216 protein-coding genes, 2 tRNA genes and 1 pseudogene (1 of these 219 running past the window's edge) are annotated in these 229313 nt (G+C 71.3%); 96 read left to right on the top strand and 123 right to left on the bottom strand.

The window, feature by feature from the left end; translation table 11 throughout:
• Positions 1–747 carry the 5' portion of a helix-turn-helix domain-containing protein gene (locus NDW01_RS01090; RefSeq protein WP_252815687.1) on the bottom strand. Its footprint begins 159 nt before the window's first position, so the window shows 747 of its 906 coding nt (coding positions 1–747); it begins with the start codon at positions 745–747; its stop codon lies beyond the left edge, outside the window.
• Between the two features lie 525 nt (positions 748–1272).
• Between NDW01_RS01090 and NDW01_RS01085 the strand changes: the two genes are divergently transcribed.
• A complete protein-coding gene (locus NDW01_RS01085) occupies positions 1273–1923 on the top strand; it encodes a choice-of-anchor C family protein (RefSeq protein ID WP_252815685.1) in 651 nt (216 codons plus the stop codon).
• Positions 1924–2031: 108 nt separating this feature from the next.
• On the opposite strand, the gene NDW01_RS01080 is transcribed toward NDW01_RS01085, so the two are convergent.
• Positions 2032–2619 (bottom strand): TetR/AcrR family transcriptional regulator, encoded by a 588-nt coding sequence (locus tag NDW01_RS01080; RefSeq protein WP_252815683.1) that lies wholly within the window; start codon positions 2617–2619, stop codon positions 2032–2034.
• Between the two features lie 154 nt (positions 2620–2773).
• Between NDW01_RS01080 and NDW01_RS01075 the strand changes: the two genes are divergently transcribed.
• Positions 2774–3703: an alpha/beta hydrolase family protein gene (locus tag NDW01_RS01075; protein ID WP_252815681.1), complete on the top strand. Its 930-nt coding sequence runs from the start codon at positions 2774–2776 to the stop codon at positions 3701–3703.
• 69 nt (positions 3704–3772) lie between these two features.
• Positions 3773–4633: an LLM class flavin-dependent oxidoreductase gene (locus NDW01_RS01070; RefSeq protein WP_252815679.1), complete on the top strand. Its 861-nt coding sequence runs from the start codon at positions 3773–3775 to the stop codon at positions 4631–4633.
• Between the two features lie 199 nt (positions 4634–4832).
• Here NDW01_RS01070 and NDW01_RS01065 read toward each other — a convergent pair.
• Positions 4833–4906 (bottom strand) — tRNA-Ile (locus tag NDW01_RS01065).
• 100 nt (positions 4907–5006) lie between these two features.
• The gene (locus NDW01_RS01060) at positions 5007–6398 is read right to left on the bottom strand and encodes a cation:dicarboxylate symporter family transporter (RefSeq protein WP_252815677.1); all 1392 of its coding nucleotides are present in this window, start codon (positions 6396–6398) and stop codon (positions 5007–5009) included.
• Between the two features lie 133 nt (positions 6399–6531).
• Between NDW01_RS01060 and NDW01_RS01055 the strand changes: the two genes are divergently transcribed.
• Both NDW01_RS01055 and NDW01_RS01050 read left to right on the top strand, forming a co-directional pair.
• A complete protein-coding gene (locus NDW01_RS01055) occupies positions 6532–8157 on the top strand; it encodes a sensor histidine kinase (RefSeq protein WP_252815675.1) in 1626 nt (541 codons plus the stop codon).
• Complete coding sequence (locus NDW01_RS01050) at positions 8154–8831, top strand: response regulator (protein WP_252815673.1); 678 nt, start codon at positions 8154–8156, stop codon at positions 8829–8831. The genes NDW01_RS01055 and NDW01_RS01050 overlap by 4 nt, the downstream gene beginning before the upstream one ends.
• Here the strand turns inward: NDW01_RS01050 and NDW01_RS01045 are convergent.
• Together NDW01_RS01045 and NDW01_RS01040 are read right to left on the bottom strand one after the other, a co-directional pair.
• Positions 8810–9220 (bottom strand): hypothetical protein, encoded by a 411-nt coding sequence (locus tag NDW01_RS01045; protein WP_252815671.1) that lies wholly within the window; start codon positions 9218–9220, stop codon positions 8810–8812. The two genes, NDW01_RS01050 and NDW01_RS01045, sit on opposite strands and share 22 nt — an antisense overlap.
• 4 nt (positions 9221–9224) lie before the next feature.
• Positions 9225–10127, bottom strand: coding sequence for a TNT domain-containing protein (locus NDW01_RS01040; protein WP_252815669.1), 903 nt, complete (start codon positions 10125–10127; stop codon positions 9225–9227).
• Between the two features lie 608 nt (positions 10128–10735).
• Between NDW01_RS01040 and NDW01_RS01035 the strand changes: the two genes are divergently transcribed.
• The 4 genes from NDW01_RS01035 (at position 10736) to NDW01_RS01020 (ending at position 18451) form a co-directional block, all read left to right on the top strand.
• Positions 10736–11275: an ATP-binding protein gene (locus tag NDW01_RS01035; protein WP_252815667.1), complete on the top strand. Its 540-nt coding sequence runs from the start codon at positions 10736–10738 to the stop codon at positions 11273–11275.
• Positions 11276–11458: 183 nt separating this feature from the next.
• A complete protein-coding gene (locus NDW01_RS01030; protein ID WP_252815664.1) occupies positions 11459–14362 on the top strand; it encodes a helix-turn-helix transcriptional regulator in 2904 nt (967 codons plus the stop codon).
• A gap of 91 nt (positions 14363–14453) precedes the next feature.
• Positions 14454–15749, top strand: coding sequence for an alpha/beta fold hydrolase (locus tag NDW01_RS01025; RefSeq protein WP_252815662.1), 1296 nt, complete (start codon positions 14454–14456; stop codon positions 15747–15749).
• Positions 15746–18451 (top strand): FAD-dependent oxidoreductase, encoded by a 2706-nt coding sequence (locus tag NDW01_RS01020; RefSeq protein WP_252815661.1) that lies wholly within the window; start codon positions 15746–15748, stop codon positions 18449–18451. Before NDW01_RS01025 ends, NDW01_RS01020 begins: the two co-directional genes overlap by 4 nt.
• A gap of 1018 nt (positions 18452–19469) precedes the next feature.
• Here NDW01_RS01020 and NDW01_RS01015 read toward each other — a convergent pair.
• Positions 19470–20855: an FAD-binding oxidoreductase gene (locus NDW01_RS01015; protein ID WP_252815660.1), complete on the bottom strand. Its 1386-nt coding sequence runs from the start codon at positions 20853–20855 to the stop codon at positions 19470–19472.
• An 82-nt stretch (positions 20856–20937) separates the two neighbouring features.
• On the opposite strand from NDW01_RS01015, the gene NDW01_RS01010 reads away from it, so the two are divergent.
• Positions 20938–22101: a MalY/PatB family protein gene (locus NDW01_RS01010; RefSeq protein WP_252815659.1), complete on the top strand. Its 1164-nt coding sequence runs from the start codon at positions 20938–20940 to the stop codon at positions 22099–22101.
• Between the two features lie 438 nt (positions 22102–22539).
• Complete coding sequence (locus NDW01_RS01005) at positions 22540–23706, top strand: sulfite oxidase (RefSeq protein WP_252815658.1); 1167 nt, start codon at positions 22540–22542, stop codon at positions 23704–23706.
• A gap of 21 nt (positions 23707–23727) precedes the next feature.
• On the opposite strand, the gene sigE is transcribed toward NDW01_RS01005, so the two are convergent.
• The 4 genes from sigE to NDW01_RS00985 all read right to left on the bottom strand — a co-directional run bounded on the left by sigE (position 23728) and on the right by NDW01_RS00985 (position 25959).
• Complete coding sequence (sigE, locus tag NDW01_RS01000; RefSeq protein WP_252782702.1) at positions 23728–24345, bottom strand: RNA polymerase sigma factor SigE; 618 nt, start codon at positions 24343–24345, stop codon at positions 23728–23730.
• A gap of 283 nt (positions 24346–24628) precedes the next feature.
• A complete protein-coding gene (locus NDW01_RS00995; RefSeq protein ID WP_252815657.1) occupies positions 24629–24862 on the bottom strand; it encodes a hypothetical protein in 234 nt (77 codons plus the stop codon).
• Between the two features lie 377 nt (positions 24863–25239).
• On the bottom strand, positions 25240–25566 hold the full coding sequence (locus NDW01_RS00990) for a hypothetical protein (protein WP_252815656.1): 327 nt from the start codon (positions 25564–25566) through the stop codon (positions 25240–25242).
• Between the two features lie 317 nt (positions 25567–25883).
• A tRNA-Asn gene (locus NDW01_RS00985) sits at positions 25884–25959 on the bottom strand.
• Positions 25960–26094: 135 nt separating this feature from the next.
• On the opposite strand from NDW01_RS00985, the gene NDW01_RS00980 reads away from it, so the two are divergent.
• On the top strand, positions 26095–26415 hold the full coding sequence (locus NDW01_RS00980) for a YtxH domain-containing protein (protein ID WP_252815654.1): 321 nt from the start codon (positions 26095–26097) through the stop codon (positions 26413–26415).
• Positions 26416–26487: 72 nt separating this feature from the next.
• On the opposite strand, the gene NDW01_RS00975 is transcribed toward NDW01_RS00980, so the two are convergent.
• The 7 genes from NDW01_RS00975 to dnaG all read right to left on the bottom strand — a co-directional run bounded on the left by NDW01_RS00975 (position 26488) and on the right by dnaG (position 34642).
• Positions 26488–26946, bottom strand: coding sequence for a hypothetical protein (locus NDW01_RS00975; RefSeq protein WP_252815652.1), 459 nt, complete (start codon positions 26944–26946; stop codon positions 26488–26490).
• Between the two features lie 58 nt (positions 26947–27004).
• The gene (locus NDW01_RS00970) at positions 27005–27469 is read right to left on the bottom strand and encodes a hypothetical protein (RefSeq protein ID WP_252815651.1); all 465 of its coding nucleotides are present in this window, start codon (positions 27467–27469) and stop codon (positions 27005–27007) included.
• Positions 27470–27480: 11 nt separating this feature from the next.
• The gene (locus tag NDW01_RS00965) at positions 27481–28767 is read right to left on the bottom strand and encodes an MGH1-like glycoside hydrolase domain-containing protein (RefSeq protein WP_252815650.1); all 1287 of its coding nucleotides are present in this window, start codon (positions 28765–28767) and stop codon (positions 27481–27483) included.
• A 159-nt stretch (positions 28768–28926) separates the two neighbouring features.
• On the bottom strand, positions 28927–30156 hold the full coding sequence (gene efeB / locus NDW01_RS00960; RefSeq protein ID WP_252815649.1) for an iron uptake transporter deferrochelatase/peroxidase subunit: 1230 nt from the start codon (positions 30154–30156) through the stop codon (positions 28927–28929).
• Positions 30153–31280 carry an iron uptake system protein EfeO gene (efeO, locus tag NDW01_RS00955; protein ID WP_252815648.1) on the bottom strand — a complete coding sequence of 376 codons (1128 nt, stop codon included), beginning with the start codon at positions 31278–31280 and terminating at the stop codon, positions 30153–30155. The genes efeB and efeO overlap by 4 nt, the downstream gene beginning before the upstream one ends.
• Before the next feature lie 246 nt (positions 31281–31526).
• Entirely contained in the window at positions 31527–32669 is a 1143-nt protein-coding gene (gene rpoD / locus NDW01_RS00950) for an RNA polymerase sigma factor RpoD (protein ID WP_252817314.1), read from the bottom strand.
• 71 nt (positions 32670–32740) lie between these two features.
• On the bottom strand, positions 32741–34642 hold the full coding sequence (gene dnaG, locus NDW01_RS00945) for a DNA primase (RefSeq protein WP_252815647.1): 1902 nt from the start codon (positions 34640–34642) through the stop codon (positions 32741–32743).
• A 348-nt stretch (positions 34643–34990) separates the two neighbouring features.
• Between dnaG and NDW01_RS00940 the strand changes: the two genes are divergently transcribed.
• Positions 34991–36259 (top strand): ABC transporter ATP-binding protein, encoded by a 1269-nt coding sequence (locus NDW01_RS00940; RefSeq protein WP_252815646.1) that lies wholly within the window; start codon positions 34991–34993, stop codon positions 36257–36259.
• Positions 36260–36313: 54 nt separating this feature from the next.
• On the opposite strand, the gene NDW01_RS00935 is transcribed toward NDW01_RS00940, so the two are convergent.
• The 4 genes from NDW01_RS00935 to NDW01_RS00920 all read right to left on the bottom strand — a co-directional run bounded on the left by NDW01_RS00935 (position 36314) and on the right by NDW01_RS00920 (position 40573).
• Positions 36314–36754 carry a carboxymuconolactone decarboxylase family protein gene (locus tag NDW01_RS00935; RefSeq protein WP_252815645.1) on the bottom strand — a complete coding sequence of 147 codons (441 nt, stop codon included), beginning with the start codon at positions 36752–36754 and terminating at the stop codon, positions 36314–36316.
• 87 nt (positions 36755–36841) lie between these two features.
• Positions 36842–37702, bottom strand: coding sequence for an RNA polymerase sigma factor SigJ (gene sigJ / locus NDW01_RS00930; protein ID WP_252815644.1), 861 nt, complete (start codon positions 37700–37702; stop codon positions 36842–36844).
• A gap of 22 nt (positions 37703–37724) precedes the next feature.
• On the bottom strand, positions 37725–38960 hold the full coding sequence (locus NDW01_RS00925; RefSeq protein ID WP_252815643.1) for an NAD(P)/FAD-dependent oxidoreductase: 1236 nt from the start codon (positions 38958–38960) through the stop codon (positions 37725–37727).
• Positions 38961–39154: 194 nt separating this feature from the next.
• Positions 39155–40573 (bottom strand): deoxyguanosinetriphosphate triphosphohydrolase family protein, encoded by a 1419-nt coding sequence (locus NDW01_RS00920; protein WP_252815642.1) that lies wholly within the window; start codon positions 40571–40573, stop codon positions 39155–39157.
• Positions 40574–40648: 75 nt separating this feature from the next.
• On the opposite strand from NDW01_RS00920, the gene NDW01_RS00915 reads away from it, so the two are divergent.
• A complete protein-coding gene (locus tag NDW01_RS00915) occupies positions 40649–41152 on the top strand; it encodes an NUDIX hydrolase (protein WP_252815641.1) in 504 nt (167 codons plus the stop codon).
• 71 nt (positions 41153–41223) lie between these two features.
• On the top strand, positions 41224–42810 hold the full coding sequence (locus NDW01_RS00910) for a M48 family metallopeptidase (RefSeq protein WP_252815640.1): 1587 nt from the start codon (positions 41224–41226) through the stop codon (positions 42808–42810).
• Between the two features lie 67 nt (positions 42811–42877).
• On the opposite strand, the gene NDW01_RS00905 is transcribed toward NDW01_RS00910, so the two are convergent.
• Positions 42878–43249 (bottom strand): DUF4267 domain-containing protein, encoded by a 372-nt coding sequence (locus NDW01_RS00905; protein ID WP_252815626.1) that lies wholly within the window; start codon positions 43247–43249, stop codon positions 42878–42880.
• A gap of 87 nt (positions 43250–43336) precedes the next feature.
• Here NDW01_RS00905 and NDW01_RS00900 point away from each other — a divergent pair, with 87 nt between their 5' ends.
• Entirely contained in the window at positions 43337–43909 is a 573-nt protein-coding gene (locus NDW01_RS00900) for a TetR/AcrR family transcriptional regulator (protein ID WP_252815624.1), read from the top strand.
• A gap of 131 nt (positions 43910–44040) precedes the next feature.
• Here the strand turns inward: NDW01_RS00900 and NDW01_RS00895 are convergent, their stop codons facing one another.
• From NDW01_RS00895 to ppdK, 5 genes are all read right to left on the bottom strand, one after another.
• Positions 44041–45627, bottom strand: coding sequence for a cellulose binding domain-containing protein (locus tag NDW01_RS00895; protein ID WP_252815622.1), 1587 nt, complete (start codon positions 45625–45627; stop codon positions 44041–44043).
• An 85-nt stretch (positions 45628–45712) separates the two neighbouring features.
• Positions 45713–47350: a cellulose binding domain-containing protein gene (locus NDW01_RS00890; protein ID WP_252815620.1), complete on the bottom strand. Its 1638-nt coding sequence runs from the start codon at positions 47348–47350 to the stop codon at positions 45713–45715.
• Positions 47351–47634: 284 nt separating this feature from the next.
• Positions 47635–48054 (bottom strand): PPOX class F420-dependent oxidoreductase, encoded by a 420-nt coding sequence (locus NDW01_RS00885; protein ID WP_252815617.1) that lies wholly within the window; start codon positions 48052–48054, stop codon positions 47635–47637.
• 49 nt (positions 48055–48103) lie between these two features.
• Positions 48104–49099 carry a YdcF family protein gene (locus NDW01_RS43640; RefSeq protein ID WP_252815615.1) on the bottom strand — a complete coding sequence of 332 codons (996 nt, stop codon included), beginning with the start codon at positions 49097–49099 and terminating at the stop codon, positions 48104–48106.
• Positions 49100–49132: 33 nt separating this feature from the next.
• Positions 49133–51793, bottom strand: a complete 2661-nt coding sequence (gene ppdK / locus NDW01_RS00875) for a pyruvate, phosphate dikinase (RefSeq protein ID WP_252815613.1) — start codon at positions 51791–51793, stop codon at positions 49133–49135.
• Between the two features lie 217 nt (positions 51794–52010).
• Between ppdK and NDW01_RS00870 the strand changes: the two genes are divergently transcribed.
• Positions 52011–53894, top strand: a complete 1884-nt coding sequence (locus NDW01_RS00870; RefSeq protein WP_252815611.1) for a glycoside hydrolase family 15 protein — start codon at positions 52011–52013, stop codon at positions 53892–53894.
• A 184-nt stretch (positions 53895–54078) separates the two neighbouring features.
• Here NDW01_RS00870 and secD read toward each other — a convergent pair whose 3' ends face one another.
• From secD to NDW01_RS00845, 5 genes are all read right to left on the bottom strand, one after another.
• On the bottom strand, positions 54079–56226 hold the full coding sequence (gene secD / locus NDW01_RS00865) for a protein translocase subunit SecD (protein WP_252815609.1): 2148 nt from the start codon (positions 56224–56226) through the stop codon (positions 54079–54081).
• Between the two features lie 112 nt (positions 56227–56338).
• On the bottom strand, positions 56339–56803 hold the full coding sequence (locus NDW01_RS00860; protein ID WP_252815607.1) for a hypothetical protein: 465 nt from the start codon (positions 56801–56803) through the stop codon (positions 56339–56341).
• Between the two features lie 558 nt (positions 56804–57361).
• Positions 57362–57766 (bottom strand): DUF234 domain-containing protein, encoded by a 405-nt coding sequence (locus tag NDW01_RS00855; RefSeq protein ID WP_252815605.1) that lies wholly within the window; start codon positions 57764–57766, stop codon positions 57362–57364.
• Between the two features lie 20 nt (positions 57767–57786).
• Positions 57787–58263, bottom strand: a complete 477-nt coding sequence (locus NDW01_RS00850; RefSeq protein WP_252815604.1) for an ATP-binding protein — start codon at positions 58261–58263, stop codon at positions 57787–57789.
• A 68-nt stretch (positions 58264–58331) separates the two neighbouring features.
• Complete coding sequence (locus tag NDW01_RS00845; RefSeq protein ID WP_252815602.1) at positions 58332–58787, bottom strand: ATP-binding protein; 456 nt, start codon at positions 58785–58787, stop codon at positions 58332–58334.
• Positions 58788–58976: 189 nt separating this feature from the next.
• On the opposite strand from NDW01_RS00845, the gene NDW01_RS00840 reads away from it, so the two are divergent.
• The 3 genes and pseudogenes from NDW01_RS00840 to NDW01_RS44210 form a co-directional block, all read left to right on the top strand.
• A complete protein-coding gene (locus NDW01_RS00840; RefSeq protein WP_252815600.1) occupies positions 58977–59798 on the top strand; it encodes a helix-turn-helix domain-containing protein in 822 nt (273 codons plus the stop codon).
• Positions 59795–59914, top strand: coding sequence for a DUF397 domain-containing protein (locus NDW01_RS00835; protein ID WP_252815598.1), 120 nt, complete (start codon positions 59795–59797; stop codon positions 59912–59914). The genes NDW01_RS00840 and NDW01_RS00835 overlap by 4 nt, the downstream gene beginning before the upstream one ends.
• 4 nt (positions 59915–59918) lie before the next feature.
• Positions 59919–60014 (top strand): annotated as a pseudogene (locus NDW01_RS44210) (DUF397 domain-containing protein); the annotation flags it as partial.
• A gap of 62 nt (positions 60015–60076) precedes the next feature.
• On the opposite strand, the gene NDW01_RS00830 reads toward NDW01_RS44210, so the two are convergent.
• Positions 60077–60970 carry a LysR family transcriptional regulator gene (locus NDW01_RS00830; protein WP_252815596.1) on the bottom strand — a complete coding sequence of 298 codons (894 nt, stop codon included), beginning with the start codon at positions 60968–60970 and terminating at the stop codon, positions 60077–60079.
• Positions 60971–61087: 117 nt separating this feature from the next.
• On the opposite strand from NDW01_RS00830, the gene NDW01_RS00825 reads away from it, so the two are divergent.
• The 3 genes from NDW01_RS00825 to NDW01_RS00815 are packed head-to-tail and all read left to right on the top strand — an operon-like array spanning position 61088 to position 64816.
• Complete coding sequence (locus NDW01_RS00825) at positions 61088–61867, top strand: enoyl-CoA hydratase/isomerase family protein (protein WP_252815594.1); 780 nt, start codon at positions 61088–61090, stop codon at positions 61865–61867.
• A gap of 28 nt (positions 61868–61895) precedes the next feature.
• On the top strand, positions 61896–63461 hold the full coding sequence (locus NDW01_RS00820; protein WP_252815592.1) for an acyl-CoA synthetase: 1566 nt from the start codon (positions 61896–61898) through the stop codon (positions 63459–63461).
• 11 nt (positions 63462–63472) lie between these two features.
• Positions 63473–64816, top strand: coding sequence for an MFS transporter (locus NDW01_RS00815; protein ID WP_252815591.1), 1344 nt, complete (start codon positions 63473–63475; stop codon positions 64814–64816).
• 85 nt (positions 64817–64901) lie between these two features.
• Here NDW01_RS00815 and NDW01_RS00810 read toward each other — a convergent pair whose 3' ends face one another.
• From NDW01_RS00810 to NDW01_RS00765, 10 genes are all read right to left on the bottom strand, one after another.
• A complete protein-coding gene (locus tag NDW01_RS00810) occupies positions 64902–66290 on the bottom strand; it encodes a glycine--tRNA ligase (RefSeq protein WP_252777353.1) in 1389 nt (462 codons plus the stop codon).
• A gap of 930 nt (positions 66291–67220) precedes the next feature.
• A complete protein-coding gene (locus NDW01_RS00805; protein ID WP_252815590.1) occupies positions 67221–67871 on the bottom strand; it encodes a hypothetical protein in 651 nt (216 codons plus the stop codon).
• Between the two features lie 28 nt (positions 67872–67899).
• Positions 67900–68247 (bottom strand): hypothetical protein, encoded by a 348-nt coding sequence (locus tag NDW01_RS00800; RefSeq protein ID WP_252815589.1) that lies wholly within the window; start codon positions 68245–68247, stop codon positions 67900–67902.
• Positions 68248–68284: 37 nt separating this feature from the next.
• Entirely contained in the window at positions 68285–68644 is a 360-nt protein-coding gene (locus NDW01_RS00795) for a YbaB/EbfC family nucleoid-associated protein (protein ID WP_252815588.1), read from the bottom strand.
• Between the two features lie 7 nt (positions 68645–68651).
• Positions 68652–68921 carry a YbaB/EbfC family nucleoid-associated protein gene (locus NDW01_RS00790; protein ID WP_252815587.1) on the bottom strand — a complete coding sequence of 90 codons (270 nt, stop codon included), beginning with the start codon at positions 68919–68921 and terminating at the stop codon, positions 68652–68654.
• 44 nt (positions 68922–68965) lie between these two features.
• Entirely contained in the window at positions 68966–70150 is a 1185-nt protein-coding gene (locus tag NDW01_RS00785) for a S8 family serine peptidase (RefSeq protein WP_252817312.1), read from the bottom strand.
• Positions 70098–71471: a WXG100 family type VII secretion target gene (locus tag NDW01_RS00780; RefSeq protein WP_252815586.1), complete on the bottom strand. Its 1374-nt coding sequence runs from the start codon at positions 71469–71471 to the stop codon at positions 70098–70100. Before NDW01_RS00780 ends, NDW01_RS00785 begins: the two co-directional genes overlap by 53 nt.
• A gap of 15 nt (positions 71472–71486) precedes the next feature.
• Entirely contained in the window at positions 71487–71936 is a 450-nt protein-coding gene (locus NDW01_RS00775; protein ID WP_252815585.1) for a hypothetical protein, read from the bottom strand.
• A 207-nt stretch (positions 71937–72143) separates the two neighbouring features.
• Positions 72144–73337, bottom strand: coding sequence for a DUF1906 domain-containing protein (locus NDW01_RS00770; RefSeq protein WP_252815584.1), 1194 nt, complete (start codon positions 73335–73337; stop codon positions 72144–72146).
• A 113-nt stretch (positions 73338–73450) separates the two neighbouring features.
• Positions 73451–73735: an antibiotic biosynthesis monooxygenase family protein gene (locus NDW01_RS00765; RefSeq protein ID WP_252777348.1), complete on the bottom strand. Its 285-nt coding sequence runs from the start codon at positions 73733–73735 to the stop codon at positions 73451–73453.
• Positions 73736–73744: 9 nt separating this feature from the next.
• Between NDW01_RS00765 and NDW01_RS00760 the strand changes: the two genes are divergently transcribed.
• Genes NDW01_RS00760 through NDW01_RS00740 form a run of 5 tightly spaced genes read left to right on the top strand, consistent with a single transcriptional unit; the run spans position 73745 to position 76957 of the window.
• Positions 73745–74071 (top strand): DUF6703 family protein, encoded by a 327-nt coding sequence (locus tag NDW01_RS00760; RefSeq protein WP_308211610.1) that lies wholly within the window; start codon positions 73745–73747, stop codon positions 74069–74071.
• A gap of 60 nt (positions 74072–74131) precedes the next feature.
• Complete coding sequence (locus NDW01_RS00755; protein ID WP_252815580.1) at positions 74132–75022, top strand: metal ABC transporter substrate-binding protein; 891 nt, start codon at positions 74132–74134, stop codon at positions 75020–75022.
• Positions 75019–75774: a metal ABC transporter ATP-binding protein gene (locus tag NDW01_RS00750; protein WP_252815578.1), complete on the top strand. Its 756-nt coding sequence runs from the start codon at positions 75019–75021 to the stop codon at positions 75772–75774. The genes NDW01_RS00755 and NDW01_RS00750 overlap by 4 nt, the downstream gene beginning before the upstream one ends.
• Positions 75771–76592, top strand: coding sequence for a metal ABC transporter permease (locus NDW01_RS00745; protein WP_252815577.1), 822 nt, complete (start codon positions 75771–75773; stop codon positions 76590–76592). The genes NDW01_RS00750 and NDW01_RS00745 overlap by 4 nt, the downstream gene beginning before the upstream one ends.
• Complete coding sequence (locus NDW01_RS00740) at positions 76589–76957, top strand: Fur family transcriptional regulator (RefSeq protein WP_252815575.1); 369 nt, start codon at positions 76589–76591, stop codon at positions 76955–76957. The genes NDW01_RS00745 and NDW01_RS00740 overlap by 4 nt, the downstream gene beginning before the upstream one ends.
• A gap of 44 nt (positions 76958–77001) precedes the next feature.
• On the opposite strand, the gene NDW01_RS00735 is transcribed toward NDW01_RS00740, so the two are convergent.
• Positions 77002–77919 (bottom strand): LysR family transcriptional regulator, encoded by a 918-nt coding sequence (locus NDW01_RS00735; protein WP_252815573.1) that lies wholly within the window; start codon positions 77917–77919, stop codon positions 77002–77004.
• 106 nt (positions 77920–78025) lie between these two features.
• Here NDW01_RS00735 and NDW01_RS00730 point away from each other — a divergent pair, with 106 nt between their 5' ends.
• Complete coding sequence (locus NDW01_RS00730) at positions 78026–79501, top strand: MFS transporter (RefSeq protein WP_252815571.1); 1476 nt, start codon at positions 78026–78028, stop codon at positions 79499–79501.
• Between the two features lie 442 nt (positions 79502–79943).
• Here the strand turns inward: NDW01_RS00730 and NDW01_RS00725 are convergent, their stop codons facing one another.
• Together NDW01_RS00725 and recO are read right to left on the bottom strand one after the other, a co-directional pair.
• Complete coding sequence (locus NDW01_RS00725) at positions 79944–80768, bottom strand: isoprenyl transferase (protein ID WP_252815569.1); 825 nt, start codon at positions 80766–80768, stop codon at positions 79944–79946.
• 15 nt (positions 80769–80783) lie between these two features.
• Positions 80784–81626: a DNA repair protein RecO gene (recO, locus tag NDW01_RS00720; protein ID WP_252815567.1), complete on the bottom strand. Its 843-nt coding sequence runs from the start codon at positions 81624–81626 to the stop codon at positions 80784–80786.
• Between the two features lie 118 nt (positions 81627–81744).
• Here recO and NDW01_RS00715 point away from each other — a divergent pair, with 118 nt between their 5' ends.
• The 3 genes from NDW01_RS00715 to NDW01_RS00705 all read left to right on the top strand — a co-directional run bounded on the left by NDW01_RS00715 (position 81745) and on the right by NDW01_RS00705 (position 83581).
• Positions 81745–82185 (top strand): hypothetical protein, encoded by a 441-nt coding sequence (locus tag NDW01_RS00715; RefSeq protein WP_252815565.1) that lies wholly within the window; start codon positions 81745–81747, stop codon positions 82183–82185.
• 107 nt (positions 82186–82292) lie between these two features.
• Positions 82293–83330 carry a M4 family metallopeptidase gene (locus NDW01_RS00710; protein ID WP_252815563.1) on the top strand — a complete coding sequence of 346 codons (1038 nt, stop codon included), beginning with the start codon at positions 82293–82295 and terminating at the stop codon, positions 83328–83330.
• Positions 83327–83581 (top strand): protealysin inhibitor emfourin, encoded by a 255-nt coding sequence (locus NDW01_RS00705; protein ID WP_252815561.1) that lies wholly within the window; start codon positions 83327–83329, stop codon positions 83579–83581. The genes NDW01_RS00710 and NDW01_RS00705 overlap by 4 nt, the downstream gene beginning before the upstream one ends.
• An 88-nt stretch (positions 83582–83669) precedes the next feature.
• Here the strand turns inward: NDW01_RS00705 and leuA are convergent, their stop codons facing one another.
• From leuA to NDW01_RS00690, 3 genes are all read right to left on the bottom strand, one after another.
• Positions 83670–85379, bottom strand: coding sequence for a 2-isopropylmalate synthase (gene leuA, locus NDW01_RS00700; protein ID WP_252815559.1), 1710 nt, complete (start codon positions 85377–85379; stop codon positions 83670–83672).
• Positions 85380–85643: 264 nt separating this feature from the next.
• Positions 85644–86411, bottom strand: coding sequence for a dimethylargininase (gene ddaH, locus NDW01_RS00695; RefSeq protein WP_252815557.1), 768 nt, complete (start codon positions 86409–86411; stop codon positions 85644–85646).
• Between the two features lie 138 nt (positions 86412–86549).
• A complete protein-coding gene (locus NDW01_RS00690; RefSeq protein ID WP_252815555.1) occupies positions 86550–87164 on the bottom strand; it encodes a zinc-ribbon domain-containing protein in 615 nt (204 codons plus the stop codon).
• A gap of 154 nt (positions 87165–87318) precedes the next feature.
• Between NDW01_RS00690 and NDW01_RS00685 the strand changes: the two genes are divergently transcribed.
• Positions 87319–87954 carry a hypothetical protein gene (locus tag NDW01_RS00685; protein WP_252815553.1) on the top strand — a complete coding sequence of 212 codons (636 nt, stop codon included), beginning with the start codon at positions 87319–87321 and terminating at the stop codon, positions 87952–87954.
• 63 nt (positions 87955–88017) lie between these two features.
• Here NDW01_RS00685 and era read toward each other — a convergent pair whose 3' ends face one another.
• The 6 genes from era to NDW01_RS00655 all read right to left on the bottom strand — a co-directional run bounded on the left by era (position 88018) and on the right by NDW01_RS00655 (position 92762).
• Positions 88018–88941: a GTPase Era gene (gene era / locus NDW01_RS00680; RefSeq protein ID WP_252815551.1), complete on the bottom strand. Its 924-nt coding sequence runs from the start codon at positions 88939–88941 to the stop codon at positions 88018–88020.
• Between the two features lie 51 nt (positions 88942–88992).
• The gene (locus tag NDW01_RS00675; RefSeq protein WP_252815549.1) at positions 88993–89322 is read right to left on the bottom strand and encodes a cytidine/deoxycytidylate deaminase family protein; all 330 of its coding nucleotides are present in this window, start codon (positions 89320–89322) and stop codon (positions 88993–88995) included.
• A 37-nt stretch (positions 89323–89359) separates the two neighbouring features.
• Complete coding sequence (locus tag NDW01_RS00670) at positions 89360–90670, bottom strand: hemolysin family protein (protein WP_252815547.1); 1311 nt, start codon at positions 90668–90670, stop codon at positions 89360–89362.
• Positions 90667–91149, bottom strand: coding sequence for an rRNA maturation RNase YbeY (ybeY, locus tag NDW01_RS00665; protein WP_252777295.1), 483 nt, complete (start codon positions 91147–91149; stop codon positions 90667–90669). Before ybeY ends, NDW01_RS00670 begins: the two co-directional genes overlap by 4 nt.
• 96 nt (positions 91150–91245) lie before the next feature.
• The gene (locus tag NDW01_RS00660) at positions 91246–92295 is read right to left on the bottom strand and encodes a PhoH family protein (protein WP_252815545.1); all 1050 of its coding nucleotides are present in this window, start codon (positions 92293–92295) and stop codon (positions 91246–91248) included.
• A gap of 116 nt (positions 92296–92411) precedes the next feature.
• A complete protein-coding gene (locus tag NDW01_RS00655; RefSeq protein WP_252815543.1) occupies positions 92412–92762 on the bottom strand; it encodes a histidine triad nucleotide-binding protein in 351 nt (116 codons plus the stop codon).
• A 312-nt stretch (positions 92763–93074) separates the two neighbouring features.
• On the opposite strand from NDW01_RS00655, the gene NDW01_RS00650 reads away from it, so the two are divergent.
• Positions 93075–93614 (top strand): SigE family RNA polymerase sigma factor, encoded by a 540-nt coding sequence (locus NDW01_RS00650; RefSeq protein ID WP_252777264.1) that lies wholly within the window; start codon positions 93075–93077, stop codon positions 93612–93614.
• Positions 93614–94261, top strand: coding sequence for a hypothetical protein (locus NDW01_RS00645; RefSeq protein WP_252815541.1), 648 nt, complete (start codon positions 93614–93616; stop codon positions 94259–94261). Before NDW01_RS00650 ends, NDW01_RS00645 begins: the two co-directional genes overlap by 1 nt.
• Positions 94262–94471: 210 nt before the next feature.
• On the opposite strand, the gene NDW01_RS00640 is transcribed toward NDW01_RS00645, so the two are convergent.
• From NDW01_RS00640 to hrcA, 3 genes are all read right to left on the bottom strand, one after another.
• Entirely contained in the window at positions 94472–95203 is a 732-nt protein-coding gene (locus NDW01_RS00640) for a 16S rRNA (uracil(1498)-N(3))-methyltransferase (protein ID WP_252815539.1), read from the bottom strand.
• Positions 95204–95367: 164 nt separating this feature from the next.
• Positions 95368–96504 (bottom strand): molecular chaperone DnaJ, encoded by a 1137-nt coding sequence (gene dnaJ / locus NDW01_RS00635; protein WP_252815536.1) that lies wholly within the window; start codon positions 96502–96504, stop codon positions 95368–95370.
• On the bottom strand, positions 96505–97518 hold the full coding sequence (hrcA, locus tag NDW01_RS00630; RefSeq protein WP_252777240.1) for a heat-inducible transcriptional repressor HrcA: 1014 nt from the start codon (positions 97516–97518) through the stop codon (positions 96505–96507).
• Positions 97519–97653: 135 nt separating this feature from the next.
• Between hrcA and NDW01_RS00625 the strand changes: the two genes are divergently transcribed.
• The 4 genes from NDW01_RS00625 (at position 97654) to NDW01_RS00610 (ending at position 101132) form a co-directional block, all read left to right on the top strand.
• Positions 97654–98472, top strand: coding sequence for an MBL fold metallo-hydrolase (locus NDW01_RS00625; protein ID WP_252815534.1), 819 nt, complete (start codon positions 97654–97656; stop codon positions 98470–98472).
• Between the two features lie 33 nt (positions 98473–98505).
• The gene (locus NDW01_RS00620) at positions 98506–99327 is read left to right on the top strand and encodes a DUF3097 domain-containing protein (RefSeq protein ID WP_252815533.1); all 822 of its coding nucleotides are present in this window, start codon (positions 98506–98508) and stop codon (positions 99325–99327) included.
• Between the two features lie 94 nt (positions 99328–99421).
• Positions 99422–100060: a DUF4870 domain-containing protein gene (locus NDW01_RS00615; RefSeq protein WP_252815531.1), complete on the top strand. Its 639-nt coding sequence runs from the start codon at positions 99422–99424 to the stop codon at positions 100058–100060.
• Between the two features lie 286 nt (positions 100061–100346).
• Positions 100347–101132, top strand: a complete 786-nt coding sequence (locus NDW01_RS00610) for a DUF4870 domain-containing protein (protein ID WP_252815529.1) — start codon at positions 100347–100349, stop codon at positions 101130–101132.
• A 9-nt stretch (positions 101133–101141) separates the two neighbouring features.
• Here the strand turns inward: NDW01_RS00610 and hemW are convergent, their stop codons facing one another.
• The 4 genes from hemW to lepA form a co-directional block, all read right to left on the bottom strand.
• Positions 101142–102350, bottom strand: coding sequence for a radical SAM family heme chaperone HemW (hemW, locus tag NDW01_RS00605; protein ID WP_252815527.1), 1209 nt, complete (start codon positions 102348–102350; stop codon positions 101142–101144).
• A gap of 131 nt (positions 102351–102481) precedes the next feature.
• A complete protein-coding gene (locus tag NDW01_RS00600; protein WP_252815526.1) occupies positions 102482–102943 on the bottom strand; it encodes an ATP-binding protein in 462 nt (153 codons plus the stop codon).
• Positions 102944–103336: 393 nt separating this feature from the next.
• Positions 103337–104191 carry an LLM class F420-dependent oxidoreductase gene (locus tag NDW01_RS00595; RefSeq protein ID WP_252815525.1) on the bottom strand — a complete coding sequence of 285 codons (855 nt, stop codon included), beginning with the start codon at positions 104189–104191 and terminating at the stop codon, positions 103337–103339.
• Between the two features lie 67 nt (positions 104192–104258).
• Positions 104259–106082 carry a translation elongation factor 4 gene (gene lepA / locus NDW01_RS00590; protein ID WP_252815523.1) on the bottom strand — a complete coding sequence of 608 codons (1824 nt, stop codon included), beginning with the start codon at positions 106080–106082 and terminating at the stop codon, positions 104259–104261.
• A 339-nt stretch (positions 106083–106421) separates the two neighbouring features.
• On the opposite strand from lepA, the gene rpsT reads away from it, so the two are divergent.
• Entirely contained in the window at positions 106422–106691 is a 270-nt protein-coding gene (rpsT, locus tag NDW01_RS00585) for a 30S ribosomal protein S20 (protein ID WP_252815521.1), read from the top strand.
• Between the two features lie 183 nt (positions 106692–106874).
• On the top strand, positions 106875–107534 hold the full coding sequence (locus NDW01_RS00580) for a DUF4241 domain-containing protein (protein ID WP_252815519.1): 660 nt from the start codon (positions 106875–106877) through the stop codon (positions 107532–107534).
• Positions 107535–107544: 10 nt separating this feature from the next.
• On the opposite strand, the gene NDW01_RS00575 is transcribed toward NDW01_RS00580, so the two are convergent.
• From NDW01_RS00575 to NDW01_RS00565, 3 genes are all read right to left on the bottom strand, one after another.
• Entirely contained in the window at positions 107545–108048 is a 504-nt protein-coding gene (locus NDW01_RS00575; RefSeq protein WP_252815512.1) for a hypothetical protein, read from the bottom strand.
• A 75-nt stretch (positions 108049–108123) separates the two neighbouring features.
• Entirely contained in the window at positions 108124–109116 is a 993-nt protein-coding gene (gene holA / locus NDW01_RS00570; protein WP_252817311.1) for a DNA polymerase III subunit delta, read from the bottom strand.
• Positions 109117–109459: 343 nt separating this feature from the next.
• Positions 109460–109930, bottom strand: coding sequence for a nitroreductase family deazaflavin-dependent oxidoreductase (locus NDW01_RS00565; RefSeq protein ID WP_252815510.1), 471 nt, complete (start codon positions 109928–109930; stop codon positions 109460–109462).
• 127 nt (positions 109931–110057) lie between these two features.
• Between NDW01_RS00565 and NDW01_RS00560 the strand changes: the two genes are divergently transcribed.
• On the top strand, positions 110058–111056 hold the full coding sequence (locus NDW01_RS00560) for an LLM class flavin-dependent oxidoreductase (RefSeq protein WP_252815508.1): 999 nt from the start codon (positions 110058–110060) through the stop codon (positions 111054–111056).
• A 56-nt stretch (positions 111057–111112) separates the two neighbouring features.
• Here NDW01_RS00560 and NDW01_RS00555 read toward each other — a convergent pair whose 3' ends face one another.
• The 6 genes from NDW01_RS00555 to hflX form a co-directional block, all read right to left on the bottom strand.
• Positions 111113–113410 carry a ComEC/Rec2 family competence protein gene (locus tag NDW01_RS00555; RefSeq protein ID WP_252815506.1) on the bottom strand — a complete coding sequence of 766 codons (2298 nt, stop codon included), beginning with the start codon at positions 113408–113410 and terminating at the stop codon, positions 111113–111115.
• Between the two features lie 436 nt (positions 113411–113846).
• Positions 113847–114641: a ComEA family DNA-binding protein gene (locus NDW01_RS00550; RefSeq protein ID WP_252815504.1), complete on the bottom strand. Its 795-nt coding sequence runs from the start codon at positions 114639–114641 to the stop codon at positions 113847–113849.
• Between the two features lie 60 nt (positions 114642–114701).
• Complete coding sequence (locus tag NDW01_RS00545; RefSeq protein ID WP_252815503.1) at positions 114702–115553, bottom strand: DegV family protein; 852 nt, start codon at positions 115551–115553, stop codon at positions 114702–114704.
• A 163-nt stretch (positions 115554–115716) separates the two neighbouring features.
• Positions 115717–116466: a TMEM175 family protein gene (locus NDW01_RS00540; RefSeq protein WP_252815500.1), complete on the bottom strand. Its 750-nt coding sequence runs from the start codon at positions 116464–116466 to the stop codon at positions 115717–115719.
• Positions 116467–116645: 179 nt separating this feature from the next.
• Positions 116646–117857: an imidazolonepropionase gene (hutI, locus tag NDW01_RS00535; protein ID WP_252815498.1), complete on the bottom strand. Its 1212-nt coding sequence runs from the start codon at positions 117855–117857 to the stop codon at positions 116646–116648.
• A gap of 398 nt (positions 117858–118255) precedes the next feature.
• Entirely contained in the window at positions 118256–119665 is a 1410-nt protein-coding gene (hflX, locus tag NDW01_RS00530; RefSeq protein WP_252815496.1) for a GTPase HflX, read from the bottom strand.
• Positions 119666–119889: 224 nt separating this feature from the next.
• Between hflX and aceB the strand changes: the two genes are divergently transcribed.
• The 12 genes from aceB (at position 119890) to NDW01_RS00465 (ending at position 134759) form a co-directional block, all read left to right on the top strand.
• Positions 119890–121491 carry a malate synthase A gene (gene aceB / locus NDW01_RS00525; RefSeq protein ID WP_252815494.1) on the top strand — a complete coding sequence of 534 codons (1602 nt, stop codon included), beginning with the start codon at positions 119890–119892 and terminating at the stop codon, positions 121489–121491.
• A gap of 39 nt (positions 121492–121530) precedes the next feature.
• A complete protein-coding gene (locus tag NDW01_RS00520) occupies positions 121531–122973 on the top strand; it encodes an FAD-linked oxidase C-terminal domain-containing protein (protein WP_252815491.1) in 1443 nt (480 codons plus the stop codon).
• 71 nt (positions 122974–123044) lie between these two features.
• Positions 123045–124208 carry an FAD-binding oxidoreductase gene (locus NDW01_RS00515; protein WP_252815489.1) on the top strand — a complete coding sequence of 388 codons (1164 nt, stop codon included), beginning with the start codon at positions 123045–123047 and terminating at the stop codon, positions 124206–124208.
• Positions 124208–125470: a glycolate oxidase subunit GlcF gene (gene glcF / locus NDW01_RS00510; protein ID WP_252815487.1), complete on the top strand. Its 1263-nt coding sequence runs from the start codon at positions 124208–124210 to the stop codon at positions 125468–125470. The genes NDW01_RS00515 and glcF overlap by 1 nt, the downstream gene beginning before the upstream one ends.
• Positions 125467–127104 (top strand): L-lactate permease, encoded by a 1638-nt coding sequence (locus tag NDW01_RS00505; protein WP_252815485.1) that lies wholly within the window; start codon positions 125467–125469, stop codon positions 127102–127104. The genes glcF and NDW01_RS00505 overlap by 4 nt, the downstream gene beginning before the upstream one ends.
• A 120-nt stretch (positions 127105–127224) precedes the next feature.
• The gene (locus NDW01_RS00500) at positions 127225–127953 is read left to right on the top strand and encodes a hypothetical protein (protein ID WP_252815484.1); all 729 of its coding nucleotides are present in this window, start codon (positions 127225–127227) and stop codon (positions 127951–127953) included.
• A gap of 100 nt (positions 127954–128053) precedes the next feature.
• A complete protein-coding gene (locus NDW01_RS00495; protein ID WP_252817309.1) occupies positions 128054–128728 on the top strand; it encodes a response regulator in 675 nt (224 codons plus the stop codon).
• Between the two features lie 8 nt (positions 128729–128736).
• On the top strand, positions 128737–130236 hold the full coding sequence (locus NDW01_RS00490) for a HAMP domain-containing sensor histidine kinase (protein ID WP_252815481.1): 1500 nt from the start codon (positions 128737–128739) through the stop codon (positions 130234–130236).
• A gap of 396 nt (positions 130237–130632) precedes the next feature.
• Entirely contained in the window at positions 130633–131946 is a 1314-nt protein-coding gene (locus tag NDW01_RS00485) for a bifunctional glycosyltransferase family 2/GtrA family protein (RefSeq protein WP_252815479.1), read from the top strand.
• Entirely contained in the window at positions 131943–134099 is a 2157-nt protein-coding gene (locus NDW01_RS43470; RefSeq protein ID WP_305883742.1) for a glycosyltransferase family 39 protein, read from the top strand. The genes NDW01_RS00485 and NDW01_RS43470 overlap by 4 nt, the downstream gene beginning before the upstream one ends.
• A gap of 93 nt (positions 134100–134192) precedes the next feature.
• Positions 134193–134474, top strand: coding sequence for a type II toxin-antitoxin system Phd/YefM family antitoxin (locus NDW01_RS00470; RefSeq protein ID WP_252815477.1), 282 nt, complete (start codon positions 134193–134195; stop codon positions 134472–134474).
• 6 nt (positions 134475–134480) lie between these two features.
• Positions 134481–134759 carry a type II toxin-antitoxin system RelE family toxin gene (locus NDW01_RS00465; protein WP_252815475.1) on the top strand — a complete coding sequence of 93 codons (279 nt, stop codon included), beginning with the start codon at positions 134481–134483 and terminating at the stop codon, positions 134757–134759.
• Positions 134760–134794: 35 nt separating this feature from the next.
• Here NDW01_RS00465 and NDW01_RS00460 read toward each other — a convergent pair whose 3' ends face one another.
• The 5 genes from NDW01_RS00460 to NDW01_RS00440 form a co-directional block, all read right to left on the bottom strand.
• Complete coding sequence (locus tag NDW01_RS00460; RefSeq protein ID WP_252815473.1) at positions 134795–136453, bottom strand: ABC transporter family substrate-binding protein; 1659 nt, start codon at positions 136451–136453, stop codon at positions 134795–134797.
• Positions 136450–137253, bottom strand: coding sequence for an ABC transporter permease (locus NDW01_RS00455; protein ID WP_252815471.1), 804 nt, complete (start codon positions 137251–137253; stop codon positions 136450–136452). The genes NDW01_RS00460 and NDW01_RS00455 overlap by 4 nt, the downstream gene beginning before the upstream one ends.
• Positions 137250–138230 carry an ABC transporter permease gene (locus tag NDW01_RS00450; protein WP_252815469.1) on the bottom strand — a complete coding sequence of 327 codons (981 nt, stop codon included), beginning with the start codon at positions 138228–138230 and terminating at the stop codon, positions 137250–137252. The genes NDW01_RS00455 and NDW01_RS00450 overlap by 4 nt, the downstream gene beginning before the upstream one ends.
• Positions 138231–138382: 152 nt before the next feature.
• Positions 138383–138544, bottom strand: coding sequence for a DUF397 domain-containing protein (locus NDW01_RS00445; RefSeq protein WP_252815465.1), 162 nt, complete (start codon positions 138542–138544; stop codon positions 138383–138385).
• A complete protein-coding gene (locus tag NDW01_RS00440; protein ID WP_308211608.1) occupies positions 138535–139347 on the bottom strand; it encodes a helix-turn-helix domain-containing protein in 813 nt (270 codons plus the stop codon). Before NDW01_RS00440 ends, NDW01_RS00445 begins: the two co-directional genes overlap by 10 nt.
• 126 nt (positions 139348–139473) lie before the next feature.
• Between NDW01_RS00440 and NDW01_RS00435 the strand changes: the two genes are divergently transcribed.
• Positions 139474–139905, top strand: a complete 432-nt coding sequence (locus NDW01_RS00435) for an ATP-binding protein (protein ID WP_252815461.1) — start codon at positions 139474–139476, stop codon at positions 139903–139905.
• A gap of 144 nt (positions 139906–140049) precedes the next feature.
• On the opposite strand, the gene NDW01_RS00430 is transcribed toward NDW01_RS00435, so the two are convergent.
• The 3 genes from NDW01_RS00430 to NDW01_RS00420 are packed head-to-tail and all read right to left on the bottom strand — an operon-like array spanning position 140050 to position 142858.
• A complete protein-coding gene (locus tag NDW01_RS00430) occupies positions 140050–141084 on the bottom strand; it encodes an acyl-CoA dehydrogenase family protein (RefSeq protein ID WP_252815458.1) in 1035 nt (344 codons plus the stop codon).
• Between the two features lie 2 nt (positions 141085–141086).
• Positions 141087–142256, bottom strand: a complete 1170-nt coding sequence (locus NDW01_RS00425) for an acyl-CoA dehydrogenase family protein (RefSeq protein ID WP_252815456.1) — start codon at positions 142254–142256, stop codon at positions 141087–141089.
• An 8-nt stretch (positions 142257–142264) separates the two neighbouring features.
• Entirely contained in the window at positions 142265–142858 is a 594-nt protein-coding gene (locus tag NDW01_RS00420; protein WP_252815454.1) for a TetR/AcrR family transcriptional regulator, read from the bottom strand.
• A gap of 120 nt (positions 142859–142978) precedes the next feature.
• Between NDW01_RS00420 and NDW01_RS00415 the strand changes: the two genes are divergently transcribed.
• From NDW01_RS00415 to NDW01_RS00405, 3 genes are all read left to right on the top strand, one after another.
• Entirely contained in the window at positions 142979–143473 is a 495-nt protein-coding gene (locus tag NDW01_RS00415; RefSeq protein ID WP_252815452.1) for a TetR family transcriptional regulator C-terminal domain-containing protein, read from the top strand.
• Positions 143474–143493: 20 nt separating this feature from the next.
• Entirely contained in the window at positions 143494–144507 is a 1014-nt protein-coding gene (locus tag NDW01_RS00410; RefSeq protein WP_252815450.1) for an ADP-ribosylglycohydrolase family protein, read from the top strand.
• A 420-nt stretch (positions 144508–144927) separates the two neighbouring features.
• On the top strand, positions 144928–145671 hold the full coding sequence (locus NDW01_RS00405; protein WP_252815448.1) for a hypothetical protein: 744 nt from the start codon (positions 144928–144930) through the stop codon (positions 145669–145671).
• A gap of 98 nt (positions 145672–145769) precedes the next feature.
• Here NDW01_RS00405 and dapF read toward each other — a convergent pair whose 3' ends face one another.
• Positions 145770–146585, bottom strand: a complete 816-nt coding sequence (dapF, locus tag NDW01_RS00400) for a diaminopimelate epimerase (protein WP_252815446.1) — start codon at positions 146583–146585, stop codon at positions 145770–145772.
• Positions 146573–147481, bottom strand: a complete 909-nt coding sequence (gene miaA / locus NDW01_RS00395) for a tRNA (adenosine(37)-N6)-dimethylallyltransferase MiaA (RefSeq protein ID WP_252815444.1) — start codon at positions 147479–147481, stop codon at positions 146573–146575. Before miaA ends, dapF begins: the two co-directional genes overlap by 13 nt.
• Positions 147482–147698: 217 nt before the next feature.
• Between miaA and NDW01_RS00390 the strand changes: the two genes are divergently transcribed.
• Positions 147699–147929, top strand: a complete 231-nt coding sequence (locus NDW01_RS00390; RefSeq protein WP_252815442.1) for an antitoxin — start codon at positions 147699–147701, stop codon at positions 147927–147929.
• Here the strand turns inward: NDW01_RS00390 and NDW01_RS00385 are convergent.
• Positions 147924–148601: a class III extradiol ring-cleavage dioxygenase family protein gene (locus tag NDW01_RS00385; RefSeq protein WP_252815440.1), complete on the bottom strand. Its 678-nt coding sequence runs from the start codon at positions 148599–148601 to the stop codon at positions 147924–147926. The two genes, NDW01_RS00390 and NDW01_RS00385, sit on opposite strands and share 6 nt — an antisense overlap.
• Positions 148602–148623: 22 nt before the next feature.
• Positions 148624–150120, bottom strand: a complete 1497-nt coding sequence (gene miaB / locus NDW01_RS00380; RefSeq protein WP_256510824.1) for a tRNA (N6-isopentenyl adenosine(37)-C2)-methylthiotransferase MiaB — start codon at positions 150118–150120, stop codon at positions 148624–148626.
• A 205-nt stretch (positions 150121–150325) separates the two neighbouring features.
• Here miaB and NDW01_RS00375 point away from each other — a divergent pair, with 205 nt between their 5' ends.
• From NDW01_RS00375 to NDW01_RS00355, 5 genes are all read left to right on the top strand, one after another.
• Positions 150326–151108, top strand: a complete 783-nt coding sequence (locus tag NDW01_RS00375) for an amino acid ABC transporter ATP-binding protein (protein ID WP_252815439.1) — start codon at positions 150326–150328, stop codon at positions 151106–151108.
• Positions 151109–151191: 83 nt separating this feature from the next.
• On the top strand, positions 151192–152046 hold the full coding sequence (locus tag NDW01_RS00370; RefSeq protein WP_252815437.1) for a glutamate ABC transporter substrate-binding protein: 855 nt from the start codon (positions 151192–151194) through the stop codon (positions 152044–152046).
• A 72-nt stretch (positions 152047–152118) separates the two neighbouring features.
• Positions 152119–152808 (top strand): amino acid ABC transporter permease, encoded by a 690-nt coding sequence (locus tag NDW01_RS00365; protein WP_252776936.1) that lies wholly within the window; start codon positions 152119–152121, stop codon positions 152806–152808.
• An 8-nt stretch (positions 152809–152816) separates the two neighbouring features.
• Positions 152817–153761 carry an amino acid ABC transporter permease gene (locus tag NDW01_RS00360; protein WP_252815435.1) on the top strand — a complete coding sequence of 315 codons (945 nt, stop codon included), beginning with the start codon at positions 152817–152819 and terminating at the stop codon, positions 153759–153761.
• Positions 153762–154075: 314 nt separating this feature from the next.
• Positions 154076–156082: a S9 family peptidase gene (locus NDW01_RS00355; protein WP_252815433.1), complete on the top strand. Its 2007-nt coding sequence runs from the start codon at positions 154076–154078 to the stop codon at positions 156080–156082.
• A gap of 49 nt (positions 156083–156131) precedes the next feature.
• Here the strand turns inward: NDW01_RS00355 and rny are convergent, their stop codons facing one another.
• From rny to NDW01_RS00340, 3 genes are all read right to left on the bottom strand, one after another.
• Entirely contained in the window at positions 156132–157703 is a 1572-nt protein-coding gene (gene rny, locus NDW01_RS00350) for a ribonuclease Y (protein WP_406567683.1), read from the bottom strand.
• A gap of 767 nt (positions 157704–158470) precedes the next feature.
• Positions 158471–159391 carry a helix-turn-helix domain-containing protein gene (locus tag NDW01_RS00345; protein WP_252815431.1) on the bottom strand — a complete coding sequence of 307 codons (921 nt, stop codon included), beginning with the start codon at positions 159389–159391 and terminating at the stop codon, positions 158471–158473.
• Positions 159392–159636: 245 nt separating this feature from the next.
• Positions 159637–160545, bottom strand: a complete 909-nt coding sequence (locus NDW01_RS00340; protein ID WP_252815430.1) for a helix-turn-helix transcriptional regulator — start codon at positions 160543–160545, stop codon at positions 159637–159639.
• A 192-nt stretch (positions 160546–160737) separates the two neighbouring features.
• Here NDW01_RS00340 and NDW01_RS00335 point away from each other — a divergent pair, with 192 nt between their 5' ends.
• The 4 genes from NDW01_RS00335 to NDW01_RS00320 all read left to right on the top strand — a co-directional run bounded on the left by NDW01_RS00335 (position 160738) and on the right by NDW01_RS00320 (position 163685).
• Positions 160738–161580 carry an SDR family NAD(P)-dependent oxidoreductase gene (locus NDW01_RS00335; RefSeq protein WP_252815427.1) on the top strand — a complete coding sequence of 281 codons (843 nt, stop codon included), beginning with the start codon at positions 160738–160740 and terminating at the stop codon, positions 161578–161580.
• 101 nt (positions 161581–161681) lie between these two features.
• Entirely contained in the window at positions 161682–162461 is a 780-nt protein-coding gene (locus tag NDW01_RS00330) for an SDR family oxidoreductase (protein WP_252815424.1), read from the top strand.
• Positions 162462–162750: 289 nt separating this feature from the next.
• A complete protein-coding gene (locus tag NDW01_RS00325; protein WP_252815422.1) occupies positions 162751–163197 on the top strand; it encodes a VOC family protein in 447 nt (148 codons plus the stop codon).
• A 233-nt stretch (positions 163198–163430) separates the two neighbouring features.
• Complete coding sequence (locus NDW01_RS00320) at positions 163431–163685, top strand: hypothetical protein (RefSeq protein WP_252815419.1); 255 nt, start codon at positions 163431–163433, stop codon at positions 163683–163685.
• A 150-nt stretch (positions 163686–163835) separates the two neighbouring features.
• On the opposite strand, the gene recX is transcribed toward NDW01_RS00320, so the two are convergent.
• Complete coding sequence (gene recX, locus NDW01_RS00315) at positions 163836–164531, bottom strand: recombination regulator RecX (protein ID WP_252815417.1); 696 nt, start codon at positions 164529–164531, stop codon at positions 163836–163838.
• A 42-nt stretch (positions 164532–164573) separates the two neighbouring features.
• A complete protein-coding gene (recA, locus tag NDW01_RS00310) occupies positions 164574–165695 on the bottom strand; it encodes a recombinase RecA (RefSeq protein WP_252815415.1) in 1122 nt (373 codons plus the stop codon).
• Positions 165696–165901: 206 nt separating this feature from the next.
• Between recA and NDW01_RS00305 the strand changes: the two genes are divergently transcribed.
• From NDW01_RS00305 to NDW01_RS00290, 4 genes are all read left to right on the top strand, one after another.
• A complete protein-coding gene (locus NDW01_RS00305) occupies positions 165902–166762 on the top strand; it encodes an ATP-grasp domain-containing protein (RefSeq protein ID WP_252815413.1) in 861 nt (286 codons plus the stop codon).
• Between the two features lie 92 nt (positions 166763–166854).
• Positions 166855–167226 (top strand): hypothetical protein, encoded by a 372-nt coding sequence (locus NDW01_RS00300; RefSeq protein WP_252815411.1) that lies wholly within the window; start codon positions 166855–166857, stop codon positions 167224–167226.
• Positions 167227–167229: 3 nt separating this feature from the next.
• Entirely contained in the window at positions 167230–168435 is a 1206-nt protein-coding gene (locus NDW01_RS00295; protein WP_252815410.1) for a glutathionylspermidine synthase family protein, read from the top strand.
• 39 nt (positions 168436–168474) lie between these two features.
• The gene (locus NDW01_RS00290) at positions 168475–168924 is read left to right on the top strand and encodes a DUF350 domain-containing protein (RefSeq protein ID WP_252776870.1); all 450 of its coding nucleotides are present in this window, start codon (positions 168475–168477) and stop codon (positions 168922–168924) included.
• Positions 168925–168950: 26 nt separating this feature from the next.
• On the opposite strand, the gene NDW01_RS00285 is transcribed toward NDW01_RS00290, so the two are convergent.
• Both NDW01_RS00285 and NDW01_RS00280 read right to left on the bottom strand, forming a co-directional pair.
• Positions 168951–169370: a rhodanese-like domain-containing protein gene (locus NDW01_RS00285; RefSeq protein WP_252815408.1), complete on the bottom strand. Its 420-nt coding sequence runs from the start codon at positions 169368–169370 to the stop codon at positions 168951–168953.
• Complete coding sequence (locus tag NDW01_RS00280) at positions 169367–169561, bottom strand: DUF3046 domain-containing protein (RefSeq protein ID WP_252776861.1); 195 nt, start codon at positions 169559–169561, stop codon at positions 169367–169369. Before NDW01_RS00280 ends, NDW01_RS00285 begins: the two co-directional genes overlap by 4 nt.
• Positions 169562–169629: 68 nt before the next feature.
• Here NDW01_RS00280 and NDW01_RS00275 point away from each other — a divergent pair, with 68 nt between their 5' ends.
• Entirely contained in the window at positions 169630–174114 is a 4485-nt protein-coding gene (locus NDW01_RS00275) for an ATP-dependent helicase (RefSeq protein WP_252815407.1), read from the top strand.
• A gap of 194 nt (positions 174115–174308) precedes the next feature.
• Here NDW01_RS00275 and NDW01_RS00270 read toward each other — a convergent pair whose 3' ends face one another.
• The 4 genes from NDW01_RS00270 to NDW01_RS00255 form a co-directional block, all read right to left on the bottom strand.
• Complete coding sequence (locus tag NDW01_RS00270) at positions 174309–175919, bottom strand: serine/threonine-protein kinase (protein WP_252815405.1); 1611 nt, start codon at positions 175917–175919, stop codon at positions 174309–174311.
• Positions 175920–176076: 157 nt separating this feature from the next.
• Positions 176077–176457: a VOC family protein gene (locus NDW01_RS00265; protein ID WP_252815403.1), complete on the bottom strand. Its 381-nt coding sequence runs from the start codon at positions 176455–176457 to the stop codon at positions 176077–176079.
• A 499-nt stretch (positions 176458–176956) separates the two neighbouring features.
• A complete protein-coding gene (locus tag NDW01_RS00260; RefSeq protein WP_252815401.1) occupies positions 176957–178690 on the bottom strand; it encodes a serine/threonine protein kinase in 1734 nt (577 codons plus the stop codon).
• A gap of 128 nt (positions 178691–178818) precedes the next feature.
• Complete coding sequence (locus NDW01_RS00255; protein ID WP_252776812.1) at positions 178819–180009, bottom strand: ROK family transcriptional regulator; 1191 nt, start codon at positions 180007–180009, stop codon at positions 178819–178821.
• A gap of 210 nt (positions 180010–180219) precedes the next feature.
• Here NDW01_RS00255 and NDW01_RS00250 point away from each other — a divergent pair, with 210 nt between their 5' ends.
• The 6 genes from NDW01_RS00250 (at position 180220) to NDW01_RS00225 (ending at position 186165) form a co-directional block, all read left to right on the top strand.
• Positions 180220–181506: an extracellular solute-binding protein gene (locus tag NDW01_RS00250; protein WP_252815399.1), complete on the top strand. Its 1287-nt coding sequence runs from the start codon at positions 180220–180222 to the stop codon at positions 181504–181506.
• A gap of 12 nt (positions 181507–181518) precedes the next feature.
• A complete protein-coding gene (locus tag NDW01_RS00245; RefSeq protein ID WP_252815398.1) occupies positions 181519–182490 on the top strand; it encodes a carbohydrate ABC transporter permease in 972 nt (323 codons plus the stop codon).
• Positions 182487–183329 carry a carbohydrate ABC transporter permease gene (locus NDW01_RS00240; protein ID WP_252815396.1) on the top strand — a complete coding sequence of 281 codons (843 nt, stop codon included), beginning with the start codon at positions 182487–182489 and terminating at the stop codon, positions 183327–183329. Before NDW01_RS00245 ends, NDW01_RS00240 begins: the two co-directional genes overlap by 4 nt.
• Positions 183329–184789, top strand: a complete 1461-nt coding sequence (locus NDW01_RS00235; protein ID WP_252815394.1) for a glycoside hydrolase family 3 protein — start codon at positions 183329–183331, stop codon at positions 184787–184789. The genes NDW01_RS00240 and NDW01_RS00235 overlap by 1 nt, the downstream gene beginning before the upstream one ends.
• 106 nt (positions 184790–184895) lie before the next feature.
• Positions 184896–185363 (top strand): RrF2 family transcriptional regulator, encoded by a 468-nt coding sequence (locus NDW01_RS00230; RefSeq protein ID WP_252776796.1) that lies wholly within the window; start codon positions 184896–184898, stop codon positions 185361–185363.
• Between the two features lie 7 nt (positions 185364–185370).
• Positions 185371–186165: a DNA-formamidopyrimidine glycosylase family protein gene (locus tag NDW01_RS00225; protein WP_252815392.1), complete on the top strand. Its 795-nt coding sequence runs from the start codon at positions 185371–185373 to the stop codon at positions 186163–186165.
• Between the two features lie 78 nt (positions 186166–186243).
• Here NDW01_RS00225 and NDW01_RS00220 read toward each other — a convergent pair whose 3' ends face one another.
• The 13 genes from NDW01_RS00220 to NDW01_RS00160 all read right to left on the bottom strand — a co-directional run bounded on the left by NDW01_RS00220 (position 186244) and on the right by NDW01_RS00160 (position 200771).
• Complete coding sequence (locus tag NDW01_RS00220; protein WP_252815390.1) at positions 186244–186711, bottom strand: Dps family protein; 468 nt, start codon at positions 186709–186711, stop codon at positions 186244–186246.
• 227 nt (positions 186712–186938) lie between these two features.
• Positions 186939–187310 carry a helix-turn-helix domain-containing protein gene (locus tag NDW01_RS00215; protein ID WP_252776786.1) on the bottom strand — a complete coding sequence of 124 codons (372 nt, stop codon included), beginning with the start codon at positions 187308–187310 and terminating at the stop codon, positions 186939–186941.
• Positions 187311–187421: 111 nt separating this feature from the next.
• Positions 187422–188696: a CinA family nicotinamide mononucleotide deamidase-related protein gene (locus NDW01_RS00210; protein WP_252815388.1), complete on the bottom strand. Its 1275-nt coding sequence runs from the start codon at positions 188694–188696 to the stop codon at positions 187422–187424.
• Positions 188668–189276, bottom strand: coding sequence for a CDP-diacylglycerol--glycerol-3-phosphate 3-phosphatidyltransferase (pgsA, locus tag NDW01_RS00205; RefSeq protein ID WP_252815386.1), 609 nt, complete (start codon positions 189274–189276; stop codon positions 188668–188670). Before pgsA ends, NDW01_RS00210 begins: the two co-directional genes overlap by 29 nt.
• Positions 189273–190715 carry a 30S ribosomal protein S12 methylthiotransferase RimO gene (gene rimO / locus NDW01_RS00200; protein ID WP_252815384.1) on the bottom strand — a complete coding sequence of 481 codons (1443 nt, stop codon included), beginning with the start codon at positions 190713–190715 and terminating at the stop codon, positions 189273–189275. The genes pgsA and rimO overlap by 4 nt, the downstream gene beginning before the upstream one ends.
• Before the next feature lie 106 nt (positions 190716–190821).
• On the bottom strand, positions 190822–191559 hold the full coding sequence (locus NDW01_RS43635; RefSeq protein WP_252815382.1) for a helix-turn-helix domain-containing protein: 738 nt from the start codon (positions 191557–191559) through the stop codon (positions 190822–190824).
• Positions 191560–191701: 142 nt separating this feature from the next.
• Positions 191702–194281, bottom strand: coding sequence for an FtsK/SpoIIIE family DNA translocase (locus tag NDW01_RS00190; protein ID WP_252815380.1), 2580 nt, complete (start codon positions 194279–194281; stop codon positions 191702–191704).
• Between the two features lie 218 nt (positions 194282–194499).
• Positions 194500–196179, bottom strand: a complete 1680-nt coding sequence (locus NDW01_RS00185) for a ribonuclease J (RefSeq protein ID WP_252815378.1) — start codon at positions 196177–196179, stop codon at positions 194500–194502.
• A 114-nt stretch (positions 196180–196293) separates the two neighbouring features.
• Positions 196294–197232, bottom strand: coding sequence for a 4-hydroxy-tetrahydrodipicolinate synthase (dapA, locus tag NDW01_RS00180; protein ID WP_252815376.1), 939 nt, complete (start codon positions 197230–197232; stop codon positions 196294–196296).
• Between the two features lie 453 nt (positions 197233–197685).
• The gene (locus tag NDW01_RS00175; RefSeq protein WP_252776761.1) at positions 197686–197877 is read right to left on the bottom strand and encodes a hypothetical protein; all 192 of its coding nucleotides are present in this window, start codon (positions 197875–197877) and stop codon (positions 197686–197688) included.
• Positions 197878–198168: 291 nt separating this feature from the next.
• On the bottom strand, positions 198169–199176 hold the full coding sequence (locus NDW01_RS00170) for a glycoside hydrolase family 18 protein (protein ID WP_252815374.1): 1008 nt from the start codon (positions 199174–199176) through the stop codon (positions 198169–198171).
• Positions 199177–199238: 62 nt separating this feature from the next.
• On the bottom strand, positions 199239–199658 hold the full coding sequence (gene tsaA / locus NDW01_RS00165) for a tRNA (N6-threonylcarbamoyladenosine(37)-N6)-methyltransferase TrmO (protein ID WP_252815372.1): 420 nt from the start codon (positions 199656–199658) through the stop codon (positions 199239–199241).
• Positions 199659–199802: 144 nt separating this feature from the next.
• Positions 199803–200771, bottom strand: coding sequence for a DMT family transporter (locus tag NDW01_RS00160; protein ID WP_252815370.1), 969 nt, complete (start codon positions 200769–200771; stop codon positions 199803–199805).
• On the opposite strand from NDW01_RS00160, the gene NDW01_RS00155 reads away from it, so the two are divergent.
• From NDW01_RS00155 to NDW01_RS00145, 3 genes are all read left to right on the top strand, one after another.
• Positions 200770–202197, top strand: coding sequence for an aminotransferase-like domain-containing protein (locus tag NDW01_RS00155; RefSeq protein ID WP_252815368.1), 1428 nt, complete (start codon positions 200770–200772; stop codon positions 202195–202197). The two genes, NDW01_RS00160 and NDW01_RS00155, sit on opposite strands and share 2 nt — an antisense overlap.
• Positions 202198–202336: 139 nt before the next feature.
• The gene (locus NDW01_RS00150) at positions 202337–202876 is read left to right on the top strand and encodes a CGNR zinc finger domain-containing protein (protein ID WP_252815366.1); all 540 of its coding nucleotides are present in this window, start codon (positions 202337–202339) and stop codon (positions 202874–202876) included.
• A gap of 80 nt (positions 202877–202956) precedes the next feature.
• Entirely contained in the window at positions 202957–203493 is a 537-nt protein-coding gene (locus NDW01_RS00145; RefSeq protein WP_252815364.1) for a GNAT family N-acetyltransferase, read from the top strand.
• Positions 203494–203574: 81 nt separating this feature from the next.
• On the opposite strand, the gene ung is transcribed toward NDW01_RS00145, so the two are convergent.
• Both ung and NDW01_RS00135 read right to left on the bottom strand, forming a co-directional pair.
• Positions 203575–204264, bottom strand: coding sequence for a uracil-DNA glycosylase (gene ung, locus NDW01_RS00140; protein WP_252815362.1), 690 nt, complete (start codon positions 204262–204264; stop codon positions 203575–203577).
• A 101-nt stretch (positions 204265–204365) separates the two neighbouring features.
• Positions 204366–204854 (bottom strand): MarR family winged helix-turn-helix transcriptional regulator, encoded by a 489-nt coding sequence (locus NDW01_RS00135; RefSeq protein WP_252815360.1) that lies wholly within the window; start codon positions 204852–204854, stop codon positions 204366–204368.
• A gap of 152 nt (positions 204855–205006) precedes the next feature.
• Between NDW01_RS00135 and NDW01_RS00130 the strand changes: the two genes are divergently transcribed.
• From NDW01_RS00130 to modA (NDW01_RS00095), 8 genes are all read left to right on the top strand, one after another.
• Positions 205007–206632, top strand: a complete 1626-nt coding sequence (locus tag NDW01_RS00130; protein WP_252815358.1) for an MFS transporter — start codon at positions 205007–205009, stop codon at positions 206630–206632.
• A gap of 25 nt (positions 206633–206657) precedes the next feature.
• A complete protein-coding gene (locus NDW01_RS00125; protein ID WP_252815356.1) occupies positions 206658–207524 on the top strand; it encodes a 1,4-dihydroxy-2-naphthoate polyprenyltransferase in 867 nt (288 codons plus the stop codon).
• Positions 207525–207641: 117 nt separating this feature from the next.
• A complete protein-coding gene (locus tag NDW01_RS00120; protein WP_252815354.1) occupies positions 207642–208241 on the top strand; it encodes a malonic semialdehyde reductase in 600 nt (199 codons plus the stop codon).
• Positions 208242–208335: 94 nt separating this feature from the next.
• Positions 208336–208722 (top strand): TOBE domain-containing protein, encoded by a 387-nt coding sequence (locus NDW01_RS00115; RefSeq protein ID WP_252776710.1) that lies wholly within the window; start codon positions 208336–208338, stop codon positions 208720–208722.
• Positions 208719–209504: a molybdate ABC transporter substrate-binding protein gene (modA, locus tag NDW01_RS00110; protein ID WP_252815352.1), complete on the top strand. Its 786-nt coding sequence runs from the start codon at positions 208719–208721 to the stop codon at positions 209502–209504. The genes NDW01_RS00115 and modA (NDW01_RS00110) overlap by 4 nt, the downstream gene beginning before the upstream one ends.
• 17 nt (positions 209505–209521) lie before the next feature.
• Positions 209522–210277, top strand: coding sequence for a molybdate ABC transporter permease subunit (gene modB / locus NDW01_RS00105; protein WP_252817302.1), 756 nt, complete (start codon positions 209522–209524; stop codon positions 210275–210277).
• Entirely contained in the window at positions 210274–211308 is a 1035-nt protein-coding gene (locus NDW01_RS00100) for an ABC transporter ATP-binding protein (protein ID WP_252815349.1), read from the top strand. Before modB ends, NDW01_RS00100 begins: the two co-directional genes overlap by 4 nt.
• A gap of 77 nt (positions 211309–211385) precedes the next feature.
• A complete protein-coding gene (modA, locus tag NDW01_RS00095) occupies positions 211386–212132 on the top strand; it encodes a molybdate ABC transporter substrate-binding protein (protein ID WP_252815347.1) in 747 nt (248 codons plus the stop codon).
• A gap of 9 nt (positions 212133–212141) precedes the next feature.
• On the opposite strand, the gene NDW01_RS00090 is transcribed toward modA (NDW01_RS00095), so the two are convergent.
• The gene (locus NDW01_RS00090) at positions 212142–213332 is read right to left on the bottom strand and encodes a PP2C family protein-serine/threonine phosphatase (RefSeq protein ID WP_252815344.1); all 1191 of its coding nucleotides are present in this window, start codon (positions 213330–213332) and stop codon (positions 212142–212144) included.
• Between the two features lie 195 nt (positions 213333–213527).
• Here NDW01_RS00090 and NDW01_RS00085 point away from each other — a divergent pair, with 195 nt between their 5' ends.
• Complete coding sequence (locus NDW01_RS00085) at positions 213528–214262, top strand: hypothetical protein (RefSeq protein WP_252815343.1); 735 nt, start codon at positions 213528–213530, stop codon at positions 214260–214262.
• Positions 214263–215040: 778 nt separating this feature from the next.
• On the opposite strand, the gene dapB is transcribed toward NDW01_RS00085, so the two are convergent.
• Positions 215041–215778: a 4-hydroxy-tetrahydrodipicolinate reductase gene (dapB, locus tag NDW01_RS00080; protein WP_252815341.1), complete on the bottom strand. Its 738-nt coding sequence runs from the start codon at positions 215776–215778 to the stop codon at positions 215041–215043.
• 115 nt (positions 215779–215893) lie between these two features.
• Here dapB and NDW01_RS43630 point away from each other — a divergent pair, with 115 nt between their 5' ends.
• From NDW01_RS43630 to NDW01_RS00070, 3 genes are read left to right on the top strand one after another with little or no spacing between them, the layout of a single operon-like run.
• Positions 215894–216154, top strand: a complete 261-nt coding sequence (locus NDW01_RS43630; protein WP_308211640.1) for a type II toxin-antitoxin system RelE/ParE family toxin — start codon at positions 215894–215896, stop codon at positions 216152–216154.
• Positions 216106–216270 (top strand): type II toxin-antitoxin system RelE/ParE family toxin, encoded by a 165-nt coding sequence (locus tag NDW01_RS43625; protein WP_308211639.1) that lies wholly within the window; start codon positions 216106–216108, stop codon positions 216268–216270. Before NDW01_RS43630 ends, NDW01_RS43625 begins: the two co-directional genes overlap by 49 nt.
• Positions 216267–216602 carry a helix-turn-helix domain-containing protein gene (locus NDW01_RS00070; protein ID WP_252815332.1) on the top strand — a complete coding sequence of 112 codons (336 nt, stop codon included), beginning with the start codon at positions 216267–216269 and terminating at the stop codon, positions 216600–216602. The genes NDW01_RS43625 and NDW01_RS00070 overlap by 4 nt, the downstream gene beginning before the upstream one ends.
• A gap of 229 nt (positions 216603–216831) precedes the next feature.
• Here the strand turns inward: NDW01_RS00070 and NDW01_RS00065 are convergent, their stop codons facing one another.
• The 6 genes from NDW01_RS00065 to NDW01_RS00040 form a co-directional block, all read right to left on the bottom strand.
• Positions 216832–217017 (bottom strand): hypothetical protein, encoded by a 186-nt coding sequence (locus tag NDW01_RS00065; RefSeq protein ID WP_252815330.1) that lies wholly within the window; start codon positions 217015–217017, stop codon positions 216832–216834.
• Between the two features lie 57 nt (positions 217018–217074).
• Positions 217075–218415: a WD40 repeat domain-containing protein gene (locus tag NDW01_RS00060; protein WP_252815329.1), complete on the bottom strand. Its 1341-nt coding sequence runs from the start codon at positions 218413–218415 to the stop codon at positions 217075–217077.
• Between the two features lie 351 nt (positions 218416–218766).
• Positions 218767–220095, bottom strand: coding sequence for a M16 family metallopeptidase (locus tag NDW01_RS00055; RefSeq protein ID WP_252815327.1), 1329 nt, complete (start codon positions 220093–220095; stop codon positions 218767–218769).
• On the bottom strand, positions 220092–222440 hold the full coding sequence (locus tag NDW01_RS00050; protein WP_252815325.1) for a polyribonucleotide nucleotidyltransferase: 2349 nt from the start codon (positions 222438–222440) through the stop codon (positions 220092–220094). The genes NDW01_RS00055 and NDW01_RS00050 overlap by 4 nt, the downstream gene beginning before the upstream one ends.
• A gap of 213 nt (positions 222441–222653) precedes the next feature.
• The gene (rpsO, locus tag NDW01_RS00045) at positions 222654–222923 is read right to left on the bottom strand and encodes a 30S ribosomal protein S15 (RefSeq protein ID WP_252815323.1); all 270 of its coding nucleotides are present in this window, start codon (positions 222921–222923) and stop codon (positions 222654–222656) included.
• A gap of 245 nt (positions 222924–223168) precedes the next feature.
• Positions 223169–224137: a bifunctional riboflavin kinase/FAD synthetase gene (locus tag NDW01_RS00040; RefSeq protein WP_252815321.1), complete on the bottom strand. Its 969-nt coding sequence runs from the start codon at positions 224135–224137 to the stop codon at positions 223169–223171.
• A gap of 76 nt (positions 224138–224213) precedes the next feature.
• Between NDW01_RS00040 and NDW01_RS00035 the strand changes: the two genes are divergently transcribed.
• Entirely contained in the window at positions 224214–225611 is a 1398-nt protein-coding gene (locus NDW01_RS00035; RefSeq protein WP_252815319.1) for an ArnT family glycosyltransferase, read from the top strand.
• On the opposite strand, the gene NDW01_RS00030 is transcribed toward NDW01_RS00035, so the two are convergent.
• Positions 225608–225763: a hypothetical protein gene (locus NDW01_RS00030; RefSeq protein ID WP_252815317.1), complete on the bottom strand. Its 156-nt coding sequence runs from the start codon at positions 225761–225763 to the stop codon at positions 225608–225610. The genes NDW01_RS00035 and NDW01_RS00030 overlap by 4 nt on opposite strands.
• Positions 225764–225848: 85 nt before the next feature.
• Here NDW01_RS00030 and NDW01_RS00025 point away from each other — a divergent pair, with 85 nt between their 5' ends.
• On the top strand, positions 225849–226388 hold the full coding sequence (locus NDW01_RS00025; protein ID WP_252815315.1) for a CGNR zinc finger domain-containing protein: 540 nt from the start codon (positions 225849–225851) through the stop codon (positions 226386–226388).
• An 85-nt stretch (positions 226389–226473) separates the two neighbouring features.
• On the opposite strand, the gene truB is transcribed toward NDW01_RS00025, so the two are convergent.
• From truB to NDW01_RS00005, 4 genes are all read right to left on the bottom strand, one after another.
• Positions 226474–227340, bottom strand: a complete 867-nt coding sequence (truB, locus tag NDW01_RS00020) for a tRNA pseudouridine(55) synthase TruB (protein WP_252815313.1) — start codon at positions 227338–227340, stop codon at positions 226474–226476.
• Positions 227337–228365, bottom strand: coding sequence for a DHH family phosphoesterase (locus tag NDW01_RS00015; protein WP_252815311.1), 1029 nt, complete (start codon positions 228363–228365; stop codon positions 227337–227339). The genes truB and NDW01_RS00015 overlap by 4 nt, the downstream gene beginning before the upstream one ends.
• Positions 228362–228844, bottom strand: a complete 483-nt coding sequence (gene rbfA, locus NDW01_RS00010; protein WP_252815308.1) for a 30S ribosome-binding factor RbfA — start codon at positions 228842–228844, stop codon at positions 228362–228364. The genes NDW01_RS00015 and rbfA overlap by 4 nt, the downstream gene beginning before the upstream one ends.
• Positions 228845–228914: 70 nt before the next feature.
• Positions 228915–229214 (bottom strand): DUF503 domain-containing protein, encoded by a 300-nt coding sequence (locus tag NDW01_RS00005; RefSeq protein ID WP_252777414.1) that lies wholly within the window; start codon positions 229212–229214, stop codon positions 228915–228917.
• Between the last annotated feature and the right edge of the window lie 99 nt (positions 229215–229313).

Below are 229313 nucleotides of genomic sequence, written 5' to 3'. Positions count from 1 at the left end.
CAAATCCGGCTCCGCGAACCGCAAAATACTGAACGGCCCACCCGCCGCCGCATGACCCCCCAGATGAAACGGCACCACCTGCAACGTCACATGCGGCAACTCCGTCACCTCGATCAGGTGCTCCAACTGCCGCCGCATCACCGCGACCCCACCCAACGGCCGCCGCAACGCCGCCTCATCCACCACCGCCCAAAAATGCGGCGGGTCCTCCCCCGACAGCAACGACTGACGCCGCATCCGCAACCCCACCCGCCGCTCCACCTCATGCCCCGGCGCATCCGGATGCCCCAGCAACGTCACCGCACGCGCATAATCCTCGGTCTGCAACAACCCAGGAACGAACTGCACCTCATACGCACGGATCCGAGACGCCGCCTCCTCCAACCCGATGTACACCTCGAACCAGCCCGGCAGAATATCGGAGTACGAATGCCACCACCCCGCCTCATTCGCCCGCTCCGCCAACGCCAGCATCGCCGACCGCTCCTCCTGATCGGCAACCCCGTACAAACTCAGCAGATCCGCCACATCCCGCGACCGGAACCGAACCCGCCCCAACTCCATCCGGCTGATCTTCGAATGCGACGCCCGGATCGCCTCACCGGCCTCCTCACACGTGATCCCCCGCGCCTCACGCAACCGCCGCAACTGCGCCCCCAGCACAATACGCAGCACCGTCGGACCACCACGATGATGACCGAACATGCTGCTCACGGCCTTCTCGCCATCAGGCGCAGAACCGATCATGCGCTCCCCTCAGGACACCGGAATCCGCCCAGTGTCCCACGCGCAGTGACGGATACAAGCCTCAAAGTAGCGTCGCTCCGGCGCAACGGCGTAGAACATCGAGCCCGGTACGCACTCGGTCCGATTCGGACGTGATCGGCGGCGACCACTGAGAACCGGGATGCGGAGGGGAATGCCCCCGCGAACTGCGCGGTGACGGAATCCTGCCCGCGACGCCACCGCCGGCGCGCCGTCGGCGCGACGCTTCACCGGCAGCGGGTTATTACTTCCCCTCCTGGCCACATCCGGCCAAACAGAAGCGGTCGACCGTCGCGAACCACTCGGGTCATCAGGGATGCGGAGCCGTAAACGACGGGCAAGGAAGCACCGATTTCCCGTCCAACGCCCGTTCACCCGGCTACAGAGCAAGATCATCTAATTACAGTGAGTGAACAAGCGAATTCGATCGGACGCGTCCATGCCCATTCCGGCCAATCGATAACGCCGTACGCCTCTACCGACCAGCCGACACCCAGGAGAGAAGCGATGATGCTTCCATCGACCCTCAGCCCGCGCGCCGCGCGAGCGGTCACCGTGCTTCCCGCGGCGGCCGCCCTCGCCCTCTGCGTGACGGCCGCCCGGCCCGCGCAGGCACGGAGCGCCGAAGTGCCACCCTTCTCCAACGGCGGCTTCGAGAGCCCGGTCGTCCCCGCGAACGCCTTCACGACCTTCATCACCGGGGACCACCTCGGCGCCTGGAAGGTCGTCTCCGGGAACGTCGACCTGGTCGGCTCCGGATTCTGGCAGGCCGCGGAGGGAAACCAGTCCGTCGACCTGGACGGTGACGTGAGCGGCACGATCGAACAGTCGGTCCCGACCCGCCCCGGCGGTTGCTACACCCTCACGTTCTCCCTCGCCGGCAACCCGGAGGGCGGACCCGCGATCAAGGAGGGCTTCCTGCGGGTGACCCAGCACGGCGTGAACCGCCCGGCGGGCCAGCGCAGCTTCGCCTTCGACACGACCGGCAGGACGCGGATGGACATGGGATACGTCTCGCAGCGGTTCAGGTTCCGCGCCCTCGGCCCCGCGGTGACCCTCGCGTTCGGGAGCTCCACCGCCGGGGCCTTCGGCCCGGTCATCGACGCCGTCTCGGTCACCCCGGCACATCCGATGGACTGCCGTCTCGGCCATAACTGACCTTCGCCCTTCGCCACTACATCCGGCACCCGTCGACCGGCGCCCCGCGGCGGCCTCCTCCGAGGCCGCCGCGGGGCGCCTCGCCGTACGTGACCGGGCGTGCGCCGGTCAGTGGAGGCGCAGTCCGGCGAGGAGGAGTCCGATCAGGCGACGGGCGTCGTACTCCGGGTCCTTGTCCGCGCCGATGCAGAGGTTGCCGACGCCGCGCATCAGGTCGAGAGCCCCGATGTCGGAACGGATCTGGCCCGCCTCGGCGGCGGCGTCGAGCAGCTCGGCGCAGACGGGCCTGAGGCGGTCGACGAAATAGGCGTGCAGGGTCGCGAAGGCGGCGTCGTCGGACTGCAGCGCCTCGGCGAGGCCGTGCTTGGTGACCAGGAAGTCGACGAAGAGATCGATCCACCGCGTCAGAGCGGTGAACGGTGAGTCGCTGTCCGCCAGCAGTGCCGGGCCCGCCTCGACGCTCGCCTCGACCTGGTGCCGGTAGACGGCGGCGATGAGATCGGCCCGCGTCGGGAAGTGCCGGTAGATCGTGCCGACGCCGACACCGGCCCTGGCCGCGATGTCGCGCACGGGCACGTCGACCCCGGAGGCGATGAAGGCCGCGGCGGCCGCCTCCAGCAGGGCCTCCTCGTTGCGCCGGGCGTCGACCCGCTTACGGGGAGCCCGCGTCTCTGATCGGCTGCCGATGTCGGCCACTGCGCCATTGCCTCCGTCACTCGCCTTGCAAACCGGAACATTGTTCCGTATGTTGGGGGCGGAACGTTGTTCCGCTTTCATGATGCCAGGCCGGGCCGCCGTTCGCAGCATGCCCCGCATCGGCACTCACGCCATTACTCACGGAGAAACACTCATGCGCCACCTCGATGAAGTCGTCGGCACGCCCGCTCCCGTCATCTCGGTACGCCCGGTGATGCTGCCGGCGCCGGACCGCGGCGATGACCTGCTGGTACGGGTGTCAGCCCCGGTGACCGGCGACGAACTGCCGATCATTGTCTTCTCGCACGGCTTCAGCCAGTCGCTGGACGGCTACGCCCCGCTCGCCGACTTCTGGGCCGCCCACGGTTTCGTGGTCGTTCAGCCCACCCACCTCGACTCGCGAACGCTGAACGTCACACCCGAGGATCCGCGGTACCCGGAGATCTGGCGTTTCCGGGTCGAGGACCTGACACGCGTCGTCGACCGGCTGGACCTCGTCGAAGCCTCCCTTCCCGGCCTCGCGGGACGCCTCGACCACGACCGGATCGCCGTCGCCGGGCACTCCTGGGGCGCCCAGACGGCGAGCATGCTCCTCGGCGCGCGGGTCCTCGACGCCGAGGGCGTCCCGGGCGAGGACCTGTCCGACTCGCGGATCAAGGCCGGTGTGCTGCTCGCCGCGGCGGGCACGGGCGGTGCCGACCTGACGCCGTTCGCCGCCGAGCACTTCCCCTTCATGAACCCGGACTTCACGGGGATGACCGCGCCGGCCCTGGTGGTCGCGGGCGACAAGGACCGGTCGGCCCTGACCGTCCGGGGCCCGGAGTGGTTCACGGACGCCTACTTCCTGAGCCCGGGACCCAAGAGCCTGCTCACCCTGTTCGGGGCGGAGCACTCGCTGGGCGGGATCACCGGCTACGCCTCCGCGGAGACCACGGACGAGAGCCCCGAACGGGTCGCCCTGATCCAGCGGCTCACCTTGGCCTACCTCCGCAGCGCGCTCCACCCCGAGGACCCGAGCTGGTCCGCGGCGAGCGCCGCGCCCGCGGACGACATCGATCCGCTGGGCCGGATCGAATCGAAGTGACGCTGAAGACCCGTGCCGCCCGCCCCCGGCGGGCGGCCCGCACCCCTACGGAAAGGACCTCACCGCCCCATGCCCGGCTTCGGAATCATGACCGCCCCCATGCAGGTCGGCTACCAGGACGTCCTGCGGGTCTGGCGGGACGCGGACGCCATCCCCGAGATCGAGCACGCCTGGCTGTTCGACCACCTCATGCCGATCGGCGGTGACCCGTACGGACCGGCCTACGAAGGCTGGACGCTGCTGTCGGCTCTCGCCGCCCAGACCCACCGGCTGCGTCTCGGCCTGCTCGTGACCAGCAACCGCTTCCGGCCGCCCGCCATGCTGGCCAAGATCGCCGCAACCGTCGACGTCGTCTCCGGCGGGCGGCTCGACTTCGGCATCGGCGCGGGCTCGCGCCCCGGCCACCCGCCGGCCCGCCGCGAGTACGAGGCCCACGGCCTGCCCTTCCACGACTTCACCCACTCAGTGGAGAGCCTCGCCGAGGCGTGCCCGGTGATCCGGCGGTTGTGGACCGAGACCGAGCCGTTCGACTTCGACGGCGCCCACGTTCGGCTCACCGGGGCCTTCTGCAACCCCAAGCCGGTGCAAGGCCCCCACCCGCCGATCCTGATCGGTGGCCGCTCGTCCGCGACGCTGCGCGTGGTCGCCGAGCACGCCGACCTGTGGAACATCCCCGGCGGCGACATCGACGACGTCGTCCGCCGCAGCGCGCTACTGGACCGCTACTGCGCCGAGATCGGCCGCGACCCCGCCTCGATCACCCGCTCGATCCACCTGCCGGTCTCCTACGACCGGCCGCAGGCGACCCGGGAGGCGATCGCCGAGGCGGTCGCCGCCGGTTTCGAGCACATCGTCCTCGGGCTGCCGGCGCCTTATCCCGCCGGCGTCGCGCGATGGGTCGCCGACGAACTCGTCACCGCGTCGGTCTGACACCCGCAACCTCGGCCTCTGCGATGTCGGCCGGACGCCCATCCACCGCACGCCCCCGCGGACACCCTCGTCCTGTCCGACCACCGGCCACGCGGCTTCCTCGCCACCACCTTCCCCGCCCTCACGGACGAGGAGCGGCGCCATCCCTCGGTCTCACCCCTGGCTGCGGAAGGAGGGGTTCGCGCAGTGACCGAATCGGTGGGGCGGGTGGGACTCGAACCCACGACCAAGGGATTATGAGTCCCCTGCTCTAACCGGCTGAGCTACCGCCCCGAGGGTAGCGAGATATCAAGCCCCACTACCTTGCCTGCCCGCAGACGCCCGCGCAACTCGGACACAGCCGCGCTGCGCGGGCGCTTGGCGGAAGCCGGCCTCAGGCGTTCGCCGGCGCGGGCGTCACCGTGTCTCCTGACGTCGCCTCCGGGGAAACGGTGCCGGGATCGGCCGGACGCCGGTCGTCCAGGAGTGTCGTCTCGTCGAACGGCGCCCGCCCGGCCAGGACCTCGCGGGCGCGCTCGCGGTCGAACTCCCTGGTCAGCGTTCCGATGACGACGGTCGCGACCGCGTTGCCGGCGAAGTTGGTGACGGCGCGGGCCTCCGACATGAAACGGTCGATGCCGACGATGAGGCCGACGCCGTCGACCAGGTCGGGCCGGTGCGACTGCAGGCCGCCCGCCAGGGTGGCCAGGCCCGCTCCGGTGACGCCGGCGGCGCCCTTGGACGCCACGATCATGAAGACGAGCAGGGAGATCTGCTGGCCGACGGACATGGGGGCGCCGGTCGCGGTGGCGATGAACAGAGACGCCATCGTCAGGTAGATGGCCGTGCCGTCGAGGTTGAAGGAGTAGCCGGTCGAGACGGTGAGGCCGGAGACGGACCGGCCGACGCCGAGGTGCTCCATCTTCGCGATGAGGCGCGGCAGCGCGGTCTCGGAGGAGGAGGTGGAGACGATCAGCAGGAACTCGCGGCCGAGGTAGCGCAGGAGCGAGAAGACGTTGATCCGCGCCACGAGCCAGAGCACCGCGCCGAGGACGACGAAGACGAAGATGGCGCAGGTGAGGTAGAAGCTGATCATGATCACGGCGAGGCTCTTGAGCGCGTCGAGGCCGGTGGCGCCGACGACGGCCGCCATCGCGCCGAACGCCCCGACCGGGGCGGCCCACATCACGATCGCCAGGATCCGGAAGACCAGCCGCTGGATGTGCTCGATGCCGCGGAGGAGCGGCACGCCGGAGCGGCCCATGGACTGGAGGGCGAAGCCCGTGAGCAACGCGATCAGCAGCGTCTGCAGGACCTGGCCCTCGGTGAAGGCCGACAGCAGGGTCTTCGGGATGACGCCGAGCAGGAAGTCGACGGCTCCCTCACTCGCCCCGGATGCCTGCGCGTGGCCGGACTGGCGGAGCGCCGCGGTGAGGTGCATGCCCGCGCCGGGGTGCAGCAGGTTGCCGACGATGAGCCCGATCGCCAGCGCGACGGTGGACGTCAGAAGGAAGTAGCCGAGAGCGAGGCCGCCGACCGCGCCGACCTTGGCGGCCTTGGCCACCGAGCCGATCCCGAGCACGATCGTGCAGAAGATGATCGGGCTGATCATCATCTTGATGAGGTTGACGAAGCCGGTTCCCAGCGGTTTCAGCTCGACCGCGAACTTCGGTGCGGCCAGCCCGACGACGATGCCGGCGATGACGGCCGCGATCACCGTGAGGTAGAGCAGATGGGTCCGTTCGCGGCGTCGTCCGGGTGCGCGGCCCTGGGCCTCGGCAGACATGTCCGTCTCCTTCTCAGCGGGGGAAATCTGCCAGGACTATGCGCAGGTCCGTGGCCCACGTCACGGTTGCGTTCATTTCGTTCATGGAAGTCGCCGTTCACACCATCGAAACCCACAGGGCACACTTGCCTGCATGCGATGGGTCTCCCGGCCTGCCGGTCGGCGGCATCGGAGCCTGGCCGGCCGGCTGTTCGTCATGCAGATCATCGTCGTGGCCGCGGTCGTCGCGGGCGGTGCGGTGCTCGCTTATCTGTACGCCGCCGAGAGCACGGAGGAGGCGGCGCGGCGGCAGGTGACGGCCGTCGCCTCGAGTGTCGCGGACTCGCCCGCCGTCGTCGCCGCCGTCGAGGGCCCGGATCCGTCGCGGGTCCTGCAACCGTACGCCGAGCAGGTACGCCGGGACGCCGGCGTGGCCTTCGTGACGATCATGAGCCCGGCCGGCATCCGGTACACCCATCCCAACCCCCAGATGATCGGCCGGCCGTTCCTCGGCCACACCGAACCGGCGCTGGCCGGCCGCGTCTTCACCGAGACGTTCACCGGGACGCTGGGGCCCTCGGTGCGGAGCGTCGCCCCGGTGTTCGGCCGGGGGCACCGGGTCGCCGCGCTGGTCAGCACGGGTATCACGGTGCGGATTCTCGACCGCCAGGTCCGCGACCAACTGCTGGCACTGGTCCTGCTCGCCCTGCTCGCGCTCGGGGTGGGCGGTGCCGGAACGTACTTCGTCAACGCGCGGTTGCGGCGGCACACCCACGGGATGGACGCGGCGCAGCTGAGCCGCATGTACGAGTACCACAACGCGATCTTGCACACCGTACGGGAGGGGCTGCTCCTGCTCGATCCGCACGCCAGGATCGCCCTCGCCAACGGCGCCGCCCGGGAGCTGCTCCGCCTGCCGGAGGACGTGGAGGAACGTGCGGTCGACGAGCTGCCCCTGCCGGAGAGCCTGCGGGCCTCCCTCTCCTCCCGCGGCCCGTGCGTGGACGAGATCCACGTGACCCGGGAGCACGTCGTCGTGGTCAACAAGTCGGCCGTCACCTCGGGCACGCGCGACCTCGGCAGCGTGGTGACCCTGCGGGACCACACCGAGCTGCAGGCGCTCAGCGGCGAACTGGACTCGGTACGGGGATTCGCCGAGTCGCTGCGATCCCAGACCCATGAGGCGGCCAACCGCCTGCACACGGTGGTCTCGCTCATCGAGCTCGGACGGCCCGAGGAGGCGATCCGGTTCGCCACGGCCGAACTCGAGCTGACCCAGCGCCTCACGGACCGGGTCGTGGGGGCGGTCGCGGAGCCGGTGCTGGCGGCACTGCTGCTCGGCAAGGCCGCGCAGGCGAACGAGCGCGGGGTCGAACTGGTCGTCACGCCGGATACCGAGATCGACGACACCGCGATTCCCGGAACGCTCGGATCCCGGGACCTGGTGACGATCCTGGGCAACCTGATCGACAACGCCGTCGACGCCGCCATGGAGGCGGGCGGTGATGCTCCCCGCGTCTTCGTCACCGCCCGCATCTCGGGCGACCGGCTGCTGCTCCGCGTCGCCGACACGGGCGGCGGTGTCGGAGCGGGGACGGCGGAGGAGATCTTCGAGCGCGGCTGGTCGACGAAGGACGGGGCTCGCCCCGCCCGACGCGGACTGGGCCTGGCCCTGGTCGCCCAGGTGACCGGCCGCCACGGCGGAAGGATCGAGGTGGGCCGGGAGGTCGGCGCGGTGTTCACCGTGACACTGCCGTTGACGAGGAAGGCGATGGCGTGATCAGCGTCCTGGTGGTCGAGGACGATCCGGTGGCCGCGGACGCGCATCGGATGTACGTCGAGCGGGTGCCCGGCTTCGAGGTCGTGGGCGTCGTCCACTCGGGCGCGGAGGCGTTCCGGGCGCTGGACCGCCGGCCTGTCGACCTCCTGCTGCTGGATTTCTACCTGCCGGACTGCCACGGGCTGCAGCTGTGCCGACGGCTCCGCGCCGCCGGGAACCCGGCGGACGTGATCGCCGTGACCTCGGCCCGTGACCTGACCACCGTACGCGCGGCGGTCTCGATCGGCGTCGTGCAGTATCTCCTCAAGCCGTTCACCTTCGCCACGCTCCGCGCCAAGCTCGAACGCTACGCGCGCTTCCACGCGACGGTCGCCGGGTCCGGCAAGGCGGCCGACCAGCAGGAGGTCGACCGGGCGATCGCCACCCTTCGGAGTGCGGACCGGCCCGCGCTGCCCAAGGGGATGAGCGCCTCGACGCTGGAGACCGTGACGGCCGCCCTGCGGACCGCGGAAGAAGGGCTGACGGCCGGCGCGGTCGCGGCCGCCACGGGGTTGTCACGCATCACCGCCCGCCGCTATCTGGAGTACCTCGTCGACGGCGGGCGGGCGGCCCGGACCCCGCGGTACGGCCAGGTCGGCCGGCCCGAACTGCACTATCGCTGGTCACCCGGATGAGGTCCGGGCGGGCCGGATCCGCCGCGACCGGAGGCGCCGCCGCCTGATCGGCGCCGTGCCCGCCGGTATTCGGACCACGCCACGCGTCCCCACCGCTCCATCCTCTTCAGCAGGCCGGGCGCCTCCTCCTCGAAGATCCCGGCCGACGGCGGAGGCGGCGTCGCGTGCCGCATGAGCGACTGGAAGAAGCGGCAGGCCGTGTCCTCCTCGCGGAAGTCACGGATCGGCGTGTACGTGCCGCGCTCGCAGATCCCGACGATCCATCGGCCCGCCTCCCCGCGGAGATAGGGGAAGGCCTCCGGGAGCCAGTCGGGTTCGTGCACGCCCTGGATCTGGTACTCCCGGAGACCGGCGCGGGACAGTGTCGCCGCGAGTTCCCGTCGGTTCACGCCGTCAGACGACCCGCTGCAGGTACCCGTTGTCCACCAGCCACGGGATGAAGGGCGCGGTCGCCCCGGCCGGCAGGTAGGCGGGGTTGATGGCGTACTGCAGGCCACCGCCCGGCTGCTCGAACCAGGGCGCGGCCGGTCCGCCGTCCACGTCGAAGGACTTGAGGACCCGGTAGAGGTGGTAATTGCAGATGTGCGCCGGGTCGTCCGCCGGGGTGTTCAGGCTGTCCGGCGGAAGCGAGCGCTCGATGAACCAGGTCCCGCCGGCGGCGAGGAAGCGGCCGAACTCGTTACCGAATCGGTCGATGTACTGCTTGGGGAAGAGCGTCACCCGGAAACGCAGGAGCTGACCCAGGCTGTTCCGGGCGAATCCGTCGTCCGGCGGGAAGATCCAGCCGGTGGCGGACCGGTATTTGGCAAGGAACTGCTCCGGCGTCAGCCCCCCGTAGCGAATGTAGTTGAAGAGGAGCGAACCGATGAGACCTTTCCTCGGGAGAAAGGCCGGACCGAGGAGAGGGTTGCCCTTCACGAAGGGCGGGCCGCACAGGAACCCGCGAGCCGGGGCGGGGGACGCCGGGCGGCGGCGTCGTATCCGCTGCGACTGGCCACTCCCCTGCTCTTCGTCGTCGGATCCGAACGTCGCCTCGGCAGGCGGTACGCCGTCCGATCCGCCGCTCACGGAGGCGACCGGCGAGGCCGAGCAATCGTCCCGGTTCGCGAGGGTGCTCATGGGCGAGTGCAGCGGGTCGGTGGAGGCGCAGGGCGCGCTCGGTGACACCGCTTCGGGACGCGCGGTGTCCGCGCCGGCGGGCGCCGCGCTCACGGCCAGCATGACCGTGAGACCGAACGTCGCCGCCGCGGTCGCCCCCCTGCGGAAGCCCCATGCCGGTTGTCGCGAGAACTGCATCGACTCTCCTATTACGTCACCGGTCCCCTGTTTCGGGGAATGACTTCGGCGAGTCGACCATTGGCCCGGACATGGCCTCTTCACGGCGTACGGCACTGCAGACGGCAGATGCCGGGAATTAGGGTGAATCCCGCCGGACCGCGTCCGCGGTCGTTCGCCGATGAGTGACTACCCGGCCACTCAAATGGAAGATCGCCGCACGCGGCAATCGACCGGCAAAGGCTCGCGGCGAATTCCCCCGAATCCCGGCGATCAGTGTTCGCCGCGCTATCCATGGACGCGTCCGAATAAGGACGCCCGCGCAGGGAGGAAGACACCGCGCGAATCACTCTTACGGGATCTGAGGACGGCGACGCGAGCCCGGGCCGCCTGCGGACGCGCCGCCGCCGGGGTGGCGCAGCGTCGTCGTGGCCGTCGTGCGTCTCCGGCCGTACCGCAGCCGGTCCGGCCTGTCGGGCCGTGGGCCGGGAGCGCACTGACGGTGCGATTGGGACGCGCATTTGCACGTGCATCTGATTGTGCATCAGTTCTTGCATCTGCTCGCGCTCCGGGGGAAGATAGCCGATCAAGCCCTACTCGGCCCGCCCGAGTCGTCTGGAGGCCGCCAGATGCCCCCCTATCGCACGAGCTGTACATCTGCCCGGCACGAACTCGCCGAGGAGCCCTCCTCCCCGGCGAGCGTGCGCGACAGCGCTTACGTGCTGCCCCGGCTCGTGGCGTACGGTCCGGTGTTCGGCCACTCACAGGACGCGATGTGCCCCCTGCGGGCCAACGGCGCCGCGCCCGGGATGGCGCGCGAGTTCACCATCGCCACGCTGCGGGCCTGGGGGCTGGCCGACCTGGCGGACGACGCGACGGTCATCGTCTCCGAACTGGTCACCAACGCCCTGCGCTACGGCCTGCCCGCGGGTTTCACGACCACCGACGACCGGCCGATCAGGCTGACCCTCGTCCGGCACGGCTCCCTCGTCGTGTGCGTCGTCGCGGACGCCAGCCGCCAGGAGCCCCTCATACGCGACCCCTGCGACATCGCCGAGAACGGCCGCGGGCTGCACGTCATCGAGGCCCTCAGCTGCACGTGGGGCTGGACGCCCCTGCCCAGGGCCGGCAAGGCGGTGTGGGCCGCGCTCACCGTCCCGCAGGCGTGAAGCTTTCTTCCGTCGACGTGCCTATTGGAGTAACAATCTGATTACCGATTTCCTGACATGCGGTTGACCAGGTGAAGTGCGAAACGCCGGCGAGGACGCGAAAAGGCCGCTCTCGGTAAACTGCCGATGGCGACCCCTTGGGCCGCAGCAGGGCCGAATCACCGCCACCTCCAAGGACACGGTATGGATCGTCGTGTCGGCGCCTCGACCGGTGCATCGTCGACCGCGGGCATGACAGGAGAGATCGACCCACCCCTGGTCGGGCGCCGCGACGTCCTCGACGGCTTCACCACCCTCCTCGACGACGCGGCCGACGGCACGTTCAGCTTCGTGGGCCTGGCCGGAGATCCCGGTGCGGGAAAGACACGGCTGCTGGAGGAGCTGGCCGCCGAGGCCGCCCGGCGCCGGCTGCCCGTTCTGTCCGGGCGGGCCACCGAGTTCGAGGAGATGCCGTTCGGCGCCGTGCTCGACGCGCTGGACGACCGCCTGGAGACGGTCGCGAAGGAGCTGCCCGAGCGGCTCGGCGCGCCGGCGGCCGGGCTGCTGGCCACGATCTTCCCCGCGCTCTCGGTCACCGCGACCGGCGACGCCGACGCGTTCGCGTCCGCCACCGGCCGATACCACCTCTACCGCGCCGTCCGGCGGCTGCTGGAGGAACTGGCCGCACCCGAGGGTCTGGTGCTGATCCTCGACGACGTGCACTGGGCGGACGAGGCGACGGTCGAGCTGCTCGACCACCTGGCTCGTCATCCCCCGCCCGGACGGCTGCTGGTGGCGGTGGCCTACCGGCCGGCCCAGTCCTCGCCCAGGCTGGCCGCGCTGATGGAGATCGCGACGCGGATCCCGGTCGATCCGCTCAGCGAGGCGGAGGTCGGCGAGCTCCTCGGCCCGCAGGTGAACCACGCCCGGCGCAGGGCGCTGTACGAGGCCAGCGGCGGGAACCCCTTCTATCTCGACGCGCTCGCCCGCATGGAGACGGGCGCCGGGACGCCCGACGGCACCGGCGAACCCGCCGGAATCGGCGAGCTGCCCCCGGCCGTGCGGGCGGCGCTGGGCATGGAGCTGAGCGGTCTGTCCGCGACCGCCCTGCTCGTCGCGCGGGCGGCGGCCGTCGCCGGCGACGAGTTCGAACCCGCCTTCGCCGCGGTGACGGCCGAGACGTCCGAGGAGCTCACCCTCCAGGCGATCAACGAACTGGTCGCCCGCGACGTCGTACGGCCGTCGGCGCCGGGCCGGTTCCGGTTCCGGCATCCCCTCGTGCGGCACGCGGCGTACGAGTCCGCGGCGGCGGGCTGGCGGCACGCCGTGCACGCCCGGATCGCCGCCCGGCTGGCGGACCTGCGCGCCCCGGCGAGGGTGCGCGCCCCGCACGTCGAGCGTTCCGCGAGAGTCGGCGATCAGGCGGCGATCGCGACACTCGTCGAGGCGGCCCGCTCGGTCGCCGCGCAGGCGCCCGCGACCGCCGCGCACTGGCTGGAGGAGGCGCTCCGGCTCGGCCCGGACGACCCGGACATGAGACTGGGGCTGCTGCTGGAGCTCGCGCGGGCGCAGGCGGTCAGCGGCCGGCTCGCCGAGGGCAAGGACACCGCGCGGGAGCTGCTCCGCCTGCTGCCGCCCGACGACTTCCCGCGCCGCGCCCGCGCGGCCCGGCTGTGCGGCATCATGGAGCGCCAGCTCGACCGGCCGCACGAGGCCCGTGCGCTCCTCCTCGACGAGCTGCGGCGGATCCCCGACACCCAGGCCCCCGCCGCCGTCGAGCTCCGCGTACGGCTGGTCACCGAGAGCCTGAGGCGCAGCGACTTCCGCGCCGCCCAGGCCGTACTGGACCTGATGCCGGAGAGCGCCGACGGCTGGGAGCCCAGCCTGGTGCTGGCGGTCGCCGCCGTACGCCCGATGCCCGCGTACGCCGCAGGGCTGATCGACGACGCCGCACGCTACGCGACGGTGGCCGCCGACCTCATGGCGGTCGCGCCGGACGACCACCTCGCCGACTGGCTCGACACGCACATCTGGCTCGGCTGGCTGGAACTGATGATGGGCCGGTACTCCGACGCCCTGCAGCACTTCGGTCGGTTCCTGACGGTGGCCCGCAACACCGGGCAGAGCTCGTTGCTCCCGTACATGTCGGCAGGTCAGGCACAGACCCTGACCATGCTCGGGCGGCTGCAGGAGGCGGCCGCCGCCATCGAGGAGGCCGCGGAGGTGGCCCGCCTCCTGCGCTCGAACGAGTCGCTCGGCTTCGCGATGACGCAGCAGTGCCTGGCCGCCACCTGGTCCGGTGACCACGAGTCCGCCGTACGCCTCGGCGAGGACCTGGTCGGCCTGAGCCTCGGCCGCCGGGAGTGGTGGGCCGCCGTGGCCCGGTACGCCCGCGGGATGGCGCTCATCCACGCCGGGCGCCTGGACGAGGGCGCGGAGGAGCTCATCGCCGCCTGCGGTGACTTCGACGACCCCCAGCTCGATCCCGGCACGCTGATGGCCTGCTGCGAGACGCTGGCCGACGTGGACGCCACGCGGGAACGGACGCAGGACGCCATGGCCTGGGCGGACCGCGCCGACGTGCTCGCCCGGCCCGGCCTGGAGACGAACGGCGGCTTCGCCATGCTGGCCCGCGCGCACGCGCTGACGGCGTCCGCTCCGGACGTCGCCGCCGAGCAGGCCCAGGCCGCGGCCGCCATCCTCGACAACGGCGGCATGCGGATCCACGCCGGACGGGCGAGGCTCCGCGCCGGCATCGCCTACACGGCCGCCGGCGAACGCGCGCAGGCCCGTGCCGAGCTCGGCGCCGCCGCGGAGATCTTCGCCGCGTGCGGCGCCCGTACCCTCCACGCGCAGGCCGTACAGGCGCAGCGCAGGGTCGGCGTCCGCGTGCCGGGGGCGACCGGCCGGGCGGGCGGTCCGCACGGACTGTCGCGGCGCGAGTTCGAGGTGGCGACGCTCGTCGCCGAGGGGTGCACGAACCAGCAGATCGCCGAGCGCCTGTTCCTCAGCATCCGGACCGTCGAGACGCACATGTCGCACATCTTCGCCAAGCTCGGAGTGTCGTCCCGGGTCGGTATCGTCAGCGCGCTGAACCAGAACCCTTAGTCCCCCCGTAAGGGCGGAATCAGGGTTTACCACGATGCCGCGCGCACCCTCGCGCCTGCCATTGTGTGTCCGGAGGCAGGAGGTGAGAGGCATGGAGCGACGTGTCCCGGCGCGGTACACCCTCGAGGGCGTGACCGACGCCGACGTGTCCGTGCACCCGTTCTCGACGGAAGACGGCCTCGGTCTCAACCTGACACGCTTCCGGCGCGGCGACTGCGACGACGTCGTGCTCCTGCTGCACGGGCTCACGGCGTCCATCGACATGTTCGTCATGCCCGAGCACCGGAACCTGGTGAGCGTCCTGCTGGACAACGGGTTCACCGACGTCTGGGCGCTCGACTTCCGCATGAGCTCGCGGCTGCCGTACGACGCCGAGACGCACCGCTACACGCTCGACGACATCGCGGACTGGGACCATCCGGCCGCCCTGCGCGAGCTGCGCCGGCACGTGGGCGACAGGCGGGTGCACGTGATCGCGCACTGCCTCGGGTCGCTGTCGTTCTCGATGAGTCTCTTCGGCGGCGCCCTGGACGGCGTCACGAGCTTCGTGAGCAACAGCGTCTCCCTGGTCCCCCGCGTGCCCACCTGGTCGCGGTGCAAGCTCGCGGCCGGCCCGGGCCTGTCGGAGTACCTCATCGGCGTGTCGTTCCTGGACTCGCGCTTCGGCGAGGCCCCGCCGCTCACCCGCGGCTGGATGCTCTCCCGCCTGGTGTCGCTGTTCCACCGCGAGTGCGACGTCCGCGACTGCCACATGATCAGCTTCATGTGGGGCAGCGGTCATCCGGCCCTGTACGAGCACGAGAACCTCTCGCCCGTCACCCATCGGCGGATCGCGGACCTGCTCGGCCCGACCGGAGTCCACTACTTCCGGCACATCCGCAAGATGGTGTCGGCCGGTCAGGCCGTCAAGTACGACCCGGCCGACCCGCGCCACGCGGCCCTGCCCGACGCCTACCTGACGCGGGCCGGCGAGGTCACCACCCCGGTCCTGTTGCTGTCAGGAGACGTCAACCGCGTCTTCCCCGGGGCGAACGCCGCCTGTCACGAGGCACTCGAACAGGCCCGGCCCGGGCTGCAGGAGTTCGTCTCCCTCCCCGGCTACGGTCACATCGATCCCTTCATCGGCGAGAACGCCCACGTCGACGTCTTCCCGAAGATCCTCGATTTCCTGAAGCGGCAGGCCTCGCCAGCGAGTGAACCGATGAGCACAGCACCCCCGGTCACCCCTCCGACGAAGGAGGTCTCGCGAGCGAGCGGAGCGAGTGAGCCGATGAGCACAGCACCTCTGGTCACCCCTCCGACGAAGGAGGTCTCGCGGGCGAGCGGAGCGAGTGAGCCGATGAGCACAGCACCTCTGGTCACCCCTCCGACGAAGGAGGTCTCATGAACGGCGAACACGCCGACGTCGTCGTGGTCGGTTCCGGCTTCGGCGGCTCCGTCGCCGCCTACCGCCTGGCGGAGGCGGGTCTGTCGGTGGTGCTCCTCGAGCGGGGGCAGGACTACCCGCCCGGCACCTTCGCCCGCACCCCGGCGCAGATGAGCCGCGCCTTCTGGGACCCGGGCGAGGGGCTGTACGGGCTGTACGACGTGTGGGGGTTCCGCGGGTTCGACTCGGTCGTCTCCAGCGGCCTGGGCGGCGGTTCGCTGATCTACGCCAACGTCCTGCTGCGCAAGGACGAGGAGTGGTTCGTCAAGGACCAGGCGCTGCCCGGGGGCGGGTGCGAGACCTGGCCGGTGAGCCGCGCGGAGCTGGACCCGCACTACGACGCGGTCGAGGGCATGCTCGGGGGCACGCCCTACCCGCTGGACCATCCCGCCTTCGCGAACACCGCGAAGGCCCATGCGATGCAGGACGCGGCGGCCGAGCTCGGGCTCGACTGGCAGCTGCCGTCACTGGCGGTCAGCTTCGCACCGACGCCGGGGGCCGAGCCCGGGCTCGGGCTGCCCATCGCCGAGCCCCGGTTCGGCAACCTGCACGGCGTGGAACGCCGCACCTGCCGACTCTGCGGCGAGTGCTACCTGGGCTGCAACGACGGGGCCAAGAACAGCCTCGACCACACCTACCTGTCGGCCGCCCGGCATCACGGCGCGGACCTGCGCACCCTGCACGAGGTGCGCGGGATCAGGCCGCGCCCGGAGGGCGGCTACGAGGTGGACTACGTCCGGCACGACCCCCTCGCGAAGGACCGCGGTCCGGAGCCGGGGACCATCTCGTGTGATCGCCTGGTGCTGGCCGCCGGCGCGTACGGCACGACGTACCTGCTGCTGCGCGACCGGGAGCGGTTCCCGGGCCTGAGCGACGCGCTCGGCACCCGGTTCACCGGCAACGGCGACCTGCTGACCTTCCTGCTGCGGGCCACCGACCGGGACCGGATCCGGCCGCTCGACGCCAGCCGGGGTCCGACGATCACCAGCGCGATCCGGCTCCCCGACGAGGTCGACGGCGTGCCGGGCGCGGGGCGCGGCGCGTACATCGAGGACGGCGGCTATCCGAACTTCGTCGGCTGGATGGTGGAGCAGGCCGACGTCGCGCACGAGATCTCGCGGGTGGTCCGTCTGATATTCGAGCGGTTCGTCTCGTTCATCTCCCACGCGCCGGACACCAACCTGTCCGGTGAGCTGTCCCAGTTGATCGGCGACGGGGCGCTGTCGGTCAGCTCGCTGCCGCTGCTCGGCATGGGCCGCGACGTCCCGGACGGCGTGCTGCGCCTGCGCGACGGGCGGCTGGACGCCGACTGGACGACCAAGACGAGCGAGGAGTACTTCGTGCGGCTGCGTTCCACGATGAAGCGGATCGCGGCCGTGCTCGGCGCGACCTACGCCGACAACCCGATGTGGTTCCGCAAGCGCATCATCACGGTGCACCCGGGGGGCGGGGCGCCGATGGGGCGTACCCCCGCCGAGGGGGTCTGCGACCCGTTCGGGGAGGTGCACGGGTTCCCCGGTCTGTACATCGCGGACGGGGCGGCGCTGCCCGGCGCGGTCGGGCCGAACCCGTCACTGACGATCGCGGCGCTGTCCGACCGGATGTGCACGCGGTTGCTGGAGAACGCCGGGCGCGCTCACGGGACGCGCCCGGTCGGAGGGGCGGTGAACGGCACGGCGAGTGCTCCCCAGGTCGGCAGGGGTGCCGCGGAGCTCACGTCGCTGTCGTTCACCGAGGAGATGAAGGGGTTCTACGCCGAGGGTGAGCACGCTCCCGGGGCGGGGGAGCAGGCGGGCCGGCAGCACGGGGACCGACTCGGGTTCCGGCTCACCATCACCGTCGACGACGTGAACCGCTTCCTGGAGGAGCCCGAGCACACGGCACGGGCCGAGGGATGGATCGACGCCGCTGTCTGCGGGGGCCGGTGTCAGATCCAGCGGGGCTGGTTCAACCTGTTCTGTCCGGGAAGTGCGCCGGACCGCAAGCTCATGCGGTATCGCCTGCACTTCACCGACTCCACGGGCCGGCCCCGCACCCTCTCCGGGTGGAAGGACATCCGCCACCGCGCGGCGACGCGCGTCTGGCCGGACACCACGACACTGTTCTTCCGCGTCTTCGAAGGACACGTGATGGAGGACGAGGAGGACGGCGCCGCCATCGCGGGGGCCGGCATCCTCCGCCTCGGCCTGGACGACTTCGCCCGGCAGCTCACCACGTTCCGCACGGAGGGGCCGGACGGTCTCGCCGCCCTGGAGCGCTTCGGCCACTTCTTCCTGAGCGAGCTGTGGGACGTCTACCGCCCGAAGATGCTGAACGGACACGCGCGGGACACCGGCGACGACGTCCAGACCGCCGCCGGATCCGAGGCCGTCGCGCAGTCTCAGGCCACCACGAATCTCGAGGTCGCCGCCGACCTCCGGGCCGCCGTGGAGGCTCAGGCCGCCGCAGGCCTCCACGCCGCCGCGGACCTCAAGAGCGCCGCGGACGGGCTTCAGGCCGCCGCAGGTTTCGATGCCGTGGCAGTGCCGGAGATCGCCGCGGACTCCAGATCCGGCGCCGCAGGCCTCCAGGCCGACGTAGAGGCTCAGGCCGCCGCGGGCTCCGGAGCCGCCGCTGCGGGCTCCGAAGCCGCCGCGGCGGGCAACGAACCCAGCCCGGCCTAGCGGCCGGCGCTGCGAAGGGACCCCACGACGCGGCGGACGGGATCCCGCGACGGGGAGTGTCGCCACGATTCCGCCGCCGTGTCGTGGCCGAGGGACACCGTTCCTGCTTCCGGCCCGACCGGCGGGCAGGCCGGAAGCGGGAACGGGGGCCGGCCCCGAGGCCCGGTGGCCGGAGACCGAGTCGACGGCAGCGGTGGCGGGATCCCGAGTCGACGGCGGCCGGCGGCCGGGTCCGGTGACCGGAGACCAGGCGGGGGCCCGGTGAACAACGGCCGGCAGCTGGAGGCCGGGTGGTGGCCGGGTGGACAACCGCCGGCGGCTGGAGGCCGGGTGGTCGGCGGCCGGGTCGACGGCAGCGGTGGCGAGATGCCGAGTCGACGGCGGCGGGGCCCGGCGGCCGGGTCCGGGGTCCGGGGTCCGGCGGCCGGAGACCGGGTGGTGGCCGGGTGGACAACGGCCGGCGGCTGGAGGCCGGGGTCCGGAGACCGGGTCGGGGGCCCGGTGGACGGCGGCGGGGTGCCGGAGCCCGAGGCCCGGGAGCCCGGAGGCATGGAGACGGGTGCGGCGCGAGCGGAGACGGGGCCGCCCGCGCCGCATCTCCGGCTCGGCATGGCTTCGCTGGTGACACGTTGCCGCCGGTGGGGCCGTTCGGAGGGGGAATTGGCCGGATTCGACGCGTCAACGGTGACGGCAAGGGCCTCCGTTGCCGGTCTGGGGGCCGGGGTGGGCGCAACGCTCGGGCAACGCCGTTTCCCCCGCCCCATCAGGGATAGGACGGGACGACTCGGATGGTCCCGATGGTGTTCTCCGAGACTCCTGTACATGCGGAGGGCCAGATCGGCTCGGCCCCGGCTCGGACGGCCGGAGCGGAAGGCGGGCGCGTGAAATGCTCGGGGAACGCCGCGTGACACGAGCTCACGAACCTGGACCTGCCATCCCGACCCCGGCGATCCACCAGCCCGAGACTTTCGCAGGCGCGAGCGGGAGGGCCCTTACTCCGGGTCGTCCGCGGAACGGCTCAGGTGAAGACCTTGCCGGGGTTGAAGATGCCGGCCGGGTCGAGGGCCTGCTTGATCGCGCGGTGCATCCCGATCACGGCCGGCCCGATCTCCTCGGCCATGCCGCGGCGCTTCAGCAGGCCGACGCCGTGCTCGCCCGTCACGGTTCCGCCCAGCGCGATCGCCTCGTCGACGATCCGCTCGAACGCGGCCTGGGCGCGCTCCCGCGCGGCGTCATCGTCCGGCGACGTGATCATCAACGGGTGGAGGTTGCCGTCCCCGGCGTGCGCGACGTTCGCGATGCGGATGTCGTACTCGGCGGCGATCCGTTCGATCCGGCCGAGCATCTCCGGCACCAGCATGCGCGGCACGCAGACGTCCTCGGTGAGGACCGGGCCGAGCCGCTCGACCGCCGGGTACGCGAGGCGGCGGGCCGCGAACAGCGCCTCCGCCTCCTCCGGATCGGTGGAGCGCGCGCTCCACGTGGCACCCGCGGCCGCGAAGCACGCCAGGATGGCGTCGGCCTCCTCCTCACCCGCCTGACCGGGGCTGTCGGTACGGCCGAGCAGGAGCACGTCGCCCTCGTCGGCCAGTCCCATGTGCCGCCATTCGTCGACGGCGCGCAGGCAGTGCCGGTCGATCAGTTCGAGCGCACTGGGCACCACTCCCGCCGCGGTCACGGCGCTGACCGCCTCCCCCGCCGCCACCAGCGAGTCGAAGTACCCCACGATCGTGCGCTCGGCCGCGCGGGCGCCCCGGAGCCGTACGGTGATCTCGGTGATGACGCCGAGGGTGCCCTCCGAGCCGACCATGAGCCCCGTCAGGTCGTACCCGGCCACGCCCTTCGCGGTGCGCCGGCCCAGCCGTACGACGTCGCCGCGTCCGACGACGGCCTCGAGCCCGAGGACGTAGTCCCGCGTCACGCCGTACTTCACGCAGCACAGCCCGCCCGCGTTCGTGGCGACGTTGCCGCCGATGGTCGACCACGGCGCGCTCGCCGGGTCCGGCGGGTACCAGAGACCGTGCTCGGCACAGGCCCTGCGCAGGTCGTCGTTGACGACGCCGGGCTGGACGACCGCGATCCGCTCGTCCGGGTCGATCCGGAGGATCTCGTTCATCGCCTCGAACGACAGCACGACGCAGCCGTCGATCGCGTTGGCGCCGCCGGACAGGCCGGTGCCGGCTCCGCGCGCGACCACCGGCACGCCGAGCCGCGCGCACCGGGCGACGACCTCGCGGACCTCCGCGGTCTCCCGGGGCCGCACGACCGCGATGGGCCTGCCGTACGGCGCCCACTCCGCCTCATCGTGCGCGTAGGACGCCACCACGTCCGGGTCGCGGACCACTCTGCCGCCGGGAAGTGCCCGCTCCAGCTCCACCGCCAGTTCGTCCGAGATCGCCGTCATACGCCGCACCCTACGCTCGGCGTGATCTCTGGGAACGGCGGCGGGCAGACTGGCGAAGACGACCGAGAGCGAAGGTGGTGCCATGCCCGCGAATCCCCTCACCGCGTACGAGCTGACCGATCTGCGCGAACGGCGCAGCGTCAAGTGGCGCGAGTACCCGTCCGACGTGCTGCCCATGTGGGTGGCGGAGATGGACACTCCGCTCGCCGAGCCCGTCGCCGAGGCGCTCACCAGGGCGATCGCCCGGGGTGACACCGGGTATGCGATCGCGGGCCGGCTGCCGGAGGCGTTCGCGGACTTCGCCGCCGACCGCTACGGCTGGCGTCCCGAGCCGGACGCGATGCGCCTGGTGCCCGACGTGATGTCCGGGATCAAGGAGGTCCTGGAGATCATCACCGCGCCCGGCGACCGGATCGTGGTCAACTCCCCCGGATATCCGCCGTTCTTCTACTGGCTGGAGCGGATCGGCCGCCAGGTCGTCCCCAACCCCCTGATCGACGGCCCGGACGGGTACCGGATCGACCTGGAGCGGCTCGAGGGCGACTTCGCCGCGGGGGCGCGGGCGTACCTGCTGTGCAGCCCGCACAATCCGACCGGCCGGGTCTTCACCCGCGACGAACTGCTGGCCGTGGCGGCTCTCGCCGACCGGTACGACGTGCGGATCGTGGCCGACGAGATCCACGCGCCGCTGACCCATCCGGGCGCGCGTCACGTTCCGTTCGCCTCGCTGGACGCCCCGGCCGCCGCCCGCTCCATCGTGCTCGCCTCGGCGTCGAAGGCGTGGAACCTCGCCGGCCTGAAGGCGGCCCTGGCCGTGGCGGGGCCCGACGCCCGCGCCGACGTCGCCGCGATCCATGAGGAGGTGAGCGAGAGCGCGGGCCTGTTCGGCGTGATCGCCGCGGAGGCGGCCTTCACCCACGGCCGTCCGTGGCTCGCCGACCTGCTCGCCGGGCTCGACGCGAACCGCCGACTCCTCGGCGACCTGCTGGCCGCCCGCCTGCCGAGCGTCGGCTACCGGCCGCCTCAGGCCACGTACCTGGCCTGGCTGGACTGTCGCTCGCTGGGTCTCGGCGACGACCCCGCCGATGCCTTCCTGCGGCACGGCAAGGTCGCGCTGTCGCCCGGCCCGACGTTCGGCGAGGTGGGCCGGGGCTTCGCCCGGCTCAACTTCGGTACGGCGCCGGGCCGCGTCACCGAGGCCGTACAGCGGATGGCGGCCGCCCTCGACGGGGCGGGCGGGCGATGACGCGAGCGCCGGACGAGGCGGCGCGCGATGACGCGAGCGCCGGACGAGGCGGCGCGCGATGACGCGGGCACCGGACGTGGCCGGCGCGCGCTGAGGCGGGCAAGAAACGTGGCCCGCGCGCGTTGAGGCGGGCCCGTGATGACGCGGGCGCGGGACGAGGCCGGCGCCGGACGACGCCGACGCGCGACGACACGGCGCAGGATGAGACCGGCGCGGGAGGAGGCGGGCGCGGGGTCGGCCGGGTGACCGTGGTGGCCTGAGCGGGCGCCGCGGCCGCGCCTCGGGATGACCGGGATCGCGACCGTCTCGCAACGGCCCGGGCACTGGAGCCCATCCGATTTCTTCACTATCTTGGTCGGAAACATCGGAGAACGGGAGCCACGCATGGGCGTCATCGGAGAAGGCGACTGTCAGCCGTCACGACGCACGATCCTTCGCATGTCCGCCGGGCTCGGTCTGGGGTCGGCGATGGCCGCCACCGCCACGGCCACCGGCACCGCCCGCGCCGACGACGGGCCGATCGTCAAGCCACTGCCGCCCGAGCTGTTCATCGTGTACGGCACGAACGCCGAGATGCGCTGGGAGGCGATGCGCGGGCAGGGCTACCTCACGCCGACCGACCGCTTCTTCGTCCGCAACCACACCCGCACCCCGTCGATCGACGTGCGGACGTGGCGGCTCCGCCTGTTCGGGAGCGGCCTGCGCGGCTCCCCCACCCTCGACCGGCCGGTCGCGTTCTCCTACGATGACCTGCTCGGGATGCCGGCCCGGACCATCGACGCGTTCATCGAGTGCACCGGGAACGGCCGGAGCCTCTACACGACGCAGCAGCACCAGACCGTCTCGGGCACACCGTGGCGACTGGGCGGCGTCGGCGTCGCCCGCTGGCGCGGGGTCCCCCTCGCCCACGTCCTCGAACGCGCCGGGCTGACCCACCGCGCCGTGGACGTGATGCCGCGCGGCCTCGACCCCGACTTCGTCGACGGCGGGCAGAACCTCGGGCGGGTGCGCAGGCCGCTGCCGGTCGCCAAGGCCCTCGACGACGTCCTCCTGGCCTACGAGATGAACGGCCGGCCGCTGCCTCCGGACCATGGATTCCCGGTCCGTCTCGTGGTGCCCGGCTGGGTGGGCATCGCCTCGATCAAGTGGGTCGGCGACATCGAGGTCTCCGAGACCCCGCTGTCCTCCCCCTGGAACACCATCTATTACCGGATGTTCGGTCCCGGCTATCCGCCGGAGGGCAGCGCTCCGCTGACGCGGCAGGTGCTCAAGAGCGCGTTCGAACTGCCGTGGGACGCGCGGCTCGACGCCGGGCGCACGATCCGGCTGCACGGCCGCTCATGGTCCGGCGAAGGGGCCGTACGCCACGTCGAGGTCAGCACCGACGGCGGCCGTACCTGGCGGCACACCACGCCTCATGGGCACCGCGACTCCCTCGGGTGGGTCCGCTGGGAGATCTCCTGGCGCCCGCCGGGCCCGGGATCGTACGAGCTGCTGGCGCGGGCCACCGACCGCACCGGAACCGCGCAGCCGGACGTCGCGCCCTACAACACGTTCGGCTACCTGTTCGGGGCCGTCGCGCGTCATCCGGTCACGGTGATCTGAGGATCGGTCCGCGCCGGTCGATCAGGGGGTCGTCCAGGCCGGGTTGGTGCGCATGCGGCCCGCGCTCCGGCGCGGCTTGCGGCGGGCGGCGCGCTCCTCGGACACCTTCGGGTCCGGTGCCCGGTGGGCGAGCGCGTCGCGGAGCTGGGCGCGGCCGCGGTGGATGCGGCTGCGGACCGTGCCCATCTTCACGCCGAGGGTCGCGGCGATCTCCTCGTACGACAGTCCCTCGATGTCGCACAGCACCACGGCGGCGCGGTACTCCGGCGCGAGGGCGTCCAGGGCCGTCTGGATGTCGTCGTCGAAGTGCCGGTCCTCGTACGCCTGAGCGGGACTCGGCTCGCGGCCCCGCAGCCGCTCGGCCGCGTCATCGGCGAGACCTTCGAACCGGATGCGCTGCCGACGGCGGACCATGTCGAGGAACAGGTTCGTGGTGATGCGGTGCAACCACCCCTCGAACGTCCCCGGCGTGTAGTTCGACAGCGAACGGAACACGCGCACGAAGACCTCCTGTGTGAGGTCCTCGGCGTCGTGCTGGTTCCCGGTCAGCCGGTAGGCGAGGCGGTAGACACGCGCGGAGTGTTCACGCACGATGTCGTCCCAGCTGGGCGGCGTCCATGCCACCGTGTCACCCTTCACCAGTCACCCCCGATATCACTGTTCGCGGTCAAAGTCTGTCCCGTCGGAGGTAAGAACGGTGTAAGAGAGGTCCGCCATGGGATCGCTCCTTCCGCGGCCCTCCGGCCCGTCCTTCCTCCGACGTTGTCCAGCATGGCAGTCCGGCGCCCGTACGACGTCGCCCGTCAGATGGGTGTAGGCGCGTTCCGGTGTCGGCCGCGCGGCGGAGACGGGGACGGCCTCCTCATCCTCAGGGGGGAGGAACCGGCCCGGCGGACCATCTTGATCAACTTCGCCGGGTCGGTCATCCTGGGCGCGGGCGGCGTCCCCCGCCGGCCGCCCCGGGAGCGGCGATGGAGATTCGCATTCTCGGTCCGTTCGAGCTGATCGACGGCACCTGCCCGGTGGAGGAGACGGTGGCGGCCGCCGTACGGACGGGCGCCGCGTGGGCGGTCGCCGGGACGCCGGCGGCGATGAGGACCGCGGCGGGGACGAGTGCGGCTCCGGCGCGCAGCCGGAGCCGGGAAGGACGACGCATCTGCCGACCTCCAGAGGTTGAGGGGGACATGCGTCGAAGAGCGTCGCAACCGCCGCTTGTACATCGTGCCGTTTCAATCAACGTTGGTCGTGTGGTGACCGTGTTGGTTGATCCTCGCTGTGGGCGAGCGACTCCCCACCGGTGGTGGGGCGGGCCTCGGCCGGCCAGGGGACCCTTTGGCGGTGCCGTGATGGGGGCGTCGTCGGGGGTCACGCCGTGCCGGTCCGGCACCGGGCAGGTGCCGTCCGGCTCGACGGTGCATGATCAAGGCGGTTCCCGGTTCAGGCGGACCCGCAGCGGCGGGCGTCCGCGGGCGGCGGGGAGTCGCAGGTGCTTGTCGGTGAGGGTGAAGGTGCCGTGGTAGTACCGCACCGGCATCAGGCGCGTTTACGGCGCGGGAAACGGGCGGAGGCGTCGCCGTCGGTGCGGCATCTTGCGGCGGCGAACAAGGCGTCGCTGTACCGGCGCAGCACCGACCGCGCCCCGATGGTGTCCAGGTCGCCGAAGGTGCCCGCCCCTGCCGCCGACAACTCCCGGCACAACGCCTGATACCCCACCACCGGTGGCAGGCCGCGTTGCCGCCGCCACCGGTTCATGTCCAGGATGCACGCCCACACGTCCCCGGCCGCGACCAGCCAGCCGAAACACCGCCGCCGCTGCCCAAGCGTGAGACGCAGACCGACCCGGGCGGTGCGCAACACCACCCGGGGAGCGTCAGGATCGACACGCCGAGGCACGAAGCGATTACAGCAGGTGCCTACGACAGAACCCGGACCTCGGGAAACACCGGCCCAGCCAGGGCCACCGGACCATCCAGGAATGACGATGACCCCAACAAGGTCACTGGCACGGCGTTCATCCAGCGGAACGAACACGCCACCAACCGAACACCTCCACACCTGTCGTCAACGGGGCGAACGTTGCCTGCTGCGGCAATCGCTTGTACGCGCGGAACACGCTGGGTCCGGAAGACCCCGGAGACGGCGAACGGGCCGGTCTCGTCGAGACCGGCCCGTTCGGCTGGCTCCCCCGACTGGACTCGAACCAGTAACCTGCCGGTTAACAGCCGGACGCTCTGCCAATTGAGCTACGGGGGATCACACGAGGAGCCGCCCCGACCGCTGGCCGCCCCATCGCGCACAAGGTTAGCGCATTTCGCACGTGCTCGTTTCGCCGACTGGCCCGTCCTCTTCGGGGTATGTCCTACGGCGACTCAGCAGAGGAGTACCACCATGAAACACCGCGCTGTGTTCCTCGCCGGAGCGGCGACCGGGTACGTACTGGGAACGCGCGCCGGCAAGGAGCGCTACGAGCAGATCAAACGAATGTCCCGGCGTGTCGCCGAGAACCCCAGGGTGCAGGAGGCCGCCGGCGTGCTGCGCGCCCAGGCCGGTGAGATCGCCGAGTCGGCCCGGAGCAGGTTCGGCGGCAAGGTCCAGACGATGAGCGAGAAGGTCCCCGGCATGCGCCGGGCCGAGCCCTCCGCCACCGGCGCCGCCGAGTCGACCGGCCAGGCCGCCCAGCCCGGCAGCACGCCCGCCGACATCACCTGACCGTCCCACCTCGCGCCCGGGCCGGCAGGGCCGGTCCGGGCGCGCTCGTGTCCGGGACCGGCGGCCGCGGGATCACCCGCGACGACGGACCAGGCCGTGGAGGCCGCGTACGACGAGGTGGAGGCTCCCGGCGGCGAACACCACCGTCATCGCCGAGCCGCCGATCATCCCCGCCCAGTGCGGCGAGCCGCCGGCGGAGAAGACGTACCGCGAGGCTCCCGTGTCGACCGCCGGAACGGCCGCGCCCGCCCCGACGTCGCCGTGCCGGGCGCCCTCGAGCCAGACGCCCGTACGGGAGCCGCTCCCCGTGTCGGGGCGGAACGTGCCGTACCACAGGCACCGTTTCGCGCAGTCGAGCCGCTCGGGCGTGAACACGCCGGGCCGGCCGTCACCCCGGGCCGCCCGCAGGTTGGGCCCGAGGTCCGGCAGGACGAGGCTCGCGACGAGCACCGTCGCGGCCAGGAAGAGCAGCCCGAGGACCAGCCGCCCGGCGGCGCCCGCGCGAGATCCGTCGGGGTGGTACCCGGCCATCACGCCCGCCCTCTCGCCGCCCGAACACCTCTGACGACCCTAACGCGGCGGTGTGCCCTCACAGCCCCGTCTGGCGGCGGATCTCCTCCAGGGCCTGCTCGGCCTCGGCCAGCAGCCCAGGATCGGCGGGGTCGAGACCACGGTCGAAGACGAACGACCAACGCAACTCGCCGTCCGCCCGCGGCGGACGGCGGCCGACGATCCGCACCCCTCCGGCGGGGAGCTTGACGTACGTGCTGACGACGACGGTGGCGGTGACGCGCTCCCGTACGGCCTCCGGCACCGATCCCGGCTCGGAGAGCGGCACGGTGTGCCGCCGGCCGCCGACCTCCCGTACGACCAGGACGCCCTCCTGCCAGGTGGCCTGCTCCACGCGCTCCCACGGCAGGCGGGTGCCCTCGCCGGCTCCGGGGAGGTAGAGGGCGGCGTCGGTCGCGACCGTCTCACCGCCGACCGCTAGGACGCGCTCGCCCCGTTCGAGGACGACGCCGTCCGGCACCTTCTTCCGCCACGTCAGTCGCATGGCATGTCACGCTACAGCGCCCGGCCGGTGCCCCGGCGCGCGGCCAGCAGGTCCAGGAGGAGCGCGGCCGACCAGCTGTAGTCGTGGTCGCCCTGGCCGCTGCCGTCGAACGGGTCGTAGAACTCACGGAAGCCGGACTGGCGCACCAGCCGGGCCGTGGAGCCGAACAGCAGGTCCGCGATCCCGCCCAGGCCCTGAGTGGAGGCACCCGACCACAGGAGCCAGTTGATGTTGATCCAGGTCGGCCCGCGCCAGTACGCCCCGCGGTCGAACGCCCCCGACTGGATGTCGCACGTCGGGACCGGGTACCCGGCCGCGCCCGCGAAGCGGGCCGACAGCAGCAGGTCGGTCAGCACGCGCACGACCGCCGCCGGCAGCTCCGGGTCCATGAGCGGCGCGAAGCCGGCCACGGTCGTCTCCGGGATCAGACGCCCGGTCCGCAGGTCGCGGGCGCGGAAGCAGCCGGCCGACTCGTCCCACAGGCGGTCCAGGAGGGCGGCGTGGATGCGCTCCGCGGCCTCCCGGTGCGGACGCGGATCGGCCCCGGCGAGGTCGGCCAGCTCGGCCAGCGCGTGCGTGGAGGCCAGATAGACGGCGTTGAACAGCGGATCCTCGACGACGAAGGGATGCTCGTCCCGGAGGTACTCCGCGCGGTATCCGGCGGCCCGCATCCCCTTCACCAGCGTGACGTACCGGTCGTGGTCTCCCCCGTTGTACGTCCTGCCGCGCGGGTCGACGCGGGCCAGCGGCGGGTCCCACGCAGGACTGTCGTCGAGCCCGGACTCCCAGGGGTGGCAGAGGCTCGCCAGCCCGCCTCCGCCGATGTCACGGTCCCGCGCGAGGTAGGCGTGCTGGGCGACGAGACAGGGGTACAGCGGGGTCAGGAACGACCGGTCCGCGCCGTCGGACGCCTGCACCATCCGCAGCGCCGCGAGGGCGTGCAGCGGCGGCTGGGTGAGGGCGGAGGTGTGCACGCCGCGCGGTGCGGCGGAGTGCGCGGAACTGCGCCACAGCTCGGGGCCGGGGAAGTAGGCGTCCCGTGGTTCGGTGACGCTGAAGACGATGTGCGGGAGCAGGCCGGTCGCCCACTGGCCCCGGAACAGCGACAGGAACTCGGTCCGGGCCCGGTCGGGACGGTGGTGGGCGAGGCCGATGCCGATGAAGGCGGAGTCCCAGCTCCACTGGTGCGGGTACAGACCCGGACACGGGACCGTGGCCGCGCCGGTCCAGTTCGCGTCCAGCACGCGGGCGGCGGCCATCCAGAGGGCCGTCTCGTCGCCGGTGAGCCGTGGCCCCATTGAGCCAGCGTACGGCTCCGCGGCGCTCCCGGCGATGCCCGACCTCGGCCATCTCTGTCAGGCCGCGGCTCAGGCGGCGAGCACAGGACGCGGTTCCAGGCTGAGCACAGGACGCGGTTCCAGGCTGCGAGCCCGGGACGCGGTTTTCGGGCGGCGGGCTCAGGAGAAGAGGCCGTCGCCCCAGTAGCCGCCCTTGCGGACGCCGGGCGGGCAGGCCCAGATGCCCGAGCCGACGTGCTGGATGTACTCGTTCATGTGGTCGGAGGCGGCCAGTTTGCTCTGCAGCGGGACGAACTGCTTGCGCGGGTCGCGCTGGAAGGCGATGAAGAACAGGCCCGCGTCGAGGCGGCCGAGCCCGTCGGTGCCGTCCGTGAACGAGTAGCCGCGCCGCAGGATGCGCACCCCGCCGTTGCCGTCGGGGTGGGCGAGCCGGACGTGCGAGTCGGCGGGCAGCTTGTCGAGCGGCACCGGGTCGTGCTCGCGCTTCGCACCGTACGCGTTGCCCTCCCCCTTGGTCCGGCCGAAGGTGTCCTGCTGCTCCTGGAGCGAGGTACGGTCCCAGGTCTCGATGTGCATGCGGATGCGCCGGGCGACGACGTACGAGCCGCCGGCCATCCAGGACGGCCCGTCGGCGGGGGACGCCCAGACGTGCTCGTCGAGCGCCTTGGTGTCGGTGCCCGCGATGTTGCGGGTGCCGTCCTTGAACCCGAACATGTTCCGCGGCGTCTGCCGGTCCGGGGTCGTCGAGGAGGTCTTGCCGAAGCCGAGCTGGGACCAGCGCACGGAGACGACGCCGAACCCGATGCGGGCGAGGTTGCGGATGGCGTGCACGGCGACCTGCGGGTCGTCGGCGCAGGCCTGAACGCAGAGGTCGCCATCGCTGCGGGCCGGGTCGAGGTCGTCGCCGGGGAAGTGCGGGAGGTCGATCAGGGCCGCCGGCCGTTTCGCCCTGAGCCCGAACCGGTCCTTGCCGTCCTTCTCGAACAGCGTCGGCCCGAACCCGATCGTCAGGGTCAGCCGTGCCGGGGGCAGGCCGAGCGCCTCGCCGGTGTCGTCGGGCGGCGCCTCGCCCAGCCCGCCGGCGGCCGAGCCGTACGGGTGGCCGCCGGTGAACGCGGCGGCGGCCGCGGTCCACTCCTTGAGCATCCGGACCAGGCGGTCGCGGTCGTCGGTGATGACGTCGAACGCCGCGAAGTGCAGGCGGTCCTGGACGGGGGTGGAGATCCCCGCCTGGTGCGCGCCGTGGAAAGGGACGGCCGCGTCATCGGCGGAGCCGTGGTCCGCACCGGCCCGGGCGACGCTGACCACGCCCGCGCCGGCGGCGGCGCCGGCCGCGAGCGTCGCGCCGGAGTAGCCGAGCAGCCGGCGTCGGCTGACGTTCGCCGTCACCTGGCCACCACAGCCGCGAGCTTCGACAGCGGCTCGCCGAGCGCGTTCACCTCGTCGGACAGGTCCTTGCGGTCCTTGGCGCCGACCGTGTCGTAGGGGACGTACCCGTCGCCCTTCTCGTACTTGGTGAGCATCTTCTGCACCTTGGCGAACTCGTCGTCGAGCGTGGTCGCGAGGTCGGGGTTCCGCTCCTTGACGATGGCCTTGAGCAGCTCGTAGACCTTCTGGGCGCCGTCGACGTTGGCCTTGAAGTCGACCAGGTCGGTGTGGGAGAACGTCTCCTCCTCACCGGTGACCTTGCCGGTCGCGACCTCGTCGAGCAGCTCCTTGGCGCCGTTGGCCATCGAGGTGGGGGTGATGGAGGCGGTGCCGACCTTGGTCTTGAGCGTCTGCAGGTCCTTGACGAGCTGATCGGCGTAGGGGCCCTCACCCTGGAGCGAGCCGGTCTTCCACAGCGCCTTCTCGATCTGGTGCCAGCCGGTCCACCTGTCGCCCTGCTTGAGGTCCGCCTCGCGCAGGTCGACCTTCGGGTCGATGTCGCCGAAGGACTCGGCGACCGGCTCGATCCGCTCCCAGCCCACCCGGGACGGGGCGTACAACTCCTTGGCCTTCGTGACGTCGCCCGCCTTGACCGCGGCGGCGAACTTCGTCGCCTTGGTCAGGGTGTCGTCGACCTGCTCGGCGACGTAGGTCCGGTACGCGGCGACGGCCTGGTCCAGGCGCGGGTCGACCGCCTTGCCCTGGCCGGTGACGGTGAGCGCCTGGGAGGGGCCCTTGCCCGTCATCCCGGCGCTGCACATGACCTTGTACGTGCCGGCGGAGAGCTGGACGGTGACCTCGGCGCCGGTGCCGGGCCCGATGTTCTCGCGCTCACTGACGATCTTGCCGTCGGGGGCGAGGATCTCCAGCTCGTTCACCTGCGAGCCCTTGTTGGTGACCTTGAACGTCACCGCTCCCGCCGACGTGCTCTTGGCGCCGACCTCACAGGAGGAGTCGGTGGCCGTCACCTCGATGGCCCCGGATCCGCCCTTGGGGGCCGCGTCGTCGTTCTTCCCGCACGCCGACAGCGCGGACAGTGAGACGAGGGCGGCGCCCGCGGCGGCGAGCACGTGGACAGGACGCATGCGGTCTCCAGCGGGGCGAAGGACGGCCAGGCGCCCTTTCGGACGAAGGCGGATCGGACGAAGGCGGGCACGCCTGTTTAGGCGTACCTAACTTAGCTTTACCTAACCTCACTTCGTCAAGCGCGGGCGGGGCCCGCGCCCTGTGAACATCGCCACGCCGAGAAGCGGAAGCGGGGCCGGCGTGATCACGCCGGCCCCGCTCGGGACCGTTCGGGCCGCCCGCCGGAAGAGGGCGGCCCGCAGAACTCACTCCAGGTACTCGCGGAGCATCTGCGCGCGCGTCGGATGCCGCAGCTTCGCCAGGGTCTTCGACTCGATCTGCCGGATGCGCTCCCGCGTCACGCCGAACTCCCGGCCGACCTCCTCGAGGGTCCGCGGATGTCCGTCCGTCAGGCCGAACCGCAGCTGGATGATCCGCTGCTCCCGGTCCGACAGCGACCCCAGGATGCCGCCGAGCTGGTCCTGCAGGAGGATGAACGCCGCCGCCTCCATCGGAACGACGGCGTCGGCGTCCTCGATGAAGTCACCGAGGTCGGAGTCCTCCTCGCCGATCGGCGACTGCAGGGACACCGGCTCCTGCGCGACCCGCTGGATCTCGACCACCCGGTCGGGCGGCAGGCCCATCTCCATCCCGATCTCCTCGGGAGTCGGCTCCCTGCCGAGATCCTGGTGGAGTTGACGCTGCACGCGCACCAGCTTGTTGATGGTCTCCACCATGTGGACCGGAATCCGGATGGTCCGGGCCTGGTCGGCGATCGCCCGTGTGATCGCCTGGCGGATCCACCAGGTCGCGTAGGTGGAGAACTTGTACCCCTTCGTGTAGTCGAATTTCTCGACCGCACGGATCAGCCCGAGATTCCCCTCCTGGATCAGATCGAGGAACAGCATTCCGCGGCCGACGTAACGCTTGGCGATGGACACCACCAGGCGCAGATTGGCCTCGATCAGTCGTTGCTTCGCCCGTACTCCGTCATGGGCGAGCAGTTCGAGGTCGGAGCGTTCGGCGGGAGCGATGATGGCCGCCTTGGCCAGCTTCTCCTCGGCGAACAGGCCCGCCTCGATCGATTTCGCGAGTTCTACTTCTTCTTCTGCCGTGAGCAGCGGTACGCGTCCGATCTCGCGCAGGTAGATCCGGACCAGGTCGCTAGTCGGCGCCCGCCTCCCGAGGTCATCGCCATCAGCTCGCGCTGAGTCCTCGTGTCCGCTCGGGGACTCGAGAACCTCCACCCCCTGCTCCGCGAGCATCCGGACGACCCGGTCGGCCGAGTCCGCCGGCAGGTCGGAACGATCGATCGCGGCGGCGACGTCGTCCACCGTTATTCCACGTTCTCTGCCACGTGCGACGAGGTCCGCCACCTGGTCAACCGATGGCGTCTCGCTAGGCAGCACCGAAGGGCCCACGGTGACAGTGTGCGGCAAGGGGCCCGTATTCCGGGGGACCTATTTTTGCGTCCCAGAGGTCACAGAGAACTGATGGCTCGCTCCCGCAACACCTTTCTCTGCAGCTCAAGGGCCATCAGGTCACCGAAAAGGCGGTTGTGCTCCTCGCGGTGCTCGACCGGATTCAGCCGTCCGAGTTTGGACTGCAGTTTCGCGATCTCCCGCGTGACCTGGATCTCCTGCAATCTGGACAGCATCGCGGCGGCATATCGGTCATCCGGATCCCCGGTGAAACGCAACGGCTCCACGGCGAGAGCGGTGACCAGGGCCCTGACCTCGTCGTTCGGCGCGGCGTCCCGCAGCCGTCCGGCCCATTCCGGACCGCTCCGCGCACTCGCCACTCCGCCGAGCTCCGCGATCAGCGCCCGGACCGCGGTGTGGCCCGGGACGATCAGCGCCTCGGCGGGCATCGCGTCGAAGGCCGGCCCGAGCAGCGCGGGCCGCTGCACCGCGAGCTTCAGCGTCTCGCGCTCGACCTGGACCACCGGATCGTTCGGGTCGTACGCCGGGCGCTGCGGGGCCGGGCCCTGGACCGACTCGGGCCGCCGCCCGCGCGCGTCGCCCCGCCGGCCCTCGCCTCGCCGGCCCTCGCCCGGACGGCCGGAGGCGTGCTCGCGCACCCGCCGGAGGACGAACTGCTCGTCGAGGAAGCCGGTCCACTTGTCCAGGTCGATGGCGTAGCGCTCGCGCATGCCCCGGTCCCTGATCCCCGCGATGATCGGCGCGGCCGCGTCGATCGCGGCGAGCCGGCCCTCGGTGGTGTCGAGGTCGTACCTGGCGATCGTCGCCTGGATGGCGAACCGGAACAGCGGGACCCGGGCGGCGACCAGGTCGCGCACTGCCGCGTCACCGTGCTGGAGCCGCAGGTCGCACGGGTCCAGGCCGTCCGGCTGCACGGCGACGAACGTCTGGGCGGCGAACCGGTGCTCGGTCTCGAAGGCGCGCAGCGCGGCCTTCTGCCCCGCGGCGTCGCCGTCGAAGGTGAAGATCACCTCACCGCTGGCCTCGTCCTGGTCGAGCAGCAGCCGGCGCAGGATCTTGATGTGCTCGTCGCCGAAGGAGGTGCCGCAGGTGGCGATCGCGGTGCCGACGCCCGCCAGATGACAGGCCATGACGTCGGTGTAGCCCTCGACGATCACCGCCTGCCGCCGCTTGGCGATGTCCTTCTTCGCCAGGTCGGCGCCGTACAGCACCGAGCCCTTCTTGAACAGCGGCGTCTCGGGGGTGTTGAGGTACTTGGGCCCGTCGTCGCGCTCCTCGAGCCGGCGCGCGCCGAATCCGATGACGTCGCCGGTGAGGTCGCGGATCGGCCAGATCAGCCGGCCGCGGAACCGGTCGATCGGCCCGCGCCGCCCCTGGCTGGCCAGCCCGCCCGTGACGAGCTCCTTGTCGGTGAAGCCCCGGCCGCGCAGATGCCGGACGAGCGCCTCCCACTCGTTCGGCGCGTAGCCGACACCGAAGCGCTCGGCGTCCTCCCGTCCGAAGCCACGCTCGGCGAGGAACCGGCGGCCGAGCTCGGCCGCCGGGGTGAGCAGCTGCTCGGCGAAGAACTCCGCCGCCGCCCGATGCGCCTCCAGCAGCCGGGTGCGCTCGCCCTTCTGCCGTCCGGGGACGTAGCCGCTGTCGGCGTAGCGGAGCTGCACACCGGCCTTCGCCGCCAGGCGCTCGATCGCCTCGGCGAACGACAGGTGCTCGATCTTCTGGATGAAGCCGATCGCGTCGCCGCCTTCCCCGCAGCCGAAGCAGTAGAACATTCCGTTCGAAACGTTGAAAGACGGCGATTTTTCGTCATGAAACGGACAGAGGCCCTTGAGCGCGCCGCCGCCGGCGTTGCGGAGCTGGACGTACTCCCCCACGACCGCGTCGATCGGCGACCGTTCGCGTACGAGGGCGATGTCTTCATCGCGGATCCGGCCTGCCACGTCGGCAGTCTAGTCCGGGCCTCGGACACCACAGGCCGTACCTGGACAGCCCCGGCCGGACCGCAGGCCGCGCCTGGGCCCTCCCAGCCGGACCGCAGGCCGCATCCGGACCATCCCGGCCCGGCCGCGCACGCCGTACCGGACGGCCCGGAACGGACTGAAAGAACCTGATCGATAAGCGCGCCGGCACTCTGGACAAATCACGGAATGACGCGGTGTACTTACTCAACTTCGGCGGCAGTGGCGGATGCCGCCGTCACTCGGCATCGAGTGGTTCGGGGGCCGCGACGAGCACGCGCGAGCGACGGAGGGCCGCCATGGGCCGTGCCGGCGACACAAGGTGGAACGATGACCGAAGTCGTCCTCGACGCGGTGAACAAGGTCTACCCGGACGGTTTCCACGCCGTACGGAACATGAGCCTGCGCGTAGCCGACGGCGAGCTGTTCGTGCTTCTCGGCCCGTCCGGCTGCGGCAAGTCGACGCTGCTGCGCATGGTCGCCGGTCTGGAGGACATCACCTCCGGCGAGCTGTGGCTGGGCGGTAAGTACGCCAACGACCTTCCGCCGCGCGACCGCGACCTGGCGATGGTGTTCCAGAACGGCGCGCTCTACCCGCACCGTGACGTCCGGGGCAACATCTCGTTCCCGCTGGAGATCTCCGGGGACGACTCCCCGGCCTCCCAGGAGCGCATCGTCGAACTGTCGCGGGCGCTCGGCATCGAGGAGACGCTGCACCGCCTGCCCTCGACCCTGTCCGGCGGCCAGCGCCAGCGCGTCGCGATGGGCCGCGCGCTGATCCGCGAACCCGGCATCTTCCTGATGGACGAGCCCCTGTCGAACCTGGACGCGGGCCTGCGCACCGAACTCCGCATGGAGATCAGCGCCCTCGTCCGCACCCTCGGGGTCACGACGCTGTACGTGACCCACGACCAGACCGAGGCGCTCACGCTGGCGGACCGGCTGGCGATCATGCGCCAGGGCGTCCTCCAGGACGTCGGCACCCCTCAGCAGGTGTACGACGACCCCGCCACCATGTTCGTGGCGGCGTTCCTGAGCGCCCCGCCGATCAACCTGATCAAGACGGGCGTCTGGGCGGACCAGCAGGAGGGGATCATCCTCGGCCTCGGCAACCAGCGGCTGGTCCTGCCGTGGACCGACCCCCGGTCGCCGTCGCTCGTGGCGCACCACGGCAAGTACGTGACGGTCGGCCTCCGCGCCGACGCCCTGCGGCCGGCGCCGGACGGCCTGATCGCGGGCCGGGTACGGGCGCTGGAGTTCCACGGCTCCGAGTGGCTCGCCTACGCGGAGGCCGGCCTGCCGCACGTCGACGCCGAGGCCCCGTACGGCAACGATCCGGCGTGGATCGGCCCCGAGCAGGAGCACGGCGCCGTGCAGGGTCTGCTGCGGCGGCTCCTGCGGACCACCGGTCTCCTCGCCGAGGAGCCCGCGCCGCAACCGGTCCAGCACGACGGCCATCACCGCCGGTCGGACGTGGTGTTCCGGCTCGAATCACGGTCCGGCGTGTCGGCGGGCGACGTCGTCCGGCTGGCCGTCGACACCGACCGCATGCTGCTGTTCGGTGAGGACGGCCGCCGCGTCGACCCCGTGCGCCGGTGAGCGCCCCGGCGGCGCGCCGCCCCATGGACGGCGCGCCGGCCCCGCGGGAGGACGTCAGTCCCGGTTCGGGGGCGGGGTGTGCATGGTCCCGGCGACGCGGTTCCACAGGTTGATCTGGGCGACCTGCGCGACGAGGAAGGCCGCCTCCTCCTCCTTGAAGGCCTTGGTCACCGCGTTCCAGATCTCGTCGGAGACCGCCTCGGGCCCATGGGTGGCGGCCTCGGCGTAGGCCAGCGCGACCCGTTCCTCCTCGGTGTACAGCCGCGACTCCCGCCAGGCGGGGAGCTGAATGATCCGGTTCAGGTTCTCGCCGAGTTCGAGCGCCTCGTGGGTGTGCATGTCGATGCAGAAGAGGCAGCCGTTCATCTGCGAGGCGCGGATCTTGACGAGCTCGCGGATCGTGGCGTTCAGCGGCCCCTTGCGGATCGCCCCCTCCGCCTGGAGGAACGCCTTGTAGACCTCGGGTGCCAGTGCGGCGACGTTCAAGCGCGACATCTTGTCGACCCTTCTCCGTGGGTGGTTCGTTGACGCCAGGGAGACGAGACGGCACGACCCGGTGTGACGGGTTTCCGGGAAGAAATCTCAGGGCGCCAGGGTGACGTGCGCCAGCTTGTCCGGATTGAGCACCCGCCGGACGGCCGTGATCCGGCCGTCGGCCCCGAACTCGAACGTGTCGATCACCGTGACGACGCCGTCCCGGAAGACCGCCAGGGCCGGCTCGCCGCCGACCTCGCAGGGGACGGCGTGCCCGAGCGCGTGGCGGCCGCGGACGCGGTGCAGCACCTGGGCCACGCGACGGCCGCCGACGATGAGCTTGCGCGCCGCCGAGACCTTGCCGCCGCCGTCGGTGACGTAGACGGCGTCCGGGTGCAGGAGCCTCACCAGCCCCTCCAGGTCCCCGGTCTCGTACGCGACGCGGAAGGCGGTGAGCACGCGCTCGCGCTCGGGCCTGCTCGCACGCGGCCGCTCCTTGGCGGCGGCCACCCGGCGGCGCGCGCGGGAGGCGAGCTGCCGGCTCGCGGCGGGGGTGTTCCCGAGCACGCCCGCCACCTCGCCGAACGGCACCTCGAACACGTCGTGCAGGACGAACGCGACCCGCTCCGGCGGCGTCAGCTCCTCCATCACGAGGAGCATCGCGGTGCTCACCGACTCGTCCACCAGCACCGGCTGGGCGGCGTCCGGACCGGTCAGCAGCGGCTCCGGCAGCCAGGGCCCGACGTAGGTCTCCCGGCGGACCCGGGCGGAACGGAGGACGTCGTACGACCGGCGCGCCGCGACCGTCACCAGCCACGCGCGCCGGTCCTTCACCTCCGACAGGTCGGCGGCCGCCGCGCGCAGCCAGACGTCCTGGGCGACGTCCTCCGCGTCGGCGACGCTGCCGAGCAGCCGGTACGCCACTCCGAACACCGCCGGCCGGTGCTCCGCCCACTCCTCGTCGGTCACGGGCCGACGGTACCGGGAGCGCTCAGAGCAGATCCGCGAGGGGTACCGCCGGGTCGGCCAGCCGTGCCGGGTCCACCGGGCGGCCCGACCGGATCAGCGCCTGGATGTCACCGGTGACGTCCCAGACGTTGACGTTCATGCCGCCGACGACCTTGCCGCCGGACAGCCAGAACGCGATGAACTCCAGCTCGTCGGTGTCGCCCGAGACGTACGCCGCCGGGTCGGTCCCCCGGTACACGACCTGGTCGTAGGCGCCGACCCAGGCGCCGGACGCCTCCATGCCCAGCTCGTACTGGTCCGTGTAGAAGTACGGGACGCGGTCGTAGACGACCTGCCGCCCCAGCATCGAGCGCGCCGCGGCGGGGCCGCCGTTGAGAGCGTTCGCCCAGTGCTCGACCCGGATCCGCCGGCCCAGCAGCGGGTTGTCGGCCTTCGCGACGTCACCGGCCGCGTAGACGTCCGGGTCGGAGGTGCGCAGCGACGCGTCGACCACGATGCCGTCGTCCACCTCCAGGCCCGCCTCCTCCGCGAGCGCGGTGTTCGGCACCGCGCCCACGCCGACGATGACGACGTCGGCGGGCGTCTCCACGCCGTCGGTGGTGACGACGGACGACTCGGTGATCTTGGCGACCTCGCCCGTGACGAACTCGGCGCCGTGCCGTCGGTGCAGGGCCGCGAAGACCTCCCCGAGCTCCGTGCCCAGCGAACGGCGCAGCGGCGTGGACGGCGCGACGACCCGTACCTCGTTGCCGTACGCGCGGGCGGCGGCGGCCGTCTCCAGGCCGATCCAGCCGGCGCCGATCACCACGACGCGCCGGTCTCCGGACTCGAGCGCCGCGCGCAGCCGCTCGGAGTCGGACGCGTCCCGTACGTAGTGGACGTGGTCGAGGTCGGCGCCGGGAACCGCCGGCCGCCGGGCGGAGGCCCCCGTGGTGATGAGCAGCCTGTCGTAGCCGACACGCTCGCCGTCGGCGAGCCGTACCTCATGGGCGCCGCGGTCGATCCCGGTCGCCCGGACCCCGAGGCGCAGCTCCACGTCGTTGTCGGCGTACCAGGACTCCTCGTGGACGTACGCCGTGTCGAAGGCGTCCTTGCCGGACAGGAAGCCCTTGGTCAGCGGCGGTCGTTCGTACGGCCGGGTGCTCTCCTCGCCGATGAGGACCACGCGCCCGGTGAAGCCCTCCTCCCGCAGCGTCTGAGCGGCCTTCGCGCCGGCCAGGCTCGCTCCGACGATGACGTAGGTCTCGGGGACGGGCATGCGTACCTCCACGGTCGGCTCAGGGTGACCTCAGTATCCTCCGCGCGGCCGGGCTCAGGGGGTGTGGCGCGCGAAGCCGGCCGGCCACTCCGGCCGAAGGAGATCCCGGCCCCCCGGGAAGCGGTCGACCCAAGACCTCCCGGTGTCGCGCGAGGCCGGCCGGCCGAGAGAGGCCGCGGCGTCGTGTGCGGCCGTCAGCCGAGGAGCTCGCGGTGCCAGGCGAGCGCCGAGGTGTCGGTGAGGGAGGCGATCTGGTCGACGACGACGCGCAGCCGCGCGCGGTCGTCGGCGGCCTCTGCGTAGAACCCGCGGAACACCGGGTCGAGGACCCGCGGGGCCTCCCGCACGATCGCGTCGGCCAGTTCGGCGATGAGCTCGCGCTGGCGGGCCTGCAGCGCGCCGTGGTCCGCGCGGCCCATCACGTAGTGCGCCGCGATCCCCTTCAGCACGGCGCACTCCAGCCGCCGTCCGCGCGGCACGACCAGGTCGCCCGCGTACCTCGTGAGGGGCCCGGTGCCGTACGCGTCGTGCGTGGCGTGCTCGGCGGCCCGGCAGAACCTGCCGATCAGCTCGCTCGTGAGGTTCTTCAGCGCGGCGGCGGCGCGCAGCGAGCCGTCGTAGGCGCGCGGCCAGTACGGCTCGGCGAGCAGCTCGGTGAACCGCTCCTCCAGCTCGGCGACCTCCGCGTCACAGTAGAGCCTGGCGGTCAGCTCGCAGACGGCCCGGCGCTCGGCCGGGTCGGCCAGCCGCTCCAGCCGGATATGCCCGGCGTGCAGGCCGTCCTCCAGGTCGTGCACGGAGTAGGCGACGTCGTCGGCCCAGTCCATGACCTGCGCCTCGAAGCACAGCCGCGAGCCGTTCGGGCTGATGGGTCGCTCGCCCTCCTCACTCGCTCCGCGGCCACCTCGTCCCTCGGCACCCACTCCGCTCGCTGCGTCGGGTTCGCTCGCGCTGATGGGTCGCTCGCCCTCCTCACTCGCTCCGCGGCCACCTCGTCCCTCGGCACCCACTCCGCTCGCTGCGTCGGGTTCGCTCCCGGCCCCGGCCCGCAGCCAGGCGAAGACCTGCTCGTCCTCCGCGTAGACGCCGTACTTGGCGCCTTCACCGGCCGGCGCGCTCCGCGGCCAGGGGTACTTCATCGCCGCGTCGAGCGCCGCGCGCGTGAGGTTGAGGCCGACGCTGCGCCCCTCGGGCGCGAACGACTTGGCCTCCAGCCGGGTCAGCAGGCGCAGGCTCTGCGCGTTGCCCTCGAACCCGCCGCACGCGGCGGCGACCTCGTCGAGCACCGCCTCGCCGTTGTGACCGAACGGCGGATGGCCGAGGTCGTGGGACAGGCACGCGACCTCGACCAGGTCGGGGTCGCAGCCGAACGCCTTTCCGAGCTCACGGCCGATCTGCGCGCACTCCAGGGAGTGCGTGAGCCGCGTCCGCGGGCTGTGCTGGCCGCGCTGGTCCCCCGCCGCGGGCTCGACCACCTGCGTCTTCGCCGCCAGCCGACGCAGCGCCGCGCTGTGCAGCACCCGGGCCCGGTCACGTTCGAACGGCGTGCGGCCGCGCCGCTTCGGCGGCTCGGGTGCCCAGCGCGCCGTGTCGTGCTCGGTGTAACCGGTCATCGGAGTCCGAGCGTATCCCGCACGGAGGTACCAGGCGGATCTTGTTCGTCACCGGCAGCCCCTAGAGTGCGGGTCATGCCCGACGGACCGTACCGGCGCAGAAGCGCCCGCGTGCTCCTGCTCGACGACGCCGACCGCGTCCTGCTGCTCCGCCTCCTCCATGACCACCGCCGTCCCAAGCGCGGTCACTACTGGCTCACGCCCGGAGGGGGCGTCGACGACGGCGAGGCCCTCCACGAGGCGGCGGCCCGGGAGCTGCAGGAGGAGATCGGTCTCGTCGTCGCCCCGGAGGACCTCGGAACGCCGGTGGCGACGACGTCCGGGTACGCGGAGTTCAGCTGGGCGAAGGGCCTGTTCCGCGACGACTTCTTCCTCTACCGGGTCACCGCGCACGAGGTCGACACCGGCGGCCTCCAGCCGTACGAGGTGAAGCAGCTCACCGGGCACCGGTGGTGGAGCGTGGACGATCTGGCCGCCACCACGGAGGCCGTCTACCCCTTCGGGCTGGTGCCGTTGCTGCGGGACCTCCTCGCCGGCCGCCGCCCGGCCGAGCCCGTCCTGCTGCCCTGGCACCACTGAGCCGGCGGTTCCGGAGATCGGCCGCGGCGGGTTAGGGTCCTGTTCCCCCCGTCCGTACGTCTCGAGGCAGCATGCTCACCACGTTCCGCGCCGCGGTCGCCGTCGTCCTGCTGGCGGGCTTCTACGTGCTCGTCGCCGTCATCACCGTCGGCACGGTCTTCTTCGACTTCTACGCGGTGAAGTACGGCCACGCGGGCGGTTTCAAGGTCGCTGCGCTGGCCACGTTCGGCGTCCTGGCGATGCTGCGCGGCGTCTTCGTCGTCGGCCGCCGCAGGCACGAGGAGGAGCCCGGCGTCGCGGTGTCCCCCCGCGACGAGCCGGAGTTGTGGCGCACGGTCGCCGAGCTCGCCCACCAGGTGCGGACCCGGGTGCCCGACGAGATCCGCCTCGTCCCCGACGTGAACGCCGCCGTCAGCGAGAACACCCGGCTCCTCGGTCTCATCCCGGGACGGCGCTCCATGTACATCGGCATCCCGCTCATGCTCAGCCTGACCGCCGACGAGATGCGCGCGGTGCTCTGCCACGAGCTCGGGCACTACAGCGGATCGCACACCCGCCTCGGCGGCATCACCTACCGGGGCCGTACGTCGCTGATCAGGACCATCGAAGGGCTGCGGAACCACGCCGTCATCCGCACGATCTTCCTGCTGTACGCCACGCTGTACCTGCGCGTGTCGCAGGCGGTGTCCCGGCGGCAGGAGCTGGAGGCCGACGCCGCGGCCGTCGCCGTCTCCGGGCGGCGGCCGATGGGCGACGCCCTGCGGAAGGTACGGGCGAGCGCGGCGGCCTGGAACTTCTACCTCGCCTCGTACTGCTCGCTGATCGGACCGGCCCAGGCCCGCCCTGCGGACCTGTTCGCCGGGTTCTACACGCTGCTGCGGGAGCCGGGCCGGCAGGAGGAGCTCGCCAAGGTCGTGAACTCGCCCGAGGAACGCTCGCCGTACGACTCGCACCCGAGTCTGGCCGAGCGCCTCGCCGCGATCGCGACGCTGCCGGAGCCCGCCGCCCGTCCCGACTCCCGCCCGGCGCTGGCGCTGCTCGCCGACCCGCAGCGCGCCGCGCTGGCGACGCAGGCGTCGATGCTCACCGAAGAGGCGCTGCGCCTGCCCGTGCTGGACTGGCCGCAGATCGTCGAGCGGGGCCTGTACACCGGAGCGAACGCCGAGGCGATGAAGGACGTCTTCACCGCCGCCGCGCAGGCGGCGAACACGCCGCAGCCGACGGTCGACACGGTCCTGCGGATCCTCGCCGGAGGCGGCGCCGGCGACCTCGGCACCCGCCTCCGGATGGCGGGCTGGCAGGGCGACGACACCCCCGCCCTGGTGGCGCGGGTCGTCGCCCGCGCCTTCGAGGGCCTGCTCATCCAGGCGGGCCGCGCCCGTTACGTCTTCTCCTGGTCCGACATCGCCCGCCTGCGCGACGCCGACGGCGCCGAGGTCGACCTGACCGACCTCGTACGGCGGGCGGTCGACGACCCCGGTCAGGTCAACGCCCTGTACGAGGGCCTGCTCCGCGTGGGCATCACCCCGGTGGCCGCCCCGGTGCCGGACCCCGCTCCGACCGGCGCGGCGCCGGGCGGCGCGATCCCGGGTCCGGGCGCCGTGCCCCCGGCACCCGGGGGAATGGGCCCGGTGCCCGGCTCCGGTCCGCTTCGCTGAGCGCCGAGGATCTTCGTGGCGGGAGCCACGGAATCCTCGGCGGCGTTGTTCGCGGGCACGTGGGTGCTCAGACGGCGAACAGCAGGGCGGCGCTGATGAGCACCATCACGGCGGTGGCGAAGTGGATGCCGAACGCCGTCGCCTTGGTTCCGCCGTGGCGCAGGACGATGAGGGTGTCGCCCAGCGGGGCGATCGCGACGACCAGCATGTACCAGCCGACCGCATGGGCGCTGGAGAACGCGAGCAGGGCCGCGCCGAGGACGCCGTAGGTGAAGTCGCGCAGCCCCTTGATCGTCAGGTACGCGGAGTCTCCGTGCTCTTTGGCCGGCACACCGTAGCCCGCGGCGGCGGCGCGCGGCGCCAGCAGGAAGCGCAGCCCGATGATCAGCACCAGGACGACGAGGACGATGGCGAGCCCGTAGGCGATGGGGGTGAGCATGAGTCTCTCCGATTGCTAGCAGCGCTAGGAACGAGATCGACACTAGCAGAGCAACGGTAGAAGTGCTAGCGATGCTAGGATCGGACCATGGCAATCAAGGAGCGCCGGGAGCGCGAGCGGGCGGAGCGGGAGCGGTTGATCGTCGCGGCGGCACGGGAGCTGGCCGAGGCCGAGGGCTGGGACGCGGTGACCACGCGCCGGCTCGCCGCCGAGATCGAGTACAGCCAGCCGGTCCTCTACAGCCACTTCAAGGGCAAGGACGCCATCATGGCCGCAGTCGCCATCGAAGGCTGCGCCGACCTGGCCGCCGAGCTCCGCGCGGCCCGCACCTCGGCCGCCGACCCGCGCGAGGCCCTCGCCGCGGTCGGCACGGCGTACTGCGCGTTCGCCGACCGGCGCCCCGCGCTGTACGACGCCATGTTCACGCACGCCGTCGACCTGCCGTTCGCCACCCCCGAGGCGCCGCCCGCCCTGCAGGAGGCCTTCGGCGAACTACGCGAGACCGTCCGGCCCCTCGCCGGCGACGACGACCTGGGGACGCTCACCGAGACCTTCTGGAGCGGCCTGCACGGCCTCATGACGCTCATGCGCAACGGCCGCATGCATCGCGAGGGCCACGAGCAACGCCTGGCACTCCTCATCGGCCGCTTCGCCCGCTGAGCCGCGCCCACTGAGTCTGCGCGCTGAGCCCGCGCGCGGAGGCCGCGGCACCGGGCGCCCGGCGGCCGTTCCCGTTCCGGCAGCGGACGGGAACGGCGTGCGGGCTCCCCCTCTCAGGAACGCTCCGGGTGTCAGCCGCTGAAGCCCTTGAAGATGTTGGTGAACTCGTACGTGCTCTGGCTGATGCCGCTGCAGGTCGGCGAGACGGAGCCGTTCGGGCAGCCGCCGTTGTCGCGGCCGACGGACCAGAAGCCGATGGACCCGACATGGTTGGTCTGGGCGTAGCTCAGCAACTGGCGGGCGATGTCCTGCGTGGTGGTCGGGCCCGTGTCGTTCTTACCGATCATCGGAGTGAGGCCGAGCATGCCCTTGAGCTGGGCGTCGCTCTTGCCGGGCCAGACCTGCTTCATCTGCCCGAGCGTGGAGTCGGCCGCGGCGATCAGGGCGTCGCCCCACGATCCGGAGTAGCCGAAGTCCATGAGCATCGGGTTGACGGTGACGTTCAGGCCGCGGGAGGCGGCGTCCTGCAGGATCTGCACCGAGAACGGGTCGACGCCGTAGTCCGAGGACTGCACGCGCAACGTGTACGTGACTGCGGTGCCGCGTGCGCTCTGCAACTGCTTCAGGGCGGTGTTGACCTGCGCGACCGGGATGGACGCCTCGACGTCGACGTCGATGCGGTTGCTGCCGACGGCGTCGAGCGCCTTCTCGTAGGCGGCGAGCAGCGCGGAGGAGCTGCCGCAGGTGTTCTCCAGGTACGGCCCGACCGCGCCGCCGGTCGCGACCGTGACGTCACCGCCGACGCTCTTGAGGTCGTTGACCTCGCCGATGACGCGTGAGTCGTTCAGCGGGATCGTGCCGCCCCACGACGGGTTGCACCCGGTGCTGTCGGCGAGCGCGAACGCGAGGGTGAAGTGCTTCTGCCCGGTCGCCGTCGCCACATCCTTCAGCGTCGGGCTGGCCATCGTGATGTCGACGTACGGCGAGAACCGGCCGCCGCCGGTGCCGCCGCCTCCCCCGCCACCGGCGGCGTCGGTGGTGGCGCTGACCGTGGCGCTGTAGGCGGAGAAGTTCCCGGCGGCGTCTTTGGCCCGGACCTTGAAGGAGTACGACGTCGAGGCGGCCAGCCCCGACACCGTCGCACTCGTCCCCGACACCGTCACGGCCAGAGACGAGCCCTGGTAGACCTCATAACCGGTGACCCCGACGTTGTCCGTCGAAGCCGTCCAGGACAACGACACACTGGAGGAGGTGTGCCCCGTCACCGTCAAGCCGGCCGGCGCACTCGGCGGCTGCGTATCCGAGCCCCCGCCACCACCTCCACCACCGTCGCAGGCCGCGCCGTTCAGCATGCAGCCCGACGGCGTGCCACTGCCCGACACCACGAACCCGAACGACACCGACCCGCCCGCCGGGACCGAGGCGTTGTAGTCCCGGTTCTCGAACGTGTAATGCGACCCCGACTGGGTCAACAGCGCGTCCCAGTAGGTGCCCACCGACGAACCCGACGGCAGGTCGAACGCCACCGTCCAGCCGTTGATCGCCGACGAACCGTTGTTCGTGACCGTGAACTGGGCCTGGTAACCGCTCCCCCAGTCCGACGTCTTGGCGAACGTCGCCGTGTTCGCCGCCGCGTACGCCGAAACGGCGGTCAGCACGACGGCGAGGGGCAGGAGCAGCACTCCGACGACCAGGGACGCGATCCTGGATCTCTTCAAGGCGGGGAACCTCTCTCGTGGGCCGGCTTCGGATGGAGGCCGGCTCCCGGCCGCGCCGGCGGGAGGAACGACCGGGAGCCGGAGCTCAACCGGTGAACTGACCGATGATCTTGGCGAAGTCGTACGGCTGCTGCGTGACGCCGCTGCACTTGCCGTCCGCCCAGCCGGTGGTGCCGGTGCACTGCCGGTCCCGGTTCAGCGACCAGAACGACAGCCGGCCGAGGTGGTGCTGCTGCGCGTAGCCGAGCAGCGTACGGAAGGTGTCCTGGGTGAACAGCTCGCTGGGCTGGTCGGTGTGGCCGTTCATCAGGATGAGGCCGGTACGGGCGTAGATGCTCGTGTCGGACAGGTCGGGACGCAGCGCGGCGAGCTGGGTGTGCGCGGCCTCCATCACCTTCTGCACGTCGGCGGCCATGGACGCCGCCGGGCCTCCGTAGTCGAACGCCATGACGGCGTACATGTCGATGTCGGCTCCGTTGTCCTTGGCGCGCTGGATCTCGGCCTTGTCCAGGTCGCTGAGGCCGACGGTCGTCACCGGCATGGTGAGGGAGACCTCGAGCGCGCGGCCGGCGGCGGCCGCGTTCTGCTTGAGGATCCTGATGGCCTGGAAGCGCCGTGTCTCGCCGGCGACGTCGCCGAGGTCGTCGCCCTCGATGTCGAAGTCGACGTGGGTGAGGGAGTACTTGTCGATCACCTGCTGGTACGCCTGGGCCAGCGACGCGGCGTCGGAGCAGGCGGCGCCGAGTTCGAGCCCGTTGTAGCCGCCGAAGGAGACCGCGACGTCGCCACCCGCCGCGCGTACGGCGTCGACCTGGGCCTTGACGGCGGTGTCCGAGGAGACCGTGAGGCCGGCGTCGCCGTCCCAGGTCGGGGTGCAGCCTCCGCCGTTGGGGGCGAGGACGAAGGCGAGGACCAGCGACTTCACGCCGCTGCCGGAGACGATCGCGGAGATCGGCTGCGGGTCGTTGTCGAGGGGCATGAAGTACGGGGCCGCCCGCAGGCCCCCGGACGGAGGCGGCGGCGTGGTGCCACCGGCGTCGGTGGTCGCGCTGATCGTGGCGCTGTAGGCGGAGAAGTTCCCGGCGGCGTCTTTGGCCCGGACCTTGAAGGAGTACGACGTCGAGGCGGCCAGCCCCGACACCGTCGCACTCGTCCCCGACACCGTCACGGCCAGAGACGAGCCCTGGTAGACCTCATAACCGGTGACCCCGACGTTGTCCGTCGAAGCCGTCCAGGACAACGACACACTGGAGGAGGTGTGCCCCGTCACCGTCAAGCCGGCCGGCGCACTCGGCGGCTGCGTATCCGAGCCCCCGCCACCACCTCCACCACCGTCGCAGGCCGCGCCGTTCAGCATGCAGCCCGACGGCGTGCCACTGCCCGACACCACGAACCCGAACGACACCGACCCGCCCGCCGGGACCGAGGCGTTGTAGTCCCGGTTCTCGAACGTGTAATGCGACCCCGACTGGGTCAACAGCGCGTCCCAGTAGGTGCCCACCGACGAACCCGACGGCAGGTCGAACGCCACCGTCCAGCCGTTGATCGCCGACGAACCGTTGTTCGTGACCGTGAACTGGGCCTGGTAACCGCTCCCCCAGTCCGACGTCTTGGCGAACGCGGCGGTGAGCGATCCGGCGGCGTGGGCGCGCCCGGTGGTCAGGACGCCGAGTACGAGGAGACAGGCGGCGAGGATGGTCAGGGCACGCGGGCGAACACGCACGGGTCCTCCTTGCGGGCGCCCGCGCACAGGCGCGGGCGGGGTCGCGTCCGGCGGTCAGAACCCTGTCGCTGTCGTTCGGGCGAGCCCCCGGAGGCTTGCGCCTGCGCCGTACCTGAAGCGGCAGTCGATCCGAGTAAGCCCGATGCGAACCGGAGCCGTCAATACCTTTAGGAAGGTTTCCTAATTGAGAAGACCCGGCCCCGGCGGACCGCTCGTCAGCGCCTAGACCACGCGGCGCCCGATCCGACCGAAAGGACGAATCGGACGGCCCGAAATCCGCCGTCTCAGCCGATGTCCCGGGCGTTGAGGTCAGGATGGTCCGGATCGATGTGCCAGCTGTTGACCCGGCCGGGGTGGATGCGGATGACCTCGTTGCTGAAGAACCCCGGCGCCAGGGGCGGCTCCTCGACGGCGAGGGTCTCGGCGTTCCCCCGGATCTCGACGCCGCGGCCCCAGCCGGGCCTGACGGCACCCGGCTCGTCGGGCGTCATGTCGTCCACGACGAACGCCACCACCGGATTGGCCTGGACGTTGCGGTATTTCTGGCTGCCGCTCAGGTTCGGGCCGCCGATGTCGATCGTGTCGTCCTCGTTCAGGCGGAAGCCGACCGGCCGCACCTGGACGGTCCCGTCGGCGGCGACGGTGGCCAGGCGGCCGAGGCTCTGCCCGGCCAGATACGCGCGTTCCCTGTCAGTGAAAATCATGATCCGAGGCTAGAACCTCGACCTCGCTTGAGATCAAATCCCGGAGGCGTCAGGAGTCGCCGTGCCAGCGGCCGATGAAGACGTACCAGAGGTAGCCGCCCGTCTCGCGGACGATGTAGTGGAACTGGGTGTCCCGGCTGCCGACGGTGGGCCCACTGCGGGTCGGCGAGGTGACCGCCTTGATCCCGTTGTCGTCGGCCATCGTCCGGGAACGGAGCGCATGCCAGGGGTCGGTGACGATGACGGCGGTGTGCCAGCCCTGCCGCTTGTACTCCTTCCCCACGTCGATCATGCTCTGCAGGGTGTCACTGCCGCTGCGCACCGCGACGATCCGGTCGTTGGGCACCCCGTGCTCGTTCAGCCACGCCTTGCCGGTGCCGGCCTCGGTGTAGTTGTCTCCGGGCCGGTTGCCGCCGACGGTGACGATGTGCGGGGCCACGCCCTCGCGGTAGAGCTTCAGGGCGTGCGTCAGCCGCCACTCGAGCACGGCCGAGGGCTTGCCGTTGTACTGCGCCGCGCCGAGCACGATGATCGCGTCGGAGCGCCGGTGGTCGTCCTGCCTCGCGACGTACCACACGCGGAACCCGGCGAACAGCGGCGTCCCGATGATCAGGACGAGCAGCAGGTAGACGACCCGCCGCACCCACCGCCAGCGGGAGCGCCGGCGCGGCCGGCCTCCTCCCTCGTCCCCGCCACCCGCGGGTTCCTCGCCGTCGCGCCGGCGGGTGTACTCGCGGGGCCGTTCGAGGACGCTCGTCTCTCCGTCCCGAGGTGCCTCGCCGTCGCGTTCGCCGAGGACGGTCGTCCCCTCGTCCCGGGGCGCCTCCCCGTCGCGTTCGCCGAGGACGCTCGTCCCGTCGTCGCGTGAGCCCTCGCCGTCGCGGCGCCGGCCGGGCAGATCCTGCCGCGTCGGGTCCGGCCGCCACTGCGGCAGGTCGCTCCGGGTCCGTGCCGGTTCGGCCGGGACACGCGTGGCGTCCCGGCCGAATTCGACCGTCGGCTCGCCGCGGTCAGGCTGCTCGGTGATCGCTCCTCCGTCTCGCACGACCCGTTAGACGCGGTCGACCGGGTCGGTGGTTCAGCGACTGTCGCTCCCTGACGACTGTATAGCCGCCCGGCCGGCCTCCAGCCGCGCGACCGGGACCCGGAACGGCGAGCAGGACACGTAGTCCAGGCCGACCTCGTGGAAGAAGTGGACCGAGTCGGGGTCGCCGCCGTGCTCGCCACAGATGCCGAGCTTGAGGTCCGGACGGGTCTCGCGCCCCTTCTCGGCGGCCACCCGTACGAGCCGTCCGACGCCGTCGACGTCGAGGGTCTCGAACGGGGACACGCCGAAGATGCCCAGCTCCAGGTAGCGGCTGAAGAACGCCGCCTCCACGTCGTCGCGGGAGAATCCCCACGTCGTCTGGGTGAGGTCGTTGGTGCCGAAGGAGAAGAACTCCGCCGCCTCGGCGATCTGCCCGGCCGTGAGCGCGGCGCGCGGCAGCTCGATCATGGTGCCGATCGGCGCCTCGACACCGACCTTCCGCAGCACCTCCTCGGCCTGGTCCCGGATGAGCTCGAGCTCCTGGACGGCGACGACCAGCGGGATCATGATCTCCGGGCGCGGGTCCCGGCCCGCGGCCTTCTGCTCCGCCGCCGCCTCGGCGATCGCGCTGACCTGCATGGCGAACAGGCCGGGGATGACGACGCCGAGCCGTACGCCGCGCAGGCCGAGCATCGGATTCTCCTCGTGCAGCCGGCGTACGGCGTCGAGGAGCCTGCGCTCGTCGTCGGAGGCGTCCCCGGTGGCCACCTTGACCGACAGCTCGGTGAGGTCGGGCAGGAACTCGTGCAGCGGAGGGTCGATCAGGCGGATCGTGACCGGGCTGCCGTCCATCGCCTCGAAGATCTCGGCGAAGTCCTGTTTCTGCAGCGGCTTGAGCGCGTCGAGGGCGGCCTGCCGGGCCTCCTCCGTCTCGGCGAGGATGAGGTCCTCCACGAGCTGCCGCCGGTCGCCGAGGAACATGTGCTCGGTGCGGCACAGGCCGATCCCCTTCGCGCCGAACCGCCGGGCCCGCGCGGCGTCGGCGGCCGTGTCGGCGTTGGCGCGTACGTCGAGGCGGCGGCGCGTGTCCGCGTGGGTCATGATCTTGTGTACGGACCCGACCAGCTCGTCGCCGTCCTCCACCGACAGCGTCCCCTCGAAGTACTGCACCACCGGGGAGTCGACGACGGGGACCTCGCCGAGGTAGACCGCGCCGGAGGACCCGTCGATCGAGATGACGTCGCCCTCGGAGATCGTCACGCCGCCGGGCGCGGTGACCTTCCCCGCCCGTACGTCGACCTCGAGCTCCTCGGCGCCGCAGACGCAGGTCTTGCCCATGCCGCGGGCGACGACGGCGGCGTGCGAGGTCTTGCCGCCGCGGGAGGTGAGGATGCCGCGGGAGGCGATCATGCCGTCGAGGTCGTCGGGGTTGGTCTCGCGGCGGATGAGGATGACGTCCTCGCCCTGCTCGGCCAGTTCGACGGCGCGGGCGGAGGAGAAGACGGCCTTGCCCACCGCCGCGCCGGGCGAGGCGTTCATGCCCTGGGCGATCTTCTCGGCCTTGGCGTCGTCGGCGAAGCGGGGGAACATCAGCTGGACGAGCTGGTCGCCGGTGACCCGGCTGACGGCCTCGTCCTCGTCGATGAGGCCCTGCTCGACGAGCTGGCAGGCGATGCGGAACGCCGCGGCGGCGGTCCGCTTGCCGACGCGGGTCTGCAGCATCCACAGCTTGCCACGCTCGATGGTGAACTCGATGTCGCACAGGTCGCGGTAGTGGTTCTCCAGCGTCTCCATGATCTGCAGGAGCTCGTCGTAGGAGCGCTTGTCGATCCGCTCCAGCTCCGCCAGCGGCACGGTGTTGCGGATGCCGGCGACGACGTCCTCGCCCTGGGCGTTCTGCAGGTAGTCGCCGTAGATGCCCTGGTGGCCGCTCGCGGGGTCACGGGTGAAGGCGACGCCGGTGCCGGAGTCCATGCCCAGGTTGCCGAAGACCATCGCGACGATGTTGACCGCGGTGCCCAGGTCGGCGGGGATGCGCTCCTGGCGGCGGTAGAGGATGGCGCGCGGGGCGTTCCAGGACTCGAAGACGGCCTTGACGGCCAGGTCCATCTGCTCGCGCGGATCGGTGGGGAAGTCACGGCCCGCGTGCTCGCGGACGATGCCCTTGAAGGTCTGGACGAGGCCCTTGAAGTCGGCGGCGTCCAGGTCGAGGTCGTTGTCGACGCCCTTCGCGCGCTTGGCGTTCTCGAGGGCGTCCTCGAAGTGCTCGCCGTCGATGTCCAGGACCGTCTTGCCGAACATCTGAATGAGCCGCCGGTAGGAGTCCCAGGCGAACCGCTCGTCCCCGGCGCGCTCGGCGAGCCCGTGCACGGACTCGTCGTTGAGGCCGACGTTGAGGACGGTCTCCATCATTCCCGGCATCGAGAACTTGGCGCCGGAGCGCACGCTGACGAGCAGCGGGTCGTCGGCCTGGCCCAGGCGCTTGCCCATCTGCTTCTCGAGCGCGTCGAGGTAGCGGTCGATCTCCTGGTCCAGGCCGTCCGGAACGCTTCCGTGCTCGAGGTAGTGCCGGCAGGCTTCGGCCGTGATCGTGAATCCCGGCGGAACGGGAAGGCCGAGATTCGTCATCTCGGCCAGGTTCGCCCCTTTGCCCCCCAGCAGATCTTTCAGGTCCTTGTTGCCCTCGGTGAAGTCGTACACGTACTTCGGCATGGGAGACTCTTTTCCCTCCGGTCCGCGCTGAATGCGGCGACTCTACCCAGCTCTCGGTGAAACGATCGTCACTGTCAGCGCTCGCCGATCTTTGCGCAGGTCAGCACCGGTGTAGTGGTCTATTCCAATACCGACATTCCCCCCATTCGACCCCAATAGCCCTCGCCGGGCAGCGCGGCGTGTGCGTAACATGCCACTGCTGCGCGATGATGTGCCGATGAGGCCTGTGACCAATCCCGGGGCTGGTGAGGCGTTCGCGCCGATCGCCGATTACGGGTTCCTGTCCGACACCGAGACCACCGCGCTGGTGGCCCCGAGCGGCAACATCGAGTGGATGTGCCTGCCGCGCATGGACTCCCCGAGCGTCTTCGGCTCGCTGCTCGATCGCGACGCCGGGTACTTCCGCGTCGGACCCGCGGGTATCGAGGTGCCCGCCGCCCGCCGCTACATCCCCGGCACGATGGTGCTGGAGACGACCTGGTGGACGCCGGGCGGCTGGCTCGTGGTGCTCGACGCCCTGCTCATGGGGCCCTGGCACCATGAGGACCAGCGGTCCCACACCCACCGCCGCGCCCCGACCGACTACGACTCCGACCACGTGCTGCTGCGCGTGATCCGCTGTGAGAACGGCCAGGCGCAGGTCCGCCTCGACTGTATGCCGATCTTCGATTACGGCCGGGAGAGCGCCAAGTGGGAGCACGCCGGCGTCGGCTACCACGAGGCCGTGGCCCGGGGGAACGGCATCGAGCTGCGGCTCACCAGTGACCTGAACATCGGGTTCGAGGGTTCGCTCGCCACGGCCCGTACGCTCATCAAGGAGGGCGAGAGCCGCTTCGTCGCGCTGTCGTGGAGCGAGCACCGGCCGCCGCAGTCGTGCGAGGAGGCCCAGGAGCGGCTCACCTGGACCGTCCACCACTGGCAGCACTGGCTCGACCGCGGCCGCTTCCCCGACCACCCCTGGCGGGCGCACCTGCAGCGCAGCGCGCTGACGCTCAAGGGCCTGACGTACGCGCCGACGGGCGCGGTCGCGGCGGCGGCGACCACCTCGCTGCCGGAGACGCCGGGCGGCGACCGCAACTGGGACTACCGCTACACCTGGATCCGCGACTCGACCATGGCCCTGTGGGCCTTCTACACGCTGGGCTTCGACTGGGAGGCCAACGACTTCTTCCACTTCATCACCGACGTGGCCGAGGCCGCCAACGGGCACCTGCAGATCATGTACGGCGTCGACGGCCGCGCCGAGCTGGAGGAGTCCACGCTCGACCACCTCCACGGCTACGACGGGGCGCGCCCCGTGCGCATCGGCAACGGGGCCTACACCCAGGCGCAGCACGACGTCTGGGGTGCGATCATCGGATCGATCTACCTGTACGTCCGCAAGCGTGACCGGCTCGACGACCGGCTGTGGGGGATCATCGTCAAGCAGGTCGAGGCCGCTCTCCAGCACTGGCGCAAGCCCGACCGGGGCATGTGGGAGGTACGCGGCGAGCCGCAGCACTTCACCTCGTCCAAGCTCTTCTGCTGGCTCGCCGCCCATCGGGGCTCCCAGCTCGCACGGATCCGCGGCGACGAGGAGCGGGCGAAGCGCTGGCGGGACGCCGCGGACGAGATGCACGCCGACATCCTCGCGAACGCCGTCGACGAGCGCGGGGTCTTCGTCCAGCACTACGGCACCAAGGCGCTCGACGCGTCCGTGCTGCTCATCCCCATGCTCGGCTTCCTGCCGGCGGACGACAAGCGGGTCCGTGAGACGGTGTTCGCGATCGCCGACGAGCTGACCCAGGACGACCTCGTCCTGCGCTACCGGACGACGGACACGGACGACGGGTTCGACTCCGAGGAGGGGACGTTCACGATCTGCTCGTTCTGGCTGGTGTCCTCCCTGGTCCTGATCGGCGAGTTGGAGCGTGCCAAGACCCTGTGCGAGAAGCTGCTGTCGTACGCCAGCCCGCTCCAGCTGTACGCCGAGGAGATCGACGCGCACAGCGGACGGCACCTGGGCAACTTCCCGCAGGCGTTCACCCACCTGGCCCTGATCAACGCGGTGATGCACGTGATCCGGGCGGAGGAGGAGCTGCGCGAGGTGCCGCGCATCTGACGATCCGCGAAAAGCCAAATCATAAAAGGTAACAGATACAGCAAATATTGAGAAAGGTCCGAGTTGCGGCCATAAGCGGGCATTGACCGATACGACGGTGAACCCTACCGTTCAGTAACGGCCCCGCCAGGCCCCAGCGCGAACCCGGTGCCGGTTCCCCCCTCCCGGCACCGGGTCGCCGGAATCAGTCCGCCCGCTCCAGCACGAGCGCGACCGGCGTCGCCGTGAACACGCTCGACCAGGTCCCGACGAGGATCCCGGCCAGCAGCGCCACCGCGAAGTCGGTCAGCGAGTCGCCCCCGAACACCGCCAGCGCCGCCAGGATGAACAGCGCGCCCATACCGGTGTTGACCGTACGCGGCACGGTCTGCAGCGCCGCGCGGTTCGCCACACGGGCGAACGGCGCCTCCGGCTCCGCCGCCCGCAGCTCCCGGATCCGGTCGAAGACCACCACCGAGTCGTTCACCGAGTAGCCGATGATCGTGAGCAGCGAGGCGAGGAAGATCCCGTCGACGGGCCGGCCCGTCCAGGCGAACAGCCCCGTGACGATGACGACGTCGTGCAGCATCGCCAGCACCGCCCCCGCCCCGAACGTCCACCGGAACCGGATCGCCAGGTAGACGGGCTGCCCGCCGAGCGCGGCGCCCAGCGCGATCACCGCCTTGTTCCGCAGCTCACTGCCCATGCTCGGCCCGACCCTCTCGTCGCGCTGCTTGGTCACCGTCCCGCCGTCGTGCCGGAGCGCCTCCTGGATGCGGTGTTCCTGCTGGTCACTGAGGTTCTGCGTACGGACGGACACGCCGTCCCCGCCGGACGCCTGGACGACGGCGTGCGGGAACCCGGCATCCGACACGGCCCGGCGCGCGGTGTCCGCGTCGACCGCCCGGCTCGTGGAGTACTCGACGAGCCGGCCCCCGGTGAACTCCACCCCGAGGTTCAGCCCGCGCACGGTGATCCCGGTGATCGCCAGCAGCACCGCGACCGCCGACACGGACAGCCAGAGCCGGCGGCGCCCCATCAGGTCCAGGCTCCGCCGCTCGGTCCACCGCCGCACCCGCCCGGCGCCGGCCAGCCCCGTCAGCGACGGCCGCGCCGCGACGGGCCGCCGGCCGGCCGCCCACTCGGCGAGCACCCGCGTGACCAGCAATGCCGACACGAACGAGGCCAGGACCCCGATCGACAGCGTGATGCCGAACCCGCGGACCTCCCCCGAGGCGAGATAGAACAGCAGGCCGGCGGCGAGCAGTGTCGTCATGTTCGAATCCGCGATGGCCGACCAGGCGTTGCGGAAGCCCCGGCCCAGCGCCGGCCGCACTCCCCTGCGCGGCAGCGCGGCGTACTCCTCCCGCGCCCGCTCGAAGACCAGCACGTTGGCGTCGACCGCCATGCCGATGGCCAGCACGAACCCGGCCAGCCCCGGCAGCGTGAGCGTCGCGCCCATCGCGCTGAGCGCGGCGTACGAGATCAGCGCGTACGAGGCGAGCGCCACCGTGGCGACCACGCCCATCAGGCGGTACACCCAGATCACGAACAACGCCGTGAGCAGGACCCCGATCACCGCGGCGTGGGCGCTCGCGTCGATCGCCGCCGCCCCGAGGGTCGGCCCGACCGTACGCTGCTCGACGACGCCGACCGGCACCGGCAGCGCCCCGCCCTGGATCAGCGCCGCGAGGTCCTTGGCCTCCTTCTCCGTGAACCGCCCGGTGATCTGCGTCGATCCGCCGGTGATGCCGGTCCCGCAACGTACGCTCGGGTCGACCTGCGGCGACGAGATGACCTTGTCGTCGAGGAGAATGGCCACCCGCCGTGCCGGATCACCCGGCGCGGCGCAGGCCGCCTTCGCGGTCAGCCGCTGCCACGCCGCGTCATGACGGAAGCCGACCGACACGAACCAGCCGCGCAGGTCCTGCGGATCGAATCCGGCCTGCGCCCTGCCGACGTCCTCCCCGGTCAGCGCGACGGGCCCGAGCCGTACCGGCTGCCCCCTCTCGTCGGACACGGCCTGCCCGCCGCCGGCCACCACGGGGCGGAAGGACAACTGCGCGGTACGCCCGATGACCGCCATGGCCTGCCGGGTGTCCTGCACACCGGGCAGTTCGACGATGATGCGCTGGTCGCCGGAACGGGTCAGCGTCGGCTCGGACAACCCGAGCGCGTCGATCCGCTTGCGCAGCACCTCCACGGCGCGGTCGGTGGACCCCCGATCGGCCTTCGCGTACGGGGAGTCGTGGGTCTGCAACACGATCTGAGTGCCACCGCGCAGGTCGAGTCCGAGACGCGGAGACGTGGTGAGGGCGATGAGAACTGAGGCGGCGATGATGGCGAACGCCAAGAGCGCTCGCGTCGCCGTGGCACGAGAAATGGGAAGCCTCCATACGGGCCGGCCCGGGTGAACCGGGCCACGGGTGGACCCGCCGTGGCCGTCAGGCGCGGCGGGACAGGGATCAGGAACCCGTGATGGAAGGCGGCCCGCGCCCACGCGGAGTGAGCGCCGTGGCCTGACGCAGCAGCGCCGGAGGGTCACCGGCGGTCCCGATGAGGGGCTGATCGATCCCGATCGTCGCGTGGCCGGGAAGGATCGCCGACGCCTCGGACGTCGCCCGTCGCGTCGGCGAGATCTTCGCGGCCGTACGGGCGCGCACGTTGGATCTCGTGACCACCACGACGGCGCCGGACACGGTCGCCGCCGCGGTGTGGAGCGTGGCCGAGGCGCCGGGCGTCTCGGCCACCGTCGCCGAGGCAGGCGACGCCGGGTCAGCGGGCGGCGGGGCGACCACCGAGGCCGATGCGGAAACCGCCGGAACGGCCCGCTGCGAGACCGCCGCTTCGGCGACGGGACCGAGCACGATCCCCAGAACGCCGAAGAGAAGGACCAATACTCGGAGGCCACGGGTCATGCGTTCGGTCACGCCCGCCCCTCCGCCGCCGATGATCTTCCGGCGCCCACCGTAACCGACGCCCGCTCCCGCGACATCCGATTCGTCCACCCCGAGCGGAACGACGCCGACGATCGGATCGACCGTCAGCTCCACTTCGACCCGCGCGCTGTCGCGCGCCTGAACACGCCGCGTCCTCCGAGCGCTTTGCACGCCCAGCTGGGGTGCCGCGCTCAGCAGCGCACGCGACACAAGACGTTGCCGCCGCCGTTGACCGGCGAAACCCGGTCATCCGGACTCAGGGCCGGCTACACCGACGGCCACAAGACAACGCCGGTGGCAAAGCGGCAAGTGCGACGGCCATCCTCGCCGACGCCCAGGACTCCCCCACTCGCGAAGTGGCGGCCCATGCCCTGACCGCATCGAGTGCGATGGCGCACGTCGTCCTACCGCCCTCGTCGTGCTGACTCCGCGAACCCCGGGTGCGGCGGCGATGCTCTCCCGAAGGACTCGGACCCGTCCGCCTCAGCCGACCTGTATAAGGTGTCGAGGCCGATCAACGCGATGCCGTCCGCATCGTCCTGCAGGCGTTCATCGAACGCCGACCCCGCTATAGCAGGCGAGGGCGGTGTCGCGGACGTCGTACCCCCGGCCGCCCAGCAGGTCCCGTGCCCGGCGCAGGCGATCGACGTGCCGGACTCCCATCACCTCGCTCCACGTGCACTCGCCGAGGGACAGCACCCTGCGCGGCTCACCCTGGACCGCAGGCCCGAGAACGACGACGTCCACCTCGATCTGCTCGCGTCCTCCGCTGACGACCCCGCCGCCGACATCACCGGGGAGGTCACCGAAAACCTCGCTGGGAGCGAGCATCGCGAACTCTCGGCATATGCGCTCGAAGTGCGGCCCCACGACCTGGGACAGGAACCGGGGCTTGGCGGCCGCCCAGATCGGCGCGGCGCGGCCGCTCTCCAGGAGTCCCCATCGCGGTCGCATGACCACCTCATAGAAGACGATCAACGGTTCGGCGATGCTGTAGCGAGACGTCCGCTGCGGAACAGATCGGCGTCCCGGCGGAGCAGATGACAGTCCTCCAGAACGTTGAGGCGATGCCCGATGTCAGCGGACTTTCGGCCGATGTAACCCGCGATTCCGCCTCTGGTGTTATTACCGCTCGCAACGGCGGCGAGGATCGAATGGTAGAGCGCGGTATCACGGACGTCGGCTTCCTCCTCCAAGAGGTAGCGCGCTTCTCGGAATAGTGGCATTCCCGGATCCAGCACGGTTTGCAGTACCCATTCGGTCGCCTCGGTCGCGCCGAAGTAGAAGCCATCGCATTCCCGCGTCAGGGCTTCCACCGGGTAGGTCTTCCCCTGCCGCCACGGCCCTCTCACAACGCCGAACTGGTGCCGATACGGCTTCCGAGAGACGAAGCCCGCCAGGTGACGCCACTCGAAGCCCCGGTCGAACACGCGGTCAGGCTTGGCGATCACCGCTTACCCCCAGACGAAGGTCCCTGAGTACTTGAGGTCAGCAGGCGAGTCGGAAGGAAGTCGTCACGTTATGAGGTGTGGGACGTCACGGCGTCGGCGGACGCGTCGCGGTCCCCCACGATGGCCCACACCGTCCGGCCGCCCTCCTCATGCAGCCTCCAGCCCCAGCCGTCCGCGTGGGTCTTCACGAGCGAGAGGCTCCGGCCGGCCGTCCGATCCGTGGGACGGGGCTGGCAAGCGGGTGACGTCTCGGTGGTGTCCCACACCTCGATCAGTACGGCGCCGTCTTGGCGTGACAGGGTGATGTCGACAGCGTCGCTGACCTCCATCGCGTTCTCGACGAGTTCGACGGCGACCAGCCGCACATTCTCCCCCCTTTCTGATGTCTTCCAGGCGGCGAGCGCCATCTCCACCAGCAGAGACACTTGGTCGACCGCCACCGGATGCGGCGGGAGCGGGAGCCAGTACACGCGGTGCTCCGGCTGCTGCGCCGCCTTCTCGTCGGCGTCCGTAGTGACTGACACGGCACACTCCTCCTTGATCGCGCTCTTGACGACTCGGCCGTACGGCCGTTCCAGCGGCGCCCGACCTCACCGAACTGCGTGACCAACCTCACGCATTCGGTTACGGTTAGCTACCAACCGCGTCCGACCGCGGCGTAACCCAGTAGGCGAGCAACGAAACCCGACACGGCTTACCCCCGGAGGCCGGCCATGGTGGCACAGCGCGACCCGTACGAATCCCCCACGATCCGAGCCTTCGCCACTGAGCTGGAGACATGGCGTACCGGCGCGGGGCTGTCCAAGGTCGAGTTCGCCGAGACGCTCGGCTACACGCCCCAGCTGATCGGCCAGCTCGAAGCGTCCAAGAACATCCCGTCGAAGAGGTTCGCCGAGGACACGGACACGTTCTTCAAGACCAACGGCCTGTTCGTCCGGCTGTGGAAGCTGGTCAACGACACCCGCCACCTCGCCGCCCTGCCGCCGGGATTCCCCGAATTCGTCGAACGGGAGGCCCACGCGGACGCGATACGGGTCTTCGGGCTCCTGCTGGTCACAGGCCTGCTCCAGACCGAGGCGTACGCTCGCGAGATTCTGCTGACCGTGCAGCAGCCGGACGTCGTCGACCGGTTCCTCGCATCGCGCATGGAGCGTCAAGCAATCCTCGCCCGCGACAAGCCGCCACGCCTGTGGGCGACCTTCGACGAGAGAGCCCTGCGTTGCACGGTCGGCGGTCCGGAGACCATGCGCGGTCAACTCGAACATCTGCTGGCGGCGTCCGAACGTCCCAACATCATGCTCCAGGTCGTGCCGATCAGCGCGGGCGCCTACGCCGGGCTGGAAGGTGACTTCACCTTGCTGAGTTTCGACGGCAGACCGGACACCGCCTACATCGAAGCGGCCGGTCGAGGACAGGTCGTGGAAGACCCGTCCGGGGTCGCGGACTTCCACGTAAGGTACGACTTGATCAGGGGACATGCCCTTCCAGTGGCGGAATCCCGAAAGTTGATCAAGTCGATCAGGGAGAGCCTATGAACACCCCCGACTTGGCGGCGGCGCAGTGGCGCAAGAGCAGCCGCAGCGGCGGAAGCGGCGGTCAGTGCGTCGAAATCGCCGTGCTGTCCGCGCCGGGCGACCGCCGGGCCGGATGACGCCTGGCGGAAGAGCAGCCGGAGCGGCGACACGGGCGGTGACTGCGTCGAGGTCGCCGCTCCGACCTTCGTCGGTCGCCTGGACCCTGAGCCGAGGTGACCCCACGCTGACCCGTTGAGCCCCTGTCCCCTACCGGACAGGGGCTCTTCGCATGAACGGGGTCAGGTGTGGTCGGCTGCGCGGAGGCCCTCCAGGGCGGCATGGGCGAAGGCGGTGGTCGCGTCGTCGGAGTGCGCCGGGCGCCAGACGACCGAGGTGGACCAGGTCAGCCGCGGCTCGTCGATCGGCCGCCAGACCAGGCCCGGGGGCAGGCCGCCCGCGGGCGGCTCGTTCAGGTGGACCCCCAGGCCGGCCAGGACCAGGCCGTGCACGAACTGCGGGTTGCGGGCGTGCCGGATCGCACCCGGGAGGAACCCGTTGTCGCGGCAGGTCGCCAGCATGTGGTCGTACAGCCTGGGGGCCATCTCCCGAGGGAAGATGACCAATGGCGAACCGCTGAGGACGCGGAGCCGTACGATCTCCTGCTCGGCCGCGTGGTGCCGTTCCGGGAGGATCACGCCCAGTCTCCGGTGCACGACCGGGCCCGAGATCAGGCCCACCGTGTCGCACGGGTGGCGTACCAGGCCCACCTCCAACTCGCCCTCGCGCAGCTTGGCGAGCTGCGTCTCGGTGGTCAGCTCATGCAGTTCGAGCAGGACGTCCGGGACGCGCTCGGCGAACGTCGTGACCAGAATCCGCAGCGTCAGCGGCACCGTGTCGGGCGGCACTCCGGCGCGGAGCACCCCGGCGGCGCCCGGACGGATACGCCGCATCGCCTCACGGGCCGCCTCGGTGCCCTCCAGGATCGGGCGGGCGTGTTCGAGCAGGAGCGCGCCGGCCTCGGTGAGCCGGACCCGCTGCCGGGTCCGGTCGAAGAGCGTGACGCCGAGTTCGCGTTCGAGATCGCGGATCCGCTGGGAGAGCGGGGGCTGGGCCATGTGCAGGCGTTCGGCGGCGCGGCCGAAGTGGAGTTCCTCGGCCAGGACGACGAAGTAGCGCAGGTGCCGCAGCTCCACTGATGAACCATATCGTTCCGATATGACGGCCGGTCGTTATTGATGTTGGCCTCTTCGGCACCTCCCCTGTTTGTATCCCGGCAAATGTCTTCCACGACGACGCCGGGAGGAACCCCCATGAACGACGATCCGGCCAAGACCGTCCTGCTGGACCGTGACGGCCCCGTCGCAATCATCACGTTGAACCGGCCGGAGAAGCTGAACGCCTGGACCGCGGCGATGCGAGACCTGCTCATCGAGCTGCTCGGCGCGGCCGCCGTGGACCCGGACGTACGCGCCGTCGTGCTCACCGGCGCGGGCCGCGCCTTCTGCGCGGGCCAGGACCTGCAGGAGACCGCGGCGATCGACCCGGACGACCACGCGGCCTCCGACGCCTGGATCGACGGGTTCGACCGGCTGTACCGGGCGGTCCGCGACATCGACAAGCCGACCATCGCGGCCGTGAACGGGGTGGCCGCCGGCTCGGGATTCCAGTTCGCACTGCTGGCCGACCTGCGGGTCGGGCACCGGGAGGTGCGGATGGGGCAGCCGGAGGTGCTGTCCGGGATTCCGAGCATCACCGGCATCTGGGCGATGTGGGACGTCCTCGGGCGGGCCAAGACGACGGAGCTGGCGCTCACCGGCCGGCTCCTCGACGGCGAGGAGGCCGCGCGGCTCGGCCTGCTGACCAGGCTCGTGGCCGCCGACCAGGTCCTGGCCTCCGCCGTCGAGCAGGCCCGCGAACTGGCCGAACTCCCGCCCGGCGCGCTCGCCCTGACCAAGGGACGGCTGCGCGAACTCGACGACGACGCGCTCACCGCCGCCGTACGGGCCGCCAAGAAGGTGCACGCCGCGGCGTACGCCACCGGCGAGCCCCAGCGGGAGATGGCCCGGTTCCTCGCCGGCCGCCGCCGCTGACCGTCACCGATCTTCTGGAGCGTCACCGATGAACGACACCTACACCCGCATGCGGGACGGGCACCGCTGGGAGGTGCCCGAACGGTACAACATGGCCGTCGACGTCGCCGACCGGCACGACCGCGGCAACGTCGCGCTGATCTATGAGGACCACGCGGGGGCGCGCCAGGAGATCACCTGGGGTGAGGTTCAGGACCGGTCGCGGCGGGTCGCCGCCCATCTGCGGGCCCTGGGCGTACGGCCCGGCGACCGCGTCGCCGTCATGCTGCCGCAACGGCCGGACACGCCGGCGACCTACCTCGGCGTGCTGCGGACCGGGGCCGTCCTGGTGACGATGTCGCTGCTGTGGGCCGACGAGCCGATCCGCTACCGGCTCGCCGACTCGGGCACCGGCGTACTGATCACCGAGTCGGACGCGGCGCACCGCGCCGGCGACTTCGGCGGCGTGGTGGTCGACGTGGACGACCCGGCGATCGAGGCGCTGGCCCCGGCCTTCGACGACGCCGACACCGCCGCCGACGACCCGGCGTTGATCTTCTACACGTCCGGCACCACCGGGTCGGCCAAGGGGATCGTGCACGCGCATCGCACGCTGCTCGGCCACAACGAGTTCCGCTACTGCCACGACCTGCGGCCCGGCGACGTCTTCTACGGCGCCGGCGACTGGGCCTGGTCGATGGCCAAGCTGATGGGCCCGCTGCGGGCGGGCGCGATCCACCTGGTCTACCGGCCGGCCGGGGGCTTCGATCCGGCCGGCCTGCTGGCCGCCATGTCCCGGAACAAGGTCACCACCGCGCTGGTCAACCCGACGTTCCTGCGCAAGATGCGGGCCGACGTGCCCGACGCCGGGCGGCGTCACCCGCAGTCGCTGCGGGTGGTCTGCTGTTCGAACGAGCCGCTCACCGTCGATCTGATCTCCTGGTTCCGGGATCAGTTCGGCGTCACTCCGCTGGACTACTACGGATCGACCGAGTCGTACCCGCTCATCGGCAACTTCCCCGGCGTTCCGGTCAAGGAAGGGTCGATGGGCCGTCCGCTGCCCGGCTGGGAGGTCGCGCTGCTGGACGAGGACGAACAACCGGTGCCCACCGGGGAGGCCGGGGAGATCTGCCTGCGGGCCCGCAGCAACCCACAGTTCCCCCTGGGATACTGGAACCGGCCGGAGGCGTCCGCCGAGGTCTTCGGCGGTGAGTGGTTCCACACCAAGGACCAGGCGGTCGTCGACGACGACGGCTACTACTGGTTCCTCGGCCGCACCGACGACGTGATCAAGACCTCGGGTTACCGGGTCGGGCCGTACGAGGTCGAAGAGGCGCTGCGCGCCCACCCCGCCGTACAGGACGTCGGCGTCGTCGGCGTACCCGATCCGGTGCGCGGCCAGGTCGTCAAGGCCTGGGTGCAACTCGCGCCGGGCCACCGGCCGAGCGAGGGACTCGCCCGGCAGATCAGTGAATACGCCAAGGCCACGCACTCGCGGTTCGCCTACCCGCGGCTCGTGGAGTTCGTCGCCGACCTGCCCCGCTCGGCGACCGGGAAGATCCGTCGCGCCGAACTGCGTCAGCGCGACGCCGACCCCCGCCCCGGCATCGGATGAGGAGAAAGCCCATGACCGCGACCCCCGCTCCCCCGGCGGACCCGCGCACGGTCCGCCGTACGGTCATCCTGTCCTCCGCGATCGGCAACTTCGTCGAGTGGTTCGACTCCGCCGCCTACGCCGTGATGTCCGCGACGATCGCCGGACGGTTCTTCCCCACGTACGACCGGACCGCGGCGCTGCTGGCCACGTGGGCGATCTTCGCGGGCGGATTCGTCGCCCGTCCGCTGGGCGCCGCGTTCTTCGGCCGGTACGGCGACCGGATCGGCCGCAACCGGATGCTGGCGCTGACGGTCCTGGCGATGAGCGGCGCCACGTTCCTCGTGGGGCTGCTGCCGACGTACGCGGTGATCGGCGTCGCGGCGCCCGTCCTGCTGTTCCTGCTCCGCTGCGTGCAGGGCTTCTCCACCGGCGGCGAGTACACCGGCGCGTCGGCGTTCATCATGGAATACGCGCCCGAGGGCCGGCGCGCCCGGTTCGCGTCGGCCGTACCGGTCACCGTCGGGCTGGCCAGCGTGGCGGGCTCCGGTCTCGGTTTCCTGCTCACTTCCACGCTCAGCACGCCCGCGCTACAGAGCTGGGGCTGGCGGATCCCCTTCCTCCTGGCGGCGCCGCTCGGCCTGATCGGCCTGTACCTGCGGTCCCGCGTCGAGGACACGCCGGTGTTCCGGGCGCTGGAAAGCAAGGACGACATCGCGCAGACCCCGCTGCGCGACGCCGTACGGAAGTGCGGCCGGCAGATCGCCACCCTGTTCGGGTACAGCATCACGAACGCGATCGGGTACTACCTGATGAGCAGCTACATGATCGCGTACATGTCGGAGGAGCTCGGCTACTCCAAGAGCCAGGCTCAGCTGACGAACGTCGTGTCGATGCTGGCCTACAGCGTCGCCTGCCCGTTCGCGGCCTCGGCCAGTGACCGGTACGGCCGCAAGCCGCTGCTCCTCGTCGCCTGCGCCGGGTTCGTGGTCGCGCCGCTTCCGGCGTTCTGGCTGATGAAGACCGGTTTCGCGGGGGCGGTCGTCGGCACGTCCCTGCTGGCCGTACTGGTCGCGGTGATCGGCAGCTCGAACGTCCCGGCGCTGGTGGAGATGTTCCCCGCCCGGCTACGGGCCAGCGGATCGGCGATCGGCTACACCGCGGCGTACGTGCTGTGCGGCGGCACGGCGCCGTTCGTGGCCACCGGGCTGGTCTCGGCCACGGGCAGTTCCCTCGCCCCGGGCGTGTACCTGATGTCCATCGCCGTGGTCTCCACGCTGGTCGTGCTGCTGGCCTTCCGCGAGACCCGCCACCTGCCCCTCGGCCGCGACACCGTACGCGAGGAGCCCTCGGGCACCGAACCCGTCTCGGCGTGACGCCGCTCCGGTAAGAACGCGCTACGCCGGTGACCGCCCCGGGGGACGGTCACCGGCGTAGCGTGAAGATCGCCGGTCTCGCTCGTCAGCAGCCGAGGAGGCGGGTGGCGAGGAAGGCCTCGACCTGGTCGAGGCCGATGCGCTCCTGGGCCATCGAGTCGCGCTCCCGGATGGTCACCGCGTTGTCCTCGAGCGTGTCGAAGTCGACGGTGACGCAGTACGGGGTGCCGATCTCGTCCTGGCGGCGGTAGCGGCGGCCGATCGCGCCGGCGTCGTCGAACTCGACGTTCCAGTTGCGGCGCAGCTGCGCGGCGAGGTCCTTGGCCTTCGGCGACAGGTCGGCGTTCCGCGACAGCGGCAGCACCGCGACCTTGACCGGCGCGAGCCGGTGGTCGAGGCGCATGACCACGCGCTTCTCCATCTTGCCCTTGGCGTTCGGCGCCTCGTCCTCGCTGTAGGCGTCCATCATGAACGTCAGCACGCACCGGTCGACGCCGGCCGCCGGCTCGATGACGAACGGGACGTACCGCTGCTCCTTCTCCTGGTCGTAGTACGACAGGTCCTGACCGGAGTGCTTGGCGTGCGTGGACAGGTCGAAGTTCGTGCGGTTCGCGATGCCCTCCAGCTCACCCCACTCGCTGCCCTGGAAGTTGAAGCGGTACTCGACGTCCACGGTCCGCTTCGAGTAGTGGGACAGCTTCTCCTTCGGGTGCTCGTAGAGCCGGAGGTTCTCCTTGGAGATGCCCAGGTCGACGTACCACTGGAGACGGGTGTCGATCCAGTACTGGTGCCACTCCTCGTCCGTGCCGGGCTCGACGAAGAACTCCATCTCCATCTGCTCGAACTCGCGCGTACGGAAGATGAAGTTGCCCGGCGTGATCTCGTTCCGGAACGACTTGCCGATCTGGCCGATGCCGAACGGCGGCTTGCGCCGGGCGGCCTGCTGGACGGCCGCGTAGTTGATGAAGATGCCCTGGGCCGTCTCCGGCCGGAGGTACGCCAGGCCGGACTCGTCCTCGACCGGGCCGAGGTAGGTCTTCAGCAGGCCGTTGAACATCCGCGGCTCGGTGAACGCGCCGCGCGTGCCGCAGTTGGGGCAGACGAGGTCGGCCAGGCCGTGCTCCGGCGCCTTGCCGTGCTTCTCCTCGTACGCCTCGATGAGGTGGTCGGCGCGGTACCGCTTGTGGCAGGACTGGCACTCGGTCAGCGGGTCGACGAACTCCTTGACGTGGCCGCTCGCCTCCCAGACCTCACGGGCGAGGATCACACAGGAGTCGAGGCCGACGACGTCGTCGCGGCCCTGCACCATGGACTTCCACCACTGGCGCTTGACGTTGTTCTTCAGCTCGACGCCGAGCGGGCCGTAGTCCCAGGACGCGCGGAGACCGCCGTAGATCTCACTCGATGGGAAGACCAGGCCTCGGCGCTTGCTGAGGTTGACGATGGTCTCCATCAATTCGGAACGACGGGCCATGAGTGATCTCCATCCGGCTGGCGGTCGGCGGGTTCTCCGCGTAGATGAGGTTCGGCGCCTGCGGCCGACCTGCGAGCCTGGCCACGGCGCCCGGTATCAGCTTAGCGACAGGATCGAGAGCCCCGCGCTCCAATACTCCGCGACGCCGCCCGCCGATCCTCCCCCTCCTCTCTCCCCGACCTCCGAGGCCGAACGATCGTCACGGGCGATGCATGAGGTTGCAGGGGACCAGTTGAAGCCCTCCGGGATCGGCGGAGGGACATGCTTCCTCCGCGCCGACCGGCCCATCGAGGAGCTCGCCGCGCTTTCGGGAATTTCTCGGATCACTACGCTAAATCCTACTCAGAACATCGCGCGCTATAAGCTCAGCCGTAGTAGCACGACGCTGACTGGACATACTCACGGCCCGATATCCGTCATACAGCACCCACCCGAATACCTTCCCCCGAACAAAATAGATCTGAAAAAGAGCGCCATCCGACTGCCAGCAAGCCTTGCCGTCTGCGACAGAAAAGATTTTATTGCAAGAGGTGTTCGCAAATGATGAATAAAGACTCTCAGGCGTAAGAGGAGTCTCATATTCGTTTCGAACGTTCACTGTCAATCTGCCCAATTTCGGATCCGACGACGACGCGTTGGTCCACTCACATGAACTATCCGAACTAGTTGAATCTATCCGCACAGTAGCCCCCTTAGAGACGCCGACGACATTCGCGGCAACCTGGGGACTCAATAGACGACACGGATCAGCTATAGGCTTCACTGAGTTCGGAGCTTGCAATGGCCGTTTAGAGGTGGTGGCCGTGTGATCATGTTTCGCACTCGAGCACCCAGAAATACCGCTCAAAGCGACAGCAGAAACAATAAGCAGGACAGGCTGCCTCATTTGATCGAAAAGCTTCACTGTATGCGCTCCTGGAAGGAAAGATCCTAAATAGCCGTCCACCTCGTCTTATCACCCACACCCGAAGGGAATGCCTCAGGTGGAGTGAACTGACTCAGGACCGCCACCAAGGAAGCGAGCTGAGATTGGCCGTCCTGCACCAACCTCGTTGCCGTCTGATGACGCTCCGACATATGTGATGAATAAGCAACGATGGCCGCCTTGATTGCATCTTTGCCATCGCCTGCCTCGGCTTCGGCGATCTTCGCGTACGTGTCATATACCATTTGAACTGCCGAATTATAAACAGCCGCTACGTTATTATAGATGCCAATCAGCTGCATTCCCACATTAAATAGCGTGGCCGAGTTCTTCCCCGTCGTAGCCGCATTGACCGCAGCATAGCTACGAAAGTTGGTGTAAGCGGGGCCGGCCCAGTAATTACCGAGTTGATCAACAGTGTGGGCAAACTTATTCTGCGAGTTGGAGAGGTCACTTGCAGCAACAGCCCAGGCTCTCGCAGCAGTAACTATCGCATTCAAATTAGGGCGGATTTCTTCGACATAGCTATTGGCACGGACAGCCTCGGCCGCCAGCGCGACACGCGCCGCAGCCTTTTTTATGCTATCTAGAACTTCTTTCTTAACCTCCTGAAGACCTTCAGCGCCCGCGCCGGCCTCCGCAGCAACTGCAGCCAACCTACTCCCTTTCCTAGATTGCTAAAGGCTAATTTGGCATCGGCTTCCTAGAAGGATAAGTTCCCCGGGCCGCCTCCTTACCCTTGGTCTCTGCGCCCTCATAGGTATCTGCCACAGCCCATAGGGCATCCCTCGCAGCGCACACACTAGTGGAGGATTGAATCAGCTTTTCGTCGCCAACATCGGCGATCTGAATGTTGTAGTTGACGGCGAAGTGAGACCTTTGCCCTATAGTACCCATCGCATCTTCAGGAAGCTTGGCGTCAAGCCGTAGCTTCGAAGCCGCGTCAACCCACAGGTTGGCGATGTCATTCATCTCGTCGCCAGCTGCTCGAATGTATCCAGCATTCTGGCGCACCCGATCCTTATCGGTCACCTCTTCAGCCTCCGCACTCCACGCCCGAGAACCACGACTACCGACCCCGCAATGACTGTTTTACGCGTTGCAGGCGAACCTTCCGAACACGTTCTTCTGCAACGTTGACAGCGGACACGATGCGCTTACCCAATTGAGACGGATCAGATATTGACACCTTTTCGTGATCAAAATCGATTCGGACTAGCTCGCCATTGCCGTTCACAATGACCATTCCAATCCCGTTCTCCATCTCTTGCCTGAGACCCCACTTCGAAAAGCCAGCCACGGTAATCTCAACGTCGCGAGCCGCTCGGTTGACCGCGTTGACCAAGGCGTTGACTCGGCGGGTTCTGTCATACGCATCGGAAATCGCTGCCTCCATGCGGGAGATCAGTTCCTCACCCTCACCGTTCATAGCGATATCACCCTTCCAAGCGTCGCAAAGCCAGTTCTCTTAGCTGAACCGCCTTAGCTCGCGCACTTTTGATCGTTTCCGTTACCGTTATCTCCAACTTCGAAGTCCGGATGTTTCGTACAGCCTTAGGATCGATTTCGACACTTACCAACTTCCCGTGGCCATTGACGACTACGATCACATCGTCATTCCTGGATCTTACAGTGATCCCTTTTTTGGCGAGTTGATCCTCTAACCGTGCGAGACGGTCTTCCTTGGAGTGGTCATCAATTCCCACTGGCCATCCTTACCGTTGCTGCATACACACGGATGCAAAAATCCCTACCGTGTTGACTTGCTATCCCGAGAGACCTTATTGCGAGCGTAACCAAGACGTTGCCTACTCGCCCAGGCCGTAAGCAGCGCAGCGCCTACCGCGAACAAGGCAACCGACACCAAGATAATGTAAGTCATAGTATTCGAAGATCGATTCCTACTGCGGGCAGCAGGCGGCGAGGGACGCGGGGAAGACTCAGGCTGGTTGACGCTCGATCGGTTGGCCGCCTGCGCCTTATCCCATGCCGCGTAGACGGGATTAGGAGCATCGGCCACTACTTTGTCTACCAAAGCATGGTACGGGCGGACGAGGCCGTATCCTGTCTCATCGTCTCGGCCAGGGGATCCGATGTCTCGGGCCGTACCGATGATGCGTTGCACCACCTCACGCGCCGGCATCTTTGGAAATCTTGATCGCACAAGCGCGACCACACCCGCGGTCAATGCGGACGCCTGGCTGGTTCCATTCCAATTAGGAAGAAAAGCGCCATCCTTAGTCACCGACCCGACATGTACACCCGGAGCGGCGGCCGCCACATAACTTTGACGCTGGGTCTTTATCCATGGCGTGAACTGGTAATCGACCGCCCCGACGGCCAGTATTCCAGGACACTGCGCCGGCCAATCCGGCATATTATCCATATCGCCGTCATTACCAGCAGAAGCGACGATCACCACGTCGTGATGAAGTGCATAAGCAATAGTTCTTTCGGTCGAGAGGCCACAACCACCGGCCCAACTGGGGATGGGATCGCCCATGGAAATGTTGATCACCTTGGCGCCGTGGTCGGCGGCGTAACGGATACCGGCCTCGATTTCTTCGGTACCGCCTTGCGCACGGATGGGCATTATCTTCACACCTGGGGCGACACCGACCATTCCGGTTCCGCTCCCTTGGCCGGCGATCAGGGCCGCCATGCTGGTTCCATGCCCGTTCTCCCGAGTGTCGAAGTCGATGCGCCCATCTCCCTTGCCCGCATCGATATCGGCTCCAGGGATGACTGCGCCGCGCAGGTCTGGAACTTTAGCGTTGACCCCACCGTCGATGACTGCGACGGTGACGCCTTTACCAGTGGTGATTGGCCATACCTTTTGCTGGATGTCCCAGGTCCCGAACCACCATTCCTCTGTGCGGGGACTAGTCTCGGCGTAGGTTGGAGTCGAAATGATCAGGACCGAAGATATCGTCACCAAGATCAATGAGATAATCCCCGCCTGCCGACAGCGGCTTCGTGCCTGTGACGCTTTGGCTCGGCGGCTGGTTGCTTCCTTCACCGGTCTCCTTCGCCGGCTCATCGACGAGGTCGAGCAGATCCTGGAGCTCGTCTACGGTCAGGAACTCGTCATCGTCCTGCTTACGGCGACCGAGGTGGTCGGAAGCATCGCCGATCACGCTAGGCGCCACCTCCGCCTCGCCCGTCCAAACGTCTTGGTCTTCAACCAGCCAAACCGTGCGCTGGCGCTCCTTCTCGTCCGGTCGTCTACCCCCGGAGATCATTGGGCCGGCTTCTCCGCTACCGCGAGCTCCGGCTCGGCTTTCTCCAGCGCCCAGCCGTTGCCGTGTCCCTGTCTCCCGTCCCGGGCTCGGGGATGATTCTTCGTTGAAGAGCGATGAGCCAGCACCGGAGCCGAAGAGGCTGCCGCCTGGACCGATCGTTCCGGAGAAGGCCTGCACCATCGGCCCACCAAGGTCTGCGCCACCTGGTCCGGCGGGCACATCGCCGAGCGGCGGTCCGCCTCCGAGGCCAAGCCCGCCTTTGAGAGAGCCGGGCTCTGAAGGAGCCATTCCCGCCAGTCCGGTGCCGAGACCGCTCGGTAGGCCTGATGAATCGCCTATCGGCTTTTCGGCTAGGCCATGTGAACGTGAAGTAGGGCCTCCTCTTGAGGTTCGCGACGGGTGCTCGGGCATGCGCGGAACACCTATCCTCACATGACCTGCTTGACGCTTTGCGCCACTCGTACCGAGCCGGTCCGCTCCATCGGCATCGGCATCGGCATCGGGAGAGCCGTCGCCCCTCCCCGCGAAGCGCGGAAGGGTTCTTTCGATCTGGGGCGGCATGCCATCCCAGGTCTGGGCGATCCGCTCGTTGAGGTTCTTCATGATTTGATCGGCTGCGGTGGTCGCGGCAGGTGACCGGGTGTTCTCTGGCCACTGGATGCTTCGGTACATCGGCAGGATGGACCCGCCATACCATTGCAGCGTCTTGGCGGTCTCGTTGCTGCGGATGACGAGTTCTTCGGCTGTGGTGTAGAGGCAGCGCAGAACCTGCTGGGCATTGTCCGCTGCCGGGCCGCCCCAGCATCCAGCCAGGACCTTCGCGGCATCGTAGAGGGCTGTCTGCAGCTCATTGAGTGCGGTGCCCATGGCGTCATAGGCCGCGGCTGCGGTCGTGATCTTCGCTGGCTGCGTTGCGGCGATCATCCTTCGGACGGTGTCGGCGTCACCGTAAGAGCCGGCACCCTGCGGCCGTCCGCCGCTCTTGATGGCGAAGGTTCGATGGTCAAGGGCCATGGTGAGTCCCCTGCATCAGTCGGCCGACGGCGTGTTGGCCCAAGTCGGACTCTGGGCCCGGGTCGGCTGCTCGCGGCCGCCGCCGATCTGCCGTATGTGTTGTGCAAGGCCCTCTTCGGTGCCGGAATAGTGGGCTGCGGTCCTGCGTAGCAGTCTGATCGCGGCTGCATATTGCGTGAGGAAGTCCCGGGAGACCGCACTGATGTGCTTGTACGCAGCCTCGGTGGTGCCCGCGAGCGTTTGCCCTGCGTCCCAGTTGCCGAGTTCGGCAGCGGTGAGGAGCCCTTGAGTCTGAACTTCGTCAAGTGCACCGGTGGCGCTCAGGTGTTCCAGCGCCCGCTCGAGAATTGAGGCGGCATGGTCGATCTTGAATGGTGCCCACTTGACGTCTGGGTCCCCCCCTCCGACCCATGGCGGGGAAGACTGCACCCCCCGCTGCGTGCCCCCTTCGTTCAGTGGCGGCATGCGGCCGCCCCCCTTCTTGACTTGCGCACCCCCGTGCCCGGAAACAGTAAGTCAAGGTACAGAAACATCGCCTGTCATGTCGAGGAGACATCGTCCGAAACTCCGCTAGTCGGCGGCCTTATCCGGGAGATTCGGCAGTTCATCGGCTCCGGGAACTACCCATCCTTGATCGAACCTGATTGAGGTCCGACCGATTCACGGATTTGGTCAGCGGACGTAGCCGTCGAGGGCGTCGTTGTCGATGTTCAGGGTGTAGCCGCCGTGGGTTTCGCGGTGGTCGCCCCGGTACTGCTTGATGCGGCGGTGGCCGGGCCACCAACCATGTGGCATGTACCGGTCTTTCCAGGGGTCGGACTTCTTGTCCCAGTGGGCGAACCAGACGGCGGCGGGTTTCTTGATCCCCTTGGCCTCGGCCAGGTCGTGGATGCCCGAGGCGACGCTGCTGTAGACGCCCGGCACGTAGCCGAGGCGGCGCAGTCTCCTGGTCCACGCGTCGATGAAGTCGAGGACCGCCTCCCGGCAGACGGGATCGTGCCGGCCGTACGCCTCCATGTCGTAGTAGATGGGCGTGTGCCGGCGCAGTCCGAGGAGACGGGCGCGGTCGGCGGCGTCTTCGGCCGAGGCTCTCGCGTCGTCGACGGCGCTGTCAGGGGTGAAGTTGACGCGATGCGGGCCGCACGGCGCCTGCGGGCCGACGTACGTCGGGATCAGTCGCCAGCCCATGGCCCGTACGGCGGCGACCCAGTCGTGGGACAGCCTGCCGTCCGGGCAGGCGCGGGAGACACCGCCGATGTAGACGTTGGCGGCGACGAAGTCCTTGCGCCACGCCTGCATCGCGTCGAGGGACGGCGCGTGGCAGGTGTCGAATCCGTCGCCCCGCACCCAGCGGCGGTGGGCGGTGCCGGTGTGGCGCTCGGTCGCGCCCTCGGCCGGTGGCGGGTCGACGGTGATGCGGGCCAGGACGCGCTCCAGGTCCTGGGCGTTCGCGCCGTACGAGCCGGTGATGAACGCTCCGGCCTGCGGGACCGCGAGCAGGATCTCGTGGGCGGCCGGGTCGTGCACCCGCAGGCCCGGCGGCCGTCCGCTCTCGGGGTGTCGTCCTGCCAGCATGCCGGTCACCAGGGCGTTCGTCTGCGCGGTGAGCGGTTCGACGTGGATGGCCGTCGTACGGCCGACGGCGTGGGCGGGGCAGTCCTGGTTCTCGCCGGCGGGACCGAGGTAGACGGCGTGCCGGTCGAAGCGGAGGCAGTCCGTGGAACGGGGGCCGAGGCGGTGGACCTCCCATCCGGCGGGCACCGGGATGCGGAGGCCCTGGTAGTGGACGTCGGTGTCCGCCTGGGCGGACGGTGCGCCCGGGAGCAGTGTTCCGAGGATTCCGGCGAGCAGCATGGCACGGCGCATGGCGTCCCCCCACGATCGTCGTCCGTACGACGACGATGATCGGAGGGGCTGCCAGGACCGTGGCGGGGCGCGCGGGGGGCAGAGAAGGTCTTCGACGGCGGGAAGCCCGCTCTTTACTCAGGGTCGACGATCTCGTACGCCCCGGCCTCGTCGATGGCGAGCGCCGAGAGCGGGATGAGCGCCAGCCGTACGTCGTACGCGCCGAGCGCCCGGCGGTAGTAGCCGGCGCCGTCCCAGTAGGTCACCATCGCCCACAGGTCGGGCTCGTCGACGGACCGGGCGAGGCCGCCGGAACGGTGGCCGGGGCTGCCGGCGAGGGAGCGGAGCACTTCGTGCGCCGTCTTGACGAACGTCTCGGTCTCGGTCTCGGGAACGCGGTAGCGGGTGATGGCCAGCACCCGTCCATCATGCCGGTAGGCGAGGCGATCTCCCCGCGCGGGACGCCGATGCGGGACGATGGGGGCGTGGATTCGAAACTTCGGCAGCGCAGCGCCGTCTTCTTCCTCTACCTCCAGCAGCTTCCCCGGTGGGTCCCGCTGGTGGTCCTGCCCGCGCTGCTGATCGCGGGCCTGGCGGCGCCGGGTGTGGCCGGCGGCGTGCTGCTCGCGGTGCTGGCGTTCCTGCTGTGGTTCGCGTTCCTGGCCGCACCGGCGCGGAGCGCGTCCCATCGCCTGGTGAGGATCGTGGTCCCCGCGGTCATCCTGGCGGTCGCGGTCGGGAAGCTGGTGAGCTGACCGACAACCCGGACATGGGCGATTTTGACAATCATTTTCATATTCATCCATACTCAGAGCGTGCGATACCGACGACTCCTGCCCTTCGCGCTCGGCGCCGCGCTGCTGGCGACCGCCTGCGGAGCGCGGACCGGCGGCCACGGTGACCCCAAGATCGTCGCGGCCTTTTACCCGCTGGCGTGGCTCGCCGAGCAGGTCGCCGGCCCCAACGGCTCCGTGCAGAACCTCACCAAGCCCGGCGCCGAACCCCACGACCTGGAGCTGACCCCGCGCCAGGTCATCGACGTGGGCGAATCGAAGCTGGCCTTCTACATCAAGGGCGTGCAGCCGGCCGTCGACAAGGCCGTGCGCGAACACGCCAAGAAGCACTCCATCGACGCGTCGTCGCTGGTCACGACGCTTCCCGCGCCGCAGGACGAGACCGGCCACGCCGCCGAGGACCCCCACCTGTGGCTGGACCCGAACAGGTTCGCGACCGTGGCCACCGCCCTCGGTGAGCGCCTCGCCGCGATCGACCCCGCGCACGCGGCGGGGTACCGTTCGCGCGCCGCGCAGGTGGTCACGAAGCTGACCGCCCTGGACGGGGAGTTCCGTACGGGCCTGCGGGACTGCGCCCGCAAGGAGATCGTCACGAGCCATTCGGCGTTCGGGTATCTGGCCCAGCGGTACGGTCTGACGCAGGTCGGCGTCACCGGCCTGGACCCCGAGGCCGAGCCCTCACCCGGCCGCCTGGCGAGTCTCATCGACCTCGTCCGGCGTACGCACGCCACCACCGTCTTCACCGAGACGCTCGCCAGCCCGAAGACCGCCGCGACGCTCGCGAACGAGGCGGGCGTGCGCACCGAGGTCCTCGACCCGGTCGAGGGCGTGAAACGTGGCTCGTCCGACGACTACTTCTCGATCATGCGCCGTGACCTCTCGATACTGCGACCCGCTCTAGGATGCCGATGACCGTTCCGTTCCGCATGACAGGCGGCGAGGTGCGGCTGGACCGCCGCCCGGTGCTGCGCGGCGTCGACCTGACCGTCGAGCCCGGCGAGGTCCTCGCCGTGATGGGGCCGAACGGCTCCGGAAAGTCCACGCTGATCCGCTCGCTGCTGGGCCTGATCCCGCTGTCGGCCGGGCGGGTCGAGCTGTACGGCGTGCCGCCGGCCCGCTTCAAGGACTGGAAGCGCGTCGGGTACGTCCCGCAGCGGCTGTCGGTCGGCGGCGGCGTGCCCGCCACCGTACGCGAGGTCGTGTCGTCGGGGCGGATCGCCCGGCAGTCGCGGTTCCGCCCGTTCTCGGCCGCCGACCGGCGCGCGGTGGATCGGGCCCTGGAGGCCGTCGGCATGGCACACCGCGCGCGCGACTCCGCCCAGGAGCTGTCCGGCGGCCAGCAGCAGCGCGTGCTCATCGCCCGCGCCCTCGCCGGTGAGCCGGACGTCTTCGTCATGGACGAGCCGACCGCGGGCGTCGACGCGGCCAGCCAGGAGACCCTCGCCCGTACGCTCCGCGACCAGGTCGCCGAGGGCCGTACGGTCGTGCTGGTCGCCCACGAGCTCGGGCCGATGGAGCCTCTGATCACCCGTTCCGTGGTCCTGGAGAACGGCCTCATCTCGCACGAGGGCGTTCCCCCGGAGCCGAAGGGCGAGTGCGCCCGGCCCGGCCACGACCACGTCCACCCGCACGCCCCGGCCGAGGAGCCACACCTGCTGTCATGATCGAACTCCTGTCCTACGACTTCCTCCGCCGCGCGCTGATCGCCGCCGTCCTCGTGGGCATCGCGGCTCCGGCGGTCGGCACGTTCATCGTGCAGCGGCGGCTGGCCCTGCTCGGCGACGGCATCGGGCACATCGCGCTCACCGGCGTCGGGCTGGGCCTGCTCACCCGCAGCTCGCCCACGATCCTCGCGCTCGTGGTGTCCGCGCTGGGCGCCGTCGCGATCGAGCTGCTGCGGGTCCGGACCCGCACGGGCGGCGACGTCGCTCTCGCCCTGCTGTTCTACGGCGGGCTGGCGGGCGGCGTGCTGTTCGCCAACCTGTCCGGCGGCAGCGCGAACCTCTCCAGCTACCTGTTCGGCTCGATCAGCAGCGTCGGCACCACCGACCTGTACATCGTCGCCGGTCTCGCCGTCGCGGTCATCGTGATCCTGGCCGTGTTCGGCCGGGAGCTGTTCGTCCTGTGCCAGGACGAGGAGGTGGCCCGCGCAAGCGGCCTGCCGGTGCGGTTCCTGTCGCTGCTCATCGCGGTGACCGCGGCGCTGACCGTGGTGGTGGCGATGCGCGCGGTCGGCCTGCTGCTGGTCAGCGCGCTGATGGTGGTACCGGTCGCGGCGGCGCAGCAGCTCACCCGCGGGTTCATGACGACGATCGGGCTGGCCGTCGTCGTCGGGGTGGTCTCCTCGGTCGGCGGCCTGTGGGTCTCCGTCGACGCCGACTTCGCCCCCGGCCCGACGATCGTTCTGCTGGCGATGGCCGTCTTTCTGGCCGCCGTCGGAACGGGGAAACTGGTGCGTATGCGGCGAACGGACGTGACGTGAGCGGGCGACGGGAGGACGTGCGCCGGGCGCTGTCCGGTTGTGAGAGCTTCCGCAGCGCCCAGGACATCTACGCCGACCTGCGGGCCGCCGGTTCCCGGATCGGCCTGACCACCGTCTACCGCGCCCTGCAGTCGCTCAGCGAGGCCGGCGAGGTCGACGTGCTGCGCACCGATGAGGGCGAGGCCATCTACCGCGCCTGCCGGACCGACGAGCACCACCATCACCTGGTCTGCCGCGTCTGCGGCCGTACGGTCGAGGTCGAGGGCCCGGCGGTGGAGAAGTGGGCCGAGGCGGTCGGCGCCGAGCACGGCTTCCGCGACGTCACCCACACGGTCGAGGTCTTCGGCACCTGCGCCGAGCACTGACGCGGCAGCCGGTTCCGCCGGCCGCGCCGTGGCGCCGGCCCGGGTCAGGGCCGGTCGACGATGCCGGCGACGACCTCGCGGACGAGACGGCGCAGCCACGCGTGCGCCACGTCCGCCTCGTACCGGCGGTGCCAGGCCATGGCCACCCTCGAGGACGGCGCCTCGACGGGCAGATCGAACGCCACCAGCCCCAACCGGTCGACGGTCGCCGCGTGCGACCGCCGGCCCGCCCGCCCGACCAGGTCGGTGACGGACAGCATGAACAACGACGCGGAGAACGTCGGCGCCGAAGCCACGACGCGGCGACGCAGCCCCCGCTCGGCGAGCCGAGCGTCGATCGGCCCCTCGAACCTGCCCCGCCGTGACACCGTCAGGTGCTCGGCGGCGGCGAACCGCTCGGCGGTGGGCTCGCCATCGAGGAATGGATGCCCGGCCCGGACGACGCCGACCTGGTCGTCCTCGTACAGCGGCTCCACCCGCACCTCCGGCGGCGCGCCGTCGATGACGCCGATCTCCAGGTCGACGCGCCCGTCGCGCAGGCCGCCGGTGTCGTCCGGCCCCTCGGGGAGGAAGCGCAAGGCCGCCCCGGGCGCCTCCCGGCGGATCCGCTCGAGCAGCGCCGTCCCCGTCACCATGATGATCGAATCGTCGGCCTGCAACGTGAACGTCCGCTCCAGCGTTCCCAGGTCGAGCTCGGACGGAGAGAACAGCGCGACCGCGCGTTCGACCAGCTCGTGGACCTCGGCACGGACGGCCAGTGCCCGGGGCGTCGGGACCATCGCCTGACCGGAGCGCACCAGCACCGGATCGCCGAGGGCCCTGCGGATGCGCGCGAGCGTACGGCTCATCGCCGGCGCGGACAGGTGCAGGCGCAGCGCGGCGCCCGCGACGCTCCCCTCCTCGAGCAGGGCGTCCAGAGCCACGAGAAGGTTCAGGTCGAGCTTGGAGTGCGTCGAATGCACTAATCACCTGCAGAAGTTGCATTTGAGGGCAAGTGGCACCGCAGCTTAGCGTTGTCCTCGTTCGAGGCCTCGAACCTCCCGTCTCCTTCGACCCGAGGTTCGTCACATGACCGTTCAGACCCCCGTGGCCGCGCCGCCCGATGAGGGCCACCCCCGCCGTACCCTCATCCTCGCCCTGATGGCCGCCTGCGCGACCATGACCGTCGCGCTCGTCGCCGCGATCAACCTGGCCGTTCCCCAGCTGTCCGCGAGCTCCCTGCGACCCTCGTCGGCGCAGCTGCTCTGGATCGTCGACGCGTACGTGATCGTGTTCGCCTGCCTGCTGATCCCGGCCGGAGCGTTCGGCGACCGGTACGGCCGCCGGGGAGCGCTGCTCGGCGGCCTGGCCGTCTTCGCGGCCGGCTGCGTGGCCTCCGCGCTCGCCCCGGACGCCGGCGCGCTGATCGCCGGACGGGCCGTCACCGGGCTCGGCGCCGCCCTCGTCATGCCCGCCACGCTGTCGCTGACCGTGCAGGCGTTCCCGGCGCGGCTGCGGGGGCAGGCGATCGCCTCCTGGACGGCGGCGACCGGGATCGCCGGAATCATCGGCAACATCGGTGGCGGCCTCGTTCTGGAGTACCTGCCGTGGCAGGGCCTGTTCTGGGCGGTCGCCCCGATCGTGCTGGTCCTGCTGGCGCTGTGCGCGCGGGTCGCGCCCCGGTCCGAACGGCACCCCGCCGATCTGGACGTCATCGGCTGCGCCCTGGTGATCCTGGCCTTCGTCGCACTGCTGTACGGCATCATCGAAGGTCCGGAACGCGGCTGGTCGTCCGGGCCGGTGCTCGGCGCGTTCGCCGTCTCCGCGCTCGTGTTCGGCGTCTTCACCGCGTACGCGCTGTGTGCCGAGCATCCGCTCGTCGACCCGCGGATCTTCGCCGTGGCCCGGCTCCGCGCCGGCGTCTCCGGCATCACGGTCACGTTCTTCGGGCTGTTCGCGCTGTTCTTCGTCAACGCGCAGTACCTGCAGTACGTGAAGGGCTTCTCGCCCCTGCTGACCGGTGTGGCCATCGGCCCGCTCGCGCTCGGCATGATGGTCGTCTCGCGGCGCAGCGTCGCGCTGGCGGCCCGGTTCGGGGAGCGGTGCGTCGTGGTGACCGGGCTGCTGGCCATCGCCGCCGGGCTGGGACTGCTCTCGACCGTCGGCCCCCGCAGCCCGTACGCCTTGTACGTCGTCTTTCTCCTGCTGATGTCGACCGGCATGGGCCTGAGCACCCCGCCCCTTTCCACCTCCGTCATCGGCGCCCTGCCGCCGAAACGGGCCGGCCTCGGGTCCGGCCTCAACGGCGCGGCGCGCGAGGTCGGCAGCGCCCTCGGCGTGGCCGTGCTGGGAACGATCCTCAGCACGCGCTTCACGGCGGAGCTCCCCGCCGGGGTACACGCGCACACGATCGGGCAGGCGCTCGCGGCCTCCGCTCCAGAGACGCACGCCGGGGTCGTGTCGGCCTTCACCGACGCCATGGCGGCGGGCTACCGCGTGATCGCGCTCATCGTCCTGGCCTCCGCGCTCGTGGTGACGTTCTGGTACCGCCCCACCGAGAAGTGACCGGAAGGTCCCATGCCGCTCGACCATGCCCGCGGTCTCGCGTGACGTGCCGGGTGCGGACGCGCCGGTTCGACGCCGCGCACGGCGGCGGCGGTGTCGTGGGAGACGACACCGCCGGCCCGCCCGATGTCCCGAGGCAGGGCGCCTTCTTCTGAAGACGGAAGAGCCGTCCATCGCCGAGAGCGCGCCGCCCGTCACCGATCAGCGCCGAGGATCCTGGTTGCTCACACCACCGAAATCCTCGGCGTAGAGCGCTTGCCGCTAGATCCACGAGCGGCCGGCGCCATTGCGATCGTGCGAATCCCGGAGGGCCTCGATGCTCGGCCGTTCCCGCGGGTCGCCGGCCCGTCCGGAAGCACTTCGTGTGCGAACGGGTTCGTCCGGACCGTGTTCCCCGGGGCCCTTCACCGGCCCGGGCCCGGCGTCGTGCCGCAGGGACGGCTCAGCGGATGGAGGCCGGTTCCTCGTCGTCGGCGCCGATCTCCTCGGCGGTGACCTCGTTCGGCTGAGCGCCGCCGAACCGGCGGTCGCGGCGGGCGTACTGCTCGCACGCGTGCCAGAAGTGGCGCCGGTCGAAGTCCGGCCACAGAACGTCCTGGTACACGAACTCGGCGTACGCCGACTGCCACACCAGGAAGTTCGAGCTGCGCTGTTCCCCGGACGGACGCAGGAAGAGGTCCACCTCGGGGATGTCCGGCTGGTAGAGGTACCGCGCGAAGACCTTCTCGTTGATCTTGTCCGGGCGGAGGCGGCCCGCCTGCACGTCGCGGGCGATGGCAGCGGCCGCGTCCGCGATCTCGGCCCGGCCACCGTAGTTGACGCAGAACTGCAAGGTCAGCACCTTGTTGTCCTTCGTCATGCGCTCGGCGTCCTCGAGCTCCTTGATGACGCTGCGCCACAGCTTCGGCCTGCGGCCGGCCCAGCGCACGCGAACGCCCATGGCGTTCAGCTGGTCACGGCGGCGGCGGATCACGTCACGGTTGAAGCCCATGAGGAACCGCACCTCGTCGGGCGACCGCCGCCAGTTCTCCGTCGAGAACGCGTACGCCGACAGGTACGGCACGCCGAGCTCGATCGCCCCCATGATCACGTCGAAGAGGGAGTACTCCCCCATCTTGTGACCTTCGGTACGCGGCAGGCCGCGCTCCTTCGCCCACCGACCGTTGCCGTCCATGACGACGGCGACATGCCGGGGAACGAGATCCTTGGGGATCGCGGGCGGCCGTGCGCCGCTCTCGTGCGGGTCCGGCGGCTGTACGCCCCTCATCGTCCGGTGTTCTCCTCACTCAATGGTCGTGTTCAGCGTCATGCCGTGGAAGGACTCCGCCGCCTCGTCCCTCGGCCGACCGCTCCACTCGCTCGGCGCCTCGCGCCCGCGCTCAATGGTCGCACTCGGCTTCTCGCGCTCCACGTGCTTGAGGGAACGGATGCCGTGTTCCAGGTGCCACTGGAGGTAGGCGGCGACGAGGCCGCTGCATTCCAGCCGGTGCCTCGGCTCGCTGCTGTCCGCGCGCGCCCAGTCACCGCGGAGCAGAGCGATCATCAGGCCGACCGTCGCCTCGGCGGGGCTGGCGGACCCGGGGGGACGGCATGATCCGCACACCATACCGCCGGCCGCGATCGCGAACGCCCGTCCGGTGCGCTCGCCGCAGCGCGCGCACTCCTCCAGCGACGGCGCGTAGCCGGCGATCGCCAGCGAGCGCAGGAAGTAGGCGTCGAGGACGAGGCGGGGATCGTGCCCGCCCTCCACGAGGGTCCGCAGCCCGCCGATGACGAGGAGGAACTGCCGCAGCGCCGGTTCCTTCTCGATCGGGGTCAGCTTCTCGGCGGTCTCCAGCATCGCCGTGCCGGCGGTGTAGCGCGGGTAGTCGAAGACGAGGCGCTCACCGTACGGGCGCAGCGTCTCGGCCTGTGTGATCAGGTCGAGGGAGCGGCGCTCGTACAACTGCAGGTCCACGTGTGTGAACGGCTCCAGCCGGGCGCCGAACCGCGACTTGGTCTTGCGGACGCCCTTGGCCGCGGCGCGTACCCGTCCGCTGCGACGGGTAAGGATCGTCACGATGCGGTCGGCCTCGCCCAGTTTCTGGGTGCGGAGGACGACGCCTTCGTCACGATAGAGACTCACCCGTCCATTGTCCCGCAGACGCCGGGTGGAACCGGCAGGAACCCGCCACGGTCCAAGGTTCGTTGACTTGACGATTCGATCACCAGGCTCGTACGAGCCGACGTCTCAGGAGAGAACGTTGACCTGCTTCTTCGACGCTTCACACGGTCCGGCCTCCCAGGAGATCACCTGGACGCCGCAGTGGGGGGCGCCCCGCCCCGTACGCTGCTGCGCGGCGTGCGCGCAGCGCTGGATGGAGTACCTCCAGGCGCAGAGCGGCTACCCGCAGCCGGGTTACCAGCACGGGTACCCGCAGCCGGGTTACCAGCAGGCTTATCCGCAGCCGGGCTACGGCTACCCGGTGGAGTACGAACACGACCACCATCACCACGGGCGGCAGTACGGTCTGGGCAGCGTCGCCGCCGCGGGCGCGGCGGGGTTCGTCGGCGGCATGGTCGTCAACGAACTGCTGGACGACGACCATGAGCACGTCGAGGTCGTCGAGCATGTCGTGCACGAGACCGTCATCGTCGACGATGACGGCGTCGAGTACGACAGTGACTACGGAAACGAGTGGTGAGCAAAACACCACCCGTTGCGTAGCGGAGGCGTTCTTTGACGGTCCGTGACCGGATGCGGCCCCGGTAAAGCGTGGTGGGGGCGACACGCGCGTGGGAGCGTGGCCCCATGAGATGCGCGATCGTCCCCCCACACGTCCTGGACCACCTCGCCGAAAACCACCACGACGAGCGGCTGCGCGAGTCCGCCCGGCAGACCCTCGTCATCGACACCGGACAGCGTGACGCGCGCGCGGCCGCGCAGCTGATCGCCTCCGCCGAGCCGACGACCGGGCCCGCGGCCGCGAAGCGGAACATCCACGACGCCGGGCACCTCAACCGGCTGCCCGGGAAGTCGGTCCGCTCCGAGGGCGCCCCGCCGACCGGCGACCGGGCCTCCGACGAGATCTACGACTGGCTCGGCGTCACGTTCGACTTCTACCGCAGCTCCTACGGCCGCGACTCGATCGACGGCGCCGGCCTACCGCTCGTCGCGAGCGTCCACTACGCCGTCGACTACGACAACGCCTTCTGGGACGGCTCCCAGATGGTCTACGGCGACGGCGACCGGCACGTCTTCACGACCTTCACCGGACCGCTCGACGTCACCGGGCACGAGCTCACCCACGGCGTCACGCAGTACTCCGGCGGGCTGGACTACACGGGCCAGAGCGGGGCCCTCAACGAGTCCATCTCCGACGTCTTCGGCTCGCTCGTGAAGCAGTACCACCTCGGCCAGACCGCCGACCAGGCCGACTGGCTGATCGGCCAGGGCATGTTCGCCTCCGGGGTGCGGGGCGTCGCGCTGCGCTCGATGAAGGCGCCCGGCACCGCGTACGACGACCCGAACCTCGGCAAGGACCCGCAGCCCGCCGACATGGCGCACTTCGTCCAGACGACCCGCGACAACGGCGGCGTGCACATCAACTCCGGGATCCCCAACCGCGCGTTCTACCTCGCCGCGGCCGCGATCGGCGGGCACGCGTGGGAGAAGGCCGGGCGGATCTGGTACGAGACGCTCACCGGCGGACATCTGCCGAAGGACGCGGATTTCGCGACGTTCGCCCGCATGACGGCGGAATGCGCGGGCAGGCTCTTCGGCGCGCAGAGCGCCGAGCGCGACGCCGTGCGCCAGGCGTGGACGACCGTCGGCGTGGAGGCCGCGTGAAGGTGACCGTCACTCGCAGCGGAGGGTTCGCCGGGATGGTCCGCCGCGCCGAGATCGACTCGGCGGACCACCCGACGGTGGCCAGGCTCATCGACGAGATCGACCTTGGTGACGTGCCGGCGCCCGCGCCGGCCGCCGACCGGTTCCTGTACGAGGTCGAGGTGGACGACCACTGCGTACCGGTCGCGGAGACGGACCTGTGCGGCCCGCTCCGGGATCTCGTCGACTATGTCCTGACCCACGGCCGTTGATCGCCCTTTGTGAGGGCTCACTTCAGCCGGGCCGCCCGGCCCGCGGGATGACGGGGGCCGAACGGCACGTCTTTCTGCTCCGGGGCGGTCAGCGCCCCACGCGGTTGACGGCCGACAGCACCGCCTTGAGCGAGGCGGTCACCGTGTTGCCGTCGATGCCGACGCCCCACAGCACCTGGTCGCCGACCTGGCACTCGACGTACGCCGCGGCCTTCGCGTCGCTTCCCGCCGACAGGGCGTGCTCGGCGTAGTCGAGGACCCGCGCCTGGATGCCGACCGACGCGAGCGCGTCGGTGAACGCGGAGATCGGGCCGTTGCCGATGCCCTCGATCTCGCGGATCTCCCCGTTGATGCGCAGGTCGACGTTGAGGACGTCCTTCTCGTCGACGCGGGAGCTGGCCCGGTGGGCCAGCAGACCGACCCGCGGGCCGTTCGTCAGGAACTCCCGCTCGAAGATCTCCCACATCTGCTCGGGCGTCACCTCGCCGCCCTCGCCGTCGGTGTGCTCCTGGACGACGCGGGAGAAGTCGATCTGCAGCTTGCGCGGCAGCTCCAGGGAGTGCTCGGTCTTCATGATGTAGGCCACGCCGCCCTTCCCGGACTGGCTGTTGACCCTGATGACCGCTTCGTACGACCGGCCGACGTCCTTGGGGTCGATCGGCAGGTACGGCAGCGCCCAGCGGAACTCCTCCACCGGCACGCCGGCGGCCGCCGCGTCGCGCTCCAGCGCGTCGAAGCCCTTCTTGATGGCGTCCTGGTGGGAGCCGGAGAAGGAGGTGTAGACGAGGTCGCCGGCGTACGGGTGGCGCTCGTGTACCGGGATCTGGTTGCAGTACTCGACGGTACGGCGGATCTCGTCGATGTCGGAGAAGTCGATCTGCGGGTCGACGCCCTGGGAGAAGAGGTTCATCCCCAGCGTCACCAGGCAGACGTTGCCCGTACGCTCGCCGTTGCCGAACAGGCAGCCCTCGACGCGGTCGGCCCCCGCCAGCATCGCCAGCTCGGCCGAGGCCACGCCGGTGCCGCGGTCGTTGTGCGGGTGCACCGACAGCGCGATGTGCTCACGGCGGGACAGGTTGCGGCTCATCCACTCGATCTGGTCGGCGTAGACGTTCGGCGTGGACCGCTCGATCGTGGACGGCAGGTTCAGGATGATCTCGCGGTCCGGGCCCGGCTCCCAGGTGTCCATGACCGCTTCGCAGACCTCGAGCGCGAACTCCAGCTCGGTGTCGATGAAGATCTCCGGGCTGTACTCGTAGCCGAAGTCGCAGTCGCCGAGGTACTTCTCGGCGTACTTCATGACGTGCCGGGTGCCCTGCACGGCCAGGGCCTTGCAGTCGTCCCGGTCGATCCCGAAGACCACGCGCCGGAACAGCGGCGCGGTGGCGTTGTACAGGTGGATCGTCGCGCGCGGCGCCCCGGTCAGCGCCTGGGCCGTGCGCTCGATCAGCTCCTCACGCGCCTGGGTGAGGACGGAGATCTGCACGTCGGCGGGGATCCGGTCCTCTTCGATCAGCTGCCGGACGAAGTCGAAGTCGGTCTGGCTGGCCGAGGGGAACCCGACCTCGATCTCCTTGTAGCCCATGCGGACCAGCAGCTCGAACATGGCCAGCTTGCGCGCGGGGCTCATCGGGTCGATCAGCGCCTGGTTGCCGTCGCGCAGGTCGGTGGACAGCCACCGCGGGGCCTGGGTGATCGTCTTGCTCGGCCACGTGCGGTCCGGCAGATCCACCGGCGTGAACGGCGCGTACCGGCCGAAGGGCATGGGGCTGGGCTGTTGCGTGATACGAGGATTCATGAGAAAGGGATGCTCCCGAGACAGGTGCCCACGGCCGACGGTCACGCCGAAGCCCCGCGGCGAGGGAGCCGGCCTGTTACAGGCCCCCGCCGCGGCCGCTAAGGAGGAGCAGCTCGCGCAGCACGGTGTACAAGCTAACAGACCGCATCCGCACCGTCCCAATCGGTCCCATCTGATGAGACGACGGAGACGCGGCACCGTCTTTCCGGCAGGTCATGCCGACGGGAACGCCCCGAGCGATGAACCGACCGTGGTCCTCGCCGATCAGGGCACGAGGACGGACAGGCAGGTCACGCAGCCCTCCATCTTCTCGAACTCGCTGATGTCCACCACCGACACGTCGTAGCCCTCGTCCCGGAGCCGCTCGGCCGTACGGGGCGCGGACGCGGCGATGAGGACCTGCTTCTCCCCGAGGAGGACCACGTGCGCGCCGGACGGCTCCGGCGCCACCCGCAGGCCCGGCAGGACCGAGGTGTCCACCCGGTCGGGGTTGCCGATGAGCGTGCCGTCCGGCAGGGCCGTCATCGCCGTCTTCAGATGCAGGCAGCCCCGCACCTGGACCGGGACGACGTGCCGGCCGCGGGCGCCGAGGATCCGGGCCGCCGCGCAGATGGCGTCCTCGTTCGTACGGCCGGACCGGCCGACGTAGACGGTGGTGCCGACCTGCAGCACGTCACCGCCGTCCAGCGTGGCCTCCCCCTCGAACCGGGCGACCTCGAGACCCAACTCGGTGACCACCCGCTCGACGGACGCCACCTCCGCACGGCGCTCCGGTGCCCCCGGCCGGGCGAGCACGGCCAGGTCGCCGCAGACGACCACGGTGTCCTCGACGAACACGGCGTCCGGGAGATCGTCGGCCGCCGGGAGCTCACGCACCCCCCAGCCCGCCGCCCGCAGGGCCGCGACGTACGCCTCGTGCTGGCGCGCCGCCAGTTCGGCGTCCACCGGGGTCCGGTCGATATGGGTCACCAGGCCGTCGGCCAGGCGCGGGCTCGGTCGCCGCACCAGGGCGGTGCGCTTCTCGGATTCCACGGACGGCTCCTGCCATGTCACGGCACTCCCGGTCCGGGAGCGCCCTCTGCGTCACCGCACTGTCGCGGCCTCTGGTACGCGGCCGCCGGCACGCGGCCGCTCGTACGCCGCCTCTCGTTGCCGGCGGTCCCACTCCGCTCACTCGCGCGCCGCCGCCTCGGTGGTCGCGATCACGCCGAACGCGTGCGCCGGCGTGAGGCCCAGCCGGTCCGCGACCAGGCGGAGCGCACGGCGCTCGACGTCGCTGAGCGCCCCGTCGGCCAGCGCGATACGGACCGCCTGCGCCAGGAACCACTCCCGGGCCTCGGTGGTGAGCTGGGCGCCCGCGGTCGCGATCACCTCGTCCGTGTCACGGGGCCGCTCGTCGATGGCCGCCTGGAGCGCGTCGTCGTCGAAGTCGGCCGCGCCGTATCCGCGAACCGCATCGACCGCGCGGCTCCGCGCCGCCGTGTTCTCAGGATCACCGGCGGTCAGGACCAGCACCGCCGCGGCGCGCATGGCCAGCGGGAGCGCGGCCTCCATCTGCCGGGCCGTCGGCAGGCGGAGCGCGCCCAGGCCGAAGCGGTTCCGGCAGGTGACGCACTCCACGACCTCACCCGCCTTCGTCAGCGGGATCACCGGCAGGAAGAACAACGTGAACCACCGGCGGGCCACCCGGTGCCGATAGCGCCGGTCGCCCCCGCAGTGCGGACAGTGAAAGTCACCGTGGCCCACCGTCCGGAAGAAAACGGCGAACCCGAAGATCAGCAACACGGGCGGCCTCCTCCTGTATCAACCTGATATCGGAGAATATCCAGCCGGTCGTCCGGTCCGGCAGAGCGGCGGGGGCTGCAGTTCCCTGCCCATGAAGGGCGAACTTCCCCGAATCACCGGCCCTCCCGGGCATCGGACGTTACGCTGCCGCGGCATGACCACCCCGCCTGGCGACGATCCCCTGCCCGACGCCGACGCCGTCCCGCCGCCGCGAACCGGTACCGAGAGGGTACGCGCGACCGCCCCGGACCCCGCCTCGGCATCGGACGGCACGACGTCACCGAGGCCGCCCCAGGCGTGGTTCACGCCGCCGCAGGTCCCGCCCGCGCCCGAGCCGCCGGAGCCCGCGCCGCCCAAGAGCCTCGGTGAGTACCTCGGTGTGCTGCTGATCGGCGCGGCCTCGCTGCTGCTCCTGTCGATCTTCCTGCCGTGGACGACGTGGCGCACTCCCGACTTCGGGCGCAGCATCTTCATGAACGTGCCGGCGACCCGAGGGCAGGTGTCGTACGGGCTGTCCGAGCCGCACGGGCAGGTCCTCCTGCTGGCCGGAATGGCGGCCCTCGCCCTCGCCCTCGCGGGCCGGGCGGTGCAGGAGCGGTTCATCCCGTACGCCGCGATCCCCGGCGCCCTGAGCCTGCTGGCCGTCTTCCACCGCGGCATGACCCTCGGCGACGCGGGCGTGACCGAGTCGCTCACCTGGGGATTCTGGGTCGCCGTCCTCGCCTCGGTGGCGGTGCTGGCCCTCGGCCTGGCCGCGCTGGCACGCGGACACCGCCCCGCCCGGCCATAGCGCCGGCCCACTCGGGCGCGCGTCGGCCGCGCCGGGTCGTGGCCGCGGAGACGGGGCGCCGGATCAGTCGTAGAAGCCGAGGCGGCGCAGTTGCTTCGGGTCCCGCTGCCAGTCCTTCGCCACCTTGATCCGCAGGTCGAGGTAGACCCTCGTGCCCAGGAGCGCCTCGATCTGCTTGCGGGCGCGGGTGCCGACCTCCCTGAGCCGGGCGCCCTTCGGCCCGATGACGATGCCCTTCTGGCTCGGGCGTTCGACGAAGAGCCAGGCGTGCACGTCGACCAGGTCGTCGCGGCCCGCCCGCGGGCTCATCTCGTCCACCACGACGGCGATCGAGTGCGGAAGCTCCTCGCGTACGCCCTCCAGCGCGGCCTCGCGGATCAGCTCCGCCACCAGGATCTGCTCGGGCTCGTCGGTCAGCTCACCCTCGGGGTACAGCGGCATGCCCTCGGGCAGCCGCGCCGCGAGCAGGTCGCTGACCACGTCGAGCTGGTAGTTCGACTCGGCCGAACACGGCACGACGTCCGCCCACTCACCGAGCCCGGAGACCTTCAGCAACTGCTCCGCGACCTGATTCCGGTCTGCGAGGTCGGTCTTGGTCACGATCGCGATGACCGGGGTCTTCTTCACCTGGGCCAGCTCCGCGGCGATGAACCGGTCGCCCGGCCCGACCGGTTCGTTCGCGGGAACGCAGAACCCGATGACGTCGACCTCGCTCAACGTGGACCGGACGAGGCTGTCCAGCCGCTCGCCGAGAAGGGTGCGGGGCTTGTGCAGCCCCGGCGTGTCGACGATGACGAGCTGGGCGTCGGGGCGGTGCACGATGCCGCGGATCGCCCGGCGTGTCGTCTGCGGCTTGCTGCTGGTGATCGCCACTTTCGTCCCGACGAGGGCGTTCATCAGCGTGGACTTGCCCACGTTGGGTCGCCCGATGAAACAGGCGAACCCTGATCTGAAGCGCGTGCCGGTCGGCGTCTGGGGCGAGTTCACACCGTCGATTGTCCCGTATTCCGCGCGGGACTCCGACAGGGGCGCAGACGATCAGTCCGTCAGCACGGTCCGTACGGCGCCGTCGAGGCCCGCGACGAGGACCGGCGCCTTGGCGGCGAGGTCACGGACCGCCGCGATGTCAGGGGTGCCGTCCTCGGCGACGACCGCGGCCGCCTCCAGGCTCTCCGCTCCGCTCGACACGGCCATCGCCACGGCCACCTGCAGCGCCGTCAGCCTCAGTGACGGCAGCTCCACCGTCGCGGCGGCGTACGTGCGGCCGGTCTCGTCCCGGACGGCGGCGCCCTCCGCCGAGCCCGCACGGGCCCGCGTGGATCGGGCCAAGGTAATGATCTTCGCGTCTTCCGGATCGAGCTCGCTCACGCGCCCCAGCGTACTTCCCGCCGTGGGCGGGCCGTGATCAGGCGTCGGCGTTCTCGCGCTCCTCCTCGGCCGCGGGCTCCTCGGCCGGGACTCGTTCGACCAGGACCGTGCCGATGCGGTTCCGGCGGCCCGCCAGGCTCTCGGCGGTCAGCCGCAGCCCCGCCACCGTCGCCTGCGACCCGGCGATCGGCACCCGGCCCAGCGCGTGCGCCAGCAGACCACCGACCGTCTCGACCTCGTCCACCTCGATCTCCACGCCGAACAGCTCCGCGAGGTCCTCCACCGGAAGCCGCGCGGTCACCCGCGCGGAGTCGTCCGGCAGCTCCTCGACCCGGGGCAACTCCTGGTCGTACTCGTCGGTTATCTCCCCGACGATCTCCTCGAGGATGTCCTCGATCGTGACCAGCCCGGCGGTCCCGCCGTACTCGTCGATGACGATCGCGCAGTGGATCTGCCGGGCCTGCATCTCGCGCAGCAGCTCGTCGATCGGCTTGCTGTCCGGGACGTACGTCGCCGGCCGCATGATCGACTCGACCCTCTCCACCGACTCGCCCTCGCGGAACTCGTGACTGCGGCGGACGATGTCCTTCAGGTAGGCGATGCCGACCACGTCGTCCTCGTTCTCCCCCACCACCGGGATCCGGGAGAACCCGCTGCGCAGCGCCAGCGACAGCGCCTGCCGCAACGTCTTGTCGCGTTCGATGAAGACGATGTCGGTCCGCGGCACCATCACCTCGCGCACCAGCGTGTCGCCCAGCTCGAACACCGAGTGGATCATCTGCCGCTCGTCCGGCTCGATGAGCTGCCGCTGCTCGGCGAGGTCGACGAGGTCCCGCAGCTCGGCCTCTGACGCGAACGGCCCCTCGCGGAAGCCCCGGCCCGGCGTGAGGGCGTTGCCCAGCAGGATCAGCAGCCTCGGCAGCGGCCCCAGCACGCGCGCCAGCGGATGGATCAGCGCCGCGCCGACCAGCGCCATCCGGTCGACGTGCTGACGGCCGAGCGTCCGGGGCGTGACGCCGATCGCGATGTAGCTGATCACGATCATCACGGCCGCGGCGGTGAGGTACGCGCGCCAGTTCGCCCCGAGCCAGGTGATGCACAGGTCCGCGACCAGGACCGTCGCGCCCAGCTCACAGCTGACCCGCAGCAGGAGCAGCAGGTTGAGGTAGCGCGGCGGGTCGGCGACGACCTCGGCGAGCTGCCGGCTCCCCCGCCGCTCCTCGCGTCCCAGCTCTTCGACCCGGATCCGGGAGATCCGGGCGAGCGCCGTCTCGGCGCCCGCGAACAGACCGGCCACCGCCACCAGCACGGCGGCACCGACGATCAACCAACCCTGAACAGCGGTCATGAGGAGGGCCGGGCACGCGCCGCCCGCCATGAGGCGAGCAGCTCGGCCTGCAGGCCGAACATCTCCTTGTGCTCTTCGGGCTCGGCGTGGTCATAGCCGAGCAGGTGCAGGATGCCGTGGGTGCACAGCAGGTGCAGCTCGTCCTCGGCGCTGTGACCGGCCTTCTTGGCCTGCCGCACCGCGACGGACGGGCACAGCACGACGTCGCCCAGCAGCGCCGGGTCCGGCGGCGCGTCCTCGGTGCCCCCGGACACGTGGCCCGGCCGCAGCTCGTCCATCGGGAAGGACAGCACGTCGGTCGGGCCCGGCTCGCCCATCCACTTCTCGTGCAGCTCGCTCATCGCGTCCTCGTCGACGAGGACGATCGACAGCTCGGCCAGCGGATGGACCCGCAGCTTCTCCAGCACGTGCGCCGCCAGGGCCGACAGCGCGGTCTCGTCGACCTCCGCGCCGGACTCGTTCAGAACCTCGATGCTCATTGGCCGCTCGCCCTTCTCGCTCGCTCCGCGAAGGGACTCGTCCCTCGCCCCTTCACTCCGCTCGCTGCGGCGGGCTCACTCCTGCTCATTACAGGTCTAATGCCCCCGTGGCTTGCGCGGGCCACGACCGGACGCGCCCTGCTTGATGTGATCGGACTGCGCGTCGTACCGGCTGTACGCGTCGACGATCGCGCTCACGAGCTTGTGCCGCACGACGTCCTTGCTGGTCAGCGTGCAGAAGCTGATGTCGTCGAGCCCGTCGAGGATGTCCTGGACGACGCGCAGGCCGCTCAGCTGCCCGGACGGCAGGTCCACCTGGGTCACGTCACCGGTGATGACGACCTTCGACCCGAACCCGAGCCGGGTCAGGAACATCTTCATCTGCTCCGGCGAGGTGTTCTGCGCCTCATCGAGGATGATGAAGGAGTCATTAAGGGTTCTTCCGCGCATATAGGCCAAAGGGGCGACCTCGATCGTGCCGGCGGCCATGAGGCGGGGGATCGAGTCGGGGTCGACCATGTCGTGCAGGGCGTCGTACAGCGGCCGCAGGTACGGGTCGATCTTCTCGTACAGGGTGCCCGGCAGGAAGCCCAGCCGCTCGCCGGCCTCGACGGCCGGGCGGGTCAGGATGATGCGGTTGACCTGCTTGGCCTGCAGGGCCTTCACGGCCTTGGCCATGGCCAGGTACGTCTTGCCGGTGCCCGCCGGTCCGATGCCGAACACGATCGTGTGCTTGTCGATCGCGTCGACGTAGTGCTTCTGGTTGAGCGTCTTGGGGCGGATGGTGCGGCCCCGCGAGGACAGGATGTCGAGGGTGAGGACCTCGGCCGGCCGCTCGGACGTCTCGGCGCGCAGCATGGCGATGCTGCGCTCTATCGCGTCGGGCGTGATGGGCGTGCCGCTCTTGAGCAGGTCGAGCAGCTCCTCGAACAGCTTCGCGGCGAGGTCGGTCTCTTCCGGTCGACCGGTGATCGTGATCTCGTTGCCGCGGACGTGGACGTCGCTGTCGAAGGCTCGCTCCACGACCTCGAGGAGTTCGTCACGGGAGCCGAGCAGGGCGACCATCGAGTGGTCGTCGGGGATCACGATCTTGATCTGCGTGGGCGCGCCGTCGGGCGCAGCCCCGGTATGAGTTGATTCGGCCATAGCGCGGCCTTACGGCCTTTTCGCCCCTGCCTTCCGGTCACGTCGGGTCTTCGGCTGCGTATCAACCATGGTACCGGCCCGGACCACTCAATTTCCGGCCGCGCGGAGACGGCGGCTCATCCCGGCGGCCAGCCCAGCCCACGGCCCCCGAGCACGTGCGCGTGCACGTGGAAGACGGTCTGCCCGGCCCCCGGGCCGGTGTTGAACACGACGCGGTACCCGGTCTCCTCGATGCCTTCGGCCACCGCGACCTGATGGGCCTCGCGGACGATCTCCGCGAGGAGGTCGCCGTCCCGGGCGGCCAGTGCCGCCGCGGTCGGGTGGTGGTCACGCGGGATGACGAGCACGTGCGTCGGCGCCTGCGGATTGATGTCCCGGAACGCGATCGTCCGGTCCGTCTCACGAACGACGTCCGCAGGCACTTCCCCGGACACGATCTTGCAGAACAAACAGTCCTGTTCCGTCAATGCGGTCTCCTTCGCAGGGATCTGCGCATGTTATCGCGCCACGGGGCGTCACGGATGTCTGCGAATCGTTACGGCGACCCGCGGGTAAGTGTGGGCAAGACACGCCCTTGTCTGGTTATCGTTACCTTCACGCGAACCCCCAGCGCGGGATCCTTCGGCAAATCCGAGGCCGGGTGACGTTCGCACGAACCTGCCGGGTCAAGGCGTTCGTCCAATCAAGACGACAGCCGATGACGGCACTGACGGGCGGATAAGGCGAGACGAGGAATGCCCTTTCGTAAACCTGACGGCGAGGGCACGCGTCCTACTGATGTGACCGAGACCCTCGTGGCCAGAGCAACGACGGGCGCTGTGACCGTGGCCTGGGATGCTGACCAGGCGGTTACCGCGCTTTACAGCGCTCATTACCGTTCCCTGGTACGCCTCAGCGCCCTGCTGGTGCGCGACTCGGCGACGGCGGAGGAAGTGGTGCAGGACGCGTTCGTCGCCATGCACGGGGCCTGGCGGCGGCTGCGCGATCCGGAGAAGGCCCTCTCCTACCTCCGGCAGTCGGTGGTCAACCGGTCACGATCGGTACTGCGGCACCGTGCGGTCGTCGAGAAGTATGCTCCCAAGGGGCTGCCGGACGCGCCGAGCGCGGAGAACGGCGCGATCGTCGAGCTCGAGCGTTCGGCCGTGATCAAGGCTCTGAACGGGCTGCCGACCCGGCAGCGCGAGGCACTGGTGCTGCGCTACTACGGTGATCTGTCAGAGGCGGAGATCGCCCACACCATGGGGATCAGCCGGGGAGCCGTCAAGAGCCACACCGCGCGCGGGATGGCCGCGCTACGCAGCGTTCTGGAGCAGCTTTAATGACCGAACCCTTCGACGAGTACGGCGAGCGTCTGCGCCGTGTCTTGCACGCGGAAGCGGAAGCGGTCACGCCCTCTCCAGAGGGGCTTTCGCAGATCCGCGGCAAGATAGCCGACAAGCAGGAGCGGCGCTTCGGCGCGTGGTTCACGATCCCGTGGCTGCGCCCCCTGGCGGCGGTGGCGGCCGCGATCGTGATCGCGGGAATCGCGGTGTCGACGACGCCGGCGCTCAAGACGTTCGTGCAGACGGGGCGCTTCAGCCCCGACAACGGGCAGAGCGGCGGCGGGCCCGTGAACGGCGGCCAGCAGGTGTACACCGCCTCCCCGCCGGTCAACCCGCCTCGTACGGCCGGCAGCGCGACGCCGCGCCCGTCGCCGTCCAGGATCGGCCCGTCCGGCACCCACATCATCCCGGGTCGCAAGTGCCCGCCGGGTGAGAACCCGATCACGCCGCCGGCCGGTTCGACCGTCGACCAGACGGCGAGTCCGGCTCCTCGGCCGCAGGTGACCTGCGGTCCGGACACGGCGACCTCGGCGCCGCCGACCCAGCCGGAGTCTCCGCCGCCCGCCACGACGCCGACGCAGGCGCCGACGAGCGAGGCGCCGACCAACGGCGTCCAGCAGCCGTCGACCCAGTCGTCTCCGTGACCGCGAGGCCGGTTCCGTCCGCCGACGGACCGGCCTCCCGCGTCTGAGCCGGCCCGGCTTCGTCGCCCGTGGAGCCCGGCCGTCCGCATCACCGCCGACCCGCTCCGTTCGCCGTGGGCCCGGTGGTGGACGTCACGGCCGGCCGATTCCGTTCGCCGTCGGCCGGTCGTCTTCCTGGGCGCCGGGCCGTTCGCCCGCGTGGGCTGAGGGCTACCAGCGACCGGCGCGGCTGAGGAGCACGGCGGCCGCGGCCACTCCTGCGGTGGAGGTGCGCAGGACGGTGGGGCCGAGGAGCACCGTGCCGCCTCCGGCGGCCTCGAACGCGGCGACCTCCTCATCGGTGAGCCCGCCCTCCGGGCCCACGACGACGACGATGTCGCCGGTGTCCGGGACGTCGACGCGGCTGAGCGGCCGCTCGGCCTCCTCGTGCAGGATGACGGCGAGCGCGGCGCCGCCGACCCGCTCGGCCGCCGTGGTGGTGTCGGCCGGCTCGGTCACCTCGGGCAGCCAGGCGCGCCGGCTCTGCTTGGCCGCCTCGCGCGCGGTGGCCCGCCACCGGGCGAGCGCCTTGGCCCGGCGGTCGCCCCGCCACTGGGTGACGCAGCGGGCGGCCGTCCAGGGGACGATGACGTCGACGCCCACCTCGGTCATCGTCTCGACCGCCAGCTCGCCCCGGTCGCCCTTGGGCAGTGCCTGCACCACCACGATCCGGGGGTCCGGGCGCGGAACGTGCCGGCGTTCCCGTGCCTCCAGGTGAAGACTGTCGCGCTCGGCGGCGGTGACGACGCACTCGACGAGCCGGCCCTCCCCGTCGCTCAGGTCGACCCGCTCCCCCGGCCGCAGCCGGCGTACGGCCGCCGCGTGGCGTCCCTCGGGGCCGTCGAGGACGATCCGGTCGGACTCGAGGCGGGAGGGCTCGCTGAGGAAGAGGGGCGGGCTCATGGGACCGATCGTAGGCGTACGGCGGGGTCGAACGGGCCCGCGGGCCGGACCGGTGAACGCGTGCGCGAAGCCTTCCCCGGTCCGGCCGTGCGAACGAGGCTCCCGCTCCGTCCGCGAAGGCCCCCGCTCCCCGTGTCCGGGGAGCGGGGGCCTCGGCGTGGGGCTCAGCGGCCGTTGAAGGCGTCGCGGAGGCGGGAGAAGAAGCCCTGCTGGCCCGGCGCGAACTTGCCGGGCGGTCGCTCCTCGCCGCGCAGGCTCGCCAGCTTGCGCAGCAGCTCCTCCTGCTCCTCGTCGAGCTTGGTCGGCGTCTCGATGTTCACGTGGATCATCAGATCGCCGCGGCCGCTCTCGTTGAGGTGCTTGACGCCCCGGCCGTACATCGGGATGACCTGGCCGGACTGCGTGCCGGGCCGGATGTCGATCTCCTCCGGGCCGTCCAGGGTCTCGACGATCAGCGAGGTGCCGAGCGCGGCCGCCGTCATCGGGACCTGGACGGTGCAGTGCAGGTCGTCGCCCTGCCGCTCGAAGATCGCGTGCGGACGCTCCACGATCTCGAGGAACAGGTCGCCGGCCGGGCCGCCGCCGGGACCGACCTCGCCCTCGCCGGCGAGCTGGATGTGAGTGCCGTTCTCGACGCCGGCGGGGATGCGGACCTTGATCGTACGGCGGGTGCGGACGCGCCCGTCGCCGGAGCACTCCGTGCACGGCGTGCGGATCATGGTGCCGTAGCCGCCGCACTGCGGGCAGGCACGCGAGGTCATCACCTGGCCGAGGAACGACCGGGTGACCTGCTGGACCTCGCCGCGGCCGTGGCACATGTCGCACGTCTCGGGGTGCGTGCCGGGGGCCGTACCCGCACCCGAGCAGGTGTCACAGACGACCGCCGTGTCGACGGTGAGCTCACGGGTGGTGCCGAACGCCGTCTCGGACAGGTCGAGCTCCACGCGGACGGTGCCGTTGCGGCCGCGCCGGGCCCGGCTGCGCGGCCCGCGCTGGGTCGCGGTGCCGAAGAACGCGTCCATGATGTCGCTGAAGGGGAACCCGGCGCCGAAGCCGCCGGCCCCGGCCCCCGCCCCGGCGCCGCTCGCGAACGGGTCGGCGCCCAGGTCGTACATCTCGCGCTTCTTCGGGTCGGAGAGCACCTCGTACGCCTGGGTGATCTCCTTGAACTTCTCCTGGGTGGCCGGGTCCGGGTTCACGTCCGGATGCAGCTCCCGCGCGAGCCTGCGGTAGGCCTTCTTGATCTCGTCCGCGCTGGCGTCACGGCGCACCCCGAGGGTCGCGTAGTAGTCGTTCGCCACTTACGACCCCGCCAGAATCTGACCGACGTAACGTGCCACTGCGCGTACTGCTCCCATCGTCCCGGGGTAGTCCATCCGCGTCGGACCGAGCACGCCGAGCCGGGCAACGGCCTGGTCGCCGGCGCCGTAGCCGGTGGCGACCACCGAGGTCGTGCGCAGGCCCTCGTGCGGGTTCTCGGTGCCGATCCGCACGGTGAGGCTGGAGGGGTCCCCCGCCTCGCCGAGCAGCCGCATCAGGACGACCTGTTCTTCCAGCGCCTCCAGCACGTCGCGGAGGCTCTGGGACAAGTCGGCGCGGGCGAGGTTCGCCGCGCCGCCGATGATTATCTTTTCTTCGTGCTTCTCCACGAGGCTTTCGAGGAGAACCGACAGCACCGTCGTCGCCAGTGCCCGCTCGTCCACGGACACCTGCTCGGGCAGGTCTGCCAGCGCGTCGGGGACGTCGGTGAGCCAGCACCCGTCCAGGCGCGCGTTGAGCAGGGCCCGCAGGTGCGCGATCGCCTCGTCGGAGACGGGATGATGCGTCTCGATCGCCCGCTGCTCGACCCGGCCGGTGTTGGTGATCACGACGAGCAGCAGCCGCTCGGAGGCGATCGGAACCAGCTCGACGTGCCGTACCGACGACCGCGTGAGCGAAGGGTACTGCACGACCGCGACCTGCCGGGTCAGCTGCGCGAGCAGCCGGACGGTGCGGCTGACGACGTCGTCCAGGTCATAGGTGTTGGCGAGGAACGTCTCGATCGCGCGCCGCTCGGCCACGGACAGCGGCTTGATCGTCGACAGCCGGTCGACGAACAGCCGGTATCCCTTGTCGGTCGGTACGCGCCCCGCGCTCGTGTGGGGCTGGGCGATGTACCCCTGCTCCTCCAGCACGGCCATGTCGTTGCGGATCGTGGCCGGCGAGACGCCGAGGTTGTGCCGATCGACCAGCGCCTTCGAACCCACCGGCTCATGGGTGGACACGTAATCTTCGACGATGGCCCGCAGCACCGCCAGCTTCCGGTCGTCGAGCACGCACTCACCTCCCGTGTCCACAGCCCTTCAATTTGGCACTCTTCTCCTCTGAGTGCCAAGTGTACGGCCCGGTGGCACACAGAAGGAGACGCCGGTGGATCACGTTCTCGCCTCGAACATGGCAGAGTCACTCGTGTGACCTGGCACGAGATTGCCGAACGCTGTTTCCAGCGTCGTTATTCCGACTTCGACGTGACCGTGGGGGTCGTCGTCGGGTCCGCCGGCGCCGTCGTCGTGGACACCCGCGCGAGTGTCGCACAGGGCGTTCGCCTGCGCGACGACCTTCGCGTACTCGGGGTGGACAACCCCGTCATCGTGAACACCCACGGCCACTTCGACCACTGCTTCGGCAACGCGGCGTTCACCGCCGGGGCCCGCTGGGGCCACGCGTCGCTGCCCCGCTACCTGGCGGAGACCGCGCGGCCCATGCTGGCGCGCGAGTTCCCCGGCTGGGCGGAGAAGGTCGAGACCGATCTCCTGCTCGCTCCCGACCGGCTCGTCACCGACCGCGCCGAGGTGGACCTCGGCGACCGCGTCGTCGAGCTGCTGCACTTCGGCCCGGGGCACACCGACGGCGACCTGGTCGTCTGGGCGCCCGACGCGCGGTGCGCCTTCACCGGTGACCTGGTCGAGCAGTCCGGCCCGCCGTCGTACGGGGCCGACTCGTTCCCGCTGGAGTGGCCGGCGACCCTGGCGGCGCTGCTGCGGACCGTCGACGGCGTTCTCGTGCCCGGCCACGGCGCACCGGTGGATCAGGAGTTCGCGGCCCGGCAGCACGCGGAGATCGACCTGGTGGCCCGCCGGGTGCGCGAGACGCACGCGGAGGGGCTGGACGTCGAGGAGGCCCTGGCCGCGGGCGGCTGGCCGTACCCCGCCGAGACGCTGCGGGACGCGGTCCGGCGCGGCCACGACCACCTGGGCCGGCGATCCGGCCCCGGGCGGCCGCCCGGCTGACCCGCCCGCCTCCGGACCGGTACGGTGCGACGCGTGCGGAGCAAAGACTATGGACGCGACGTCCTGTCCGGTGACTGGCGCCGTCCGCGTAAGGGACAGATCCCGGAGGTCGCCGCGGAGCCGGGCCTGGTCGCCGAGGACCCGGCGAGCGGGTTCTGCGGCGCGGTCGTCGCCTGCGAGAAGGACGCCGTGACCCTGGAGGACCGCTTCGGCAAGCGCCGGGTCTTCCCGCTGGCGAAGGCAGGGTTCCTCATCGACGGCAAGCCCGTGACGCTCGTCCGTCCCGTACGGGCGGCGGGTCCGGCCCGGTCGGCGTCGGGTTCGATCGCCGTGCCGAACCTCCGGGCGCGGGTCGCCCGGGAGAGCCGGATCTACGTCGAGGGCCGCCACGACGCGGAGCTCGTCGAGAAGATCTGGGGGCACGACCTGCGGGTCGAGGGCGTCGTCGTGGAGTACCTGGAGGGCGTCGACCACCTCCCGGACATCGTCGCGGAGTTCGGCCCGGGGCCGGAACGCCGGCTGGGCGTGCTCGTCGACCACCTCGTGGCCGGGTCCAAGGAGAGCCGGATCTCCGACCAGGTCTCCTCCCCGTACGTCCTGGTCACCGGCCATCCCTTCATCGACATCTGGGAGGCCGTCAAGCCCGCGGCGCTCGGCATCCCCGCCTGGCCGCGGGTACCCCGCGGGATCTCCTGGAAGGAGGGCGTCATCGCGGCGCTCGGGTGGAGGGGCGAGCCGGGCGAGGTGTGGCAGGCGATCCTCGGCCGGGTCCGCACGTACGCCGACCTCGAGCCCGCGCTGCTCGGGCGGGTGGAGGAGCTCATCGACTTCGTCACCGTCCCGCAGACGGGCTGAGGTCCTCCAGAACCATCCGGCGCCGCCGCGCGTCTCATAAACTGCGCGTTCGCATCGGCACTTCTCACGCTTCGCCGGAAGGGGCATCAGGGACATGACCTATGGTCGGCAGCCGGGCCACGGACGTCCGGGCTCCGGGGGGTCGGGCCCGTACGCCGGTCCGGGAGCCCAGGCGTACGGCCCGGGGCACGGGGGCCATGGGCACGCGCCCTATCCGCAGCCGGGGTACCCGCAGGCGGGCTACGGCCAGGGAGGGTACGGCCAGGGCGGCCACCAGGGGGGATACCCCCAGCAGCAGCCGTACGGCGCGCCGCCCGGGCAGCACCCCGGACCGGCCGCCGGGTACGCCCCGCCGGCGCCCGCGAAGCGGCGCCGGGAGCCGATGGTCCCCGGCGGGCCGGTGACCGACGAGGACGAACGCTGGGCCGTTCCCGCCTACGTCGGAATGTTCGTCGGCGGGTTCGTCGCGCCGGCCATCGTCTACCTGGCGAAGGGGCGCTCTTCGCGGTTCGCGCGGTTCCACGCGGTGCAGGCGCTCAACCTGTCGATCGCGATGATCGTGTGCAACCTCCTCGCGTTCGCGGCGATGTACTTCATGGGCGTGCCGGGGCTGCTGATCGCGCTGGCGGTCGTGGCCATCGAGTACTTCTGCATCGTCAAGGCCGCGATCGGCGCCAACCGCTGCGAGTGGTACCGCCTCCCGTCGGTCGCCGCCTGGCCGATCTTCCGCTAGGACCGCCGTGACCGAGGCGCAGGACTCCCCGCCGCCTGAGCCCCAGGACTCGCGGCCCTCCTTCGAGCCCCAGGACTCCCTGCCGCCTGAGCCCAAGGACTCGCGGCCCTCCTTCGAGCCCCAGGACTCCCTGCCGCCTGAGCTCCAGGACTCGCAGCCGCCATCCGGGCCGCAGGACTCTCCGCCGCCTCCGCCCCAGGACTCGAAGGCGTCCTCCGGGCCGCAGGATCGGCGTTCGTCTGAGCGACGCGACTCGCGGCCCTCCTTCGAACCGCCGGATCCGCTGATGAGCGGACCGGCGGCTCCGGCCGGTCCGCCGCAGCCCGGTCCTGCTCCTGACCCGCAGACGTCCGGCCCACGCCCCGGCCCGTACGCCCGGCCGACCGGGCCGCACCCGGGCCCACACCCCGGCCCGGCCGGACCGCAGAGCGGTCCCCACCCTGGTCCGTACGGTGCGCCGGCCGGACCGCAGACCGGTCCCCACCCCCGCCCGTACGGTGCGCCGGCCGGACCGCCTCCCGGCTCATTCGCCGGGCCGCCGCAGCCGGGCCCCTATCCCCACGCCTACGGCGGGCGGTCCGGCCCGCCGCCCTACGGCCCGCCGCCGAACCCGCCCGGGCCGCCGCCCTACGGCCCGCCGCCGAACCCGTCCGGGTCGGCGCACGCCGGACCGCCCTACGCCGGGCCGCCCGTCCCGTACGGATACGGGCCCCCGCGCCAGGGGTTCGCGGCGACCGACGAGAACACGTGGGCGCTGCTCGCCTACCTCGGGCAGTTCGCGATCGGCCTCATCGCGCCGCTCATCGTCTACCTGGCGCAGAAGGACCGGTCGCCGTACCTGCGCTTCCACGGCGCGCAGGCGCTGAACCTCGCGCTGACCAGCCTCCTGTTGACGATCGCGTGCGTCGTCGTCTCCCTGGCCACACTCGGGATCGGCGCGATCGTCGCGATTCCGGCGATGCTGGCGTACGGCGTCGCGCACGTGATCTACCTCATCGTCGCCGCGCTCCGGGCGAACAAGGGCGAGCTGTACGTCATCCCGAAGTGGCTCTGCTGGCCCATCGTCAGGTGACGGTCCCGCTCAGGGCGTCAGGTCGCGGACGACCGCGTCGGCCAGCAGCCGCCCGCGCAGCGTGAGCACCGCGCGGCCCGCGTCGTACGCCTCCGGGACGAGGAGTCCGTCGGTGACCGCGCGGCGGACGGCGGCGTCATCGAGCAGGTCCAGCGGGCAGCCCTCGGCCAGCCGCAGTTCGAGCATGACGCGTTCGAAGCGGCGGTCGGCGTCCTCCAGGACCTCGCGGGCGTGCGCGGGCGTGGCGCCGGACGCGAGGCGGGCGGCGTACGCGGCGGGGTGCTTGACGTTCCACCAGCGGGTGCCGCCGACGTGGCTGTGGGCGCCCGGGCCGACCCCCCACCAGTCGCCGCCGGTCCAGTACAGGAGATTGTGGCGGCACCGGGCGTCGTCGTCCGCCGCCCAGTTGGAGATCTCGTACCAGCGCAGGCCGCCCGCGCTCAGCATCCGTTCCGTGGCGAGGTAACGGTCCGCCATGGCGTCGTCGTCCGGCGCGGCGACCTGCCCGCGGCGGACCTGCGCGGCCAGCCGGGTGCCCTCCTCGACGATGAGCGCGTAGGCCGACACGTGGTCGGGACCGGCCTCCAGGGCGGCCTCCAGGCTGGCCTGCCAGTCCGTGTCACTCTCCCCCGGCGCACCGTAGATGAGGTCCAGGTTGACGTGCTCGAAGCCGGCCTCCCGCGCCCACCGGACGCACTGCTGTGGCCGGCCGGGCGTGTGCGTACGGTCGAGGACGGCCAGCACGTGCTCACGCGCGCTCTGCATCCCGAACGACATCCGTGTGAAGCCCGCCTCGCGGAGGCGTGCGAGGTAGCCGGGGTCGACCGTCTCGGGATTGGCCTCGGTCGTCACCTCGGCGGCCGCCGCCAGGCCGAACTCCTTGTCGATCGCGTCGAGGATCCGCCCGAGGTCGTCGGCGGGCAGCAGGGTGGGTGTTCCCCCTCCCACGAAGACCGTCTGGACGGGCAGGTCGACGTCGCCGAGCACGCGGCGGGCCAGCCGGATCTCCGCGATGGCCGTGTCGGCGTACGCCTCGCGGGACGCGCCGCGCAACTCGGTGGCGGTGTAGGTGTTGAAGTCGCAGTAGCCGCAGCGGGTCACACAGAAGGGGACGTGGACGTAGAAGCCGAACGGGCGGTCGCCGAGGCCGTCGAGGGCACTGGCGGGCAACGCGCCGTCGTTCGGGACCGGGTCTCCGTCGGGCAGGGTCGAGGGCACGTCTCAAGTCTGCCGTCCGCGCGGGAGTGCTTCGGCGGCGTGCCCCCGCCACGACGCGTGCCGCCCTCATCGGGTGCGGCACGACGGAGCCTCGCACCGCCCTGGGGCCGCCGTACGGCGCATGGCGGTCGTCAGTACGAGAACTCGGCCCAGACCGTCGTCCGGTGGGCGCCCCGGGTCACGCCCCACCGGTCCGCGACCGTGTCGATGAGGACCAATCCCCTGCCGTGCTCGGCGTCCGCCTCCGGCGGGCTCTGGAGCCGCGGCTCCGAGCCGGTGGCGCCGTCGTTGATCACCTCGGCGCGGACGGCGTTCTCGGCGGCGGCGAGCCTGATCGTGATCCGGCCGCCCGTGCCGCTCGGCGTGTGCCTGACCGCGTTGGTGGCGAGTTCGCTGACGCTGAGCCTGACCGCGTCGGCCGCGGGGTGCCGCCGGCCGAGCGTCTCGCCGACGAACCGGCGCCCGTCGGCCACCGAACGTTCCGTGCCCGGAAGCGTGATCACTCCGATGATGGTCATCTCCGCCGGTCCGCCGCGGCCGGGCCCCCGCGGGTCGGCGTCGCTCGTCTCCGGCCCTGCAATGGCCGCGTCCACTGATCCTCCTTAGGTCATCACGGACACGACCCATTCCCCTTAATCGGACGGTGCAACCCGGAGGGGCATGAGCCGGGAGTTCCGGACAACCACTCCGGGCGGTCCGGAATGCATGACCACCACGGCCGGCGTACGCCCGGCCCGCTCCCCCTGGACGGGACCGCCACCGGCCTCGCGCCCTGGATGTCCACCACAGGGCGGCGGCCCGGCGCCGGTGACCTGACCGTGACCGCGGTTCCGGCCCGCGGGCGCGCCGGGTCGCGCCCGTCCACTTCAACAGCCGGGGACACTGCACCGAGAACGCCGAGGCACTGACCGGCGCGTTCGATCGCGCCGGCCTGACCGACCGGCTCGTCCTGCTCCGTCCCGGCGAGTCCGCCCGAATCCGACGGGTCAGCGCAGGTCGAGTCCTGCGGCGAGTTCCCGCCACTCCGCCCGCGGCAGCCCGTTCCGGTCGCCGGTGAGGACCTGCAGGGTGGCGTGGTCCGCGCCCGCGTCCCGGTGCGCGGCGACGCGCCGCCGTACCGCCTCGACGTCGCCCCACGCGACGACCGCGTCGACGAGCCGGTCACTGCCGCCGTCGGCGACATCGTCCTCGGTGAAGCCGAGCCGCAGCAGGTTGTTGGTGTAGTTGGGCAGCTGCATGTAGAAGCCCAGGTGGGCGCGGGCCGTGGCGCGTGCCCGTCCGGGGTCGGTGTCGAGCACCACCTTGACCTCCGGGGCGAGGAGGCGATCCGGGCCGAGGATCTGCCGCGCCCGCTCCGTGTGCTCCGGGGTCACCAGGTACGGGTGGGCGCCCGCCGTACGGTCGCGGGCCAGCTCCAGCATGCGCGGGCCGAGCGCGGCCAGGACCCGCTCCGAGGGCGGCGCGCCGGCGGCGTCGAGGCCGTCGAGGTACCGCGCCATGGCCGAGTACGGCTTGGCGTAGTCCTTGACCGCCTTGGCATGGCTCGCGCCCAGCCCGAGCAGGAACCGGCCCGGGTGCGCCGAGGACACGGCCTTGTGCCGGTCCGCGACGTCGGCCGCGTCGTGCTCCCAGATGTTGAGGATCCCGGTCGCCACGACGATCCGGGAGGTCGCCTCCAGCAGTGGCACCGCATGCCGCACATCGGGGCTGCCACCCAGCCAGATCGCGCCGTACCCGAGCTCCTCCAGCTCGGCCGCCGCCTCGCGGATCTCGTTCGCGGCGCTCGGATCGTCGTTCCGGAGTCCGATGCTCCAGACTCCCACCCGGCCGACGTCCACCATCGTTGCCTCCCAAAGGTCTCGGCTGACTCAGGTCAGCCTGCCCCAGGATGGACGATCCGAGACGCGGTTACTTCTTCTTGTCCGCGGCCGCGCCGGTCGTCGACAGGGCCGCGACGAAGGCCTCCTGCGGAACGTCGACCCGGCCGATCGTCTTCATCCGCTTCTTGCCCTCCTTCTGCTTCTCCAGCAGCTTGCGCTTACGGGAGATGTCACCGCCGTAGCACTTGGCCAGGACGTCCTTGCGGATGGCCCGGATGTTCTCGCGGGCGATGACGCGCGAGCCGATCGCCGCCTGGATCGGCACCTCGAACTGCTGGCGCGGGATGAGCTCCTTCAGCTTGGCCGTCATCATCAGGCCGTACTCGCGGGCCTTGTCCTTGTGCACGATCTGGCTGAAGGCGTCCACCGACTCGCCCTGCAGCAGGATGTCGACCTTGACCAGGTCCGACTCCTGCTCGCCGCTCGGCTCGTAGTCGAGCGAGGCGTACCCGCGCGTCCGCGACTTCAGCTGGTCGAAGAAGTCGAAGATGATCTCGGCGAGCGGCAGGGTGTAGCGGATCTCGACGCGGTCCTCGGACAGGTAGTCCATGCCGAGCAGGACACCCCGCCGTCCCTGGCACAGCTCCATGATCGCGCCGATGTGGTCGCTCGGCGACAGGATCGTCGCCTTGACGATCGGCTCGTACACTTCGCCGATCTTGCCCTCGGGGAACTCGCTCGGATTGGTGACCCGGTGCTCGTCGCCGTTCTCCATGACCACGCGGTAGACGACGTTCGGGGCGGTGGAGATGAGCGACAGATCGAACTCCCGCTCCAGCCGCTCCCGCACGATCTCCATGTGCAGCAGGCCGAGGAAGCCGCAGCGGAACCCGAAGCCCAGCGCGAGCGACGTCTCCGGCTCGTAGATCAGCGCGGCGTCGTTGAGGCGTAGCTTGTCGAGGGCGTCGCGCAGCTCGGGGTAGTCGTCGCCGTCCACCGGGTACAGGCCGGAGAACACCATCGGCTTCGGATCCTGGTAGCCGCCGAGCGGCTCCACCGCGGGCTGCGACGCGATCGTCACGGTGTCGCCGACGCGGGCCTGGCGGACGTCCTTCACGCCGGTGATCAGGTAGCCGACCTCCCCGACGCCCAGGCCGGTGACCGGCTTGGGCTCCGGCGAGATCACGCCCACCTCGAGGGTGTCGTGCGCCGCCTTCGTGGACATCATCAGGCTCTTCTCGCGCCGCGACAGGTGCCCGTCGACCACCCGGACGTACGTGACGACACCGCGGTAGGTGTCGTACACCGAGTCGAAGATCATCGCGCGGGCCGGGGCGTCCGGGTCGCCCACGGGCGCCGGAACGGTCTCGACGATGTTGTCGAGCAGCGCGGCGACACCCTCCCCGGTCTTGCCCGAAACACGCAGCACCTCGGAGGCGTCGCAGCCGATGATGCCGGCCAGCTCCTCGGCGTACTTGTCCGGCTGCGCGGCGGGCAGGTCGATCTTGTTGAGGACCGGGATGATGTGCAGGTCCGCCTCGAGCGCGAGGTAGAGGTTGGCCAGCGTCTGCGCCTCGATGCCCTGCGCGGCGTCGACGAGCAGCACGGCCCCCTCGCACGCCGCCAGCGACCGCGACACCTCGTAGGAGAAGTCGACGTGCCCGGGGGTGTCGATCAGGTTGAGGACGTGGTCCTTCCACGGCAGGCGCACGGCCTGGCTCTTGATGGTGATGCCGCGCTCGCGCTCGATGTCCATCCGGTCGAGATACTGGGCGCGCATCTGACGCTCCTCGACCACGCCGGTGAACTGCAGCATGCGGTCGGCGAGGGTCGACTTGCCGTGGTCGATATGCGCGATGATGCAGAAGTTGCGGATCACCGCGGGATCGGTCTGGTTCGGTACGGGCGGCACCGGGTTCCTCAAAGAGTGACGGATCTAGCGTCTTCCATCGTCCCATGCCTCGTGCCATGCTCTCGCCGTACGGTGCGGCGCTCACCCTCGGGCGCGGCCCTCGCCCTCGGGTGCGGTGCCCACCCGCGGGTGGGACGCGCGACCTCGTACGGTGCGGCGCTCGCCCTCACCGCAGGCGCGGCCCCCGCCCTCGCCGTACGGTGCGGGGCTCGGCGCCGGCGGTCGACGGGCCGTCGGGTTGGGGCTGTCCGGGAAAGCTTGGTAGGCTGTTCCACTGCGTGTGGGCGCGACAGGTCCCGCGCCCCCAAATCCATCGACTTAAGACCTGAGGCTTTCTTCGTGGCGAACATCAAGTCCCAGATCAAGCGGAACAAGCAGAACGAGAAGGCTCGTCTGCGCAACAAGGCGGTCAAGTCCGAGCTCAAGACCGCCATTCGCAAGTTCCGTGAGGCCGCCGAGTCCGGCGACGCCGAGGCCACCCTCGTCCAGCTGCGTCACGCTTCGCGCAAGCTCGACAAGGCCGTGAGCAAGGGCGTCATTCACAAGAACCAGGCGGCCAACCGCAAGTCGGCGATCGCCAAGCGCGCCGCCGCCCTGCAGGCCGAGTAAGGCCGACCGACGCGTCAGCGACGCCGTGCCCGCTCGCCGGGCGCGGCTTCGTCGTGCTTGCCTTACCTGGACCGGCGGCGCTCGGCCGTCTCCGCCGCACCGTGAAGCGGCCCGGCCCGGTCGGCGCCCCCGGTCCGGCGTGACCTTGTTGCAGTCCTGACCCCGCGCAGGGAACACTCCACCGTGCTACGGCCCCGTGACTACGACCGGTTGTTCGTGTCCGGCGCGACCTTCCATGACGGCGGTTGGCACTGCACGATTCAACTCGATCACGGCCGGTTGTCGCTGCCCAGTGGCCGCGTCGCGGCATCCGAGCCGGGATTCCCCACCGAGGCGTTCACCCAGACGGTGCCTCCGGGCCGGTACCCGATCGTGCTCGCCGTCGTCGAATACCGGCGATCCGCCGACGGTGACGTGGTCGACGAACGCGTGGCCGCCGCACGGCTGGTGATCCGCGACGAGCCGGTCGACGCCTGGGAACTCGCCTTGTGGCCGGGCCAGGACGTCGCCGCCCTCGGTCCGCGCGAATACTTCGGCTACCCGGTCGACGGTGGCCAGGGATCGTTCGCCGACGCCGACGGCGTCCAGGCCCTCCACGAGGAGGCGGACGGCGAGTGGTGGCAGGATTTCCGGATGGACGTATCGGACCGCCCGACCTCTCCGACCGCGGACGGGCCGGACGGCGAGCCGATCCTGGTCGGCTTCACCACCGGCGTAGGCGACGGCGTGTACCCGACCTGGATCGGCCGTACGCGCGACGGCGACGTCGCGTGTTTCGTCACCGACTTCTTCCTCCTGCCCGAGGACCGGCCGCTCGGCGACGGGCCCGCCCCGGCGCGGTGACCTACGGGGATCAGCCGATCGCGTCGATCATCGCCTCCGCGTCCGCCCAGGTCGCGGCATGCCGTACCCAGTCGGGCGGTTCGGTCTTCGGAGGGCCGAAGAGGAAGAGATGCGGCACGAGGTCGCGGAGCGCGGCGTGCACGTCCAGCCGGTCGTCGATCATGTGCGTGATGCCGAGTTCGGCGCAGTGCCCGGCCTTGTCCGCGCGCCGACGGCAGAAGCGGACGTTCCCGGATGGGATGCCGGTGCGCCGGTAGAAGTCGTGATGATCGAGCCACTGCAGCGTCCGCTGCTGGACGCCCGGACCGCACTTCGAGATCACCCATGCCCGTCCGCCGAAGCGGGCGACGAGCCGGGGCAGCACCTCGAAGGTCCCCGGTGTGGCCGGCGTGCGCATCGCCTGTTCCAGCCCGCCGCCGAGGAAGGTCGTGTCCTCCTCCCCCGCTTCCGTCGCGCCTCCCTGGATCACCCGACCGAAGTCGACGCCGAGGCGCGGTTCCTTGATCTTGTCCATGGAGCAAGCGTGGGACATCGGCGAATGGGATCAAACCGATTTATCCCACTCCTGGAGACAGGCCGGCGGTGGGTGTCAGCGGCCGGAACGCGCGGCGACGATCTGAGCGATCGCCTTCTCAAGCGCGTACGCCGGATCGGCACCGCCGCCCTTGACCTGGGCGTCGGTCTCGGCCACGACCTGCAGCGCCCGCGCGACCCCGGCCGGCTCCCAGCCGCGCAACTGCGCGCGTACCCGATCGATCTTCCAGGGCGGCATTCCGAGCTCCTTGGCCAGCCCGGCGCCGCGCAGGCCGCGTGGCGCGCCACCGACCTTGGCTAGCGACCGTACGCCCTGAGCCAGCGCACTCGTGATGAGGACCGGCGCGACGCCCGTCGCCAGCGCCCAGCGGAGCTGTTCCAACGCCTCGGCGAGCTTGCCCTCGACCGCCCGGTCGGCGACGGTGAACCCACTGACCTCCGCGCGTCCCCGGTGATATCGCGCGACCGCCTCATCGGAGATCTTCCCGCCGGTGTCCGCGACGAGCTGACTGCACGCGCTGGCCAGCTCCCGCAGATCGGTGCCGACCGCGTCGAGGAGGGTACGCGCGGCGTCCTCCCCGATGCTCCCGCCCGCCCGGCGAATCTCCGCGCGTACGAAGGCGACACGCTCACCCGGCTTTGTGATCTTCTGGCAGGTGACCTTGCGGGCGCCCGCCTTGGTCAGCGCGTCGAGCAGCGCCTTGCCCTTGGCGCCACCGGCGTGCACGACGACGAAGTCGATGTCGTCGGCGGGGTTCGCGGCGTACCGGCCGATCTCGGCGGCCAGGTCCTTGCCGAAGTCCTGGGCCGCACGCAGGACGACCACGCGCCCGCCGCCGAACAGCGACGGCGAGGTCAGCTCCGCCAGTGCGCCCGGCGCAAGAGAGGCGGGGGTCAGCTCATGGACCTCGACATCGTCCTCACGGGCGCGGGCCGCCGCGACGACGTCGCCGACCGCCCGGTCGACGAGCAGCTCTTCGTCGCCGACGACAAGGGTGAGACGTTCGGAAGACACGCATGCAGCATGCCACGCCCCGGGGCCCGGCATCGCCCACCCGCCGTCGTCACCCCGAACGATCACTGACCGGCGGTCTCGATCCGGCCGCTGCCGGCTCCTGCGTGCCCCCGCGCGCGAGGTGCCCGGTCAAGGCCGACGCGGAGGAGACCGACGCGGGCAAAGGCGACGCGGACGCGGTCAGCACCGGGAGCAGCGACCCGGGACGCGGGCAACCCCGGCGCAAGCGACCCGGGACGCGGAGCACCAGCGGCAAGCGCGCAGTCAGGCCGGGCAGAGGCGCCCGTGGCCCGGTCGGCGCCGACACGGGCGAATTGACGGGGTCAACGCGGGCAGAGACGACCCGGGAGCGGTCGGCGCAGGCGAATGGACGGGGTCAGCGCGGGCGGAAGGCGACGGCGCGCATGTCCCCTATGCCGTCGTTCTTCGGATCCCTCGGCAGACCCATCAGGCGCGCGAGGGTCAGCCAGGCCAGCGGATGGGCCTCCTTGTACGCGACGAGCACGGCGCGGCGCTCCTCATCCGGCAGGAAGCGGTGCTCCGGTTCCAGCAGTCGGAGATGGCCGATCCGAAGCTCCAGCGCCCGCCCCGCCCGGAGGTTCTTCACCCAGTCGGCGCGGTTCCCCCAGCCCGAGAACACGATGACCTCGCCGGCCTGGTGGTCGAGCTTCACCACCTCCAGGACGGTCTCCCGGCGCAGGCCGCTGAGCCGTCCCTGATGGGCCAGGTAGAGGAAGCGTTTGCCGAGCAGGAAGCCGAGGTTCCGGTGATAGATCCAAAGGGGGGCGCGGACCACACGGCGCAGGAACCCGTGCGGTCGGGGGGCACTGGAGATTCCTCGGGGCATTGTCCAATGATGCCGGTGAACAGCGGATCCCCGCACATCGGACGGCCTCTCCGACGAGGGCGGATCCGCCCGCGTGTGATCCGGCCCGCACCGGGAATCCCCGCTTTCCGCTCTGGGTTGTTCGAAGGTGTCCGAACTTCATGAACTGCCGCTCTCCGTGCTCGACCTCGTTCCCGTCAGCTCGGATACGACGCCCGGAGCCGCACTGCGTGCCAGCATCGACCTGGCCCGCGCCGTCGAACGCCTCGGCTATCACCGGCTGTGGGTCGCCGAGCACCACAACATGCCCGGTATCGCCAGTTCCTCGCCTCCCGTCCTGATCGCGCATCTGGCGGAGGCGACGTCGACCCTGAGAGTCGGCTCCGGAGGGGTGATGCTGCCCAACCACGCCCCCTTGGTGGTCGCCGAGCAGTTCGGCATGCTGGAGGCCCTGCACCCCGGTCGGATCGACCTCGGCATCGGCCGGGCTCCTGGAACCGACCAGGCCACCGCGTACGCGCTGCGGCGGAGCGCGGACCTGAACGTCGAGGACTTCCCGCGCCACCTCGCCGAGTTGAGGGCGTTCCTCGGCGGTTCGTCGCTCGGGATCAGGGCGGTTCCCACGGGCGAGAACCCGCCGCAGGTCTGGCTGCTGGGCTCCAGCGGCTACAGCGCGCAACTCGCGGGAGCGCTCGGCCTGCCGTTCGCGTTCGCCCACCATTTCAGCGCGCGGTTCACCGAGCCCGCCCTGGAGCTGTACCGCTCCACCTTCCAGCCGTCCGAGGTCCTGTCCCGGCCGCACGCCATGGTGACCGCCGCCGTCGTATGCGCCGACACGGATGAGGAGGCCGAACGGCTCGCCGCGCCCATGGGCCTGTCGATGCTGCGGCTGCGGACCGGGAAGCCCGGGCCACTGCCGACGCCGGAGGAGGCGCAGGCGTATCCGTACACGCCTCAAGAGCGCGAGGCCATCGGCACCATCACCGAGTCGCACGTGATCGGCGGTCCGGAGACCGTGCGCAAGGGGCTCCTCGACCTGATCGAACGGACGCAGCCGGACGAGTTGATGGTCTCCACGAACGTCGGCGATCCCGCCGCCCGCCTGCGCTCGTACGAACTGGTCAAGGAGATCCTGCGCGCCGGCTGACCGGCCAGACCGCCGCCGTGCTGCGCGACCGGTGCGCCGGCCGGCGCACCGGTCTCTCAGCGCCGGGTGACCACGGCCGGGCCGTCGTGGGAGCGGACGATGGCGATGTCACCGTCGTGGTCGGTCCGGTAGCCGCGCAGGTGCAGCCGCGCCAGCAGGGCCATCGTCGACGGCGCCGGATGCCCGTAGTCGTTGTCCGCGCCGACCGACGTCACCGCGATCCGCGCGTGGACGGCGGCCAGGAAGTCCGGATCCTGGTGTGACGAGCCGTGGTGCGGGACCTTGAGGACGTCGGCGCGCGGGAGCCCGGCGGCGAGCAGCGTCCGCTGGGCCTCCGTCTCGACGTCTCCGCCGAGGAGCGCCGTCAGTCCTGGCCACCGCGCGAACAGCACCACGCTGGCGTTGTTCACCTCGGTGCCGGGATCGCGCGTGGACACGGGAAGGCTGCCGAGCGGGCCGAGCACGCGCAGCGTCAGCGGCCCGACGGACCAGACGTCGCCGATCCCCGCGGCGAGGACCCGTCTACCGGTGAGCAGGCGCCGCTCCTCCCCCTCACTGTCGGGACTGATCAGGACGGTCCCGACGGTGCGGCCGCGTAGCACGCCGGGCACCCCGCCGACGTGGTCGGCGTGCGGGTGGGTCAGCACGAGCAACGGCACGGCGTGGATCCGCAGCGCGCGCAGGCAGCGGTCGATGAAGCGCGGATCGGGACCGGTGTCGACGACCACGGCGCGGCCGGGCCCGGCGGCGAGTGCGAGCCCGTCGCCCTGGCCGACGTCACAGGTCACGAACCGCCAGCCGTGCGGCGGCCACCCCGGCGCGCAGGCGTGGACGCCGATCACCATCAGCGCCGTACCGGCGAGGACGGCCGCGGCGGCACGGCGCGCTCCCGGCCGGCGCAGGACCAGCGCGCCGGCGACGAACATCACCGTCAGCAGCGCCGCTCCGGCCGCGCCCGCCGGCCAGCCGACCGCCGCGTACGGCACGCGGGCGCACAGCCGTGCTACTCCGGTGATCCAGCCGACCGCCAGCCCGGCCGGTACGACGATCACCCGGGCCGGCGGCAGGGACACCGGCGCGACGGCCGCGGCCAGCACCCCGAGGAGTGTCGCGGGCCCCACCGCGGGAGCGGCGAGGAGGTTCGCGGGCACGGCCACGAGGCTCACCTGACCGTCGAGGAGGACGAGGATCGGAGCGCACGCGACGTGGGCCGCCGCTGCCACCGCCAGTGGCTCGGCGAGCGCGCCGGCCAGACGGCGGGGCAGCCGTCCGGGCACGCTCTGGGGCAGCCATCGTGTCAGGCACCGCCGCCAGGGCGGCCCGAGCACGAGGATGCCCGCGGTCGCGAGCGCCGACAGCGCGAAGCCGTACGAGCGGGCGAGCTCCGGATCGAGGAGGACCAGCACGAGAACGGCCGCGCACAGCGCGGGCACCCCACGGCGCTCCCGGCCGGTGACGACCGCGAGCAGCGCGACGGAACCCATGACGGCGGCGCGCAGGACACTCGGCGACGGACGCGCCACCAGCACGAAGCCGATCACCGTCAGCCCCGCGAGTACGGGCACCGCGCGACGGCCGAGGCCGGTGAAGCGGCCGGCCATCAGAACCGCGCCGATGAGCAGGGAGAGGTTCTCGCCGCTGACCGCCATCAGATGCGTGAGCCCTGCCGTCTCGAACGCGTCGGCGAGCTCCGGGTCGAGCAGGGACGTGTCGCCGTCCACCAGGCCGGGCAGGACGCCGCGCTGGTCGGAGGGCAGCCGGGACGCCGCCGCACGCAGGCGGGACCGGACGGTACTCGCCCACCGCTGTGGCAGCGAAGGCCGGCCGACCAGCGTGGGCGGCCCGCGGACCAGGCCGACCGCCGCGAGCAGTTCCCCATGGCGTGGCGTGGCGAGCCGTGTGGTGAGGTGAACGCGCTGGCTCGGCACCAGCCGTCTCCACGTGGGGTCGTCAGCGAGCAGGAGCACCGGCACGCGCACCCGCAGCCGCCCTGTCGTCCCGGGTGCGAACTCCACCTCCTCCACCCTTACCGGTACGAGGACGGTGTCGTGCCGGCGCGACGACGGTCCGGCCTTCAGCACCGCCGGGTCCCCGGTGACCACCGCGCCCGCTTCCGCCGTGACGCCACGGACCGCGAGCGCTCGCACCGGTCCGGACCCGACCGCCGTTAGCCGGAACCCGACGCCCACGGCCGAGGCCGCGACGCACACCAGCGCGCCCACCACCACCCGTCCCGCCACCGGAACCGGAACCAGAACCGGCACCGTCCGGACCCGCCGCACCACCGGCACCCGCCGCCGCGCCGCGCAGGCCGCCAGGAACACAGCCCCGGTGGCCGACACGAGGGCGGTCACGTAGGCCACCGTCGGACTCAGACCGAGGAGCACCAGAGCGGACAGCCAAGCGCCTGCCGCCGGTGGCCCCAACCGCAGGTCGAACCCGTCGGCCGTCGAAGACCCGTCCCCAGGCTGGTCACCGGACTGCCCGCCCGCGAAGACCCCGCCCAACGGCGTAGCGCTGGAGGACTCTCCAGTCGACGCCTGATCGGATTCACCGCACGCGCCGCCGGCAGGAAGCCCATCGCCCACGCCGGCGTCACGGACCGCACCGTGCCCGCCGAGTGCACACTCACCGCCTACGCCGGCGGCAGGAACTCCGTCGGCGGGTGGGCCGGGCGTGGAGACCTCATCCTCAGGTGCCCCGTCCTCAGTCGTCACACTCGGAAACCATTCGGACAGGCCGCCCGAAGACCGACTCGCGGGTGGCGGCCGATCGCCGCCGCTATGGCGCTCACACGGTCACCAGACCTTTGAGGTCGCCGAACTTGGCGGTCCCGATGCCGGACACCTGCCGCAGCTCTTCGACGGATCGGAAGGCACCGTGCTGGGTGCGGTAGTCGACGATTCGCTGGGCCAGCACCGGGCCGACGCCCGGCAGTTGATCGAGCTGGGCGGCGCTGGCGGTGTTCAGATCGAGGGGTGCGCCGCCAGGTGACGCGGCGCCCGACGGCGCGCCCGGCGCGATGGCGGGCACGGGCGTCGCGTCGACTCCCACGAGGATCTGCTCACCGTCCACGACCCGGCGGGCGAGATTCAGTGTGCCGGTTCGGGCTCCGGGCCGGACTCCCCCGGCCGCTTTGATCGCGTCGATGACCCGCGCCCCGGCCGGCAGGCTCACCACGCCGGGGCGTCGCACCTTCCCCCCGACGTCGACCAGCACCGGCGATGTGGACGCGGCGGGCGGTGCCGAAGCGGCGGACGGGCCGGGCGCGGGCGAGGACGCGCCCGCGGGAGCGGCCCGGTGCGCCGCGGGACTTACGACCGCCGCGGGCACGGGCTGCGCGTCCGGGCGTGACCACCACAGAAAGGCACCCGCGACGAGTGCCGCCAACAGACCGACCGCCGCCAGCACGCGAAGGCCGGGAGCGTGGGGATCGAGCCGTACCTGCCGACCCGGATCGCGGGGTGAGGACCGTAATGCCGCTCCCGGCGGCTGAGGACTCACGTCATCGTCGGACCCGAACGACTGTGGTGGCCGGAAGACGTCGCGGAGCCGGTCGAAGGCGGTGGGGTCGAAGCTGGACATGCCGCCGACGCTAACGGGGCGATCGCTCTTCGCGATGACACCCGTACAGATTGTGGATAACTATGGCTCCCGTCGGGAGACGACGACGCCGAGCATGCCGGGGCCGACGTGCGCGCCGATGACGGGCCCTACTTCTCCGACGTACAGGTCGTGCAGCTCCGGAACCCGTTCGCGCAGGTGACCGGCCAGCGCGGCGGCCCGTACGGGCGCGGCCAGGTGCTGAACGGCGATGTCCACGGGCCGGTCGCCGGCCAGGTCGACGGCCAGTTCCTCCAGCCGGGCCAGCGCGCGGGAGGTCGTGCGGACCTTCTCCAGCGGCGCGATGCGGCCGTCGACGATGCGCAGCAACGGCTTGATCATCAGAGCCGATCCCAGCAACGTCGCCGCCGCGCCGATCCGGCCGCCTCTGCGCAGGTGTTCCAGCGTGTCGACGTAGAACAGCGAACGGGTCGCGCGAACCCGCCGAACCGCGGCATCGGCGACGGCGTCGAGATCGCCGCCGCCCACCGCCGCCCGCGCGGCGGCCAGCACCGAGAAGCCGAGGCCCATGCCGAGAGAACGGCTGTCCACCACGCGGATCGGAATCGGCGCCTCTCTCGCTGCCAGCCTGGCCGATTCGACGGTCCCCGACATCTCCGCGGACAGATGGACGGACACCACCCCGGTGGCTCCTGTCTCGGCCGCCTGCCGGTACACGGCGGCGAAGCTTCCCGGTGACGGCCGGGACGTCGTGACGGGACGCCAGTCACGGAAACCCTGTCCTGCTTCACCGGCGGTGTGCCTCCCGCCCTCCTCGAACGTCTCCCCGCCGACCCCGACCTGCAGTGGCACCACCGTGACGCCGTGCGCCGCGACGAGTTCGTCCGGCAGGTAGGCAGTGGAATCAGTGACGACCGCGACGGGTGCTGTCATACCGGGAGTTTAGGTCGCCATGTCGCATCAGCCGCGTAACCCGAACTCAGCGCGTCGCCTCCCCGCCAGGGCCGCGCCGGCCGCGGACCGCAACTCTCGGGAAGGGTCTTCGCGGCCGGTTCCCAGAACCGGCCAGTGCCGGAGGCGGGAACGGTGCGGAAGGTCAGGGCGCGGTAGGCGGCTCTCCTTCTTCGGCTCCGTCCTCGGCTCCGTCGGATGCTCCCTCGGTCCTCTCCTCAGGGCCGTGGTCTCCGGAGTCCGAGACGGGGGTGAGGGCGAGCCGCCGTACCCGGGAGGCCGGAGACCGACGACCGGCGATGAAGTAGACGATGATGGCGGCGTTGAGCATGAGCGAGCCGACCGGGCTGACGAACGCGAGCAGTCCGGACAAGAGGTAACTCGCCGGACCCACCAGCGACCGGCGGCGTGCCTCACGCGCCACCTCCCGGCCGCCCGGATGCAGCAGGTGTGGCCGCGCGTACAGGTGGTTCCACAGCAGCGTGAACCAGACGGCCGCCACCAGGACCGACGCCGAGTAGAAGACGGCGGCCGGAACGGCGTCGTCTCCGGTGAGGTGGTTGCCGAGCGTGGCGGTCGGGAGGGGCAGGTAGGACAGGGTCGCCAGCATGCCCAGGTTCAGCAGGAGGAGGCCGCGATCGACCTGTCGCACCTGGTGGAACAGGTTGTGGTGGTGGATCCACGCGATGCCGATCACCAGGAAGCTCACGGCGTACGCCGCGAGGGCCGGCCACTCGTGGCGGAGCGCGGGCCAGACCTTCTCTCCGGCGGGCGGAGCCTTCACCTCGAGGATGAGCAGCGTCGCCGCTATCGCGATCACTCCATCGCTGAACGCCGCCAGCCTGCCTGGGGCGATCGCCGCCGCCTCATCGGTTTCGTTGACACGCTCGGACACGACAGACGACTCCCGTGATCAAGGTGATGGAGCCGCATCGTACGCAAAGTCGGCCGTACAGGATGCTGGTTGGATTCTGGAACCGAACCGGCAGGTCGCGGCGTTCGCCCGCCTTCGGCACTGCGGTCGCCGAGCCTTCGCGTCCCGCCGCGGTGGGAGGACGGGGCGAGCCGGTGCCGTCAGGCCTGGACGGGGACGCCGCCGCGCCAGACGCGGAGTGCGCGGAGGCCGAACGCCCAGGCGAACGCGCCCTCGTGGTCGGCGTCCCACAGGACCATGTCGGCGTACATGCCGGGGACGAGCGCGCCGCGGTCGGAGACGCGCAGGGCGGCCGCGCCGCCGAGCGTGGCGGCGCGGAGCGCCTCGTTCACGCTGAGGCCGAACATCGCGACCGACAGGCCGATCACCAGCGGCATCGAGGTGATGCCGCACTGGCCGGGGTTGTGGTCGGTGCCGAGCGCGAGCGTGACGCCGCGGTCGAGCATGGCCCGGACCGGCGGGGTGCGGCCGTTGTGCAGTGCGCTGCCGGGGCAGACCGTCGCGGCGACGCCGCCGTGGTGCAGCGCCTTGATGTCGTCGTCGTTGGCCTCGGTGAGGAGGTCGGCGGAGGCGCAGCCGACCTCGGCCGCGACCTGGGCGGCGCCGACCCGCTCGTTGGCGCAGGCGTGCAGGCGCGCCTTCAGCCCGACGCGCTGGCCGGTCATGAGCAGGACACGGGCCTCGTCGGGCGTGAAGTGGCCCTCGTCGCAGTAGACGTCGATGCTGTCGGCGCCCGCGGCCGCCGCGTCACCGGCCCACAGGCGGACGGCCTCGATGTAGTCGCGGCGGCGGCCGAAGTACTCCGGCGGAAGCATGTGCGCGGCGAGGAACGTCGCGTGGATGCGCGGCATCGAGGGCTCTTCCTCGAGCGAGCGCAGCATCCGGACGTCGGCCAGCTCGCCGTCGCGGGTGAGGTGGTATCCGGTCTTCGCCTCGACGGTGGTCGTGCCGGCGCAGATCCACTGCCGGAGGCGCTCACGGACGTTGTTGCACAGGGTCCAGGGGTCGGTGCCGCGCGTCACGGTGACCGTGGAGGCCACGCCGCCGCCCGCGGCGACGATCTCGTTGTTGGTCGACCCGCTCGTGCGCATGGCCAGCTCGGCCCAGCGGTTTCCGGCGTACACCGGATGCGAGTGCGCGTCGATGAGGCCCGGGGTGACGAGGCCGCCACCGAGGTTCTCGACGTGGTCGACATCGACGATGTCGTCGATGACACCGGGGACGCTCTGCGGGAGGTCCGAAGCGGGACCGGCCCACACGATCCGGTCGTCGTGCACGAGAACGGCGGCGTTGCTGCACACGTCGGTGCCGGTCCACAGCCGGCCGATGTTCGTCAGCAGACGCACGGTCATCGCGTCACCGCCCCGTTCTGCGGTCGCGCGCCGGTGAAGGGTGTCCGGACGCCATGCAGCGGGTCACCTGCTCTCGCTCGATATACGCCGGCGGCATTGCCGACGGACCCAAGTCGGAATTAGGGGTGATCAGCCGACCACCTGGAGCAACGAGCCCGGGAATATCGGTTTCGTCACCGTAGTGCACGCAAGGCCACGCTGTACAGCCTCACGCGACATACCGCTCCTAAACCGCCCCGGCGGCCGACTGCTACAGGTGCCTTGACGATACCGCACTCGGAACCTCACTCCGTACCGAAAGACGGAATGCCCCGGTTCCGGCTCAGTGGTGGACATGCCGCGGTGTCGTACGGCGGAATCCGGGCGAGGATCCCGCCGTACGACCGGTTGCTCAGTGGTCAGGCGTGCGCGGTGACGTACGGCTCGAGCTCGCCCGCGACGCGCGCCGGCACGCGGGCGTGCAGGGCCGTGCCGTCGGCGGTGTGCTCCTGGGAGAGCACCTCGCCGAGGTCGTGCACCCGGGCCACCAGGTCGCCGCGCTCGTAGGGAACCAGCGCGTGGACCTCGCGGTCGCCGCGCGGAAGGCTCTCCTCGATCGCCGCCAGCAGCCCGGTCACGCCCTCGCCGGTGCGCGCCGAGACGACGACGCTGTGCGGTTCGTGGCGGCGGAGCCGGGCCAGGGAGAGGTCGTCGGCCACGTCGGCCTTGTTGATCACGACGAGCTCGGGCACGTCGTCCGCGCCGAGCTCGCGCAGCACCTCACGGACCGCGGCGATCTGCGCCTCCGGGTCCGCGTCGGAGCCGTCGACGACGTGGAGGATCAGGTCCGCGTCGGCGACCTCCTCCAGCGTCGAGCGGAACGCCTCGACGAGCTGGTGCGGCAGGTGGCGCACGAACCCGACCGTGTCGGCGATCGTGAACGTCCGGCCGTTCGGCGTGCTCGCCCGCCGGACCGTGGGGTCCAGGGTGGCGAACAGCGCGTCCTCGACGAGGACGCCGGCGCCGGTCACGCGGTTGAGCAGGCTGGACTTGCCGGCGTTGGTGTACCCGGCGATCGCGACCGAGGGAACCTGGCGGTCGCGCCGCCGGGACCGCTTGGTGTCGCGCGCCTTGCCCATCGCCTCGATCTGGCGGCGCAGGCGGGCCATGCGGGACCGGATCCGGCGCCGGTCCAGCTCGATCTTCGTCTCACCGGGACCGCGGCCGCCGATGCCGACGCCGCCGGCGGCGCGGCCGCCGACCTGCCGGGACAGGTTGCCACCCCAGCCGCGGAGGCGCGGCAGGAGGTACTCGAGCTGGGCCAGCTCGACCTGCGCCTTGCCCTCACGGCTGCTGGCGTGCTGGGCGAAGATGTCGAGGATGAGGGCGGTCCGGTCGATCACCTTGACCTGGACGATCTCCTCCAGCTGGCGGAGCTGGCTCGGGGTCAGCTCGCCGTCGCAGATCACGGTGTCGGCGCCCGTCGAGATGACGACGTCGCGGAGCTCCTCGGCCTTGCCGGACCCGATGTAGGTCGCCGGGTCGGGCTTGGAACGCCGCTGGATCATCCCTTCGAGGACGTCGGATCCGGCGGTCTCGGCGAGAAGCGCGAGCTCGCGCAGGGAGTTCTCGGCCTGAGCCTCGTCGCCGTCGGTCCAGACGCCGATCAGGACGACGCGCTCGAGGCGCAGCGCACGGTATTCGACCTCGGTGACGTCGCTGAGCTCCGTGGACAGCCCGGCCACGCGCCGCAGCGCCTGGCGGTCCTCCAGGTCCAGCTCGCCGGTCAGCGGGGTGCGCTCTGGCTCTTCGTAAGGAAAATTCGTCATGTTCCCCCATGTCAACGCCGGAACGTCGCCGGATCTTCCCAGATGTTCCCATGACCGCGCCAGGATCACACCTGCTTATTCCGGACGGGCCGGCGACCGTCCCGCGTGTGGGCGTCCCCGGCGGGAAGGGGATACCCCGGCCCCGTTGACCGGGCTGCGGCGATCTTAATATCGTTTCCGTTAAGCAGAAGAATAATTTCACTGTGCGAAAGAGGGTGGCGCTGATGTCCGAACCTCAAGGTGTGGAGCTGACCGGCCCGGTCCACGAGCGGTACGACGAGATCCTCACGCCCGAGGCGCTCGGCTTCCTCGCCTCCCTGCAGCGTGAGTTCGGCGTCCGCCGGAAGGAGCTGCTGAACAAGCGCGCCGAGCGGCAGGAGGAGCTGGCCCGGGGCGGCACGCTGGACTTCCTGCCGGACACGGCGGCCGTCCGTCATGACGGGTCCTGGCGGGTCGCCAAGCCCGCGCCGGGCCTGGAGGACCGCCGCGTGGAGATCACCGGTCCGACCGACCGGAAGATGACCATCAACGCCCTGAACTCCGGCGCCAAGGTGTGGCTCGCCGACTTCGAGGACGCCAACACGCCGCTGTGGGAGAACATGGTCGGCGGACAGCTCAACCTCCGCGACGCCCTCGACCGCACGATCGACTTCGAGACGGGCGGCAAGTCCTACCGGCTCAAGCCGGACGAGGAGCTGGCGACGATCGTCGTCCGCCCGCGCGGCTGGCACCTGGACGAGAAGCACGTGCTCGTCGACGGCGAGCGGATGTCGGGCTCGCTGTTCGACTTCGGCCTGTACTTCTTCCACTGCGCGCGGCGGCAGCTCGACAAGGGCAAGGGGCCGTACTACTACCTGCCGAAGATGGAGAGCCACCTGGAGGCGCGCCTCTGGAACGACGTCTTCAACCTCGCCCAGGACCTCCTGGAGATCCCGCGCGGCACGATCCGGGCCACGGTCCTGATCGAGACCATCCCGGCGGCGTTCGAGATGGAGGAGATCCTGTACGAGCTGCGCGACCACTCCGCGGGGCTGAACGCCGGCCGCTGGGACTACCTGTTCTCCGTCATCAAGAAGTTCCGCGCCCGTGGCCGGCAGTTCCTGCTGCCGGAGCGCAACGCGATCACGATGACGGCGCCGTTCATGCGCGCGTACACCGAGCTGCTCGTCCGCACCTGCCACAAGCGCGGCGCGCACGCGATCGGCGGCATGGCCGCGTTCATCCCGTCACGCCGTGACGAGGAGGTCAACAAGGCCGCCTTCGAGAAGGTGCGGGCGGACAAGACCCGCGAGAGCAACGACGGCTTCGACGGCTCCTGGGTCGCCCACCCCGACCTGGTTCCGCTCTGCCGCGAGGTCTTCGACGGCGTGCTCGGCGACCGGCCGAACCAGCTCGACCGGCTCCGCGAGGAGGTCTCCGTCGCCGCGTCGGACCTGCTGGCCGTGGACAAGACGCCCGGCGAGATCACGGAGGCGGGGCTGCGCAACAACATCAGCGTCGGCCTGCAGTACATCGCCACGTGGCTCGGCGGCAACGGCGCGGTCGCCATCTTCAACCTGATGGAGGACGCCGCGACCGCCGAGATCTCCCGTTCCCAGATCTGGCAGTGGCTGCGGGGCGACGTGGACCTCGCCGACGGCCCGAAGGTCACGACCGAGCTGGTGGAGCGGATCATCGACGAGGAGCTCGGCAAGATCCGCGAGTCGTACGGCGACGCGTTCGACGAGCGGCGGTTCGCTGACGCGGTGGCGCTGTTCAAGGAGGTGGCGCTCGCCGACGACTACGCCGACTTCCTCACTCTCCCGGCGTACGAGCGGATGCCCTGACTCTCGCCGATCGGCGAAAAAGGGGTGAGGATAACTGGTATGGCACTGCTGGACGCGCTCGCGGCACGGCTCAGGCAGATCGTCGGCGCGGAGAATGTCATCAGCGATCCGGCGGAGCTGGCCACGTACGACTGCGACGGGCTGACCTACCACCGCGCCACGCCCGGCGTCGTCGTGCTGCCGGACACCGCCGAGCAGATCGCGGCGATCGTCCGGGCCTGCGCGGACGCCGGCGTGCCGTACGTCGCGCGCGGCTCGGGGACGGGCCTGTCCGGCGGCGCCCTCCCCCGTACGGACGGCGTGCTGATCGTGACCTCCAGGATGCGCCGCGTCCTGGATGTCGACGCCGCCAACCAGCGCGCGGTCGTCGAGCCGGGCGTCATCAACCTCGACGTGACCCGGGCGGCGCGGCCGTACGGCTACTACTTCGCGCCCGACCCGTCGAGCCAGCAGGTCTGCTCGATCGGCGGGAACGTCGCGGAGAACTCCGGCGGCGCGCACTGCCTGAAGTACGGCTTCACCGTGAACCACGTCCTGGCCTGCGAGGTCGTCACGCCGGACGGGGAGATCGTGGAGCTGACCGAGGGGCCCGGGTACGACCTGCTGGGCGCGTTCGTCGGCTCGGAGGGCACGCTCGGCATCACCACGAAGGTCACCGTACGGCTGACGCGCCTGCCGGAGAGCGTGCGCACGCTGCTGGCGGGGTTCGACTCGATGGAACGGGCCGGCGCGGCGGTGTCGGCCATCATCGCCGACGGGGTGGTGCCCGCCGCGATCGAGATGATGGACGCCCTGTCCATCGAGGCGGCCGAGGCCGCCGTGAGCTGCGGGTACCCGCCGGGCGCGGGCGCGGTGCTCATCGTCGAGCTGGACGGTCCCGCCTCGGAGGTCGACGCGCAGTTCGAGCGGGTGAAGGAGCTGTGCGCGGAGGCGTTCGAGCTGCGGGTCGCCGCCGACGACGTCGAGCGCGGGCTGATCTGGCGGGGCCGCAAGTCGGCGTTCGCCGCGGTCGGGCGGATCAGCCCCGACTACATCGTGCAGGACGGCGTCATCCCCCGGACCATGCTCCCGCAGGTCCTCGCCCGCATCGACGCGATCTCCCGGGAGCGCGGCGTGCGCGTGGCGAACGTCTTCCACGCCGGCGACGGCAACCTCCACCCGCTCGTGCTGTTCGACGGCTCGGAGGCGGGCGCGGGCGAGCGCGCCGAGGAGGTCTCCGGGCGGATCATCGACCTGTGCATCGAGCACGGCGGGTCGATCACCGGCGAGCACGGCGTGGGGATCGACAAGGCCAAGCACATGCCGCGGATGTTCACCGGCGAGGACCTGGACACGATGCAGATGGTGCGGTGCGCGTTCGACCCGGCCGGGCTGTGCAACCCGGGCAAGATCTACCCCACGCCCCGGCTGTGCGGCGAGGTGCCGGGCCGGCGCAGGGGCGTGCATCCGCTGGTCGAGAGCGGGAAGGCGGACCTGTTCTAATGACGGACGCGGCCGCTCGTGATGACGGACGCGCTGCTTCTGGCGGCGGGCCCGGGGCCGGCGGCGCCTCGATGAGCGCGCTCGACGCTCTCGCCAAGGCGTGCGAGGTACGCCCGGGTGAGGACGGCGACGCCGTGCAGGGGGTGACGCCGTCGTACGTGGCCGAGCCCGCGACGGTCGCGGAGGCCGCCGAGCTGATGCGGGCCGCCGCCGAACACGGGCTCACGGTCGTGCCGCGCGGCGCGGGCACCAAGATGCACTGGGGCGCGCCGCCGGACGGCTGCGACCTGCTCGTCGACACCCGCCGTCTGCACCGGATCGTCGAGCACGCCGCCGGGGACCTCGTGGTCAAGACCGAGGCCGGGCTGGCCCTGGACGACCTGCGCGAGGCGCTCGCGGGGTCGCGGCAGCAGCTCGCCCTCGACCCGCTGCCGCCGGGCGGAACCGTGGGCGGGGTCCTCGCGACGGGGACCGCCGGGCCGCGCCGGCTGCTGTACGGCTCGGCGCGCGACCTGCTGATCGGCGTCACGGTCGTCCGCGCGGACGGCGTCGTCGCGCACGCGGGCGGCAAGGTCGTCAAGAACGTCGCCGGGTACGACCTCGGCAAGCTGTTCACCGGCTCGTACGGGACGCTGGGCCTGATCGTCGAGGCGGCGTTCCGGCTGCACCCGCTGCCGCGCGCCACGGCGTACGTCTCGGCCACCGCCGCCGACGCCGGGCAGGCCCTCGCCATGGTGCAGGCCCTGCTGGGCTCGGCGCTGGTGCCGACCGCGATCGAGGTGGACGGGCCCGGTCCGATCACCGTCGCCGCGCTGTTCGAGGGCGTGCCCGACGGGGTGCCGCCCCGTGCGGAGGCGGCGTGCGCGCTCATCGGCGGCCGGACCGGCGAGGGGCCGCCCGGCTGGTGGGGCCGGCTCCCCGAGGGCGAGGTGCTGGCCGAGGTACGGGCCCTGCCGACCGCTCTCGCGGACCTGTTCGGCGGGCTCGGCGGCGCGGCGCGGATCCGCGGATCGGCCGGGCGCGGCGTGTGGCATGTGGCCCTGCCCGCCGACGGCGCGGACGACGTCCTCGAACGGCTGCGCCGCCACGGCTCGGCGGTCGTGCTCGCGGCGCCGGCGGGCGTACGGCTCGACCGGTGGGGGCCGATCCCGGCGCTGCCGCTGATGCGCCGGGTCAAGGACCAGTTCGATCCCGAGCACCGCCTGGCGCCCGGCCGCTTCGTGGGAGGGATCTGATGGAGGAGTTCCGGGAGCTGCTCGACGACTGCGTGCACTGCGGGTTCTGCCTGCCGACCTGCCCGACGTACGCGCTGTGGGGCGAGGAGATGGACTCGCCGCGCGGTCGCATCCACCTGATGGACCAGCTGGAGCGCGGCGGGCCGCTGACCGACTCGACCGTCGAGCACGTCGACCGCTGCCTCGGCTGCATGGCGTGCGTGACCGCCTGCCCGTCCGGCGTCCGCTACGACCGGCTCATCGAGCTGACGCGGGCCCGGGTCGAGGAGGACCATCCGCGGTCGCGCGGCGAGCGGCTGCTGCGGGAAATGATCTTCGCGGTGTTCCCGTATCCGCGGCGGCTGCGGGCGCTGCGCGGGCCGCTGCGCGCCTACCGCCGGCTGCCCGTGGACCTCGGACCCCTCCTGGAGCGGGTCTCTCCCACCCTGGCGGCGATGGAGCGCCTGGCGCCGCCGGCGGCCCGGCACGTACGGCTGCCGGAGCGCGTCGCCGCCCGCGGCGAGCGCCGGGCCGTCGTGGGGATGCTGACCGGGTGCGTGCAGCGGGAGTTCTTCCCCGGCGTGAACGCCGCGACCGCCCGCGTCCTGGCCATGGAGGGCTGCGACGTCGTCATCCCGAAGGGCCAGGGCTGCTGCGGGGCGCTGTCGCTGCACAGCGGCCGGGCGGAGGAGGCGAAGGCGTTCGCGCGCGAGGTGATCGAGGCGTTCGCGGACGTGGACGTCGTCGTGGTCAACGCGGCCGGCTGCGGGTCGGCGATGAAGGACTACGGCGCGGTGCTGGCCGGCGACCCGGAGTGGGCCGGGCGGGCGGCCGCACTGTCGGCCCGGACCCGCGACCTGGCGGAGTTCCTGGCCGAGCTGGGGCCGCGCGCCACCCGGCACCCCCTGGACCTGACCGTGGCGTACCACGACGCGTGCCACCTCGCGCACGCCCAGGGAGTGCGCGCGCAGCCCCGGCGGCTGCTCGGCGACATCCCCGGGCTGGAGGTCAGGGAGGTCGCCGAGCCGGAGCTCTGCTGCGGGTCCGCCGGGGTCTACAACCTGCTGCAGCCGGAGGCGGCGGGCGAGCTCGGTGACCGCAAGGCGGCGAACGTCGCGGCGACCGGCGCGGACCTGCTCGTCGCCGCGAACCCCGGCTGCACCCTGCAGATCACCACGGCCCTGCGCCGCCGTGGGCGGGAGCTGCCGGTGGCCCACACGGCGGAGGTCCTGGACGCATCCATTCGGGGGATCGGCAAGGAGTCGTTTCTCTCCCGGAGGTGAGCGTGTTCCGTCAGGTGCTCGATCCCGTCGCCCATTCCCTCGCGTGGAGCTCGCTGGTCGCCGCGCTGCCGCTGCTGACGCTGTTCGTGCTGCTCGGCGGCCTGCGAATGCGGGCGTGGATCGCCTCGCTGGTCGCCCTCGCCGTCGCGCTGGCCGTCGCGGTCTGGGCGTACGGCATGCCGGCCGGGCAGGCGGCCCTGGCCGGGACGGAGGGCGCGGCGTTCGGGTTCTTCCCGATCCTGTGGATCGTGATCAACGCGATCTGGGTCTACACGATGACCGTGGAGACCGGGCACTTCGACGTCCTCCGAAGATCGTTCGCGCGGGTCAGCGACGACCAGCGGATTCAGGCGATCATCATCGCGTTCTCCTTCGGCGCGCTGCTGGAGGCGCTCGCGGGGTTCGGCACGCCGGTGGCGGTCACCTCGGTCATGCTCATCGCGCTGGGGTTCCGGCCGTTGAAGGCCGCGGTGCTGGCGCTGACCGCGAACACCGCGCCGGTGGCCTTCGGGGCGATGGCCACCCCGGTCCTCACGCTCGGAAAGGTGACGTCGCAGTCCAGCGACACGCTCGGGGCGATGGTGGGGCGGCAGACGCCGATCCTCGCGCTGTTCGTGCCGCTGGTGCTGGTCGGCATCGTCGACGGGCGCCGCGGCCTGCGGGAGACCTGGCCGACCGCGCTCGGCTGCGGGGTGGCGTTCGCGGTCGCGCAGTACGCGACGTCGAACTTCGTGTCGGTTCCGCTGGCGGACGTGGTGGCCTCGCTGGTGTCCGTCGCGGCGGTGGTGGCGATGGTACGGCCGCGGCCGCGGCCGGGCGGTCAGGCGGTGATGGCGGGCGGCGCGGCGGACGAGCCGACGCCGGAGTTCGCCGAGCGGGTGGCCCGGCCGGACGCCCGCCGGGAGGTCCTGCGGGCGTATCTGCCGTACGCGACGATCATCGTGGTGTTCGTCGTCTGCCAGATAACGGCCGTCAAGAACGCTCTGGGCAAGGCGACGCAGATGGTGCAATGGCCGGGCCTGCACCTGGAGAGCGCGGCGGGCAGGCCGCTTTCCCTGCCGACCTTCACGCTCAACTACCTGACGTCTCCGGGCACCCAGATGCTGGCCGCCGGACTGCTCACCATGATCATTTTGCGGATATCGGTCCGCGGTGCGCTGCGCGCCTATCGCGACACACTGGTGCAGCTGCGGTGGGCGATCCTCACCGTCATGCTCGTCCTGGCGCTGGCGTTCGTGATGAACGCTTCGGGACAAACGATCACCTTGGGCACCTGGATGGCGGGCGCGGGGGGATTCTTCGCGTTCCTCTCCCCCATCCTCGGCTGGCTCGGCACCGCGGTGACCGGCTCCGACACGTCCTCGAACTCCCTGTTCGGCGCCCTGCAGGTGGCCGCCGCGGGCAGGGCCGACCTGTCACCGGTGCTCCTGGCGGCCGCCAACAGTTCCGGCGGCGTGCTCGGCAAAATGGTCTCTCCGCAGAACCTGGCGATCGCCGCGGCGGCGGTCGGACTGGACGGCCGGGAGGGCGACATCCTCCGCCGAGTGATCATTTGGAGTCTCGTCTTTCTGGCCGGCATGAGCATGCTGGTCCTTTTGCAGGCGAACGCCATTCTGTCGTGGATGGTGCCCTGACGAACGGTCATCTCTGCGGTAATTCCCGGTTCCGACCTGCTTTGCTATCTTTTGTCCCCTCCAAACGATCGATGCGAGGCTCCGACCCGCCCGCACGCAGCCATCGAACCGGGATGATCAATGCCAGCGAGCCACCGCTCACATCGGCGAAAGAAAGCCGGGAACGCCGCCCGCCTCGGCATCGCGGGCGCCGTCACCGGCGTCGTCGGAGTGGCCGCCGTCGCCGGGTTGATCTTCGCCGTACGGGCCCACGAGACCCACTCCCAGCACGATCCGGGCACCGTCGCGGCCGCCAAGACGGACGCCGCCGCGGCCGGGACCTCCCACGGGCGGACCCTCGCCCAGCTCAAACCGGGCCCGAAGCTCGACCTCACCACCCCGGACGGCTACATCTACTCGATCGCCGCGGTGGAGTCCGGCACCGCCGACAAGCCGCTCTCCGGGAACAGGACACCGCCACCGGACGGCGCGACCCTCGCCTACATCGACTACGTCATCACCAACACCGGCACCCGGCCCGCCCTGCTCGACTTCCCGGCCGACCTGTTCGTCAAGCGCTCGGTCCTGCCGGCGAGCGTCGCGGGCACGGGCCGGTGCATGCCCCAGCCCGGCGCTCCCTCGGACATGTGCACGCTGCCGGACACGACCCAGGTCATCGACACCCTCGGGTTCCCGGCGCCCCGGACCCAGGACGGCGACCAGTTCATCCCGGCCGGCGCCAGCTACCTCGTCCGGGTCGCCACCGACATGGGCGTGGACAAGGGCGCGAAGCAGGACGACCTCGGGCTGTACGTGTGGAACCCACGCTTCGTCGCCAGCCGGCAGGCCGTCAAGGTCGAGTTCCCCTGACCGTCGAGCGCGGACCCCTGAGAGTTACATGAGAAAGCGCCCCGTGACCGTTCACTCCGGTTCCCCCAGGTCGAACCGCCGGTAACGTCGGAACGTGCGCATCCTGGTCGTGGACGACGAACCCGCCGTCCGAGAGTCACTCGCCACCAGCCTCGCCTTCGAGGACTACGAGGTGGAGACCGCGGTGGACGGGCTGGACGCCCTGGAGAAGCTGGACGCCGTCAAGCCCGACCTGCTCCTGCTCGACATCCTCATGCCCCGCCTCGACGGCCTGACCACCTGCCGTCGGCTGCGCGCCCGTGGGGAGACCGTTCCGGTCCTCATGCTCACCGCGCGCGACACCATCGGCGACCGGGTCACCGGCCTGGACTCCGGCGCCGACGACTACCTCGTCAAGCCGTTCGAGCTGGACGAGCTCCTGGCCCGGGTCCGCGCGCTGCTGCGGCGCAGCGCGCTCACCTCCCGGCCGGCCGAGGAGCCCGGAGACGTCCTGGAGTACGCCGGCGTGCGGATGAACACGCTGACGCGGGAGGTCACCCGGGACGACCACGCGCTCAGCCTGACCCGTACGGAGTACACGCTGCTGGAGATGTTCCTGGCGCACCCGCGTCAGGTGCTGACCCGCGAGCAGATCCTCGAGACGGTGTGGGGCTTCGACTTCGAACCCGCCTCGAACTCCCTCGACGTCTACGTGATGTACCTGCGGCGCAAGATGGGCGAGCCGCGGCTCATCCACACCGTCCGCGGTGTCGGGTACGTCCTGCGCGAAGCATGATCACCCGGATGTCGCTGCGGACCCGGCTGGCCGTGCTGACCAGCCTGGCCGTGGCCGTGGCGGTCGCCGCCTGCGCCATCGGCTGCTGGTTCATCGTCCGCCGCCAGCTCGTCGAGCAGCTCGACCAGTCGCTGTCGAGCCCCAAGGCCGGCTTCGGGGGCGGCCCGCCGGGCGGCGGCCAGGGCGGCCCGCTGCGACGGGAGACCAACCCCGTGTCCGACATCTGCACGCAGCCGCCCCGTGGCGGCAACGACCGGTTCCGCGACTTCCTGCCCACCATGCAGGTCGTACGGGCGGACGGCACCACGTGCAGCCCGCAGGACACCACCGACCCGCTCGTGCCGGCGAAGAGCGACGTGCAGGTCGCGGAGGGCCTGCGCGACCTCGTCCGCCGCGACGGCCGCACCCGGAGCGGCACCCCGATGCGGATCTTCACCCACCGCGACCCGAACAGCGGCGTCGCGGTGTCCATCGCCAAGCCCCTCGACCCGGTCAACGAGAAGCTCGACAGCCTCGCCGTGCTGCTGGTCGTCGTCTCCGCCGTCGGGGTCCTCGGCGCGGCCACCGCCGGCCTGCTCGTCGCCCGTGCCGGGCTGCGCCCCGTCGACCGGCTCACCGCCGCCGTCGAGCACATCGCCCGTACCGAGGACCTCGCCACCACGATCCCGGCCGACGGCCACGACGAGATCGCGCGGCTGAGCCGGTCGTTCAACAGCATGACCCGCGCCCTGGCCAGCGCGCGCGAACGCCAGCAGCAGCTGATCGTCGACGCGGGACACGAGCTCCGCACGCCGCTGACCAGCCTGCGCACGAACATCGACCTCATGCTGCGCAGCGAGACGACCGGCCGGCCACTTCCCGCCGCGCACAAGCAGAAACTCCTCGGCAACGTCAAGGAACAACTGGTCGAGCTCACCCACCTCGTCGGCGACCTGCTCGACCTGTCCCGGCCCCAGCCCGCCGCGGGCGCCCGCGTCGAGGAGGACGTCGCGGTGCACGAGGCCGTCGCCAGCGCCCTGCGCCGTGCGCGGCTGCGCGGCCCCGGCCTGCGCGTCGAGGAGGACGTCTCGCCGTGGTACGTCCGTGGTGACGCGGCCTCGCTCGAACGGGCGGTGGTGAACCTCCTCGACAACGCCGTGAAGTTCAGCCCGCCGGACGGCACCGTCACCGTGCGGCTGGCCGGCGGCGAGCTGACCGTACGCGACCAGGGACCGGGCATCCCGCCCGAGGACCTGCCGCACGTCTTCGACCGTTTCTGGCGCTCCCCCTCCGCCCGCGGCCTGCCCGGGTCAGGGCTGGGGCTGGCGATCGTCGCCCGCGCCGTCGCGGACGCGGGAGGCGAGGTCCGGCTGGGGCCCGCCGAGGGCGGCGGCACGCTCGCGTGGCTCCGCCTGCCGGGGTCCGCGACGCCGCCACAGGGCGCGGAGCTGGGCCGCGACGAGCCGCGGGTCGGCGTCGCCGACGCAGGCGGCCGCGCCGGCGGCGAAGACGCCGGTGGCCGGGGCTAGCGGCGCGACGACCAGCACCAGCGCACCGGGGTGGTCGGCCACCACGCGGCGTACCCGCTCGCCGTCCGGGCGCCCGAGGACGACGCAGTCCGGGTCGGCGGCGCCCGTCGAGACCTCGATCGGCTCGGGCGTCAGCGCGGCGAGCCGTACGGCGTCGATCCCAGGACCGATCACCAGCACCGTGAATGCGGGAACCTCGATGCCCGAGCCGGTCGTCACGCCCGTGTCCCCCGGGTTCAGCGTCATGGCCGCCCCCTTTCTCTCCTGACCTCAGCGTGCCCGCCGAAGCTCAGCCCGCCGTTTGCGGACGATGAGAGAGCGATGAGAGCCGGTTTCTCATCCCCGCTTAACAGACGGCTCAGGCGGCTCCCACGATGAGTCGCGAGCTTGGTCCCCATGACCGAGCTGACGACCTCCGTGGCGCCCCCGGGGTCCGGGCCGGCGCACGGTTCAGCCGTGCGCTCCCGGCTCAGCCTCCTGGGGCGTGTCCCGGGAACGACCGAGGAAGACCCCCGCGACCCGCTCGTCGAGGTCGCCATCCCCGTCTACAACGAACAGCACGTCCTGGCGGCCAGCGTGCGCCGGCTGCACGCGTACCTCCGCGCGACCTTCCCGTACCGCTTCGTGATCACGATCGCGGACAACGCGAGCACCGACGGCACCTGGGAGGTCGCGCAGCGGCTCGCGCTGGAGATCCCCGAGGTCGACGCCGTGCACCTGGACCGCAAGGGACGCGGGCGGGCGCTCCGGCACGTATGGAGCACCAGCGTCGCCGACGTGGTCGCCTACATGGACGTGGACCTGTCCACCGACCTGCACGCGTTCCTCCCGCTGATCGCGCCGCTGGTGTCCGGCCACAGCGACCTGGCGATCGGCACGCGCCTGTCCCGCGGCTCCGCCGTCGTACGGGGGCCGAAGCGGGAGTTCATCTCCCGCACCTACAACCTGATGCTGCGGACGGCGCTCGCCGCGCACTTCTCCGACGCCCAGTGCGGGTTCAAGGCCGGCCGCACCGAGATCGTGCGGGCCCTGCTGCCCGCCGTCGAGGACGAGGCCTGGTTCTTCGACACCGAACTGCTGCTGCTCGCCGAGCGCAACGGCCTGCGCATCCACGAGGTGCCGGTGGACTGGGTCGACGACCCCGACAGCCGCGTCGACGTCGTCCGTACGGCAGCGGACGACCTGCGCGGCATGGCGCGGGTGGCCCGGCGCGTCCTGTCCGGCGCCTTCCACGTGCCGGTCCCCACCCGCACGCGAGAGGCCCGATTGCCGACCGGGATGAAGCGGCAGCTGCCGAGCTTCGCCGTCATCGGCGTCATCAGCACCGTCGCCCAGCTCGTCCTGTACGCGCTGCTGCGCTTCCTCATGCCGGTCGTCGCCGCGAACGTCGTGTCCTACTTCCTCGCCGCGATCGCCAACACCGCGGCGAACCGCCGGTTCACCTTCGGCGTCCGCGGCCGCCGGCGGGCCGTACGGCACCAGCTGGAGGGCGGCGTCGCCTTCCTCGTCGGCCTCGCCATCAGTACCGCCGGGCTGGCCGCGCTGAACGCCGCCTCCCCGGGCGCGTCCCGTCTCGTCGAGGTGGGCGCGCTGTTCGCCCTCAACCTGTTCGCCGCCGTCGTACGCTTCGTCCTGCTGCGCGCCTGGGTGTTCCACCCGCGCCGCGCCGCCGAGGGATCGGAGCCCGTCCTCCAGGAGCAGTCCCGTTGACCACGCAGCTGTCCGAACCCGCCGGCGCCTGGCAGGCGCCGCCCGAGAGCCGGCTGAGACGCCTCGCGCTCGGCCCCGCCGAAGACCCCCGCTGGACCCGTCCCGCCCTGTGGGCCGTCCTCGCGCTGGCCACCGCGCTGTACGCCTGGGGCCTGTCCGGGGGCGGCTACGCGAACGACTTCTACTCCGCCGCCGTCAAGAGCGGCGCCCAGAGCTGGAAGGCGTTCTTCTTCGGCTCCCTTGACGCCGGCTCCTTCATCACGGTGGACAAGCCGCCGATGGCCCTGTGGGTCCAGGAGATCTTCGCCCGGATCATGGGCTTCGGCACCTGGAGCCTGCTGCTGCCCGAGGTGATCATGGGCGTCGCGGCGATCGCCGTCGTGTACGCGACGGTCCGGCGGGCCTTCGGGCCGGTCGCGGGCGTCATCGCCGCGCTCGTCATGACGCTCACGCCGATCACCGTGGCGATCAACCGGGACAACAACCCCGACACGCTGCTCGTGCTGCTGCTGGCCCTGGCCGCGTGGGCCTGCCAGCGGGCACTGGAGTCCGGGCGGCTGCGCTGGCTGCTCGCCTCGGCGTTCTTCCTCGGCTGCGGGTTCAACACCAAGATGCTGCAGGCCTACATCCTGCTGCCGGCGCTCGCCCTCGCCTACCTGCTCTTCGCCCACGGCGGCCTGCTCCGCCGGATCGGGCACCTGCTGGCCGCCGGGGTCGTCCTCGCGGTGTCGAGCTTCTGGTGGATGGTGATCGTCGACCTGATCCCCGCCAGCAAGCGGCCCTACATCGGCGGCAGCACGGACGGCACCGCCTGGAACCTCGTCATCGGCTACAACGGCATCGGCCGCATCACCGGCAACGAGAGTGGCGGCCCGGGCGGCGGTGGCGGGCCGGGCGGCGGCCGTGGCGGCCCCGGAGGCGGCGGGGGCTTCTCCGGCCAGTCCGGCATCGGGCGGATGTTCAACGACGTCCTCGGCGGCCAGATCTCCTGGCTGCTGCCACTCGCCGCGATCGCGCTGGTGGCCGGGCTCGTCCTCTACTGGAGGCGGCCGCGCACCGACCTGGCGCGGTCGTCGCTGGTGATGTGGGGCGGCTGGCTGGCTCTGCACTTCGTGGTGTTCAGCTTCGCGAGCGGCATCATGCACCCCTACTACACGACGGCCATGGCCCCGGGAATCGCCGCCCTGACCGGCATCGGCGCCGTCGAGCTCACCCGCGCCCGCCGGCGCGGCGGCGCCTGGCCCTGGGTCCTGCCCGTCGGTGTCGCGGTGACCGGTGCCTGGGCCTTCGTCCTCTTGGGGCGGACCCCGGACTGGAACCCGTGGCTGGCCTGGGTGGTCGCGGGGCTGACCGTGGTCGCGGTGGTCGGTCTGCTGGCCACGCGCCTCGGCCCCGGCGCCCTCGCCCGCTTCGGCGTCCTGGCGGCCGCCGTCGGCCTCGTGGCCGGGCTCGCCGGGCCGGCGGCCTTCGCCGTCTCGGCCGCCGGCAGCCACGCGAACGGCAGCAACCCCACCGCCGGCCCGAACTCCGGCGGCATGGGCTTCCCCGGCATGCGCGGCGGAATGCCGGGCGGCGGGCAGCTGCCCGCCGCCGTCCGGCAGCGCATCGAGGAGAACGGCGGCTTCCGCGGCGGCTTCCCGGGCGGTGGCTTCCCCGGGGGCGGCTTCCCCGGCGGCGCATCCGGTGAAGGGGCGCCCGGCGGCAGCGCGTCCGGCGGCCGGGCGGCGGGCCGCCTGGGTGGCCAGGGCGGTGGCCCCGGCATGGGCAGGGAGCCGAACTCCCAGATGATCTCGTACCTGGAGAAGAACCAGGGCGGCGCGACTTGGCTCGTCGCGGTCAGCAACTCCCAGAGCGCGGCGTCGCTCATCCTGCAGACCGGCAGGCCGGTGATCTCCATGTTCGGCTTCGTCGGCAGTGACAGGGCCATGACGGCGCAGAAGCTCCAGGAGCTGGTCAAGGCCGGGAAACTGCACTACGTGATGACCGGCGGCGGCTTCGGCGGACGCGGCGGCCCCGACGGCGGCGGCAACTCCGACGTGACCACCTGGGTCACCAAGAACTGCACCGCCGTGAAGTCCTCCGAGTACGGCGGCTCCACGCAGAGCAACGGCTCCACCGAGACCAGCGGCTCCTCCCTCTACCGCTGCGGCTGACGGACCCGCGGGCCCGGCGACTCCCCGCGCCGGGCCCGCGACCACCCCTCCGCTGAATCCCGGCGCCTGATGTACATCTGATACATTGATGACATGAGTGATCCAGTGATCGAGTCCATGGCAGAGGCCCGACGTCACTTCGCGGACGTCATCGATCGAGCACGCCGAGACGAGATCCCCACGATCATTACCCGGCGCGGCAAGCAGGAGGCCGTGGTACTCGACATCAATGAGTATGAGCGTCTGCGCCATATCGCGGAGCAGGCGGAGGAGACCTGGCTCAACAAGCTGGCCGACGAAGCGGAGGCCGAGGGGACGGAAGGATCGGTCTCTTTGGAGGAGATGGCCGCCATCCTCCGAGCACACCACGGTTGAGTCCTCATGGGTTACATCACGCGGTTCACACCGCACGCCCAGCGGGACATGTTGAAGGTTCCTCGTGCTGAGGCAGTCCGTATCCTCCACCGCCTAACGGATCTCCAGAAGGCGATGAACGTTGGCGACACCTCCGCCTTCGACATCAAGGCCCTCCAAGGACACGCCTCGCGATGGCGGCTCCGAGTCGGTGACTATCGCATCGTCTACACGATCGAGGATCAGCAACTCATCGTGTGGGTTCTGACGGTCGGCAATCGCCGGGAGGTCTACCGAGGCCTTTGAGCCACCGGGGACGATGTTCCTCGAACAGCGGCGAGTCATCGCCGGAAGCCGATGTCGGTCCAGATCGGGTCGCTCAGGCCGAAGGCGCCCCAGTTGGCGAGGGACGATCGGACCGGCACGATCTGGGGGCGCTGGTACAGCGGCAGCGAGTGCATCTCCCGCCAGATCATCCGGTCGGCCTCGTTCGCCGCGCGCCGGGCCCGGGTCGGGTCGAGTTCGCCGACGGCCCGGGCGAGTGTCCGGTCGAGGCGCGCGGAGCCGACGCGGGCGAGGTTCTGCAGCACGGCGCCGCCGCGAGGCCGGGCGTACACCGACTCCAGGTTCGAGATCGGATACGGCGTGCCGTGCCAGGTGAACGGGGCGAGGTCGAAGGCGCCCGGCAGGAGGTACCGGTCGAAGAAGTCGCCGTCGGGCACCGGGTGGAGCAGCAGCCGCACGCCCACCCGGCGCAGCATCGCCTGGATCAGCTCCCCGCTCTGCCGGCTCGTCGTCGCGCTCTCCGGATAGACGAAGCGCAGGGCCAGCGTCCGGCCGTTCTTCCGGCGCGTTCCCCCGGCCCGCGCCCAGCCGGCCCGATCGAGAAGCCGTCCGGCCTGGGCCGGGTCGTACGTTCCCGCCCCTCCGGTGTTGTCCTGGTAGCCGCGTTGGGTGTCGACGTACACGTGGTCGTTCATGACCTCGGGCCGTCCCGGGAGGCCGTGCAGGGCCGACCGGGCGACGGCCGGGCGGTCGATGGCCATCGCGATCGCCCGGCGCACGTCCGGATCCGACAGGATCGGGCCGGCGCCGTTGAAGGTGAGCTGGGTGAAGTCCGGTCCGGCCGCCCGGCGTACCGACACCCCGGTGGTCCCCTGGAGACGCGCGTACGCGGCGGCGTCCGGCCCGGCGTCGTAGCCGTCGATCTCACCGCCGAGCAGCGCGCCGGGCATGGCGTCGCGGGCGAGGTACCGGAAGACGATCCGGTCGAGCTTCGCGCGGGTCCCCCACCAGGCGGGGTCCCGGACGACCGAGACGGTCTGCGCCGTCCGGTCGATGCGTTCCGGCCGGAACGGGCCGGCGGTGACGGGGATCCGGTTCAGCCAGGCGTGGTCCCAGCGGTCCGGCGTGCCGATGGTCCTGGCCGGGTAGAGCGGGCTGAACAGCTCGGGCCACTCGCCGAACGGCCGGGCGAACGTGACGACGACCTGCCGGTCGCCGGTGCCGCGCTCGACGCTGCGGACGCGGTCGTACCCGGTGGACGTGGCGATCGCGTATTCGGGGTCCCGGCCGCGGGTCGCCCGCCAGAGGGCCCGGAAGTCGCGGTAGCCGATCGGCGTGCCGTCGGACCAGCGGGCCTTCGGGTTCAGGTCGTAGACGACGACCTGACGCGGCCTCCTACGGGCGACCCGGACGCGGGCGAGGTAGTCGGGGTTCGGGTGCACCGCGCCGGTCGCGTCGGCGCGGAACAGCCAGGGCAGCGTGGTGCGCAGGACCGTGACCGCGTCGAGGTTCGGGCCGCCGAGGTGCCAGTAGTTCCACTGGGCGCGGAACTCCCCGGCCGCGAGCCGCAGGGTGCCGCCGTCCCGCACGGCGTCGCGCGGAGCCGGGCCGATGTCGTACGGGGCGAGCGCGGACGGCGCGCCGGGACGGGTGCCGCCGCAGCCGGCCGACGTGATCAGGATCAACGCGCTCAGTACGAGCCTTACGGGGGTCATCCGCGTTCCCGGAGTGAGAGGAGACCCGGCAGGCCGGCGCCGGCCAGGTCGACGGCGAGCAGGACGAGGACGAGCGCGACCACCGGCGGCAGGAACAGCCAGGGGAACACCGTCGCGGAGGGAACGCCGTCGGCGATGAGCGTGCCGAGGGAGACGTCGGGCGGGCGGACGCCGAATCCGAAGTAGGACAGGCCGGACTCCGCGACGATGGCCGCGCCGGTGTTCAGGGTGGCGTCGGCGAGCAGCAGCGGCATCAGGCTCGGCAGGACGTGCCGCCGGACGATCGCCCGGGCGGGTGCGCCGAGCTGGCGGGCCGCCAGGACGTACCCCTCATCGCGCAGCGAGCGTGTGGCGGCCCGGACGGCCCGCGCCGTGACCGGCCACAGGAGGCAGGTGAGCAGGAGGGCGGTTCCGCCCGTGCCGCCGATCGCCCGTGACGTCACCGCGGCGACCAGGAACGGCGGGAGGACCAGGATCAGGTCGGTGACCCACCGCAGGAGGCGATCCGCCCATCCCCCGAGGTGGCCCGCCGCCGTGCCGGTGACGGCGGCCAGGCCCGTCGACCCGGACGCCACCAGCAGGCCGATCACGAGGGAGCGGCGCAGGGCCCGCAGCGTGACCGCGTACATGTCGCGGCCGGTCGGGGTCGTGCCGAGCCAGTGCGCCGCAGACGGGGGATCGCCGAACGCCGTGACGTCGACGCCCGCCCAGCCCCATCGGGTGAGGTACGGGCCGGCGTACGCCACCGCGCCGAGCAGGGTGAGCAGCGCCAGGCCGGCCGGGCGCCGTCCGTGCCTCACGTACGGGTCCGGGGGTCCAGGGCCGCGACGGCGAGGTCGGACAGCAGACCCGCCCCGGTGACCACGATGGCGGCGAAGCAGCAGTACGCGGCGACCGCGTTCACGTCGCCACGGTGGATCGAGTCGATGAGCCACTCCCCCATGCCGTGCCAGGCGAACACCTTCTCGGTGCACGCCGCGCCGCCGAGGAGCGTCGCGCACCCGTACGCCGACAGCGGGACCACCGGGATCACCGCGACGCGCAGCGCGTGCCGGGTCAGCACCCGGCGGCGGGTCAGCCCCTTGGCGACCGCGGCGCGTACGAACGCGGCATCGGCGGTGTCCCGCAGGGTGCCGCGAAGGTAGTGGGCGAGGACCGCCGCCCGGCCGAGGGCGATCGTGAGCGTCGGGAGGACGAGGTGCCGGCCGCGCTCGGCGATCGCGTGCAGGGATCCGCCCGGCCGGCCGGGGGTGTACTCCCCCGTCCAGGCGAAGATCCTCGTCCCGGTCCGTGCGTCGGCCCACTGCGCCGCGATCTCGCCCACGGTGGCCAGGACGACCACGGGAACGGCCAGGACGGTGAAGCCGCCGGCCGCGGCGAGGCGCTCGATGACCGGGGACCGGCCCGCCGCGCCGACGAGCCCGAGCGCCGCGCCGAGGGCGTTGCCGAGCAGCACTCCGGCCAGGAGGAGGCGGAGGCTCACGCCGGCCCGCCGGCCCATCTCCTCCGCCGCCGGAGTGTCGTCCACGGTGCGGCCGAGGTCGCCGCGTACGGCGCCGGACGCCCAGGTGAGGTAGCGCACGACCAGGGGTGTCCGGTCGTCGGCGTTCAACCGGGCGAGCCGTGCCTCGACGACGGCGTGCGACGGCCGTGGATTCCGCGCCTCCAGCTCCGCGCGCGGGTCGAGGGCGGCGGCAGCGAGGAGGTAGGCGAGGCTGACCGCGACGGCGAGGAGGACGGCCTGCCCGGCCGACCTGCGCAGGAGGACGCCCGCCACGCACACCTCCTCCGCGCGTGCCCGATTGAGCCGACCACGTGAAGTTATCGACTGCTCACGCCTCGCGCAGAGGATCGGGGAGATGTTAGGGATGTCGGGTACGTCGGCCTCTGACCTGGAGCGGCGGGGCGGTCACCCGCCTCGCCGCCGCCTCAGCTCCTACGGTCCCCGCCGTGTGGTGGGGTCGTGCAGGCGACCTCGGCGCGGTCACCGCCGTTCCCGTTGCCGCGGGCGGCCGTGCGCCAGGTCGCGACCTCGACGCACGCGCCGCCGTTGCCGCTGCTGCGTGTCGACTTGCGCCAGTTCATTTCCATCGTTCGGCCACTTTCTTGATCAGGTTGAGTGATGCCTGACGCGGGAGCGCCTCGGCGCGAAGCGACTCCCACATCCGTTTCACGATCGCCAGGTCATCCGCGCTCTCCGCCACCTGGCCGTACAGCGCGGTGTCCAGGTAGACGAACTCGTCGCCGTCCATGGTCGCGATGACGAAGGGCCCGGCCAGGCCGGCGTACGCGCCGGTGTCCCCCGGAATCACCTGCACGACGATGTCCGAACGCGCCTCGCACAGCTGGACGAGGTACAGGAGCTGCTCACGCATGACCCTCGGTCCGCCGACGGCCCGGTGGAGGACCCCCTCATCGACCACCGCGACGAACATCGGCGGCTCGTCGCGTTCGAGGATCTGCTGCCGCTCGACCCGGGTCCGCACCTGCGCCTCGATGTCCTGCGAGGCGGGCTGCCCGCTCTTCTCGAAGACCGCGCGGGCGTAGTCCGGCGTCTGCAGCAGGCCCGGGATGAGGAGCGCTTCGAACCAGTTCAGGGCCGTGGCCTGCTCTTCGATGATCCGCCACCGATCGAGCCAGTCCGGGATCAGCTCGCGCTCGACCAGCTCCTTCAGCAGCCGCCGGAGCGCTCCGCCGGTGCCGAGGGCGTCGTCGCACCGTTTGACGAAATCAACTTTCGGTTTGCGCCGCGCCGTCTCGACCATCCCGACGGCGGACTCCGAATAATTGATCGCCTTGGCCAACTGCAGCTGACTCATCTTCCGATACTCACGCCAGGACCTTAACTCAGCGGCGAAGTACTCCAGCCAGGTACGGCCGTCATTGAACCTCACAGTTCCCTCACAACCGCTTCACAAACCGGGCGCGCACGCTCACGGTAACGGGGTCTTCGCATCGAGAATACGTCTTTCCAGGTAGACGTGGGAGGTGAATCACGCACCGTCAGGAAGCCGCAAGAGATGAAAACCACACCGCGTTCGAGCTGCATGCTGATCGCCGCCCTTCCGACCGCCGCCGGCCGGGCCCGCGCCTATACGCGATGGGCCCTTCGCAGCTGGCGGCTCGACCAGACGATCGAGACCGCCGAGCTGCTGGTCAGCGAGCTGGTGACGAACGCCGTGAAGGCGACTGGGGCCGTGGCCTGCCCCATTCGCTCCGGCCGGCGGGACGGGGAGCCGTCGATCTATCTCTGTCTTTCGACATTCGCCGAGAGCCTGCTGATCGAAGTGTGGGACACGAGTGACGATCCGCCGCACCGGCGAACCGCTTCGGACGACGACGAGAACGGCCGCGGACTGCTCCTCGTCCAAGCCCTCGCGAAGGACTGGGGATATGAATCATTACACTCAGGTGGAAAAATCGTATGGTGCGAGTGCCTACTCCTCGAGTGAGCCCCGAAGAAAGTCATACGCGACCTAGTCGTGGAATATCCCGACTTGATGCGACACGCCGCGAAGGGCCCCGTAGGAAAGGAGCACGGCCGGGGAGTGCCCTGCGGTGGACATTCCCCGGCCGCTCATCATGGATTCCCCGCCTCAGTCGAGGAGGAAGGCGGCGACCTCGGCACGCTGGTCGCGGGCCGGGCCGTCGAACGCCGCGAGCCACTGGGCGCGCTTGTAGTAGCGGTGCAGGACGTGCTCCCAGGTGAAACCGATGCCACCGTGCCCCTGGATGGCGCTCTCGCAGGCGAAGACCGCCGCCTCGCCGGCGTGGGCCTTGGCGGCGAGGCAGGCCTGGCGCGCCATCGGGTCGTCCTCGGCGACGCACCACGCGGCCCAGTAGGCGAGCGAACGCGCCTCCTGGAGCCGTACGTAGACGTCGGACGCCTTGTGCGACACCGCCTGGTACACGCCGATCGGCTTGCCGAACTGCTTGCGCTCCTTGGCGTAGGCGACCAGCAGGTCCAGCGCGCGCTGCGCCACGCCGACCGCCTCCAGGGCCACCGCGGCGTACGCGCGGTCCCGGATCCGGCCGAGCAGGGCGGCGGCCGCCTCCCCGGTCGCCAGCGGGCGCGCCGGCGCGCCCTCGAACCGGACGCTCGCCAGGCGCCGCGTGCCGTCCAGCCCGCCGTGCGGCGTGACGACGGCGTCGGAGGCGTTCACGGCGTACAGCCCGTCGGCGGCCGTCACGACGAACAGGTCGACCGCCGCGCCGTCCGGGACGAGGACCTTCTGGCCCGTGAGCCGCCCGTCGGAGACCGACGTGCCGGCCGGGTGCAGCAGGCCCTGGCGCATGCCCGGCTCCGCCCAGGCGAGCGTGGCCGTCAGCCGGCCGTCCGCCACCTGCTTGGCCGCCTCGTCGTCGAGTGCGGGGGCGGCCAGGACGGTCGTGGAGAAGTACGGCGCGGCGAGCGGCCGGTAGCCGGTCTCCTCCAGGAGCACGGCCTGGTCGAGGAAGGTCAGCTCGGCGTCGAGCCAGCCCATCTCGGCGAGCTTCGGCCAGACCTCGGCGTCGACGCCGGTCTCGGAGTCGGCGAGTCGCGCGAGGCGGACGTCGTCGTAACGGTCGGCGAGGAACTCCCGGGTGAAGCCCCGCAGCTGCTCCTGCTCTTCGGAGAACGCGAAGTCCATGATCAACGTCCCTTCGGCAGGCCGAGGACCCGCTCGGCGATGATGTTGCGGAGGATCTCCGAGGTGCCCGCCTCGATCGTGTTGCCCCGGGACCGCAGCTGCCAGTACTGCCAGAAGCCGTTCCACGGCGCGTCCTCGCCGGTGACCTGGGCGTGCAGGCCGAACACCGACTGGGCGAGCGAGGTGAGCCGCTGGTTGGCCTCGCTCCAGGCGAGCTTGACGCCCGAGCCCTCCGGACCGGGGATGCCGGTCTCCAGCAGCGTGGTCAGGGCCCGGTAGTTGGTGAAGCGCAGCGACTGCATCTCGATCCACTCACGGGCGACGGCGTCGCGGATCAGCGGGTCGTCGGCGGGCCGCCGGCCGTCCGGCCCCTCCTCCCGTACGAGATCGACCAGGTGGTTCACCATGCGCTCGAGCTCGGCGGACAGCGCGAAGCCCAGCGTGCCGCGCTCGTGCAGCAGAGTGGTCATCGCGACCTTCCAGCCGTCACCCGGCTGCCCGAGGATCGACTCGCGCGGCACCCGTACGTCGTCGAAGAAGATCTCGTTGAACTCCGGGTCGCCGGTGATCTGGTGCAGCGGGCGTACGGTGACGCCGGGCGCGTGCATGTCGACGATGAGGTAGGACAGGCCGGCGTGCTTGGGAACGTCCGGGTCGGTGCGGACGACGAGGATGCACCAGTCGGCCTTGTGCGCGTAGGACGACCAGACCTTCTGCCCGTTCACCACCCAGTGGTCGCCGTCGAGGACGGCGCTCGTACGGCCGGCGGCCAGGTCCGAGCCCGAGCCGGGCTCGGAGAACCCCTGGCACCAGATCTCCTCGCCGGACAGCAGCGGCTTGAGGTACCGCTGCTTCTGCTCGCCGGTGCCCCAGGCGATGATCGTCGGACCGGCCATGTTCAGGCCGATGACCCCCGGGTGATTGGGTGCGTCGGCGCGGGACGCCTCCTCCAGATAGATCGCCTGGTAGGTCGGGGACAGCCCCCGCCCGCCGTACTCCTCCGGCCAGGTGATCCCGACGTAGCCGGCGTCGTAGAGCCGCCCGCCCCACGCGCGCAGCGCGTCGAAGTCGCCGCGGCCCGCCTCGACCGCGCGTTCCGGCGCGTTCTCCTGGAGCCACGAGCGGAGCTCCGCGCGGAACGCGGCCTCCTCGGGTGTGTCGCGAAAGTCCACGCTGCCTCCTACATGCCGATCGCCCGGCAGTAGAGCCGGGTGAGCTGTTCGACGTCGCCCTCGTCGTGGGGGCGGCCGAGGACGTACCAGGTGTACGCCGTCCGGCCGATCATCGTCGCGAGCGCGACCGCCGCCGTGCGCGGCTCGACGTCACCGGGGACGAGCCCGGCCTTCTGCCACTCCCGTATGGCGCGCTCCTGACGGTCGTAGAAGACGCCCCAGGCCCGCAGGTAGGTCTCGCGCATCGCGGGCGAGAACGTCGCGACCTGCTCGAAGACCGCCATCAGCCGGGCGTTCTTCCGGTACGCGCGCAGGTAGGCGCGGTTGGCACCGGCGATGCGCGCCGTCGGGCCGTCTCCGTTCAGGGGCTCGGCCCGCATCACGGCGAGCAGGCCGGCCAACATCTCGTCGATCAGCTCGGCGAAGATCGCGTCCTTGTCGGCGAAGTGGGTGTAGAAGCTGCCGTACGCGACGCCGGCCCGCTCGCAGATCTCACTGATCTTGGCGTCGAGGAACCCGCGCTCCTCGAACACCTCCCGAGCGGCGGTCAGCAGCGCGGCGCGGGTGCGCTCGGCCCGCGCCTGGCGCTTCACGGGGGTCATGGCGGCCATCGTAACCGAAACCGATTCGGTAATCGACGAGTCGGTTCCCCGTACCGTCGCTCACCTGTCGGCGTCCACCAGCGTGGAAGCATCCCGCGCGGCGGCCTCACGGGAGCCGGCATGCCGATCCCGCAGACCGCCCACGCCGAGGAGCAGGAGCCCGGTCACGGCCCACACGACCAGGACGATAAGCGGGCCGCCCGCCCGCGCGCCGTCGAAGAACGCGACCGAGCGCAGCAGTGTGTGCTGGAAGAAGTGCTCAACGAGGACACCCTCCCCCCGCTGGAGGACGTGATCGGCCGGTTCGCCGAGCGCGTCGAGTCCCTGCTGGGGAGCGACGGCCCTCTCCGGCTCGCTCCCGCCGGGTGGGTGGAGGCGATGTACAACCCGGCACTCGGACCGACCGTCCGCGGCCTGTTCACCGACACCCGCACCTGGTGGATCAAGCTCGCTGAACGAATGCGCGATGTGGGCCGCCTGCCCGCCGACGCCGACCCCCGTGCCGTCGGCGCCACCCTCTTCTGCCTCGTACCCGGCTTCGTGATCCAGCTGCTCATCCTGGAGGACGTCGACGCCGCCACCCTCCGCGAAGGACTTCGCGCCCTGACCGGCTGAATACGTGGCAGAGTGCGGCAATGATCGTTGATCGGAATGCGGTTCTCGACAGCGTCATGGGGCTGTCCCTGGGGGACGCGTTCGGCCGGCGGTGGTTCTCCCGATCCGCGGCCGAGGCCCGCCGCGAGATCGCCGCGCGCCGCCTCCCCGACGTGCCGGGCCCCGGTCAGGGCTTCGGGCCCGGCCAGGTGTGGCGCTGGACCGACGACACCGCGATGGCCCTCGGCATCCTCGGCGTGCTCCTGCGGCACGGGGAGATCGTCGAGGAGGAACTGGCCCGCGCGTTCGCCGACGCCTACGCCGCCGATCCGGGCCGGGGATACGGCGCGGGCATGCACGACCTGCTGCCGCTGCTCGGCGCGGACCCGGGTGCGTGGCGCACGGCGGCGCGGGCGCTGTTCGACGGACAGGGCAGCCTCGGCAACGGCGCGGCGATGAGGGCCGCTCCCCTGGGCGCCTGGTTCGGCCCGGACCTCGAGACCACCGTCGAGCAGGCGAGGCGGTCCGCGCACGTCACCCATGCTCACCCTGAAGGCATCGCGGGCGCCGTCGCGGTGGCCGTCGCGGCGGCCCTCGCCGTGGCCGGCCGGCCGGACCACGAGGCCCGGTGGCGGCAGAGCCCGGGCGCGCGTGAGGGCGTGCTCTGGGGCGCCGACCTGCTTCGAGCGGTCGCGGCGCATACGCCCGCCGGGCCGACCCGCGACGGGATCCTGCGCGCCGCCGACCTGCCGGACGACACCCCCGCCTGGAAGGCCGCCGACATCCTCGGCAACGGGCGGCGGATCCGCGCCGACGACACGGTGCCGTTCGCGCTGTGGTGCGCGGCCCACCATCTCGGCAGCCTCACCGACGCGCTCTGGACGACCGCCGAGGGCCTCGGCGACGTCGACACCACGTGCGCGATCACGGGCGGCGTCGTCGCCGCGCGCAACGGACGCGGTGACATGGGACGCGCCGGACCCGCGATCGCCCCCGGCGAGTGGCTGCACCTTGTCGAGATCCTCCCGAACTGGGTCTACCAGGGCCTCCACTGACCCGGCCCCACGGCCGGTACGCCATCGGCCACGCGGATCGAGGCCGGGGTGGAACGCCAGATGGCTGCCTGGCGAGTCCGTCGGTCCGGCTGGTGAGGCCCTCCTCGAACACTTCGACCTCGTACGGCGCCCGGAGCTCCGCGACGTCCTCGACCGACGGAACGTAGGACAGGGTGAACACGGGTGAGGTGACGCTCTCGGGCATGCCCGCATCAAATCGGCCCGAGGCCGGAAACGGCAATACGGTCAGCGAGCCGTGAGGCGGTCCACGTGGAGTTCGCCGATCGCGTTCCCGAGCGCCGCTCGGCCATGATCGGGTGGCGGATCGTCAACGGTTCCGGCAAGGGCCGTCAGGCGCGGCCGTAGGGCGGCGCGGATGTGATGACGTCGATCTCTGAGACGGACCCACAAGGAGCTCAGATGATCAAATTGACCGGCCGGGGCGCCGCCGCGGTCACGACGGCGGTTCTCGCGGTCAGCGGCCTCGGGGCCGCGGGGCAGACGTCCGCGCGGGCGCAGGCGAACCAACGGGCCGCCGCGCTGTCCGCCGACCTCACCTGCAACATCGGCGACCTCGGGCAGACGGCCGCCGCCCTCGACGGCTGGCTGACCCCGCCCGGGAACACCTACGACGCGCCGTCACGCTTCTACCTGCACATCTCCAGCCTGAACCTGCAGGCGCCCTTCCCGATCGACTCCTGGAACGGCACCGCCTGGGTCGACGTCAGCGGCACCGAGAACACGACCTTCCAGCTGAGCGGCTCCGGGGGCGCGGTCCCGGAGCAGGGGGCGCTCACCGGCGACCTGGCCGGCGACTGGGCGCCGGCCGTGGCCGGGACGCACCTCCTGCGCGTCGGCGGTATCGAGGTCACCGTCAACAGCGCACAGGCCGGCACCATGGTCGTGCAGTGCGTGCCGAACGGCACACCGAGGGCCGAGGTTCTCCAGGTCGCCGCTCCGTACCGGGGATCATGGGGCCGCCCACCGGTTCGGATCTTCCGTCCCGGACCGTGGTACCGCCCGGGCATGATCATCCAGCGTCCCGTGTGGGACCGGCCGGGCTGGCATCGTCCCGGCTGGCACAGCCCGCCGGTGTACCACCGGCCGGTCGGCCCGGGAGGCGGCTGGCATCGTCCCGGCATTCCGATCCACCACGGCGGCTGATCGCGCCGCCCTGAGGGCAGGGTCTCAGAGTCCCGCCGTCCGCCTGCGCGGCGGGCGGGAGGCTCTGAGACCGGCCGATGCCGGGAACGGCGCTACGGTCAGCGCGCCGTGAGGCGGTCGAGGTGGACTTCGCCTTCGGCGAGGAGGACGGCCGGGCCGCGCAGGAAGCTGGTCGTGCCGTCCAGGATCACGGTGAGGAGACCGCCCGGCACGGCGACCTCCCACGTGCCGGTCGTGCGGCCCTCGGCGTGGGCGGCGGCGACGGCGGTCGCGACCGTGCCCGTACCGCAGGACCGCGTCTCGCCCACTCCCCGCTCGTGGACCCGCATCTCCACCCGGCCGTCGCCGAGCGGCCGGAACAGCTCGACGTTGACCCCGTCGGGGAACACCGCCGTGTCGACGTCGGGGGCGCGCTCCAGGTCGAGGCCGGCGACGGGCTCGTCGATCAGGCAGGCCAGGTGCGGGTTGCCCATGGAGACGCGCAGGCCCGCGTACGACCGGCCGGCCAGCACCGCCCCGCCCTCTCCCAGCACGCGCGGGGCGCCCATGTCCACCGTCACGTCGCCGGTCGCGCCCAGGCTCACCGCGCGAACGCCCGCCCTGGTCCCGACCGCGAGGTCGCCGGGGGCGGCCAGGCCGGTGTCGACGAGGTACCGCGCGAAGACCCGCACGCCGTTGCCGCACATCTCCGCGATGCTGCCGTCGGCGTTGCGGTAGTCCATGAACCACTCGGCGCCGAGGTCGTCGTGGCCCAGCGCCTTGGCGCGTACGACGCGCAGCACGCCGTCGGCACCGATCCCTGCGCGCCGGTCGCAGAGGGCGGCCACGAGGGACGGTGTCAGGTCGAGTGAGCCATCGGGGTCCGGCACGATCACGAAGTCGTTCTCGGTGCCGTGTCCCTTCACGAAGCGCATGGGCCGATCGTATCCAGCGCGGTCTCGACGGGCGCGTCATAGGGGATCCAGCGGACCCGGGGGTCGCGGCGGAACCAGGACTCCTGGCGGCGGGCGAACCGCCGGGTGGCGCGGATCGTCTCCTGCTTCGCCTCCTCCTCGGTCCACTCCCCCGTCAGGAAGCGGAGCACCTGCGCGTAGCCGAGCGCGCGGCTCGCCGTGAGCCCGTCGCGCAGGCCGTGCGGCTCCAGAGCGCGGACCTCGTCGACGAATCCGGCCTTCCACATCCGCTCGACGCGTACGGCGATGCGCTCGTCCAGTTCGGGACGGGGAACGGTCAGCCCGAGCTGCACCGCGTCGCCGGTGTCGGCGTAGGACGGCATGGAGGCGGTGAAGGGCCGGCCGGTGATCTCGATCACCTCGAGGGCCCGGACGATGCGGCGGCCGTTGCTCGGCAGGATCGAGGCGGCGGCGGCCGGGTCGAGGCCGGCCAGCCGGGCGTGCAGCGCGGCGGGACCGTGCTCGGCGAGCTCGCCCTCCAGCCGCGCCCGCAGCTCCGGATCCGTGCCGGGGAACTCCAGGTCGTCCAGGACCGCGCGGACGTACAGGCCGGAGCCGCCGACCAGCAGCGGCACGCGCCCGCGGCCGCGGATCTGCGCGACGGTCCGGCGGGCCGCGTCCTGGTACTCGGCGACGCTGGCCGTGCGGGTGACGTCCCACACGTCCAGCAGGTGGTGCGGCACCCCGCGCCAGTCCGGCTCGGTGAGCTTGGCCGTGCCGATGTCCATGCCCCGGTAGAGCTGCATCGAGTCGGCGTTGACGATCTCGCCGCCGAGCCGCAGGGCGAGCTCCACCGCGAGGTCGGACTTGCCCGCGGCGGTCGGACCCACGACGGCGATCACCCTGTTCTCCCCCACCGGCTCAATTCTGCCGCTTCCCCCGAGGTGCCTTCGCCACTCGCCCGGCGTCCCGCGGCGGGGTTCCGCCGACCCGCGAGGGTAAGGCGCCCGGCGCCGGTCTTCCCAGAGCCGGGCGCGCCCATCAGACACGTCGCGGCGGGTTCTCCCGCCCGATATGGGGCAGAGGGCCGGTAGAGGGCGCCGGAGGACGGCGCCCCCGTACGAGGAGGCCCGGATGTCCTTCAAGGACAAGGTCAAGGATCTGCTCGGCCAGCACGGCGACAAGGTCGACGAGGCCATCGAGAAGGCCGGCGACATGGTCGACCGCAAGACCGGCGGGAAGTACGAGCACCAGGTCGACATGGCGCAGGAGCAGGCGCGGAAGTACGCGGAACGCGCCGGTGGAGAGCGCGGGCGCGAGGAGCGCGAAGGAGGCGCCGACCCCATGGGCGGCCGGCCGTCATAGCGCGCGGCGGGTCCAGCTCGCGACCAGATAGCCGACGCCGTACGGCGCCGTGTCGGCCAGCAGCTCCGCGTCGTAGACCGCGTCTCCCGCCGCTCCGGCCAGGACCTGCCACGGCGCGCGCCCGGGCGCCCGCAGCTCGGCGGCGAGGCCGGCGTCCAGCCCTGCGAGCGCGGCGCGGTCCGCGCCGGCCAGCGCCGCGGCCACCGCCGCGTCGAACCCGGCGGCCCGCGGGTCGAGGTAGCCGGGGGCGGCCGCGTCGCGGCACGCCGACCCGTCGCCCATCACGAGCAGCGCGACCGCGGGGGCCAGCTCCGCCAGGTCCGCGCCCAGCCGGAGGCAGGCGCCCGGCGAGGCGTCCTGCGCGACGCTCTGGAACAGGGCCGGCCGGTCGCCGATCAGCCACCGTCCGATCGTCAGGGACAGCGGCAGCACGGGCTCACCGGGCCCGAACGTGAGGTCGACGCCGTACGGGCGCAGGCCGCCCGCCGCGTCGGAGCCGAAGTCACGGGTGCTCGGCCCGGAGCCGACGACGATCAGCAGGTCGGCGGGGCCGAGCCGGCCCACCGCCGCGTCGCACGCCGCCCGCAGCCCGTCGAGTTCAGGAGCCGCGCCGCTCGCGACCTGGGGTACGAGCAGCGGCGGATGCGGGCACACCGCCGCGGAGGTCAGCACGCGGCCGTCTCGGACGGCGCGGTCACGGGCAGGAGGAGACCGGGGGCGCCGCGGGCCGGCCGATGCCCGGCATGCCCAGCGAGACGCCCTTCGGCGCGGGCGCGGCCGTGCGCCGCTCCCAGGCGTCGCCCGCCCGGGTGCGCCGGACGGCGCGGACCGGTCCGTCCGCGACCAGGTGGTGCGGTGCGGCGTAGGTGACCTCGACGGTGACCATGTCGCCCGGCCGGGGCGTCTCGGTGTCGTCCTCGCCGAGTCCGAAGTGGACGAGCCGGTTGTCGGGCGCCCGCCCGGACAGGCGGTGCGTGCGCTGGTCCTTGCGGCCCTCGCCCTCGGCGACGAGCACCTCGAGGGTGCGGCCGAGCTGCTTCTTGTTCTCCGCCCAGGAGATCTCCTCCTGCAGGGCGATCAGCCGCTCGTACCGCTCTTGCACGACCTCCTTGGGCACCTGGTCGGCCATCTCCGCCGCCGGCGTGCCGGGCCGCTTGGAGTACTGGAAGGTGAACGCCCCGGAGAACCGCGCCTCGCGGACCACGTGCAGCGTCTGCTCGAAGTCCTCCTCGGTCTCCCCCGGGAAGCCGACGATGATGTCCGTGGTGATCGCGGCGTCCGGGATCGCGGCGCGGACCCGCTCGATGATGCCGAGGTAGCGCTCCTGGCGGTAGGAGCGCCGCATGGCCTTCAGCACCCGGTCGGACCCGGACTGCAGCGGCATGTGCAGCGACGGCATGACGTTCGGCGTCTCGGCCATCGCGGCGATGACGTCGTCGGTGAAGTCACGCGGGTGCGGCGAGGTGAAGCGGACCCGCTCCAGCCCCTCGATCTCCCCGCAGGAGCGCAGCAGCTTGGCGAACGCCCCCCGGTCACCGAACTCGGCGCCGTAGGAGTTGACGTTCTGCCCGAGGAGCGTGATCTCGCAGACGCCCTCGGCGACCAGCGCCTCGACCTCGGCCAGGATCTCGCCGGGACGGCGGTCCTTCTCCTTGCCGCGCAGCGAGGGCACGATGCAGAACGTGCAGGTGTTGTTGCACCCGACCGAGATGGACACCCACGCGGCGTACGGGGACTCGCGGCGGGTCGGGAGCGTGCTCGGGAACGTCTCGAGCGACTCCTTGATCTCGACCTGCGCCTCTTCCTGGACCCGGGCGCGTTCGAGCAGGACCGGCAGCGAGCCGATGTTGTGGGTGCCGAAGACGACGTCCACCCACGGCGCGCGCCGGACGATCGTGTCGCGGTCCTTCTGCGCGAGGCAGCCGCCGACCGCGATCTGCATGCCGGCGTGGCTCTCCTTCACCGGCCGCAGGTGACCGAGGTTGCCGTACAGGCGGTTGTCGGCGTTCTCCCGTACGGCGCACGTGTTGAACACGACGACGTCGGGCGTCGCGCCGTCGTCCGCGCGGGCGTAGCCGGCGTTCTCCAGCAGCCCGGCGAGCCGCTCGGAGTCGTGCACGTTCATCTGGCACCCGTACGTGCGGATCTCGTACGTGCGGGGCCGGTCGTCGAATGTCGTGGGCGCGCTCATCTCATAGGAAAGAGTACGCGCGCCGGGCCGTGGACGGAGACTCCGCGCCGAGCGCGACCATCAGCGCGCGCATGCCAGCGGCCACAAGATCGACTTCAGTGGCGCCGGCGCCGCTCCGGCGGACGGCAAATGCCCCGTGCAACGTGACCGGATCGGTACCTCAGCTCGGCTTTCTTGCCAATGTCTTGACGTACGCTTTGCGCACATGACGGACAGCGGCAAGGAGTCCCGGGAGGCCGGGGTGAATGGCGGCGGACCTCTCGTCGTGCTCGAGAACGTGAACAAGTTCTACGGCGAGCACCATGTCCTCAGGGACATCGACCTCACCATCCATCGGGGCGAGGTCGTGGTCGTGATCGGCCCGTCGGGCGGCGGCAAGTCGACGCTGTGCCGCACGATCAACCGGCTGGAGCCCATCGACGGCGGCACCATCCGGATCGACGGCAAGCCGCTGCCCGAGGAGGGCAAGGCGCTGGCCCAGCTGCGGGCCGACGTGGGCATGGTCTTCCAGTCGTTCAACCTGTTCGCGCACAAGACGATCCTGCAGAACGTCACGCTCGGCCCGATCAAGGTCCGCAAGATGGACAAGACCGAGGCGGAGCAGCGCGCGATGGAGCTCCTCGAGCGGGTGGGCATCGCCTCGCAGGCCGAGAAGTACCCCGCACAGCTGTCCGGGGGGCAGCAGCAGCGCGCGGCGATCGCCCGGGCGCTCGCGATGCGGCCCAAGGTCATGCTGTTCGACGAGCCGACCTCGGCCCTCGACCCGGAGATGGTCAAGGAGGTCCTCGACGTAATGATCAACCTTGCCGCCGAGGGCATGACGATGGTCGTCGTGACCCACGAGATGGGGTTCGCCCGCGCATCGGCCAACAAGGTGGTGTTCATGGCGGACGGCCAGATCGTCGAGGAGAACACCCCCGGAGAGTTCTTCACCAACGCGCGGAGCGACCGCGCCAAGGACTTCCTGTCCAAGATCCTGACGCACTGACCGGGGCCGGTCCGGCGGATCTGGGCTCAGCCGACGCGAGGAACCGCGCCGCGCGGTCCTCCACGACACAGGGGAAATACACGATGCGAGTACGTCACTTCGGGGTCGTCGCCGCCGCGCTCGCGGTGGCCGGGATGGGCATCTCCGGGTGTGCCGCGAAGAAGAACACCACGGTCGTCGACAAGGCCAAGGACGGCAAGAAGATCGTCATCGGCGTCAAGTACGACCAGCCCGCCATCGGCATGAAGACCCCGAACGGGGTCGAGGGCTTCGACATCGACGTCGCCAAGTACATCGCCAAGAAGCTCGGCGTCAAGAAGGACAGCGACATCGAGTTCAAGGAGGCCCGGTCGGCCAACCGGGAGACCTTCCTGCAGAACGGCACCGTCGACATGGTGATCGCCAGCTACTCGATCACCCCGGAGCGCCTGCCGAAGGTCACCTTCGGCGGCCCGTACGTCGTCACCCACCAGGACCTCATGGTCCGGGCGAACGACAACTCGATCACGAGCCTGCAGTCGCTCAAGGGCAAGAAGCTGTGCGCGGTGTCCGGGTCGAACTCCTGGAAGAACATCACCGAGGGCACCAACAAGCTGAAGCAGAAGATCGCAGCGGTCACCGTCCCGGCCCAGGGCTACGAGGAGTGCATCACCAAGCTCAAGGGCGGCTCGGTCGACGCGGTCTCCACCGACGCGACCATCCTGGGCGGCTTCGCCGTTCGCGAGGGCTCGGCGGTCAAGGTCGTCAACGCGCCGTTCACCGACGAGAAGTACGGCGTCGGCCTCAAGAAGGGCGACACGAAGACCTGCAACGCCGTCAACGACGCCATCAAGTCGATGTACTCCGACGGCACCGCCAAGCAGGTGTGGGAGAAGTGGTTCGCCAAGGCGAACCTCCCCTTCGACGCGACCGTCCCCACGCCGCAAGGCTGCAGCTGAGCCCGCAGGTACGGGATCGGCGCCGGTGGGCCGCAGGCTCGCCGGCGCCGCTCGTAAGAGCGTAGGAGCGGAATGAACTGGAACGTACTCCTCGACTTCAGTCCGTTGGCGGACAACAGTGACAAGCTGCTCTCGGCGTTCTGGGCGACCATCCGGATTTCCGTGACGGTGGGGATCCTGTCCCTGGTGATCGGCACGCTGATCACCGCGATGCGGGTCTCGCCCATCCGGGTGCTGCGGGTCGCCGGCGCGTTCTACGTCAACACGCTGCGGAACACCCCGCTCACGCTGGTGCTCCTGTTCTGCAGCCTGGGGCTCAGCGACACGCTGAAGTTCAGGATCTCGGGCACGCCGAGCATCAACTTCTTCTGGCTGGCCGTCTTCGGCATGTCGGTCTACACGGCGGCCTTCGTGGCCGAGTCCCTGCGGGCCGGCATCAACACGGTGCCGATGGGCCAGGCGGAGGCGGCGCGGGCGATCGGGCTCACCTTCACCCAATCGCTGCGCATGGTGATCATGCCGCAGGCGTTCCGCTCGGTCATCGCGCCGCTCGGCAGCGTCATGATCGCGATGATCAAGAACACCACGGTCGTCCTGGTCGCCAGCTACTACGAGGCGGCGTCGCTGATGAAGGACATGTTCGAGCAGTACGGCGCGACCCTGCCGATCTTCATCGGCTTCGCGGTCGGCTTCATGTGCCTCACCCTGCCGACCGGATTCTTCTTCAACTGGCTGGCCAAGCGGATGGCGGTGGTCCGGTGAGCGAGGCGGTGAGCACCGTGACGGAGACCGAGCCTGCGCCCACGCGCGCCCGGAAGCGGCAGTCGTCCGTCCTGTTCGACGCGCCGGGCCCCAAGGCTCGGATGCGGCACAACATCCTGACGCTGATCTCGGCGATCGTCATCCTCGCGATCATCTACGTCGTCATCGCCAGGCTCGACAAGGAGGGCCAGCTCCAGGGCAGGCTCTGGAAGCCCTTCATCAAGGGATCGACCTGGTCGGACTACATCTTCCCCGGCATCGGCGGCACGCTGAAGGCCGCGCTCGCCGGAGCCGTCCTGGCGCTGCTCTTCGGAGTGGTGTTCGGGCTCGGCCGCATGTCCGACCACCGGTGGGTCAGGATCCCGGCCGGAGCGGTCGTGGAGTTCTTCCGCGCGATCCCGCTGCTGATCCTCATCTTCTTCGTCTTCAGCGGCCCGCCGACGATCGCGAACGCGCTGAACCGCGAGTTCCCCCAGGTGACCGCGTTCACCGCGCTGGTCATCTCGCTGATGCTCTACAACGGCTCGGTGCTGGCGGAGATCTTCCGCGCGGGCATCAACGCGGTGCCCCGCGGGCAGTCGGAGGCGGCCTACGCGATCGGCCTGCGCAAGAGCGGCGTCATGCGGCTGATCCTCATCCCGCAGGCGACCACCGCGATGATGCCCGCGATCGTCAGTCAGCTGGTCGTCCTGCTGAAGGACTCGGCGCTGGGCTGGATCATCTCCTACGAGGACCTGCTGAACACGGGGTACCGGCAGATCCCCACCCAGTACGGCAACCTCATCCCGGCCGCGATCGTCATCGCGCTGATCTACATCGCGATGAACCTCGCGCTCAGCTACCTGGCCACCTGGCTGGAGAAGCGCAGCCGGCGCAGCCGTAAGACGTCCGCCAAGGTACTCGCCACTACCCCCGGAGCGGGCATGTCCGGTGGGATCATGCCGGCTCCTTGATCCTGCCGAGTCACGCGGCGGCGGGCTGATGATTTCTCGTCAGCCCGCCACTGCTCACTTCGGTCGCAAGGCCTGGAGTGGATCAGTCCAATCGCGAATTGGGACGCGTTCAGGCGCGAATGCAGACCCTAACGTCCGCGGAAGAGGATGGTGTTTGCCCGATAACAACGCTGGTTGCGCCCGCGCACCACTTTTGCGCTGTGCGCTACAAGGACGGTGACCCCGCGCACGGCGGGCCGCCCGGGGCGCTGTCCGGCGGGGTCAAGTCTCGGGTCGAGGTCCCATCGGCGTCCTGTTTGCGAGACGATTCCGATATGACCGCTCGCGCTACCGCCCCCTATGGATCCTGGTCCTCTCCGATCTCCGCCGCCGACGTGGCCCGCGCGCGCCTGCGACTCAGTTACCCCACCGTCCACGGTGATCGAGTGTGGTGGCAGGAGACCCGCCCCGAGAAGGGCGGCCGGACCACGATCGTGCGGTCCGGAGTGGACCTGCTGCCCGCGCCGTGGGACGCCCGTACCCGCGTGCACGAGTACGGCGGGCGGTCCTACCTCCCCCTCCCCGACGGCGACGTGGTCTTCGCCAACTACGAGGACCAGCGGCTCTACCGCCTCACCCCCGGAGAGCTGCCCCGGCCGCTGACCCCCGAACCGGCGCAGCCCGCCGGCCTGCGCTACGCCGACTTCGCGCTGTCCCCCGACGGCCGGCACGTCTGGTGCGTCTGCGAGGGCCACACCACCGCGGGCGTACGCCGGGCGATCGTCGCGGTCCCCGTCGACGGCAGCGCCGCCGAGAACGCCGCGGCGATCCGCGAGCTCGTCAGCGGCGCCGACTTCTACGCCTTCCCCACCCCGTCCCCGGGGGGCGGCCACCTCGCCTGGATGCAGTGGAGCCACCCGCGGATGCCGTGGGACGGCACCGAGGTGCGGGTCGCCGCGTTCGACGAGACCGGCGCGCTGGACGCTCCGCGGCCGGTCAAGGGCGGTCTGAGCGAGTCGGCGCTCGCACCCACGTGGCTGAGCGAGTCCCGGCTGTACGTCGTGTCCGACTGGCCGGGCTGGTGGAACCTGTACGAGGTCGGCCTGCACGGTGAGTCGCCCCAGGCGCTGTACCCGGCCGAGGAGGAGTTCGCCGGGCCGCTGTGGCAGCTGGGCGGCCGCCCGTACGCCGTCCTGGACGACGGTCGCATCGCCGTGCTGCACGGCCAGGGCGACCAGCGGCTCGGTCTGTACGACCCCGAGACGGCCGACCTCGTCGACTTCGACCTGCCCTACACCGACTGGAAGCCCCAGCTGTCCGCCGACGGGACGAGCATCGTGGGCGTCGCCGGCGCGCCCGACATCCCCTGGTCGGTGGTCGTGATCGACGCCGACAGCGGCGAGGCCAAGGTGCTCCGCAGCGAACTGGACTCCCCGCCCGAGGCGGCCTACCTGCCGCTGCCGCGCGCCCAGGAGCTCGAGGGGCCGTTCGGACGCCCCGTGCACGCCTACGTGTACCCGCCGTCCAACCCGGCGTTCCAGGCACCCGAGGACGAGCTGCCGCCGTACGTCGTGTTCGTGCACGGCGGCCCGACCGGGCACAGCACGAGCGTGCTGGACCTGGAGATCGCCTACTTCACCAGCCGGGGCATCGGCGTGGTCGACGTGAACTACGGCGGCTCCACCGGGTACGGCCGCGTCTATCGCGAACGGCTGCGCCGCCAATGGGGGATCGTGGACGTCGAGGACAGCGTGGCCGCCGCCGAGGCGCTGGTCCGCGGCGGCGCCGCCGACCCGGCACGGCTGGCCATCCGCGGCGGCAGCGCCGGCGGCTGGACGACGCTGTGCGCGGTCACCCACACGGACCTGTTCAAGGCGGGCACCTCCTACTTCGGCATCTCCGACCCGCAGAACTGGCTCAAGGAGACCCACGATTTCGAATCGACGTACCTGTACGGGCTGATCGGGCCGATCCCCGGTTTCGAGCGCACGTACGAGGAGCGCTCCCCCATCGCGCGCGCGTCGGAGGTCGCCTGCCCGGTGCTGCTCCTGCAGGGACTGGACGACCCGGTCGTCTCCCCGCCGCAGTCCGAGCGGTTCGCCGAGGCGATGGCGAGCAAGCGGACGCCGTACGCGTACCTGACCTTCGAGGGAGAGTCGCACGGGTTCCGGCGGGCGGACACCGTCATCGCCTGCCTGGAGGCCGAGCTCGCCTTCTACGGGCAGACGCTCGGGTTCGAGCCGAAGGACGTCGCGCCGATCGAGCTCACCGTCGGCCGGCCGCCGGCCGGCTCGCCCGAGGAGCCGGCCGCCGCTCCGGAGCAGGCGGAGACGGCGTCGTGACGGACCTTCGTCCGCGAGGTCGGCGGCTGGCTGGCGGAGGGGCGGTCGCTCAGCGGGCGAACTCCGTGGCCCGCGACTCGCGGACCACGGTGATCCGGATCTGCCCCGGGTAGGTCAGCTCCTCCTCGACCTGCTTGGCGATGTCGTGCGCGATGACCTGCGCCTGCAGGTCATCGACCGAGTCGGGCCGCACCATCACCCGGATCTCCCGGCCGGCCTGCATGGCGAAGACCTTCTCGACGCCCTCGCGGGTGGCCGCGATCTCCTCGAGCCGTTCGAGCCGCTTGACGTACGCCTCCAGCGACTCGCGCCGCGCGCCCGGGCGACCCCCGCTGATCGCGTCCGCCGCCTGGGTGAGCACCGCCTCCACGGTGCGCACCTCCACCTCGTTGTGGTGCGCCTCGATGGCGTGCACGACGTCCTCGTCCTCGCCGTACCGCCGGGCGATCTCCGCGCCGATCAGCGCGTGGCTGCCCTCGACCTCGTGCGTCAGCGCCTTGCCGATGTCGTGCAGCAGCGTGCACCGCTTCAGCAGCGGAACCGGCAGCTTCAGCTCGGCCGCCATGACCCCGGCCAGATGCGCCGACTCGATCAGGTGCGCCAGCACGTTCTGCCCGTACGACGTCCGGTACCGCAGCCGGCCCAGCAACGTGATCAGCTCGGGGTGCATGTCGGTGAGTCCCAGCTCCATCAGGGCGTCCTCACCGGCGCGCACGCAGCGCTGCTCGACCTCGGTCTTGCTGTGCTCGTAGATCTCCTCGATCCGCTGCGGGTGGATGCGGCCGTCGAGGACCAGCTTCTCCAACGTCAGCCGGCCGACCTCCCGGCGTACGGGGTCGAAGCAGCTGAGCAGCACGGCCTCCGGCGTGTCGTCGATGATGAGGTTCACGCCGGTCGTCGTCTCGAAGGAACGGATGTTCCGGCCCTCGCGGCCGATGATCCGGCCCTTCATCTCGTCGCTGGGCAGGTGCAGCACCGACACGACCGACTCGGCGGTCTGCTCGCTCGCGACCCGCTGGATCGCCAGGGTCACGATCTTGCGGGCGCGCTTCTCGCCCTCGTCGCGTGCCTCGTTCTCGATCTCCCGTGTGATCAGCGCGGCCTCGCGCTTGGCCTGGTTCTCGATCAGAGAGACGAGCTCGCTCTTGGCCTGGTCGGCGGTGAGACCGGCGGCCTGCTCCAAGACGCTCTTGCGCTCGTCGTCGAGCCGGTCCAGGGCGGCCCGCCGCTCCTTCAGCGCCTGCTTGGCGTCGGCCAGCTCGCGGGCCCGCTCCTCCAGGCGGCGCACCTCGTCGTCCAGCCGGTGCTCGCGCTCGGCGAGCCGGGCCTCGCGGCGTTCGAGGTCCTCGCGCAGCGCCCGCAGGTCCTCTTTCAGCGACCTGATCTCGTCCTCGACCTCGGACCGCGCCGCCGCGGACGCCTCACGGGCCCTCACCTCGGCCTCGCCGAGGATCTCCTGGGCATCGGCCCGGGCCTTGGCGACGATCTCGTCGGCGCCCCGCTGTGCCTCCGCCTGCTCCTCGTCGGTCGCGACCCTGCGCGCGGTGGTGTCGAGGCGGCGGAGCACGACCAGGACCAAGACGACCAGCGCCAGGATGACCACCAGTGCCGCACCTGTCACGACGTAGATCACGGCACTGACCCCTCTCCTCGACGCTGCGCCACCAGGAGGCCCTGATGTCGGCGACGCGAGGCGTTACGGGCACGCCGTACGGTCCCGGACGGCCGCGACCAGCACCCCCGGCAGCCGCCGGACGCGCACGGTCAGACGGGCTCCGGAGTCCTCCAGAACCCTGCTATGCGAACCACCGGCCGCGAGAGCCGGGCACAACACCTTTCAGCTGGTCGAACGCGGTCAGTCCTATGGCAATCCGCACTGCGCGGAGTAACACCTCACTGCCGTAACCGTAAGCGGCCAAGAGGTAATGGGCAAGAAAAGACCCCACGATCCGGACGATTCGCTAGATCTTCCTTGTAACGGTCCATGTCAGGGTCGGGCCGGGGTGCGAGCGGGTCGCCGCCGTGGTCGACCGCGGGGAGAGGAGCACCGCCGGTCAACGCCGGCAGTCATGCCCGTGTCACCGAGGCGGCGCTTCCCCCACCTGCGGAGGACGGGCGTGCGCGGGTGTCGCGGACGAGGACCCCGCTTCGATCCCGGCGGCGCGACCGCGACGCGGCGTCACCGACCCGACGGGACTCGACGGGGCGGGAGCGCCCTTGAGCACGGAGGTGCGAGCCGTCGATCAGCGCTCCGTCGAGTCCGGCCTGCCACAGGACGGAGCCCGGCCGGAACCGGGGAGCGGGTCCAGGCCACCACGGTGATCACTGCGCCAGGCCCTCTCACCGCATTGGCGGCGGGCACTGCGTGTACGCCGGGAACGTCTACGCTCAGATGGGCGCGCTGCACGGGTTCTCCTGCCCGCAGATCTCCAACGGCCAGTACCTGCTGAACTGGTGGTGATCGCGCCCTTGCGGGGAGCGCGCTGTGAGGCGACCGCGTTCGGCCAGCAGCGCTGACGGCGTCAGCCCCGCCAGCGCGCGTACCTCACGGCTCAGGTGCGCCTGATCGGCGTACCCGGCGGCGACCGCCAGCCCGGCCAGCGACCACTCCGGGTCGGTCCGCGTACGAAGCCGGTCGGCCGGCGCGCGGACCGACTCGGCTTGCGCACGAACCTGGCCGGTCCGCGTACGAACAGGGTCGGCCGGCGTACGAAGCCGGCCCAGCGGCATTGGAACCCGGTCGGACAGCGTCAGGAAGCGCTGGAGGCGCGCCACGCGCCGTAGCGTGCGGGGTTCCAGGCCGGTCCGGGCCAGGATCAGCCGGCGCACATGGCGCTCGGAGAGGCCGACCTCCCCCGCGACGTCGGCCACCCGCGCTCCGGTCCGCAGGAGACGGCCGACGGCGTACTCGGCCCGCCGGTCCGCCGGCCGGTCCACGGCGGCCGGCCAGGGCCGACCATGCCATACGGCGTCCGTGATCCGCCCGGCCTCGGCGGCCGGGAACACCTCGCCGAGCGGCACCTGGAGGTCGCGCAGTTCGGACGCCGGCAGGCCGAGCACCGTGCCGATCGCGGCCGTGCGGATGCGCAGGCCCCGCAGGCGCTGCCCACCGCGCAGCCGCGGCAGGACGTGCTCCGTCGCCGGCCCCACGACGATCGCGCTGCCGTCCGCGGAGACGATCACGTCCGCGCAGGCGTCCGGCAGCACCCGCTGCACGTAGCCGTCCACCCGCTCGCCGACGCTCTGCTCCCACCAGCACCGCACGAACGCGTGCGGCTCCTCCGGGGCGAACTCGCGATAGAGCGACACCGTGCCCGATCCGTCCGAAGATGCCGTGCCCGATCGCCCCAAGGACGCCGTGTCCGATCCGTTCAAGACCGCCTCCCCATACCCGCACCATGCCGGGGAGCATGGAAGAGCGAGCACGCCTCATCATCCCGTCGAGGCCCGGCCTCGACGATCGGGGACCCGGCGCAGCGGCCACATTGTGGACGTCTCCTCGCCCGGCGGCCTGGCCGCGTTCGTCGCCACCGGGTACTACCACGCCACGAAGTTCAGTCTGTCGTTTCAGCCCGTCCGGACCTGTCTCGGGGAATGTGCTGGTCGGCCGCCCGCTCGTTCCACTGGGCGAGCAGACGGAGTGATGTCTCGGATGGGCTGCCGGAGTCGGTGTCGTAGATGAACAAGATCTGATCGGGGTCGTTGGCGGGTGTGAGGGCCTGATAGGTGATGGTGAGGTCGCCGACGAGAGGATGGCGGTAGTCCTTGGTGCCGGTCGTACGCCGGTGGACTTTGTAGTCGGCCCAGTAGCGGCGGAATTCCTCGCTGCGGATGGACAGGTCGCCGACGAGGGCGCTCAGGGCGGGGTCGTCGGGGTGGCGGCCCGCGTCGAGGCGGAGCATGGCGGCCGTGTCGGCGGCGACGGTGGCCCAGTCCTTGTACAGCTCGCGGGCGTGGGGGTCCAGGAACACGAAACGCGCCTGGTTGCGCTCGGCCGCGGGCAGGGCCCGGAAGTCGGTGATCAGACGTCCGGCGAGCCGGTTGTGGGCGAGGACGTCGAGGCGACGGCCGAGGATGAAGGCGGGCCGGTACGCCGTCTCCAGGGTGTCCAGCAGTCGCCAGGTGGCGGGATCGACGCGTTGCGGGCGCGGGCGGCGTCTCTGCCGGGCGGGCATCGGACGCGCGAGGGTGAGCAGGTGGTCGCGCTCGGCGTCGGTGAGGCGCAGCGCGGTGGCGAGTGCGTCGATGACCTCGGGCGAGGCGCTGCGGCTGCGGCCCTGTTCCAGGCGTGTGTAGTAGTCCACGCTCACCCCGGCCAGCTGGGCCAACTCCTCGCGTCGCAGTCCGGACACGCGGCGTCGGCCGAGGACCGGCTCGTCGAGTCCGGCCTCGTGCGGGCTGAGGCGGGAGCGGGCCGAGCGCAGGAACTCCGCCAGGGATGCGCTGGTGTGGTCACGATCCATAGCAATCAAGTCTTGCCATCTTCGCGGAGCGGTAACTCGTGAGGGTGGCCCAGTTATTCCCCTGATTGCCGGGGCCCTTTTGACGCCTGTTCTCGCCCCCTGAGGCTGGTCTAGTGGAAGCAGGGCCGGATACGGGACGTGCTTCCCGCGAACAGGTCCGGTCTGTCGTCATCCGTATGAAGGAGTCGTTCCATGTCCACGTGGTTCATCACCGGCGCTTCCCGGGGACTCGGCCTGCAGATCGCTCGCGCCGCCGTGGCGGGCGGTGACGCCGTGGTGGCGGCCGCCCGCAATCCGGACCGTCTGCCGGACGACCTCAAGCAGTCCGGCCGGGTGCTCGGTGTCCCCCTCGACGTCACCCGCGGTGAGGACGTCACCCGAGCCGTCGACGCGGCGATCGTGCGCTTCGGTGCGATCGATGTCCTGGTCAACAACGCGGGCCGGGGTCTGCTGGGCGCGCTGGAGGAGATCACCGACGCCGAGGCGCGTTCCCTGTTCGACCTCAACGTCTTCGGACTGATCAACGTCACGCGCGCCGTCCTGCCGGGGATGCGTGCTGCGGGCCACGGCAAGATCGTCAACATCGGGTCCCGCTCCGGGTTCGAGGGCGAACCGGGGGTGAGCATGTACTCCGCCTCCAAATTCGCCGTGGCCGGCATCAGCGAAGCGCTCTCCGCGGAACTGGAGCCGTTCGGCGTCCAGTGCATGGTCGTCGAGCCCGGCGTCTTCCGCACCGACTTCCTCGACACCAGTTCCCTGTCCACCGCCGCTCAGCGCATCGACGCCTACGACGGCACTCCCGCGCACGTCACCCTGGACTGGGCCGGCACCGCCAACCACACCCAGCTCGGCGACCCGGTCAAGGGCGCCGCGCTGATCTACGAGGTCACCTGCCAGGACAAGCTTCCCGGCCACCTCTACCTCGGTGCCGACACCCTCGAGCGGCTCGAGGTGAAGCTGCGCCGGATCGAGCAGGACCTGGCGCCCTGGCGGGACAAGTCCGCCGCCACCTCCCACGAGGACGTCGCGGCCTGACCGACCGGGTCCGCCCGTCGCCAGAGCCGGCGGAGAATCGCATCCCGCCGAATCGAATCGCACCGCCCAAGCCATTTTCTTCCCATGAGGAGGTACTCGTCATGTCCGCACTACTGCTCACCGGTACCCCACTGACGGGCCGCGTGGCGGTCGTCTCCGGCGCATCCAGCGGTATAGGCGCTGCCACCGCCAACCGCCTGGCCGAGCTCGGCGCGAAGGTCGCCGTGCTGGCCCGGCGCAAGGACAAGCTGGAGGCCGTCGTCGAGGGCATCCAGGCCGCCGGAGGCACAGCAGTGGCGCTGCCCATCGACGTCACCGATCGCGACGCCGTGCACACCGTAGCCGACCAGGTCGCCGAGCAGCTCGGCCAGGCGGACCTGGTCTTCAACAACGCCGGCGTCCAGCTGATCTCCGCCATCGACGAGCTGAAGTTCGACGACTGGCAGCGCCAGATCGATCTGAACGTCACCGGCGTGATGAACGTCATCGGTGCCTTCCTGCCCCACCTGAGCGCCGCCACCGAGGCAGGAAGACCGGCCGACCTGATCACCACTTCCTCGATCGCCGCCACCCGGATCCTCGAGAAGTTCTCCATCTACTCCGGCACCAAGGCCTACATCAGCCAGCTGACCCGGCTGCTGCGCGTCGAGCTCGGCCGCAAGAACATCCGGGTGGCCACCATCGAACCCGGCATGGTCGACACCGAACTACCCGACCACGTCACCGACCCCGACGCGAGCAAGCTCATGGCCGATCTCATCGACCAGATCGAGGTCCTGCAGCCCGGCGACATCGCCGAGACGGTGGCGTTCATGGCCGCCGTGCCCCGTCACGTCAACCTCACCGAGATCACCATCCTGCCCACCGCCCAGGCCGTCTAGTGCGGGTTCTCGTAGCGGTGGTGAATGGCCGATTACACGAACGAGGTTCCGTTCGACGCGGCACCAGCCCACCGGCGTATCGGCGAGGGGTGAACGGCCGGAAGCGACCGGCGGTTCACCCCTCGCCGAACAGGCACTCGCCCATCACCCCAGATCAGACGTCACAAGGTCAGGGACAGACAGGGCCCGCTCACCCGTACCGTGCTCTCCGCCGGAACCCGATCCGCCCGAGGGGCCGTGTCCGATCCGTACAAGACCGCCTCCCCACGCCCGCGCCATGCTGGGAACCATGGACCAGCAAGCGCACTTCCTCACCCTGTCGACACCCGACCTCGACGCCGCGCGGGCCTTCTACCGTGACGGGCTCGGCTGGACGCCGCTCTTGGACGTGCCCGGGGAGATCATCTTCTTTCAGATCGCCCCCGGCCTGGTCCTGGGCCTGTTCGAGGCGACGAAGTTCGTCGCCGACATGCAGGGCCGACCGGACGACGGGAGACTCGGCGGCCTCACTCTCTCCCAGAACGTCGCGACCCCCGCGGACGTCGACACCACCGTGAAGCGCGCCGTCGAGGCCGGCGGCACGCTCGTCAAGAGCCCGCAGACCGCGGAGTTCGGCGGCTACCACGGCCATGTCGCCGACCCGAACGGCGTCGTCTGGGAGATCTGTCACAACCCCGGCTGGCGGGTCGACGAGACCGGCCGTGTCCACCTGGAGCCGATCGAGAACACTCCGTAGAAGCCGGGCTCAGTCGTCGAACGACAGTTCCGGAACGTGCTCGGCGCCTTGTGTCCTCAACATATCAGCGGCCAGGACCGCCGATGAGGGTGAAGTAGGCACTATTGCCGATATCGCGACTGCCTACGGAAACGCCATAGTTGACAGCACGTTCGTCACTAGGTTCGGACGAATCCGTCAACCCGGCCGACTCTTCCGAGTGAATTGGTCGAACGTTGAGACGAGGAGGATCGATGCAACATGGCATTCTCGGCAAATTGGGTATCGCCGCCAGCGTCGCCGCCGCAGGGGCGGTGCTCTCCCTCTCCAGCACGGCATCCGCATTCGCGGACACCACTCCCCCGACCGCCACAGGGGTCCGCACGACCTCATGGGCGACGTACACAGCCTGCGTCTACGCCGGGGACGTCTATGCCCAGCAGGGTCTGCTTTACGGATTCTCCTGCTCCCAGAACCCCAACGGCTCGTATTCGCTGAACTCGTGGTGATCGCGCTCTTCGGGCTGCGGTGATGCCATCACGCACCTGAGGAATGCGCCCCTTGAAGCAGCATGGTCAGGATCTCGCCGATTCTGACCATGCTGCTTCAAGGGGCGCTTCTCATATCCGGGATCAGAGGTACTGCCAAGGAGGTCGGGCTCAGTCGTCGAACGACAGGTCCGGGAGCTCGTCGGCGCCTTCGGCCTCCAGCGTTTCGCGGACGACGCGGTAGGCGAGGCCGCCGGAGTAACCCTTACGGGCGAGCATGCCCATCAGCCGCCGGGTGCGCTTGACCGGGTCCAGGCCGCGGGTGCCGGCCAGCCTGCGGGCGACCAGCTCGCGGGCCGCCGCCTCCTCCTGCTCCGGACCCAGCTCCTCCACGGCCTCACTGACCGTCTCGTCGGCGACGCCGCGCCGCCGCAGCTCGGCGGCGAGCGCCCGGCGGGCCAGCCCCCGGCCGGCGTGGCGGGACTCGACCCAGGCGCGGGCGAACGCCGCGTCGTCGATCAGCCCGACCTCGGAGTAGCGGCTCAGCACCCGCTCGGCGACGTCGTCGGGCACGCCCTTGCGGCGCAGCGCGTCGGCGAGCTGGGCACGGGTCTTCGGCGAGAACGACAGCTGCCGCAGGCAGATCTCGCGCGCCACCGCCTCCGGATCGGCGGGCGGGCCCTGCGCCGCCGGGCTGCCCGGCGTCGGTCCCTCGGGAGAACGGTCCCGGCCACGCCTCCGCCCGCGCCGCCCCGGTCTCCCGGCCGGGTCGGCGTCCTGATCGGGCGCGGCGTCGCCAGGGAAGATCTCCGTGCCGGGGTCCGCCCGGCGCGGAGCGGGACGCCGCCACCTCTCAGGAGCGTTCATGGGCCGGCCCCTCGGTCAGTCCCGCCGAGGGGCGACCCGGGATCACACGTCTCCCGGCTTCGGGGTCTTCGCGGCCCGCTTGGCCGGTGCCGCCTTGCCCGCCGTGGCGGCGGCGGCCGCCGCCGGAGCCGCCGCGGGAGCGCCCGCGGGCTCGGCCGGAGCGTCGAGGCGCGGCCCCACGCCGAGCTTCTCCTTGATCTTCTTCTCGATCTCGTCGGCGATGTCCGGGTTCTCCTTGAGGAACCGCCGCGCGTTCTCCTTGCCCTGGCCGAGCTGGTCGTTCTCGTAGGTGTACCAGGCGCCGGACTTGCGCACGAAGCCGTGCTCGACGCCCATGTCGATCAGGCCGCCCTCGCGGCTGATCCCCACGCCGTACAGGATGTCGAAGTCGGCCACCTTGAAGGGCGGGGCCATCTTGTTCTTGACGACCTTGACCCGCGTGCGGTTTCCGACCGCGTCCGTGCCGTCCTTCATCGTCTCGATCCGCCGCACGTCCAGCCGCACCGAGGCGTAGAACTTCAGCGCCTTGCCACCGGTGGTCGTCTCGGGCGAGCCGAACATGACGCCGACCTTTTCCCGCAGCTGGTTGATGAAGATCGCTGTGGTCTTGGTCTGGTTGATGGCGCCGGTGAGCTTGCGGAGGGCCTGGGACATGAGGCGGGCCTGGAGACCGACGTGGCTGTCGCCCATCTCGCCCTCGATCTCGGCGCGCGGCACGAGGGCCGCGACGGAGTCGATGACGACGACGTCGATCGCGCCGGAGCGGATCAGCATGTCGGTGATCTCCAGGGCCTGCTCACCCGTGTCGGGCTGGGAGACGAGGAGGGCGTCGATGTCGACGCCGATCTTCTTGGCGTACTCCGGGTCGAGCGCGTGCTCGGCGTCCACGAACGCGGCGATGCCGCCCGCCTTCTGGGCGCTCGCCACGGCGTGCAGGGCGAGGGACGTCTTACCGGAGGACTCCGGACCGTAGATCTCGACCACGCGGCCACGCGGGTAGCCGCCGATGCCCAGGGCGACGTCGAGGGCGATCGAACCGCTCGGGATCACCTCGACCGGGGGACGCCCCTCCTGACCCAGCCGCATGACGGAACCCTTGCCGAACTGCCTCTCGATCTGCGCGAGCGCCGCTTCGAGGGCCTTCTCGCGATCGTTTGCTGCCATGTGAGGTGTCCCTGTCGGGTCGATGCCTGTTGTTGTCGGAAGCGACGTTACGGGGACCCGCCGACAATTTTCGAGGATCCGCTCCACCACTGTGGACAACGCCGTCGCTTCATTCACTCTAGCCGAACACGTGTTCGATCATGAACGGACGCGCCGATTCACCCGGGAAAGACAGGGCGTCTTGCCCTACGCTGAGGGTCAGGATCATGCCGGTGACCATCCTCATGTGCGCCGACCCGCTGAACCCCCGGCGGGTCGACGAGCACTTCGCCCGGGAGGCCGAGGCCGTACGCGCGCTCGGCGGGTCGGTCACGCTCATCGACCACGACGCCCTGCAGCGCGGAGACGCCGCCGAGGCCGTACGCCGGGTGCCCGACGGGCTGGGGACCGCGTGGTACCGCGGCTGGATGACCACGCCGGCGCGGTACGCCGCGCTCGCCGCCGCGCTGGCCGCCCGCGACGTCGTCCTCGCCGTCCCGCCGGACGGCTATGAGAAGGCCCACGAGCTGCCCGGCTGGTACGACACGTTCGCCGGGGTCACGCCCGCCAGCGTGTGGCTGCCGCTGTCCCCCGGCACGGCGCCGGCGGCGGACGAGCTGGCCGAACTCGTACGCCCGCTGCGGTCCGGGCCGGCGATCGTGAAGGACTACGTGAAGTCGCGCAAGCACGAGTGGGACGAGGCCTGTTACATCCCCGACCTCGCCGACGTGGAGCGGCTGCACGCCGTGGTCGCGCGGTTCGTCGAGCGCCAGGGCGCGTCCCTGGCCGGCGGCGTCGTCGTCCGCGAGTACGAGCGGTTCGACGGCGGCGAGGCCCGCGTGTGGTGGGTCGACGGCGAGCCGGTGCTGATGGGCCCCCATCCGGACACGCCGGACCGGTACCCGCGCCCGCAGGCGGATCCGATCGCCCCGTGCGTACGCGCGCTGGGCTGCCGGTTCATCACGACGGACCTGGCCCGCCGCGAGGACGGCGTCTGGCGGGTCGTCGAGGTCGGCGACGGTCAGGTCAGCGATCTGCCGTCGGTGGCCGAACCCGCCGATCTGTACCTGAGCTTCCCGATCAGGTAGTGCTTTCGCAAGGATCTTGGCTCTAGACTTACCGGTCATCACTCTCGACCCCGGAGACGCGACCGCAAATGCCCCCAAAGGACGCGCGCAGGATGATGCGCTCCCGTGTCGTCCGGCTGAGCGCGGTGAGCCTCCTGTCGCTGTCCATCGTCGGCTGCTCGGACCGTAGCGAGACCGCCTACTGCATCGACGGCTGGGCGCCGGTCCACAGCTCCTACCGCGTCGTCCCCGACTACTACTGCGACAACGGCGGGTCGTACGGGCGTTATTACTGGTACTACGGCGGCAGCTACCGCAACGGGTACGTCTCTCGCGGCACGAGCATCCGGCCGCGCGGCCCCCGGATCGTCTCGCGCGGCGGCCGCGTGATCTCCCGCGGCACGAGTCACAGCAGCCGCGGCGGCAGTCACGGCGTCTCGCGGGGCGGGTTCGGCCATCACGGCAGCAGCTCGCGGGGAGGCTGAGCGGTGCGGCGCGGGCGTTCGGCGCCCCGGGAGCGCTGGGATCAGATCGTCGAGTCGCAGGGGCTGGCCTATCACCGCGCCTCGCACCCCGGACACCTGACCCGGCCGTACTGGGACGAGTCAGTTCACTACACGTTCGAGATGGACGAGGTGCTGGCCCTCGAGGAGACGGTCGAGGAGCTGCACCGGATGTGCCTGGCGGCGGTGGAGCACGTCGTGAGCACCCGCCGGTACGCGGTGTTCGGCATTCCACCGTGGGTGTGGCCGCTGATCGAGGCGTCGTGGCGGCGCCGCGACCCGCACCTGTACGGCCGGTTCGACCTGTCGTACGACGGCTCGGGCCCGGCGAAGCTGCTGGAGTACAACGCCGACACCCCGACCTCCCTGCTGGAGAGCTCGATCATCCAGTGGTACTGGGTGCGCGACACGCACTCCGACGACGACCAGTGGAACTCCATCCACGAGCGGCTCGTCGACCGCTGGAAGGAGATCGCCCCGGCGGTCCTGTCCGGCCCGCCCGGGCTGCCCGGCGGTCCGGCCGTCCACTTCGCCTGGACGAACGAGGACGAGACCGGCGAGGAGGTCATGACGATCGCGTACCTGCAGGAGACCGCCGAGCAGGCGGGCGTCCCGGGGATCGCGATCGCCATGGAGGACATCGGCTGGCACCACGACCGCGGCCGGTTCGTCGACCTGGAGAACCGCGACATCGCGGCGTTCTGCAAGCTCTACCCCTGGGAGTGGATCGTCGGCGAGCCGTTCGGGCGGCAGGTGCCGCGGGCCGCCTGGGTCGAGCCGATCTGGAAGATGCTCCTGTCCAACAAGGCGCTGCTCGTGCTGCTGTGGGAGCTCTACCCCGGCCACCCGAACCTGCTGCCCGCCTACCTCGGCACGCCCGGCTCCCTCACCTCGTACGTCCAGAAGCCGCTGCTGGGGCGGGAGGGCGCGAGCATGCGGATCGTCACGCCGGACGGCGTCCACGCGGACACGCCGGGCGAGTACGGCGCCGAGGGCTACGTCTTCCAGGAGTTCTGCCCGCTGCCGGACTTCGAGGGCGAGCACCCGGTGCTCGGGGCCTGGGTCGTCGGCGACGAGGCGGCCGGCCTGGGCATCCGCGAGACGTCCGGGCTGATCACCGACGACACGTCGTCGTTCGTCCCGCACCGGATCCCGGCCGAGCCCGAGGACGGCGGAGTCGGTCCCTCATAGCCGCGGCGTTGCTCCCTCACACCTAAGGAGACAAGACAGATGTACCTGGCGTTCTCAGACGGCTTCGGCACGGCGCTGGGCAAGGGCGCGGGCGCGATCGCCGCGTACACGGCCGTCGGCCTGGTGCTGCTGCTCATCGGCTTCTTCGCGGTCGACGTGACGACGCCCGGACGGCTCACCTCGATCATCCGCCACGGGCGGAACACGAACGCCGCGCTGCTGGCCGTCTGCGGCGTCGTCGGGGTCGGGCTGGTCGTCGCCTCCTCGATCTACGCCTCCGGCGGCCGGCTCAGCGAGGGTCTGATCGCGACGCTCGTGTGGGGCCTCGTCGGCATCGTGGCCCAGCAGGTCGGAGCCTTGATCGTCCGGGCGCTGTTCCGCGTCGACGTGGCGGCGCTCATGCGCGCCGAGGCCCTCGAACCGTCCGCCGTGCTCCTCGGCGCGACGCAGGTGACGATCGGCCTGATCACCGCCGTCGCCGTCATCTGACGGCCCGCCGGCCGGCCGGGGAACGGCTACCGGCCGTCGTACGGGGCGAGCCGGGGGCGTACGGGCGCCACGCCGCGGCTCACCGGCAGCCCGGCCGCCCGCCATTCCTGGAATCCGCCGATGACGTCCGTGGCGTTGACCAGCCCGAGCGCGCGCAGCGACGCGGCGGCCAGCGAGGAGGAGTAGCCCTCGTCGCAGATCACGATCCATCGCACGTGATGGTCGGTGGCCTCCGGGATGCGGAAACCGCCGCGGGGATCGAGCCGCCACTCCAGATGGTTGCGCTCGACGACGATCGCGCCGGGGATGTCGCCGTCGGCCCGTCGCTGGTACTCCGGGCGCGTGTCGACGAGGCGGGCGCCCTCGCGCACCGCCTCCGCGGCCTCCAGCGGCTTGAGCCGGACGAGCCGCGCACGCGCCTCGGCGAGCAGCCGGTCGACGCTCACCGGAGCCGTTGCGGGACGTCGAACGTGGCGCAGACGGCCCGCCAGACGCTCTTGGCGTCCTCGCCGTCGGCCAGCGCCTGCTCGATGGTGCGACCGCCGAGCTCGGACAGGACGTAGTCCTTGGCCACGCTCTCGGCGTAGCCCGCGCCGAACTGCTGGTTCATCCGATCCCAGAACACCGTGAGTCGCACGGCTCCCACGCTACCGTTCCGGTCCCGCCGTGGCCGATTCGGTCGGTGGGGGCGTGCACACTGGCAGCATGAACCCCGTCGACCGTTTCTCGGCCCCCACCCGGGCCTGGTTCACCGGGGCCTTCGCCGCGCCCACGGCGGCCCAGACGGGCGCCTGGGAGTCGATCGCCCGGGGTGACAACACCCTCGTCGTGGCGCCGACCGGGTCGGGCAAGACCCTGGCCGCGTTCCTGTGGTCGCTGGACCGGCTGGCCTCGGTCCCGCCGCCGGAGGATCCGAAGCGGCGCTGCCGGGTGGTGTACGTCTCGCCGCTGAAGGCGCTGGCCGTGGACATCGAGCGCAACCTGCGCGCTCCGCTGACCGGGCTGCGGCAGACCGCGCGGCGGCTGGGCCTGGACGAGCCGGACATCGGCGTCTCGCTGCGCTCCGGGGACACCCCGGCCGACGAGCGCCGCCGGTTCGCGACGAAGCCGTCCGACATCCTGATCACGACGCCGGAGTCGCTGTTCCTGATCCTGACCTCGCAGGCCCGCGAGGCGCTGCGCGGCGTGGAGACGGTGATCGTCGACGAGGTGCACGCCGTCGCGGGCACCAAGCGCGGCGCCCACCTCGCGCTGTCCCTGGAGCGGCTGGACGCGCTGCTGGAGCGTCCCGCGCAGCGGATCGGCCTGTCGGCGACGGTGCGCCCGGTGACGGAGGTGGCGACGTTCCTCGGCGGGGTGCGGCCCGCGACGGTGGTGCAGCCGCCGCACGAGAAGGAGGTCGACCTGCGGATCTCGGTGCCGGTGGAGGACATGACCGAGCTTCCCCCCGACCCCGGCGCCGAGGACGACTCACCGCTGCGGGGGCGCAACCTCTGGCCGCACGTCGAGGACGCCGTGCTCAGCCTCATCGAGGAGCACCGGTCGACGATCGTGTTCGCCAACTCCCGGCGCCTGGCCGAGCGGCTCAGCGGACGGCTGAACGAGCTCGCCTGGGAGCGGGCGAACGGCGCGGCGCTGCCGCAGGACTCCTCCCCGGCGGAGATGATGGCGCAGGCGGGGGCGGCGCGCGGCGCGCCCGCCGACGTCGTGCGCGCGCACCACGGCTCGGTCTCCAAGGAGGAGCGGGCCGGCATCGAGGAGTCGCTGAAGGCCGGCCGGCTGCCGGCGGTCGTGGCGACCTCCAGCCTGGAGCTGGGCATCGACATGGGCGCGGTGGACCTGGTCGTGCAGGTGGAGTCGCCGCCGTCCGTGGCGGCCGGCCTGCAGCGGATCGGCCGGGCCGGGCACCAGGTCGGGGCCGTCTCCAAGGGCGTGATCTTCCCGAAGTACCGCGGTGATCTCGTGCAGACGGCGGTCGTGGCCGAACGGATGCGCGACGGCGCGATCGAGGAGCTGCGGTATCCCCGCAACCCCCTCGACGTCCTCGCCCAGCAGATCGTGGCGATGACCGCGATGGACGAGTGGCCGGTGGACGAGCTGGAGACGCTCGTACGCCGGGCGGCGCCGTTCGCGACACTGCCACGGTCGGTGCTGGAGGCGACCCTCGACATGCTCGCGGGCCGCTACCCCAGCGACGAGTTCGGCGAGCTGCGCCCCCGGCTGGTGTGGGACCGCGTCGCCGGCGTGCTGCGCGGCCGACCGGGCGGGCAGCGGCTGGCGGTGACCAGCGGCGGCACGATCCCCGACCGCGGGCTGTTCGGCGTGTTCCTGGTCGGCGAGAAATCCTCGCGGGTCGGCGAGCTCGACGAGGAGATGGTGTACGAGTCGCGGGTCGGCGACGTGTTCGTGCTGGGTGCGAGCTCGTGGCGGATCGAGGACATCACGCCCGACCGGGTCCTGGTCTCCCCCGCCCCCGGCCATCCGGGGAAGCTGCCGTTCTGGCACGGCGACGCGCCGGGCCGGCCGGCGGAGCTGGGCCGTGCGCTGGGCGCGTTCAGCCGCGAGCTGGCGGCGCTGGAGCCGGACCCGGCGCGCGAGCGGCTGCGCGCGACCGGCCTGGACGACTGGGCGGCCGGGAACCTCCTGGCGTACCTCGCCGAGCAGCGGGAGGCCACCGGCTACGTCCCCGACGACCGGACGCTGGTGGTCGAGCGGTTCCGCGACGAGCTCGGCGACTGGCGGGTGGTGGTGCACTCGCCGTTCGGGGCGCGGGTGCACGCACCCTGGGCCCTGGCCATGGCCGCGCGGCTGCGGGAGCGGTACGGCATGGACGCGCAGGCCGCGCACTCCGACGACGGCATCGTGCTGCGCATCCCCGACACGGGTGCCGCATTCGACGAGACCGGTGCGGCCCCGCCGGCGGGCGACCTGGCGGTGTTCGACCCCGAGGAGATCGAGCGGATCGTCACCGACGAGCTGGGCAACTCGGCGCTGTTCGCATCACGGTTCCGTGAGTGCGCGGCGCGGGCGCTGCTGCTGCCGCGCCGCAATCCGGGCCGGCGCATGCCGCTGTGGCAGCAGCGGCAGCGCGCCGCGCAGCTCCTGTCGGTCGCGAGCCGCTATCCGTCGTTCCCGATCGTGCTGGAGACGGTGCGCGAGTGCCTGCAGGACGTCTTCGACGTGCCGGGCCTGGTCGCGCTGATGCGCGAGCTGGCGAGCCGCAAGGCGCGGCTCGTCGAGGTCGAGACGCCGGTCCCGTCGCCGTACGCCCGGTCGCTGCTGTTCGCGTACGTCGGCGCGTTCATGTACGAGGGCGACGCCCCTCTCGCGGAGCGCCGCGCGCAGGCCCTGGCGCTGGACTCGACACTGCTGGCGGAGCTGCTGGGCCAGGCGGACCTGCGGGAGCTGCTCGACCCGGAGGTGGTCGCGGAGGCCGACCGCGAGCTGCGGCGGCTGACGCCCGAGCGCCGCGCCCGCGACCGGGAGGGCACCGCCGACCTGCTGCGGGAGCTCGGCCCGCTCAGCACCGAGGAGCTGACCGAACGCGGCGTCGACCCGCGCTGGCCCGCCGAGCTGGAGGAGGCCCGCCGGGCGATCCGGGTGCGGGTCGGCGGCGTGGAGCGCTGGGCCGCGATCGAGGACGCCGCCCGGCTGCGCGACGCGCTGGGCGTCCCGCTTCCCGTGGGCGTTCCGGAGGCCTTCCTGGAGCCGGTCGCCGATCCCCTCGCCGACCTGCTGAGCCGCCACGCCCGTACGCACGGGCCGTTCCACGCGGCCGACGTGGCGGCGCGGTTCGGGCTGGGCGTCGCGGTGGTCACGGACGGGCTGCGCCGGCTGGCCGCGACGGGCCGGGTCGCCGAGGGCGACTTCACGCCCGGCGAGCGCGGCACGGAGTGGTGCGACGCGGGCGTGCTGCGGATGCTGCGCCGCCGGTCCCTCGCCCGCCTGCGGGCCGAGGTGGAGCCGTCGCCGCCGGAGGCGCTCGCCCGGTTCCTGCCCGCCTGGCACGGCATCGCGTCCCGCGGCTCGTTGCGCGGCATCGACGCGCTCGTCCACGCGATCGAGCAGTTGCAGGGCGCGGCGGTGCCCGCCTCCGCCCTGGAGTCGCTGGTCCTGCCCGCGCGCGTGCCCGGCTACTCCCCCGCGATGCTCGACGAGCTGACCGCCTCCGGCGAGGTCGTGTGGGTGGGGCAGGGCGGGCTGCCGGGCGGTGACGGCTGGGTGTCCCTGTACCTCGCCGACACGGCGCCGCTGCTGATGCCCGAGGCCGCCGAGATCACGCTGACGCCGCTGCACGAGCGCGTGCTGGAGTCGCTGTCCGACGGCGGGGCGGTGTTCTTCCGCACGCTGTCCGACCGCGTCGGGTCGCTGAACGACACCGAGCTCGTCACCGCGCTGTGGGACCTGGTGTGGGCCGGCCGGCTGACGAACGACACCCTCGCGCCGCTGCGCGCCCGGCTCGGCTCGACCCGTACGACGCACCGGCCCCGCACGCGGCGGCGACCGGCCCTGCCGTCCCGCACCGGACCGCCGGCCGCCGCGGGCCGCTGGTGGCTGCTGCCCGAGCCGGAGACCGATACGACACGGCGCGGGCACGCGCTGGCCGAGACCCTGCTCGACCGGTACGGCGTCGTGATCAGGGGCGCCGTCATGGCCGAGCGGACGCCTGGCGGCTTCGCGGCGGTGTACCCGGTGCTGAAGGCGTTCGAGGAGTCCGGCCGGGCCCGGCGCGGCTACTTCGTCGAGGGGCTGGGCGCCGCGCAGTTCGCGCTGCCCGGCGCCGTGGACCGGCTCCGGGCGACACGTCCCGATGCCGAAGCCCCCCGCGCGGTGGTGCTGGCGGCGACCGACCCGGCCAACCCGTACGGCGCGGCGCTGCCCTGGCCGGAGCGGTCCGGCGAGGTCGCGAGCGGGCACAAGCCCGGCCGCAAGGCGGGCGCGCTCGTCGTGCTGGTCGACGGCCGCCTCACGCTGTACGTCGAACGCGGCGGCAAGACCCTGCTGTCCTGGGGCGAGGAGGACCCGCAACCCGCCGTCGACGCGCTCGCCCTGGCCGTACGCGAGGGCGCGCTCGGCAAGCTGACCGTCGAACGCGCCGACGGCGAGTCGATCGTCGACTCCCCCCTCGCCTCCGCCCTGGAGGCCGCCGGCTTCCACCCCACCCCCCGCGGCCTCCGCCTCCGCGCCTGAACCCTCGCCGCTCCGCACCTACACGACGGCCCTGGGCCGACGTTGACATCACCGTCAGCGTCGGTCCGCACTCCGTACGGGTTGCTTGAGACCACCGGCGTTCGGCGGTCGTCACAGCCGCGACAGCCGACACCTGCACGTTGGGCCCCGTCCAGCTTGGTGAATGTCGGCGCAGGGCGCGCTGGGGCGGCCGGTCAGCGGTGGTTCGGGAGGGAGCGGACCATCTCGCGCGCAGCACCGACCACCCCGAAGTACGCGGCCGCTGAACCGCTCGGGTTGGTGACCATCATCTTCACCACGACGTTGCTCACCCGGAACCAGATGACGGCCGAGCCGCTGCCGTGCATGTCCTCGCCGGATTCCTCGGTGACGGCCTTCTCGTCGCCGACGACCAGTTCGCTTCTCAACGGGTCGGCGGCGCGGAGCTCGTTCATCCTGGAGTGCGCGCGGTCCTCCGCCGAGTGCCACCAGGACCGGGTGTACCGAGTGGTCGACAGGACCTGGAGGTCGAGGTTCCCATTGGCCAGACTCCACCATTCGCAGTGGTCGCCGACCCCGTGACGTGGCTGCGGGATCGCCTTGTCGAGGGCGGCCGAGGTGATCCCGCCACAGGCCGGAAACGCGGAGAATCTGCCCTCACCGATGATGCGGAACGGGTTCCAGGCCACATTCACCACAACGATGGCCGCACCCACGAACACCACGAGTGCACAGATCAAGGCGATCATCGCCGGCTTCGCCGAAGCGTTCGGCCTGACCGGGCGCGTGCCCGGAACGTACCCGGGCGGAGAGGGGATGGGGGGTTCGGCGATGGTCGGTGCGAAGCCCGCCCCGTAGGGACCCTCTGGAGGACGACCGCCGGAGTAGGCGGCCTGTACCGGCACCGGACCGTACGGCTTCTCCGGCGCCTCGTACGTTTCGGAGTGTCGCCGCGACGCGGGGTCCACCGTGGCGAGCTCCCCCAGCCCCCGGCCTCCGATGTCGGTCGCCTCGGTCACCGCTCGCAGTCGCCGTCGTGTGACCTCGGCGCTCAGCCGTTCGGCCGGATCCTTGATCAGCAGACCCTTCAGGACCGGCGCGAGGGGGCCGGCCTGAGCCGGCGGCTCGGGTTCCTCTGTGAGGACCATGCCGATCAGGGCGGGGACCTCATCGGCGCTGTAGGCAGGCCTGCCCTCGGCGGCGAAGTAGAGCACGGCGCCGAGGGACCACAGGTCCGACTCGGGACCGGCCGGGCGCCCGCGGAGGCGTTCCGGCGCGATGTATCCCGGAGATCCGATCAGCGTCCCGGTCTGGGTCAGCGCGGTCGCACCCGCCATCGCCGCGATGCCGAAGTCGGTCAGGACGATGCGATCGTCATCGCCGACCAACACGTTCCTCGGTGTGACGTCCCGGTGCAGGATTCCCGCAGCGTGGGCGGTGTCCAGCGCGTCGAGCATCTGCAGGCCGATCGCCGCGACGCGGTCCGGGGAGAGCGGGCCGTCGTCGCGGACCAACTGGTCGAGGGACCTGCCGCGTACGAGCCGCATGACGATCCACGGCAGGTCGTCCTCGGTGACCACGTCGTACACGTTGATGATCGCCGGGTGATCGAGGTGCGCGGCGGCCTTGGCCTCGCGAACGAATCGCTCGAGCATGCCCGCACGGCTCGCGTCGTCCAGACCGCTGGGGAGCAGGATCTCCTTCATCGCGACGTCACGCTCGAGGTACTCGTCCCGCGCGCGCCAGACGATTCCCATTCCGCCGCGGCCGAGCGAGTCCAGCAGCCGGTAACGCCCTGCGATGATCCGTTCTGCGGAACTTGGCATGGCGGGACGATATCGCTCAGGCATCACTCGGCTCGACGCATCGGCCAGAGCCGTCGAATCCGCAGGAGAAATGCCGACCGCGTCGATGCGGCGGTGTTCCCTAAGGAGGTCGCCGGCTCTACCTCATGCACCTGGACGCCTTCCGCTACGCCAGCCGTCAGAGTGGGGCCAGGCGGGCCTTGAGCAGGCAGAACTCGTTACCTTCTGGATCAGCGAGGACGTGCCACTGCTCTTCCCCGGTCTGGCCGACATCCGCCGGGCGCGCCCCGAGCTTCAGGAGACGTTCGAGCTCGGCGTCCTGATCGCGGTCGGTGGCGTTGACGTCGATGTGCAGCCGGGGTCTTCCGTTCCCCCGATCGTCGTCGTTGCGGCTGAGGATGATCGTCGGCTGCGGACCGCCGAACCCTTCGCGGGGCCCTATCTCGATCCAGTCCTCCTCGCCATCGAGCACGATGAAGTCCAGGACCTCGCACCAGAACCGCGCCAGCACTTCGGGGTCGCGGCACTTGAGCACGAGTTCACTGATACGGCATGCCATTGACGAAACCTACTCTCCGCGTGGGAACTGCCGGGGTGGCCGCACGCCAATCTGACGGTCCGGTGCAGTGAGAACACTCCCGCGACCGTACCGGGCGAGACGAGGCAGGGGCGAAGTGAATTTTCAGGCCGTGCGGTTCTGGCTTCCTGCCAGCCGTGCGGAGCGGATGATCTCCCAAGTCCAGCCGACATCCAGGCGATCTCCGAAGCTCTGCGGCAGGGAGAGGAGGCTCCCGAAGGGCGTCGGCGCATGCACGACCGAGCCGACCAGGTACTCGCCGGGGAGCCGACACCGCGACAAGGCCGTGGTGCGAGATCCTCGCCGAGCGTGAGAGTGGCCGGTAGGCGTATCGACTCAGTCTGGACCCGGTCGCCGAGGAACAGATCAACGCGGTCCCTCAAGTAGCTCTAGGCCCACTCGCCGAACTGTTCACTCTGCTCGAGACGGCGCCCTTGAGCGGGCAGCCGTTCAACCGACCGGTCAGAAGGCCCCGGAGCCGTCAGTGGCAGTGGGTCCAGCCGCTGGTCCAGGCGCCGGTCGGGGAGGAGCCGCCCCAGCGGACGCACTTGCCCTTGGCGGGCAGGCGGACCGGGCCGGCGAAGAACGGGTTGGCCGCCGACCGGGAGCCCTGGCCGCCGTCCTTGACCGCAAGGGTCGCGGTCATCCGGGTCTTGTCGCCGTTCGACTTGGGGACCATCGTGACGACGCAGTTCGCGCCGCTGGCGTCGTTGTAGAGCAGATGGACGGTCGCCTCGCCGAGCCCGTGACTCTCGATCGTGTGGAAGCCGGGGCCGCACAGGCGCTCGGGCGTGTACGGGTTGGCCCGCACCGTCTTCTTCGGGGTCGGCGTGTGCGACGGCGTCTTCTTCCGCGTCGGCCGGTGGGCGGGCGTGTGCGACCGCTTGGCCTTGTGCTTCTTGGTGCTGGGGCTGGGCTCGGCGGTGTTCTGGCCGTCCCCGCCGAAGTGCGTCGCCGCGTACACGACGCCGCCGCCGCCCAGCAGGATGACGCCCGCGATGACCGCGGCGATCACGCCTCCACCGCCGCGTCTCCTCGGCATCGGCTCGTGGCCGTACGCGGGCGGAGGCGGGGTCACGGGCGGGATGTCGTAGGTGCCGCCGCCGGACGGGTGGTAGCCGCCGGCGGATCCCGGTCCGTGCGGGGGCATCCGCCGGGTGGACGCGGTGGGCGGGCCGGCGGGAGGCATCCGCATCGTGCCGGCGCCCTGCGGACCGGCCGGGGGCAGCACCCTGGTCCCGGCGCCCTGCGGACCGGCGGGCGGGAGCACCTCGGTGGCGCCTCCGGGTCGGCCGCCCGGCGGCAGCACCTCGGTCGCGCCGCCCGTCACGCCGGCCGGCGGGACGGCGCCCATGCCGGGCATCGGTGCTCCGGGCGCGCCGGAGAGGTCGAGGAGCCCGGTGGCGCCCTGCTGGCCCATCAAGGCGTCCATGAGCTGCCGGGCGGTCGGTCGCCGCGCCGGGTCCTTGGCGAGGCAGGCGGCGACGATGTTCCGCAGCCGTCCGTCGAGGGCGCCGAGGTCGGGCTCCTCGTGGAGGATGCGGTGGATGACCGTGGGGATGGACTTGTTGCCGAACGGCGGGGTGCCCGTGGCGGCGCACACCATCGTGACGCCCCAGGCGAAGATGTCGGTCGCCGGGCCGACACGCCCGTCGGCCAGTTGCTCGGGCGCCATGAAGGCGGGTGTGCCGACGACCTGGCTGGCGGCGGCGGTGCCGGTCGCGTCGAGCGCGCGGGCGATGCCGAAGTCGATCACCACGGGACCGTCCGGACCCATGAGGACGTTGCCGGGCTTGAAATCGCGGTGGACCACGCCGGCCTGGTGGATGGCCGCGAGCGCGGTGGCCGTGTTGATCGCGAGCCGGTCGAGGGTGGCGCCCTGGCGGGGGCCCTCCTGCCGTAGCTGGTCCTGCAGCGAGGGTCCGGGGACGTACTCGCTGACGATGTAGGGACGGTCGTCGGCCATGCCGACGTCCAGCACCTGAGCGGTGCAGAACCGGGCGACCCGCTTGGTGACCTCGACCTCGCGGACGAACCGGGCCTTGGCCCCGGCGTCCTCCATCAGCTGGGACTGCAGAACCTTGATCGCGACCGAGCCGTCCGCGCCGCGGCCGAGGTAGACGATGCCCTGGCCGCCCTCACCGAGCCGCCCGATGACCTCGTACGCCCCCAGCCGCCGGGGATCCCCGTTCGTGAGCGGCTGGACATTCGGCACGGCAGGCCTCCCGATAGATCGACACAGTCGCCGCAGAACCTATCAACGCGGCTGGAACGATCTGTACGCGACAGCGGAGAACGTACGCTCGGTGACGCCGGGTGATCAGTCGAGGAGCCTGTCCCGGGTCAGCCGGCGGAGGCGGAGAAGACGTCGTCGCGGGCGCGGTCGACGGCGGCGAACAGGGCTCCGCGCAGGACGGGGTTGCCCTCCACCTCGGTCAGGACGACCCGGGGGCGGGTCGGGCAGATCCGGCCGACGGCCTCCTCGACGAGCCCGGCGAGGCGTTCGCCTCCGGCCCGTCCGACGTCCCCGGCCAGCACGACCAGACCCGGGTCCAGCACGATCGTCACGGAGGCGACGCCGTACGCCAGGCGCGCCGCCAGCTCCCGCATGAACGGGTCGCCGTCCTCGCCGGCCTCGGCCGCCGTCCGTACACACTCGGTCGCGGTCGGGGCGGCGAAGCCGTACCGGCCGGCGAGCTCGCGGATCGCGTCGGCGCCGACGAGCGCGCCGAGGCCGCCGCCGAGGGCCTTCATCCCCCACGTCACCGACTCGGTGTCCTGCTCGGGCAGCGGCATGCCCGGCACGGGGAGGTAGCCGATCTCCCCCGCGCCGCCGGAGACGCCGCGGTGCAGCCGGCCGCCGAGCATGACGGCGAGCCCGATGCCGCGGGCCGCCCACAGCAGGGCGAAGTCGCCGACGTCCCGCGCGGCGCCGTCGGCTCGTTCGGCGAGCGCGGCGAGGTTCACGTCGTTCTCGATGGTGACCTCGAGCTTCAGGTCGCGGCGAAGCGCTTCGAGGATGCCCGCGTGCCAGTGCGGCATGTCGAAGATGAACTGCACGTCCCCGGTGCGCGGGTCGACGACGCCCGGGGTGCCGACGACGAGCGCGTGCAGCCTGCCGAGGGCGATGCGGGCCGAGCGGCAGGCCCTGACGACGGCGTCGTGGATGACGGACACCGGGTCGTCCGCGCCGTTCGGGTCGACGGTCACCTCGGCGACGGTCTTCCCGGTGATGTCGGCGATGCCGGCCGTCACGCGGTTGGGACCGACCTCGAGGCCGGCGACGTACGCGCTGGAGGGCACGACGGCGTACAGGGCGGCGTTGGGGCCGCGGCCGCCGGCCTGCTCGCCGACGACGGCGACGAGGCCGCGTTCCTGCAGGCGGGAGAGCAGCTGGGAGGCGGTGACCTTGGACAGACCCGTGTTCTGCCCGATCTGCGCCCGGGTGAGCGGGCCCGAGCTCACGAGGAGATCCAGGGCGGATCGGTCGTTGAGCTCGCGCAGCAGCCTCGGTGTCCCCGGGCGACTCGGCATCTCCCCGGCCCCCTTCCGTATCGATTTGATGACGGCCTATTGCTTAGGAAAGTTTCTTGTTAGTTTACAGCACAAGCAACCCGCCCCAAGTTAAGGCACGAGCTCCTTCGGCACCGCCCGCAGGAGCGCTCCACCACCCGCGCATACGACCGCCGCATGATCGACCCCCGTGGCGTATGCACCGGTGGCGTGACCGAAGGGAGTTCCATTATGCGGTTCACGAAGGCCGCCGCCACAGCCGCCGTCCTCACGGTCGCGGTCGCGGGCTGTGGCGGCAACGGCAAGAAGGACGACTCGGCCGGAGGGAAGGACCCGGCGAAGATCGTCGTCTGGCAGATGGGCGACGGCAGCCCGGAGCAGACCAAGTTCCTCGACGGGGTCAAGGCCGAGTTCCAGCAGAAGCACCCGAAGACCGACGTCGAGGTGCAGTACATCCCCTGGCCGCAGGCCACCCAGAAGTTCCAGACCGCGATCGCCGGCGGCTCCGGTCCCGACGTGACCGAGGTCGGCAACACCGACGTGCAGTCCTGGATCGAGCAGGGGGCGTTCGCCGACATCAGCGACAAGCTGAAGGGCTGGGCCGAGGGCAAGGACCTGAACAAGGGCGCCCTCGCCAACGACCAGGCGGACGGCAAGACGTACGCCGCTCCCTGGTACGGCGGCGTCCGGGCCGTCTGGTACCACAAGGACTGGTTCCAGTCTCTGGGCCTCCAGCCCCCGACGTCCTGGGCCGGCCTCGTCGAGGCGGCCAAGAAGATCCAGGACAAGAAGGGCGTGCCGGGCATCGCCGCGCCGAGCGACTGGACGAACGGCATCCTCAGCTTCGTCTGGGCCAACGGCGGCGACGTCGCGGCCAAGCAGGGCGGCAAGTGGACGGGCACGCTCGACCAGCCTCAGGCCAAGGAGGCCGTCGAGTTCTACGCGGGCCTCGTGAACAAGGACAAGGTCGCTCCGGACAAGTACGTCGGCAAGAACGAGTTGCAGGGTCCCCAGCAGGACTTCGCGCTCGGCAAGGTCGGCATGTACATGGACGGCAGCTGGGCCCTCCCCCAGCTGGAGAAGATCAACGCCAAGGATTCCAAGAACTGGGGCGTCTTCCCGATCCCGGGCAAGGACGGCGGTCTCGCGCCGGTCTTCTCCGGCGGCTCCGACCTGGCGGTCTGGAAGGACAGCAAGTACAAGGACGTCGCGTTCGACTACCTGACCACCCTGGACAGCAAGAAGAACGCGCAGGCGTTCGCCTCGACGTTGAAGTTCCTGCCGCAGTTCACCGACGTCCTGCAGAGCGCGACGTACAAGAACGACCCGATCATGGGTCCGTTCGCGCAGGCCGCCGCGAGCGGCGTCAAGTTCACGCCCACGAGCAAGGGCTGGGCCGACTACGAGGGCGCCAAGAAGGTACTGCCCAACGCGGTCAAGGCCATCATGCAGGGTAAGTCCCCCGACGACGAGCTGAAGAAGGCCGACGAGCAGGCCGGCTCCCTGCTCAACCAGTAAGGGACCGTCTCCATGCTCGACACCGCTCAGCCGGTGCGGCGGACGCCGGGGCGGGACACCGCCCGCCCGGCCCGGCGTCGTCGCCGCCCGCGCTCCGGGCCGTACCTGCTCATCCTCCCGGCGCTCGTGGTCATCGGCGTGCTGCTGATCTGGCCCGTCGTCCAGATCAGCCGGATGTCCTTCGAGAAGGTCGGCGTGCGCCAGCTCCGCGGGGAGCCGGCCGAGAACGTCGGCCTCGCCAACTACCGGCAGATCCTCGGCGACGGGTTCTTCTGGACGACGTTCCGCCACACGGTCCTGTTCGCGGTGGTCGCGGTCGCCGCCACCCTGCTGGTCGGGACGCTCGTGGGCCTGCTGATCAACCGGCTCGGCCGCAGGATGTCGGCCTTCGTCGCGGGAGGCGTGCTGATCGCGTGGGCGACCCCGCCGATCACCGCCGCGATCATCTTCTCCTGGCTGTTCGGCACCACGGGCGGCCTGGTCAACTGGTTCCTCGACCTCCTGCCGAACGCGCTCGTGGGATCCGGCTGGGCGAGCTACAACTGGTTCGCCACGCCGCTGCCGACGTACACCGTCCTGACGATCTGCGTCGTGTGGATGTCGTTCCCGTTCGTCGCGGTCTCGGTGCTCGCCGGGCTGCGGACGGTGCCGCGGGAGCTGTACGAGGCGGCCCGCGTCGACGGTTCCAACGCCTGGCACGGCTTCTGGCGGATCACCTTCCCGCTGCTGCGCCCGATCTTCGGCGTCCTGCTGGCGCTCTCGGTGATCTGGGACTTCCGCGTGTTCACCCAGCTGTTCGTCATGTCGGGCCTCGCCAACCGCGACGCGTTCAACCTGTCGCTGTACGGCTACTCCGAGGCGTTCGGCTCGCTCAACGCCAGGTACGGCCTCGGCTCGGCGATCGCCGTGGTCCTCACCCTCATCGTCCTGATCGTCACCGCGATGTACGCGCGGATGGTCATCCGTCAGGAGGGCGCGGCATGAGGGCCCCGCTGTGGCGCCGCGTCGCGCTGAACACCGCCGGCGTGTTCGTGTTCCTGGTGTCGGCCTTCCCGGTGTTCTGGATGGTCTCCACGGCGTTCAAGCCGAACGGGGAGATCTTCAGCTCCACGCCGCACCCGCTGCCGGAGCACCCGACCCTCAAGCACTTCCGGTTCGTCGTGGACGGCAGCGTCGCCGGGGTCTCCTTCTGGGACTACTTCCTCAACAGCGCGGTCGTGGCGATCGCGACGGTGGTGATCTCCGGGCTGCTCGCGCTCCTGGCGGCGACGGCCGTGGCGCGGTTCCGGTTCCGCTTCCGTACGACGTTCCTGATCCTGCTGCTCGTCGTGCAGATGGTTCCGTGCGAGGCGCTGGTCATCCCGCTGTTCATCGATCTCAAGCGGATGGAGATGCTGAACAGCCTGGTCGGCCTGATCGCGGTGTACGTCGGGTTCGCGCTGCCGTTCGGCACCTGGATGCTGCGCGGTTTCGTCGCGGCCGTGCCCAAGGATCTGGAGGAGGCCGCGGCGCTCGACGGCGCCGGCCCCCTGCGGATCTTCTTCCGGGTGCTGCTCCCCCTCGTCGCGCCCGGCCTCGTCGCGACGAGCGTCTTCTCGTTCATCACCGCCTGGAACGAGTTCCTCTTCGCCTTCACGTTCCTCAAGGACCAGGACAAAGCCACTTTGCCCATCATGCTGCAGTTCTTCTTCGGCCGATCCGGAAACGATTGGGGCCCGATCATGGCGGCGTCCACGCTGCTCACCCTGCCCGTCATCGCGTTCTTCCTCGTCGTACAGCGCCGGATGGTGTCCGGTCTGGTGGCCGGGGCGGTGAAGGGTTGATGAGCGATCCGTCCCTCGAGCGCCTCGTCAACGCCACTCTGCTGGCGCCGTTCCCCGGCGCCGCTCCGCCGCGCTGGGTCCTGGAGGGCCTGGAGCGGGGCATGAGCGGCGTGACCCTCTTCGCCATCAACGGCAACGTGCCGGGCACCGCCGAGCTGGCCCGGCTCACCGGGGAGCTGCGGAGGTACGCCGACCCGCTGATCTCCATCGACGAGGAGGGCGGCGACGTCACGCGGCTCGCGCATGACACCGGCAGCCCGTACCCGGGCAGCGCCGCGCTCGGCGCCGTGGACGACCCCGCCCTGACGCGGCGTGTGTACCGCTCGCTGGGCGCCGAACTGCGGCAGGTGGGCGTCAACCTGGACTTCGCCCCGTCCGCGGACGTCAACACCGCCGACGACAATCCGATCATCGGGACCCGGGCGTTCGGCTCCGACCCGGAGACCGTCGCACGGCACGTCGCCGCGGCGGTCGCCGGGCTGCAGGAGGCCGGGGTCGCCGCGTGCGCCAAGCACTTCCCGGGCCACGGCGCGACCTCCCAGGACTCCCACCTGGAGATCCCGACCGTGGACGCGGACCTGTCGCTGCTGGAACGCCGCGAGCTCGTCCCGTTCCGCGCCGCGATCGAGGCCGGGGTCGCCTCCGTCATGACCGGCCACCTCCGCGTTCCGGCGCTCACCGGGGACACGCCCGCGACGCTCTCGCACGCCGCGGTGACCGGACTGCTGCGCGGCGCCCTCGGCTACACGGGGGTGGTCGTCACCGACGCCCTGGACATGCGCGCGGCCAGCGACGCGATCGGCATCCCCGAGGCGTCCGTCCGCGCGCTCCTGGCGGGGTCCGATCTGCTGTGCCTGGGCTCGAAGGAGTACGAGGACAGCGTGCGCGCCATCCGCGAGCACATCGTCGAGGCCGTGCGCCAGGGGCGGCTGCCCGGCGAGCGGCTCGAGGAGGCGGCGGCGCGGGTCGCCGGGCTGAAGTCCTGGCTCGCCGGCGCCGGGGACGCCGAGGTCGACCGCGCGGTCGGCCTGGAGGCCGCCCGCCGGGCCGTCCAGGTCACCGGCACCCCCGCGGTCTCCCCGAACCCCTTCGTTGTCGAGGTCCAGGCGCCGTCGAACATCGCGGTCGGGCCGGTCCCCTGGGGTCTCGGCCCCTGGGTGCCGGACGTGGTGCCCGTCGACGCCGCCGACGCCGACGTCCAGGGCCTTGTGGAACGTGCCCGCGGGCGCTCGCTCGTCCTCGTCGTCCGGGACGCACACCGGTACGCGGGGCACCGCGACCTGGTCACGGCGCTGCTGGCCGCGCGGCCCGACGCCGTCCTCGTCGAGATGGGACTGCCGGTCTGGCGGCCGGAGGGGGTCGCGTACGTCGCGGCGTACGGGGCCACGCGCGCCAACGCCCGGGCCGCCGCGGAGGCGATCGGCCTGCTCCAGCCGGTGTCCGGTGACGCTCTGGCGTAGGCGGAGGCCCGTAATGGGAGGGGTGATGGGCAGAAAAACCCGAACGCCGATCGGAAAACCGGGATGCCTGGCGTGATCAGTTCCGTCGAGGCGGGATAATCGGTACATGCGATTGTCCGCCCGGGTCGATTACGCGCTTCGCGCATCCGCCGAACTCGCCGTCGGCGGCGAGCGTCCCGTGACGGCCGTCCAGCTGGCTGAGGCGCAACAGATTCCCCCGAAGTTCCTGGAGAACATCCTCAGCCAGCTGCGCCGTTCGGGCCTGGTCCGCAGTCAGCGCGGTCCGGAGGGCGGCTACTGGCTCGCCCGCCCGGCGGACCAGATCTCGCTGGCCGACATCATCCGGGCCATCGACGGCCCGCTCGTCGGTGTGCGCGGAGAACGGCCGGAGCACCTGGGGTACGAAGGACCGGCACGCGCGCTGCAGACCGTCTGGATCGCCCTGCGCGCCAGCGAGCGGGCCATCCTCGAGCAGGTGACCCTCGCCGACGTGGCCTCCGGTGAGCTGCCCCCCGGGGTGCAGAAGCTGACCGAGGACCCGGCCGCCTGGGACTCCCCCGCCTTCCGGAGCTAGATTCCGAGTGCCGGAGGGAGACGTCGTCTGGGCGGCCGCCAAGCGGCTGCACGCGGCGCTGGCCGGGCGCGTTCTGACGCGCAGCGACTTCCGGGTCCCGCGCTATGCCACCACCGATCTGACCGGCCGTTCGGTCATCGACACGATCTCCCGTGGCAAGCACCTGCTCACCCGGGTCGAGGGCGACATCACCGTGCACACGCACCTGCGGATGGAGGGAGCGTGGCGGATCCGGCGGGCCGGCCCCCCGCCCCCGCGCGACCACCGTCTCCGGCTGATCCTGGCGAACGCCGAGTGGCAGGCGCTGGGCTACTCCCTCGGCGTCGTCGAGGTCGTGCGCACCTCGCGAGAGGACCGCGTCGTCGGCCACCTGGGGCCCGACCTGCTGGGCCCCGACTGGGACCCGGCCGAGGCGGTGCGCCGCCTGCGGGAGCGTCCGGAGCAGGCGATCGGCGAGGCGCTGCTCGACCAGACGCGGCTCGCCGGCATCGGCAACCTCTACAAGGCGGAGGTGCTCTTCCTGCGGGGCGTGGACCCGTGGTGCCCCGTCGGCGAGGTCTCCGACCTGGAGCGCCTGGTGGAGCTCGCCCAGCGGCTGCTCGACGCCAACAAGGACCACCTCGACCAGATCACCACGGGCGAACGCCGGCCGGGCGCGCAGCACTGGGTGTACGGGCGCGCCGGGCGGCCCTGCCGGCGCTGTGGCAGGCCCATCCGACGGGCCGACCAGGGCGACCGGCCCGAGGAGCGGATCACCTACTGGTGCCCGTCCTGCCAGCCGAGGCGCGCCACACCGTCCTGAAGGATCATGGCGGCGGAGATCCTCCGCCGCCATGGGTTGGTCCTGCGCCGGCCGCTCGCCCGGGGCCGCATCGCGCGCTCAGCGCTGGGCCTCGAACATCCAGTGCTGCTTCTCCAGGTCCTGCGCGACGGCGATCAGCAGGTCCTGGGTGACCAGGTCCGAGTCGTCCGTCGTCTCGATGCGGTCGCGGAACCGCTGGATCATCTGGGCGAGCAGGTCGGTGATCGCGGCGACCACCTTGTCGTCCTGCAGATAGCCGGCGTCCAGCTGGTGGACCTTGGTCGTCTCGGCGACCGTACGCGCCCGGCCGTCCGGGTTCACCCCGATCGCCACCGCCCGCTCGGCCACCGTGTCCGCGTGCGCACGGGCCAGGTCGACGAGCTCGTCGAGCTGCAGATGGAGCGAGCGGAAGTTGCGTCCCGTGAGATTCCAGTGCGCCTGCTTGCCCAGCAGGTGCAGATCGACGAGATCCACCAGCGACTCCTGCAGCGCGGCGCCGGTGACCTTCCGCGCCTCGTCGGGAAGCGGGCTCTTCACGGTCGACATCGCCGGGTCTCCTTCTCAGTGAGGTCGATATCCCCTTGTCAGGGGCGACCCTTCCCGAGAAGGGGCCGGATAACCGTGCGGTCCCGGCCGCGTCGGGGGCCACCCGACCCGGACCCGTGGACACGAACGCCCACCTCCCGGAGACGCGAACACCCACCTCCCGGAGACGCGAACGCCCCGGTCGCGGATTCCGCGACCGGGGCGCTGCGTGCGTTTCGGACGGGCCGTCAGGCCGCGACCATGTCGGCGCGAAGCGCGGTCTCGATCGTCTCGGGGGTGTTGGGAATGGCGTCGGCCGAGATCGCCTCGCCGTCGAGCCGCTCGTGCTCCGGCGGCGCACCTGCCATCACCGGCTCCTGCTGGAGCTCGGCGAGCGCCAGTTGATCGGAGACGTCGCGCAGCACGTGCGAGAGCGGCACGCCGAGGGCTTTGCAGATCGAGGCGAGCAGCTCCGAGGAGGCTTCCTTCTGTCCCCGCTCAACCTCGGACAGATAACCCAGCGACACGCGTGCCGCCGCGGAAACTTCCCGGAGGGTACGGCCTTGGCGCAGCCGCAGCTGCCGGAGTACGTCGCCGAGCAGCTGACGAAGCAGGACCATGTCTCGCTCCCTCCGTGTGTCCTGACTCATCTACCGGTTCCACCGTACCTGTCTTCACGATGCACGTGGCAGACCGAAACTTTCATGTTCGCTTCCGACGTAACGCTGTAATCACCCCGGTTCTTCCCGGTTGCCCGCCGTGACGGACCAACTCTCGCTGAACTCCAGTGTGAGCAGATGACGCCGCAACAGGTCAAGTGCATGGACGACCGTCATCCTGCGAATCGGGCCACGAGCGCGTTCGCCGTCGCCCGGGACCGGCAGCCGGACCGACCGGACCACCGGCGGAGCGCCGGCGTCGGCCAGCCCGATGTGCACCGTGCCCACCGGTTCCCCGTCCTGCGGCTCGGGCCCGGCCACCCCGGTGACGGCGAGGCCGTAGGTGGCGCCGAGCCGCTCGCGGACCCCGGTGGCCATGGCGGCGGCGACATCCGGGTGGACCGCGCCGTGCGCGGCGAGCAGATCGGCCGGAACGCCCAGAAGCGAATGTTTGAGAGGGGTCGCGTACGCGACCACCCCTCCGAGAAACGTCGCCGACGACCCCGGCATTCCCGTGAGCTCGGCGCCGAGCAGGCCGCCGGTGAGCGACTCGGCCACCGCGACCGTGGCGTTCCGCTCCGCCAGCACGTGGTGGACGACCCGGTCGAGGTCGAGATCCTCCTCGGCGTACACCGAAGCGCCCAGCAGGTCGCGCGCCATCGCCGCGGCCTCGGCCACCTGGTCCTCGCCGGCGGCCGTGATCCGCACCCGGACCTCTCCCGCTGTCGGGTAGTAGGCGAGGCGCACGCCGGGGAGCGCCTCGACCGGCGCGAGCCGCGCGGCGATCACCGACTCCCACACCGTCGCCGTGCGCAGCACACGCGCCGCCACGGGGGTCCCGATCAGCTCGGGCAGCACGTGCTCGTCGACGATGGCGCGCATCTCGGCCGGCACGCCCGGCACGGCGTACGCGACGCCGCCGGAGAGCTCCACGCGCAGGCCCGGCGCGGTACCGGCGGGGTTGGGCAATCGCCGGGCGCCCTCGGGGACGTCGGCCATCCGCAGCGCCGACTCCCTCAGCGGCACGCCGCGGGTGACCGCCCGCTCGCGCAGCCGGGCCTCCAGGTCCGGGTCGCGGCGCAGGGCGACCCCCGCGGCGCGGGCCAGCGCGTCCCGCGTCACATCGTCGGAGGTGCCGCCGAGGCCGCCGGTGACGATGACGGCGTCCGTGCGCTCCAGGGCCTCCCTGAGCGCCGTAATGATCGTTTCGGTGTCGTCGGGAACGACGACGTCCCGGACGACCTCCACGCCCGCCTCCGTGAGGCGCCTGCCGAGCCACCCGGCGTTGCCGTTGAAGATGTCGCCCCGCAGGAGTTCGTCACCGACGTTCAGCAGCTCTACGCGCACGCCCGTCCCTCCAGAGTCTCCACGCCTTGACGAGGTAGTCCAGGCCTGTGACCACGGTCACCACCGTGGCGGCCCCCATGACGATCCAGCGCAGCGGGTCGATCGGCCCGGGCATGACGTACAGCCCGATGGCGATCACCTGCAGCATGGTCTTGAGCTTGCCGCCGCGGCTGGCGGCGATCACGCCGTACCTGATCACGACGAACCGCAGCAGCGTGATGCCCAGCTCGCGGACGAGGATGGCGATGGTCACCCACCACCAGAGGCGGCCGAGCAGCGAGAGACCGACCAGCGCCGACCCGACGAGCGCCTTGTCGGCGATCGGGTCGGCGATCTTGCCGAAGTCGGTGATGAGGTTGCGCCGGCGGGCGAGCTCGCCGTCGAAGCGATCGGTGAGCGACGCCACGGCGAACATCCCCAGCGCGGCGACCCGCCACCAGGTGCCGTCGAGGAACAGCAGCCAGACGAAGAACGGGACGAGCACGAGGCGGACGACGGTCAGCAGGTTGGCGATGTTGAGCACGCCCGCCTGCGGGGCCGCCGACGGGGAGAGCGGTTCGTCGCCGGCGGAGGTCGTCATGCGCCGTCCACGACGGCGAGGAGGTCGACGCCCATCGCCTCGACGACGCGCGCCCGGACGATCCGCCCCACGGGAGCGTCGCCCTTCAGGGTCACCACCCCGTCGATCTCGGGCGCCTGGTGCGCGGCCCGGCCCTCGCCGGGCTCCTCGACCAGCACCTCCACCGTCGAGCCGATGCGCTCCTCGGCCCGCTGGGCGGTGAGCTCCTCGGCGAGCGAGGACAGGTCGGCGACGCGGGCGTCGATCTCGGCGGCGTCGAGCTTGCCGTCGAAACCGACCGCCTCGGTGCCCTCCTCGTCGGAGTAGCCGAACACCCCGACGGCGTCGAGACGCGCGGCGGTCAGGAACTGCGCGAGCTCGTCCACATCGTGTTCGGTCTCGCCGGGGAAGCCGACGATGAAGTTGGACCGCACGCCCGCCTCGGGGGCGAGGGCGCGAATCTGCTCGAGCAGCCCGAGGAACCGCTCGCGGTCGCCGAACCGCTTCATCCGGCGCAGCAGCGGCCCGCTGGCGTGCTGGAACGACAGGTCGAAGTACGGCGCGACGCCGGGCGTGGTGGCGATGGCCTCCAGCAGCCCGGGGCGCAGCTCGGCGGGCTGGAGGTAGCTGACCCGGACCCGCTCGATCCCGGGCACGGCGGCGAGCTCGGGCAGCAGGGTCTCCAGCAGGCGGATGTCGCCGAGGTCCTTGCCGTACGAGGTGGAGTTCTCGCTGACCAGGACGATCTCGCGGACGCCCTGACCGGCCAGCCAGTGGGCCTCGTCGAGGACGTCGGTGGGCCGGCGCGAGACGTACGCCCCGCGGAAGGCCGGGATGGCGCAGAACGTACAGCGCCGGTCGCAGCCGGACGCGAGCTTGAGCGGGGCCGCCGGGCCGCCGCCCAGGCGCCGCCGCAGCACGCGCGGGCCGCTCGCCGGGGCGACGCCCTCGGGCAGGTCCGGCGCGTCGAGGGCGGCCGGCGGATCACCGTGACCCGGGACGTGGACGTCGGCCGCGGACCGCTGCACCGGGCTGAGCGGCAGCAGCTTGCGCCGGTCCTGCGGCGTGTGGGCCCGGTGCGGGCGGCCGGCGAGAACGTCGTCGAGGCGCTCGCCGATGGCGGCGTAGTCGTCGAAGCTCAGCACCGCGTCGGCCTCGGGCAGCGACTCGGCAAGCTCCGCGCCGTACCGCTCGGCGAGGCACCCGGCCGCCACGACCCGCGCCCCGGAGTCGGAGGCCGCGAGCAGGGTGTCGATCGAGTCCTTCTTCGCGGCGTCGATGAAGCCGCAGGTGTTGACGAGGACGACCGAGGCGTCGCCGGAGTCGTCGAGCGTCCAGCCCGCGCTCTCCAGGCGTGCCGCGAGCTCCTCGGAGTCGACCTCGTTGCGGGCGCAGCCGAGGGTGACGAGGGAGACGGTCCGGCGCTCCGCCGAGTCGGTGGAATGGTCGGCGGTGGTCACGCGCGGCGCTCCCCTCTCGCGGGGCGCGTGCGCGGCGCGACCGCGGGCTCAGTACGCGAGGTGGACATGCCCCATACGGTACTGGCCCGCGGAAGGCCGACGGCCGTCAGCCTTTCTGCGGATCTTTCGGGCCGAAGTCGAGCCGGACGACCTGGCCGTCCTGACCCGGTGAGCCGACGTCCTTGCCGTTCACGGTGAGGTGCACCCCGCCGCCGTTGCCGATGACCAGGCGGAGGTGCTTCTTGGCCGACCACTCCTCGGTCTGGCCGGGGCGGATGACGCCGCTGAACAGCTGTTTGCCCTTGTCGTCCTGGACGCTGAGCCAGCTCGCCCGCTTGGCCTTCAGGCGTACGGTGACCTCCTTGCGGGGCGCCTGGGCCACGGCGGCGGTGTGCGACGGACGGACGGTCGCCGACGGGGTCGCGGCGGGCGCGGCGGCCCGCTCGGCGGCCTTGTGCCGCTCCTGCCCCGTGGCGACCCGGAAGATCCCGTAGGACACGACGACGACCAGGGCGGCGGCCATGGCGGCGCTCCAGTTCGGCGAGCGCCGTTCCAGGATCTTGACCGGGGTCTTCGCCTCGAAGGCCAGCCGGGCCGAGATCGCCTGCGGCGCGCCCCCGTGCGCGTCGTCGTACTCCTGCACGAGCGGTTCGGGGTCGATCCCGGTGGCGCGTGCGATGCTGCGGATGTGGCCGCGGGCGTAGAAGTCCCCGCCGCACATGCTGAAGTCGTCGCGCTCGATGGCCTGGAGCACCGTCTCACGGATGCGGGTCCGGCCGGCGACCTGCGGGACGCTGAGACCCGCCTCCTGGCGGGCCTTCGCGAGGGTGCCACCGATCGTCACGACACGCCTCCTGGGAACCTCGTGGCGGTGTTCAGGTCCACGCCGCCGGGTCGCCTCCCCGCTCCGCGATCAGTCTATGAAGACGGTGCGTGAGAAGCGATCTGCAACGCGCACTAAGTCAGCTACCCCACGATCTCGATCGCTACTCTCCGCGCAGGGTTGCCAGCACACCGGGCAGATCGTCGGGTTTGACCAGGACGTCGCGTGCCTTCGACCCCTCACTGGGGCCCACTATGTCCCGGCTTTCCAGAAGGTCCATGAGGCGCCCGGCCTTCGCGAAACCGACGCGCAGCTTGCGCTGCAGCATCGAGGTCGAGCCGAACTGGGTGGAGACGATCAGCTCGGCCGCCTGGATCAGCAGGTCGAGGTCGTCGCCGATGTCCTCGTCGATCTCCTTCTTGCGCGTCTCCGCCGCGGCGACGTCCTCGCGGTAGTCGGGCTCGGCCTGCTTCTTGCAGTGCTCGACGACCTCGTGGATCTCCTTCTCGGAGACGTAGGCGTTCTGCAGCCGCATGGGCTTGCTCGCGCCCATCGGCAGGAACAGCGCGTCACCCTGGCCGACCAGCTTCTCCGCGCCCGGCTGGTCGAGGATGACGCGGCTGTCGGCGAGGCTGGAGGTCGCGAACGCCAGCCGGGACGGGACGTTCGCCTTGATCAGGCCGGTGACGACGTCGACGCTGGGCCGCTGCGTGGCCAGCACCAGGTGGATGCCCGCCGCGCGGGCCAGCTGGGTGATGCGCACGACCGAGTCCTCGACGTCGCGGGGCGCGACCATCATGAGGTCGGCCAGCTCGTCGACGATCACCAGGAGGTAGGGGTACGGCTGGTAGACGCGCTCGCTGCCCGGCGGAGGGGTGAGCTTGCCCGCGACGACGGCCTTGTTGAAGTCGTCGATGTGGCGGTACCCGGAGGCGGCGAGGTCGTCGTAGCGGCGGTCCATCTCGCCGACCACCCACTGCAGCGCCTCGGCGGCCTTCTTGGGATTGGTGATGATCGGCGTGATCAGGTGCGGGATGCCGGCGTACGAGGTGAGCTCGACGCGCTTGGGATCGACGAGCACCATGCGGACCTCGTCGGGCGTGGCGCGCATGAGGATCGAGGTGATCAGGCCGTTGATGCAGGTCGACTTACCGGCGCCGGTGGCACCCGCGATCAGCATGTGCGGCATCTTGGCGAGGTTGGCGACGACCGTACGGCCCTCGACGTCCTTGCCGAGGCCGACGAGCATCGGGTGGTGGTCGTTCGTCGCCACCGGGGACCGCAGGGTGTCGCCCAGGCTGACGATGTCCTTGTCGGTGTTGGGGATCTCGACGCCGATCGCGGACTTGCCGGGGATCGGGGAGATGATCCGCACGTCGGCGCTCTTGACCGCGAGCGCGATGTTCTTGGCCAGCGCGGTGATCCGCTCGACCTTGACGGCGGGGCCGAGCTCGATCTCGTACCGGGTGATCGTCGGACCGCGCGTGAAGCCGGTGACCTGGGCGTCGATGTTGAACTGGTCGAGCACCTCGGACAGGGCGTTCACGACGACGTCGTTGGCCTTGGTGCGCGGCTTGACGACCGATCCGGCCTTCAGGACGCCCGGGGCCGGCAGCGTGTAGGACCCGTCGCCCGGCGAGGAGGTCGACAGGGTCAGCTGCTCGGTGATCCGCGGCGCCGGTGTCGGGTCCGGTGGCGCGGGAAGGGCCGGCGGCTCCGGAGGCTCCAGCAGCTCGTCGGCGAGACTCGGCCGGTCGTCCTCCTCGAAGATCTCGTCGGCGCGGACGACCTTGGTCTCGGACACGACCGGCGTGTCGTACGGCTGGGCGTGCTCGCCGACCTCGACCTCGGTCTTGCGGGACCGTTTCCCATTCTTTGCGGTCTTTCGCGCCGGCTCCGGCTCGAGCTCCAGCGCCTCCGCCTCGCGCAGCAGCATCCGGTCGCGCAGCTCGGCGAGGCGGTCCGGCACCCGGTGCACGGGCGTCGCGGTCACGACGAGGATTCCGAAGCCGACCAGGAGCAGCTGCAGCGGGACCGCGACGAACGCGGTGACGGTGCTGGTGAGCGGCGCGGACAGCAGCCAGCCGATCAGGCCGCCGCTGTGCTGCAGGGCGTGCTCGCCCGCGCTGGGGTACGGCGTGCCGTGCGCGATGTGGACGATGCCGACGACGCCGCCGACCAGCGCCGCGCAGCCGATGAGGATGCGGCCGACGTCGCCGTTGCGATCGGGGTGGCGCAGCAGCCGCCAGGCCGGCAGCAGGCAGATCAGCGGCAGCACCATGGCCAGCGACCCCAGGCAGTCGCGGATCAGCCGGCCGAGGTTCTTCAGCACCCAGGTCTGCGGGTCGAACCAGGTCGCCGCGGCCAGGACGATGGCCAGGCCGAGGAAGGCGAGGCCCTGCCCGTCCCGGCGGTGCTCCACGTCCAGCTCGCGGGCCCCGCGGCCGAACGCCCGCGCCGACCCGCCCACGATCCGGGCCAGGAGCAGCCACATCTGAGCCACGAACTGCCAGAAGCCGATGAACAGGGTGCTGATCGGATCCGGCCGTTGCGGGGGGCGGGGACGCGCCGCCGGGCGGGACGCGGCCGGTGCGCGCTTGCGGGCCCCGGACGCGCGCGCGGGGCTCTTCGCGGCCGGTGCCTTGCCTCCGGCCGCCGGTTTACGGGCGGCGGGCCTTCGCGCCGTGCCGCCACGCGTACCTGAGGAGGAGCCCTTCGCACCCCCGGGCGTACGTGTGGCCATGATGGCGAGACTAGCGGCGGCCCGCCCGCCACCGGGTGAACCTCGCCTTACGGCGTGTCGTCGATCGGCGGTCGCCGGACCGGACCGATCGTCCGATCCCGCCCGGACGCCCGGCGGTCCCCGTCCCGTACGACTCCGTCCCGTACGGTTCCGTCGCATCCGGGGGCGCAGGCCGAACCGGTCCGGTCCACGCGGGACCGGACCGGCTCTCCGGAAGATCAGACCTCGACGATGACCGGGATGATCATCGGGCGGCGGCCGAAGGTCTCGTTGACCCATCGGCCCACCGCGCGGCGTACGAGCTGCCGGAGCTGATGGATGTCGTTGATGCCGTCGGCGGCGGCGGTGTCCAGAACATCCTCGATGCGCGGGATGACGGGATCGAAGCTGTCGATGCCGGCTCCGCGAGCGTGGATCTCCGGGCCGCCGAGGGGCTTGCCGCTCTCGGAGTCGACCACGACGACGATGGAGACGAACCCCTCGTCGCCGAGGATGCGGCGGTCCTTCAGCGAGGTCTCGGTGATCTCGCCCACCGACAGGCCGTCGACGTAGACGTATCCGGCGCGGACGGCTCCGACGATCTCGGCCTTGCCGTCGACCAGGTCCACCACGACGCCGTCCTCGGCGAGGATGACGTTCTCGTGGGGGACGCCGGTGAGCTCGGCCAGCCGGGCGTGCGCGCGCAGGTGACGCCACTCGCCGTGGACCGGCATGAAGTTGCTCGGCCGGGTCATGTTCAGGACGTACAGCAGCTCACCGGCCGGGGAGTGACCGGAGACGTGCACGAGCGCGTTGCCCTTGTGGACGACCCGCGCGCCCCAGCGGGTGAGGCCGTTGATGACGCGGTTGACGGCGTTCTCGTTGCCGGGGATGAGGGACGACGCGAGGATCACCGTGTCGCCCTCCTCGATCCGGATCTGGTGGTCCCGGTTGGCCATCCGCGACAGCGCCGACATCGGCTCGCCCTGCGAACCGGTGCAGACGAGCACCACCTTGTCCGCGGGCAGGCCGTCGATCTCCTTCTGATCGACCATGATCCCGCCGGGCACCTGCAGGTACCCCAGGTCGCGGGCGACGCCCATGTTGCGCACCATCGACCGGCCGACGAGGCAGACCTTGCGGCCGCAGGCGTGGGCGGCGTCCAGGACCTGCTGGACGCGGTGGACGTGTGAGGCGAAGCACGCGACGATGACGCGCTTCTCCGCCACGCGCACCACGTCGCTCAGGACGACGCCGATGTCACGCTCGCTGGTGACGAAGCCGGGCACCTCGGCGTTCGTGGAGTCCGACAGCAGCAGGTCGATGCCCTCCTCGCCCAGGCGGGCGAACCCGCCGAGGTCGGTGAGGCGGCCGTCCAGCGGCAGCTGGTCCATCTTGAAGTCGCCGGTGGCCAGCACCAGGCCGGCGGGCGTGCGGATCCCGACCGCGAGGGCGTCCGGGATCGAGTGGTTGACCGCGAGGAACTCGCAGTCGAACGGTCCAAAGGACTGCCGGTCGCCCTCGGCGACCCGGAGCAGGACCGGGGTGATGCGGTGCTCGGCGAGCTTGGCCTCCAGCAGCGCGAGGGTCAGCCGCGAGCCCACGACGGGGATGTCCGGCCGCTCGCGCAGGAGGTACGGCACGGCGCCGATGTGGTCCTCGTGCCCGTGGGTCAGGATCACCGCCGCGACGTCGTCGAGGCGGTCCCGGATGTAGTCGAAGTCCGGCAGGATCAGGTCGACGCCGGGCTGTTCGGTCTCGGGGAACAGCACGCCGCAGTCGACGATCAGCAACCGGCCGTCGTACTCGAACACCGTCATGTTGCGGCCGATCTCGCCGAGGCCGCCGAGCGGCACGATCCGCAGGCCGCCCTGGACGAGCGGCCGCGGACTACCGAGACCGGGATGCGGATGACTCATCGCCACGCCCCCTCGCCTGATCGCGCGGGGGCGTGGTCATGCGCGTTGGTCACGCGCCCTCCTACCTATTCAGCGGCTCGCCTCTCCGGCGATGCCTTGGAACCTGTGGTCCGCTCACGGACCCTCCACGATCTTGACGCCGCCGGCGATGAGGTCCTCGCGCAGCGCGGCGGTGAACTCCGGCGTCGCGTCCACCAGGGGCGGGCGGACGGTGCCGCCGGGCAGCCCCAGCAGGGACAGCGCGGCCTTGGTGGCGATGACGCCCTGGGTGCGGGTCATGACGGCGGTGATGACGGGCAGGAGCCTGCGGTGGATCTCCGTGGCGCGCCGGACGTCGCCGCCGAGGAACGCGTCGATCATCTCGCGCAGGTCGGCGCCGACGACGTGGCCGACCACGCTCACGAACCCGGCCGCGCCGACCGACAGCCAGGGCAGGTTGAGCGCGTCGTCGCCGGAGTAGAACACCAGGTCCGTCTCGGCCATCAGCTTCGAGGCCCCGAACAGGTCGCCCTTCGCCTCCTTCACCGCGACGATCCGCGGGTGGTCGGCGAGCCGCAGCAGCGTCTCGGCCGCGATGGGCGTGCCGGTACGGCCGGGGATGTCATAGAGCATCACCGGCAGGCCGGTCGCGTCCGCCACGGTGGTGAAGTGGCGCGCGAGTCCTTCCTGCGGCGGCTTGTTGTAGTACGGGGTGACGACCAGGAGACCGTGGGCGCCGGCCTGCTCGGCCTGGCGTGCCAGCCTCAACGTGTGCTCGGTGTGGTTCGTGCCGACGCCGGCGACGATCGTCGCGCGGTCGCCGACCGCCTCTAGGACGGTGCGCAGCAGGCGCTCGTCCTCCTCGTCGCTCGTCGTGGGCGACTCTCCCGTGGTCCCGCTGATGACGAGGCCGTCGTTGCGCTGCTCGTCCACCAGGTAGGCGGCCAGCCGTGCCGCCCCGTCGTAGTCGATGGTGCCGTCGGCGGCCATGGGGGTGACCATCGCGGTCAGCATCCGGCCGAAGGGCGCGGAGTCGTCACGTCCCTGCGACAGGGCGTTCGTGCTGGGTGCCATGTTCCGAACTTACCGGGCATCGGCGGTGGCCGGGAGCCGCGGGGACCTCCGTGTCGTCCCGCCCGGACCTCGGCCCGGCCTCGTCCCGGAGCGCGGAACCGCCCGTGTCAGCGGGGTCTTCGGCCCGTTCGGACGGCCGTGACGAGGAAGACGCCGCCAGAACACGCTCGGGGGTACGCGTTCTGACGACGTCACCTTCAGCATCGGAATTCAGAAAACCGGCGTTACCGGAGAACCTTCACGGGCTCTCGTACGTTGGAGTGGTTGGGACGGGGTTCCGCCGGGGTCTGGCGGGGCTGGCGGAGCTCCTCCCGGCGGAGGATGCGCGCCTCGGTGGCAGGGGTCTGGGGCTCTCCGCGCCGGTCACCCACCCGACCGGCGCACCGGCCACCGAGGCGCGCGCATCCGCGCCTGGAGGTGTCCGGTGGATCGCACCGGACACCCATCAGCCCGTCAGGCGTCCTGGCGAGCGCCGAGATGCTCACGCAGCTTCAGCTCGAGTTCATCCCTGCTCCGCGCGCGCAGGCACTCGTTGCGGCGTACCGCCCACCAGTGCCCGGAGCCTCCGAGCCCGAACCGCCAACCGGAGTAATCGGCCGTCAGCTGCTGCAGCTGAAGGGCCGCCCCCTGGACAGTGTCCTCCATGTGCATCTCTCCCGAACCTCCCACACCGCCAGCCGCGGCGATCCGCACCACGGTCGCCGGAAATCCTTCCCCGTGTGAGGACGAATCGACCACATGGCCGCGAGCGGTCAGGAGGTCCACAGGGAAGGTCTTCACCTGCGAAGACGAGTCATTTAATCAGCTTTTGCGGCATGTATCGCAAGGGTCAGATTTGGTTGTCCGCCGGCGTCCACGCGCGCGCTGACGGACGGTGCCCGCGCGCGTACGGCGGGACGTGATCGGACGGCCGCCGGCGCGGTCTCCGGGGCCGGGTCAGCGCGGTGGGCCGAGCCACCCGGCGCGGTACGCCGCCCACTCCCGGTCGTCCGTCGTCCAGTCGGCGTACACGGCCACGCCGTACGGCCGCCGGGGCGGGCGGCGCAGCCGCGCGACGCCCTGCCGGACGCCGCGCAGCGCGGTGGGCAGGTCCTCCGCCCACGGGGTGGGCGACCGGTAGGTCGGCACTCCCATGAAGACGGTCACGCGATCGCCGATCAGTGACAGCACCCGCTCGGTGTGGTGGGCGAAGTGCCATCCGGCGAGCGCCCGCGTCGGCGCCTCCGAGTCGTAGGTCATGATCGCCACCTGGTCGACGCGGTCCGCGACCGCCTTCAGGTAGGCCGCCGTTGGCCGCGGTGGATAGTGGGCCGCCCCGCGCGGCAGCACGAGCCGGAACAGCGGCTGCGTCCAGTCGGCGAGCCCCGGTTGCTCCAGCGCGACCGACAGCAGCCGTCCCCGGGCCCGGGTGAGCTCGCGGGTGCGCGCCAGCAGGTCGAGGAAGTCCCGGTCGTCGGGGTAGATCGGCTCGATGTCGTAGTGGATGCCGGCGAAGCCGAGGTCCAGCAGGGCGCGGTCGGTGTTCAGGACGTTCGCCCGCGTCGCCGCCGCACGCAGGTCCAGCGGACCGCCGCCGGAACGCTCGACCTGCCCGACGTACGCCTGGGCGTGCACGCCCGGCGCGAGCCGGCGCAGCGCCGCGAGCAGCTCGGCGGCGTGACCGTACCGCGCCGGCGGGATCCTCCCGTCGCCGGTCAACGGGCCGACGTGGAAGAAGACATCGGTGATCCGATCTCGGGTGAGGACGCCGGCGAGGGCGCGGTACTCGCTCTCGGCGTGCGCCTCCCCCACCCACTGGTGCCGGGCCCACAGCGCGTTCGCGGTGCCGCCGTACACCGGCGGCTCCGGCTGCCACCGGAACCAGGCGTACCCGAAGAAGATCATCGATGCGCCGAGCACGGTCGCGCAGACCCATGCCACCGCGCGGGCGAGTCGCCGCGTCATGCCCCTCCTCGATCAGGGGTTGGGACGCCCGGAATCACCCGCGGGTTCGCCGCAGCCCGCGATCAGCGTTCGGCGATGTTCTGGTCGAGGACGGGCTTGACGTCGACGATGGGCGTTCCGTCCAGGGCTTCGAGGTCCTTGACCAGGACGCGCGGGCCGTCGATCGCCAGAACCGTCACGCGGTGCAGGCCGACCGGGTTCGGCCGGTCCGGCGACCGCGTGCCGAACACCCCCTGCGGCGGCCGGGCCAGGTCGCCGCGCGGGTGGACGACCAGGACGTCGTGGGACGCCCGGTCGAACCAGGTCAGCACGATGACCTGAGCACCGACGGCCAGCTCGCGCAGCCCCTCGCGGACGTCCTCGCGGAACACCAGCCATGCCTCCGGCGCGCCCTCGTCGCCCTGCCGGGGTGCCGCGGCCCGGTCGGTCAGCGGCGACTCGACCCGGCCGATCGGGTGCACTTCGTACGAAGTTCCGTTCACCGTTCTCCCTCGTGATCGCGCGTACCGCCGCCCATCATGGCGCGCGGTGTGCGCGGGATGCTCGGTAAAGACGGGTGGTCTCGACCCTTTCGGCGTGATCTGCCGTTTGTCGCCGAGACCTTTACCGAGCCGGTCCGTCCCCGTTCAGCGCCTCCGGGCCCCGCCGGGCGTCACCGTGGAGACGGCCGCCGGATGGGCCGGTGCGGCGGCGCGGGAGACGCGCGCCCGCTGGGCGAGGAGGACGCACACCAGCACGCCGGCCGCCGCGGCGACCGTTCCGGCGCCCGCGTGTTCACCCAGCAGCAGCCACGCCCAGACCAGTGTGAGCAGCGGCTGGGCGAGCTGAACCTGGCTCGCCCGCGCCACCCCCGCCTTCGCGAGCCCGGCGTACCAGGCGAAGAACCCGAGGAACATCGACACGCCCGACACGTACGCCAGGCCGGCGACCGCCGCGCCGCTCCAGTGCGCGGGCGTGGCGGCCAGCAGCCCCACGGTGACGGGCACCGTGATCGGCGCGACGAGGACGAGCGCCCACGACACGACCTGCGGGCCGGGCATCTCGCGGGCCAGCCGGCCGCCTTCGGCGTATCCGAGGCCGCACGTCACCAGCGCGCCGAACAGCAGCGCGTCCGCGAGTGAGAAACGCCCCACCCCGTTTCGCAGGGTGAACGCGACGATGACCGCCGCACCCGCCACGCTCGCCGCCCAGAACAGGGCCGAGGGGCGCTCACCGGCCCGTACGACGGCGAAGATCGCGGTCATGACGGGGAGCAGGCCGACCACCACGGCGGCGTGGGACGAGGAGGAGCCGTGGTCCAGGGCGAGCGTGGACAGCACCGGGAACCCGAACACGATGCCGAGCGCGACGACGCCGAGCGAGGCCCACTGACGCCCCCGTGGCCGCCGGGCGCGCATCAGCCGCAGCGCGACGACGGCGAGGAGGGCGGCGACGCCGGCCCGCCCGACGCCGATCAGGTACGGATCGAAGCCGCGCAGCGCGAACTCGGTGGCCGGGAGGGTGAAGGAGAAGGAGAGGACGCCGAGCGCGGCGGTGCCGAAGCCCGCGGGCAGCGCTACCGGGACTCGGAGAGTAGCGATATCCTGATTCTTCATGAACAACGATAGCAGTATCGCCGGTCTCGCCCAGGAGCTGCGGGCCGAGGTGGCGAGACTGCGCCCCGGCGACCGGCTGCCCTCCAGCCGGTCGCTGATGAGCCGGTACCAGGTCAGTCCCGTCACCGTGTCCCGCGCGATCCGGCTGCTCGCCGCCGAGGGCCTCGTCGTCGCCCGGCCCGGCAGCGGCACGTACGTCGCCGAACGGCTCCGGCCCGCTCCGGCGGAGCCGGCGGATCTGGACTGGCAGGCGGTGGCCCTCGGCGACCGCACCGTCGACGCCGAGGGCGTGGTGGGCCTGCTCACCCCGGCGCCCGAGAGCGTCATCGCGCTCAGCGGCGGTTATCTCGCACCCGCCCTGCAGCCCGTACGGGCGCTGGCCACGGCGGCCGCGCGGGCGGCCCGCCGGCCGGACGCGTGGGAGCGCCCGCCGTTGCCCGGCCTGCGCGACCTGCGCGAGTGGTTCGCCCGTACGGCCGGCGGCGACGTCACCGCGGCCGACGTGACCATCACCAGCGGGGGCCAGAGCTCGATCAGCCTGATCCTGCGCGCCCTGCTGCCACCCGGCGCGCCGCTGCTCGTCGAGTCGCCGACCTACCTCGGCGCGCTGGCCTCGGCGCGTTCCGCCGGGCTGCGTCCCGTGCCGGTGCCGGTCGACGACCAGGGCCTGCGCACCGACCTGCTGGCCGACGCGTTCGCGGCGACGGGGGCACGCGCGCTGTTCTGCCAGCCGACGTTCCACAACCCGACCGGCACGGTGCTGTCGGACCCGCGCCGCGAGCAGGTCCTGAACGTCGCCCGCGCGGCGGGCGCGTTCGTCGTCGAGGACGACTACAGCCGTCATCTGGCGATCGACCCGCCTCCCCCGCCGCTCGTCGCGTCGGACCGGGACGGCCGGGTCGTGCACATCGCGTCGCTCACCAAGGCCACCGCGCCGAGCCTGCGGGTCGCCGCCGTGATCGCCCGGGGACCGGTCGCCGAACGCATCCGCTCGGCCCAGGTCGTCGAGTCGTTCTTCGTCGCCCGGCCGCTCCAGGAGACCGCCCTGGAGCTCGTCACCTCCTCCGCTTGGCCCCGTCACCTGCGCACCGTCGGCGAGGAGCTGCGCCGGCGGCGTGACACGCTCACCACCGCGCTCGCGGCGGCCGGGCTGTCTCCCGCCGTCCGGCCGCGCGGGGGCCTGCACCTGTGGGTCGGCCTGCCCGAGGGCGTCGACGACGTCGCCCTGGCCGAGGCCGCGCTGCGCGGGGGCGTCCTGGTCAGCCCGGGACGGCGCTACTTCCCCGCCGAGCCGCCCAGGCCCCGCGTGCGGCTCAGCTATGGGACGGCGGCCGGCGAGACGGAGCTCACCGAGGGCGCGGGCCGCTTCGCCCGGACCCTGGCCGCGGCCGCCTCCCAGGGCCTGTCCCGGAGTCCTCGTCCGTAGCGAGCGGGAGGACGGCGGGGCCCCTCGAACAGGGCCTGACCCGCCCGCCCGTCACCGGTGATGGAAGTACGCTGGTGCCGAGATGGGAGGGCGCGTGAGCGAGCGCACCAGGAGCACACCGCCTTCGGTCGCTCCTCCGATGAAAGAGGGCGCCTCCGCCCTGCTGCTGCGGGACTTCGTCAACACCTACGACGTCGACTGCGACATCGACGACTTCGGCGCACCCTGGGACCTCAGCGGCTGGCTCGTCGAACGCGGGCTGACGCCGCCCGGCGCCCGCGCGGACGAGGCCGACCTGGCGCTCGCGGTCGCCTTCCGCGAGGGTCTGCGGCACGCGATGCTCGGCCACCACACACCGGACGCGGCGGGTCCGCCCGCCGACCTGGACCGGATCCTGACCGCACTCCCCCTGCGCGTGTCCCTGAACGGCCCGGCGCTGCTCCCGCTCGCAGGAGGGGTCCGCGGCGGGCTCGCGGCGATCGCGGCGGCGGTCATGCGGAGCGTCGCCGAGGGCGACTGGACCCGGCTGAAGGTCTGCCGGGAGACGACGTGCCGGTGGGCGTTCCTCGACACCTCGAAGAACCGCTCCCGCAGCTGGTGCTCGATGCGGATGTGCGGGAACCGGACGAAGACCCGCGCCTACCGCGCCCGCCGCCGCGCCGCCTCCCCCGGCACCTGACGCCGCTCGACGCCGGCCGGCCGGCGGGCGGTACGGTCGTCGGCGTACGGACGTGACACGAGCGGGGGGTTGAGGCACCGGTGGGCGTGGTGGGGGTACGGGCGGCGTACCCGGGAGACGTGGCCGCCGTCGCGGAGATCCAGGTACGGGCCTGGCGCGAGGGGTACCGCAGTGTGATCCCCGAGGCGGCGCTGGCCGAGATGACCGGCCCGGAGGCGGTCGCCCTGTGGCGTGAGCGCTGGGCGGACGCCGTGGCCGCGCCGCCGAGCCCGCGGCACCGGCTGCTCGTCGCCGTGGACGAGGGCGTGATCACCGGGTTCGCCGCGCACGCCCCGGCCGGCGACCCCGACCAGGACCCGCAGACGACCGGCGAGCTGCTCACCCTGCTGGTCGACCCGGCGCGCGGGCGGGCCGGGCACGGCAGCCGCCTGCTCGCCGCCACGGTCGACCACCTGCGCGAGGACGGCTGCACGACGGCCATCGCCTGGGTCTTCGCCGCCGACGACGCGCTCCGGGGCTTCCTGGCCTCGGCGGGCTGGGCGCCCGACGGCGCGCACAGCAAGGTCGACATGGGCGAGCCGGTCGCGATGGTGCGTCTGCACACCGCCATCGCCTGACCGCACGCGCCGGCAGGCCGGGGCCCTGTACCGACGGGCCCGGCGGCACCCGTCGGCGGACCCGGCTCGCCGGCCGTGGCGTTACTCCGGGCGGTCGAGGGTCCAGTCGATCTGCGGCTCACCGGCGTCGGCCAGGGCCTTGTTGACCGCGCTGAACGGCCGGCTGCCGAGGAAGCCCCGAGGGTTCATCGGGCTGGGGTGCCCGGCCTCGAACACCACGTGCTGCGCTCCGGTGACCAGGTCGCGCTTCTTGCGGGCGTAGGCGCCCCAGAGCACGAACACGACCCGCTCGCTCTTGGCGTCCAGGGCCCGGATCACGGCGTCGGTGAACTCCTCCCAGCCCTTGCCCGCGTGGGAGCCCGCCTTTCCGGCGCGCACGGTCAGCACCGAGTTGAGCAGGAGCACCCCCCGCTCGGCCCACGGGGTCAGGTCCCCGGTCTTGGGCACCGGAACGCCGAGGTCGTCGTGGAGCTCCTTGAAGACGTTGCGCAGTGACGGCGGGATCCGCACGCCCGGCCGCACGCTGAAGCTGAGCCCGTGCGCCTGGCCCGCGCCGTGGTAGGGGTCCTGCCCGAGGATGAGCACCCGGGCGTCGTCGGGCGCGCACAGGCGGAACGCGCTGAACAGGTCGGGCTGCGGCGGGTAGACGGTGCCCGCGGCGTACTCCGCGGCCACGAAGTCGCTCAGCCGCCGGGTGGCGTCGGGGTCGAGCAGCGGCTCCACGCGCTCGCGCCAGGCGTCGGGAAGGAGCTCCAGCAGGTCGAAGGACATGCGCGGCAACCTAACACCGCGCGCGGACAGATTCCGCCGTTCCCGTCCTCGGACGAGCGGGCAGATCATCCGATCACCCGCACCTGGACGGGCCGCGACGGTCAGAGGCGCCCGGTCCTGGGGGCGGCCGGGTCGGTCAGGGCCTCGTCCATCGACTGGAAGCGCAGCACGGTGGTGAGGAGGAAGTCGCGCACGATCCGTTCGTCGGCCGGGGGGAGGTGGTCGAGCATCGGGTCCATCTCGCTGCCGGCCGCGTCCTGGGCCTGCCGGAGCTGGCGGCGCCCCGTCTCGGTGAGCGCGAGACTGACGAGGCGGCGGTCGGTGACGTCCCGCCGGCGTTCGATCCAGCCCGAGCGCTCGAGGTGGTCGACGGTGTGGTTGAGTGTCGAGGGGGCGACGCCGCAGCGCCGGGCGAGCTCCCGCTGGGTGAGCGCCGATCCCTGTTCGAGGGAGGCGAGGACGGCCAGGCCGTGGGGGGTGAGGCCGTACCCGCCCATGAGCCGTTGCCAGCGCATGGCGACGAGGTGACCGGCGACGGCCAGCAGGCGGGACAGCGACATGCGTTCGAGGTCGGCCTCAGAGGTTCGCACGGCAGACATTCTCCGTGCTCAGGGCGTGGAGGGCCAGTGAGGAGCCCGAGTCGTGAGGTCACCGTGAGGGGGCCCGGCGGGGGTACGGGAGGGCGGGGGTAGTTTTGACGCCGAACGACTCAGGATCGAACAGACCGCTCTGGAACCCTTCCATGACCTTGCGCTCGGCCCCTCCCCTGCCCACGTCCTCGGCCGGCTCGCCCGGACGGCGGCGCTGGCTGGGGATGGTGGTGATCAGCCTCGCGGTCTCGTTGATCATCGTCGACGCCACGATCGTCAACGTCATGCTGCCCCGGATCGTCGCCGAGCTGCGGCTGACGACGACCGGCGCGGAGTGGGTCACCTCGATCTACTCGCTGGTGTTCGCGGCGCTGCTGATCCCGTTCGGGCGTGCGGCCGACGCGTACGGCAGGCGCAGGATGATCGTTTTCGGCACCGTCGTGTTCGTCGTGGCGAGCGTGCTGGCGGCGCTGTCCGGCGGCGGCTCCGCGCTGGTGGGGGCGCGGGCCCTGCAGGGGATCGGGGCTTCGATGATCCTGCCGGGGGCGCTGTCCACCGTGACGGCCGTCTTCACGGGCCGGGACCGGGCGATCGCGTTCGGGATCTGGGGGTCGCTGATCGGTGGCATGGCCGCCCTCGGCCCGCTGCTCGGCGGCTGGCTCGCGACGTCGTACGGCTGGCGCTGGGCGTTCGGCGTGAACCTGCCGCTCGGCGCACTGATCCTCGCGGGCACGGCGGTCCTGGTGCCCGAGACACGTGATCCGGCGGTGCGCCGCGTGGGCGACCCGCCGGGAACGGTGCTCAGCGCGGGCGGGCTCGCGGCGCTCGTGTTCGCCCTGATCGAGGGCCAGCGGTACGGCTGGTGGTCGGCCACGCGCCCGTTCTCCGCGGGCCCGTTCCGCTGGCCGGACATCGGCCTGTCGCCGATCCCGGTGGCGCTGGCCGCCGGAGTCGTGATGCTGGTCGCGCTGGTCGTGGTGGAACGGGCGCGGGCGACGGCGGGGCGGCCGGTCGTCCTCGACCTCTCGCTCTTCCGCATTCCCGACTTCCGGCGCGGCAACGCGGCGGCCTCCCTGATCAGCGTGGGCGAGCTCGGGCTGATGTTCGTCCTGCCGCTGTTCCTCCAGGACGTGCACGGGAACTCCCCGCTGCAGGTGAGCGTCGCGATCCTGCCCCTGGCCGTCGGCACCTTCCTGGCCGGCGGCATGTCGGCGCGGCTGTCGCGCCGCCTCGGCGCCGCCCGGATGCTGCAGGCCGGGATGGCCCTCGAGGTGATCGCGGCGGCGCTGATCGGCCTCACCACGCGCGCCGACACCACGGGGTTCGGCCTCGCCCCGTGGATGCTCGTCTACGGCATCGGCCTCGGCCTCACCACCGGTCAGCTCACCCGGATCGTGCTGCGCGACGTCCCGCCCGCCAGCACGGGCCTCGCCTCCGGCACCCAGTCGACGGCGCGCCAGGTCGGGTCGGCGCTGGGGATCGCGCTGATCGGCGCGGTGTTCGCGGTCGGGCTGAGCCACGCGATGACCGCCCGGCTGCACGAGGCGGGCCTGCCGGCCCGGCAGGGCGCGGTGTACGCCGACCGGCTGCGCGACAGCGCCGGGACGTTCGCCCATGACCTGCGCCGGGAGGACCCCGGGCTGTCCCGCGCCGCGGACGAGAGCCTGGCGGTGGCCACCGACCGCGCGGCCTTCGCCACCGCCGCGCTCCTGGCCGTCGGCCTGCTGCTGACCCTCCGGCTGCGGTCCGGCACGGGTCCGGAAGAATCACCTGCATGATCATCGGCTTCGAGGAAGGGCGATAGTGGCGACCCTCTCCCAGTGGGTCGCCGGCTCGCGGCCCCGAACCCTCCCCAACTCCATCGTCCCCGTCGCCGTCGGCACCGGCGTGGCGATCGGCTACGGCCACTTCGTGTGGTGGCGCGCGCTGCTCGCGCTGGTGGTCGCGCTGCTGCTGCAGATCGGCGTGAACTACGCCAACGACTACAGCGACGGCATCCGCGGTACGGATGAGGTCCGCGTCGGCCCGATGCGGCTGGTCGGCTCGAAGGTCGCGCCGCCGAAGCAGGTCCTGGCGGCGGCGCTCGGCTGCTTCCTGCTCGCCGCGGTGGCCGGCCTGGTCCTCGCGGCGGTCACGAGCTGGTGGCTGGTGCTGATCGGCGCGGTGGCGATCGCGGCCGCCTGGTTCTACACCGGGGGCTCCCGCCCGTACGGCTATCGCGCGCTGGGCGAGCTGTCGGTCTTCGTGTTCTTCGGCCTCGTCTCAGTGGTCGGCACGGCGTACGTGCAGCTGGAGAGCCTGCCGTGGGCGGCGTGGGTGGCGGCGGTGCCGGTCGGGCTGCTGTCCTGCTCGATGCTCGTCGTCAACAATCTGCGGGACATCCCCACGGACGCCGCGGCGGGCAAGCGCACGCTCGCGGTCCTGCTCGGCGACGGGCGCACGCGCCTGCTGTACACCGGGTGCTTCGTGGCGGCCTTCGTGTGCGTGGTGCTCGTCGCGATCTCCCGGCCGTGGGCGATGATCGCGCTCCTGTCGGCGCTGTGGGCGATCGCGCCCAGCATGCGGGTGCTGCGCGGGGCGAAGGGCCCGGCGCTGATCGCCGTGCTCGGCGAGACCGGCCGGCTGCAGATCATCTTCGGCGCGCTCTTCACCCTCGGCCTGGCCCTGTAGCGACCCGGGTGTTCGTGAGCCGGATCACACCGGCGAACGGGATGATTGAAGTTTCAATCAACGTTCACCACCTCTGTCGGGTGGACCGACCACCGGACGCGATCAAGAGGAGTGACCGTGAGCGACCAGCTGAGCATCGACCCCACCGCTCAGGACGTCCTGTTCCGGCAGGCCCGTACGGCGAACACCTTCACGGACGAGCCGGTGTCGGATGCGCAGGTGCGCGCCATCTACGACCTCGTCAAGTGGGCGCCCACCGCCATGAACACCCAGCCGCTGCGGGTGGTCCTGGTCCGCTCCCCCGAGGCCCGCGAGCGCCTCGTCGCGCACATGGCCGAGGGCAACAAGGCCAAGACCGCCGCCGCTCCGCTGGTGGCGGTCCTCGCCGCCGACAGCGACTTCCACGAGCACCTGCCGACCATCTTCCCGCACCGCCCCCAGGCCCGGGACGACCTGCACGGCGTGCCCGAGGCCCGCGCCAAGATGGCCGCGTTCAACGGCGCGATCCAGGTCGGCTACTTCATCATCGGCGTGCGCGCCGCCGGCCTGGCGGCCGGGCCGATGGCGGGCTTCGACGCCGAAGGGGTCGCCAAGGAGTTCTTCCCCGAGGGCGGCCACCAGGTGCTCGCGGTCGTCAACATCGGCAAGCCCGGCCCGGACGCCTGGTTCCCGCGCAACCCGCGCCTGGAGTACGACCAGGTGGTCACCACCGTCTGAGCCGCGACCGCGAGGCATAACGGCCATAACCCCTCGCATCCGATACCGGATATCGGAGCGGTTACCCGCATCCGCGAGGGTTACACTGATCCGCGTGACGGCGTTCCGGATCAGTGAGGTCGCGTCCCTGCTCGGCGTCAGCGCCGACACGGTGCGACGGTGGATCGACTCGGAGAGACTGCCGGCCCGGCGCGACGAGCAGGGCCACCGGATCGTCTCGGGAGCGGACCTGGCGGCCTTCGTCCGCTCCCCCGCCGACCGGGGCGGCACGGTGCCGTCCTCGGCCCGCAACCGGCTGCGCGGCATCGTCACCGAGGTCGTACGCGACGGCGTCATGGCGCAGGTCGAGATCCAGGCCGGGCCGTTCCGCGTCGTCTCCCTCATGAGCCGGGAGGCGGCCGACGAGCTCGGCCTGGAGCCCGGCGTGGTCGCCGTGGGGGTCATCAAGTCCACCAACGTCGTCGTGGAGCTGCCCCAATGAGAAGCCACCGCGCCACGCTCCGGATCGCCTCGATCGCCGGGCTGGCGGCCGCCCTCGCGGCCGGCTGCGGCAACAAGGGGGTCGAGAAAGGCACCGACACGAAGAGCGGCACACGGACCGTCGTCGTCTTCGCCGCCGCCTCCCTCACCGAGTCGTTCACCGCCCTCGGCAGGACGTTCGAGGCGAGCCACCCCGGTGTCAAGGTCAAGTTCAACTTCGGCGGCAGTTCGGCCCTGGCGCAGCAGATCGACCAGGGCGCCCCGGCGGACGTGTTCGCCGCGGCCAGCCCCGCCACGATGAAGCAGGTCACCGACGCGGGCGGGGCCTCGGCGCCGCGCGTGTTCGCGCGCAACCGCCTGGAGATCGCGGTCCCGAAGGGCGCCTCCGGCAAGGTCACGTCGCTCAGGGACCTGGCGAACCCGAAGACGAAGGTCGTGCTCTGCGCCCCGCAGGTGCCCTGCGGCGCGGCGGCGCTCAAGGCGCTCAAGGCCGCTGGGCTCACCGTCAGGCCGGTCTCCCAGGAGCAGGACGTCAAGGCCGCCCTCACGAAGGTCCGGCTGAACGAGGCGGACGCCGCCCTCGTCTACCGCACGGACGTCAAGGCGGCCGCCGGGCAGGTCCGGGGCATCGACTTCCCGGAGGCCGCCCAGGCGATCAACGACTACCCGATCGCCGCGCTCACCAAGGCGCCCCAGCCCGGTCTCGCCGGGGAGTTCGTCCAGTCGGTGCTCTCCCCCCAGGGCCAGGCGACGCTGCAGCAGGCGGGGTTCGAGAAACCGTGAACCGGCGGGCGCCGTGGATGCTGGTGCTGCCCGCCCTGATCGGGCTCGCCTTCCTCGTCCTGCCGCTCCTCGGCCTGCTGGTGCGCGCGCCGTGGTCGACGCTCGGCACCCGCCTGGCCCGGCCCGAGATCCTCGACGCCCTCCGGCTGTCCCTGCTCAGCGCGACGCTCGCCACGCTGCTCTGCCTGCTCCTGGGAGTCCCGCTGGCCTGGGTGCTGGCGCGGATCGACTTCCCCGGCCGGCGGCTCGTGCGCGCCCTCGTCACCGTGCCCCTGGTGCTCCCCCCGGTCGTCGGCGGCGTGGCGCTGCTCCTGGCGCTCGGCCGCAACGGCCTGGTGGGGCACTGGCTGGACCGCTGGTTCGGCCTGACGCTGCCGTTCACGACCGCGGGCGTGGTGCTGGCGGAGGCGTTCGTGGCCCTGCCGTTCCTCGTGATCAGCGTGGAGGGCGCGGTGCGCGCGGCCGACCTGCGCTACGAGGACGCCGCCGCCACGCTCGGCGCATCGCGGTGGACGACGTTCCGGCGCGTCACGCTGCCCCTGATCGCGCCCGGGGTCGGCGCCGGAGCGGTGCTGTGCTGGGCACGGGCGCTCGGCGAGTTCGGCGCCACGATCACGTTCGCCGGCAACCTCCCCGGCCGTACCCAGACGATGCCGCTGGCCGTCTACCTCGCCCTGGAGAACGACCCACAGGCCGCCATCGTGCTCAGCCTCGTGCTGCTGGCCGTCTCGGTCGTCGTCCTGGCCGGACTGCGGGGGCGGTGGGTGTCGTGATCGACGCTCGGCTGGTCGTACGGCGCGCGGCCTTCACCCTCGACCTGGCGCTCACCGCCGCGCCCGGCGAGGTCGTGGCGCTGCTGGGCCCCAACGGCGCCGGGAAGACCACCGCGCTGCGCGCGCTCGCCGGCCTGACCCCGCTGTCGGAGGGCCACCTCCACGTCGATGGCGAGCCGTGGCACGACCGGCCCGCCGAGCGCCGCGCCGTCGGCGTCGTCTTCCAGGACTACCTGCTGTTCCCACACCTGTCCGCCCTGGAGAACGTCGCGTTCGGCCCCCGCTGCCAGGGCGTCGGCCGGAGGGAGGCCCGCCGGCTGGCGGCGGAGTGGCTGGAGCGCGTGGGCCTCTCCGACCAGGCGGCCCGCCGGCCCCGCACGCTGTCGGGCGGGCAGGCGCAGCGCGTCGCGCTCGCCCGCGCGCTGGCCGTACGGCCCCGGCTCCTGCTGCTCGACGAACCGCTGTCCGCGCTCGACGCGCACACCCGCCTGACCGTACGCGCCGGACTGCGCCGCCACCTCGCCGCCTTCGACGGCGTGGCCGTCCTCGTCACGCACGACGCCCTCGACGCCATGGCGCTGGCCGACCGGCTCGTGGTCATCGAGAACGGCGCCGTCGTCCAGGAGGGGACGCCCGCCCACGTCGCCCGGCACCCGCGGACCGACTACGTCGCCCGGCTCGTCGGCCTCAACCTCTACCGGGGGACGGCCGGCGGCCACTCCGTCGTTCTGCCCGGCGACGCCGTCACCTTCAACACCGCCGAGGCCCTGGACGGTGAGGTCTTCCTGGCCTTCCCCCCATCGGCGGTCGCGCTGTTCCGTACGCGCCCCGACGGCAGCCCGCGCAACCTCTGGGAGGCGACCGTCGGCGGCATCGAACCCCACGCGGACCAGATCCGGGTCCACCTGGAGGGACCCGTGCCGGCCGCCGCCGACGTGACGCCCGCCGCGCTCGCCGAACTCCGCCTCGCCGAGGGCGACCGCGTCTGGGCGGCGGTCAAGGCCACCGAGACGCACGCGTATCCGGCCTGAACCACGAGACGCCGATATCTGCGCCGACGGCGCGTTGTGCCCGGTAATGGCGGATGGGTCGCCCTAAAGTAGCGCGCATGCCCCCCATGCCCCGTGTCGCCGCGCTGGCCGCGGTCGCGCTGGCGCTGTCCGGCTGTGGCATCGCCTCCGGCGACGAGCGGATCACCCTGAACGTCCTGGCCGCCTCGTCGCTGACCGAGGCGTTCGAGGAGCTCGGCACGGCGTACGGCGCGGCCGCCAGGAACGTGACCGTGCGGTTCGAGTTCGCGGGCTCGCAGGACCTGGCGATGGACGTCGAGGAGCGGGAGCCCGCCGACGTGCTGGCGACCGCGGACCAGGCGTCCATGGACACCGTCGCCGACCGGGTCACCGGCCGGCGCGCGTTCGCCTACAACTCCATGACCATCGCCGTCGCGCCCGGCAACCCCCGGCACGTTCAGGGCCTCGCCTCCCTCGCCGATCGTCGGCTGCGCGTGGTCCTGGGCGGCCCGATCGTGCCGGTGGGACGGTACGCCGCCCAGGTCCTGGCCAAGGCGGGCGTCGTCGTACGGCCGCGGTCGGAGGAGGCCGACGCCCGCACCGTGCTCACCCGCGTCCGTACGGGCGCGGCCGACGCGGGCATCGTCTACGTCACCGACATGCGGTCGGCGGGCATCGCGGCGACCAGCGTGCCGATCCCGGCCCAGCAGAACGTCACCGCGACCTACTTCGCCGCCGCGCTGCGCGCGAGCGCCCACGAGGAGGCCGCGAAGGACTTCGTCGCCTGGCTCCGCTCCTCCACCGCGACGGCGATCCTCCGCAAGTACGGCTTCCCGACCCCCTGAGAGTCCGGGTCAGAACTCGAACGTCGGCCGCAGGTCCTCGGGACGCCACTGCACGAGCACGGTGGTGGCGTCATCGCCCAGCCGGCCGTGCTGGAAGTCGATGACGGCGCGGTTGAGGCGGCGCAGCGTCTCCGGGGCCGGGATACCGGCCGCGCTGTGCCGGATGACGAAGTCGCTGAGGCGCCGCACGCCGAACAGACTCCCGTCGGCGGCCCGCGCCTCGACGACGCCGTCGGTGTAGAGCAGCAGGCGGTCCCGTGGCTGGAGCTGCTCGGTGTAGAGGGGCGGGCTCTCGTCGAAGCTCGGGCCCTCCCCCTCGCTCACCAGGCCCAGGGGAAGCCGCGGCCGGTGGAAGAGCTCCTTGACGACCTTGTTCTCCCGGATCAGCAGCGGCGGCGGGTGGCCGCAGGGAATCCAGCTGAACAGGCCGGTCTCGACGTCGAGGTCGCACAGCAGCGCCGTCGCGAACCGCGAACGGCCGAACTGGCTGGCGATCGCGTGGTCCGCGTACGCCACCATGGCGCCGAGGTCCCCGCCGGCACGGCGGGTGTTGCGGCAACTGGCCAGCGCGACGCTGGCGATCAGCCCGGACGCGAGGTCGTGCCCGACCGCGTCCAGGATCATGACCTGCAGATGGTCGCCGAGCAACGAGAAGTCGTAGGCGTCACCGCCCACCCCGTACATCGGCCTGAGCGCACAGGCGACGACGAAGTCGTCGGTGGCGAACATCGGCGGCGCCATGAACGCCCACACCATCTCGGCCTGCAACGCCATCCGCTGGCTCCGCCGGACCTGGGCGTGGATGTCGCTGTAGTGACTCTTGCTGACGATCATGAGGCCCGCCAGCGAGGCGAGCGCCCGGCACCAGTTCAGCGTCTCCTCGTCGGTGTCCCCGACGACGAGTTCCAGCACGCCCATCCGTTCGCTGCCGTCCATCAGCGGCAGCCACACGTGGTACAGCCCGTCCTCGTCCGGCGGGCCGTACTGCACCTTGAGCGCCCGGTAGCTCCGCCCGGCGAGGGTCGAGTCGATCGCCAGCGTCGGCACGATCCGGCCGTCCACCCGCGGCATCGACCGCAGGTTCTCCTGCTCGAGGTCGGCGAGGTAGACCGTGGCGTCCCGGACCCCCAGCGGACGCGCCTCATCGGAGATGATCTTCGCGGTGAACCCCGGCCGGAGCAGATGCGATCGGTTCAGCACTCGCGAGAGGACCTCTCCCACCAGCCTATCCATCTCGTGGGACGCCTACCCCGGCCGCTGCAGCGGTAAACGGCACGGCCGCGGGCCCAGGATCACGCGAGTATGGGGTGCGCGGCGGGTCGAAGTGCACACGGATGCCCAACGGCGCGACAATGTTCGCCGCAGCGAACACTTCCCCCGTACGGAGTTCATCCTGTGGGCCTCGCCGACCTCGACAGCGTCGACCTTGTGACCGGTTCCCCCGGCGGCGACCAGGGGCTGTGGCTCGTGGCGGACGACTGGGTGCCCGACCGCGAGGCCCTGGAGTACGTCCAGTTGATGATCAAGGTGGCCGGTGCGCTCGCGCACGCCGAGCGGATCGGCGGCGAGGGACACCGCTCCACCGTCCTGGTCCACAGCACCGGCGAACCGCCCGAGAGCGTGCTGCAGTTCCTGTGGGACCGCGACATCGCCGCGACGATCGGCAGCCCGTCGCGCCCCCGCCCGGCCAAGGGGCGCCCGGCCCGCCACCCCAACCTGCTCGACGGCACGCCGGACATCGGAGCCCTGCAGGGCGCGAACGCGGCGGCGTTCGCCGCCGCGAACGGGTTGGACGGCTCGATCGAGTCCCTCGCACTCGTGGACGACGCCCTGGAGGAGCGGCGGCGCCTGCACGGTCTGCGCGCCGACGACGAGGACGAGAAGTTCAGCGACGGGGATCTGATCGTGCTCGCCGGAGCGTACGCGGGCGAGGTCCTGCGGCGGCACACGCGCGACGCCGCCTGGTGGTACGGCCCGCCGGGCCGCTCCGGCCCGCTGCACCTTCGCGCGGGCCTGGGCCACGGAACCCGCGTCGACGTCCTGGGCCGCGTCCGCGCCTACCTCCGCCGAGGCTCCCGCGAGTCGGTCCACGCCGTGATCGAGAGCGTGCTGACCCGCCTGAACGCCTGAGGCCGCCGGACTAAGGCGGGTCCGCCGAAGCGAAGCGGATTCACGAGGGCGAGGCAGGCCGCCGGAGTAAGGCGGGTCCGCCGAAGCGAAGCGAGTTCGCGAGGGCGAGGCAGGCCGCCGGAGTAAGGCGGGTCCGCCGAAGCGAAGCGAGTTCGCGAGGGCGAGGCAGGCCGCCGGGCGAAGCAGGGTCGCCGAGGCGAGGCGGATTCGCCGCCGTGGTCGGCTCGCCCTTGGTGCGGCGGGGTTGTCGTCGCCAGTGCCATGCCGGCGTGCCGCCGACGTGGTCGCTTCACCGTCGCCCTTGCCAGTTCGCAGTCGACGTGGCGGCGGAGTACCCGGATTGCCGTCTTACGCCCGGCAACGCCGACGCCAAGGTCCGCTTGCCGCCGTTGTGGCCGGCTCGCCGCCGGCGTGGTCGGCTTTGCCGCCACTCTTGTCATGTCGCCGCCGCCGTAACCTCACCGCCGCCGTAACCTCACCGCCGCCGCGATCTCACCGCCGGCGCGGCCACTTCGCCGCCGCCGTCGCCAAGTTGCCGCCGATGTAGAGGCGAGGTGTCCGGATCGTCGCGTTCGGCCCAGCAACGCCGACGGCAACGTCTGAGCTGCGCGGAGACCTGGGCGGAGACCTGGGCGACGGTGGCTGGGGCCGCCGTCAGTGCCGAGGATCGTGGTCGCCGACGGCACCACGATCCTCGACGTTGTCCGCTGAGGGCACCCCCATCGGCACGGCTGAGCCCCGGCCCGGGTCGGAGGGTCGGGGCTCAGCCGACGACGAATCAGACGCCCAGCAGGGAATCGATGCCGATCGTCAGGCCCGGGAGCTCGGCGACGCGGCGGACGGCGAGGAGCACGCCGGGGCTGAACGACTCGCGGCTCAGCGAGTCGTGCCGGATCGTCAGCGTCTCGCCGTGCCCGCCCAGCAGCACCTCCTGGTGCGCGATCAGCCCGGCGAGACGAACGGCGTGCACGTGGACGCCGTCCACGTCGGCACCGCGCGCTCCCTCCAGGCCGGTCGTGGTCGCGTCCGGCGAGGGACCGACCCCGGCCTTCTCCCGCGCGGCCGTGATCAGCTCGGCGGTGCGGCGGGCGGTGCCGCTGGGGGCGTCCGCCTTGTTCGGGTGGTGCAGCTCGACGATCTCCACCGAGTCGAAGAACGGGGCTGCCTTCTGCGCGAAGCTCATCATCAGCACCGCGCCGACGGCGAAGTTGGGGGCGATCAGGATGTTCGCACCCGGTCGCTCCCCCAGCCACCCGCGCACCGTCGCGAGCCGCTCCTCGTCGAACCCGGTCGTGCCCACGACGGCGTGCACGCCGTGCTCGATCAGCCAGCGCAGGTTGTCCATGACCGCGTCGGGATGCGTGAAGTCGATGGCGACCTCCGCGGCCTCGAGCGGCGCCCGGTCGTCGCCGGCGTCCACCGCCGCGACCAGCTCCAGGTCCTCCGCCGCCTCGACCGCCCGGCACAGCTCCGCCCCGACGCGCCCGCGCGCCCCCAGCACTCCGACTTTGATCACGACGTCCTCCCGTCCGATAGCCCAGCCGAGCCTATCGCCGAGCCCCGGACCTTGCGCTTCGCCGCTCATCCCGTCCGAAACTCTTGTAGCGGCACCGAAGGATCACAGGTAAAGCATTTGCTACACTTCTCGGCAGATCCGCGTCACCAACGAGCTGCTCGCCTGGATCAACGCCCTGGACGACCGGTCAAAGGCCCAGGTCGTCGACGCCATCGACCGACTGGCCGAGGCAGGCCCCAGCCTGGGCCGACCGCTCGTCGACCGGTTAGAGGGGTCCCGCATCCACAAGCTCAAAGAGCTGCGCCCGGTTCGGCGGGCCGCACCGGGATTCGGATCCTTTTCGCGTTCGACCCATGGCGCTCGGCGATCGTCCTGATAGGCGGGGATAAGTCCGGAAACTGGTCTGGTTGGTACAGACACGCGATCCCTCGCGCCGAAGACCTCTACGCGGAGTATCTGAAGGAACGCCAGGTCGAGGAGGAACATCGATGACGAACTTTCCGAAGTGGAGTGACGTACGTGCCGACGTCGTCGCCGGAGCCGGCGGCGAACAGGGCGTGACCGAGGCACGCAAACGCAATCAGGCCTACATTGATGGTCACCGCCTTGCGGAACGCCGCAAGACGCTCGGCCTGTCGCAAACCGACGTCGCCGAGAAGATGGGTGTGACCAAGAGTCGAGTGTCACAGATCGAACGAGGTGAGGTCTCCACCGTCGAGACCATCGCACGCTATGTCCAGGCACTCGGCGGGCAGATCCAGATTTCCGCCGTCTTTGGCGACGACCTCTACATCCTGCGTGGTGCCGATACCCACGCCGCCTAACCGACCGCAGACGGCGTTCAATCCGGAAGAATCGGGACGCCGCCACCGTCCTGCTCTGAAACGGAAACGTGTCACCCTACCTTGCCATGTCGATTCGCGGGCCCGGCACCTTGGCATAGTGCCGCCGCATTAGGGGCGAGGATCAGCAACCGACCCCAGGAATCCGTCCGCATACATGATCGCTTCGGCGACATACTTAACAGTGTCTCGGCTGAGACCCTGAACAACGTCATACAAGAAGACCCCATAGTGCCCCGCGACGCTGGCAGCGATCTTCAATGAATCGCAAGAATTCTTCCTGCCGCAACCAGAAGTCATTGCGCTCGAGAAGAATTATCGATGCTTCGTGTAGATAGACGGCGCTGGCACCTTTCATCAGGAGCGAAGCCATGTTGTCGTCACTGCTGGATTCCACGTAACCCCTCCCAAGGTGGACACCCGCGGCTCCCGAAGCGATTCACGTGTCGCGCCCCTATTGCACGTACCGTAGAATCTCGGACGCATAAGCAGAGCCGCCTGGAACGGTCTCCTCTCGAAGCTCACGGTGCAATACTTCGACTCGTTCACTCACAATCCGCTGGCATTCGATTTCGAGGTCCGGCCTCCCGCTCCGCGCCTCCGAATAGTGTGACTCTCCGGAGACCATGTCGAGCAACAAGGACAGCACCGTACGGCGGGAGGCTGCGGGCAGGTCTCCTTCCAGTGCGATGAGAAGCACCTTCGTAACGGAGACCGCGACCTCGAACAGCATGCCCTGCTCTTCGATGTGACCGGCGAGACCGCGGCCGCTCGGCTCCCGGCCGGCTCGAGCGGACAGCAGGCCGGCGAGGGCCGTGGGGAGGTGGGCGCCGCTGTTGCCGCAGCCGCAGCGTAGGTCGCTCCAGCGGATCTTCTCGACCATCCGACACCACGGCGCCAAGGGCTCGTGAACCTGGGCAGGAGGCCTCTGGGGACCGGGAGCCGATCGTTGGACGACCGACACCAGACTGTCCGAGCCCAAGTCCCATCTGGCGATCGAGCCGTCTCCGTCAGCGGCGACGAGCCGCGTGTCATCGGAGGTGAAGCCGATCGCGAATATCTGCGCCTTGAGCCCAGAGCAGACATTCTTGAGTTCGCCGGTCCGCACATCCCACACGCGGACTGTACGGTCCCTGCCCCCCGTCGCGAAGATTCTGCCGTTACGGGAGAACGCGGTGGCTGCGAGCGTATCGACATGTCCGACGAGAGTGACCATGGCCCGCTCGGCACCGGTCTCAAGGATCGCCGCGTATCCGTGTTGCCCGGCGGCTCCCACGTGGTGACCGTCCCGGCTGAACGACATCGAGTAGACCGGCGAGGGGGTCATCGTCAACTGTTCCGACGTAGCCGTGTCCAGGCTCCATAGCCTGATGTACCCGGAACCGTCCGCCACCGCGATCGCCGAACCACACGGACGCCAGGCCATCGCACGGACGGCATGATCAAAGGGCCTACCGGGTGGGCCTGTCCGGAACCCTCGGACGCGCTCCCCGGAGACCGCGTCGTATACCGCGATGACCCCTTCCGGGTCTCCCGTCGCGATCCTCGATCCATCAGGGCTCCAGGCCATCGTCACGTCCATGCCCAGAGAGGGGATCACTACATCGGCTCCGCCTTCCCGCCAGATCAGCAGCGCTCCATCCTGCGTCATCGCGGCGACGGCGGCGCCTCCCGGGGCGAAGGCCACGCGACCGAGGCGTGCACTCGACCGCGCGAAAGCTCGAACGATCTCCCCGGTGACCGCGTTCCAGACCCAACCGCCACCGGCATCCCACGCGCCGGCCAGCAGCTCCACCTCGGAACTGTAAGAAGCCGGCCCGAAGCCAAAGCTCGCACTGATGTGCGAGCCGTTGGGACCGCGGTCAGGAGGCACAACCGGAACAATCGAATCAGATCGTCCGACTCCCCGGCCCGTACGCCGTCCACGAAGCACCGCTGTTCGTCCTCGCTGTAGGGCGCCGGACCTGGCCATGACGCGTACGAGGGCCTAGGTCGCCTCATCATCTCGGATGATGGCGGCCTGGAACGTGCCCTCCCCGCTGCCGGACGTCCGCCAGGGTAGCCGCCCAGGCGAACGCCCAGCAGTCCGCCGCTGATCTCCTCAGCGGACTGCTGGGCGTCGTCAAGGCCTTCCGGCGGTCGGCCGTCAGAGGGTGAAGTCGCGGCCCTCGAACGGGCCGATGACGGTCATCGTCATCGGGCGGCCCAGGATCTCGCGGCCGACCGTACGGACGTCGTCCAGCGTGACGGCCTCGATGCGGCCCAGGATGTCGTCGACCGAGAGCAGGCTGTCGTAGACCAGCTCGCTCTTGCCGATGCGGCTCATCCGCGACCCGGTGTCCTCCAGGCCCAGCACGAACGAGCCGCGCAGCTGGCCCTTGCCGCGCTCGAGCTCCTCCTCGGTGATGCCGTGCTCGGCCACCTTGGCGACCTCGTCGCGGCAGATCTCGAGGACCTCGTCGACCTTGGCGGGCAGGCATCCGGCGTACACCCCGAAGATGCCGGTGTCGGCGTACTGGGAGTTGTAGCTGTACACCGAGTACGCGAGCCCGCGCTTCTCCCGGATCTCCTGGAACAGGCGGGAGGACATCCCGCCGCCCAGCGCGGCGTTGAGCACGCCGAGGGCGAAGCGGCGCTCGTCGACGCGGGTGATGCCGACCGTGCCGAGGATGAGGTTGGCCTGCTCGGTCGGGCGGACGATCGAGCGTACGCCCGACGCCGGGGACGCGCCCGGTCCGCCGATGCGCGGGGCGCTGGGCAGCTGCGCGGTGTCCCCGAGGACGCCTTCGAACGCCGCCTGCACCAGGCGCACGACCTCGTCGTGGTCGACGTTGCCGGCGGCCGCGACGACGAGGTTCTGCGGGACGTAGCGCTCCCGGTAGTACCGCGCGATGCGGTCCCGGCCGATCCCGCCGATCGACTCGACCGTGCCGAGGATCGGCCGGCCCAGCGGGGTGTCGCCGAACAGCGCGGCGGAGAACTCGTCGTGCACGGCGTCGGTGGGGTCGTCGTCGTGCATGGCGATCTCTTCGAGGATCACCCCGCGTTCGGCGTCGACGTCCTGCGGCTCGATGAGGGAGTTCGTCACCATGTCGGAGACGACGTCGATGGCCAGCGGCATGTCGGAGTCGAGCACCCGCGCGTAGTAGCAGGTGTACTCCTTGGCGGTGAAGGCGTTCATCTCGCCGCCCGCCGCGTCCATCAGCGAGGAGATCTCCAGCGCGGTGCGCTTACGGGTGCCCTTGAAGAGCAGGTGCTCGAGATAGTGGCTCGCGCCGGCGTCCTCGATCGACTCGTCACGCGACCCGACCCCGGCCCAGATGCCGAAGGCCACCGAACGCACGGTGGGGACGGTCTCGGTGACGATGCGAAGCCCGCCCGGCAGGACGGTCCGCCGGACCACCCCGGCGCCGTCGGCGCCGGGGTGAACGACGAAGGTGGAGCCGGGCTCCTGTTCCCTGGCGAGCAGCGTCATGAGTTGCGGTCGCTGTCGCCACGGTTGTTGCTGCCGCCGCTCCGGGTGCGGCGCCGGCGGGGGCGCTCGCCTCCGTCGCGGCTCTCGCGGCGCTCCGGGCGCTCGGCCTGGGCGCCGTCCCCCTCAGGGGCGGCCGCCTCGTCGTCGGAGCCGCCCGCCTCGGCGGCCGCGGCCTCCTGCTCGACGACCTCGACCGGCGCCAGCGACAGCTTGCCGCGGGCGTCGATCTCGGTGACCTCGACCTGGATCTTGTCGCCGACCTTGATGACGTCGTCGATGTTCTCGATCCGGCCGCCGCCGTGCAGCTTGCGGATCTGGGAGATGTGCAGCAGGCCGTCCTTGCCGGGCAGCAGCGACACGAAGGCGCCGAACGTGGTGGTCTTCACCACGGTGCCGAGGTAGCGCTCGCCGACCTCCGGCATGTGCGGGTTGGCGATCGAGTTGATCGCCTGCCGCGCTGCCTCGGCGGACGGGCCGTCGGTGGCGCCGACGTAGATCGTGCCGTCGTCCTCGATGGTGATCTCGGCGCCGGTGTCGTCCTGGATCGAGTTGATCATCTTGCCCTTGGGGCCGATGACCTCGCCGATCTTGTCGACCGGGACCTTGATCGTGATGATCCGCGGCGCGTTCGGGCTCATCTCGCCGGGGGCCTCGATGGCCTCCTGCATGACATCGAGGATCGCCAGCCGGGCGCCCTTGGCCTGCTTGAGCGCGGCGGCCAGGACGTTCGCCGGGATGCCGTCGAGCTTGGTGTCGAGCTGCAGCGCGGTGATCACGTCACGGGTGCCGGCGACCTTGAAGTCCATGTCGCCGAAGGCGTCCTCGGCACCGAGGATGTCGGTCAGCGTGACGTACTCGTCGCCCTCGTTGATCAGGCCCATCGCGATGCCGGCGACCATCTGCTTCAGCGGGACGCCGGCCGACAGCAGCGACATCGTGCTGGCGCAGACGGAGCCCATCGAGGTGGAGCCGTTGGAGCCGACCGCCTCCGAGACCTGCCGGATGGCGTACGGGAACTCCTCGCGGGTCGGCAGCACCGGGATCAGGGCGCGCTCGGCGAGGGCGCCGTGCCCGATCTCCCGCCGCTTCGGCGAGCCGACGCGGCCGGTCTCCCCGGTGGAGTACGGCGGGAAGTTGTAGTTGTGCATGTAGCGCTTGGTGCGCTCCGGGTTGAGCGTGTCGATCATCTGCTCCATGCGGAGCATGTTCAGCGTCGTCACACCCAGGATCTGGGTCTCACCGCGCTCGAACAGCGCCGAGCCGTGCACGCGCGGCACGACGCCGACCTCGGCGGTCAGCTGGCGGATGTCCTTCACGCCGCGGCCGTCGATGCGGACCTTCTCCGTGATGACCCGCTCACGCACGAGCTTCTTGGTCAGCGCGCGGAACGCCGCGCCGATCTCCTTCTCGCGCTCGACGAAGTCCGGGCCGACCTTCTCGGCGGCGAGGGCCTTGACGCGGTCGAGCTCGGCCTCGCGCTCCTGCTTGCCGGCGATCGTCAGCGCCTGGGCCAGCTCGGTGCGGACGGCGGCCTCCACGGCGGCGTACACGTCGTCCTGGTAGTCCAGGAAGATCGGGTACTCGGCCGTCTCCTTGGCCGCCTCCTCGGCGAGCCGGCTCTGCGCCTGGCAGAGCACCTTGATGAACGGCTTGGCGGCCTCCAGGCCCTCCGCGACCGTCTCCTCGGTCGGCGCCACGGCGCCGTCGGCGATGAGCTTGAGCGTGCCCGGCGTCGACTCGGCCTCGACCATCATGATCGCAACGTCGCCGTCCTCGAGCACGCGGCCCGCGACGACCATGTCGAACGTGGCGTTCGCCAGCTCCGAGTGGGTCGGGAACGCCACCCACTGGCCCTCGATCAGCGCGACGCGCACGCCGCCGATCGGGCCGGAGAACGGCAGGCCCGCGAGCTGCGTCGACATGGACGCGGCGTTGATCGCGACGACGTCGTACAGGTGGTCCGGGTGCAGGGCCAGGATCGTCTCGACGACCTGGATCTCGTTGCGCAGGCCCTTCTTGAACGAGGGGCGCAGCGGCCGGTCGATCAGTCGGCAGGTGAGGATCGCGTCCTCGCTCGGCCGGCCCTCGCGGCGGAAGAACGAGCCGGGGATGCGCCCGGCGGCGTACATGCGCTCCTCGACGTCGACGGTGAGCGGGAAGAAGTCGAGGTTCTCCTTCGGCTTCTTCGACGCCGTCGTGGCGGACAGCACCATCGTCTCGTCGTCGAGGTAGGCGACGGCCGAACCGGACGCCTGACGGGCGAGTCGGCCCGTCTCGAATCGAATCTTGCGTTCGCCGAACTTGCCGTTGTCGATGACGGCTTCGGCGCTCTTCACACCATCCACGATGTGAAACCTCCTCGGGTTGGGCGAACCCGCACGCGTACCCGGAGGTGCGGCGCTCTGGTAAGAGGTGCCGGTCTTCGATCGAAGCCGTCGGATCCGTGATCCGAGGGCCACTACCGAGGACCGGCGCCCGGCGCACCGTACGGGGCAGGCCGCGGGTTCTGTTGAGTTATACGAAGAGAGGGAGCGGCATGCGCCGCTCCCTCCCGGACGTTATCGGCGGAGGCCGAGACGCTCGATCAGCTGCCGGTACCGGTTGATGTCCTTCTTCTGCAGATATCCCAGAAGACGGCGGCGGCGGCCGACCATCAGAAGCAGGCCACGACGGCTGTGGTGGTCGTGCTTGTGGGTCTTCAGGTGCTCGGTGAGCTCGTTGATCCGCTTGGTGAGCAGCGCGACCTGGACCTCGGGCGACCCGGTGTCACCCTCGACGGTGGCGTACTCGGTCATGATCTGCTTCTTGGTGGCGGTGTCCAGCGACACGGCTCTCCTTCTCGTTCGGGTACGCGATCGTGTGGGACACACCCGGGAACCATGCGTACCCACAGTCTCCCGGGTGGAGGGGCGGCGACTCGGGTAGAGCCGTCTCGCCCTGCGCGGGGCAGCCGACTACTACCGGTCACTTCCCCAGCGGCAAATCACGGTACCACGTCATGCCGGGCAGCCCGTCAATCACGCTAACGCGGGCGTACGCCGGGATGTTCCCCCGGCCCCCGGCCCCCGTCCCGTCAGGAACCGGTGATCTCCCGGGCGCGGTCGACGTCGCGGCGCATCTGCTCGACCAGCGACTCGATCGAGTCGAACTTCAGCGTGTCGCGCAGCCGGGCCGTGAAGTCGACGCTCACGTGCTCGCCGTACAGGTCGAGGTCGTCGCGGTCCAGGGCGTACGCCTCGACCGTGCGCTCCTCCCCCTCGAACGTCGGGTTCGTGCCGATGGAGATCGCCGCCGGCCAGCAGGCGTCCGGGAACCCGGCCGAGTCGTCGCCCCGGGCCTGCCCGTAACCGGCGCAGTTGAGGTGGCCGGCGTACACGCCGTCGCTCGGGATGGCCGTGTGCGGCGGCAACTCCAGGTTGGCGGTCGGGAAGCCCAGCTCACGGCCGCGCCGCGCGCCGCGTACGACGACGCCCTCCACCCGGTGCGGACGGCCGAGCAGCTGCGCCGCGCCGTCGACGTCCCCGGCGGAGAGCCGCTCGCGGATCCGCGTCGAGGAGATCGGCTCGCCGTTGGCGACCAGCGGGACGCCCTCCGCCTCGAAGTCGTACTTGTCGCCGAGCTCGCGCAGCAGGGCGACGTCGCCGCGCGCCTTGTGGCCGAACCGGAAGTCCTCCCCCACGACGACGCGGGCCGCGTGCAGCCGGTCGACGAGCACCGACTGGACGAACTCGTCCGGTCCCATCCGCGACAGCTCCAGCGTGAACGGCAGGATCATCACGGCGTCGGCCCCGAGGCCCGCCAGCAACTCGGCGCGCCGCTTCGGCGAGCACAGCAGCGGCGGGTGCGTGCCGGGGCGCACGACCTCGTCCGGGTGCGGATCGAAGGTGATCACCACGGCCGGCAGCTCGAGCTCGCGGGCGAACTCCGAGGCCCGGGCGACGATGCGCTGGTGTCCTCGGTGAACCCCGTCGAACACCCCGATGGTGACGACGGACCTGCCCCAGTCGGCGGGAACCTCGTCGAGGCCATGCCAGCGTCGCACCTGTCCACCCCTTTCGCGGTCGTCTAAAGCCTGCCACACCGGTGACAGCGGCGAGGTTCCGGCTCATGATCGGGCCATGCCCTTCGCCTGGAGACCCGTACTGGCCGTCAGCGTCGCGGCCGGCGTCGTCCTGACCGCGCTGAGCGCCCGGTACGGCTATCACCGCGACGAACTCTACTTCCGCGCCGTCGGCGCGCATCCCGCGTGGGGGTACCCCGATCAACCCCCGCTCGTCCCGCTGTACGCGGCCGTCGCCGGAAACTCGCTGGTGCTGCTGCGCCTGCCCGCGGCCCTGGCGTTCATGGCGGGCGTCGTGCTGACCGCGCTGACCGCCCGGGAGATGGGCGGCGGCCCGCGCGCTCAGACGGTCGCCGCGCTGGCCTGGGCGGTCACGCCCGCCCTGGCGCTCGGCGGGCACCTCATGCAGCCCACCATCTTCGACGTCGTGGCGTGGACGGCGGTCACGTTTCTGGTGGCCCGGTGGGTACGGGTCCGGGACGACCGTCTGCTGCTGGGCGTCGGCCTCGTCGCCGCCGTCGCGCTGCAGGTCAAGTTCCTGATCGTGTCCTTCCTCGCCGCACTGTTGATCGGGGTGCTGCTGGCCGGTCCCCGGGAGATCCTGCGGCGCCCGCTGCTCTACGCCGGCGCGGCGGTGGCCGTGCTCGCCGCGCTGCCGGGACTGTGGTGGCAGGCCCGGCACGGCTGGCCGCAGGTGACGATGGGACGGGTCATCGCGGCCAAGGGCACCGACGGCGGCCGGCTCGGCTTCCTGCCCTGGCAGCTGATCGACACGGGGATCTTCACCGCGCCGATCTGGATCGCCGGGCTGTTACGCCTCTGGCGCGGGCCGTGGCGGCTGTTCGTCTGGGCGTACGGCCTCCTCCTGGTCGTCTTCCTGATCACCGGCGGGAAGCATTACTACATGATGGGCGCCTATCCGGCGCTGTGGGCGGCCGGCGCGCAGGCGGCCGAGCGATGGCGGCTCCGGTGGGTCATGTTCGGCGTGGTGCCGCTCACGACCGCCGGCGTGCTGCTGCCGGTCTATCCGCTGCGGACCCTGCACGCGACGCCGGAGGCCGCGATCAGCTACGACGCCCGCGAGACCGTCGGCTGGCCGGCGCTCACGGCGGCGGTGGCGAAGGTGTACCGGCCCGGATACGTGATCCTGGCCGGGGACAATGGCGTCGCCGGGGCGATCGACCGGTACGGCGGGGCGTACGGGCTGCCGAAGGCCTACGGCGGCCAGAACGGCCTGTGGTACCTCGGCCGGCCGGCGGACGACGGCGCCCCGGTGATCGTCGTGCCGGCGGACCGCGATCAGCTCACCCGGTACTGGTCGGACGTCCAGGTCGCCGGGCGGGTCGACGACGGCGTACGGATCGACAACGAGGAACAGGGACAGCCGATCTGGATCTGCCGGGGGCAGCGTGTGCCCTGGGACCGCCTGTGGCCGCAGCTGAAGCGGCTCTCTTAGAGAGGGCGGTCGGCGGCGTACGGGCGCAGGCGGACCTGGATCTCGCCGCAGACGCACCGGCTGTAGGTCACCACGCCCTCGGAGGTGAGGTGCCGGGACAGCACCTCGTAGACGTCGGAGTCGGGCCAGCCGCAGGTGGAGCAGTCACTCACCGGGGATTCCGCCTATGCGTCGCGTCGTGTAAGCCTTTAGATTGAGAAGACACTTACAGCCTCTCACATACGGGAAAATGCGGCAATGCGGATCACGGGCTACAAGAGCCACGGCGTGGGGGCGGCCGCCGCGCTCGTCAACGCGGTCACCGGCCGCGACGGGGACGACGGCGACGAGGCGCTGCGGGCGGTCCTCGCCGAGCACGGGTTCTTCGTGCAGAGCTTCACCCCGGCGACCGCGGCGGAGCTGCGGCCGTGGGCACGGACGCTGCGCTCCTTCTTCGAGGCCGAGAGCCTCGACGCGGCCGTCGCCCTGCTCAACGGGCTGCTGTCCGACGTGCCGATGCACCCGCACCTGGCCGACCACGACGCGTTGGGGCTGCACGTCCACTACGCGCCGCCCGAGGTGGAGCTGGCGCACCGGGTCCGCGCGACGACGCTGATGAACCTCGCCGAACTGCTGTGCGACCACGGCCTCGACCGGATCGGCGTGTGCGCCGCCGCCGACTGCGACCGGGTCTACGCCGACGACTCGCGGGGCGGACGGCGGCGCTTCTGCTCCGACGCCTGCGCCAACCGTACGAACGTCGCCGCCTACCGCGCCCGCCGCCGCACCGGGGCCTGAGGGGCGCAGGGCGCGGGACGGCCGAAAGGCACCGACGCCCGCTCAGGGAACGGACGGCCAAGGGACCCGGCCGGCGGGCGTCCGCTCAGGAGACGAAGACGGCGAGGGGCTTGGCGACCGGGCCGTGCTCCTCGACGAGGGCCAGCAGCGTGCCGTCGGGGGCGAAGACCCCGATCGGGCCCTGGCCGAGCCCCATGGCGGCCAGCGCGCCGCCGTGCGCGACCTTGCGCGCGTCGTCCTCCGAGACGTTCATCCGGGGGAACGCGGCGGCCACGGCCTCCTCCATCGGCAGCACGGTGAGCTTCTCGGTGAGCTGCTCCACCGTGTGCGCCATCGACAGGTCGTACGGGCCGACACGGGTGCGGCGCAGCGCGGTCAGGTGGCCGCCGACTCCCAGGGCCGTCCCCAGGTCGCGGGCGAGCGCCCGGATGTAGGTGCCGCTGGAGCAGGTGATCGTCGCGGTGACGTCGAGCAGGTCGCCCTCACGGCGGAACTCGCCGAGCCCGAACTCGTACACGGTGACGGGTCGCGCCTTGAGCTCGACCTCCTCGCCGGCCCGCGCCCGCTTGTACGCCCGCTTGCCGTTCACCTTGATGGCGCTGACCTGCGGGGGGATCTGCTCGATCGGCCCGGTCAGGTCGACGACGGCGTTGCGTACGGCGTCCTCGGTCACCTCCGCCGCGGAGGCGGCGGCGGTGGGCTCGCCCTCGGCGTCGTCGGTGTTGGTGGACTGCCCGAGGCGGATGACCGCCTCGTAGGTCTTCTCGGTCAGCGCCAGGTGCCCGAGCAGCCGGGTGGCCTTCTCCACCCCGATGACCAGGACGCCGGTCGCCATGGGGTCGAGTGTTCCGGCGTGCCCGACGCGGCGGGTGCCCGCCAGCCGGCGCAGCTTGCCCACCACGTCGTGGGAGGTCCAGCCGGCCGGCTTGTCGACGATGACAAGTCCGTTCATGGGCGTGCCGCTACCTCGATCTCGGTCAGGAGCCCGCGCAGCCGGGCGACGGCCGGCTCCACGTCGCCGTGCAGGGTGAATCCGGCGGCCGTCGGGTGACCCCCGCCGCCGAGGGCCACACAGGCCAGTCCGACGTCGACACGGCCCTTGGACCGCGTGGACACCTGCCAGGCGCCCTCGTCGTCCTCCTTGAAGACGACGGCGACCTCCGCCTCGTCGGTCCGGCGGACGACGTCGATGACGCCTTCGAGCAGGTCGTACGGGAGGCCGTGGGCGGCGCGGTCGGCGCGGGTCACGGTCGTCCAGACCATGCCGAGGCCGTTCGCGACGTCGGGCTCCAGCCGGGCCCGGCCCAGGGCGGCGGCCAGGACGGGCAGGTAGCCGAAGGGGGCGCGGTCCCACACCTCCCGCGCGACCCGCTCGGGCCGGATGCCCGTCGCCAGCAGCCGCTGCGCGAGGGCGTGGACCTCCGGCGTCGTGGAGCGGTACTTGAACGAGCCGGTGTCGGTGACCAGCCCGACGTACAGGCCGAGCGCGATGTCGTGCGTGAGCGGCACGCCCAGCAGGTCGATGAGCCGCTCGGCCAGCACGGCGGTGGCCGCCGCGCCGGGGTCGACCAGGTGCGTGGTGCCGAACCGGGTGTTCGACGCGTGGTGGTCCACGACGATCAGCTCCCCGGCCTTGCCCGCGTTGGCGGCGAGCGTGCCGAGGCGGTCGCTGCCGGCCGCGTCGAACGTGATCATCACGTCCGGCTCGGCGGGGAAGTCCGCCGGGTCGGTGAGCAGGTCGAGGCCGGGCAGGAACCGCAGGATCCGCGGCACGACGAACGCGTCGCCGAACGAGGCCGTGAACGGCTTGCCCAGCGCGCGCAGCGCCTGCGCGAACGCCAGCATCGACCCCAGCGCGTCGCCGTCCGGGGAGATGTGGCAGGCGAGGCACACCTCGTCGGTCCGCTGAATCGCGTCGACCGCCCTCGCCCACTCGTCGGCGGCGATGGCTGGGACCTTACCCGGCGCGGAGTTCACGACCGGGAGTATCCCGCGTCGTCGCCACCGTCGCCGTCGGTTTCGTCAACATCCCTCGGAACCGGCGTCTCCCGGTAGGGGTTGGCGTCACCGGCGGGCCGGGCGTTCTCGGCCACTTTGGCGACCCGCTCGTCGGCGGCGCGCGCCTTGGCGAGCAGATCGTCGATCTGCCGGGCGTTCTCCGGCAACGCGTCCGGGACGAAGGTCAGGCTGGGCGTGTGCCGCACACCGGTGCGCTTGCCCACCTCCGAGCGGATGACGCCCTTGGCGCTCTCCAGCGCCGCGGCGCTGTCGGCGCGCTCGGCGTCGCTGCCGTACACCGTGTAGTAGACCGTCGCGTCCCGCAGGTCGTTGGTCAGCCGGGTGTCCGTCACGGTGACGAAGCCGAGCCGCGGATCCTTGATCCGCCGCTCCAGCATCTCCGCGACGATCTGCTGAATGCGATCGGCGAGCTTTCGAGCCCGCGCGGGGTCGGTCACAGTTCCTCCATGTTCGTTCGGCCGCCGCAGGCGGCCGGGCGTGCGCTCACCGATGCCTCGCGAACGCCGGTCAGGACTCTTCTTCGTTGAAGAGCCGCTGCCTGGCGGCCAGGAGCTCGACCTCCGGCCGCCCGGCGACGAGACGCTCGCAGGCCTCGAGGACCTCGACGCAGTTGCCCGCCGTGGCGGACACGACCGCGACACCGATCTCCGCCCGCCGGTGGAGGTCGAGGTGACCGGTCTCGGCCGCCGCGACCGCCGGGAAGCGCCGTCGCACCTCGGCGACGATCGGGCGGACGACGGAACGCTTCTGCTTCAGCGAGCGTACGTCGCCGAGCAGCAGGTCCAGAGTCAGCGATCCCACATACACAACGGTCACCCCGCGCGATCCGTTCCGGTCGTCCGCATTCAGCCACTCTAGGGGAACGGGCCGACAGCGAGGTGGGGGGGGGGGGAGGCGCCCGCCGCC

The organism is Actinoallomurus soli (assembly GCF_024055715.1).
GTDB lineage: Bacteria > Actinomycetota > Actinomycetes > Streptosporangiales > Streptosporangiaceae > Actinoallomurus > Actinoallomurus soli.
Note: the sequence above shows the minus strand (reverse complement) of the source record. Positions and strands in the feature narration are given on the sequence as shown.

Coding starts and splice junctions, on each gene's coding strand:
- NDW01_RS01085 (WP_252815685.1), top strand. CDS start 1,273: ATGATGCTTCCATCGACCCTCAGCCCGCGCGCCGCGCGAGCGGTCACC.
- NDW01_RS01075 (WP_252815681.1), top strand. CDS start 2,774: ATGCGCCACCTCGATGAAGTCGTCGGCACGCCCGCTCCCGTCATCTCG.
- NDW01_RS01070 (WP_252815679.1), top strand. CDS start 3,773: ATGCCCGGCTTCGGAATCATGACCGCCCCCATGCAGGTCGGCTACCAG.
- NDW01_RS01060 (WP_252815677.1), bottom strand. CDS start 6,398: ATGTCTGCCGAGGCCCAGGGCCGCGCACCCGGACGACGCCGCGAACGG.
- NDW01_RS01055 (WP_252815675.1), top strand. CDS start 6,532: ATGCGATGGGTCTCCCGGCCTGCCGGTCGGCGGCATCGGAGCCTGGCC.
- NDW01_RS01040 (WP_252815669.1), bottom strand. CDS start 10,127: ATGCAGTTCTCGCGACAACCGGCATGGGGCTTCCGCAGGGGGGCGACC.
- NDW01_RS01035 (WP_252815667.1), top strand. CDS start 10,736: ATGCCCCCCTATCGCACGAGCTGTACATCTGCCCGGCACGAACTCGCC.
- NDW01_RS01030 (WP_252815664.1), top strand. CDS start 11,459: ATGGATCGTCGTGTCGGCGCCTCGACCGGTGCATCGTCGACCGCGGGC.
- NDW01_RS01025 (WP_252815662.1), top strand. CDS start 14,454: ATGGAGCGACGTGTCCCGGCGCGGTACACCCTCGAGGGCGTGACCGAC.
- NDW01_RS01020 (WP_252815661.1), top strand. CDS start 15,746: ATGAACGGCGAACACGCCGACGTCGTCGTGGTCGGTTCCGGCTTCGGC.
- NDW01_RS01015 (WP_252815660.1), bottom strand. CDS start 20,855: ATGACGGCGATCTCGGACGAACTGGCGGTGGAGCTGGAGCGGGCACTT.
- NDW01_RS01010 (WP_252815659.1), top strand. CDS start 20,938: ATGCCCGCGAATCCCCTCACCGCGTACGAGCTGACCGATCTGCGCGAA.
- NDW01_RS01005 (WP_252815658.1), top strand. CDS start 22,540: ATGTCCGCCGGGCTCGGTCTGGGGTCGGCGATGGCCGCCACCGCCACG.
- NDW01_RS00995 (WP_252815657.1), bottom strand. CDS start 24,862: ATGCGTCGTCCTTCCCGGCTCCGGCTGCGCGCCGGAGCCGCACTCGTC.
- NDW01_RS00980 (WP_252815654.1), top strand. CDS start 26,095: ATGAAACACCGCGCTGTGTTCCTCGCCGGAGCGGCGACCGGGTACGTA.
- NDW01_RS00975 (WP_252815652.1), bottom strand. CDS start 26,946: ATGGCCGGGTACCACCCCGACGGATCTCGCGCGGGCGCCGCCGGGCGG.
- NDW01_RS00970 (WP_252815651.1), bottom strand. CDS start 27,469: ATGCGACTGACGTGGCGGAAGAAGGTGCCGGACGGCGTCGTCCTCGAA.
- NDW01_RS00965 (WP_252815650.1), bottom strand. CDS start 28,767: ATGGGGCCACGGCTCACCGGCGACGAGACGGCCCTCTGGATGGCCGCC.
- efeO (WP_252815648.1), bottom strand. CDS start 31,280: ATGCGTCCTGTCCACGTGCTCGCCGCCGCGGGCGCCGCCCTCGTCTCA.
- NDW01_RS00940 (WP_252815646.1), top strand. CDS start 34,991: ATGACCGAAGTCGTCCTCGACGCGGTGAACAAGGTCTACCCGGACGGT.
- NDW01_RS00935 (WP_252815645.1), bottom strand. CDS start 36,754: ATGTCGCGCTTGAACGTCGCCGCACTGGCACCCGAGGTCTACAAGGCG.
- NDW01_RS00925 (WP_252815643.1), bottom strand. CDS start 38,960: ATGCCCGTCCCCGAGACCTACGTCATCGTCGGAGCGAGCCTGGCCGGC.
- NDW01_RS00920 (WP_252815642.1), bottom strand. CDS start 40,573: ATGACCGGTTACACCGAGCACGACACGGCGCGCTGGGCACCCGAGCCG.
- NDW01_RS00915 (WP_252815641.1), top strand. CDS start 40,649: ATGCCCGACGGACCGTACCGGCGCAGAAGCGCCCGCGTGCTCCTGCTC.
- NDW01_RS00910 (WP_252815640.1), top strand. CDS start 41,224: ATGCTCACCACGTTCCGCGCCGCGGTCGCCGTCGTCCTGCTGGCGGGC.
- NDW01_RS00905 (WP_252815626.1), bottom strand. CDS start 43,249: ATGCTCACCCCCATCGCCTACGGGCTCGCCATCGTCCTCGTCGTCCTG.
- NDW01_RS00900 (WP_252815624.1), top strand. CDS start 43,337: ATGGCAATCAAGGAGCGCCGGGAGCGCGAGCGGGCGGAGCGGGAGCGG.
- NDW01_RS00885 (WP_252815617.1), bottom strand. CDS start 48,054: ATGATTTTCACTGACAGGGAACGCGCGTATCTGGCCGGGCAGAGCCTC.
- ppdK (WP_252815613.1), bottom strand. CDS start 51,793: ATGCCGAAGTACGTGTACGACTTCACCGAGGGCAACAAGGACCTGAAA.
- NDW01_RS00870 (WP_252815611.1), top strand. CDS start 52,011: ATGAGGCCTGTGACCAATCCCGGGGCTGGTGAGGCGTTCGCGCCGATC.
- NDW01_RS00855 (WP_252815605.1), bottom strand. CDS start 57,766: ATGCGACCGCGATGGGGACTCCTGGAGAGCGGCCGCGCCGCGCCGATC.
- NDW01_RS00840 (WP_252815600.1), top strand. CDS start 58,977: ATGGTGGCACAGCGCGACCCGTACGAATCCCCCACGATCCGAGCCTTC.
- NDW01_RS00835 (WP_252815598.1), top strand. CDS start 59,795: ATGAACACCCCCGACTTGGCGGCGGCGCAGTGGCGCAAGAGCAGCCGC.
- NDW01_RS00825 (WP_252815594.1), top strand. CDS start 61,088: ATGAACGACGATCCGGCCAAGACCGTCCTGCTGGACCGTGACGGCCCC.
- NDW01_RS00820 (WP_252815592.1), top strand. CDS start 61,896: ATGAACGACACCTACACCCGCATGCGGGACGGGCACCGCTGGGAGGTG.
- NDW01_RS00815 (WP_252815591.1), top strand. CDS start 63,473: ATGACCGCGACCCCCGCTCCCCCGGCGGACCCGCGCACGGTCCGCCGT.
- NDW01_RS00810 (WP_252777353.1), bottom strand. CDS start 66,290: ATGGCCCGTCGTTCCGAATTGATGGAGACCATCGTCAACCTCAGCAAG.
- NDW01_RS00795 (WP_252815588.1), bottom strand. CDS start 68,644: ATGAACGGTGAGGGTGAGGAACTGATCTCCCGCATGGAGGCAGCGATT.
- NDW01_RS00780 (WP_252815586.1), bottom strand. CDS start 71,471: ATGGCCCTTGACCATCGAACCTTCGCCATCAAGAGCGGCGGACGGCCG.
- NDW01_RS00775 (WP_252815585.1), bottom strand. CDS start 71,936: ATGCCGCCACTGAACGAAGGGGGCACGCAGCGGGGGGTGCAGTCTTCC.
- NDW01_RS00770 (WP_252815584.1), bottom strand. CDS start 73,337: ATGCGCCGTGCCATGCTGCTCGCCGGAATCCTCGGAACACTGCTCCCG.
- NDW01_RS00760 (WP_308211610.1), top strand. CDS start 73,745: ATGCCGGTAGGCGAGGCGATCTCCCCGCGCGGGACGCCGATGCGGGAC.
- NDW01_RS00750 (WP_252815578.1), top strand. CDS start 75,019: ATGACCGTTCCGTTCCGCATGACAGGCGGCGAGGTGCGGCTGGACCGC.
- NDW01_RS00745 (WP_252815577.1), top strand. CDS start 75,771: ATGATCGAACTCCTGTCCTACGACTTCCTCCGCCGCGCGCTGATCGCC.
- NDW01_RS00730 (WP_252815571.1), top strand. CDS start 78,026: ATGACCGTTCAGACCCCCGTGGCCGCGCCGCCCGATGAGGGCCACCCC.
- NDW01_RS00725 (WP_252815569.1), bottom strand. CDS start 80,768: ATGAGGGGCGTACAGCCGCCGGACCCGCACGAGAGCGGCGCACGGCCG.
- NDW01_RS00710 (WP_252815563.1), top strand. CDS start 82,293: ATGAGATGCGCGATCGTCCCCCCACACGTCCTGGACCACCTCGCCGAA.
- leuA (WP_252815559.1), bottom strand. CDS start 85,379: ATGAATCCTCGTATCACGCAACAGCCCAGCCCCATGCCCTTCGGCCGG.
- NDW01_RS00685 (WP_252815553.1), top strand. CDS start 87,319: ATGACCACCCCGCCTGGCGACGATCCCCTGCCCGACGCCGACGCCGTC.
- NDW01_RS00670 (WP_252815547.1), bottom strand. CDS start 90,670: ATGACCGCTGTTCAGGGTTGGTTGATCGTCGGTGCCGCCGTGCTGGTG.
- ybeY (WP_252777295.1), bottom strand. CDS start 91,149: ATGAGCATCGAGGTTCTGAACGAGTCCGGCGCGGAGGTCGACGAGACC.
- NDW01_RS00660 (WP_252815545.1), bottom strand. CDS start 92,295: ATGGCCGAATCAACTCATACCGGGGCTGCGCCCGACGGCGCGCCCACG.
- NDW01_RS00645 (WP_252815541.1), top strand. CDS start 93,614: ATGACCGAACCCTTCGACGAGTACGGCGAGCGTCTGCGCCGTGTCTTG.
- NDW01_RS00640 (WP_252815539.1), bottom strand. CDS start 95,203: ATGAGCCCGCCCCTCTTCCTCAGCGAGCCCTCCCGCCTCGAGTCCGAC.
- NDW01_RS00615 (WP_252815531.1), top strand. CDS start 99,422: ATGACCTATGGTCGGCAGCCGGGCCACGGACGTCCGGGCTCCGGGGGG.
- NDW01_RS00610 (WP_252815529.1), top strand. CDS start 100,347: ATGAGCGGACCGGCGGCTCCGGCCGGTCCGCCGCAGCCCGGTCCTGCT.
- NDW01_RS00595 (WP_252815525.1), bottom strand. CDS start 104,191: ATGGTGGACGTCGGCCGGGTGGGAGTCTGGAGCATCGGACTCCGGAAC.
- NDW01_RS00575 (WP_252815512.1), bottom strand. CDS start 108,048: ATGGACAAGATCAAGGAACCGCGCCTCGGCGTCGACTTCGGTCGGGTG.
- holA (WP_252817311.1), bottom strand. CDS start 109,116: ATGCCGGGCCCCGGGGCGTGGCATGCTGCATGCGTGTCTTCCGAACGT.
- NDW01_RS00565 (WP_252815510.1), bottom strand. CDS start 109,930: ATGCCCCGAGGAATCTCCAGTGCCCCCCGACCGCACGGGTTCCTGCGC.
- NDW01_RS00550 (WP_252815504.1), bottom strand. CDS start 114,641: ATGTCCAGCTTCGACCCCACCGCCTTCGACCGGCTCCGCGACGTCTTC.
- NDW01_RS00545 (WP_252815503.1), bottom strand. CDS start 115,553: ATGACAGCACCCGTCGCGGTCGTCACTGATTCCACTGCCTACCTGCCG.
- hutI (WP_252815498.1), bottom strand. CDS start 117,857: ATGACCGTGCGTCTGCTGACGAACATCGGCCGGCTGTGGACCGGCACC.
- hflX (WP_252815496.1), bottom strand. CDS start 119,665: ATGACGAATTTTCCTTACGAAGAGCCAGAGCGCACCCCGCTGACCGGC.
- aceB (WP_252815494.1), top strand. CDS start 119,890: ATGTCCGAACCTCAAGGTGTGGAGCTGACCGGCCCGGTCCACGAGCGG.
- NDW01_RS00520 (WP_252815491.1), top strand. CDS start 121,531: ATGGCACTGCTGGACGCGCTCGCGGCACGGCTCAGGCAGATCGTCGGC.
- NDW01_RS00515 (WP_252815489.1), top strand. CDS start 123,045: ATGAGCGCGCTCGACGCTCTCGCCAAGGCGTGCGAGGTACGCCCGGGT.
- glcF (WP_252815487.1), top strand. CDS start 124,208: ATGGAGGAGTTCCGGGAGCTGCTCGACGACTGCGTGCACTGCGGGTTC.
- NDW01_RS00500 (WP_252815484.1), top strand. CDS start 127,225: ATGCCAGCGAGCCACCGCTCACATCGGCGAAAGAAAGCCGGGAACGCC.
- NDW01_RS00490 (WP_252815481.1), top strand. CDS start 128,737: ATGTCGCTGCGGACCCGGCTGGCCGTGCTGACCAGCCTGGCCGTGGCC.
- NDW01_RS00485 (WP_252815479.1), top strand. CDS start 130,633: ATGACCGAGCTGACGACCTCCGTGGCGCCCCCGGGGTCCGGGCCGGCG.
- NDW01_RS00470 (WP_252815477.1), top strand. CDS start 134,193: ATGAGTGATCCAGTGATCGAGTCCATGGCAGAGGCCCGACGTCACTTC.
- NDW01_RS00465 (WP_252815475.1), top strand. CDS start 134,481: ATGGGTTACATCACGCGGTTCACACCGCACGCCCAGCGGGACATGTTG.
- NDW01_RS00460 (WP_252815473.1), bottom strand. CDS start 136,453: ATGACCCCCGTAAGGCTCGTACTGAGCGCGTTGATCCTGATCACGTCG.
- NDW01_RS00445 (WP_252815465.1), bottom strand. CDS start 138,544: ATGGAAATGAACTGGCGCAAGTCGACACGCAGCAGCGGCAACGGCGGC.
- NDW01_RS00435 (WP_252815461.1), top strand. CDS start 139,474: ATGAAAACCACACCGCGTTCGAGCTGCATGCTGATCGCCGCCCTTCCG.
- NDW01_RS00430 (WP_252815458.1), bottom strand. CDS start 141,084: ATGGACTTCGCGTTCTCCGAAGAGCAGGAGCAGCTGCGGGGCTTCACC.
- NDW01_RS00420 (WP_252815454.1), bottom strand. CDS start 142,858: ATGACCCCCGTGAAGCGCCAGGCGCGGGCCGAGCGCACCCGCGCCGCG.
- NDW01_RS00415 (WP_252815452.1), top strand. CDS start 142,979: ATGCCGATCCCGCAGACCGCCCACGCCGAGGAGCAGGAGCCCGGTCAC.
- NDW01_RS00410 (WP_252815450.1), top strand. CDS start 143,494: ATGATCGTTGATCGGAATGCGGTTCTCGACAGCGTCATGGGGCTGTCC.
- NDW01_RS00405 (WP_252815448.1), top strand. CDS start 144,928: ATGATCAAATTGACCGGCCGGGGCGCCGCCGCGGTCACGACGGCGGTT.
- dapF (WP_252815446.1), bottom strand. CDS start 146,585: ATGCGCTTCGTGAAGGGACACGGCACCGAGAACGACTTCGTGATCGTG.
- NDW01_RS00390 (WP_252815442.1), top strand. CDS start 147,699: ATGTCCTTCAAGGACAAGGTCAAGGATCTGCTCGGCCAGCACGGCGAC.
- miaB (WP_256510824.1), bottom strand. CDS start 150,120: ATGAGCGCGCCCACGACATTCGACGACCGGCCCCGCACGTACGAGATC.
- NDW01_RS00375 (WP_252815439.1), top strand. CDS start 150,326: ATGACGGACAGCGGCAAGGAGTCCCGGGAGGCCGGGGTGAATGGCGGC.
- NDW01_RS00370 (WP_252815437.1), top strand. CDS start 151,192: ATGCGAGTACGTCACTTCGGGGTCGTCGCCGCCGCGCTCGCGGTGGCC.
- NDW01_RS00365 (WP_252776936.1), top strand. CDS start 152,119: ATGAACTGGAACGTACTCCTCGACTTCAGTCCGTTGGCGGACAACAGT.
- NDW01_RS00355 (WP_252815433.1), top strand. CDS start 154,076: ATGACCGCTCGCGCTACCGCCCCCTATGGATCCTGGTCCTCTCCGATC.
- NDW01_RS00340 (WP_252815430.1), bottom strand. CDS start 160,545: ATGGATCGTGACCACACCAGCGCATCCCTGGCGGAGTTCCTGCGCTCG.
- NDW01_RS00335 (WP_252815427.1), top strand. CDS start 160,738: ATGTCCACGTGGTTCATCACCGGCGCTTCCCGGGGACTCGGCCTGCAG.
- NDW01_RS00330 (WP_252815424.1), top strand. CDS start 161,682: ATGTCCGCACTACTGCTCACCGGTACCCCACTGACGGGCCGCGTGGCG.
- NDW01_RS00325 (WP_252815422.1), top strand. CDS start 162,751: ATGGACCAGCAAGCGCACTTCCTCACCCTGTCGACACCCGACCTCGAC.
- NDW01_RS00320 (WP_252815419.1), top strand. CDS start 163,431: ATGCAACATGGCATTCTCGGCAAATTGGGTATCGCCGCCAGCGTCGCC.
- recX (WP_252815417.1), bottom strand. CDS start 164,531: ATGAACGCTCCTGAGAGGTGGCGGCGTCCCGCTCCGCGCCGGGCGGAC.
- recA (WP_252815415.1), bottom strand. CDS start 165,695: ATGGCAGCAAACGATCGCGAGAAGGCCCTCGAAGCGGCGCTCGCGCAG.
- NDW01_RS00305 (WP_252815413.1), top strand. CDS start 165,902: ATGCCGGTGACCATCCTCATGTGCGCCGACCCGCTGAACCCCCGGCGG.
- NDW01_RS00300 (WP_252815411.1), top strand. CDS start 166,855: ATGATGCGCTCCCGTGTCGTCCGGCTGAGCGCGGTGAGCCTCCTGTCG.
- NDW01_RS00290 (WP_252776870.1), top strand. CDS start 168,475: ATGTACCTGGCGTTCTCAGACGGCTTCGGCACGGCGCTGGGCAAGGGC.
- NDW01_RS00275 (WP_252815407.1), top strand. CDS start 169,630: ATGAACCCCGTCGACCGTTTCTCGGCCCCCACCCGGGCCTGGTTCACC.
- NDW01_RS00270 (WP_252815405.1), bottom strand. CDS start 175,919: ATGCCAAGTTCCGCAGAACGGATCATCGCAGGGCGTTACCGGCTGCTG.
- NDW01_RS00265 (WP_252815403.1), bottom strand. CDS start 176,457: ATGGCATGCCGTATCAGTGAACTCGTGCTCAAGTGCCGCGACCCCGAA.
- NDW01_RS00255 (WP_252776812.1), bottom strand. CDS start 180,009: ATGCCGAGTCGCCCGGGGACACCGAGGCTGCTGCGCGAGCTCAACGAC.
- NDW01_RS00250 (WP_252815399.1), top strand. CDS start 180,220: ATGCGGTTCACGAAGGCCGCCGCCACAGCCGCCGTCCTCACGGTCGCG.
- NDW01_RS00245 (WP_252815398.1), top strand. CDS start 181,519: ATGCTCGACACCGCTCAGCCGGTGCGGCGGACGCCGGGGCGGGACACC.
- NDW01_RS00240 (WP_252815396.1), top strand. CDS start 182,487: ATGAGGGCCCCGCTGTGGCGCCGCGTCGCGCTGAACACCGCCGGCGTG.
- NDW01_RS00235 (WP_252815394.1), top strand. CDS start 183,329: ATGAGCGATCCGTCCCTCGAGCGCCTCGTCAACGCCACTCTGCTGGCG.
- NDW01_RS00230 (WP_252776796.1), top strand. CDS start 184,896: ATGCGATTGTCCGCCCGGGTCGATTACGCGCTTCGCGCATCCGCCGAA.
- NDW01_RS00220 (WP_252815390.1), bottom strand. CDS start 186,711: ATGTCGACCGTGAAGAGCCCGCTTCCCGACGAGGCGCGGAAGGTCACC.
- NDW01_RS00215 (WP_252776786.1), bottom strand. CDS start 187,310: ATGGTCCTGCTTCGTCAGCTGCTCGGCGACGTACTCCGGCAGCTGCGG.
- pgsA (WP_252815386.1), bottom strand. CDS start 189,276: ATGACGACCTCCGCCGGCGACGAACCGCTCTCCCCGTCGGCGGCCCCG.
- NDW01_RS00190 (WP_252815380.1), bottom strand. CDS start 194,281: ATGGCCACACGTACGCCCGGGGGTGCGAAGGGCTCCTCCTCAGGTACG.
- NDW01_RS00185 (WP_252815378.1), bottom strand. CDS start 196,179: ATGAGTCATCCGCATCCCGGTCTCGGTAGTCCGCGGCCGCTCGTCCAG.
- dapA (WP_252815376.1), bottom strand. CDS start 197,232: ATGGCACCCAGCACGAACGCCCTGTCGCAGGGACGTGACGACTCCGCG.
- NDW01_RS00175 (WP_252776761.1), bottom strand. CDS start 197,877: ATGGAGGACACTGTCCAGGGGGCGGCCCTTCAGCTGCAGCAGCTGACG.
- NDW01_RS00170 (WP_252815374.1), bottom strand. CDS start 199,176: ATGACGCGGCGACTCGCCCGCGCGGTGGCATGGGTCTGCGCGACCGTG.
- NDW01_RS00155 (WP_252815368.1), top strand. CDS start 200,770: ATGAACAACGATAGCAGTATCGCCGGTCTCGCCCAGGAGCTGCGGGCC.
- NDW01_RS00160 (WP_252815370.1), bottom strand. CDS start 200,771: ATGAAGAATCAGGATATCGCTACTCTCCGAGTCCCGGTAGCGCTGCCC.
- NDW01_RS00150 (WP_252815366.1), top strand. CDS start 202,337: ATGAAAGAGGGCGCCTCCGCCCTGCTGCTGCGGGACTTCGTCAACACC.
- ung (WP_252815362.1), bottom strand. CDS start 204,264: ATGTCCTTCGACCTGCTGGAGCTCCTTCCCGACGCCTGGCGCGAGCGC.
- NDW01_RS00130 (WP_252815358.1), top strand. CDS start 205,007: ATGACCTTGCGCTCGGCCCCTCCCCTGCCCACGTCCTCGGCCGGCTCG.
- modA (WP_252815352.1), top strand. CDS start 208,719: ATGAGAAGCCACCGCGCCACGCTCCGGATCGCCTCGATCGCCGGGCTG.
- modB (WP_252817302.1), top strand. CDS start 209,522: ATGCTGGTGCTGCCCGCCCTGATCGGGCTCGCCTTCCTCGTCCTGCCG.
- modA (WP_252815347.1), top strand. CDS start 211,386: ATGCCCCCCATGCCCCGTGTCGCCGCGCTGGCCGCGGTCGCGCTGGCG.
- NDW01_RS00070 (WP_252815332.1), top strand. CDS start 216,267: ATGACGAACTTTCCGAAGTGGAGTGACGTACGTGCCGACGTCGTCGCC.
- NDW01_RS00055 (WP_252815327.1), bottom strand. CDS start 220,095: ATGACGCTGCTCGCCAGGGAACAGGAGCCCGGCTCCACCTTCGTCGTT.
- NDW01_RS00035 (WP_252815319.1), top strand. CDS start 224,214: ATGCCCTTCGCCTGGAGACCCGTACTGGCCGTCAGCGTCGCGGCCGGC.
- NDW01_RS00025 (WP_252815315.1), top strand. CDS start 225,849: ATGCGGATCACGGGCTACAAGAGCCACGGCGTGGGGGCGGCCGCCGCG.
- truB (WP_252815313.1), bottom strand. CDS start 227,340: ATGAACGGACTTGTCATCGTCGACAAGCCGGCCGGCTGGACCTCCCAC.